This is a genomic window from Streptomyces sp. NRRL F-5135, assembly GCF_000719775.1.
Classification (GTDB): domain Bacteria; phylum Actinomycetota; class Actinomycetes; order Streptomycetales; family Streptomycetaceae; genus Streptomyces; species Streptomyces hebeiensis.
Genome location: NZ_JOHR01000007.1, coordinates 230,687 through 459,851 on the forward strand (window position 1 = coordinate 230,687; position 229,165 = coordinate 459,851).

A 229,165-nucleotide genomic window follows, 5' to 3' on the forward strand; every position below is an offset into this window, starting at 1 on the left:
CCGAAGGCGGCCATGAAGCCGGAGGAGCCGATGGTGACCTGGTAGTCCTTGACCTCGTCGATGCCGACGAGGGCCTTCTCGACCTTCTTCGCGGCGGCGTCGGCCGACGCCAGGCTGGTGCCGGGCGCGAGCTTCTGCTTGACGGTCAGGACTTCCTGCTCGCCCTGGTCGAAGAAGTTGGTCTTGAGCAGCGGTGCCATCCCGAACGTGCCGAACAGGACGACGATCGCGATGACCACGCTGGTGACGCGGCGGCGGGTCGCGAAGCGCAGCACCGGCACGTACAGCCGCTGGAGCCTGCTGCGGTTCTCCTTCTCCTCCGCCAGGCGACGGGCTTCCTCGGGGTCGACCCCGTCGATGTCCTTGGGGGCGCGCAGGAACCAGTACGACAGGACCGGTACGACCGTCAGCGACACGAGCAGGGAGGCGAGCAGCGCCGCCGTCACCGTCAGCGAGAACGAGCCGAACAGCTCGCCGACCAGGCCGCCGACCAGGCCGATCGGCAGGAACACGGCGACGGTGGTCAGGGTGGAGGAGGTGACCGCGCCCGCGACCTCCCTGACCGCGGTGAGGATGGCGTGCTGCCGCTCCTCGCCGTAGCCGAGGTGCCGCTTGATGTTCTCCAGGACGACGATCGAGTCGTCGACGACCCGGCCGATCGCGATGGTCAGGGCGCCCAGGGTGAGCATGTTGAGCGACAGGTCGCGCGTCCACAGCACGATCAGCGCCAGGAGGACGGAGAGCGGGATGGAGACCGCGGTGACCAGCGTCGAGCGGATGGAGGAGAGGAAGACCAGGATCACGAGGACCGCGAAGACCAGGCCGAGCGCGCCCTCGGTGGTCAGGCCGGAGATCGACTTGGAGACGGCCGGGCCCTGGTCGCTGACGACGGTCAGCTCGGCGCCGGAACCGAGGTCCGCCCGCAGGCCGGGCAGCTTGTCCTGGACCGCGTCCGAGATCGCGACGGCGCTGCCGTTGTTGTCCATGGTGGCCGCGACGGCGAGGCTGGGCTTGCCGTTCGTACGGGTCAGGGAGGTCGCGGCGGCCTGCTTCTGCTCGATCTTGGCGATGTCCCCGAGGCGAACGGGCCCGGCGCCCGCACCGGCGCCCGCGCCACCGGCACCACCGGAGGCTCCGCCCGCGCCGGCCGGGGGCGTGATCCGCAGGTCCTCGATCTGCTTCAGCGAGGTGTAGCCGCCGCCGACCTGGACCGTACGGCTCTTGCCGTCCTCGTCGAACGCGCCCGCCGGGACCGTGGCGCCGCCGGCCTTCAGGGCCTCGGAGAGGGCCATGGTGTTCAGGCCCGCCGCGGCGAGCTTCTTGTCGTCGGGCGTGACGGCGACCTGGAGGTCACGGACACCGTCGATGCTGACCTGGCCGACGCCGTCGATGTCCTCCAGCGCGGGTACGACGGTGCGCTCCAGCTGGCCGGCGAGTGCCTGCTGGTCCTTGTCCGAGGTGACGGCGAGGACGACGGTCGGGATGTCGTCCGTGCCGCCGGCCACGACCTGCGGGTCGACGTCGGCGGGCAGCTGGGCGCGGGCGCGGTTCACGGCCTGCTGGATGTCGGCGACGAGCTGCTTGTTGTCGCCGCCGCCGAAGTCGAAGCTGGCCATGATCACGGCGCTGCCCTCGCTCGCCGTGGAGGTGACGCCGCTGATGCCGTCGACCGCCTTGATCGAGTCTTCCAGCGGCTCGACGACCTGCTTCTCGACGACATCGGGGGAGGCGCCCTGGTAGGGGGCGATCACCGAGACCATCGGAAGCTCGATGGAGGGCATCAACTGCTGCTTGAGCTGGGGTATCGCGATGGCCCCGAAGACGATCGCGACGATCGACATCAGACCGATCAGGGCCCGTTGCGCGAGGCTGAATTTCGACAGCCAGGACATGGGGTCTCTCTTCTGTGGTGTACGCGGCGGCTGGGCACTGCGGCCCCCGGCGGCCCGGCGCGAGCCGCCCGTGCCGGGCACCGCACGCTGTGGCGCGGAGCCTTCCGGACACGGATGGCCCGTCGTGGACCCGTCATGGAACCCGTCATGGAACGGAAGGGAACAACGGCCCATCTATACGATCAGCCATCCCCGGCACCGCTTTCGTAGGCCGCAGGTCCATTTCCTCGACCGTCGCGTACCGCGCTTGGAGTACGCGGAGGCGGGCGCTCACTCCACCCTTGGACGTACAAGGCCCGATTCATAGGCGATGACCACCAGTTGCGCGCGGTCGCGGGCACCCAGTTTCGCCATCGCCCGGTTCACATGCGTCTTGACGGTCAGCGGACTGACCGAGAGCCGCTCCGCGATCCCGTCGTTGGAGAGACCGCCCGCGACCTGGACCAGGACCTCGCGTTCGCGCCCGGTGAGGGCCGCCAGGCGTTCGGCGTACGCGCCGGGGGCCGCCTCGCCGTCGGCGCGGGCACCGTCCTGGGCGAGGAAGCTCGCGATCAGGCCCTTCGTCGCGGCGGGCGACAGCAGGGCCTCACCGGCGGCGGCGATGCGGATGCCGCCCAGCAGGTCGTCCGGCTCGGCGCCCTTGCCGAGGAAGCCCGCGGCGCCTGCCCGCAGGGACTGCACGACGTACTCGTCGACCTCGAACGTCGTCAGCATCACCACCCGCACCCCGGCGAGATCGGGGTCCGCGCTGATCATGCGGGTGGCGGCCAGCCCGTCCGTACCGGGCATCCGGATGTCCATCAGGACGACATCGGCGCGGGCCGACCGGGCCACGGCCACGGCCTGCGCGCCGTCGGCGGCCTCCCCGACGACCTCCATATCGGGCTCCGAGTCCACGAGCACGCGGAACGCGCTGCGCAGCAGGGCCTGATCGTCCGCCAGGACCACCCGTATCTTCTTCTCCGTCATTCCCGTCCGTCCTCCCCCGTACGGCAACCGGCCCGGTCCTCGGTGTGACCGGCCGGCTCGACCGGCAGTATCGCCTGGGTGCGGAAGCCGCCGCCGTAACGGGGTCCGGCGCTGAGGGTGCCGCCGAGAGCGGTGACGCGCTCGCGCATGCCGACGAGGCCGTGGCCGCCGGAGGCGATGTGGGGGGTCGTGCCGGCGGTCTCGCCGAGGGACCCGTTCGAGCCGTCGTCCAGGACCGTTATCTCGACGGCCGGGCCGACCCGTACGACGCTGACCTCCGCCTTGGCGGACGGGCCCGCGTGCTTGCGGACATTGGTCAGGGCCTCCTGGACGATCCGGTACGCGGCGAGGTCCACGGCGGCGGGGAGACGGCCGGCGGGCAGGCCGAGGGGTCCGGTCAGGCCGGTCGTGACGTACGCGACGGGCAGCCCCGCGTTGCGGAAGGTGTCCAGCAGCGCGTCGAGTTGCGCGAGGCCCGGCGCCGGTTCGGTGGGCGCGTCGGAGTCGCCGGACTGGCGCAGCAGGCCGACGGTGACGCGCAGTTCGTCGAGCGCGGAGCGGCTGGCCTCCCGTACGTGCGCGAGCGCCTCCTTCGCCTGGTCGGGACGCTTGTCCATGACGTGGGAGGCGACCCCGGCCTGGACGTTGACCAGCGCGATGTGGTGGGCGACGACGTCGTGCAGGTCCCGCGCTATGCGCATCCGCTCCTCGGCGACCCGGCGGCGGGCCTCCTCCTCGCGGGTGCGTTCGGCGCGTTCGGCACGCTCCCGGATGGCGTCGATGAAGGCGCGCCGGCTGCGCACGGCGTCCCCCGCCGCGCCCGCCATCCCGGTCCACGCGAAGATCACCAGGTTCTCCTGCGCGTACCACGGCCCCGGGCTGGTCCACATCGCCACGGCGGTGAGCACGGTCATGGTCGCGAGGCCGACGCGCCAGGTGGTGGGGCGGTCGGTGTGGGCGGCGACGGTGTAGAGCGCGATGACGACGCTGAACGACGTGGTGGTGGGCGGGCTGCCGGTGAGCAGGTCGAGGAGGGTGATCCCGCCGGTCCCCACCAGCACCGCCAGCGGCGCGCGCCGCCGGAAGGCGAGGGCGAGGGCACTGAGCACGATCAGGACGATGCCGGCGACGTCCGGGGTACGGGTGTCGAAGGTGGGCCCGTGGGGCCCCCGGTGCGGCTCGGCGAACGCCCCGATGACCATGACGACGAGCGTGGCGGTGGCGAGGCACCCGTCGACGGCGAGCGGATGCGCGCGGGACCAGAACCGCGTACGGGCGAAGGCGGGAGCCAGGGGGGTCACGTCGGTCGCCTCCGTCGGGGGGTGGTGGCCGGGCCGGCCGGGCCGGGGTGCGGAGCCATTGTCCGCCGGGGCGGCGGTGCGGGTGCGGCTGGGTACGGAGTACGGGGTGCGGGTACCCGGCGCGGCGGGGCGCCGGGGGCCCGGCGGGGTGTACCTCCCGCCGCGTCCCTGGAGAACGTAGGTGGCGGTTGCCCCCACTCTCGTGCTCGTTCCTCCGCGTACCGCGACACCGGACGCAAAAGACGGCAGGACGGGATTCGCGAGCCGCGCCCCGGTCGCGGAGTTACCCGGGTGTCATGGCGCGGCGGACGCCGCGACCGCGGCCATGCTGGACTTCTGCGCCGAGCACGGCATCACCGCCGACATCGAGCTGCTGCCCTCGGCGCGTGTGAACGAGGCGCTCGACCGGCTCGGGCGAGGCGACGTCCGCTACCGCTTCGTACTCGACATGTCCGATCTGGACGGACCGGCTTGAGCGGCGGGGCCCCGGGCGGGAGCGAGCCGGTGCCACTCGGCCACGGCGGCGTCGCGCCGGGCCCCGCGTCCCGTCGCGCGGGCGCGGACACGGCCACGTTCGCGGACCCGGATGCGGACGCCCACGCGGACGCGTCCTCGGGCCTTCCCGCGGTGGCTCCCCCACGGGTCAGCCCGGACTCGGGATCAGCCCCTCGTCGTTCAGCATCGCCCGGACCTCGTCCAGCGTCGCCTCCGCCGCCGGGAGAATCAGCTCCGACGGCTCCAGCGCGTCGTCCGGCAGGGGCTCGCCCAGTTCCCGCACCTTCGCCAGCAGCGCGTGGAACGTACGGCGGAACCCCTCCCCGTCACCGTCGCGCACCTCGGCGAGCAGTTCGTCGTCCAGCGCGTTCAACTCGGCGAAGTGGCGGTCCGCCAGCCTCACCTGGCCCTCCCCCATGATCCGTACGATCATGTCGAGCCCTGCCGTTCGTCTCTAGCGTCGGTCTCCGGCGTTCATCTCCGGAGGTTCGTCTCCGGAGGTTCGTCTCTGGAGGTTCGTCTCTGGAGGTTCGCCGCCAGCGGTTCACCTCCAGCGGTTCGTCACTGCTTGTCGAACTTGTGCTGGTTCTGCCGCGGGGCGTCCTGCGCGTCCGCGCCGCCCTCGATCGCCTGCTGCTGCGCCGACGAGCCGCCCGCGAGCTCCGCCTTCATCCGCTGGAGCTCCAGCTCGACGTCCGTACCACCGGAGATCCGGTCCAGCTCGGCCGCGATGTCGTCCTTCGACGTGCCGGTCGGGTCGTCCAGCGCGCCCGAGGCCAGCAGCTCGTCGATCGCGCCGGCCCGCGCCTGGAGCTGGGCGGTCTTGTCCTCCGCGCGCTGGATCGCCATGCCGACGTCGCCCATCTCCTCCGAGATGCCGGAGAACGCCTCGCCGATCCGGGTCTGGGCCTGCGCCGCGGTGTAGGTGGCCTTGATCGTCTCCTTCTTCGTACGGAAGGCGTCGACCTTGACCTGGAGCCGCTGCGCCGCGAGCGTCAGCTTCTCCTCCTCGCCCTGGAGCGTCTGGTGCTGCGTCTCCAGGTCGCTGACCTGCTGCTGGAGCGCCGCACGGCGCGAGAGCGCCTCGCGCGCCAGATCCTCCCGGCCCAGTGCCAGCGCCTTGCGGCCCTGCTCCTCCAGCTTGGTGGACTGCCCCTGCAACTGGTTCAGCTGCAATTCCAGCCGCTTGCGCGACGTCGCCACATCGGCGACACCACGGCGCACCTTCTGGAGCAGTTCGAGCTGCTTCTGGTACGAGTAGTCAAGGGTTTCGCGCGGGTCCTCGGCCCGGTCAAGGGCCTTGTTCGCCTTCGCGCGGAAGATCATTCCCATACGTTTCATGACACCGCTCATGGGCTTCGCGCGCCCCCTTCTGACGGACTCCAGCTCCAGCACTTCGACCAGACCCACAGTACGGGGCCTGCCTCTATTACCGCACTGTTCGGGCGCGGATGCGCTCATCCCCAAGGACGACTACGGCTCGCGCCGATCCGGCGCAGGGAGTAGATGACCTTCGGGGAGGCGGGGGGACCGCGTCCCCTCTGTCCAGGGTACGGACGGGGCGGGACGGACTGTCCGGAGGTGTCCTGGTTCGGACACCCGCCGTTGCGGGATCGTTCCCCGCCGGGGTGGGGTCCAACCGCCTCACCCCGTACCCTTGGGGCTTGTGTTCCGTAGCCGTTCCAAAGAAGAGAAGGCCCCGTCCACCTCGGTGACGACGAACGGTCCTTCCACGCAGCCCCGCGACCCGCAGGCCCCCAAGGGCCGCCCGACCCCCAAGCGCAGTGAGGCCGAGTCGCAGCGCCGCCGCGCCTCGACGACGCCGACCGACCGCAAGACGGCCATGAAGCGCCAGCGCGAGGCGCGCCGGGCGGACCTGGCCAGGCAGCGCGAGGCCCTCGCGAGCGGCGACGAGCGCTACCTGCCGGTCCGTGACAAGGGGCCCGTGCGCCGCTTCGTCCGTGACTTCGTCGACTCGCGCTTCTGCCTGGCGGAGTTCTTCCTGCCGCTCGCGGTGGTGATCCTGGTACTGAGCATGATCAGGGTGCCGCAGATCCAGACGATCTCGCTGCTGCTCTGGCTGGCCGTGATCGTGCTGATCGTCATCGACTCCGTCGGGCTCGGCTTCCGGCTGCGGAAGCAGCTCGCGGAGCGCTTCCCGGACACCCCCAAGCGCGGCGCCGTGGCGTACGGCCTGATGCGCACGCTCCAGATGCGCCGGCTCCGGCTGCCCAAGCCGCAGGTCAAGCGCGGGGAGCGGCCCTGAGCGCGGACAGACCCGGGCCCGGGGCCCCGTCCGGATTCGCCGGTGGGTCGGCGAACTGGCTGGCCGGGCTCGGTGGGCTGCGCAATGTCGTCCGACAGGAACTCGTCGCCCGTCAGATCGACGAGCAGATAGCCCAGCGCTTCCCGGTCGGGCAGCGGCTGCGGGTGCTGGACGTGGGCATGGGCCAGGGCACCCAGGCGCTGCGGCTGGCGCGCGGCGGACACACGGTCACGGGTCTGGAGTCGGACGCCGAGATGCTGGCCACGGCCCGTGCGTCGCTCGCCACCGAACCGGAGGGCATACGGGAGCGGGTCCGGCTGATCGAGGGCGACGGCCGGGAGACCGGGGTCCACTTCCTGCCCGGCAGCTTCGACGTCGTCCTGTGCCACGGCGTACTGATGTACGTGAGCGAGCCGGACGCGATGCTCGCCGGGCTGGCCCGGATGCTGGCGCCCGGCGGTCTGCTGTCCCTGCTCGTACGGAACGCGGACAGCCTGGCCCTGCGGCCCGGCCTGAACGGCGACTGGGCGGGCGCGCTGGCCGCCTTCGACACGGACACGTACACCAGCCGGCTGGGGCTGCGGGTGCGCGCGGACCGGCTGGACGTGCTCACGGCGACGCTGGCGGGCATCGCGGCGCCGCTGCACGCCTGGTACGGCGTCCGGCTCTTCACGGACGGCGCCGCCGACGGCCAGGAGCCGCCGGCGGACGAGGCGGAGCTGGAACGGCTGCTGTCGGCGGAGGACCGGGCGGGGCGCACGGATCCGTACCGGGGGGTCGCCGCGCTGCTGCACTTGTTCGGGGTACGGGGCTGAACGGTTCGCGCACGGGCCGCACCGCCGCGCGACCGGGTGTCCGGCGGCCGGGACGCGACGGGGCGCGACAGGGCGCGACGGCCGGATCCAGCCATCCGCACTGGCCGGTTCCGTGCCAGGCCGCGAGCCCCCTTTTCGCGTCCTCGAGTCCGTGACCTCCGCGACCGCATCGAGTCCCGCCACCGGCACCGGTGAAGAGAACGCTCCCCTGCTGCCCGGCCGGGAGACCTGGCGGGCGCTGTACCGGCACATCCGGCCGCACCGCCGCGTCATCGCCCTCGGCGCGCTCCTGGCGCTGATCGGCTCCGCGAGCGCGCTGGCCCAGCCGCTCGCCGCCAAGGCGCTGGTGGACCGGCTCGGCGAGAACGGCTCGATCACCGGGATCCTGCTGTTCCTCACCGCTCTGGTGGTGTTCGGCACGGCGGTCGAGGCGTTCGGCGCGTACCTCCTCGAGCGGACCGCCGAGTCCGTCGTCCTGGCCGCCCGGCGCTCGCTGATCGGGCGGCTGCTCCGGCTGCGCCTGCCGGAAGTGGAGCGGACCCAGCCCGGCGACCTGATGTCCCGGGTCACCTCGGACACCACGCTGCTGCGCTCCGTGACGACGCAGTCGGTGGTCTCGGCGGCCACCGGCGCGCTCTCGACGCTGGCGACGATCGCGCTGATGGGGGTGATGGACGCGGTCCTGCTGGGCGTCACGCTCGGGGTGATCGTCGTGATCGGCGCCGCGGTCGCCACGGTGATGCCGAAGATCGCCCGGGCCACGAAGCGCTCCCAGGAGGCGGTCGGGCACATCTCGACGGTTCTGGAACGGGCCTTCGGGGCGTTCCGTACGGTCAAGGCGTCGGGGGCGGAGGAGCGCGAGACCGCGGTCGTGGAGGCGGCGGCGCGGGAGGCGTGGCGGCAGGGCGTGAAGACCGCGAAGTGGCAGTCGCTGGCCGGGGCGTCGGTCGGACTGGCCGTGCAGATGTCGTTCCTGACGGTGCTGGGCGTCGGCGGGGCGCGGGTCGCCTCTGGAGCGATCACCGTATCGACGCTGGTCGCGTTCCTGCTGTTGCTCTTCTACCTGATCGAGCCGGTCTCGAAGCTGGTGAACGCGGTGGCGCAGTTCCAGGTGGGGGCGGCGGCCGTGGCCCGGATCGCGGAGGCGGAGCGACTGGAGACGGAAGAGGTGGAGGCGGAGGGACCGGAGACGGAGGGACCGGGAACGGACAGACCGGCTGCCACTGGCGCGCTCCCGACGCCGGCGACGACGGCGCCCGTCGCCGCACCCGCACCTGTCGCCGCCACCGTCGCCGCTCCCGTCGCCGCTCCCGTCGCCGCCACCGTCGCCGTCGCCGCGACCGGCGGGCCGGCCGGTCGGGGTCCCGGTCCCGGCCCGAGTCCCGCCTCCGTCGTCTTCGAGAACGTCACCTTCCGCTACCGCGAGGGGCTGCCGTACGTCCACCACGGCGTCTCCTTCGAGGTCCCCGGCCCCGGGATGACCGCCTTCGTCGGTCCGTCGGGCGCGGGCAAGACGACCGTCTTCGGGCTGCTGGAACGGTTCTACGAGGCGACCGGCGGCCGGATCCTGGTCGACGGGCGGGACGTCCGCGACCTGCCCCTCGCCGAACTGCGCGCCGCCATCGGCTATGTCGAGCAGGACGCGCCGGTGCTGGCCGGGACCCTGCGCGAGAACCTGGTCTTCGCCGCGCCGGACGCCTCCGACGAGGAGATGCGCGAGGTCCTCGCGCGGGCGCGGCTGGACACGCTGGTGGAACGGCTGCCGGAGGGCCTGCACACACCGGTCGGGCACCGCGGCTCCACCCTGTCGGGCGGTGAACGGCAACGGGTGGCGATCGCGCGTGCGCTGCTGCGGCGGCCCCGGCTGCTGCTCCTGGACGAGGCCACCTCGCAGCTGGACGCGGTCAACGAGATGGCCCTGCGGGACGTGGTGGCGGAGGTGTCGCGGGAGGTGACGGTGCTGGTGGTGGCGCACCGGCTGTCGACGGTGACGCTGGCGGACCGGATCGTGGTGATGGACGCGGGGCGGGTGCGTGCGGTGGGGACGCATGAGGAGCTGGTGGCGAACGACCCGCTGTACGGGGAGCTGGCGGCGACTCAGTTCCTGGCGGCGGAGCGGTGAGCCCGGCTCGGTTCCTGGCGGCGGAGGGCCGGCGCGGGGCGGCGGCGCGGGGCCTGCGGGGAGGGCCGTACCTCGGCGTACGCCACTGATCGGCGGCGCAGCGGGAGCCACCCGACAGCACAAAAGGGATACTCCGGGCATGACTGTTTCGCTTCCACACGGTCCGCGCCGGGGCCGCTCGCGGTGGCCGCTGCCGCGTGTCGCCGGCCCGGCCCGCACGTCCCGACCAGCCCGTACGTCCCGACCGGCCCGACCGGCCCGTACGTCCCGACTGCTCGCCGGGGTCGTCCTGACCGCCTCGGCCGTCCTGGCCGCCGGCTGCTCAGAGGTGGGAGCGCCCCGCTCGGGGAACACCGGGGGCGCGGGCACCTTCGACAACACCTCGGTGGCCGGCACGACGTCCCGGGCCGCGGCCGCGCCGCGGACGACCAACGATCTGCAGACCGACTACGAGACGGTCATCAGGAACGTGCTGCCGTCGGTCGTGCAGATCGAAACCGGGAACAGCGTGGGCTCGGGCGTCGTCTACGACGGGCAGGGCCACATCGTCACCAACGCCCATGTGGTCGGGAAACAGCGCACGTTCGTCGTCACGATCGCCACCGGCGAGCAGCCGCTGCGGGCCGAGCTCGTCGCCAGCTACCCCGCGCAGGACCTCGCGGTCATCAAGCTCACCACGATCCCGAAGGGCCTGCGCGCGGCGACGTTCGGTACCACGTCCAAGGTCGCGGTCGGCCAGATCGTGCTGGCGATGGGCTCGCCCCTGGGGCTTTCGGGGAGCGTCACCCAGGGCATCGTCTCGGCGATCGGACGGACCGTCAGCGAGGGCGAGGCGGGCGGCGGCACGGGCGCGGTCATCGCCAACATGGTGCAGACCTCGGCCGCGATCAACCCGGGCAACAGCGGGGGCGCGCTGGCCAACCTGGACAGTGAGGTCATCGGCATCCCGACGCTGGCGGCGACCGATCAGCAGCTGGGCAACAGCGCGGCGCCGGGCATCGGTTTCGCGATCCCGGTCTCGACGGTGAAGACCATCGCCGACCAGATCATCAAGTACGGCAAGGTCACGAACTCGGGCCGGGCGGGCCTGGGCATCACCGGCCGTACCGTCCTGGGCCCGGACCTCCAGCCGTCCGGGGTCGCGGTCGTGTCGGTGACGAAGAACGGCCCGGCGGCGCGGGCGGGCATCAGGCCCGGGGACGTCATCGTGAAGCTCGACGGGACGCGCGTGCCGACGTTCGCCTCGCTGGCGGAGCAGTTGGCGTCGGACAGGCCCGGACAGAAGGTGAGGGTGACGTATGTGCGGGAGGGCTCGACGAAGGTGGCGGACGTCACGCTGGGCAAGTTGTGAGGACACCGGGCGCCGGCCGGGCCGTACGGCGGCACCGGCGTACGGCGTGGCCATGCGTACGACGGGAACCGCCGCGCGCCGGCGTCGTGCCACGGCCGGTGGACGGCGGCGAACGACGACCCGGCGAACGACGGTCCCTGTCGGGTGGTCAGTCGCTCGCCGCCTGCAGGCTCATGGGGCCGTACACCTCGTTGCCGTCCTCGAACAGCGTGACCTGGTCCACTCCCCCTTCGAGCAGGTCCTTCCAGACCTCGCCGACCCAGGACTCGGCGTCCCCCTGTGTGGTGAAGTCCTCCGGCTCCACCGCCGGCGCGACCTCCGTACCGTCAGCCTTCTCGAACCGCCACATCCACGCCATGTACGCCTCCGATCCAGGGTCCTGCGGAACTGATCAGCTTCCTGCCCGCAGCGTAGCCGGACGCGCACCGAACGCGGCGACACGGGAGGATCGTCTTCGTGGAACTGACTCTGCTCGGCACCGGAGCCCCCTCCGGCCTCCCCCGGCCCCACTGCCCCTGCGCGTCCTGCGCGACCGCCCTCGGTGAACGGGCGCGCGCCGCGACCTCGCTCCTCGTGGACGGGGTCCTGCTGCTGGATCTGACGCCCGGGGCCGCGCTCGCCGCCGCCCGCTCCGGGCACTCCCTCGCGGGCGTGCGCCAGGTCCTGCTCACGCATCCGCACGACGGCCCCGCGGTCGAACTGCCCGCCGGTCTGCCCTCGGCGGGGCGGGTGGCGGACGGCCGGGTGCTGACGCTGCTCAGCGGGCACCGGGTGCGGGCGGTGGCGATGGACGCGCCGGGCACGGGATACGAGGTGACGGGGCCGGACGGCGAGCGGCTGCTGTACCTGCCGCCGGGCGGCGCTCCCGCGGGGGTGTCCGGGGCGCACGGCGGGCCGCCCGGCGGGCCTGGGGGCCCTGGGCGCGCGGGCGTACCGGGAGTCCCCGGGGCCGCCGCTGCCCGGGGCGTTCCCGGCGCTCCCGGTGTGTCCGGTGGGGCCCGGGGGGCGGCGGGCCCGGCCCCGTACGACATGGTGGCCGCCGACGTCACCGGCCGGCCGGAGGCGGTGGCGCGGCTGCGGGCGGCCGGGGCGGTGGGGCCGGACACGGATGTCGTGGCGGTGCACGTCGACCACGACGTACCGCCCGGCGCGGAGCTGGCGCGCCGGCTCGCGGCGGCGGGCGCGCGGGCGGTGCCCGACGGGACGACGCTGACGATCGGCGCGTACCACCCGGCGCCCGTGGTGCCCCGGCGCACGCTGGTGACGGGCGGGGCGCGCTCGGGCAAGTCCTGGGAAGCCGAACGGCGGCTGGAGGCGTTCCCGGGCGTGCTGTACGTGGCGACGGGCGGCACCCGGGAAGGGGACCGGGAGTGGGACGCCCGCGTCCGCGCCCACCGCGAACGCCGGCCCGGTTCCTGGCACACCGTCGAGACCTGTGACCTGGTGCCCCTGCTCGCGGCGGAGGGGCCGCCGCTGCTGATCGACTGTCTGTCGCTGTGGCTGACGGACGCGATGGACCGGGTGAACGCGTGGGACGACGCGGCCTGGTCGGGCGGCGGCGAGAAGGCGCTGCGGGAGCGGACGGCGGAACTGGTCACGGCGGTACGGGAGACGCGGCGGACGCTGGTGGCCGTGACGAACGAGGTCGGCTCGGGCGTGGTCCCCGCGACGGCGTCGGGCCGGCGGTTCCGGGACGAGCTGGGCCGGCTGAACGCGCGGGTCGCGGACGAGTGCGAGCACGTGCTGATGGTGGTGGCGGGCCAGACGACGACCTTGCGGTGACGCCTCCCGGCGGACTCGCCGCGTACCACGGGACATCCCCGGCGGACTCGCCCCGTATCCGCCCGGAGGCCCGAGATGGGCCCGTCCGATATCCGCCGGGGCGCCTCCCGGCGTGAGGGGGACGCGGCACATACCTGCCGTGGGCACTGTGTGCCACCGGCGGCGCCTTCCACCGCGCGGGGGGCGCTCGGCAGTCTCGATCTCAGGCCCCACGGAGCCTCAACCCCACAGGGAGAGATCATGGACATCCGGCAACTGAGGACCTTCCACCGTGTAGCCGCCCTGGGCAGCGTCACCCGGGCCGCGGCCGAGCTCAACTACGCACAGTCCAGTGTCACCGGTCAGATCAAGAGCCTGGAAGTGTCCCTCGGCACCGACCTGTTCGAGCGGGTCGGGGGCAAGATCCGGCTCACTCCGGCGGGCAGCAGGCTGCTGCCGTACGCCGGGCAGATGCTGTCGCTGGCGGACCAGGCCCGCGGCGCGACCGTGGCCGACGGGCAGCCGGAGGGACAGCTGACCATCGGGACCATGGAGAGCATCACCTCCTACCGGATGCCCTCGGTACTGGAGTACTTCCACCACCGCTACCCGCGCCTCCAGCTCATCCTCCGGCCCAGCCTGTGCGCGGAGACCCTGCACGCCCTGCGCCAGGGCGACTTCGACGCGGGCTTCCTGATGGAGGCCGAGACCCAGCACTCCGGGGTGCACAGCGAGGTGCTCGGCAGGGAGCCGCTCGTCGTGGTGGCCGCGCCGAACCACCGCCTCGCGGGCGAGGCCAAGGTCTCCACGGACGATCTGCGCGAGGAGGCCGTCCTGGCGCCCGAGGCCGGCTGCGCCTACCGGGAACTGCTGGAGGCGGAGCTGAACGACGGCTCGGGAGAGCCGGTGCCGTTCCTGGAGTTCGGCACCATCGAGGCCATCAAGCGCGGGGTCGGCGCCGGACTGGGCATCAGCCTGCTGCCCCGGATGACCGTCACGGAGGAACTGGCCGCGGGCACCCTCGCCCAACTGGCCTGGGAGCCGCCCTTCGAGCTGTACACCCAGCTCGCCTGGCGCAAGGGAGCCCCGCTGTCCCGGGAGCGTCAGGTGTTCATCGACCGGGTCCTCGAATCCCTCAGCCACGAATACCGCACCCAGGCCGACTGACCGGGACGCCACGGAGAATCGTCTTCGCCGCGATCCGTCCAAGGTCATCAGGAAAGCCAATAACGGCCATCCGCGATGGCGAACAGATTTCCTGGACTTGCCGGTGAGTCGGCGAACACAATTCTGTAGTAACTGGTTCACGGCGAGGGGAAGCTCATGTCACAGGTCATGCGCCCGGGGAAACGGTTCATCGTATCGAGCGTGTCGTCCGACGCACACATGTGGAATCTTGTCTTTCTTCAGCTCCTGCTCGAGGAGCACGGAGCTGAGGTGAACAACCTGGGCGCGTGCGTGCCCGACGAACTCATCATCGACGAGTGCCTCAGCACGAGGCCGGACGCACTGATCCTGTCCACGGTGAACGGACACGGACACCTCGACGGGCTCAGGCTGATTCGTAAGATCCGCAGCGAACCCGCTCTGGAGGACCTGCGCGTGGTCATCGGCGGGAAACTGGGGGTGCGCGGCGCGGAGAACATCGTCTACGCCGAGGAACTCGCGCTCAACGGTTTCGACGCGGTATTCGAGGCGGGCAGCGGAATAGAGCGCTTCGAGGAATTCCTGGGTGCTCTGGAAAGCGGTCCGTCCCGGGCCCGCCCGGCCCTCGCTCCCGTGGGGGCCGCCGCGTGAGCGCGTTGGCCCGGCCCGGTGCCGGCCCCGCGCCCGCCACCCGGGGTGTCCCGCCCCAGGGCCGGTTCTCGAGTTACGTCCACCGTTCCGCGGCGGCCGGGCGGCTGGCGGTGCAGCCCCGGATGGGCTTCGCCGACCTCGCCACCATGCGCGAGGGGCTGCGCGAGGTGCGCGACGCCGACGCCACGTCCATCGGCACCATCACCCTCGACAGCTACACCCGGGTCAACGACCACGACTCGGCCCGCGCCGCCCTGCGCACCGGCGCGGAGCTCAACGGCTTCCCGCTCGTCGCCCACGGCGAGCGAGCCACCCGGGAGTTACTCGAATCCGTGTCGGGTCGCGACTTCCCGGTCCAGGTCAGGCACGGTTCGGCACTGCCGCAGCCGCTGTTCAGGGCCATGGTCGCGGCCGGGGTCGACGCCACCGAGGGCGGCCCCGTCTCGTACTGCCTGCCCTACAGCCGCGCCCCGATCGCCAAGGCGGTCAGCGCGTGGGCGGAGTGCTGCGAACTGATCGCCGAGCAGCCGGATCCAATGCACCTGGAGAGCTTCGGCGGCTGCATGCTGGGCCAGCTCTGCCCACCCAGCCTGCTGGTGGCGCTGAGCGTCCTGGAGACGCTGTTCTTCCGTGAGCACGGCCTGCACAGCATCTCGCTGAGCTATGCCCAGCAGACCCATCCGGGCCAGGACCTGGAGGCGCTGGCCGCGCTGCGCCGGCTGGGGGGCGAGCGGCTGTCGGGGGCCGACTGGCACGTGGTGCTCTACACGTACATGGGTGTCTTCCCGCGCACTCCCATCGGCTCGTTCCGGATCCTGGAGGAGAGCGTCCGGCTCGCGGTCCGCAGCGGCACCGAGCGGCTGATCGTGAAGACCCCGGCGGAGGCGTACCGCATCCCCACCATCGCCGAGAACGTGAACGCCCTGGAGTTCGCCGAGTCCATCGCCGAGGACGAGGCGGCCCGCGAGCCGTCGTTCGAGGCCACCGACACGGGGATCTACGAGGAGGCCAGGCTGCTGGTCGACAGCACCCTGGAACTCGCCCCGACGGTCGGTGAGGCACTGGTCAAGGCGTTCTCCCGCGGCCATCTGGACGTGCCGTTCTGCCTGCACCAGGACAACGCCAACAAGTCGCGCGCCTACGTCGACCCACGCGGGATGCTGCGCTGGGCCGAACCGGGGCGGATGCCGCTGAACGTGAAGGACTTCGACGCCAGGCGTCCCGTCAGCGCCCAGGGCCTGCTCGGCATGCTCGGCTTCAACGAGCGTCGTTTCGACCGCGAACAGCTGACCCGCGTGCACTCGCGCGAACTGCTGGTCGGGTCCGGTCCGAGGAGTCTGTCGTGAACACCCCCACTCTGGACGACGTACGACGCCGGGGCGCGCTGCGCACCGTGGTGAGCCGCGGCATCCGCGGTCTCTCCCAGCGTTCCGACGACGGCCGCTGGACCGGCCTGGACACCGATGTCGCCCGTGCCGTGGCCGCCGCCGCGCTCGGCGACGCCGAGGCCGTCGACTGGCTGCCCTCGGATCCGGCCGACCGGCTGCCCCGGCTCGTCGCGGGGGAGGCCGAGCTGACGGTGTGCAACCTCAGCTGGACGCTGGGGCGGGAGGCCACCTCGCCGGTGCTGTTCGCCGGTGTCACGTGCTACGACGGCGAGGGGTTCCTGGTAGCCGCTGACAACGGTGTCGAGCACCCCGAGCAGCTCGCCGGGCGGCGCCTGGCGGTGCAGGCCGGCACCACCAGCGCCACCAACCTCGCCTCCTGGTACGGGAGCCGCGGGCTGTCCGTCGAGCCGGTCGCCTTCGCCACCCCGGCCGAGGCCCTGGCCGGTTACGCCTCGGGCGACTGCGCGGCCTACGTCCTCGACCGGGTGGCGCTGGCCGGTGAGCGGGCCGCGCTCCCCGACCCGTCGGCCCACCGCATCCTCGACACGGCGATCTCGCGCGAGCCGATGGCCGCGGCGGTACGCGACGACGACCCGTCCTGGTTCCGGCTGTGCCGCTGGGTGCTGCAACTGCTCATCTCCGCCGAGCACCAGGCCGACGAGTCGGGCGAGCGGGAGAAGGCGCTCGCACAGGCCGCCGAGGCGGCCGGCCCGCACGGTCCCGCGATCGGCCTCGACGAGGACTGGGCCGCCCGGGTGCTGTCCGCCGTGGGCACCTACGGGGACCTCTACGAGCGCAATCTCGGCACCGCCACGCCTCTCGCCGTCCCGCGCGGACTCAACGAGCTGTGGACGCGGGGCGGCCTGCACTACGCCGTCCCCCTGCACTGACCGCCCCTCCATGTCGTGAAAGGACTCACTCCATGAGTACCGCACCATCCGGCCAAAGCCAGGAGACGAAGGGGGCGATCGAACTCACCCTCGCGATGGTGCTGTCCGGCACCCTCGGCGTCTTCGTCGTGGAATCCGGCACGTCCCCCTTCAACGTCGTGTTCTTCCGCTGCCTGTTCGGCACGGTCGCCCTCGGCCTCTACTGCCTGGCGCGCGGCTTCTTCAAGAACCACGCGTTCACCCCGAAGAAGCTCGGCCTGGCCGCGCTCGGCGGTGTGTTCATCGTCTTCAACTGGGCGTTCCTCTTCGAGTCCTACGAGGGCACGTCCATCTCGGTGGCCACCGTCGTCTACCACACCCAGCCGTTCTACGTGATGCTGCTCGGGGCGCTGCTGTTCCGCGACAAGCTCACCGTGGCCAAGTTCGCCTGGCTGGGCATCGCCTTCGTGGGTCTGATCCTGGTGGCCGGGGTCTCCGTGTCCGACCTGACCGGCGGCGGCGACAGCGACTACCTCAAGGGGCTGGGTTACGCGCTGCTCGCCGCGGTCCTCTACGCGGCGTCCACCGTGGTCACCAAGCGGGTCACCGGAGTCCGCCCGCACCTGGTCGCGCTGGTCCAGCTCGTGCTGGGCATCTTCCTGCTCCTGCCGTTCACGACGCTGAGCGAGACGGCCGACCTGGGCGCGGACTGGGGCTGGCTGGTCGGCCTCGGAGTGATCCACACCTGCGTGATGTACGTCCTGATGTACTCCTCGTACCAGAAGCTCCCCACCCCGAAGATCGCTGTTCTCGCCTTCGTCTACCCGGCCGTGGCGATGCTCGCCGACTGGGCCGTGTACGGACACAGCGTCAGCCTGCTGCAGGCGCTGGGCATTCCGCTGATCGTCGCCGCCAGCCTGGGCATCAACCTCGGCTGGTCCTTGCGCGGCAAGGCCGCCGCCACTGCCGCCGCCCCGGCGCCGGCCCCGCGGCCCACGACGGAGAACGAGACAGCGAACAAGTCAGAGACCGAGACCGCGGCCGGAGGCACCCGATGACTCTTGTGACCGACCCCAGCGCACCTCGTATCGCGATAGTCGGCGCCACCGGCGCCGTCGGTGGCACCCTGATCGACCTGATCGAGCGGCGGGGACTGCGCTACCGCGCCGTCGAACTGGTCGCGTCGGCCCGCTCGGCCGGGGCCGAACTCACCGTCGACGGCCGGTCCTACCCGGTGCACGCCGTCGAGGACTTCGACTTCTCGACCGTGGACCTGGCCTTCTTCTCCGCGGGCACGGAGGCCAGCGAGAAATGGGTGCCGGTGGCCACCGCGGCCGGCGCCGTCGTCATCGACAACACGATCGCGTTCCGGATGGACCCCGACACCCCGCTGGTCGTCCCGCAGGTCAACGCGCACGAGCTGGACCGCCGTCCGGTGTCCGGCGTGATAGCCAACCCGAACTGCTCCACCATCCCGCTCGTCAGGGTGCTCAGGGGCATCGAGGAACGCTGGGGCGTACGGCAGGCCGTCGTCAGCACCTACCAGGCCGCCTCCGGCCTGGGGCACCCGGGCGTCGACGAACTCAAGGAGTCCAGCCGGGCCGCGCTGGACCACCCCGGGGAGGAGTACCCGGGCAAGGAGTTCGTCCCCTCGCTGGCGTTCAACGTCATCCCGAAGATCGACCGGTTCCTGGACACCGGGTTCACCCTGGAGGAGCAGAAGATGCTCCAGGAGTCCCGCAAGATCCTCGGCCTGCCGCACCTGGACGTCACCACCACCTGTGTGCGGGTGCCGGTGGTCAACGGCCACTCGGAGGCGGTCTGGATCGAGTGCCAGGCGCCGGTCGACCGCGCCGAGCTCGTCGAGGTGATCGCCGCCCTGCCCGAGGTCACGGTGCACGACCGGGAATCGCCACGCGAGTTCCCGACCCCGGCCACGGTCAAGGACCCCGACCGGGTGCACGTCGGCCGGATCCGGGTCAACCCCAACAACCCCCGCGCCTTCTGGCTCTGGGTGGTCGCGGACAACCTGACGATCGGCGCCGCGCTCAACGCGATCCAGATCGCGGAGGAGCTCATCGCCCGGGGCACGCTGTGACGGCCGAGCCGCCCGTCGTGCTCAAGTTCGGAGGCTCCAGCTTCCGGACCCTGGCAGCGTACGGGCAGCTTGCCGAAGCGCTCGCGCAGCGCGTCACCGACGAGGGCAGGCGCCTGGTCGTCGTGGTGAGCGGCCAGCCGGGCGAGACCGAGCAGTTCCGGGACCGGCTCAACCAGATCAACCGGCACCCGGAGGACGAGACCGTGGCCGGCCTGCTCACCCTCGCCGACACGGTCGGGGCGCAGCTGCTGTCCACCGCCCTGCACCGGGCCGGGCGCACCTCGACCGTCCTGGCGGGGCACCAACTGGGGCTGACCACCGACTCGTCCTTCATGTGGGCGCGGCTGGAGCACACGGACCCGATGCCGCTGCGCCGCGCGGTACGGGACCACGAGGTCGTCGTGGTCCCCGGTGGCCAGGCGGCGGACCGCAAGGGCCGGCCCACCTGGCTGGGCAAGAACAGCTCGGACCTGTCGGCCGTCGCCGTGGCCGCGGCCGTCGGTTCCTCCCGCTGCGAGATCCACTCGGACGTCGACGGCATCTACAGCAGCGACCCGCACCTGATCTCCGGCGCCCGGCTGCTGAACCAGGTGTCCTACAACACCGCCGCGCTGATGTCGCTGTACGGGGCGAAGGTGCTGCACCGCAGGGCGGTCCGGCTCGCCCAGCGCAACCGGATCGAGATCGTCTGCCGTTACAACAGGCCGCCGTTCCCGACGGGTTCGGTGATCGGCACCGCCGGTTCCACGGTGGCCGCGGTGGTGCTCAACCAGCGTTCCTCGGCGCTGCGCTACGACAGCGACGAGCTGGCCGACAAGGCGTACACCGTCTTCCACGCCGAGAACATCGACGCCGTACGCCTGAACTCCGGCCCGCTGGTGGCGATCACCGGCGGATTCGTGGACCTGCCCGAGTTCCAGCGCCGCCACGGTCTCACGCCCGGCGAGTACGCGGGGCTGCCCGTGACCGCCGTGCGCGGCAGCAAGGTCGTCACGCACCTGGCCGCCGACGAAGAGGACGCCCTGCACCTGGCACAGCGCCTGCACGACCACGCCAACCGCCCCGGCGAAGCCGATCTGGACCAGGACCTGCCGGACCTTCAGACAGTAGGAGTGTGATCGCATGACCACCGCCACGGAACTCAACCGTCAGGCCGGGCCCGTCACGGTGCCCACCTTCAGTGAGATCGCCCTGCCGGACGACGTGCGGGACGCCCTCGGCGAACAGCTCGGCAAGCTGTCCGATCCGAACACGGACATCGACCGCTCGATGACCCGCCTGCTGCAGATATTCGCCCAGCTCCCCGTCGACATACTCCAGCAGATCCTGGACTTCGGCCGGCACATAGACACCCCCGGCGTCTCACTGGTCAGCAACCTGCCGGTGGACCCCGACCTGCCGGACACCCCGTCGGACGGCGGTCCCAGCACCGACAAGGCCACCTTCGTCGCCGAAGGGATCCTGCTCGGCCTGAGCGGACTGCTCGGGGAGCCGATGGGCGTGCTGACGGAGAAGGCCGGGCAGCTGGTGCACGACGTGATCCCCGTCGCCGGCGGCGCGAAGACCCAGACCAACCAGGGGTCGGAGGTCTTCCTCAACTTCCACAGCGACATCATGCACGACGTGATCGGCCGTTACGACGTGGCCAACCCGGACTTCCTGGTGCTGAACTGCCTGCGCCAGGACCATGACGGCGTCGCCGGCACCTTCTACGCCGACGTCCGGGACATCTCGGCCGCGCTGGCGCCGGAGATCCTGGACGCGCTGCGCAGCCCGCTCTTCCGGCTGAACGCGCCGGGCAGTTACGTCCGTGACGTGGCGGGCGGCAAGGACGTGCTCTCCGAGCCGGTGTCGATCATCAGCGGTCCCCTCGACTACCCGGAGATCGCCGTCTCCGCCAACGGGGTGCGCCCGCTGACCAGGACGGCCGAGGAGGCCCTCGCCGCCCTCCAGGAGACCTGCCGCCAGGTCTCGCACGCGGTCCACCTGAGCCCGGGCCAGTGCCTGCTGATCAACAACCGCAAGGGCGTGCACGCCCGCGGCAGCTTCGCGGCCCGCTACGACGGCCGGGACCGCTGGCTCCAGCGCAGCTATGTGCGCCGCAGCCTGTGGAACGTCCGTTACCGGGTGACCGAGGAGAACCGGCGCGTCCACTACTGACGGCGGCACCCCGGGCGCGCAACGCCCCGCCGCTCCCGCACCGGTGCTGATCTCCCCGTCAGCGCCGGTCCGGGAGCAGGCGGGGCGTTGTGCGTCCGGGCGGCCCGGCCGGGTGCCCGGACCCACGGGACACGCCGGTGCCACCGGGTACGGGGGATACGCGGGTGCGCGGGTGCGCGGGATCGCCCTGGCACGCGGGCCCGGCGAGCACGTCGGCTCGCCCGGTGCGTCTGGCTCGCCCGGTGCGCCGGCGGACCCGGTGCGTCGGCTCACCGGGCACGGAGGTCTCACCGGACGCGGGGTGCCGAGGAGGCTCGGCGGGCAGGGGCCCTCGCGAGCAGGGGTTCAGCCGGCGCGGGCTCAGCGGGCGGGGGGCCGGGCGCCGGTCACGTCGTGCGGCGACCGCGCCGGACCGGAGGCCGGCCCGTCAGCCCCAGACGCTCCGCGGCAGCGGCTCCGACACACCGTTCGCCCGGTTCGGCTGGAGGGCGATGTCGTCCGGCATCCACAGCCGTTCGGGCAGGTTGACGTGGTCGGCGCTGAGCCCCACGTGCAGGACGGCGGCCGTGGCCCGTTCGGTCGCGGGGAGCGAGCCGACCAGCGCCGAGAGCCCTCGCTGCCGGGCCCGTTCGATCACCCCGAGCGTCGCCGTGAGCCCGCCCGCGACATCGAGCTTGACGTTGATCCCGTCGTACTGGTCCGCCACCCGGCCCAGATCCCCCTCGTCGCCGTACGACAGGTCGCAGATGATGGGGAAGGGCCTGCGCAGCCGCGCCAGGGCGCGGGCCTGCCAGGAGGGCAGCGGCTGTTCCAGCAGCCGGACGCCGTGGGACTCCAGGACCGGCAGCATCGTGCGCAGCCGGTCCACGTCCCAGGCACCGTCGGCGTCGGCCATCAGCCAGGCGTCGGGCCGGTGCCGACGGACCGCTTCGAGCCGCGCGATGTCGTCCTCGACCCCGCCGGCGCCGAGCTTCAGCTTGATCGCGGGATGGGTGGCGGTGTTCCGCAGCGCGCGGGACAGCGAGGCCGGCTCCAGGAGCGGGACGGTCCGGATCGTCGGCAGCGGCCGCGGCCGCGGCAGCCCCAGCAGCTGCCAGACCCGCTGCCCGCTGCGCTTGGCGAGCAGGTCCCACAGCGCCGAGTCCAGCGCGTTGCGGGCGGGCCCCGCGGGCAGCAGGTCGAGCAGGTCCACGGGGGTGATCATCCGCTCCAGACGGTGGCGCACCGCGTCCACCTGGGCGAGCGCCGCGGCGGGGCCGTGCTCCGCCGCGTACGTGACGAGGGTCGCCTCGCCGCGCCCGGTGTGGCCCGCGTTGTGGAGGGCGACCCGGAGCACGGACCAGTCCCGGGTGCCGGGGGCAGGCCGGGTCTCGTAGAGAACTCGCAGCGCCGTGCCGGTCATGGACCTGAGAAATGCCGGGTCGAACACGAGAACTCCTCACCATGACGTGTGTCCGAGGGCGATGGCGTGGTCAGCGCGGTGCCTCGCCCGCCACCGCCACCCTGCCGCACACGTGGAGTCGCGGTCGGACGCGGTCCGGGCGCGCGGCAGCCGCGGTGACGTTCCCCGGCACGCCGAATGAGCCGTGTCGCATGACGGTGTCCTCCCCGGGGCGGATTCCCCGGCCCCTGGGGACGATCCTGGCCCGCGGGTGCCGCCCGGCGCCAGACTCGATGGGCGGCCTCCGGCTGCCGTGGCCGCTTGAGGTCAGGACCTCTCAACCGAGCAGCCCGCGCCGCGCGGCCTCGAAGCCGGCCTGGAAGCGGCTCTCCACCCCGAGCCTGGTCATCAGGTCCGCCATCACGCGGCGCAGCGTCCGTACGGACAGGCCCAGTTCGCGGGCTATGGCCTCGTCCTTGCGTCCCGTGGCCATCAGCCGCAGCACCCAGAGCTGCTGGGCGCTGAGTTCGTCCTCGTGGCCGGCACCGGCCGGCTCCAGGGGCGACGCCGAGGCCCAGCACATCTCGAACACCTTGACCAGCAGGGCGGTGACGGCCTCGCCCCTGAGCACCATCATGGCGTCGGCCGCGTTGGTGTGGAGCGCGGGCACCAGCGCCTGCACCCGGTCGACGAGGGTGAAGCGGAACGGGACGATGCTGGCGATGCGCAGCTTCGCTCCCGCGTCGCGCAGTTCCTGGAGGTGGGCCATCGAGTGGATGATCCGGGTCATCGGCCGCAGGTGGATGCTGCGGACCGCCACGCCGCGCTCCAGTAAGCGCACGTCGCGGCGCAGCCCCTGCGCCAGGACCTCCTGCGGCAGGACGGGCCCCGGGTTGATGCTGAGGACCTCCGACGTCGCGAGGTCGGCCATGTCGCCGAGCACGCGGGCGATCATGTCCTGTCCGCTGACGATCTCGCCCGTCGCCGAGCCGGCGCGCGCGGTGTGCAGCGGGAGGAAGACCCCGCGCATCGCGTCGATCTGTTCCCGGGTCCGGCGGATCTGTTCGGTCAGCCGCGCGGCCGCCTCCTCCTCGGCCGTGAGCAGCCGCAGCAGGGCCGCTTCCGGTGTGGTCGCCGTCGCCGGGGACTCGCCGTCCGGCGACAGCGTCAGCAGTCCGACGCGCAGCAGTTCGTCCCGCGCCTGCTCGATCAGGTCGGCCGGGGCGCCGAGCCGGTCGCAGGCGCCGCGCATCGTCCAGTCGCTGTGGGCGGAGGCGTACTCGAATAGCCGCAGGGCGTGCGAGCTGATCGTCGAAGTGCTCATGCCGACCGTTGCCTTTCCGTACCGGACCGGGCGGGGGAGGCTAAGTACGCGGGGGAGGCGCGGTGCCGGGACGTCATGGGCCGCCGGAACCGATCAGGTTCCACAGCCCGCCCAGGCGGGCCCGGCTCGTGGTGCCGGCGTCCACTCCCGGCTGCGGGCCGCCGAGGATCGCGGCGGTCAGCAGGCCCGAGAACGTCTCCGGCGGGAACACCGCGGTCAGGGAGCCCTCACGCTGCGCCCGGACCACCAGTGCCGTGGTGTGCTCCGTCATGTCCGCGAGCAGATCGGACTTCACGTCACAGGCGGTGAGCTGAGGTTCCGAGGCCAGCCGGACGGCGGCCCGGAAGACGACGTCGTCGTCCACCTGCCGCGCCAGCCGCACCGCCAGCCGGCGCAGTTCCGCGCCGGCGCCGGCCCGCGGGGCGACCGGGACCGATCGCAGGTCCTGCCAGGTGCGCACGCCCTCGGCCAGGACGGACTGGGCCAGGGCGGCCTTCGAGGCGAAGTGCCCGTACAACGCGCCCTTGGTCATCCCGATTCCGGCGACCACCGCCTTCAGGTGGGCCCCTGAATAACCGTGGGCCGCGAACTCGACGGCGGCCGCGCGCAGCAGCAGCCGACGGGTCCGCGCGGACCTTTCCTGGCTCACCGGACCACCTCCGGCAGCGGCATGTGCACCATGGAGAACAAAATACCATCCCGAAGGTATTTTTATCGCCGAGGGATTCGGCCCATGACGGATCGCGGGGATCGTCATGGGCCGGCCGTGCCGGACAGGGGCCGGCACGGGACGTGTCAGATGTACCGAGCGGCGGCCGCCATCCCTTCCCACGGCCCGTCGGCGGTTCGGGAGGCGGGTTTTCGACGGGCCGTCAAGAAGGCCCCACTGCCCGTCGGAACGGAACACCCACTCGTCGGCGCGGGTCCTCCACGGCCCGTCGGAACGAGTTCTCCACGGGCCGTCGGCGCCGGTCCCCGACGGGTGGTCAGGAACCGCCAGCCCGCGGCCTTGCCGTGCCGGGTGAGCACCGGATCGTCACCGACGACCGCGGGGTGGCCCACCATGGCCAGCATCGGCAGGTCGCCGGCGTGGTCCGCGTACGCGTAACAGTCCCGGGCGCGCACGCCCGTACGGTCGAGGAGGTCCGCCATGAGCTCCTCCTTGACCGGCCCGATCACGGACCTGCGCACGGCGCCGGTGAGAACGCCGGCCGTGTCGGTGAGCTGTTCGGTGGCCAGTACGTGGTGCGCACCCACCTCCTCGGCGACCGGCGCGAGGAGCGCCGTGGAGGAGCCGGACACCAGCGCGATGTCGTGGCCCTCGCCGTGGTGCGCGACCAGCGCGCCGAGCACCTGGGACAGGAAGGCCTCCGGCCCGCGCCGGTACACCGCGTACCAGTGACGGACCTCCTCCTCCAGACGGGCCGCGGGCACTCCGGCGAAGTGTTCGAAGTACGCGCGGTTGAGGGTGGCCCGGTCCGCACCGGTCGTACGGAGGGTCGCCCGGGGCCCGCCCGTCCGCCCGGCCGACCAGAAGTGCCAGAAGCTCACCATGCTCTTGGCGGCGAGCAGCGTCTCGTCCACATCGAAGAAGGCGATCACCCTGGTCATCGGACGGCTCCCGGTCCGGTACGGTGCGCGGCGTCCGCGCGTGCGGCGAGCAGCGCGTTCGTGTAACCGGCGGCCGCCGCGTCGAAGTTCAGGGTGCCGTGCGCCCGCGCCGTCGTGATGTCCCGCCAGGCGCGTTGCAGCGCGTCGTCCTCGCCGAGGGCGCGCGATCCCCCGGCGCGGAAGAGCCGGTCGGCGGTGCTGACGCAGAGTTCGACCGCCGCGCAGGCGTTCCGGTGGTTCTCCGCGACCAGGACGGGGGTGATGGGGGCGTGGTCGGCGGTGTGCGCGGCCCGCTCCAGGAGGAGCCTGGCCGACTGGAGTTCCACCGACGACCGGGCCAGGACCTGTTGCGGGCCCGGCTGTCCGGCCACGGGGCCGCCGTCGGGACGCACGCTCCCGGCCGTCCGCTCCCACCAGGTGCGCAGCGCCCCCTCGGCCGCGCCCAGGACCGGGGCCGCGAAGATCAGCGCGGCCACCAGGGCGTACGGCACGGTGTGGCAGCGGGCGGCGTGCGGCTGTACGCGGCCCAGGTCGCGCAGCGTGAAGGTGAGGTGGTCCGGGACGAGGACGTCGGTTTCCACGCTGTTGCTGCCGGTGCCCCGCATCCCCACCGGGCGCCAGGTGTCGAAGACCTTCACATCGCTCCGGCGGACCGCGAACACCCGGTGCTCGCGGGTCTCGCCGGAGGGGTCGTCCGCGTCGGGCGCCCAGGAGGCGAGCAGCACCCAATCCGCGTGGTCCACGCCGCTGGCCATGGTCCAGCGGCCGCCGAGCCGCCAGCCTCCGCCTTCCCGTACCGCGCTCCCCTGGGGCGGCACGACCGAGGCGGCGACGCGGACGTCGGGCGAGCCGCCCCACAGCTCCCGCCGGCCCTCCTCCGGTAGATAGGAGGCGAGGCGTCCGTGCGCCGCGTACAGGGCGGCCACCCACGCGGTGGAGGCGCAGGTCTCGGCCAGCGCGGACACCGCGTCGAGCAGTGCGGTGAACCCGCCCGCGGCGCCGCCCCATCGCGTCGGGACGAAGTGGCGGGCAGCCGCGCCGTGGCGAGCACGCGCCCGGACTGCGTGGCGGTGGTGAGGAAGCCGCCGCTCTCCGGGTCGGCGGTGGCGGTGACGGTGACCGGGAGGCCGAGTTCACCGAACGCGTCGAAGGTGGTCCGCATGGAGCCGAGGAACCACCCGCGCGGGGCCGCGTCCGGCTCGGCCGAGCCGTTGACGCTCAGGAGCGCGGCCTGGCGGAAGGCTTCCACCAGGACCATGCCGGGCACGTGGTCCGAGGCGTGGTCGAACAGCGCGGGGTGGCCCGTGTCCATCCGCAACCGCCAACCGCCCGGGTCGTCGGGGAGGGCGGCGAGCAGCACGGCGTCCGCCCGGTCCCGCCCGACGGCGGGCGCGGGCAGGACGACGCCCTCGTCCGCGCCCCGCCGGCCGTCCGTTCCCGTCGCGTCGCCGCGGGCCGCGTCGCCGGGCGGCACGGTGGGGGCGCCACGGTGCCGCACGGCTTCGTACCGCTCGGGCGTCAGCGGGATCCAGTCCATGCCCGCCCGCCCCACCGGCCGGCCGTCGACGAGGACGGTCGCCTCGGCCGACATGTTCACGCGGCCGGGACGGGGCCTGTCGCAGCGGACGGTGATGTCGAACACCACCTCGGCGTCCTCACCCCCGGGCCTGCGGTCGCACAGCGGCGCGTCCAGGTCGAACTCGAAACCGCACAGGATGAACGGGTGGTCCACCGGTACGTCAAAGAAGCGGTGCGAGAGGCATATCCCGGCCTGCCGGAGCGTCTCGACCACGACCAGGGCGTCCCGGGATCCGTCCGCCTCGCGGTGGTGCAGCGGGTGGTCGTGCGGCCAGTGGGCCGTGACGGCGAACCGGCCCCCACCTCGCGGGCGGATGTCCGCCAGCAGCACTTCCGCGTCGGCCGCCTTGTGGACCAGAGCACGTGGTACGCGGGTGTCACCAGCCGCGCGCCCCACGAGTAAACCGGGTTCTACGACAGCGTTCCTCATGAAAATCCCCTCCCCAGGGAAGCTCGAGAACAGCAGCTTCAGAACAGCACGGAACATCCGCCCTCCCCCAGGGCCGTCCCGCTGCCGGTGTGAAGAAATATACCTACGGGAAGGTATATTGCAATGGGACGAAACGACGTGCGGATGGCAGGATCGGAATACTCGGAAGCAAGGGGCGAGATGAACGGCAGCAACGGCCGGGTCGCATTCCCGGCATCTCAGACGACACCGGCCCACCGTCAGGGGAGGGGCCCTGAGCTGCAGCAGGAACGGGCCGTCCGGACCCGTATGCAGATCCTCGACGCCGCCGCCGAACTCTTCGCGGCGCAGGGCTTCCCCTCGACGTCCGTCAAGGACGTGGCCGACCGGGTGGGCATGACCAAGGGCGCGGTGTATTTCCACTACCCGACCAAGGAAGCGCTGACCGTCGCCGTGGTGGAGGCCCACTACGCGCGCTGGCCCGGGCTCCTGGAGGCGGTCCAGGCCAAGGGGCTCGGCCCCATGGACACCCTGCTGGAACTGCTCGACCGCACCGCGGCCGCGTTCCAGGACGACCCGGTGGTACAGGCGGGCGCCCGGCTGCAGATGGAACAGCCCCTGCCCATCGACACGATGCCCGAGCCGTACGTGGGGTGGATCGACCTTCTCGAACAACTGCTGGCGGAGGCCGAGGAGGCGGGAGAACTGCGCGCCGGCGTCTCCCCCGCGGTGGCGGCCCGGGTCCTGGTGGCGACCTTCTTCGGCACCCAGCACATCGCGGCCCGCCTCGACCACCGCGCCGAGACGACGAAACGCTGGTCGGAGGCGCGCGACCTGCTGGCCTTCGCACTGCGCGCCTGACGGACCGAGCGCGCCGCCGACCGGCGGCCCCCGGGCCTGGCGCGAAAGCCCCGCCCGGCCGACGACGCACGGTGCGCCGTGCGCGGTCGCACCCTGCCCTCGGCCGCGCCCGCGCCTCCCGCGGAACGGTAATCTCGCCGAATGAGCTCGCTGAATCTCGATGACTTCTCCGACCTGATCGAGCGCCCCGACAGCGGCGTCCGGCGCGACGCCGAGGAACGCCGGGAGCGGCTCACCGTGGCGCCCGGGGCGCTCGGGCGGCTCGACGAGCTGGGCGAGTGGCTCTCCGCCGCGCAGGGGTCGGTACCCGTCTCGCCCGTCCGGCGGCCACGCGTCGTGCTGTTCGCCGGGGACCACGGCGTGGCCTCCCTCGACGTCTCGGGGCGCCCGGCGGGCAGCACCCACCGGCTGGTGCGGGACGTGCTGGAGGGCGTCAGCCCCGTCGCCGTGCTGGCCCGCCGCGCCGACGTCCCCGTACGGATCGTGGACGCGGGGCTCGACTGCGACCCGGAGCTGCTGCCCGCCGAGGTCGTACGCCACCGGATCCGCCGGGGCAGCGGGCGCATCGACATCGAGGACGCGCTGACCGCCGAGGAGGCGGAGCGGGCCGTACGGCTCGGGATGGCGATCGCCGACGAGGAGGCGGACTCCGGGACGGACCTCGTCGTGCTCGGCGATCTGAGCGTCGGCGGCACCACCGCCGCCGCCACGCTGATCGCCGCGCTGTGCGGCACGGACGCGTCCGTGGTCACCGGCCGCGGCGGCGCCGGCATCGACGACCTGGCCTGGATGCGCAAGTGCGCCGCCGTCCGCGACGCGCTGCGCCGGGCCCGGCCCGTCCTCGGGGACCAGCTCGAACTGCTCGCGACCGTCGGCGGCGCCGACCTGGCCGCGACCACCGGCCTCCTGCTCCAGTGCGCGGTGCGCCGGATGCCGGTGATCCTGGACGGCGTCGTCTCGGCGGCCTGCGCGCTGGTCGGACAGCGCGCGGCGTTCCGGGCGCCCGACTGGTGGCTGGCGGGCCAGCTGAGCGGGGAGCCCGCGCAGGCGAAGGCGCTCGACCGGATGGCGCTGGAACCGCTGCTGGGCCAGGGCGTCACCGTCGGCGAGGGCGCCGGCGCGCTGCTCGCGCTGCCGCTCGTCCAGGCAGCCGCCGCCCTGGCCGCCGAACTGCCGGAACGCCCGGCGCCGGAGGCCGGGGCCGACACGCGCCCGGAAGCCGAGGAGGCGGCGGACGCGCACACGCCGGCGTGACGGCAACACCTCGACGCGCGTCACCGGTCCGCGCCACCGGTCCGCGCGGCGGCCGACCGGCGCCGCACCCCGCCGACCGGCGCCGGACCGCCGACCGGCACGACCGGCGGGAGGGCGGCCGCCACCGGCCGGCGCCCCATATGATCCGGTTTCATGGGAGAAGTCCGCTTGGCTGCCGCCGGTCCCGGCCACGGCACCGACCGTTCGCGCCGCGCCGCCGCCCTCGCCGTCGGGTACCTGCGCGCCGTCACGTTCATCAACTTCCTGAGCGCGGTCTGGGTCTCCCTCGGCCAGGACCTGCGCCGGCACAACACCGACGACTACTTCACCCCGTACCTGCTCACCGCGGGCTTCGCCTCCGGCGCGTTCACGCTCTTCCTCGCCGTCACCACGCGGCGCCGCAAGCGGGCCGCGTGGATCCTCAACCTCGCGCTCGCCGGGCCGTTCCTGCTGCTCCTGGCCTTCGCGATGCCGGTGTTCCCGGAGATCCGACGCCATCCGCAGAACTGGGTCTCGCTGGTCCTGACCGCCGCTTTCGTGGCCGCTCTGCTGCTGGGGCGGCGCGAGTTCTACGCGCGCGGGGACCGGTCGAACCCGCGGCTGGCCGCGGCCGTGGCCGCGGGCGGACTGCTCGTCGCCTCGTTGCTGGCCGCGCTGCTCGTGACCGTCACCAACACCGCGCCACCCGGCGGCTCCTCCTTCGCCGAACGGTGGCGGTACGGCGTGATGCGGCTGGTCTCCCTGACGGCGGACCCGGCCCGGTACCCCGGTATCGCCACCCCCGCCTGGGTCGACGTCACCGTCAACGTGCTGTCCACCCTGCTGCTGCTCGCGGTGGCGTACGCGGCCTTCCGCTGCGCGCGGTCCGTCGACCCGCTCACCGAGGACGACGAGTCAAGACTGCGCGACCTCCTGGAGCGGCACGGCGAGCGCGACTCCCTCGGCTACTTCGCCCTGCGCCGGGACAAGAGCGTCATGTGGTCCCCGACGGGCAAGGCGGCCGTCGTGTACCGGGTCGTGGGCGGGGTCTCGCTCGCCTCCGGCGACCCGATCGGCGATCCGGAGGCCTGGCCGGGCGCCATCACGCCCTGGCTGGCCGAGGCCCGCGCGCACGGCTGGATCCCGGCCGTGATGGGCGCGAGCGAGGAGGCCGGCACCGTCTACGCCCGGCACGGCCTGGACGCGCTGGAACTCGGCGACGAAGCCGTGGTGGAGACCGCCGGCTTCCGCCTGGACGGCCGGGCGATGCGGACCGTGCGGCAGGCGTACCACCGGGTCGCGCGCGCCGGTTACCAGGTGAGGATCCGACGCCACGAGGACATCCCCGACGACGAGATGGCCGCGCTGCTGCGCCACGCCGACCAGTGGCGCGACGGAGCCACCGAACGCGGCTTCTCCATGGCGCTCGGCCGGCTCGGCGACCCCGGGGACGGCCGGTGCGTGATGCTCGAATGCCGGCTGGCCGGCGCGGCCGGTCCGGCGTGCGGCACCCGTACGGACGACGCCCGGGACGACGGCTCCACGGGCCCGCTCCGGGCCGTCCTGAGCTTCGTGCCCTGGGGCCCCAAGGGCCTGTCCCTGGACCTGATGCGCCGTGACCGGGACAGTGAGAACGGCCTGATGGAGTTCATGGTCATCGAACTCCTCCGGCGCGCCGACGAGATCGGCGTCGCACGGGTCTCACTCAATTTCGCGATGTTCCGCTCGGTCTTCGAGCGCGGCGGACGGCTCGGCGCCGGGCCCGTGCTGCGGCTGACGCGTTCCCTGCTGAGCTTCTGCTCGCGCTGGTGGCAGATCGAGTCGCTGTACCGCGCCAACGCGAAGTACCGGCCGGTCTGGGAGCCGCGCTTCCTGCTGTTCGAGAAGAGCGCCGACCTGCTGAGGATCGGCGTCGCGGCCGCCCGCGCCGAGGGCTTCCTGACGCTGCCGGGGATCCCCGCGCGCGGATGAGGCGGATGAGGCAGACGAGTCCGGCAAGGCCGTACGGCTACGCTTCGCGCGATGACTTCCATGGACGGCGCACCGGACGACGGATCCGCCGACGCACCCGTCGGCGGGGGGAGCGCGGACCGTGCCTCCCTCGGTGCCGGGCTGCGCTTCGCCTTCGGCACGCTCACCGTGCTCCCGGTGCGCGTCGCGCGCTGGGACCGGCCGGCCGCCCGCACCGGGATGCTGTGCGCACCGCTCGTCGGGCTCGTCGTGGGCCTGGCCGCGGCGGGGCTCGGCGGGCTGCTCCTCCTCGCCGGCGCGGCGGCGCCGCTGGCCGCGGTCGCCTCGGTCGCCGTGCCCGCCGTACTCACCCGCGGCCTGCACCTGGACGGGCTCGCGGACACCGCGGACGGCCTCGGCAGCGGCCGGCCGGCCGAGGACGCCCTGCGGATCATGAAACGGTCGGACATCGGCCCGTTCGGCGTGATCACGCTGCTGCTGGTACTGGGCGCGCAGGTCGCGGCGGTGGCGGAGCTGTACGCGACGGGCTGGGCGCGGGGCGCGCTCGCCGTCGTGCTGTCGGGGGTCACGGCGCGGCTGGCGCTCACCCTGGCGTGCCGCACGGGCATACCCCCGGCCCGGCCCGACGGGCTGGGAGCCGCCGTCGCGGGCACCGTGCCCGTACGGTACGCGGCGGGCGCGGCGCTGCTCACCACGGCGGTCTGCGCGGCGGCGGGCGGTGCCTTCGGGACCCTGGGCGCCGCCCACCACGCGCTGGCCGCGGTGGCCGCGCCGGTGGCGGCCGAGCTGCTGCTGCGCCACTGCGCACGGCGGCTGGGCGGGGTGACGGGCGACGTCTTCGGCGCCCTCGCCGAAACGGCGGCGACGGCGGCGCTGGTGGTCCTGGCGCTGGGCTGAGGCAACCCGTGGCGGTCACCGCGGCCGAGCCCGAGCGTGCCCAAGGGCCGCCGCGCAAAGGGGAGAAGCCCCCCATCGGTGCGTGAAGCGCCGCCCCCGTGGGCGACGTACATCACTGAGCGTAGGCTCGTTCCCGCCGCGCCTCGTGCCGGACGATTCCCAGGAAACTCAACGGAAGCGAGATTTCACCACCGTGACTGCTCTCACTCTCAAGTCTGCCGGCGCGGCGACGCTGCGCGCCGACGCGATCGTCGTCGGTGTCGCGAAGGGCCCCAAGGGGCCGGTCGTGGCACCGGGTGCCGAAGACGTGGACAAGGCGTTCGACGGAAAGCTCGGCGCCGTCCTGGAAACCCTCGGTGCCGTCGGCGGCGAGGGCGAGGTGACCAAGCTGCCCGCGCCGGCCGGTCTGAAGGCCCCGGTCGTGATCGCGGTCGGGCTGGGCCCGTTGCCCGCCGAGGACGAGACGTTCGGGACCGAGGCGCTGCGCCGGGCCGCGGGCGTCGCGGCCCGGGCCCTGGCCGGGGCGAGGAAGGGCGCGTTCGCGCTGCCGGTCGCGGCGTCCGACAACGGTGCCGCCGGTGACGCCCTCGCGGCCGTCGCCGAGGGGGCGCTGCTCGGGGCGTACGCCTTCACCGCCTACCAGGGCGGCGGGCACGAGAAGAAGGGCCGGAACGGCCGGAACGACAACGGCCCCAAGCAGCCGCTCGCCGAGGTCGTGCTGCTCGGCGCCAAGCCGCGGGACAAGGCGCACAAGGCCGCGGCGGAGCGGGCGACCGCGCTGGCGGAGGAGGTCAACCGGGCGCGCGACCTGATCAACACCCCGCCGAACGACCTCACCCCCGCGGCCTTCGCGACCCTGGCCTCGGCCGCGGCCGGGGAGAACGGCATCAAGGTCGAGGTCCTCGACGAGAAGGCGCTGGCCAAGGGCGGTTACGGCGGCATCCTCGGCGTCGGCCGGGGTTCGGAGAACCCGCCGCGCCTGGTGAAGCTCGCCTACACCCACCCGAAGGCCGAGAAGTCGCTCGCCTACGTCGGCAAGGGCATCACGTACGACTCGGGCGGCATCTCGCTGAAGCCGGCCGGCCACAACGAGACCATGAAGTGCGACATGAGCGGCGCGGCGGCGGTCTTCGCCGCGGTCGTGACGGCCGCGCGGCTGGGCCTGCGCGTCAATGTCACCGGCTGGCTGGCGCTGGCCGAGAACATGCCGTCCGGCTCCGCCACGCGCCCCGGTGACGTGCTGCGCATGTACAGCGGCAAGACGGTCGAGGTCCTCAACACCGACGCCGAGGGCCGCCTGGTCCTGGCCGACGCGCTGACCCGCGCGTCGGAGGAGGCGCCGGACGCGATCGTGGACGTGGCGACGCTGACCGGGGCGATGATGCTGGCGCTGGGGAACCGTACGTTCGGGATCATGGCGAACGACGACGCGTTCCGCACGACGGTGCACGAGATCGCGGAGGAGGTCGGCGAGGCGTCCTGGCCGATGCCGCTCCCGGCGGACCTGCGCAAGGGCATGGACTCCCCGACCGCGGACATCGCGAACATGGGCGAGCGCATGGGCGGCGGGCTGGTCGCCGGACTCTTCCTGAAGGAGTTCGTCGGCGAGGGCATCACGTGGGCCCACCTGGACATCGCGGGCCCGGCGTACCACGAGGGCGCGCCGTACGGGTACACGCCGAAGGGTGGGACGGGGTCGTCGGTGCGGACGCTGGTGCGGCTGGCGGAGAGGGCGGCGTCGGGCGACCTGGCCTGAGCGGGGTCGCCTCCGGCGGGGGGCGGCGTCGCCTCCGGCGGGGGGTTCGGCGCGGCCGGTGGTGGGTGCCGGGGCCCGGGGCCTCCGGAGGTACATGTCCGGACGGCATGCTGTGCTTTCTGGGGGACACCCCCAGGCCCCCGTACGACGCGCAGCAGGATGACGTGTAGTACGGGCGGTCGTCGCGCGTCACACATCACGCTTTAGTGTCCGGACACGCACCTCCTACGACCCCGGCCCCCTCCCGCCGGTGGTCGCCCGCGGGGCCGCCGGGTGGTCCGAGCCGGCCGGCACGACCACCGCCCCGCACCACACATCCCCGCACCGGGCCGGAGGCCCCCGGCCCGGTTGTGGGAAGGGGCGGGCGGGGGAGCAGCCCGCCGCAGGCGACCCGCACCCCCGCCGGATGGCGCAACGTGCAAAGATGGGTTACCGGCAGGACAGGGCCCCCACCACAGGGCCGAAGATGAAGCGGCCGAAGACCAGCCGCCGCCCGGTCACTGGAGACCGCGCTCGGCGCACATGCATGGAGGACGTGACGTGGCGAACGACGCCAGCACCGTTTTCGACCTAGTGATCCTCGGCGGCGGTAGCGGCGGTTACGCCGCGGCGCTGCGCGGAGCGCAGCTGGGCCTGGACGTCGCCCTGATCGAGAAGAACAAGCTCGGCGGCACCTGCCTGCACAACGGCTGCATCCCCACGAAGGCCCTGCTGCACGCCGGCGAGATCGCCGACCAGGCACGCGAGGCCGCTCAGTTCGGTGTCAAGGCCACCTACGAGGGCATCGACATCGCCGGTGTGCACAAGTACAAGGACGAGGTCGTCTCGGGCCTGTACAAGGGCCTCCAGGGGCTCGTCGCCTCCCGTAAGGTGACGTACATCGAGGGTGAGGGCCGGCTGTCCTCCCCCACGTCCGTCGATGTGAACGGCCAGCGCGTCCAGGGCCGCCACGTCCTCCTCGCGACCGGTTCCGTGCCGAAGTCGCTGCCGGGCCTGGAGATCGACGGCGACCGCGTCATCTCCTCCGACCACGCCCTGAAGCTGGACCGCGTCCCGCAGTCCGCGATCATCCTCGGCGGCGGTGTGATCGGCGTCGAGTTCGCCTCGGCGTGGAAGTCCTTCGGCACCGACGTCACGGTCGTCGAGGGCCTCAAGCACCTCGTCCCGGTCGAGGACGAGAACAGCTCCAAGCTCCTCGAGCGCGCGTTCCGCAAGCGCGGCATCAAGTTCAACCTCGGTACGTTCTTCGAGAAGGCCGAGTACACGCAGGACGGCGTCCGCGTCACCCTGGCCGACGGCAAGACCTTCGAGGCGGAGGTGCTGCTGGTCGCGATCGGCCGCGGCCCGGTCTCGCAGGGGCTCGGTTACGAGGAGCAGGGTGTCGCGATGGACCGCGGCTACGTCCTCGTCGACGAGTACATGCGCACGAACGTGGAGACGATCTCCGCGGTCGGCGACCTCGTCCCGACCCTCCAGCTCGCGCACGTCGGTTTCGCCGAGGGCATCCTGGTCGCCGAGCGGCTGGCCGGTCTGAAGACCGTGCCGATCGACTACGACGGTGTGCCGCGCGTCACGTACTGCCACCCCGAGGTCGCCTCCGTGGGGATCACCGAGGCCAAGGCCAAGGAGGTCTACGGCGCGGACAAGGTCGTCGCCCTCAAGTACAACCTCGCGGGCAACGGGAAGAGCAAGATCCTCAAGACCGCCGGTGAGATCAAGCTCGTCCAGGTCAAGGACGGCGCCGTCGTCGGTGTCCACATGGTCGGTGACCGTATGGGCGAGCAGGTCGGCGAGGCCCAGCTGGTCTACAACTGGGAGGCACTGCCGGCCGAGGTCGCGCAGCTCATCCACGCGCACCCGACCCAGAACGAGGCGCTCGGCGAGGCCCACCTGGCCCTGGCCGGCAAGCCCCTCCACTCCCACGACTGACCCGTTCCCGGGCGCGACGACCACCACCGCACTTCCCCTCGCTCAGCGCTCCGCGCAAGCTGGGGGAGATCCCACCGTTAGGAGCAACTGGAACCATGGCGGTTTCCGTAACCCTGCCGGCGCTCGGCGAGAGCGTCACCGAGGGCACCGTCACCCGCTGGCTGAAGGCCGAGGGTGAGCGCGTCGAGGCCGACGAGCCGCTGCTCGAGGTCTCCACCGACAAGGTCGACACCGAGATCCCGGCCCCGGCCGCCGGTGTCCTCGCGTCCATCAAGGTCGCCGAGGACGAGACGGTGGAGGTCGGCGCCGAGCTGGCCGTCATCGACGACGGTACGGGCGCCCCGGCGGCCGCCCCGGCCCCGGCCGCCGAGCCCGCCCCGGCGCAGGAGGCCCCGGCCCCCGCGCCCGAGGCCACCCCGTCCGCCGAGACCGCGGCCCCGGCCCCGGCCCCCACCGCCGAGGCGGCCGCCGGCGGCGGCGACGCCGAGGGCACCGACGTGGTCCTGCCGGCGCTCGGCGAGAGCGTCACCGAGGGCACCGTCACCCGCTGGCTGAAGGAGGTCGGCGACTCGGTCGAGGCCGACGAGCCGCTGCTGGAGGTCTCCACCGACAAGGTCGACACCGAGATCCCGGCCCCGGCCGCCGGTGTGCTGCTGCAGATCGTGGTCGGCGAGGACGAGACCGCCGAGGTCGGCGCCAAGCTCGGCGTCATCGGCGCCGCGGGTGCCGCCCCGGCCGCCGCGCCCGCACCCGCGCCCGCCCCGGCGCAGGAGGCCCCGAAGGCCGAGGCCCCGGCGCCCGCGCCGGCCCCCGCGCCGCAGCAGGCCCCGGCTCCGCAGGCCCCCACCACCCCGGCACCGCAGACGCGCGAGACCCCGGCTCCCGAGCCGGTCCCCTCCGCGCCCGCACAGGCACCGGCCCCCGCGCCCGTACCGGCCCAGCCGGCCGCTCCGGCGCCGGCCGCGACCGCGAGTGACGACGGCGCGTACGTCACCCCGCTGGTGCGCAAGCTGGCCGCCGAGAACGGTGTGGACCTGACCGCCGTCAAGGGCACCGGCGTCGGCGGCCGGATCCGCAAGCAGGACGTGATCGCCGCGGCCGAGGCCGCCGCCAAGGCCGCCGCCGCCGCGGCTCCGGCCCCGGCCCCGGCCGCCGCTCCCGCCGCCGCGTCGAAGGCGCCGAAGCTGGAGGCGTCCCCGCTGCGCGGGCAGACCGTCAAGATGACCCGCATGCGCAAGGTCATCGGCGACAACATGATGAAGGCGCTGCACACGCAGGCGCAGCTGACCTCCGTGGTCGAGGTGGACATCACCAAGCTGATGCGGCTGCGGGCGCAGGCGAAGGACTCCTTCGCCGCCCGTGAGGGCGTCAAGCTGTCCCCGATGCCGTTCTTCGTCAAGGCGGCGGCCCAGGCGCTGAAGGCCCACCCGGTCATCAACGCCCGGATCAACGAGGACGAGGGCACGATCTCGTACTTCGACACCGAGAACATCGGCATCGCCGTGGACTCCGAGAAGGGTCTGATGACCCCGGTCATCAAGGGCGCGGGCGACCTGAACATCGCCGGTATCGCCAAGAAGACCGCGGAGCTGGCGGGGGCCGTCCGGGCGAGCAAGATCACCCCGGACGACCTGGCGGGCGCGACCTTCACGATCAGCAACACCGGTTCGCGCGGGGCCCTGTTCGACACGATCATCGTGCCGCCGAACCAGGTCGCCATCCTGGGCATCGGCGCCACCGTCAGGCGTCCGGTGGTCGTCAACCACCCGGACCTCGGCGAGACGATCGCGGTGCGCGACATGACGTACGTCGCGCTCTCCTACGACCACCGGCTGGTGGACGGCGCCGACGCCGCCCGCTACCTGACGGCGGTCAAGGCGATCCTCGAGGCCGGCGAGTTCGAGGTCGAGCTCGGCCTGTAGATCGTTTCCTGTCGGTACGGCGGCATCCTGTGCGGCAGGCTCCCGAACGACAGGCCCACCCCGTACGGCAACGGCGCCCCTGTCCGGATCTCCTCCGGGCAGGGGCGCCGTCGTGCGTGCGGCCGCCGGGGGCGCCGTCGTGCGTGCGCCGCCGCCGTATCGTCTTATTCATCCACCGCTGCCCCCCGAGGAGCGCTTCATGACCCCGCCCGTCATCCACTCGCTGCGCGAACAGATCCGCGAGCACATCGTGGAGGGGATCGTCAGCGGCCGCTGGAAGCCGGGTGAGCGCATCGTCGAGCGGCGGATCGCGACCGAGCTCCAGGTCAGCCAGACACCCGTACGGGAGGCGCTGCGCGAGCTGGAGAGCCTGCGGTTGATCGAATCGGCCCCCAACAAGGGCGTGCGGGTACGGAACCTGACCGCCGCCGACCTGGAGGAGAGCTATCCGGTCCGGGCCGGGCTGGAACAGATCGCGGCGGAGCTGGCCGCCGAGCGGCTGGCCGAAGACTGCTCGGCGCTGGAGCCGCACGTCGCGGCGCTGTACGGGGCGGACCGCAGGGCGGACGGTACGGCGCAGGTCAGACATACCGTGGGCTTCCACCGGGAGCTGGTGCGGGCGGCCCGCAACGGGGTGCTGCTGCACACCTGGGAAGGGCTGGGCATCGAGGTGTTCACCGCGCTGTCGATCCGGTGGCTGGGCACGGTGCAGAAGTCCTACGCCGAGGAGCACGAAGAGCTGGTCGAGGCGTTCCGGCGGCGGGATCCGCGCATCGGCGCACTGGTGAAGGACCATGTGCTCGGATGCGCGCCGCGCGCATGACGCACACGAGGTGCCCGATTCGCCCCGTACGACAGGGGATGGGACCGTCACTCGGTGCCCTGCCGGACGGCACGGAATGCCAACTTCTTCGCTTCCGGGAAGTTTTACCTCTCAACCCTTTGATCGATCATCGATCAGCGATTTACAGTCATCGGTGGGCTGCACCCAGTCCGTCGCCCTGTCCTGCCAGACAAGGCACCTTCTCCACCCCCCTCCTGTCCGGAAGGCGGCGTCCATGACCGACCCCGTAGCCAAACTCCCGAGCGAGCTCGACCAGCTCCCGGACCGTGACACCGAGGAGACCGCCGAATGGGCGGCCTCCCTCGACGCCGTCACCGAGCACGCGGGCTCCCACCGCGCCGCTTACCTGATGCGGCGCACCCTCCAGCACGCGGAAGCGGCCGGGGTGCCGGTGCCCGCGCTCCTGGAGACCGATTACGTCAACTCCATCCCGACGGCCGCGGAGCCCGAGTTCGACGGCGACCTGGAGATGGAATCCCGGATCACCGCCTGGAACCGCTGGAACGCGGCGGCGATGGTCACCCGCGGCTCCCGCTTCGGCGTCGGCGGCCACATCGCCACCTTCGCCTCGGCGGCCTGGCTGTACGAGACGGGCTTCAACCACTTCTTCCGCGGCAAGGAGTCCCAGGACTCCCCCGGCTCCGGCGACCAGCTCTACATCCAGGGCCACGCCTCCCCCGGCATCTACGCCCGCGCCTTCCTCGACGGCCGGCTGAGCGAGCAGAACCTGGACAACTTCCGGCAGGAGGCGGGGGGCGGCGGCCTGCCCTCGTACCCGCACCCCCGGCGGCTGCCCTGGCTCTGGGAATTCCCGACGGTCTCCATGGGCCTCGGCCCGCTCTCCGCGATCTACCAGGCGCGCTTCAACCGCTACCTGACCAACCGCGGCATCAAGGACACCTCGGGCTCGCACGTCTGGGCGTTCCTCGGCGACGGCGAGATGGACGAGCCGGAGTCGACGGCGGCGCTCGCGCTCGCCTCCCGGGAGCGGCTGGACAACCTGACCTTCGTCATCAACTGCAACCTCCAGCGCCTCGACGGCCCGGTCCGCGCGAACTTCAAGATCGTGCAGGAGCTGGAGGCCCAGTTCCGCGGCGCCGGCTGGAACGTGATCAAGTCGCTCTGGGGCTCCGCCTGGGACGAGCTGTTCGCGCTGGACACCACCGGCGCGCTGGTACGGCGGCTGCGCGCGGTGCCGGACGCGCAGTTCCAGACGTACGCAACGCGGGACGTGGCGTACATCCGCGAGCACTTCTTCGGCGCCGAGCCGGCCCTCGCCGAGCTGGCGAAACTGCTGTCCGACGCGAAGATCGCCGAGTGTTTCCACACCTCGCGCGGCGGCCACGAGGCCCGCAAGGTGTACGCCGCCTACCGCGCGGCCCTCGCGCACAAGGGCGCGCCGACCGTGATCCTCGCGCAGACCGTGAAGGGCTGGACGCTGGGCCCGGGCTTCGAGTCGCGCAACGCGAACCACCAGATGAAGAAGCTCTCGGGCGACCAGTTCCGCGCCATGCGCGACCTGCTCGACCTGCCGATCCCGGACTCGAAGCTGGACGACAGCCTCGTGCCGTACGGCCACCCGGGCGCCGACTCCCCCGAGGTCCGCTACCTCCAGGAGCGCCGCGCGGCGCTCGGCGGTCCGGCCCCGGCCCGCCGGGTGCACCCGGTCGCGCCGCTGCCGGAGCCGTCCGAGAAGGCGTTCCAGGCCGTCTACAAGGGTTCGGGCAAGCAGTCCGTGGCGACGACGATGGCGTTCGTCCGGCTGATGAAGGACCTGATGCGGGACAAGGAGACCGGCAAGCGCTGGGTCCCGATCGTCCCGGACGAGGCCCGTACCTTCGGTATGGAGGCGCTGTTCCCGTCGGCCGGCATCTACTCGCCGCTGGGCCAGACGTACGATCCGGTCGACCGCGACCAGATCATGTACTACAAGGAAGCCGCGAACGGTCAGATCCTCAACGAGGGCATCACCGAGGCCGGTTCGATGGCGGACTTCATCGCCGCCGCCACGTCGTACGCGACGCACGGCGAGACGATGATCCCCTTCTACATCTTCTACTCGATGTTCGGCTGGCAGCGGACCGGCGACCAGATGTGGCAGCTCGCCGACCAGCTCGGCAAGGGCTTCATCGTGGGCGCGACGGCCGGCCGGACGACCCTGACGGGTGAGGGCCTCCAGCACGCGGACGGCCATTCGCACCTGATCGCGGCCACGAACCCGGCGTCGCTGAACTACGACCCGGCGTTCGCCTACGAGATCGCGGTGATCGTCAAGGACGGTCTGCGGCGGATGTACGGTCCCGATGCCGAGGACGTCTTCTACTACCTGACGGTCTACAACGAGCCGATGCCGCAGCCCGCGATGCCCGAGGGGGTCGAGGAGGGCATCGTCAAGGGCCTCTACCGCTTCAAGGAGGGCACGCCCGCCGCGGCCGACGCGCCCCGGCTCCAGCTGCTGGCCTCGGGTACGGCGATCCACTGGGCGCTCGAGGCGCAGGAGCTGCTGGCCGCCGACTGGGGCGTCACCGCCGACGTCTGGTCGGCCACCTCGTGGAGCGAGCTGCGCCGGGACGCGCTGGCGGCGGACGAGGCGCTGCTGCGCGGCGAGGAGCGGGTGCCGTACGTGACCCGCGCGCTGTCCGGCGCGCCGGGCCCGGTGCTGGCGGTCAGCGACTGGATGCGGCAGGTGCCGGACCAGATCAGCCAGTGGGTGGAGCAGGACTACAGCTCGCTCGGCACGGACGGCTTCGGTCTCTCCGACACCCGCGAGGCGGCCCGCCGCCACTTCGGCGTGGACGCGCGGTCGATCGCGGTCGCGGCGCTGGCGCAGCTGGCCCGGCGGGGCGACATCAAGCCGGAGCGGGTCGCGGAGGCGCGGGAGCGGTACGGACTCTGAGCGAGCGCGCCGCGTGGCCGGAGCCCCGGACCGTACGTGCCGTACGGTCCGGGGCTCCGGGCGGTCGGGGCCCGGTCGGCGGGAGCGGAGCCGAGCGTGCCCCGTGCCCGGTGAACGCGGACCGTTGAACGTGCTCCGTGCGCGCCGAGCGACGAACCAGTGGTTCTTTGGTGACCGCTCTCGGGGGCCCCTGTCACGGTGACGGGGGCTCCCCTGCATCATGGGGGCATGCGCGCTGCCCGGCTGATCAAAATGGTGCTTCTCCTTCAGTCCAGACCCTCCATGACGGCCGGTGAGCTGGCCCGGGAACTGGAGGTCTCGGAGCGGACGATCACCCGGGACGCCCAGGCTCTCTCCGAGGCCGGGGTCCCGGTGTACGCGGACCGGGGCCGGGCGGGCGGCTACCGGCTGATCGGCGGTTACCGCACCCGGCTGACGGGGCTCGCGCGCGGCGAGGCCGAGGCGCTGTTCCTGTCCGGAGTGCCGGGCGCGCTGCGCGAGATGGGCCTCGACGACATCTCCTCCGCGGCCCGGCTCAAGGTGTCGGCGGCGCTGCTGCCGTCCCTGCGGGACGCCTCGGACACGGCGGCGCAGCGCTTTCACCTCGACGCCCCGGGGTGGTACCACGAGCCGGAGACGCCCGAGTTGCTGCCCGTCATCGCGGAGGCGGTCTGGGGCGACCTGCTGCTGCGCACGCGGTACCGCCGCGAGGACACCGACGTGGAGCGGCAGCTGGCCCCGTACGGTCTCGTGCTCAAGGCGGGTGTCTGGTACCTGTGCGCGGCGGTCGAGGGGACCTTCCGGGTCTACCGGATCGACCGGTTCGTCTCGGCCGAACCCTTGCAGGAACGTTTCTCCAGGGAGGCTTCCTTCGACCTCCCGGCCTTCTGGGAGGAGCGCGCGGCGGAGTTCGCACGCTCCTTGCTGCGGGCGGAGGTCGTCGTACGGCTCACGCGGGAGGGCGCCCGGCGGCTGCCCCATCTCACCGACCGCGCCGCCGCCCACGCGTCGATCGAGGCGGCGGACCCACCGGACGGGGACGGCCGGATCACGGTCACGCTGCCCGTGGAGTCGGAGGAGGTGGCGTACGACCAGTTGCTCGCGCTGGGACCGGAGGCGGAGATCCTGGCGCCCCGCACGCTGAGGGACCGCTTCGCGGAGGCGGCGGAGGGACTGCGGAAGCTGTACGGGTAGGCGGCGACCGCGAGTCCGCGGGCGCCGCGTCGATCAGCGCGTGCGGTGCCGCCGTCCGCGGGCCGGACGGAGGGCCCGCCGAGGGCGCCGGGGACGGGACGCGCGACGTGCACCGGGCGTGAGCCGGAGGGACCCGCGGCCGGGAAACTCGACGCGATCATGCCAGAACCGGGGCGCGGGAGCTCGAGAAGCGGGGGAAGCTTGAGGAAACGCCCCGCATTTCGTCGCCTGAGCGTGCACTGCCCCGCACCAAGCACGATGCTGTACCCGTGATGGACGAGACGGAGTTCTGGGAGATCGTCGACAGCACCCGCGAGGCTGCCGAGGGCGACCCCGAGGACCATGCCGATCTGCTGGTGGAACGGCTGCTGACGCTCGACCCCGACTCCGTGCTCGACTTCGCGCGGCACTTCGAGTCCCGCTACAACCGTGCGTACCGGTGGGATCTGTGGGCCGCGGCGGCCGTGCTGCTGGGCGGCGCCAGTGACGACGCCTTCGACTACTTCCGCTGCTGGCTGATCGGGCAGGGCCGGGAGGTCTTCGAGGGCGCGCTGCACGACCCGGACAGCCTGGCCGAGTTGCTGGACGAGTTCGACGAGGACCTGGACGGGGACGGCGAGGAGCTGGGGTACGCGGCGGACGAGGCGTACGAACAGCTCACGGGCGTGGTCGCCCCGGACCTGGGGATCACGCCGCAGCCGGCCGAGCCGGAGGGCACGCCGGTGGACTTCGAGGACGACGCGGCGCTGGCGCGACGGTTCCCCGGGCTGTGGGAGCGCTTCGGGACGGGATGAGGCGGGGCGCGGCCGGTCCGCCGGGGCCTCGATCCGGTCCGGGGTCCGGGATCGGCTCAGGGTTTCCGCTCGGGGTTCCGGCGCCGCCCGGTGTTCCCGAGGCGCCGCGTCACGTCGGCGTGGACGTCGGCTCAAACGTCAGCGCGACGCCCATGAGCACGTCGTCGACGTACCGGCCGTCCAGCAGGAACTCCCCGGGCAGGACCCCCTCCACGGCGAAGCCCTCGCTCTCGTAGAGCCGACGCGCCGGTGCGTTGTGGCCCAGCACCCGCAGGGTGAGCCGCCGTGCGCCCTGGTTGCGGGCGTGCAGGGCCGCCGCGCGCAGCAGGGCCCGCGCCACTCCCCGGCCACGCGCCCACTCGTCGACGGCGAGGCCCTGGATCTGCCGTACGTGCGCGTTGCTGACGAGCGGCGTGGGGCGGGCGACACGTACGTAACCGGCGAGGCGGTCGTCGTCGGCCTCGGCGACCAGGAACTCCTCGACCGGGTGCAGAACGTCGAAGAAGGGCCCGTAAGGCTCCCGGGGCCGGGGCGTGACCGCGTGGAGCGGGGACCAGGTGCGCCGGTCGAGGTCGGCGAGCGCGTCGTCGTCCGCGTGGTCGGCGGGCCGTATTCGTAGGTCGGACATGGCGGCAACTGTGCCATGCGGGGCGGCCGGGGAAGGGCAGGATGGAGGCATGAAGATCGCTGTCACCGGTTCCACCGGGCTCATCGGATCCGCGCTGGTCGACTCCCTGCGCGCGGACGGCCACGAGGTCACCCGCCTGGTACGGCGCCCCTCCCGCGCGGGTGACGAGGTGGAGTGGGATCCCGTGCGGCAGTACGTCGACCTGCGCGGGCTGCGCGGCTGCGAGGCGGTGGTGCACCTGGCCGGCGCGGGCATCGCGGACCGTCGCTGGAGCGAGGCGCACAAGAAGAACGTCCGCGAGAGCCGGGTGCTCGGCACGGCGGCGATCGCGGAGGCGGTGGCCGCGCTGGACCCGCCGCCCCGGGTGCTGGTATGCGGGTCGGCCATCGGGTTCTACGGCGAGACGGGTGACCGGGTGGTGGACGAGAGCGCGCCGCCGGGTGAGGGCTTCCTCCCGTCGCTCTGCGTGGACTGGGAGGAGGCGGCCGGAGCGGCGGAGGAGGCGGGCGTACGGACGGTGTTCGCGCGCACCGGCCTGGTGGTCTCCCGCGAGGGTGGCGCGTGGGCCCGGCTGTTCCCGCTGTTCCGTGCGGGGCTGGGCGGGCGGCTGGGCTCGGGGCGGCAGTACTGGAGCTTTGTCGCGCTGCACGACGAGGTGGCGGCGCTGCGGCACCTGCTGGAGACGGAGTCGGTGCACGGTCCGGTGAACCTGACGGCCCCGGAGCCGGTGACGAACCGTGAGGTCACGGCCGCGATGGGCCGGGTACTGCACCGCCCGACCCCGTTCCCGGTGCCGGCGGTGGCACTGCGGGCGGTGCTGGGGGGCCTGGCGGGGGACGTCCTGGGAAGCCAGCGGGTGGTACCGAGAGTGCTGTCGGAGTCGGGATTCACCTTCGCGTTCCCGACGATCGAGGACGCGATCCGCGCGGCGTGACGCCTTCCGGCGGGGGGCGGGGCTGTACGGGGTGCCCTTCGGTCGTCGCCGAGTCGCTTCCGCAGGCCGGAGACCTGGGCAGGCCGTGCGAGAGGCCCTGCGGGAGGCCGCGCCTGGTGGCCGAAGGCCAGGCACGGGGTCGGCCCCCGGCGGCCGTAGGCCGGAAGCCAGAGGCAGGCTCCGCCGCCCGAAGGCCGGGCCGGATGGCCGGAAGCCGGGGCCGGCCTTCGGAGGCCGAAGGCCGGGCCGGGTCGCCGGAAGCCGGGCCGGATGGCCAGACCGAGCCCGGAGGCCGGAAGCCGAGCCGGATCGCCGAAGCCTGGCCCGGCGACCGGGGCCGGCGCACGGGGCCTGGGGCCGGGGTCCCGAGTCGGGGCGGCCTGCAGGGGCGGCGCGACGGCGGCAAGAGGCAGGGACAGGGGCCGGGCGGGGGAACCGCCCGCGGTGGCCGCGCCCGCCGCACTCCCGTGCCCGCGGCCGCCGCGGGGAGGCGCGTCCGTGCCACCCCCATGCATCGGTGACCCCCAGCGCGCGCGTGCGCGGCGCGCGCCTCCCCTCCCTACGCTCGTCCGGGAATCACCAGCCGCGCCGACCTCGGGGAGGGGCACGTGCTCAGCACCGCACATCGGAACACATCCGCACACGACGTGGATGTCGTCATCATCGGAGCCGGGATCGCAGGTCTGGCGGCGGCTCACCATCTGACCAGCGCGGGCGTGACGGTCGCCGTCCTGGAGGCCGCCCCGCGCGTCGGCGGGCGCATGGCCACGGACCGGGTCGACGGCTTCCTGCTCGACCGCGGCGGCCGGCTCCTGACGACCTCGTACCCCGAACTGCTGCGCACCCCGGGCCTGGAGGGCGTCACCCTGCGGATGTTCGCGCCGGGCGTGCTCGTCCACAGTGACGGCCGCAACTACCGGACCGGAGCCGTCGGGGCCGCGCGCGGTAACCGCAACTCCCGTACCGCGCACGCCGCTCGTACCGCCCATGCCACCCGTTCCACGGCCGGTCCCCGGGGCTCGCTCCGCACGGGTGCGGTGGGGAGCGCACGGAGCGCACTGACCGCTGCGCGCGCCCTCGCGAGCGCCCCCCGGCCCCCGCTCGGCGGCGCCGTCGACCAGGCCCGGCTCGGCGCCGCGCTCAACCGCCTCGCGGGCACCCCGACGACGCGGCTGCTCGCCCGGCCCGAACTCACCGCCGCCGAGTCGCTGTCGGCCCGCGGGCTGCCCTCCCGCACCGTCAACGGCTTTCTGCATCCCCTGCTGTCCGCGCTGCTCAGCGATCCGGAGCTGGGTACGTCCAGCCGCTGCGCCGACCTCGCGCTGCGCGCGTTCGCCCGGGGCAGGCTCTGTGTCCCGGCCGGCGGCGCCGCCGCGCTGCCGGAGCTGCTGGCGCGTTCGCTGCCGCCCGGCACGGTCCGTACGGGCGTCTGTGTCACGGACACGTCGATCAACCGCGTGACCACCAAGGAGCACGGCGAGATCAGCTGTCGCTCCCTCGTCCTGGCGACCGGCGCGTCCGCCGCCGCCGAGCTGCTGCCCGGCCTGCGCGTACCGGACTTCCACGCCGTGACGGTCCTGCACCACACCGCTCCGGTACCGCCGCTCACCGACCCCGCTCTCCTGCTGGACGCCGACCGCGGCGGCCCGGTCGCGCACACCGCCGTGATGAGCGAGGTCGATCCCTCGCGCGCCCCGTCGGACCGGGCGCTGATCACCTCGACGGTGCTGGGCACCCCTCCCCCGGCCGCCGAACTGGACCGTTCCGTACGCGCGCACCTCGCGCGGCTGTACGGGACACCGACCGACGGCTGGGAGCTGCTGGCGGTCCACCACGACCCGGAGGCCGTGCCGGCCATGCCGCCACCGCACGATCTGCGGCGTCCGGTACGGCTGTTGGCCGGACTGTACGTGTGCGGGGACCACCGCGACATGAACACGGTCCCTGGCGCGCTGTTCTCCGGCCGTCGCGCCGCCCACGCGCTCCTGCGCGACCTGGGCGTACGCCCGGCGTGCGGACCAGTGCAGCTGCCCGCGGTGGCGTAAGCGCCGTACGCGCCGTACGCGGCGCAGGTGTCGGACGCGGCACAAGTCCCGTACAGAGTGCGGGCCGTACGCCGCGCGGACCCCTCAGCGGCCTGACGTGGTGGGCGGGGCACCGCGTCCGCCCACCCCGCCAACTCCGGTCCCGTCCGGCGTCGATCACCCCGGACGGGACCGGTTTCCAACTCCCGTGCCGTCCTCCCGTGCCCGCGGAGGCGGCACGGCACGGCTCAGCCGAGCGCCGCCACCCGGTCGCGGTAGTTCCGTACCGCCGCCGCGTCCCGGTACGGCTCCAGGCGCCGCTCGAAGTCCCGTACGTACTCCACCGCGCGCACCGACCGCATCTCCGTGGCCTGCTGGGCCGCCTCCGCGCCGAGCAGGCACGCCTGGTCCAGCTCGCCGAGGCCGAGCCGGGCGCAGGCGAGGACGACCCGGCAGAAGAGTCGGCTGCGGGCGTATTTGGGGGCGCGGAGCTGGAGCGAGCGCTCCGCGTGCTGCGCCGCCGCGCGGTACTGCTGCAAGTCCCGGTGGCAGTGACCGAGTTCGTCGGCCATCTGGGCCTCGTCGAAGAAGCGCGCCCAGTACGGGACGTCGTCGCCGGTCCGGGCGGAGTCCAGGGCCCGTTCGGCGCGTACGAGCGAGGCGGTGCACGCCCGCACCTCGCCGAGCACCCCGTGTCCGCGCGCCTCGGCGGCGTGCAGCAGCGCCTGGACGACCGGCGGCGCGGACGCGCCGACGCCCTGCTGGGCGACGCGGGCGAGCTGGACGGCTTCCCGGCCGTGGCCCAGGTAGACGGCCTGCCGGCTCATGGTGGTCAGGACATAGCTGCCGTACACGCGGTCCCCGGCCGCCTGGGAGAGCCGGAGCGCCTGGACGAAGTAGCGCTGGGCCAGTCCATGGGCCGCGATGTCGTACGAGGTCCAGCCCGCGAGCCGGGTCAGGTCGGCGGCCGCGGCGAAGAGGCGGCGCCCGGTGCTCTCGCCGTAGACGCCGCGCAGCATCGGTTCTGCCTCGTGTTCCAGGTAGCGGACGAGCGCCTGGCGGGCGTGCCCGCCGCCGTACGCCTGGTCGAGGGAGCCGAACAGGTCGCTGACCGAGCGCAGGGCGGCGATATCGCCCGCGGTCACGCGCTGGCCCGCCGCACGCTCGACGCGCTGCTGGCGGGGTACGGCGGCGGCCCTGCCCTGCGTGCGACCGCCGGGCCCGGACAGCGCACCGGTGCCGGCGCCTGGCCCCGTACCGAGTGCGCCGCCCGGCGCCCCGGCCGGGCGCCCCCGCCCTTGGACGGGAACCTGGGTGGGCGGCTGGGCCGGCAGCGGGCGGACGGCCGAGGTGCCCGGGCCGGGCGCTCCCGGGACGCGGGGACCGTTCTGCGAAGTCTGCTGAGCCTGCGAGGACCGCGCGGACTGGGCCGTCTGGGGGGACAGCGGAGTCTGCGCGATCCGCGGTGGCTGTGGTGACTGCGGCGGCTGCGGAGAGGCGAGGGCCGGATGGCCGACCCGGTCGTCGGGGCGCCCGATCAGCCAGTCACGGCTCGGGACGACCAGACCGGCCGGAGTGAACGCGATCTTGCGCAGCTCGGTGTGGCTGCCGGAGTCCTTGCGCCACAGCCCGGCGACGATGTCGATGGCCTCGTCGGGGGTGGACGCGAATTCGAGCCCCGCGTAGACGGGCGCACAGGCGTCCAGGCCCAGGTCCTGGGCGGAGAGCCGGCGGCCGAGTCTGCGGGTGAAGACCTCGGCGATGAGGGCGGGGGTGGTGCCGCGGGGCTGCTGCCCGCGCAGCCAACGGGTCACCGACGTTTTGTCGTACCGCAGATCCAGGCCGTGTTCGAGGCCGAGCTGATCCACCCTGCGGGCGAGTCCCGCGTGGGAGAATCCGGCTTCCGCGATGAGCGCGGCGAGCTGGCGGTTGGGGATGCGCTGCGGAGGTCGTTCCGACATCAGCTGTACGGTCTCCTGCCTTCCGGGCCCGGGAGCAGCCCACATGGAACGGCGCGAATTTAACTGCCGGGAAGCCCATGACCACTACGTTCGCCCCATATTCATCCGTTCGTGTGAGCAGCGACGATGGTGATGACCACGCCGGACGGGGCGGGCGCGCGAGGGCCGGGCAACGGCCGAGGGCCTCTGTGGGCGCGGCCGAAAAGCGACGCCGAGCCGGGGTGTGCCGTGGCCGCCGGCCCGGTGCGGGCCGTGGGCCCCCGCCACGGCGCGTCGCGGGTGGCTCCTCGGTACGCCCTCCGGGTCCGAGGCCCGGCCTCCGGGCGGTTCGGGACCGGGCTCCGGCCCGGGACCGCCCTCCGGGATGCTTCGCGGAGGGCCGCCGTACAGTGGCCGGGTGCGGCGGATGCGCCCCGGGGCGACGCGTGCACGAGGAAACTTCTCTAAGGAGGCGCTGCCGTGAGCGAGCCGCGCGAGGACGAACCGGCGAACGAATCGGCGACCGGACCGGTGGTGAAGCCGGCGGGCGAGTCGGTGGGCGGGGCCGCGGACCGGCCCACGACCGGGCCCGCGACCGGGCTGCGGTACGTACATCTCGGGTTCGGCGAGGAAGCCGTCGACTACCAGGAGGCGTGGCAGGAGCAGCGCCGGGTGCACGCCGCGCGGTTCGCCGGCGAGATCCCCGACACCTGCCTGCTGCTGGAGCATCCGGCGGTCTACACGGCCGGACGGCGTACGCAGGACAGCGAGCGCCCGCTGGACGGCACCCCGGTCGTCGACGTGGACCGGGGCGGGAAGATCACCTGGCACGGCCCCGGTCAGCTGGTGGGCTACCCGATCGTGAAGCTGCCGCGCCCGGTGGACGTCGTCGCCCACGTACGGCGGCTCGAAGAGGCCCTGATCCGTACGGCGGCCGAGTTCGGGCTGGAGACGACGCGGGTCGAGGGGCGCAGCGGCGTGTGGGTGCTGGGCGACCCGGTGGACCGGCGGCCCGCGCCGGCCGGGCTGTCGATCGACTTCGACCCCCGGCTGACGGACGAGGAGTTCGACCCGCGGCTCAACGGTCCCGAGTACGCCCCGTCCAACGCCGGGCAGCGCCGCGAGGACCGCAAGCTCGCCGCGATCGGGATCCGGGTCGCCAAGGGCGTGACCATGCACGGCTTCGCGTTGAACGTGAACCCGGACAACACCTGGTTCGACCGGATCGTGCCGTGCGGGATCCGGGACGCGGGGGTCGCCTCGCTCTCGGAGGAGCTGGGCCGCGAGATCACGATCGCGGAGGTCCTGCCGGTGGTGGAGAGGCACCTGCGGGAGGTTCTGGAGGGCGCGGATCCGAAACCGCGGAAGATCGTGCGCGAGGCGCCGCGGGAGCGGTCGGAGGGGCCGGCCGGGGCGGGGCACTCCCCCACGTCACCGGCCGTGTCCACGCCCCCGGCCAGGTCCACATCCGCGCCCGGGGCCGGGTCCACGTCCGCGCCCGGGGCCGGGTCCACGTCCGCGCCCGGGGCCGGGTCCACGTCCGCGCCCGGGGCCGGGTCCGAGGACTCGTCCGGGCCGGGGAGCGCCGTCGGCGACCTGCGCGCGACCGCGTAGCGCCCGGAGCCGGTGGCGGCGTCGTACGCGGCGCCGGCCCCGGCCCCGCCCGCTTCGGTACGGGGCGCTTCGGTACGGGGCGGGAATGCGCCCCTTTGGCCACCGGTTGGCCCTACGTAATGCCACGCAAACAACGGGCGTAACCTGGTGTTCGCCGAAGAATCGAATGCCGCGCCAGCAGAGAGAGGTGCCCGACGTGTCCGCTGTCGCACCCGACGGACGCAAGATGCTGCGCCTGGAGGTCCGGAACAGCCAGACCCCCATCGAGCGCAAGCCCGAGTGGATCAAGACCCGGGCGAAAATGGGCCCCGAGTACACCCAGTTGCAGCAGCTCGTGAAGAGCGAGGGGCTGCACACGGTCTGCCAGGAGGCCGGCTGTCCGAACATCTTCGAGTGCTGGGAGGACCGCGAGGCGACCTTCCTCATCGGCGGTGACCAGTGCACCCGGCGGTGCGACTTCTGCCAGATCGACACGGGCAAGCCGCAGGCGCTGGACCGTGACGAGCCGCGCCGGGTCGGCGAGTCCGTCGTCACGATGGACCTGAACTACGCCACGATCACCGGCGTCGCCCGTGACGACCTGGACGACGGCGGCGCCTGGCTGTACGCGGAGACCGTGCGCCAGATCCACCGGCAGACCTCGGGGCGGGAGGCGGGCCGCACGAAGGTCGAACTGCTCATCCCCGACTTCAACGCGGTCCCGGAGCAGCTGGCCGAGGTCTTCTCGTCCCGCCCCGAGGTGCTCGCGCACAACGTCGAGACCGTGCCGCGGATCTTCAAGCGGATCCGCCCCGGTTTCCGCTACGAGCGCTCCCTGGAGGTGATCACGCGCGCCCGTGAGGCGGGGCTGGTCACGAAGTCCAACCTGATCCTGGGCATGGGCGAGGAGCGGGCGGAGGTCAGCGAGGCGCTGCGGCAGCTGCACGAGGCGGGCTGTGAGCTGATCACCATCACGCAGTACCTGCGGCCGTCCGTGCGGCACCACCCGGTCGAACGCTGGGTGAAGCCGCAGGAGTTCGTGGAGCTGAAGGACGAGGCGGACGCGATCGGGTTCTCCGGTGTGATGTCGGGGCCGCTGGTGCGCTCGTCGTACCGCGCGGGCCGGCTGTTCCAGCAGGCGATGGAGCGGCGGGGCGGCTCGGCGACGGCCGCGTAGGGCGGCCCGCCGGGCCCGCGAGGAACCGGGCGGGTCCCGCACCCGTCCGGCGCGGAGGTACGGGCACGGACCGGTGCCGCGAGGGCGTTACGACGCGGCATGGGCGTCACCACGTGGCGCGGGCGTCACGGCGCGGCGCGAGGTCTGCGCACGGCGCGGGCCTTGCGGCACGGCGCGGGCGCGGCTTGTCCCGTACCGGCCGGGCGCCCGGCCGCCGACCGTACGGCCATGTGCGTTCGCGAACTGCTCGCGCCCCCTTCGCGCAGGGCACCGGCGTGCCGTGTGAATCCGAGCACAAGTGACTACTTGCCGGTAGCGGCCGGTTCGGCGCGGTCCGTAAGCTCCTCGCAGGTCGCGGGCGCCGCACGGACCGTGGTGGCGTTTCCAGGGGCACGGCAGGGTTTCATCCGCGTTTGACCGGTCGGTCACGTCCTGGTAACACCAATCAGTGACGCTGTTCGTACGCAGCGCGCACATCGGTTCTACGCAAGCACATTCCTTCCGCACCTCACTCCGCCTCACCGCTCTCCCGAGGGGACCGCCATCATGCAGGTCGCGCCGGTACGAGACATCGCCGAAGCAACGGCCTCAGCCACCCGCAGCCGTAAGCCCGCCGCCGGACACAACCCGCCCGCCGGACGCGGCGCCCGCCGCGCCACCCGCGCCTCCGCCGTCCTGCCGTCCGTCTCCACCGCGCTGCGCGCCGTGGAGTCGCTGCTCCTGAGCGGCGGACAGCGCACGGCACGCCGTAACGCCTGGACAGCGGTCCTGGAGGACCGCCGCCGGGCGAAGGACCGGGTCGAGGCCGAGCACGTACTGGAGGCGGTGTCGGAGCGGGCTTCCAGCGCCACGTAAACTTCCAGACATGGCGAGGAAGGAAAACGCAGACACTGCTGCGAACCCGGGGCGACTGAAGCAGATCGCCCTTACCTACAAGATGACCCGACGGGCCGACTCCAAGGTCGGACTTGTCCTCGCGGGTGTGGGAATCGTCACCTTCGGTGTCTTCCTCGCGATCGGCTTCTGGCTCGGCCACCCCGTGTACCTGGGCATCCTGGGCTTCATCCTGGCGTTCCTCGCGATGGCGATCGTCTTCGGCCGCCGCGCCGAGCGCGCCGCCTTCGGGCAGATGGAGGGCCAGCCGGGCGCGGCGGCGGCCGTGCTGGAGAACGTGGGCCGGGGCTGGACCACCACCCCGGCGGTGGCCATGAACCGCAGCAAGGACGTCGTCCACCGGGCCGTCGGCAAGGCCGGCATCGTGCTGGTGGCGGAGGGCAACCCGAACCGCGTGAAGAGCCTGCTGGCGGCCGAGAAGAAGAAGATGGCGCGCATCGTGGTGGATGTGCCGGTGCACGACATCATCGTGGGCGACGGCGAGGGCCAGGTGCCGTTGAAGAAGGTCCGCACCACCATGCTGAAGCTGCCGCGGGTGCTGGCGGGCCCGCAGGTGACGGCGGCGAACGACCGGCTGCGGGCGATGGGCGACCTGATGAGCAACATGCCGCTGCCCAAGGGGCCGATGCCGAAGGGGATGCGCATGCCGCGCGGCGGAAAGATGCGCTGAGGCCTGGAGGACGGCGTCGTCACGAGCGCTTGGACACGAACGGCTGAGGGGCGGCGGGAATCTCTTCCCGCCGCCCCTCAGCCGTTCGCCCTTCGCCCAGGTCCACTGTCCAAACCGTTCACCGGCCCCAGCCGCGCACCGGGGTACCAGTCGTGCACCGGCTCGGCTTCCCTCAGCCGCGCACCTGCACGGCGCGGGCGAGCCGGTCGTGAAGGCCGCGTCCGTCGCGGTCCCAGACCAGGGCGGGCAGGGCCAGGCAGAGCAGGACCGTACGGACGAGGACGCGGACGGGGCCGAGCCTGCCGCCCTCCTCGGCGACGACGCGCAGCCCGAACAGCCGCTTGCCCGGAGTGAAACCGGCCGTACCGACCGTGAGCAGGCTCATGACGAACAGTACGCCGAGGGCCCAGTTGCCCGACGCCTGCCAGTCACGCCCTGCGAGCAGCCCGTATGCGATCAGCATGCAGATGGCCCAGTCGACGAAGAGGGCACCGAAGCGCCGGCCGAACGGGGCGACGGAGCCGGGGCCGTGTTCGGGCAGACCGAGGCGTTCACCCCGGTAGCCGAAGTCCACGCCCATGTTCTCGGCGGCGGCACGCGGCCCCGAGAGCCACGATCCGATTGCTTCCCTGTTGTCCACGCGTCCACGGTACTGCGCCCCGCTTTGCCCGCCGGGCACGGGGTGCGAGCCTGGAGGGAAGGGTCACGGCGAAGGCGGCGGAACCGGCGCCCCGCCCAACCCGTGGAGGCCCCGTGGGCCCCCGTGGAGGCCCCCCGGAGGGCATCGGGCACGGCTGCGCGCCCCGGCGCGCGCCCGGGCCGGTTAACTTCGGCGAAACAAATGGGTCATGCTTGAGAAATCCCCGGTCCCTATGGTCGGCTCCAGCGTGTGCCACCGCACTGGCCGCACGACCGAGCGACAACCCCCGCCCCTCCCCGGGTCGGGAGGAGGAGGAGCTGGATGTTCCAGAACGCCGACGAAGCCAAGAAGTTCATCGCGGACGAGGACGTCAAGTTCGTCGACGTCCGCTTCTGCGACCTGCCGGGCGTGATGCAGCACTTCACGATCCCGGCCAAGGCGTTCGACCCGGCCGACGAGCTGGCCTTCGACGGCTCGTCGATCCGTGGTTTCCAGGCCATTCACGAGTCGGACATGGCGCTGCGCGCGGACCTGTCGACCGCGAGGGTCGACCCCTTCCGCCGTGACAAGACGCTGAACATCAACTTCTTCATCCACGACCCGATCACGGGCGAGCAGTACAGCCGTGACCCGCGCAACATCGCCAAGAAGGCCGAGGCGTACCTGGCCTCCACCGGCATCGCGGACACGGCGTTCTTCGGCCCGGAGGCCGAGTTCTACGTCTTCGACAGCGTGCGCTTCAACACCACCGCGAACGAGGGCTTCTACCACATCGACTCCGAGGCCGGCGCCTGGAACACCGGTGCTCTGGAGGACAACCGGGGTTACAAGGTCCGCTACAAGGGCGGCTACTTCCCGGCCCCGCCGGTCGACCACTTCGCCGACCTGCGCGCGGAGATCTCCCTGGAGCTGGAGAAGTCGGGCCTCGAGGTCGAGCGCCAGCACCACGAGGTCGGCACGGCCGGCCAGGCGGAGATCAACTACAAGTTCAACACGCTGCTCGCCGCGGCCGACGACCTGATGCTGTTCAAGTACATCGTGAAGAACGTCGCCTGGCGCAACGGCAAGACCGCGACCTTCATGCCCAAGCCGATCTTCGGCGACAACGGCTCCGGCATGCACGTCCACCAGTCCCTGTGGCAGGGCGGTTCCCCGCTCTTCTACGACGAGCAGGGCTACGCGGGCCTCTCCGACACCGCCCGCTACTACATCGGCGGCATCCTCAAGCACGCCCCGTCGCTGCTGGCCTTCACCAACCCGACGGTGAACTCCTACCACCGCCTGGTCCCCGGCTTCGAGGCCCCGGTCAACCTGGTGTACTCGCAGCGCAACCGCTCGGCCGCGATGCGTATCCCGATCACGGGCTCGAACCCGAAGGCGAAGCGCGTCGAGTTCCGCGCCCCGGACCCGTCCTCGAACCCGTACCTGGCCTTCTCGGCGCTCCTGCTGGCCGGCCTGGACGGCATCAAGAACAAGATCGAGCCGGCCGAGCCGATCGACAAGGACCTCTACGAGCTCGCCCCGGAGGAGCACGCGGGCGTCCCCCAGGTCCCGACCTCCCTCCCGGCCGTCCTGGACGCCCTGGAGGCGGACAACGAGTACCTCCAGGCGGGCGGCGTCTTCACGGCCGACCTGATCGAGACCTGGATCGACTACAAGCGCACGAAGGAAATCGCCCCGATCCAGCTCCGCCCGCACCCGCACGAGTTCGAGCTGTACTTCGACATCTAAAGTGGGGCGTCAGCTTCGCTGCTGAGGGCCGCCGTCCTGATTCCCAGGGCGGCGGCCCTCAACGTTCTCGTGCTCGGCCCGCCCCGGACCGTAGCTCTCTGTCCCTGACCAAGACGTCAGTCGGGTCTCCATCAGCAACTTCCACGCAGTTCTCGGTTCCGGTGTAAGAGCTTGTTCGCCAGTTTGGTTCGGAGTTCACTCTCTCGCCCTTGTCAGTGGTCGTCATGTGCGGTGCCGGTCGAAGTACTTTCTCGCGGTGTGGATGAGTCCCCTGGCGGTCTCCCCATACACCGCTGATTGCCGAATGAGCGAAAAGGCTCTGGCGTACAGCTCGATCTCGCGAGGCTGCGTGACGGACAGCTCGGCGGAGAACGTCTCCACCAGGACGAGCCTGTCGTCGAACATCGAGAAGGAGTGGCCCAGCCAGATCGCTGTGAGAGCTGTGGACGGGACGATTCCCAGGCTCACCCGCGGCAGGAACATCAGTGAGGTGAGTCGGTCCAGCTGGCTCCTCATGACGTCCGAGCCGCCGATGTTCGCGTACAGGGCTTGCTCGCCCAGGAGGACGTTGTAGATCCGGTTCCCCTCGTACAGGTATCTCTGGCGCTCCAGTCGCTTGGCCACCGCGGCCTCGGTGTCGTTGGGGAACTCGTAGAACGAGACAGCCTGCTGGAAGACCTCTGCGGCGTACTCCGCCGTCTGGAAGGTTCCCCACACCATGTTGGGGTTCCAGATGCGGAATGCTCTGGTCTTGGCGTAGACGGGAAGGGATTTCTTCTGCCGGGTCTCGGCGCCGGTCTGAAGTTGCCGGCGCCATTCCAGCCATAGCTCGTCGATGTGGCGGACGGTCGCGATGAGGTCCGGGATGTGCTCCTGTTGATCGGTGGCATCGCACCAGGCGCGGATGTCGCTCTCGCTGGCGTTCTGCTTCCCGTTCTCCAGCCGGGAGACCTTCGACTCCTGCCATCCCAGGGCACGCGCGAGTGTCCGACCGCTGCCGAATCCGGCGTCCTTCCGGAATCCGCGCAGCCGTGCACCCAGCGTCTCACGAGCCTCCTGTGCTTGCTTGCTCACGCGTGGATCAGGGCCGGTACTCGCCGTGCGGAATGGCGAGAGACCACAGGGAATCGCGGAGCTCGACCGCCTCAGCGATGACCTTGGGGTCTTCAACGACCTCATGCCCCGTTACGCGGTCGGCATCGGTGTGGCCCACGGCCAAGAGGCGATCGTCCATGAGCCACCAGTCCTTCCCGTCGAATGGGAAGACCAGATCGTTGGGAACGGTGTGGCGGGGCAGCCAGCGGATCTCCTCGCCGGCCTCCACGTTGCGGGGAGTGGTGCGGTGCTCCCACCGGATGTACGGCGTGTGGGGATGGGAGACGATGCGGACGCGTCGTACGGCCTTTCCCGCCGCCGTCAGCCGCTTGACCATCCGCGTCCACGGCTCCATGAACGCGTAGTCCACCGGCTCGTCGCGGAGCCAGCTCTCGAACGGGCCGTCCTCGTCGGGCACCGAGTAGTCGTCCCGCAGTTCCAGGTGGAACGAGTCGTGCTCGCACGCCTCAATGAGCCGGTTGCGCTCGACGCCGGAAATCAGCTCCACGCGGTTCCTCCAGTAGGGCAGTGATCGCGGCCTTGGGGACCTCGATCACGGTCTCGTAGTCCGGAATCTCCATCTGTCCCAGGGCTTCGGGATCGGCCACTTCCGCCCCTTGGACCACGTACGTGCCTGTCGGCGTCAGGATCATGAGGGGGTCTTCCAGCCGCCTGAACTCCCCGGCCGGGAGCCCGTCCTTGGCCAGGTGCTCGAACAGCTCGGTCGGGACTTCCACCACGCTCTGCCCCTCGGGGACGTCGAGCTGCATGAGCAGGTCGTTCGCGAAGACCTTCCATCCCTGGACGAGGTACGTGTCACGGTCGGTGGCGTACAGGGTCGGGCAGTCGCCCACGTTGGAGTTCCTACCAAGGAACCGTAGCTTCATGGTGATTCTCCTGTCCGCTGCCTTGCGCCGGTTTGCGCCGCACAGTCATCGTCCGAGCCCTGTTCGAGCTGGTCAAAGGAAGTACTGCAAACTCACGCAATGTCTTTGGCAGTTGAACTCCCGCCGTCCTACGTTCGTCTCACTTCCGCATGACGTCGCCGGGCAGGGCCCCTGCTGCGGTGGAGAAGGGCGGTTCATTCACCGCGCTCACTGCTCGACCCGCACGCCTGCGAGACTCCCCATCCGATGTCGCACGAGAGGAAGTTGGCGCACTATGCACGTCGTCGAGTACGAGGCCAAGGCCCTGGGGATCGACCCGGAGGCGATGGCCGCCCGCATCAAGTTCGCGGGCGGCACCTTCCACGGCGAGCGGGTGATGCGCCGCTACGTCTACGACCCGATCCCCCCGGTCGAAGGCCGCTGGGTACGGCTGCGGGACGCGGGCGGCGTGGTGACGCTGTGCGTCAAGACGATCAGCTCGGACGCGATCGACGGCACCCAGGAGACCGAGACCACCGTCGGCTCCTTCGAGGACACTCACACCCTCCTCGGCCTCATGGGGCTGACCCACCGCTCCTACCAGGAGAACCGCCGGAGCTCCTGGCTCCTGGACGGCGTACGGCTGGAGATCGACACCTGGCCCCGTATTCCCCCGTACCTGGAGATCGAGGGAGATGACGAGGAACAGGTCTGGCGGACCGCCGAACGCCTCGGCATCCCCAAGGCAGAGCTGACCAGCGAGAACACCCAGAAGGTCTACGCCCGCTACGACATCGTCCTCGACACGATCACCGAGCTGCGCTTTTGACCCAGCCCCCACACCCGCCGACCGGGACATCCCGCTGTCCCGGTCGGGCACGGAAGGCGGAACGATGCACGACGCACCCGACGTACCCGTCACGGTCGTTCCCGACCGCACCCTCCGCGTAAAGATCATCGACGCGTGCGGGCTGGCATGCACCTTCTGCCACAACGAAGGCACCCCCGTCGCCGTCGACAACACCGGCCGCCGGCCCGGCACCTTCACCGGCACACCGGGCCGCTCCGGCCGGGTCTCGATCTACCTGGCCACCAACGGCGCCGCCTTCCTCCCCCAGCGCATCCCCGCCGATACGGACTTCGCCCTCGCCCTGGCCGCCGTCCGCGGCAGCCTCCCCATCAACGAGGTCCACTTCACCGGCGGCGAGCCCACTCTCCACCCCGACCTGCCCGGCCTGATCCGCATCGCACGGCGCCTCGACCTGACCGTCGGCCTGACCTCCAACGGGGAGAACGGAGCAGCCGTGCTGCCCGAGTGCGCCGAGGCCGGGCTGGACCGCATCAACCTGTCCGTGTTCGGCACCACCCCCGACGAACTCGCCGCCGTCCAAGCACCCCGCCTGGCCTCGTCCCGCCTGGCCGCACGGAAGCTCGATGCCCTCGCGCGCAGCATCGAGACCGCCTGTCGGTACGGGGTGAAGGTCTCGGCCAACATCGTCATCCCCGACCACCAGCACGTCGAACGGATCCTGCGCATCATCGAAGAACACGGCCGCGACGTGATCGTGCGGATGCTGGTGAACCTGGAGGACGACGGTGCCTCCCTCACCGCCATGCAGGAGGTCATCGACCACCTGGGCGCCGTACCCGAGCTGCGCGTCATCACCGCCGGCGCCTCCGACCAGCGCACCCGCTACCGCCTCCCGGACGGCCGCACCCTCTACGCCAAGAGCATCCGCCCCGTCCGCCTTCCGGCCACCTGCACCGGCTGCCGCTTCAACAACGACCGCGACTGCCAAGAGGGCTACTACGGCGTCCGCATGTACCGCGCCCAGAACGGCCCCTTCATGATCGGCGTCTGCATCCAGCGCATGGACCTCTGCCTGCCCCTCGGCGAGTTCGTCTTGAGCCAGCGCTGCACCGAAGTCCGAACCTTCCGCGACGACGAAACCGCCCGACTCACCGCACTCCACAGCACCCCTGGTCGTGAGCCGAACCGAGGCTGAGCACACCCTGCTCCCGGCCCACTGACAGATACCGCCTGCCCGGCCGGGGCCCGGCCGGGCGGCGCCTGACACGAGCCGAGGCCAGGAAGCCGAGATTGTCCACGTTGTACAGCATTCGTACCAACCCGGCCCACCGAACGCTGCCGCGCGAGTGAATACGCAAAGGGAGTACGGAAGGCCCGCTGCCGCGTCGGCGGGGTGGCGGCCCCCTGCGCGCTCGTCGGTCTACTTGGACTCGATCCGTCCGAGCGCGTCGGGGCCGGTCGTCAGCGCGGCGGACGTCTCCTTCCAGGCGGGATCACCGGGGTAGAGCTCGGTGCGGAGGTACGCCCAGGTGAGCCGCTGGACCGCGGACACCCGCTCGGGGCTCTCGTCGGTGGTCTCGGCGACGTCGTATCCCGAGACTCCGCCGAGCCCGTGCTCCGCGTCGAACAGGGTGAGCAGCGACTTGGGGCCCGGGGAGAGGACGTACGGATCGGTGTGCCACTCCCAGCCATTGACCGACAGGTGAGCGGAATCGTCCTTGTCACCGGCGACCACGAGCGTGGGCGTCGTCATCTCCGAGAAGTCCGTGGTCAGGAAGAAGGGGAAGCTCTCGGCCGTGGAGCTGTTGAGGGCGTCGCCGCCCCGGCCGGGCGCGGCGAGCAGGACACCCGCCCTGATCCGGGGCTCGGCCAGGTTCACTTCCGTTCCGTCGTCCGGGTCGGTGAGCCGGGCGCCCAGCAGCAGGCTCGCGGTGTGCCCGCCCATCGAGTGCCCGGCCACGGCCACCCTGCTCCGGTCCAGACGCCCGAGGAGCTGTGGGACGGCGGCCTCGATGGCGTCGAGGCGGTCCAGGACGTGCGTCATGTCCTCGGCCCGTGATCGCCAGTGCAGGGGCCCGCCGGGGGTGCCGGGGGCCAGGCTCAGCGTCCTCGAACTCAGGTGGGTGGGCTGGATCACGACGAAGCCGTGGGCCGCCCAGAAGTGGGCGAGGGGAGCGTAACCGTTCAGTGAGGAGAGGTGGTTCGAGTAGCCCTGGCCGTGGGAGAGGAGAATGACCGGGAGATCACCGCCGGTCACGGGCGCGGAGACGCGCACCTCCAGATCCACGGCTCGGCCGGGAACCGACAGCACCACCGGGCTGACGGAGAGGACGGGGGCGGGCGAGGCGAAGAGGTCGGCGGGGTACGTCGGGGTCGATTCACTCATGATGCGAAGTCCATTCACTGGCCCTCCGCCGGCGGTCTCGGGCGGGCCGAGGGCGGGGCAGGCCGTCAGTAGCGTCCGGCTCCGGCTAAGCTTCAAGCGGAGCGTCGTTCCGATTAATATACGGAGCGCTGTTCCGCTTTGTCAACGGACATCGGAAGGAGAGCGTGGTGCCCACGACAAGCAGCTCCGGGGAGGGGCGGCCGGCCCGGAGCGCCCGGAGCAAGCGGGCCGACGCGCAGCGCAACCAGCAGGCACTGCTCACCGCCGCCGCCGCGGTGTTCGTCACGTCCGGTGTCGACGCGCCGATCCGGGAGATCGCGGCCAGAGCGGGGGTCGGAATGGGGACGATCTACCGCCACTTCCCGACGCGGGCGGATCTCGTCGTCGCCGTCTACCGCCACCAGGTCGAGGCCTGCGCCGAGGCCGGTCCGGCCCTGCTGGCCGACGCCGGCTCCCCGCTCGCGGCACTCCGGCAGTGGGTCGACCTCTTCGTCGACTTCCTGGTCACGAAGCACGGACTCGCCAACGCGATGCAGTCGGACAGCAGCGGCTTCGAGGCGCTGCACACCTACTTCCTCGACCGCTTGGTGCCCGTCTGCGCGCAACTGCTCGACGCCGCGGCCGAGGCCGGCGAGATCACGGCCGGTACGCGGCCCTACGAACTGATGCGCGGCATCGGCAACCTCTGTATCGGACGGGACAGCGATCCCCGCTACGATCCCCGCCGACTGGTCGAACTGCTCCTCCAGGGGCTCCAGGGACCGCGGTCGTCCTGACGCCGGGGGCCGGAAGCAGCTCGGGCCCGAACCGGCGAACCGGACGCTGTTGGTAACAGCGTCCGGCGAACCGGTCCGGGCCCGATGACCTGTGGCTGGTGTCCTGTGGCTGGTGTCCGTCCGCCTCAGCGACCGAGTGGGGCGTGATCAGGCGAGGTCGAACCGGTCGAGGTTCATCACCTTGTCCCACGCCGCGACGAAGTCGTGCGCGAACTTCTCCTTCGCGTCATCGCTCGCGTAGACCTCCGCGAGCGCGCGCAGCTCGGAGTTCGAGCCGAAGAGGAGGTCGATCCGGCTGCCGGTCCACTTGACCTCGCCCGTCGAGGCGTCGGTGCCCTCGAACGTGTTCGCGTCCCCGGGCGTGGCCCGCCATGTCGTGCCCAGGTCCAGCAGGTTGACGAAGAAGTCGTTGGTCAGCACGCCGGGCGTCTCGGTGAAGACGCCGAGCGGCTTCTGCTGGTGGTTCGCGCCCAGGACGCGCAGGCCACCGACCAGAACGGTCATCTCGGGAGCGCTCAGGGTCAGCAGGTTCGCCCGGTCGAGCAGCAGGTACTCGGCCGGGAGCCGGTTGCCCTTCCCGAGGTAGTTGCGGAACCCGTCGGCGGTCGGTTCGAGCGCGGCGAACGACTCCGCGTCGGTCTCCTCCTGCGAGGCGTCCACGCGGCCCGGCGCGAACGGCACCTCGACGTCGAACCCGGCTTCCCCGGCGGCCTTCTCGATCGCCGCGCCTCCGGCGAGCACGATCAGGTCGGCGAGGGAGATCCGCTTGCCGTCCGTCCGGCCGGCGTTGAAGGACTCCTGGACGCCCTCCAGGGTGCGCAGCACCGCCGCCAGCCCGTCGGGCTCGTTGACCTCCCAGCCGCGCTGCGGTTCGAGGCGGATACGAGCGCCGTTGGCGCCCCCGCGCTTGTCGCTGCCGCGGAACGACGAGGCCGAGGCCCACGCGGTGGACACGAGCTGGGACACCGACAGGCCCGAGGTGAGGACCCGCTCCTTGAGGGAGGCGATGTCCTCGGCGTCGACGAGCTCATGGCTCCGCTCGGGCAGCGGGTCCTGCCACAGCAGCACCTCGTCCGGGACCTCCGGGCCGAGGTAGCGCGCGACCGGGCCCATGTCGCGGTGGGTCAGCTTGAACCACGCGCGCGCGAAGGCGTCCGCGAACTCGTCCTGGTTCTCCGCGAAGCGCCGCGAGATCCGCTCGTAGACCGGGTCGAACCGGAGCGCGAGGTCGGTCGTCAGCATGGTGGGGGCGTGGCTCTTGGCCGGGTCGTGCGCGTCGGGGACGGTGCCCGCCCCGGCGCCGTCCTTCGGCCGCCACTGGTGTGCGCCCGCGGGGCTCTTGAACAGTTCCCACTCGTAGCCGAACAGGATCTGGAAGAAGCTGTTGTCCCAGGTCGTCGGCGTGTTGGTCCAGATGCCCTCGAGGCCGCTGGTGATCGCGTCGCCGCCCTTGCCGGTGCCGTAGGAGTTGCTCCAGCCGAGCCCCTGCCGCTCGAGCGGGGCGGCCTCCGGGTCGGGGCCCACGTGGTCCGCGGGGCCCGCGCCGTGGGTCTTGCCGAAGGTGTGACCGCCCGCGACCAGGGCGACCGTCTCCTCGTCGTTCATCGCCATCCGGCGGAACGTCTCGCGGATGTCGCGCGCCGCGGCGAGCGGGTCCGGGGTGCCGTTCGGGCCCTCCGGGTTGACGTAGATGAGGCCCATCTGGACGGCGCCGAGCGGACTTTCCAGTTCCCGGTCGCCGGTGTAGCGCTCGTCGCCCAGCCAGGTCCGCTCGGGACCCCAGTAGACGTCCTCCTCGGGCTCCCAGACGTCCTCACGGCCGCCGGCGTACCCGAAGGTCTCGAACCCCATCGACTCCAGGGCCACGTTGCCGGCGAGAACCAGCAGGTCGGCCCACGAGAGCCGCTGTCCGTACTTCTTCTTGACCGGCCACAGCAGCCGACGGGCCTTGTCGAGGTTCGCGTTGTCCGGCCAGCTGTTGAGCGGGGCGAAGCGCTGCTGGCCGGCCCCGGCGCCGCCGCGGCCGTCGCTGATCCGGTAGGTCCCCGCGCTGTGCCACGCCATCCGGATGATGAACGGGCCGTAGTGGCCGAAGTCGGCCGGCCACCAGTCCTGCGAGGTGGTCAGCACCTCCGCGATGTCCCGCTTCACGGCCGGGAGGTCGAGGGTCTTGAACGCCTCGGCGTAGTCGAACTCCTCGCCGAGCGGATTGGCCACAGCGGGATTCTTGGCGAGGATCTTCAGGTTCAGCCGCTCGGGCCACCACTGCCGGTTTCCGCCGCCCTGAGTCGGGTGCGCGGCGCGCCCGTGCGCCACCGGGCAGCCGCCCGCGTCCTCCGTCTTCGCGTCTACGACGATCGCCTCATGGTTCTCAGACATGGGATCCTTCCGGACTCGGCGCGGAGCACGGACCAGGAACCACACTCAACGTGGCTTTTCTCCCGCTGCGTCCTGCCCGTGTCCTGCCCCTTGGCTGTAACTGGAGCCGATACTACGATGGACGAAGTCCAAGTCAATACGACAACCACCTCCGGAATTTCTTTCGCAGGGGACTGTCGGACGATGGTGAAGGCTGGTGGCCATGAGTGACCTGCTGGCACGGCTTCGCGACCGTGGCTGGCGGCTGACCGCCCAGCGCCGGGTCGTCGCCGAGGTGCTCGACGGCGAACACGTCCACCTCACCGCGGACGACGTGCTCGAGCGCGCCACCGCCCGGCTGCCGGAGATCTCCCGCGCGACCGTCTACAACACGCTGGGCGAGCTGGTCCTGCTCGGCGAGGTGATCGAGGTGGCCACCGACGGCCGCGCCAAGCGCTACGACCCGAACGCCCACCGGCCGCACCACCACCTGGTGTGCTCCCGCTGCGGCACCATCCGTGACGTGCGACCGGCCGGCGACCCGCTGGCCGATCTGCCCGCCGGCGAGCGGTTCGGCTTCACCCTCTCCGGCGTCGAGATGACGTACCGGGGCGTGTGCCCCGACTGCGCGGGCGGCTGAACCGGAGGCGGCGGCCGGGTGTCTTCCGGCCCGCACCCCTGACGCGAGCCGGACTCGAGCGGGACGAGAGACGCTCCCCGTATGGTCAGCAAGAGCGGCGAGTCCCCGACAGTCGATGTCAGCCGGAACGCGGACAGTCTCAAGCGAGAGATCACCACCCTCCAGGCACTGGGCATCTCGTTCCACCAGATCGTGGGCGGCGGCGTTGTCACGCTCACCGGCGTCGCCATCGCGATCACCGGCGGCGGTGTGCCCATCGCCTATCTGCTCGCCGCGTTCGCGATCCTTCTCGTCTCGGTCCCGATGGCGACGCTCGGCGCCACGATGCCGGTGCTGGGCGGCAACTACACGTATGCGACGCGGCTGATACATCCGCTCGTCGGGTTCGCGAACCTGTGGCTGTTCCTGTTGAACATCACGACGATGAGTCTGTACGGCCTCTCCGCCGGCATCTATCTGCAGAGCCTCGATCCCTGGTTCGACCCGACCGTCGTCGCGGTCACGATGATCACCGTCTTCGCCGTCGCGAACTTCTTCGGCGCGGCGTTCTCCTCCCGGGTCGGCATCCTCCTGGCGGTCGTCATGCTGGTCGCGTTCGGCGCCTTCATCGTGATGGGGCTGGCCGACGTGCGATGGGACGACCTGCCGCCGGCGCTTCCGGACGGCCTGCCGGGTCTCCTCCAGGCGGCGGCGCTCCTCACGTTCGCCACGGGTGGCGCGAGCGTCGTGGCCGAGCTGGGCCGCGAGATGAAGACCCCCGGCCGGTCCATCCCGATCGCCGTGATCGGCGGCACGCTCTTCGCCGGCGTGCTGTACGTGCTCATCGCCATTCCGGCCGTCGGCGTGCTGCCGATCGACGATGTCGCCGGGCAGCCGCTGTCGATCGTGGCCAAGACGTTCATGCCGGGCGGCTGGTGGCACTTCTTCCTCGTCGGCGGGGCCGTGCTCGCGGTCGTCGGCACCATGAACGCTTCGTTGCTGTGGGGCTCGAAGGGCATTCTCGCGGCGGTCGACGACGGATGGTTCCCCCGGGGCGTCGGCGCGGTCAACAAGCGCTTCGGCACCCCGCACTGGCTGCTGCTGATCCTCTACGTCCTCGGTGTGGTGCCGGCCTTCGCCGGCATCGAGATGAGTGTGATCGCGTCGGCCGCGTCCTTCATCGGCCAGGCCGCGCTCATCGTCACCGTGATCGCGTCCGTCCGTGTCCGATACCTGCGCCCTGACCTGTACGCGGTCTCGCCGTTCAAGGTCGCGGCCTGGCTGCACTGGACGCTCACGGTCGTCGGTGTCGGGTTCCTCCTGTACCAGATGTATCTCCTCCAGCAGAACTTCACCCGGGGCGTGTGGATCGCGGCCATCACCTGGATCGCCGCGGGCGCGGCGTGGGGGCTGGTCCGGTACGGGAAGGTGAAGCGCGTCGCCGCCGCCCGGACCGCGGGACGGGCACTCGACGGCCCGGGGTCCGCCGAGCCGGGGCTCACGGGTCCGGGGCCCGCCGGTCCGGAGTCCGCCGGTGCGGAGCTCGACGGCCCGGCGCCCGCCGTCGAACCCGACGGGGCCCGCCGCCGGGTCTGACGCGGACCGCCGCGGCCGGAGCTGCGATTGGCAGCCGCCGGAACTGTCCGCGTCGATGCCCATCGTCACCGGGCGGCCGTCGTACGCGGTGCGGTACCGGCCCTGCGGGACTCCCGTCCCCAGGGCCGCGTGTTTCCGGTCGTCGCGGCGGTCCGCCGGCCGTGACTACCCGGCCGGGGCCGCCGCCGTCAGGCCCAGGCTGTACGTCCCGGTCTTCAGTGAGTTGGGGGCGACGGTCAGGGTGTACGTGCCGTCCGCCGGGAGTGCGGCCAGGGCGTACGAGACCGCGGTCGCGCTCATCGTGCGGCCGTCGACCAGCCACTTGCCGTCCGGGCCGAAGACGGACAACTGCCAGGCGGCCGGGGGCTTTTCCAGGCCGAGGGTGAGCTTCTGGCCCTTGGTGCCGGTGAACGTGTAGTGCGCGTTCTGGCCGGCCGTGGCGATCGTGACGCTCTTGCGGATGCCGCTCGTCGTCAGCGTGCCGCCGTTCACGTCCGGGAGGAGCGTGGCCTTGGTCGTGCCGGTGACGGGTTCCTTGGGGCGTACCAGCAGCCGGTGGGCGCCCGAGGCCAGGGGCGCGCGCAGGTCGGCGTCGAAGGCCGACTTGCTCAGCGAACCGAGGTCTTCCTCCGTACCGTCCGGCGTTCGGTGGATCACGTCCGACGACTTGGCGAAGGTCGTTCCGTCGAAGACGACGGCCGCGCCGGAGCCCACCGCGGCGTTGACCGTGAACTCCAGTTGCTGCCCGGGGCGGGTGATCTTGCCGGTGACGGACGGCGTGCTCGCCGACAACGTGCCGGCGTTCACCGGCTTCGACAGCCACAGCGTCAGCGCGCCCGTCGCGGCCTTGGACGGTTCCAGGACGAGTGTGTAACGCGAGCCGGCCGTCAGGCCCGTCAGGTAGTAGGCCTCCGCCGACTTCGCCGACGCCCGGCCGAGAAGCGTTCCGGTGTCGCTGTCCTTCCCGTCCGGCCCGATCAGCCGGATCTCCGTCGACTCGGCGACCGTGTTCGCGGTGACCGCCAGCCCGAGCGTGGCGCTGTCCGGCGCGGTGAACCGGGCCCGTACCCGCTGTCCCGCGCGGGCGAGCGTCACCGCCTGCTCCGCGCCGTCGACGGTCACGGTGGGCTGGACGTCGGCGGACAGGGTCAGGTTCAGCGTGCCCACCGCGCCTCGGTAGGCGTCCAGGACGACCGTGTACGTGCCGGTCTCAGGGAGGGCGGCCAGCGGGATCGTGGTCGAGGACCCCGACGAGACGTTCGTCCCGTCCACGACCTTGGCCCCGGACGGCGCGGTCACGGTCACGTCGACGAACTCGGTGAACGTGTTGCCGGTGAAGCCGAGGGAGAGGTTGGCCCCCGCCTGCGCCTGGAAGCCGGTCTCCGCGTTCTGCCCGGCCCGGGTGACCGTGACGGCCGTCGGGGCCGCGCTGGTGGTCAGCGGGGCAAGGGCTACGGGGCTGGCCAGAGTGAGGGCGATCGTGCCGGTGGCGTTACCGTCGCCGGGGCGCACGACGAGTGTGTACGTGCCAGTGGCGGGCAGGGCCGGGCCGTCCCATTGGGCCCGGCGAGCGTGAAGGACTCCGGGGACTCGGCGGTGTGTCCGCCCGTCGTCACGGAGACGTTTCCGTTGCCTGCCGCTGGTGGCACCTTGACCTTCAGACGGGTCGCCGACACCGACACCACGTCGGCCGTTGTTCCGCCGAAGGAGACGGTGTTGGCGGCGGCCTCCGTGGCGAAACCGGTACCGGCGAGCGTGACAGTCGCGCCGACGGCGGCCCGTACAGGAACGAGTGAGAGGACCGACAGGTCGGTGGAGGGGAATCGGTCTACACCGAGCCTGTTGCCCGCCTCGTCGTAGCGGTAACGGGCAGTTTCACCATCGGGGTCGGTCACCCCGACCCGACGCCTGGCCGCGTCGTAGGCGTAGATCCCGTCGCGGATCGCCGAAGCGGGCGCCGAGGCACGCGCTCGCGGTCCTGGCGCCGCGTCACCCGCCTGCGACGCGGCATGGCGCGCGCCGGGATCCGGGGCCGAGTCCTGGGGCTCGGGCGCCGTGGACGCCGGGGTCGGAGGCGCCTGGGGCGCGGGTGCCGCCTGGGCCGGTACGAGACCGACCGAGAGCGCCAGTGTCAGCGCGCCGACCGCCAGCGCCTGCCATCGGGTGGATCACCGGCGACGTATGGAATGTGTGGAACGATCTCTTCGGAAACGCTCGCCGTGCATGCGCACGCGCCCTCCCCGGAGCGACACAGAACGGGCTCACGAAAGAGCCACGCGAAATACACAAGACCCACACCCCCCGTGCGGGCCGTCACGACATACACACAAAGAGTTGCCGCCGACACTCCCTTATCGGCGAGTACACGCCAATAAGCGACGACGAAAACGGCCTGTCCGGCCGGACGTGGCGTCCGGCCGGACAGGCCGTTTCCGTCGTGCGTGGGTTCCCGCCCCTGGGGTGCGCCGCGGGGAGAGCTCAGGCCGCCCGGGCGAGTTCGGCGCGGCCGAACAAGAGGGCGTAGCCCTGCGGGAGTTGAGCGAGGATGCGAGCCAGGAGGTCCGGGCCGGCGAGCTCGCCGACCGGGGCGAGGACGGCTCCGGCGTCCCAGCGGGTGGTCGCGAGTGTGCCGCCGGTGCGGGAGGCGAGGTCCTTCACGAAGGACCAGCCGGTGACGGGTTCGACGACCGGGATCTGGGCGGTGAGAACGAGCGCGGCCTCGACGGGGAGGCGGGCCGCGAGTTCGACCCGTTCGTCGCCGGTGAGCTGCCGGCCGAGCGCGGCCAGCACCGCGCGCACGGCCGTCTCGGCCCGTTCACGCGTGGGGTACGCGCCTTCGTACCGCACTTTCTCCAGCAGCTGCTCGAACGTCATGACCTGGAGCGGCCTGGCCTCCGCGGAACGGTTCGGTGCGGGCTGGGTGACCATCGGTGACGCGATCGCCTTTCTCTTCCTGTCTTCGTTTGTTCCGGCACGGGTGCCGACTCTTCTCTTGTTCCGGCATGGGTGCCGACGCCCGTCCGGGCCCGGGGTGCCCCGGGCCCGGACCAGTGGTCAGGCCCCCAGCTGCTCGCGCCGGGGCTGCCCGCCGACGGCGATCTTGCGCGGCTTGGCGCGCTCGGCGACGGGGATGCGCAAGGTCAGGACTCCCGCGTCGTAGTCGGCTCTGATGCGCTCCGTGTCCAGGGTGTCGGACAGCAGGAGCCGGCGCGAGAAGACACCCAGAGGCCGCTCCGAGACCTCATGCCGCACGTCCTCGGCCGTGGCGACCGGGCGGCGCTCGGCCTTGACCGTCAGCGCGTTCCGCTCGACGTCGATGTCGATCGCGTCCGGGGAGACGCCGGGCACATCGAGCACGATCACGTACTCCTCGCCCTCGCGGTAGGCGTCCATCGGCATCGCGGCCGGCCGGGACCAGGTGCCCGTCGCCCCCATGAACTGGTGGGCGATCCGGTCGAAGTCGCGGAAGGGATCGGTGTGCATCAGCATCGGGAAACACCTCCAGTGCGTCGGATTCAGGCAGTTGCTGCCCATGCGCTTCGCCTGGACACCGTTGTAACATGTCATCGAGACGACGACAAGCGAGATGTCATTCGATGGATGACATGCCCCGGCGCCGCGGCACTTCGGGGCGGCGTTTCGGGCGACACTCGGACGACACCTGACGGAGGAGGTTCCATGACCGGAGCGGACCAGCCGGCCCGGCCGCACAGGACCGGCCTCACCCCCGCGTCCTTCTTCGCGGCGGCGGCGGCCCTGAGCACCATCGACGACGCCGTGCGCACGGCCCAGAACGTGCGGGACGGCGAGCCCTTCGACGGGGACGCGGACGGGCGCTCAGGTGCCGGCCCGGTCTCCGGTGGCGCGCCGGCCTCCGGTGGCCGGCCCTCCGGCCGCCGGGGCGACGGCCCGGACGCCCCCGGACGGACCAGTACCGAGCAGGCACTGGCCGCGCTGCTCCTGCTGCGCGAGGTACGGGACCAGCTCGCCGACTGGGAGCCGAGGCTGATCGAGGCGGCCCGCGACGCGGGCGCGAGCTGGGCGGAGCTCGCGCACCCGCTCGGCGTCGCCAGCCGCCAGGCCGCCGAGCGCCGCTATCTGCGCGTACGCCCCGGGTCCCCCGGCTCCACCGGCGAGGAGCGGGTGCGAGCCACCCGCGACCGTCGGGCCGCCGACCGTACCGTCACGGCCTGGGCCCGGGGCAACGCCGCGGATCTGCGCCGGCTCGCCGGGCAGATCACCGCGCTCACCGACCTGCCTCCGGACGCCGAGGTTCCGCTGGCCCATCTCACCCGCGCGCTCGGCGCCGACGACGCCGCCGGTCTCGTCGGCCCGCTGGCCGGCACGTACACGTACCTGGCGGGCCGCCATCCCGACCTCGCGAACCGCGTGGACACCGTCACCCGCCACACCGGCCGGCTGCGCGAGGGCGGCGCCAGGGGTACGACGGGGGGCACCGGCGCCGGGTGAGGGCGCGAGCGGGGATCCGCCTTTCCCCGTGCCGGACGGGGCCGGAACCGGGGCGGTCAGATGCGGCCGTGGGTGAGCCGGGTGAGGGGGCCGGTGAGCGGGCCGGCCTTCGCCTTGGCCGTGTGGCGGCCCGCGGCGAACGCCGCTCCCGCCACGCCCACCAGTCCTGCTCCCGCCCCGGCCGCGATGGCCTTGCGGTGCTTGAGGACCGCCCAGGTGGCGCCGGCCGTGGTGGCGACCTTGCCGGTCGCGGCCACGGCGGCCTGACGGCCGCTCTCGATGCCGACGGCCGCCGCCCGTCCCGCGCGCTTGGTCGCCGTACCGGCCGACCGCGCGCCCGACTCCGTCGCCTCCTTGGCGTCGTGCGCCGCCGACTCGGCCGCCGCCTTCTCCTCCTTGGCCGTGGACTGCGCGGTCCGAGCGGCCTGCCGCCCCTTGGCGGTCATCGCCCTGGGAGCCGTCGTCGAATCCGTCGTCTTCGCGTTCTTGCGTTCTTCATTACTCATATTGATCGCCTTGCCTCTCGACTCTCCTCGAAACACCGCGTGTTCAGTCCGGCCAGTCGGATCAGTCCGCACGCGGCAACAGTGAACCCAGCGGCCCCAGGTCCAGATTGAGATCGTTCATCGTCAGTCCGTACCGCTCGCACAGTTCGGACATCCGGTCCTGGAGGATCATGAGCGTCATCCCGATCCGCTCTTCCTGATCCTCCGTCAGGTCGCCTTGGTCGACGCGGTGCAGGGCCGTGCGTTCCATGAGCTGGCGCAGCAGTTCCACAATGGTCAACACCAGCTTGATCAGGTCGCGTTCCACCGTGTCCGGGTCCGTCCTCAGCCTCTGTGCGACCTCGCTGTCGGGGCGCGGTTCGCCGGGACCGGCCGGTACCAGGTCGAAGGCACGGGCCGCCGCCCGGGCCGCCTCGGCGAACGCCTCGGACGGCCCTGCCGTCCCCGGCGGCCGCGGTGGCTCCCGTGTGTCCGGAAGACGCGGTGGCTCATGTCGCACGGTCATGTTCTCCTGCTCCTCGTCCGTCCTCACCACGGCGCGGGGTCGTCCGGAGTGATCGAGTGGATGACCGCCCGCAGATTGATCCGCACCAGGTCCACGTCGGCCACGGACAGCACCAGGTCCCCGGTGAGGACCGCGCCGCCGGTCAGCAGGCGGTCCAGGATGTCGATGAGGGCGACCTGGCGACCCGCCAGGTCGCCCAGGCCCGGCAGGGACTCCTCCCCGTCGCCGATCACGTCGTACCGCCCGGGCGGGGCGGCGTCGCGAAGGAGTACGGGACCCAGGGCCCCGTGATCTCCACGCGTACGCCCGGGGCCGCGTCGGACAGCCCGGCCAGGGCCCGGCGGAACTCCCCTACCTGCTCCGCAGGGACCAGATACGCGTCGTTGGCGATGTTCTCGCCGGCCCCGGAGGCCAGTTCGCCCTGCTGCGGGCGGTGCGCGACCCGGGCGCGTACGAGACCGGCGAGCCGTTCCGGCACCTGTGCCGCCACGGCACCGGCGGCCCGGTAGATGTCCCGCCGGTCACGCCGCTGGGTCCTGCGCCGTTGCAGGTACGCGCGTCCGGGGCCGGCCGCCGGATCCGCCGCGGCCACGTCGGGCCCGGGGCTCCGCGCGGACGCCGCCGACGGGTCCGCGTACACCTTGACGCCCAGTTCGACCTGGCCTTCGAGGGACGACAGCAGAGCGCCGAGATCGCCCGACCGTTCGCGGAGCATCTCCACCACACGCGTGTCGTCCAGATACACCGTGGCCAGCCGCATGGGGAGCACGGTCGTGCTCGCGTACGCCGCCTCGACCGTCGCGTGGTGCGTACGGGCGAGGGCTTCCAGCTCCGCGAGGTCCTCCATCCGCGCCCTCATTCCGTCGGCGCCGTACGCGTCGGCCGGGAGGGAGGACACCAGAGCCGCGAGTCCGTCGGCGCCGACCGTACGGAGAGGGCTCTCCGCCAACCCGGTCAGCCGCCGGGCGGCCTCGTCGAGCGGGGTACCGGCCCGGCCGACGGCGTAGACGTAGGTGACGTGTCCCGGGTCGGCGGCCGGTCCTGTGGCGGGGGCGGCGGCCGGTGCTGGGGCCGGATCGGCGGCCGGGCCCGTGACCGCATCGGTGTCGGTCCTCACTCGGCCCCCTCCTCCTTCTTCCGGTCCCCGAGGGATCCGCTCGGTAGCCCGGCCGCCGCCCGCAGCTCGGCGAGTTCGGCCCGGAGCCGCTCGTTCTCCTCCGCCAGGGTGTGGCCCCCACCGTTCGCGGTCGCGGTCGCAGTCGCGGCCGGGGGACGGGCACGGGAGGAGAGCGAGGGGTCGTGCTCCCACCAGTCGATGCCCATCTCCTTGGCCTTGTCGACGGACGCCACCAACAGACGGAGTTTGATCGTCAGAAGTTCGATGTCGAGCAGATTGATCTGGATGTCGCCCGCGATCACGACGCCCTTGTCGAGAACGCGCTCCAGGATGTCGGCGAGATTGGCCGAGGACCCCTGGCCGCCGCCGTACGGGGGCGGCGACGGCGCGGCGGTGGGGCCCATACGGCCGGCCAGTGAATCGGACACGTGATCAGCCTTCTCTGTGCGCGGAAGCGGTACGGGGGAGGTCCGTCGGGGACACGAGCCGGGCGGAGCGGGCCGCTGCCCTGCGCGTCAGCCCCGGGCGGCGGCTGGTGTACGGCGACGGGTGCGGCGGGGCGCGGGCTCGTCGTCCGGTTCCTCGTCGGCCGCTTCCTCGGCATCGGCTTCGTCGTCGTTCAGTTCCTCGTCGGCCGGTTCCTCGTCGGCCGCGTCGTAACGTTCGTCGTCCTCCGCGTCATACCGTTCGGGCTCGTCGTCCTCGTACCGGTCGGCCTCGTCCTCGTCCTCGTACCGGTCGTCTTCGTCGTACGGTCCGTCTTCGTCGTCACGGGGAGCTTCGCGGTCCTCGGCCCCGTCCTCGGGCCCGTGCTCGTCCTGGGACTCCTCCGCCACGGCGTCCTCGTGACCCACCACGACCTCGCCGTCCCTGATCTCGCCGCGCCAGCCGTCGGTGGCCTCGCCGCGCATCATGATGAACTTCCGGTAGAGCTTGAGATCCAGCCGGGCCCGGCGGCCCTGGGCACGCCAGATGTTGCCCGTCTTCTCGAACAGGCCCTTGGGGAAGTATTCGAGGACCAGCAGCACCCGCGTCAGATCGTCCGTGACCGCGTGGAAGGTCACCACGCCCTTCACGGTGCCCTTGGCTCCCTCGGTGGTCCAGGAGATCCGCTCGTCCGGCACCTGCTCGGTGACGTTGGCCTTCCAACTGCGCGTGGACTTGGCGACCTTCACCTTCCAGTTGCTGGTGGTGTCGTCGGCCTTCTCGACACTGACGACTCCCTTGGCGAAGCTGCTGAACTCCTGGAACGCCGTCCACTGGTCGTACGCCTCCCGGACGGGCACGCCGACGTCGATGTCCTCGACGATCGTCACGCTCTTGGACTTGCCGCCGCCACCCTTGCGTCCCTTGCCGAACAGGCCCTTGACCGCGTCCGTGACCGAGTGTTTGGCCTTGTCCTTGACCGTGCCCACGACCTGGTCCTTGACGGTGTCCTTGAGCGTCCCCGCGATGTCGCCACCACCCCGGGAGGGATCACCGAGCTTGCTGACGCTCTCGCCGAGCTTGCCGCCGAGCGTGGTGACGGCGTGCTGGGCGCGGGCCTCGAGGTAGTTCCGCAGCTCCGTCTTGAGCCGCTCGGTGGCCGGGCTCCCGGCCACCTCGTCCTTCATCCTGCCGAGGGCCGACTCAGCCATGACCGCCTCCCTGTCGTGTCGTGCGCCGCGCTCCTGACGTCGCCTTACGGGCTCCCGATGTGGCCTTGCCGGTGCCGGACGCCGCCTTCGCGGTACCGGACTTCCTGCTCGCGGACCGCGGTTTCGACGCGGCCTTGGCCGGCGCCGCCTTGGCCGTGGACCTCTTGGACGCCGGCCTCGAAGATGCCTTGGCTCCTCGTTCACGCCTCGGCTCGGCCTCCGGCCCGGCGTCCGATTCCTCGGCGTCCGTATTCCTGGCGTCGGTCTCCTCGGCGTCGGTCTCCTCGGCGTCGGTCTCCTCGGCGTCGGTCTCCTCGGCATCCTCTCCGCCCGTGGCCCGCCGCAGGCGCCGGCCCGGTTCGCCCAGGTCGAGCGTCCGCTCGTGCAGGGAGTCGGCCAGGCCGGACACGCGCCGGGTCAGCGCGGAGGTCGCGGCGGACTTCGTCGCGTCCACGAGTTCCCTGCGCGCCTGGTCGTTGAGCGAACTCAGGAACGGCGAGTCGGCCACCAGCCGCCCCAGCTGCCGCGGGTCCACGCTCAGCTTCCGGCCCGCGAGGAACATGCCCAGCCCGATGGCCAGCTTGGCCTTCTTCGTCCGGCCCAGGGCATAGCCGCCGACCAGGGCCACTCCTATCTTCGCGTTCGTCATCATCGGTCGTGCACCTCTCTCACACCTCATCGCTCAGGTACTCGGGACCTCTTGGGGCCCGTGCTCACCCCCTGCGTGCTGCTCACCCCCGCCGGCGCTGGTACTCCACGCACCACTCCAGCCGGTCCAGCAGCTCGTCCTCGCGGCGGTCGAACTCTTCCTCGGTCACTCGTCCGTCCAGCAACTTCCGTTCCAGCTCGGCGAGTTCGGCACGTACGTGTTCGGGGTCATAGGTCTCACGCTCCGCCGTGGCGAGCACCTGGTCGAGCACCCACACCGTGCCCCGTACGGGTGCGAGCGGAAGGGTGAGGATCTGCGTGACGATGCCCATGGGAACTCTCCGTACGGATCGGCTCGGCGTCGGCCACCGACGTCGGCGTGATTCAGACGAAGCTGTACGGCGGCAGCGGGCCGTGCAGCCGGACGGTGTAGGCGTCACCGCGCCGCTCGGCCACCTGGTGCACCGCCTCCGAGAAGGCCGCGGCCTCCTCGCGCTTGACGAGGAACGACGCGTTCAGGAAGTGGTCCCTGGCCGGCTCGCCCACGGACGTGCGCACCGCCGCCGGGGAGAGCGCGTTGACCAGCTCCTTGCCGTCGCTCTCCTGCCTCGCCAGGACCTCCTGCGAGATCAGCTCGCCGAGCGCCAGCTTCTCCTGCTGGGCGGCGGGGTTCCGACGGGTCAGGTCGTTGAGCCTGCGGACCTCCGGGGACTCGGCCACGACCTCCCGCAGCAGGTCGTCCTCGTCGCGCGAGACCTTCAGGTTGTACTCCAGGCAGCCGCCCACCTCTTCGAGACGCGCGAGGTAGAGGTCCCGGTGCTCCTCCAGGGCCGCGACCACCTGCTCGTCGTCATGGCCCACCAGACCGAACCGCATCGGCAGCGCGGCGCCGTCGGCCAGCAGGCGTTCCTGGACGCTCTGGTGGGCGGCCACGTCCCGGCGCTTGGCCCGCAGATCGGTGGGGGCCTCACTGACCACCGCGCTGAGTTCCTTGGAACTGACGGTACGCAGTTTCGCAGCGGGCTCCCCCACCCCGTGCACCCCGTCCAGGCGCAGCGGGTGATCGGCGGCGGTGACGGCGTAGACGTATGTGGGCATGGTGACTACTCCTCCCCGCGGCGTGCGGTGCGGCGACTGGCCGACGACGACTTGCGCGCCGGACGCTCCTGGTTCTCCTCGGAGTCCTCACGGCCCTTCTGCAAGGAGTCGGTGAAGGCCTCGACGGCACCCGTCAGGGCTCCTTTCGACTTTCCTTTGGCGCCGTTCTCCGTCACCTCTCCGACGATGTCGGTGAGTTGCGTCGGCGCCTTGCGGCCCGATTCGAGGTCCAGCCGGTTGCAGGCTTCCGCGAATCGCAGGTAGGTGTCGACGCTGGCGACGACGACCCGGACGTCGATCTTGAGGATTTCGATGCCGACCAGGGAAACCCGAACAAAGGCATCGATGACGAGCCCCCTGTCGAGGATCAGTTCAAGGACATCGTAGAGATTTCCCGAACCGCTACCGCTGTTCGGCGCGTTGGACTGCTGAACGACACTCACGACCAGTCATTCCTTTCTTTCCGCGGCTCTTGGCCTCTCCCGGGTTTCTCCTGGGCTTCTCTTGGACTGCTGCTCGATTTTCGGTAACGACTCGGCCGGCGGTTCACCGGTCGATCTGGCCCTTCGCGTACCGCCGCGTGCGCTCGTACCCCATGAGTTGCCCCCGCGGGTCGAGATCGACGTGGTAAGAGGCCATCACGCTCGCGGTGTCCGGGATCCGCTCGATCTCCACCACTTCCACGTCGGCCGCCCAGCCGTCGTCGGTGGCCCTGAGCGCCGATACGGCGCCGCGTTCGCTCCCGAGCAGTTCCGCGAGCTGTCCGGACGCGTGCCGCATGGCGGCCGCGGCGCTGATCCGCTCCGGCTCGGGCGTACCGTCCTCGCTCTCCTTGGTCGCCATTTCCGTCCCGTCACTCGCGTTTCGTGGAAAATTCCCGGCCGGACGTACGATTGGCATGCGTCACGCATGCGTACGCCTTCCGGCGCCTTTCGGCGGCTGAGGACCGAGTGCCCCTGTAGTCCACACGTATGCGCGACACGTATGCGCAACGGTCGGCCTGCCGGAAGACGGCCGAAAAGAGGCAGGCCACGCGCGTTCCGGAAGCGGAGGTGTTTCGTGCGCGCGAGCGCGGGAATGCGCGGCAATCACGGCAATCACGGCAATCGACCGGAGGCCGACAGCGACGAACGGTCGCCGGAACAACACCGGCGACCGGCACCACAGTCGCGCGACCGTCGATAGGAGGCAGCCCGCCATGCAACTCTCACTCCTGCAACCGATCACCGACCGCCCGGGGCCGTGGGCGTCCGTGTACGCCGACGTCTCCCACACCACCGAGGACGCGGCCAAGCAGCGGGAGCTGTCGGCGAACGACATGGCCTCCAGGCTCACCGCGCTCGGTGCGGACCGCGCCACCCGCGACGCCGTCCACGAAGCCCTGGCCGCCGCGCCCCCGCGCGGTGAGCCGGGTGCGCGGGCGGGCCGCGCGCTGTTCGCCACGGACGGCGAGGTCGTCCTCGACGCCCCGCTCCCGGGGCCGCCCGCCGCACCGTTCGCCACCTGGTCACCGGTGGCCCGGGTGGCCCCGCTGGTCGAAGCGACCGGTGGCCGCTCCCCCTGCCTCGTCGCCTTCGTCGACCGCACCGGCGCGGACTTCACCCTGCGCGACGACACGGGCGGGGACCAGCCGGCCGGCGGCGTCGAGGGCGAGACCTGGCCGGTCCACCGCACCGCCACGGCCGACTGGTCCGAGCGGCACTTCCAGACCAAGGTCGAGAACACCTGGGAGCGCAACGCCGGCGAGATCGCGCGGGCCGCTCAGGAGGCGTACGAGAACAGCGGGGCGGCCGTGCTGCTCCTGGCGGGCGACCCCCGAGAACGCCGTTCCGTGTACGACAAGCTGCCCAAGCCGCTCCGCTCGGTGACGTACGAGAGCGAGCACGGCGGACGCGCGCCCGGCGCGGACAGCGTGCGCCTGGAGCGTGACATCGCGCAGGTCCGCGCCGTCCACGAGCGGGAGCGCGCCGCCGAGGCCATGGGCCGCTTCCACGCCGGGGAGGGGCCGCGGACCGACGGCGGCGGTACGCCGTACGCCGCGTCCGGCGTACCGGCCCTGGTGGAGGCGGCGCGGGAGCACCGTATCGACACGCTGCTCATCGCCCCGCACGCGGCGGACGCGAACCGGGAGGTCTGGGTCGGCCCCCGGGCGGACCAGGTGGCGGCGCGGAGTTCGGAGGTGCCGTACCTGGGTGAGGTCAGGCCCGCGTCGGCGCGCGCGGACGACGCGCTGCTGCGCGCGGCGGCGGCGTCCGGCGCGGAGACGGTGGTGGTACGCGATCCCGAGGACGCCCCGGCGGGCGGCCTCGGCGCGATCCTGCGCTGGAACCACTGACCTCTTGCCCCGCGCCGGCTGCCCTGCCGCCCCTGGGTGTTCAGGGCCGGGAGCGGTGCAGCTCGAACCGCGCGATCCGGGTCCGCTCCCGCGTGGCGAGGACGCGCAGCCGCCAATGGCGGGCCGTCACCGGTGCCGGCAGCAGCAGGATCCGGCTCGCACCGATCGTCCCGGTCTCCGCGACCCGCGTCCAGCCGCCGTCCGTCTCGGCCTCGACGACGGCCTGCTCCACCTGCTGCCCGTGGCGGATGTCCTCCGCGAGGCGGACACGGTCCACCGTGCGGGGTGTGCCCAGGTCCAGGGTCAGCGTCCCCCGCGCCCCCGTGACCGGTTCCGGAGCGGTCCACGAGGTGTCCGGGTCGCCGTCGACGGCCCGGCCCGGCCACCGGCCGTCGCCCCGGGCCGGGCACCCCAGCGCCAGGTCCTCGGGCAGTTCGCGGCGCAGCCGGGCGTCGAAGGCGCTCAGCACGGCCACGTCGGCCTCGTGCAACAGGCCCCGCCGGTCGGGCGGGACGTTCAGCAGGAGCACCGCGTTGCGGCCCACGGAACGGAAGTAGAGGTCCGTGAGCTGCTCGGCCGTCTTGGGACGTTCCTCCGCGTGGAAGAACCAGCCGGGGCGGATGGAGACGTCGCACTCGGCGGGCCACCACCGCAGGCAGTCGGTCCTGGGCCGAGCCGCGGCCAGCGCCGCTCGGCTGCCCTGATCGGGAGTGTCGTAGGAGAGGGCGAAGTCGGTCCTGCCGTGCGTCGCCGCGGTCTCCCTGACGGGGACGGTGCTCCACTCGTTCTCGCGGGCCGAGCCGTCCTCGTTGCCGACCCAGCGGACATCGGGCCCGGACACGGCGATCACGGCGTCCGGGGCGAGCGCGCGGATCAGCGCGTACCAGCTGTCCCAGTCGTAGGACTCGACCTTGTCGGGTGGGATCCGGCCCTGCGCGCCGTCGAACCAGACCTCGTCCACCGGGCCGTACTCGGTGAGTATCTCGTAGAGCTGGTTGAGCATGTAGGCGCCGTAGTCGGTGGCGGGGAGCCGGAGGACGGGGCCCCGCCGGGACCCGGCGGGGCCTTCCGCCGCGACGGGAGCGGTGGCCGCGGCAGGAGCGGTGGTTACGGTAGGAACGGTGGCCGCGGCAGGAGCGGTGGGAATCGTGCGCGGCGTACGGGCACTGCCGTTGGCGTACACACCGTGCAGGTACTGGTTCTCGTCGGCCGGGGAGACGTAGACACCGACCTTGATGCCGTGGCGGCGCATGGAGTCCGCGAAGGAGCGCAGCACGTCGCCGCGCCCGTTCTCCCAGTCGCTGGAGGCGACCGAGTGGGCGGTGTGGCGGGACGGGTAGAGCACGAATCCGTCATGGTGTTTGACGGTCAGGACGGCGAGGGAGAATCCGCCGTCGCGCAGGGCCCGCGCCCACTGGTCGGTGTCGAGCCCGGTCGGCCGGAAGAGCCGGGGGTCCTCGTCGCCGGTGCCCCATTCGAGGCCGGTGAAGGTGTTGACGCCGAAGTGCAGGAAGGCGGTGCGCTCCAGGCGCTGCCAGGCTATCTGCGGCTCGGTGGGGCGCAGCCGGGCCGCCTTGGCGACCAGTTGGTCGACCGTGTCGTCCTGGCTGACGGGGATGCGGGAGCCGGTGGGCGTGTCGGTGCCCGTCCCGGTTCCGGACCGTGCCGGTGTCACGGCTCCGGCGGGGCCGGCTCCGGCCGGTGGTGCCTTCGCCGTCTGCTCCTGGGCGTACCGCTGCCCGCCCAGCGAGAGGGCGGGAACGGCCAGTCCGGTCACGAACCCGCGTCTGCCGATGGCCATGTGCGATCGTCCTCCGGGGTTGTCAGGGGGAAGAGGGTGTCGGGGGGCGGAGTGTCGGGAGAACGGGTTTCGGGGAGTCGGTGAGTCGGTGAGTCGGTGAGTCGGGATGTCAGCGGGCGGCGGCACGGTTGCCGGGACCACGGGGCTCCGAGCCCCGCCCCTCGGCCGTGGTCGTGGCCCGCTTGATCGTCCAGACCGCCGGGGCGCGCTGGTCCGGCGGGTACTGGAGGAGCCGGCCGCTCCCGTCCACGTGCACGGCCATGCGCGTGATGGCGTTGATGAGGCGGTATCCGCCGGGGACCGTCGTCAGCTGCCAGCGCTGGAGCGTGTTCGCGGCCGAGCAGGTTTCCCACGTGACCGGACTCCCCGATTCCAGCGGCGTGTTGAGGGTGAGCCGGCCGCTGCGGGTCTCCGCGCACCGGCCGGTGGCGGCGTCGGTGAGCGTGGCGTAGCCGTCGGCCGTACGGGCGATCCGCCAGTTCCCGGCGGGCAGCCGGCCCGCGGCGTCGCGCAGGGTGTACGTCCCGTCTGCCACCGGGACCCGGGTCAGGTCGCTCGCGCCCGGCGCCTGCCCCACGGCCCGCGCGCGGGCGGCGAAGCCGTCGTGATCCGGGTCGGGCCGCGGCACGCCCCAGGTGGTCTGGGCGATGAAGCGGAGCGGCAGGAACATCGAGGCGGCGACCTCGTTCTCCGTCTCGCCCCGCCCGTTGTCGGGCCAGAGGCTGATCTTCGCCCCGGTGATGCCCTCGGTGGAGGTGAGCCGCTCCCCCTCGAAGACGCGCGGGTCCCAGCGCTGCTCGTACAGCGACCGGGTGTTCATGTGGAAGCCGCCGCGCACGAGGTAGAGGGAGTAGGCGGCGTTCATCACCGGGTGGCCCTGGGCGACGAGCTCACCGGGGCGGGTCGGCACGGACAGCCAGTGCTCGACGGTCGTACCCGCCGCGACGGGGACGGTGTTGTCGCCGGTGAGGCCGTCGTTCCAGATGCGCAGCCGCTTCCCGTTCCGCTCGGCGTAGGCGTGGACGCGGTTGACGAAGTCGATGAAGGCGTCCTGCGGGGTGGCGTCCGGGCCGTACGTCCGGCGCGCGTACTCGAGGACGTGCGGGTACTTCGCGAAGTCCGAGCCGAGCATGTACTCGTCGGCGCCCATGTGCCAGACCGGTGCGGTGAACACCTCGGCGTACTCGTCCATGAGGCTGGTGTAGTACGAGAGGGCCGCGGGGCTGGTGACGTCGAGGCGGGAGGGCTGGGGCACTCCGTCGGAGTCGGTGAGCTGGAGGTCCGGGCGGTCCTTGATCCAGGGGTCCATGTGGCCCGGGGAGTTGATCTCAGGAACGATCGTGACGTGGTACTTCTCGCCGAGCGCGACGAGCCGGCGGATCTCGTCCTTCGTGTAGTAGCCCCAGGTGTTGGCCTCCGGGTGCCGGTCGCTCTTCACCTTCAGCTCCAGCAGCAGCTGGTTGAGCTTGAGGTAGGCCATGTCCCGTACGAGGTTCTCCAGCCACTCCGGGGTGATGTGGATGTAGCAGGCGCACACGCCCACGCCTCGCTCCGGATAGGCGGGGACGTCCACGGTGCGGCCGGCGGGTATGACGCCGACGGCGGGCCGGGCGGTGCTCGGCGCGCTGGTCGGGGCAGCGCTCGGGGTGGTGGCCCCGTCGGCCGCGCGCAGCAGCTGGAGCAGGGTGCGGGTGCCGTAGAACGCGCCGGTGGCGGTGGCCGCGGTGATTCGGACCCGGTCGGTGACGCGCAGTTCGTACCCTTCGCGCCCGAGCGTCCCCGCGCGCTCGGAGACGGCACTCTTCGAGGCGGCGCTCTCGAAGGCCGCACGCTCCGGGACGGCACGCTCCGGGACGGCACGCTCAGGGGCGGTGGCGAGGAGGATGTCGCCCGGGCGGGCCGCGCCGCCGGTGCTCGGTACGACGGGCACGGTGCCCCGGCCCTCGGCCAGCAGGTCATCGGCCAGGGTGACGGCGGTCCGCCAGGCGGCGGTGTCGCGCGCGCCGACGACGAGACGCGTGGCTCCGGTGAACGTGAAACCGTCTCCCTCCCCCGGCGTCCAGTTGGTCAGGGCCGGGACGGTGAGCGGGGCGGAGGACGCCGACGCCGTTGACGCCGGGGCAACAGGCGGGGCGGGCACGGCAGACGCGGCAGGCGGGGCAGACGCGTCGGACAGCGCCGGTGCCGCGGGTGCCGCCACCGCGACCAGGAGGAACGCCGCCGCCAGAGCCCCGAAAGCACGCCGTCTTCGCAGCGCCCCCAGTCCTCGGACCTCTGCCCAGTGAGACATGAACACCGCACCGCGCCGCGTCACCCGGGCACCTCCAGAGGATCAAGTCATCCGATGGCTATCCGGTAGGGAGCTTTCACCCCGGCGCGCGTTCCGAATCCGGCGGCGGCGAAAAGTCCATGCGCCCGTCGGAAAGTCCAGTCGTGGCAGGGCCGTTGACCCGTAACGCGTACGTGTTACGGGTCAACGGCGGCAACCGATCAGAAACCCGCCAGGATCATCAGCGGCCGTACTTGATCAGGGCACGCACCATGCGGCAGGTCGTGTCGGACGGCGGGTGGATCCCGACCCGCGCCGCCGTGCTCCGTATCCGGCGGTTGTGCGCCCGCGCCGGGTCGTACACGCCCGAGTCCAGCAGGGCGATGGCGAGCCGCATGGCCTTCAGGCGGCGGTTGTGGGTCTCGTACCACTCGCGCGGCCGCCCGGCGGGCAGCGGGCGGCGAGTGATGTGCGGATGCGTCTCGAAGGGCTTCGTCGTGATCGTGGCAACGGCCATCTGCGACCTCCCGGCATACTGGCTGGACTCTCACGAACTGCCTCCATTTTACTGCCCCGCACTGACAATCGCCCCTGGCCAGAGGCGCTTTTTGGGGGATGTCGACGGCAGCCGGCGGAAGGCGTGGACGGTACGGTGGGCGACATGGAGATCTGGATCAATCCCGCGTGTTCCAAGTGCCGTGGCGCGCTGAGCCTGCTGGACGAGGAAGGCGCCTCGTACACCGTCCGCCGGTACCTGGAGGACGTGCCGTCCGAGGCCGAGATCCGTGCGGTCCTCGGCCGACTGGGACTGGAGCCCTGGGACATCACACGGACCGGCGAGGCGGAGGCGAGGGAACTGGGGCTCAAGGGCTGGGCGCGGGACGCCGGTTCGCGGGACCGCTGGATCACCGCGCTGGCCGGCCACCCGAAGCTCATCCAGCGCCCGATCATCACGGCGGACGACGGCACGGCGGTCGTGGCGCGCACGGACGACGCGGTACGGGACGCCCTCGGCCGGTCGTCGTGACGGACTCGGAGTTACCGGCCTCGGAGGCGAGGCCCCGAGCGGGTAACTCCCGTGTCCGGTCCGGAGATTGTGCCGCGTGGTTGAGCAGAAGCCCCGGGCGGCACGTATGGGACGGCACACGTAACCCAGCCGGCCCCGTCACCTACGAGGCCGGGGACAGGAGCCCCCCACACGTGTCCCGCAAGAAGACCCTCAGCCGCACGAAGATGTTCTCCCTGGTCGTGGGAGCCGCCGCACTGGCGGGAGCCACCGCGGTGGTGATGACCGGTACGAGCCAGGCGTCGGTGGCCTGCGACGGCCTGGCCACGGCGCTGGGCAACAACGAGGCGTTCATCGCGGACCAGCGCGCGAACCCGGACGCGCAGTCGGAGGCCCGGATCGCCAACCGGACGGCGGTCGTCGAGGAGATCAAACGGAAGCAGGCGGCGTCCGGCTGCGCGGTCGGTGAAGGAGCGGCGGCAGGCGCCGGGGCGGGCACGGAGACCGGCACCGGCTCCGGTGCCGAGGAGGCGGAAGCCGGAGCCGGTGACCCGGGAGCCGGCACGGGACCCGGCACGGGAACCGCCACGGGACCCGGCAGCGGAACCGGAACCGGGGCCGACACCGGCACCGGGACCGGTGATGTCGTCTGCGCCGGTTCCACCGTCACCCTCTCCGGTGAGGCGGGCGCCCCCGCGGCGTCCAGTAACCAGTTGCCCATCGGCTCCACGATCCGTGTGACCAACCTCGACAACGACAAGTCGACGACGGTGAAGATCACATCGGTGTCCGGGAGTTGCACGCTGCTGAACGACGCCGCCTTCGAAGAGGTCCGCGAGCCCGGCAAGTTCCTGATCCGTAACGCCAAGATCGAACAGATCCAGAGCGTCGACCGCTGATGTGCTCCCCGCCCGGCCTGAGAGGCCGCCTCTTCTGAGGACTTGAGGACGGCACGGCCGCCGGTCCGCCGACAGTGGACGGCGGGCCGTGCGGCGGCCGAAGACCGGCCGAGGTTGGGCGTCCCCCGCGGGACGGTTTCGTGTCCCGCGTTGCGATACGCGCGCCCCCGGACACACAAACGCATCTGGCCGCCCGCCTCCCGGCTCCCCCGTCACAGCGGCCACGCCGGCCTGGCCCGGGCGGCGGCGGACCCGTGTACGCGAGCCGCGCCGCCGACCTCATGCGGCGGCTACGCCGGCCGGCGTTTCCGGGCCGGTGGCCACCGCGGCCGTCTGCCGCTCCGCCTCCGCCAGGATCTCCGTCAGCCGCAGTCCGAACCGTACGTCGCACGCGTGCGGCCGGCCCGTGGCCGCCGACTCCAGCAGCGCGTCCACGGCCGCTCCGAAGGACGCGACCGGGTCCCCCCACCGCTCGGGCAGCACGGCGGTGCCCTGCTCGCCGCGGATCTCCAGTCCGGCTCCCGCGCCCGCCGGGGGCGTGCTCAGGCTCAGCGCCGCCGAGCTGGCCGCGCCGCCCTCGTGCCGCAGGACCAGGTGGGTGAGGTCGGAGCCGGTGCGTACGGCCGTCACCTCCGTCACCTCGCCGAGCAGCGGGATCAGCGCGGACAGGGCGTGCGGTCCGACGTCCCACAGCCCGCCCTTCTCCCGGCGCCAGGGCGACTCGGCGTACGCGCCGCCGTTCGCGCCGGGGCCGTACAGCGCCCCGAGCCAGTGCGCGTGGGCCGTGAACCAGCCGCCCCGGCCGGCCTGTTCCGTCACCCACTCCGCCGTCCCGGCGGCGAACCGCAGCGTGCAGAAGACCACCGACGCCACCCCGGCCCCGGCCGCCGCGTCCGCCACGGCGCGGGCGCCCGGCACGGTGGTGGCGACCGGCTTGTCCAGCAGCAGATGGCAGCCGGCCGCCGCGGCCCGTGCCGCCAGCGGCGCCTGTACGTCCGGCGGCAGGGCGAAGGCCACGGCGTCGCACGCGGCGAACAACGCGTCCAGCCCGTCCTCGCCGGAGTGGGCGTCCGTGCCGTGGGCCGCGGCGAGCGCGGTGGCCGCCTCGGGCCGGCGCCCCCAGACGCCGCCGAATTCGATCCCGGGGTGCGCGGCGAGGGCGGGCGCCTGCGTGCGCTCCGCCCAGGGGCCGGTGCCGAGGAGTCCGATACGTGGCTTGGTCATGCGGATCAGTGTGCCCGTTCGTGTCGCCGATGAGACCCCGCGTACCAGAGGCACCCCGCAGGGAGGCCCGACGAGGAGGTCCTACGAGGAGGTCCTACGAGGAGGTCCTACGAGCAGCCCCGAGTAACACGTGGTTCACGGGCGGGCAATGGCGGGGAAACGGCGCGTTGGGAAGCTCGCACGCATATCTGCCGTACCCGCACCCGCGCCCGCGGGAATGCCCGCCGTACCCGCGACGTGCTGCACCCACGAAGGATGAGGCCCCGTGACGTTCAAGGCTGAGTACATCTGGATCGACGGTACCGAGCCGACGGCCAAGCTGCGCTCGAAGACGAAGATCCTGAGCGACGGGGCCGCACTGCCCATCTGGGGTTTCGACGGTTCCAGCACCAACCAGGCCGAGGGCCACGCCTCCGACCGCGTACTCAAGCCCGTCTTCTCCTGTCCCGACCCGATCCGTGGCGGCGACGACGTCCTCGTCCTGTGCGAGGTCCTGAACATCGACATGACGCCGCACGCGTCCAACACGCGCGCCGCGCTCACCGAGGTGGCCGAGCGGTTCAAGGCCCAGGAGCCGGTCTTCGGGATCGAGCAGGAGTACACGTTCTTCAAGGGCAGCAGGCCGCTGGGCTTCCCGGAGGGCGGCTTCCCGGCGGCCCAGGGCGGCTACTACTGCGGTGTCGGCTCGGACGAGATCTTCGGCCGTGACGTCGTCGAGGCGCACCTGGAGAACTGCCTCCAGGCGGGTCTCGGCCTCTCCGGCATCAACGCCGAGGTCATGCCGGGCCAGTGGGAGTTCCAGGTCGGACCGCTGTCTCCGCTGGAGGTGGCGGACCAGCTGTGGGTCGCCCGCTGGCTGCTCTACCGCACGGCCGAGGACTTCGGCGTCTCCGCCACGCTCGACCCGAAGCCGGTGAAGGGCGACTGGAACGGCGCGGGCGCGCACACCAACTTCTCGACGAAGGCGATGCGCGAGGGGTACGAGGCGATCATCACCGCGTGCGAATCGCTGGGCGAGGGCTCGAAGCCGCTCGACCACGTCAAGAACTACGGCGCGGGCATCGACGACCGGCTGACCGGCCTGCACGAGACCGCCCCGTGGAACGAGTACAGCTACGGCGTCTCCGACCGCGGCGCGTCGGTCCGTATCCCGTGGCAGGTGGAGAAGGACGGCAAGGGCTACATCGAGGACCGCCGTCCGAACGCCAACGTCGACCCGTACGTCGTCACGCGGCTGATCGTCGACACCTGCTGCACCGCGCTGGAGAAGGCCGGCCAGGTCTGATCCGACACGGCCGGGCCCCGGGGCGGCACGAACGGACCGGACCGCGTGTCCTCGAGGACTCGACGACCGGAGCTCCGCCGCTCCGCCGCTCCGTCGTTCCAAGGCACCGAGGCTCCATGGCGAAGGGCGGCCACCGTTCGGTGGCCGCCCTTCGCATTGCCTCCCCGTGGTGCTCCCCGGTCCACGCACACCGTGTCCGCTCGCGAGCGGGCACCGTACCGACCGGCGAAAGGGTCTGCCCCGCCCATGGGTATCTGCTTCAATGGAGCCATGGCCGGCTTCGAGCACCCCACGACGGACCGCGGTCGCTTCGACCTCGAGCCGTTCTGGCCGTCCCGGCAGGACCATGACTTCGACCGGGTGTGTCGCCGCGTGAGGAACGCGTCGGCCCTCTAAAGCCTCTCCGGCCTTCGGCCGCCGCGCATGACGTACGTCACGTCCTTCTGTCGACTCGACGACTCCTCCGCGCGAAAGAGCTGACCTCTCATGGTGAACACCCGTCCCTTCTCCGCCGCGACCGCCTCCGCCGCGTCCGCGACCGCGACCTCGGTGAACCAGCAGGAAACCGGCGCGCCCGGCCGGCGCCAGCGGCTCCGGGCCGTCGACCGCGACGAGACCGCACCGGCTCCCGCCCCGGTCCCCGATCCGTCCGCCGTACCGGGTGGTGTCCCGGTCGGCCAGGTGGTGGACTTGCTGCCCCCGGGCGCCACGTGGCTGCCCGCACCGCAGCACACGCTGCCCTCCCTGCCGGGGCACCCGCCGATGGTGGGGTACCTCGTGCTCGTACCGGCCGACCAGCACGCGGCGGTGCGGGCCGCCGCCGTACAGACCACCGCCGTGCCGTACGTCACCGGCCCCGACTCCCGAGCCGGGGGCGGCGCGGGGACCGGCCCCGGGGGCGGCGCCGGTCCCGTGCGGGTCGACGACACACGGCGCACGGCCGCCGTGGGTGACCGGCAACTCGACCTCACCTACCTGGAGTTCGAACTGCTCTCGCACCTGGTGGCGCATCCCCACCGGGTGCACACCCGCGACCAGTTGGTGACCACGGTCTGGGGCTACGGCCACGTGGGCGACGGGCGGACCGTCGATGTGCATGTCGCCCGGCTGCGCCGCAAGCTGGGGGCCGAGCACCGGCATACGATCCGTACGGTACGGCGGGTCGGATACAAGTACGTGCCCTGACCGGGCCGCCACCGGTTGTGTGCGGGGTGCCCCGCCGGTACGCACGCGGACCCGCGTACCGGTGGGGCACCCCCGTGGTGCCGCTACGGCTCGAGGCTGCCAGTGCCGCCGGTACCGGTGTCACCGCCGGGGCCGGTGGCGGCAGGGGCGCCGGCCGTGGCAGCCGTACGGGCCGCCCGGGTGCGGGCGAGCAGGCCCGCCGCGCCGTCCAGGGCGAGGAACACGAGCAGGCTGATGCCCAGCAGCGGCAGGAACCAGCCGGTCAACGCCGTGGCCACCGCGAGCGGGAGCAGGACCGTCAGCGGAACCCTCCGCCAGGCCCCGCGCGGTATCGCCCGGCCCGCGCCCAGCCTCCGCTCCTTGGTGGGCCTGCGCAGCCACCACATGCGGTAGCCCCAGACGATGATGAGGATCAGCGCGAGCGCGAGCGCGCCGAGGGCCACCTGGTTGGGCAGCCCCAGGAGGAGCCCCATGTGCGCGTCGATGCCGAAACGGGTCAGCTTCGCCAGCAACGGGTAGTCGGCGAAGCGCAGTTCGTCCATGATCATGCCACTGGCCGGATCCACGGAGACCGAGTCGAGCCGGACCGGGAACTGCTGGTCCGTCTGCGCGACGACATAGCCACTGTCCTTCTGGGGCATGGTCACCGCGATCGGCCCGTCCAGCCCGGCCTGCCGGGCGGCGACGACCACGAGGTCGATGCCGATGTCCTTGGCCTCCATGCCCTCCATGTGGTCCATGCCGGGCATGTCCTCCATGCCGGTCATGCCTTCGTGTCCCTCGTGGCCGCCGCCGGCGCCCCCACCGCCGCTTCCGGTCCCGCCGCCGTTGGTGTCGCCGCCGCGCCCTTCGAGGGTGGCGGAGACGACCGGGGTGCCGCTGCCGAGCTGGTCCTTGATGGCGGTGACGTTCTCGCCCGCGTACTTCGACCAGGTCAGGCCGGTGGCCGACAGCAGAACGAGCCCGGTCACCGCCCACATCCCGACCGCGCCGTGCAGGGACAGCGTCCGGCGGCGGCCGGTGGCGCCGGACTCGGGGAGGAGCAGGGCACGCCTGGAGGCCCGCCTGCGCCCCAGCCAGAGCAGCAGCCCGCCGAGCGCCACCACCCAGAGCCAGCTCGCGGCGAGCTCGCTGTAGACCCGGCCCGGCTCACCGAGGTGCAGGTGGCGGTGCAGTTCGGAGAGCCAGGTGCGCAGCGGGAGGGCGGCCGAGGTGCCGTAACTGGTGAGCGTGCCGCGCACCTCGGCGGTGTACGGGTCGACGAAGACGGCGAGCGACTTGCCCTCCTCGACGCCGGGGCCGCTCATCAGGACGCGGGTCGTCGCGGCGGCCTCGTCGGGTATGCGCACGGAGGTGATCGTGCCGTCCGGGAAGGCGGTTCTGGCGGCGTTGAGCTGGTCGCCGAGCGGGAGCGCGCGGTCGCCCACGGGTGCGCGCAGCTCGTGGCGGTAGACCACCTTCTCCGCCTGGAAGGAGAACGCGTAGAGGAAACCGCTGACGGCCGCCGTCAGGAGCAACGGCGCGATCAGCAGGCCGGCGTAGAAGTGGAGCCGCAGCACGAGCGGGCGAAGGGCCGCCCAGCCGGTGGTGCCGGTCGTGGAGCCGGTGGTGCCGGTCGCGGGTCCGGTCGTCCCGCGCGGGCTGGATCGAGCGGGCTCAGCGGGCTCAGCGGGCTCGGCACGCTTCGCGGGCCCGGTGTCGGACGCGGTGTCGGACGCCGTGCCGGACGCGGTGTCGGGCTCGGGTTCCTGTACGGGGTCGTCAATGGCCATGTCGTCTGTCCTAGGGGTCGGGTCGGCCGAGGGCATGAGGAGATCGACCCCTCGCCATCCGCCTCCTCCGGCCTCAGACGGCGGTGACGGCGGCGGCTTCCGGGGCCGTGGCACGTGGGGTACGGCACGCGGGCGGACCGCGTCGCGACAGCGCGTGCGCGAGGACGACGCCACGGATGTGGTGCGCGGCCCCGACGGTCCCGCGGCCGGGCCGTGGCGAGGGGAACGCGACGGCCGGGCGCACGGCGGTGAACAGCAGCCGGAGCGGGGCGAAGGCGAGGGCGCCGGCGGCCCTGGCGAGGGCGAGGAGCGCCGCCTCGCCCCGGGCGAGCCACCATGCGCAGACAACGGCGGCCAGGAGGTGCGCGGCGACCATGCCCGTCGTGCCGGGCGAACCGCCGAGGACCGGCATCGCACCGGAAGCGGCCCCGCCGACGGCCTCGGCACCGCCCACGGTGCCCATGCCCGCGCCCGCGCCCATGAACGCGTCCGCGTGCGGGCCGTGCTCCGGTGTGCTGCCGTTCGTGCCGCCGTACGGTCCGTACGGCGGCACGAACGGCAGCACACCGGAGAAGAGCACGTGCAGGGCGCCCTGGACCGTGAGCATCCCCGCACCGATGGACCAGGTGCCCCGGGGCCGACGGCCGGCGGACCACGCGGCAATGCCCGTCATTCCGAACGCCGCCCACAGGCTCGCCGCCGGGATCTCACCCCCGGATGTGTACGAATGCCCCAGAGCCGCCACGGTCACGCAGACCGCCGCGAAGGCCGCGGCCCGTAGGGCGCGCAACGGCGACCGGGCGTCTGTCATGGTCCGCACATGGTGCCATCGCGACGGGGCCACTGGGCAGGTCCCGGAAGTTCCCGATTCTTCCGGCCGCGAATCCGGCTGTCCCCGCGGCCTTCCGGCGGGCAGAGTCGACCGCATGAAGCTCCTCATTCTCGGAGGTACGGAGTTCGTCGGCCGCGCGCTCACGGAAGCGGCGCTCGGACGTGGCTGGCAGGTGACGCTCTTCCACCGCGGCCGGCACCAGCCACCGGCCGGCGCGGCCGTCCTGCGCGGTGACCGCACCGCGCCGGACGGACTGACGGCCCTCGCCGACGGCTCGTGGGACGCCGTGATCGACACCTGGTCGGCCGCGCCGGCCGCCGTGCGCGCGGCGGCCCGGGCGCTGGCGGGCCGCGCCGGCGGCTACGCGTACATCTCCAGCCGCTCGGTCTACGCCTACCCGTCACCGGCCGGGCTCCCGGAGGACGGCCCGCTGGTGGCGGGCGCGTCGCCGGTGGCCGAGCAGGTCGACTACGCGATCGACAAGCGGGGCGGCGAGCTGGCCGCCGAGGGAGCCTTCGGAGACCGCGCGCTGCTGGTGCGCGCGGGCCTGATCCTCGGCCCCTGGGAGAACGTCGGCCGGCTGCCCTGGTGGCTGGGGCGGATCGCCCGGGGCGGCCCCGTACTGGCACCGGGGCCGCGGGACAACCCGCTCCAGTACATCGACGTGCGGGATCTCGCGGAGTGGACCCTGGACGCGGTACGGGACGGCCTGGGCGGCCCGTACAACCTGGTGGGCCCGCCGGGGCACACGACGATGGAAGAGCTCCTCGGCGCGTGCGTCCGCGCCACCGGGGCCGACGCGGAGCTGCGCTGGACGGACCCGGCCACGATCCTGGGCGCGGGCATCGAACCCTGGACGGACCTCCCGATCTGGCTGCCGCCGGGCGAGCTGCACGACACCCTGTGCGGCGCGGACGTCTCCAAGGCCCTGGCCACGGGCCTGCGCTGCCGCCCGGTGGCGGACACGGTCGCGGACACGTGGACCTGGCTCACCTCGATCGGCGGACGGGCCCCGCAGCGCCCGGACCGCCCGCCGCCGGGCCTGTCCCCCGAGGTGGAGGCGAGGGTCCTGGCGGGGTGACCCGCCCCCGCGCCGGTACCCACGGTCACCCACCGCGGGCACCGGCGCCCCGCCCGTTCTCCGTATCAGTCGTGGGACGGACGGCCCTGCCTCGGTATCGCCGCGGTCACGGCGGCGAGCGGCGGCGCAAGGGCTGCCCGAAGCGATGTCACGCCTCGCTGCCACGCGCCGTTCCCGCCGTCCGCCTCCTCCCACAGCTCGCGCAGCTCGGACTCGTCCGCGACCACTCGGTCCAGCGCCCGTACCGCCAGGCTCCTCAGCTCCTCCGGGAAGCGCGGCAGCGGCTCGTCCGGTCCGTACACCGTCTCCACGGGTGGACCACCGGGGCACTGCTCGGCGACCAGCGCGGCCGCCGCGACCGCCACCTCCGCGATGTCGGCGTCGAGATACCCGGCCGCGCCGGCGGCGGCGGCCCCGGCCAGCGCCCCGCGCACCAGTTCCGTACGCCGCTCGGGCGTCGCCTCGTCCAGCTCCGCGGCGAAGTCCGCCGCCGTGTCGTTGTCGAAGTGGCCGGTGTCCCACGTACCCATGCCTGCCCCCTGCTCCCACCGCGTCCCCGCGCGGACGCCGCGCCCTGCTCGTCGGTCGTCTCCGATCGTGCCAGGCACCACTGACAATCCACCGCGCGACCTCATCGGGCGGCCGGCGGTGAGCGCGTGATCTCGAAGCCGCCGATGCCGCCGATGCCGCCGATGTCGCCGATGCCACTGACGCCACTGACGCCCCCGATGGCATCCATGCGCGAGATGGACGGGAAAACGACGGATGCGTGGGGTCCGACCCGATTCGTCGATGGAGATTTCTATGAATTCCCCGAGCGACTGAACACCCCGCGCGTGGGTCCCGTAAGGAACGGTGCGCTTCGCTTCTCCCCCTGCCGCGATTTTCCTGTAACCGGCAACGAAGCTTGAGGAGTTAGTTCCATGGCACGCACATCGAGAAAACGCTCAAAATTGGCAAACCGGGCGATCGCCGCCTCGGCTGCCTTGCTCCTGGGCGGGGGCGGACTGGTCGCGGCCAACGTCTACGCGTCCGCGGGCGAGGGCAAGTCGAACCAGGCCGGCACGAAGGCCCAGAACGTGGCGCAGGCGTCGACCATCGTCTGCCCGGACGTGGCCAACGAGAAGAAGCTGGAGAACGTCCCGGAGGCGGCCAGGGCCGAGGTCGACCGTGAGCTGGCGAAGATGGACAGCCAGATCACCGAGGCGTACAAGCGGTTCGCGGACGAGAAGAGGGCGATCGCCCTGGACTCCGGTTACGCGAACAACGCCATCCTCGGTCCGCTGAAGGACAGGCGGGTGGCCGCCCTGGACCGCATCTCGATCGCGATGGGCCGGGTCGGCGAACGGCCGCAGGGCCTGGAGTCCCTCGCGCCCTGCACCATGCAGAACGGCGACGTCCTGGACGGCGGCGGCCAGGGCAACGGGGGCCAGGGCAACGGCGGCAATGGCCAGAACGGCCAGAACGGCGGCCAGGGCAACGGTCAGAACGGCGGTCAGGATGGCGGTCAGGACAACGGCCAGAACGGCGGCCAGGGTGACGGCCAGAACGGCGGCCAGAATGGTGGCCAGAATGGCGACGGGCAGCAAGGCGGAGGCCAGGCCGGCAACGGCCCCGAGGCGAGCGACTTCGTGGACATCACGACCGTCCAGCCCAACGCCCAGCCCGCGGACACCGGAAAGGGCAACGGCGGTCAGCGCGGCCGGGGCAACGGCGGCGGTGGCAACGGTGGCGGCGGCAACGGCTCGGCCGGCACGTTCAGCTCCGACTGCGGCGTCAACGAGAACAGCCTGCACAACTCGGACAACGTCATCGTCGCCCCGGGTGTGACCAACGGCGCCCACCACATGCACGACTACATCGGCAACCAGTCCAACAACGCGTTCGCCAGCGACAACGATCTGGCGGGCGCCCAGACGTCCTGCCAGAACCAGGGCGACAAGTCCTCCTACTTCTGGCCCGTGATCCGTCTCCAGAACGGTGAGCAGGAGGCCGACGCCAACGCGGACGGCGGCGGCAAGGAAGGCAACGTCGGGCCGATCCAGCAGCCCACCGAGGTGACCAACGTCTTCGTCGGCAACCCGAACTCCAAGGTTGTCGCGATGCCCAAGCTCCTGCGCATCATCACCGGTGACGCCAAGGCCCTCACCAACGGCGACGCCAACGCCAACGCGTCGTGGAGCTGCACCGGGTTCGAGGACCGCCAGCTCAAGGACAAGTACCCGATCTGCCCCGAGGGCAGCCAGGTCGTGCGCACCTTCAAGTTCCAGAGCTGCTGGGACGGTCAGAACATCGACAGCGCCAACCACCGTACGCACGTGGCGTTCGCCGACGGCAACGGCAACTGCGGCAACGGCTTCCAGGCCATCCCGCAGCTCCAGCAGCGGATCGTCTACGACGTCCCGCCGGGCCCCGGCTTCGCCGTGGACTCCTTCCCGGAGCAGCTGCACAAGCCCATCACCGACCACGGTGACTTCATCAACGTCTTCGACGAGAACGTGATGAACCAGATGGTGGAGTGCATCAACAACGGTCAGAAGTGCTGACGTACCGGCCGACCGACTGAGCCGGACGCACCAGGGGCCACACCCGCACCGCGCGGGTGTGGCCCTTCTCCATGGCCGCGCGGGCAAGACGTACGGAGAAGGACCACACCCGCACCGCGCGGTCAGCCCACCGGTCGGCCCACGCGGTCAGCCCACGGGCTCGCGCGGTCAGCTTGCGGTGTGACCGGAGTGTCCCTTGCCGCCGTCCTTGTCGCTCCCGTCCCCGCCGCCCGGCGCCGCGGTGTGCGACGTGCCGTTCTCCACATCCCCGCCGATCCGGCCGCGCAGGGTCGCGACCGTCGCGTCATCGCCCACCGCGACCCACTTCCGGCCGACCAGGTAGGTGCCGCCGTAGTCCTTGGCCCCGTTGATCCACTCGCGCTGGCCCCGGTCCGTGGCGAAGGTGACCAGCACATACCGCCCGTCCTTCGTCTTGCAGAGGGCCTGCCGCAGTTCCTCCTCGTCTGTCTGCATCTGCGGTTCGCACTTGGCCTGGGACGCTATCTCTTCGAGGCTGCCACTCGCCGTCTTCGGCATCTGGGGGGTCTTCTCCTCGCTCGCACAGCCCGCCGTCAGCGTGAGAGTCAGGGCGAGGGCCGCGGTGACCACGAGGGGTCGTTCGGTACGCATAGGGCCATCGTGCCGCGTGGGCAGGGTGGTTCGCCGGGGAACGACGTGATACGGCAAGAGCACCCCCCTGCGCTCTGTGAACGGCACCCAGCCTCCGGCCCCGGCCCCGGCCCCGCCCCCCGCCCCGGCCCCGGCCCCGGCCCCCGAGGTGACCATCGGACCAATCGCTCGTTCTGCTCCATGTGCCCCCGGATCACGCCGTCCCCGCATCCACCCTCGCCCCGGCTGCCGCTTCGACCGCGCCGATCGGTGTCGAACAGGCCGAGGCCGCCCTGGTCGAGCACTATCCCCGGCTCGCCCGGATCGCCTATCTCCTCCTGCCGCCGTCCCTGGGCCGCAACCGACGCGTCCTGACGGCGCACGCCATCGTCCAGCGTTCCCTGCCGCGCGGGCGTGCGGTGCCTTCGGCCGCCACTCCGGCCGCCATCCCACGCGACCACCAACCGCCCGACGCCGCCTACCTCTTCCTACGGGAACGGGTCCTGCGCCGGGCACTGGCCGCCGGGCGGCCGGGGCACCGGCTCGCCCGACGGCTGCGCGTCGCCCCCTCGCCGCCCCTCCCCCGGGTCCTGGGGCTGCGGCTGTTCCCCCGGTCGGGCGGAGCGGACGAACTCGCCCTGGAGCGACGGCTGTCCGCGCTGTCCGGTCCGGCCCGCGCGGTGCTCGTCCTGCGTGTGCTGGAGGGTCTGTCCGAGGCCGAGGTACGCCACGCCCTGGCGGCGGCCGACGCGGCCGTGGACGTGGCGGCGGCGCTCGCCGAGGCGGACTGCGCCGGCCTCACCGCCCCGGGCACCGCGGACGCTCCCGGCACCGCGGGCGCCGCCCGGGACGCCCCGGGGAACGGCGCCCCCCGTGCGGACATGGCCGTCCTGCTGCGGTCGTCCGAGTTCGACCCCTGTTCCCTGCAGGCCGGACCCACCGACCTGATGAGCCGCCGCCGGCGCACCAGGGCCACGGTGGCCGCCGCCGCGGCCCTGCTCCTGTGCGGGGCGTTCCTCGTACGGCCGGACGACGGCTGGGGCCCGGACGGCGCGGCGGCACCGGCGTACGCGCCGAACGCGGCGGCCCGCTCGGCGCTCGACCCGGCCGAGGTGGGGCGCGTCGCGCCCACGGCGTGGCGGACCGCCGTCCGTACCGACTTCTCCGTCTGGCCCGCCCGGGGGCGGCTGGCGGACGACCGCGCGCTGCTGCGGCGGGCGCTGGCGGTCTGGGCGAGGCCCGGCGCCTCGGTCCACGTCTCCACGGCCCCCGCGACACCGTCGGGGCCGCCGATGGGGCCGCCGCAGCTGCTGTACGCGGGAACGGTCGACACGGCCCGGGTGGTGCTCCTGTACGACGGGCTGCGGATCGTACGGTACGCCGAGGCCGCGGACGGGCGAGAGCTGGCGGCCCTGGACTTCGCCCGGGTCGACGGCGCGGGCGAGGCCGACTCGGCGGCGCTGATCGTGGCCCGCTCCGACGGCAACGTCCGTTATCTGACCGCGCCGTGGGTGAGCGCCACGTCCGTACGCGACCTCCTCGATCCGCGCGCCCCGGCGCGTGCGCTGCGCAGGGACGCGGACGGGGTGACCGATCCGCTGGCGAGCCCGGCGATGGCCCGGGACTGCCGGACCTGGGACACGCTGGAGGTGCGGGGCGGGAGCCGCGATGAACGCGCGGGGCGGACAGTGAAGGCGACGAAGCGGGGGACGGAAGAGAAGGCGGAGAAGGCGGAGAAGGCGGAGAAGGCAGTGAACACCGCCCGGCTGTTCACGGATCTGGGTGAACTGACCCCGGCGAGGTTGACGTCGGGGCCACCCTCGGCGCCCCAGGACCTACTGGTCGAGAAGGAGGCCGACGCGGACCGCGCCGCCTGGGCGCGGACCGCCTGTCTGCTGCCCGCCGTACGGATGCACGGCGTACGGTCCGTGAACTCCTGGCGGTACGCGACACAGCCCCTGCCCGAGGCCAACGGCACGGCCGACTGGCTGTGCACCCGCGCCGAGACCTGGCGAGGCCCGGGCGGCCGGGTCCTGGCCCAGTTCCAGGCCCCTGCGCGACGGCCCACCGCGCCGGGCGCGGTCGCGGCCCGGTCGGTGGACTCCCCGGCCTGCGGGCCCCGGGACGAGCGCGTGGTCGCCGGAGTGCTGTGGAAGTCACGCGGCGGCCGGTGGTACGTCCTGGCGGCGGGCGGCCCGGGCACGGCGGCGCTGGAGGTGTCGGGCGGTGTGACGGGCAGCGCGCGCGGCCGGCTGCTGGCCGTACCGGCGAAGGAGGGCGCGCACGCGGAGCTGTACGGGCGCGCGGCGGACGGAACGAGACTGGATCCGCCGCGCTGACGTGCACGGGCGGGCCCGCGATTCAGGGCAGCAGCCAGTCCGCCCCCAAGGTCGCGAGCAGGCCGGCGCCCAGGAGCCAGGTGCCCAGCCTGGTGCGGCCGTTCCGGCTCAGTTCGATCACCACACCGCACAGGATCATCGCCAGCCCGTACACGCCGACCACCAGGACCGAGGTCCGTTCCGCCAGCCGGTAGGCCAGCAGCGCGGCCAGGGTGACCAGCAGCGCGGAGGCCATCGCGACCCGGATCAGGCGCGCTTGACGGGGCGTCAGTCCGGGGCCGGGACCCGGCTCGTCCGGTTCTTCCTCGACGCGTCCCGTCTCTTCCCCCTCAGCTGCGCTCATGAACCGGGAGCGTAACGGACATCTTCCACAAGCAGGCGGTTAGGCTGGTCATATGACCACCGGGGTTCGCCGCAGGATGGGTGTCGAAGAGCGGAAACAACAGCTGATCGGTGTGGCGCTGGAGCTGTTCAGCCACCGGTCCCCCGACGATGTCTCGATCGACGAGATCGCGGCCGCCGCCGGGATCTCCCGGCCGCTCGTCTACCACTACTTCCCCGGCAAGCGGAGCCTGTACGAGGCGGCTCTGCGGCGGGCCGCCGACGATCTCGCCACGCGCTTCGTGGAGCCCCGGGAGGGGCCGCTGGGCGCGCGGCTGCTCCGGGTCATGGCGCGGTACTTCGACTTCGTGGAGGAGCACGGCCCGGGATTCTTCGCGCTGATGCGGGGCGGCCCTGCGGCCGGGGCCTCGTCGTCCACCGCCCACGCGCTGATCGACGGGGTGCGGCAGGCCGCGTACGAGCAGCTCCTCGGCCATCTCGGGGTGGCCCGGCCGTCCGCGCGGCTCGAACTGGTCGTCCGCTCCTGGGTGTCGCTGGCCGAGTCGACGGCGCTGCTCTGGCTGGACGGACGGCGGGTGCCGCGCGCGGAACTTCAGGTGCGGCTGGTGCACGACTTCGGCGCGCTGACGGCCGTGAGCGCCGCGTACGACGAGGAGACGGCCGTGGTCCTGCGGCGGGTCCTTGCGGACGAGCCGGCCGACGGCCCGTTCGGGGACCTCGTCGGCCGGCTGGGCACCCTGCTGGCCCCGCCGGCGGCCACCCCCGCGCCGACGAACGCGGACCGGAACGACGCGCCGCCCGCCCGGCCGATGCCGGTACAGGTATAGGCGGACGCCGGGCGCGTCCGCGCGACACCGGCGCCCGCTAGCCGTACACGACACTCACCCGCGTGAAGCCGAGCGAGCGCAGCAGGCCCTGGAGCATGCTCGTGGTGTTCTTCTCCGCGCGCGAGGTCAGTTCGCTCTCCTCGGCCGCCTCCGCGATATGCCGCGCGGCCAGCCTGTTCACCGCCCGTTCGTCCGCCGGGTTGTCCGAGAAGAGGTCACCGAGCCGGTCCAGCAGCCCCCGCTCCTTGGACACCGCGTACGAACGCTCCGGATCGAGCGCCGCCCTGCCCAGCCGGGCGTGCGGCAGGCGGATCGCCGCGGACGTCCGCGCCTCGTCGGTCGTCACGCTGTCCGGGCCGATCCCCGCGAAGTCGACGTAGGCGCTCACGCTCCCCGCTCCGACGTAGAGCGTCCGGGAGCCGCGGATCGCGTCGGGGAGCCACTTGGCGTCCTTCTCCAGGTCGACCACCACCTGGAAGTTGCCCGAGGCGGCCTCGTAGCGGTCCAGGTCCTGAATGGATTCGAGCAGGGCCGGGCCCGTACGGTCGTGGGTCTCCTCGCCGAGGAAATCGCCGAGCCCGGGCAGCGCGTCGAGCCGGCTGCCCAGGAAGAGCAGCGCGAACACGACGACCAGGGCCAGGGGCAGCTTGCCCCACCAGGGCAGGCGCGCCCTCCGTGCCCCTTTCCGGGGCTCCGCCTGCCGTGCGTCGTTCACTTCGGTGGACGTCATAGGGAACAGATGTCCCGCCCCTGACGGTTCACACGGTCACAAGGGCAACGGTTCCGGGCGACCTGCTCGCAACTTCCCCTCCCTGGACGGGTGTCCGCCGACGTGAGCGGACCGACGTGCCATACGATCCCGGCGTCCTACGGTGTCCTCAGCTCGCCCGGTGGCAGATGCCCTTCCAGCACCCGGGCCAGCCCGCGCGTGCCGTCCCCCGCCAGCCCCCGGCGGAAGGCCTCCTCGTACGCCGAGTCCCCGGCCGCCGCGCGCGCCTGCCGTTCGCACTCCGAGCGGACAGCCGCCAGTTCGGGCGTGCCGCGCCGCGGGTGGCCGACCATGCGCCAGAACGCCTGGCCGGTGCCGTACGCGTACGCCGCCCGCTCACCGTCCCCCTGCGCGGCGATCGCCGCCGCCAGCAGGTCGAGGCCGAGCGCGATCCCGAAGCTGTCCCGGACCAGCTCCTTGCCGGCGATCATGGAGCGGGCGTGCGCCTCCGCCTCGTACGGCCGGTCCTGGAGCAGGTGCACCAGCGCGAGCTGGTAGTCGGCGTAGGCGCGGGTCCACCGCTCGCCGTGGTCCAGGCACACCCGGCGCAGCTCGGCGGCCTCCTCGCCGGCCTCGTCGAGCCGGTCGAGCGCGGTGAGCGCGAACACCCGGGCCAGTCGGCAGCGCAGCTGGGACGGCGAGTCGAAGGCATCGCCCGGGTGGGCGCGCAGGGCCCGGTCGGCGACGGTGTGGGCGGCCTGGGCGCGGCCCATCATCAGGCAGCTGAGGCTGAGGAGGTAGGCGGCGGACAGCATCGACTCCGGGTGCTGGTCGTGCCACGCGGCGACACCGCACCGCTCGCCCAGCCGGTGCGCGCCACGGGCGTCCCCCTGGAGCAGGACGGTGACGCCGAGCGCCCAGATGGCGCGGGTCCGCTGCGGTCCCGCGGTGGGGTCGCCGTCGAGCGCGCGCTCCAGGTATCCGCGGGCCTCGTGCAGATGGCCGGAGCAGCTCCAGAAGAAGCCGACGCGCCCGGCCATCTCCAGGGCTGTCGGCGGGTCCGCGACGAGGAGGTGGTCCAGGGCCGCGCACAGGTCGGCGTGGGAGTCGGCGATCCGCGCGTACCAGGCGACCTGTTCGGGCCCCGCCCAGCCGTCGTGGGCCCGGCGTACGAGATCGGCGAAGCGGGCCGCGTGCCGGTCGGCGAGGGGCCGTGCCTCGCCGAGTTCGTCCAGCCACATGCCGCCGTACTCGCGCAGGGTGTCGAGCATCCGGTAGCGGGTTCCCTCCCGGCGCAGGACGGACTGGCCGACGAGCCCGTTCAGCGCCGGGCCGACGGCGTCGGCGGAGAGCGGTCCGCCGGCGCAGACGGCCCGCGCGTCGGCCTCGTCGACCTCGCCGCGGAAGACGGAGAGCCGCGCCCACAGCAGCCGTTCCAGCGGCGCGCACAGTTCGTGGCTCCAGCCGACGGCGGTGCGCAGGGCGCGGTGGCGCTGGGGCCAGCGGGTCTCGTCGGTGAGCAGGTCGAGGCGGGGGGTGTCGGTGCGGGTGCCGGTGCGGCTGCCGGTGCGCGTGTCCGTCCGGGGGCCGGCGGGTGTGCCGTCGCGTGTATCGGTGGGGGAAGTGGTGTGTGTACCAGCGGGGGAAGTGGTGTGGGAGGTGGTGCGGGTGCCGGTGGGGACACCGGTGTGAGCGCCGGGCCGGAGTGTGGCCGTGAGACCGTCGAGACGGGAGACGAGCCGGTCCGCGATCTCCTCCACGGAGTTGTCGGCGAGCCGGGCGCAGGCGAGTTCGACGGCGAGCGGAATGCCTTCGAGCTGATGGCAGATCCGCACGGCGGCGGCCGCGTGACGGGGGTCCTCCAGTGAGATCCGGGGCGCGGACCGGGCCGCGCGGTCACGGAAGAGCTGGAGCACCGCGTCGTCGTTGTCCAGGGGCAGCGGCTGCACTTCGACGGCGTGTTCGCCCTTGGTGCCCAGCGGCTGCCGGCTGGTGGCGAGGACGGTCAGGCCGGGCGCGGCGGTGAGCAGTTCGCCGACCAGGTGCGCGCAGGCGGGCGCCAGCCGCTCGCAGGAATCGAGGACGAGCAGGAGCCGCCGGGGCGCGAGCCATTCGCACAGGGCCTCGATGGGCATGCGCAGGGAGTGGTCGTACAGTCCGACGGCGTCGGAGACGGTGCTCAGCAGCAGCCGTTCATCGTAGAGCGGGGAGAGGTCGGCCCACCAGGCGCCGTCGGGGTGGTGCAACCGCTCGCGACGGCCCGCCCACGCACCCGCGCCAGTGCCCGTGCCCGGACCGGCGCCCCGGCGGCCCGCGCCCGAACCCGTACTTCTGCTCGAACCGGCTCCCGGGTAGCCGTCGCCCGCCCCCGAGCCGGCTCCCCGGTGGGCCGCGCCCGTGCCGGTGTCCGGTCGGCCCGCGCGGGGCAGCAGGTCCGGCAGGCCGCCGGGCGGTCCCGCCGGCCGGCCGGCCGCGCGGCGGGCGGCGCGTTCGGCGGCGCGCAGCGCGAGCCGGCTCTTGCCCACCCCGCCGCTGCCCGTCAGGGTGACCAGCCGGTGCTCGGCCAACGCGCGCTCCAGCAGGATCAGTTCAGTCCTGCGTCCGACAAAACTTGTCGTCTCTTCGGGAATGTTCCCCACCACGGGGACAGTCTGGACCACTCGCGCCCCAGCCCTGACACCTGTGATTGGAAACAGTCAGAAACGACCGAGAGTGACTCTCGAACGGTCGTTTGCGACCATGCGGCCGCGTATGACACGCGCTGTCAGCCGCCTACGGCCGCCGCCGACCGCACCTCACACCACCTGGATGACATGTTTCCCACGGACCCCGCCGGCCTCCAGCGCCCCATGGGCGACGGCGACGTCCGCGAGGGGGTGAACGGTGTCGACCACGGGGCGGATGTCACCGTTCCGCACGTGACGGGCCAGTTCGGCGAACAGTCCGTGCGGCGGCAGGCCCGCGAAGAAGCGCACGCGCCGGGAGCCGTGCACGGCCGAGGCGAGGAGGTAGGACAGGCTCGCGAGCATGCGGTCCGTGTCGAAGGCGATGGCCACCATGCGCCCGCCGGGGGCCAGCAGCCGGCGGAAAACCCGGTGCTGAGTGCCGACGGTGTCCATGATGACGTCGAACTCGCCCAGTTCGGAGGGGCGGACCGTCCGGTGGTCCAGGACCTCGTCCGCGCCCAGCCCGCGCACGAAGTCGTGGTTCTTCGCGCCGGCGAGTGCGGTGACGTGCGCACCGTAGAGCTTGCCGAACTGGACCGCGACGCTGCCGACTCCGCCGCTGCCGCCGCGCACCAGAAGGCGTTCTCCGGGCTCGATGCGGGCCTTGTGGCGCAGGGCGTTGATCGACGTCATACCGCCCGCCAGCAGGGACACGGCCTCCACCGCGGTGAGGTTGTCCGGGGCGGGGCCCACCATCCGGGGGCGGACGGCCACGTACTCCGCCGCGCTGCCGAGCGACGTCCCCAGCGTCCCCCACACCCGCTCACCCTCCCGTAGCCCGGTCACCGAGGAGCCGGTCCCGGCGATCTCGCCGACGAAGTCGACCCCGACGCGCTGCGGGAAGCGGCGTCCCGTCACCAGCCGCATCTTCCCGGCCCGGCCGGCCAGTTCGCCGCCGTTCACGCCGACCGCGTGGACGCGGACCAGCACCTCGCCGGGGCCCGCCTCCGGCACGGGTGCCCTGCCCTCGTACAGCACCTCCGGGGGGCCGTACCGGTCATAGAGGGCCACGCGCATCTCGTTCATGGTCTGATCCTGTTCTCCGTCCGGGGAGCGGCGTACGGAAAAGGTCTTCGCGGAAGGGGCCTTCACCGCTCTCCCGACCACGCTAACGGCACAAACGGGCGACCCCTTCCGTTTACGCTAAAGTGAGAGACATGCCTGCTCAGCGCTCTCAAAAGGCGGACCGGCCGGCCGATTCCGCCGACGGTCCCCGCCCGGTCGCCACGGCCTCGGGACCACGCGCCGCCACCGGACCACGCGCCGCCGCCGGGCTGCGCGCCGATGCCGGGCTGCGCGCCGATGCCGGGCTGCGCGCCGATGCCGGGCTGCGCGCCGATGCCGGGCTGCGCGCCGATGCCCGGCACAATCGCGACCGCATCCTGGAAGCCGCCCGCCAGGCCTTCACGACCCAGGGCATCGACGTCCCCCTCACCGCCGTCGCCCGCCGCGCGGGCGTCGGCGCCGCCACGCTCTACCGGCACTTCCCCACCCGCGCCTCGCTCGTCACCGAGACCTTCGCCGAACAGCTCGACACCTGCGTCGCGGTCCTCGACGAAGCCCTGGAGGATCCCGATCCCTGGCGCGGGTTCCGCACCGTGGTCGAGAAGGTGTGCTCCATGCAGGCCGCCGACCGGGGCTTCACCGAGGCGTTCCTCTCCCGGTTCCCCGACGCCCTCGACCACGACCGCGCCCGCGCCCGCGCGGAGGACGGCCTCGCCCTGCTGATCCGGCGCGCCCAGGACGCCGGGCAGTTGCGGGCCGACTTCGACCTGAGCGACATGACCCTTCTTTTCCTGGCCAACTGCGGCGTCGGCGGGGGGGCCGGGCAGGCCGCACAGGCCGCGTCCCGGCGCCTGGTCGGCTTCTTCCTCCAGTCGTTCAGGGCCGGGAACACCGAGCCCCTGCCACCGCCCGCCCCGCTGGGACTGGACCAGCTCCCCCAGCCCCCGCCCCGCCGGTAGGCCGTACCCGCCCCGCCGCGCCCTGCCCGGGCGGCCGGCCGCTCCGGCGGCGGGATACGCGCACGATTCCTTCGAGTACGAGACCACGTACCTCTCGCGGCACTAGCAGGTACGGGCTCCGGTGTGCAGGGCGACGGCGGTGTGCGCGCCGATCGTCGTCGTGAACCGTCCGGAGCCGTCGACCGTCACCGCCCTGCCGCTCTGCACGTCGCAGTAGGCACCGCCGGGCAGCGAGGTCTGGAAGGTCCGGCTCAGCGGGGAGCCCTCGTGGTTGATGGCGACGTAGCCCGTGGAACCGCGGCCGAAGGCGATCCGGTCCCCTCCGTCGTCCCACCAGTTGGTGACGGCCTGGCCCCGGGTGGCGTTGCGGAAGCCGACCATGGACGAGATCTCGCGCCAGGCGTGCTGGCACTTCCAGCCGTCGCTGTAGCAGGCGTTCACCGCGCCGCCGTTCGGCGGTCCCGCGTCCCGGTCGCTGAACTCGTAGCCGGAGTGCACGTCGGGCGAGCCGTACGGCCAGGCCAGCATGAAGACGTTGGCGAGGGTGTAGGTCGCGCCGTCCTTGTAGCTGAGGGTGTCGCCGCCGCGCTCGGTGTCGTGGTTGTCGACGAAGACGGCGGAACGGCCGGACTCCATGTAGCCCCAGCCTTCGCCGTAGTTCTTGAGGTACGCGAGGTTCTCGTTGTTGAAGACGCGCTTGAGGTCGCGGGCGTAGCGGAACTCCTGGACGTCGCCGGTGCCGAGGTACTCACTCGGCGAGACCGCCTCGCCCGCGCCGTGGATGGCCTCCTGCTTCCAGTAGGCCCCGGGGTTGCTCAGCCGCGACTTGATCGCGGCGAGGTCGGCCGCGGGCATGTGCTTGGCGGCGTCGATCCGGAAGCCGTCCACGCCGAGGGAGAGCAGGTCGTTCAGATACGTGGCGATCCGGCCGCGTACGTAGTCCTCACCGGTGTCCAGGTCGGCGAGGCCGACCAGTTCGCAGTTCTGGACGTTGGCGCGGTCGTTGTAGTTGCTGATCGTGGCGCGGCAGTCGTCCATGTCGGCACCGGAGTAGATGCCGGGGTAGGTGTACTTGGTGTACGAGGAGCCGCCCGTCCCGGTGCCGTCCCCGGCCGCCATGTGGTTGATGACGGCGTCGGCGACGACCTTGACGCCCGCGGAATGACAGGTGTCGACCATGCGGGAGAAGGTCGCGCGGTCGCCGAGACGACCGGCGATCTTGTAGCTGACAGGCTGGTACGAGGTCCACCACTGGGCGCCCTGGATGTGCTCCTGGGGCGGGGAGACCTGGACGTACCCGTAACCGGCGGGACCGAGCGTGTCCGTGCACGCCTTGGCCACGGAGTCGAACTTCCACTCGAACAGTACCGCGGTGACGTCCTTGCCTCCGGGCGGCGACTGCACGGCGGCGGTCGCGGTCCCGGCGGGGACCACGAGCGCCGCGGCCGCGCCGGCGGCGAGGGCTAGTGCGGCGGCCAGGGTTCTGGGGGCCATGGTTCCTCCTGCACTGGTGGGGGTGTGCGGGTACAGGTGGTGCGGGTACGGGCGTGCGGGTACGCGTGGTGCGGGTCGCCGTACCACGTCATGTCACGTAACGTCGCGTCACGTTCACGTCATACGGACCACCACGCCGTCGTGTCGCCGGGCAGCACCGTCTCCGTGCCGTCCGTCGTCACCGGGGCGCTCGACAGCAGCAGGGTGCCCCCGGCGGGGATCCGGACCGGCTCCGCGGTCGTGTTGACGGCGCAGACGAAACCCGGCCGGGCCAGGACCAGTACGCCGTCGGGGGCGTCCCGCCAGTCCACCGAGGAGCCCGCGCCCAGGCCCGGGTGGTCGCGCCGGATCCGCAGCGCCGCGCGGTACAGCTCCAGCGTGGAGTCCGGGTCGCCCGTCTGCGCCTCGACGCTCAGCTCGCCCCAGGCCGCCGGCTGCGGCAGCCAGCTCCCGCCCGTACCGAAGCCGTACGAACTCCCCCGCCGCGTCCACGGGATGGGCACCCGGCAGCCGTCGCGGAAGCCGTCCTGGCCGTCCGCGCGGAAGTACGACGGGTCCTGCCTGACCTCGTCCGGCAGGTCCGTGACGTCCGGCAGTCCCAGCTCCTCCCCCTGGTACAGGTACGCCGAGCCGGGCAGCGCCAGCATGAGCAGCGTCGCCGCGCGCGCCCGGCGCAGGCCGAGCGCGCGGTCGCCCGGCTCGCGGGTCTGGGTGCCGCCGGGCCGGCCCGCGAAGCGGGTGGTGTGCCGGGTCACGTCGTGGTTGGACAGCACCCAGGTGGCCGGCGCGCCGACCGGCCGCATCGCGTCGAGCGAGCGGTCGACGACCTCGCGCAGCGCGTCGGCGCGCCACGGGGTGCTCAGGTACTGGAAGTTGAACGCCTGGTGCAGTTCGTCGGGCCGTACGTAGTGCGCCGTGCGCTCCACCGTCGGCGTCCACGCCTCGGCGACCGCGATCCGGTCCCCCGGGTACTCGTCGAGGATCGTGCGCCACTGCCGGTAGATCTCGTGCACCCCGTCCTGGTCGAAGAACGGTGTGCCCCCGTCGCCGGTGCCCAGCAGCCGTACCCGGCCGGCGTCCCCGATGTCCGGCAGCCCCGCCGCCTTGACCAGTCCGTGCGCCACGTCGACCCGGAAGCCGTCCACCCCCATGTCGAGCCAGAAGCGGAGGATGGAGCGGAACTCGTCGGCGACGGCCGGGTGATCCCAGTTGAAGTCCGGCTGTTCGGGCGCGAAGAGGTGCAGGTACCAGTCGCCCGGGGTGCCGTCGGGGTTCGTGGTCCTGGTCCAGGCGGGCCCGCCGAAGACGGACTCCCAGTCGTTGGGCGGGAGTTCGCCGTGTGCGCCCTTCCCGGGCCGGAAGTGGTAGCGCTCGCGCAGCGGCGATCCGGGCCCCTCCCGCAGGGCGCGCCTGAACCACTCGTGTTCGGCGGAGGAGTGGTTCGGTACGAGGTCCACGATGACGCGCAGCCCCAGGTCGTGGGCGTCGCGGAGCAGCGCGTCGGCGTCCAGGAGGGTGCCGAACATCGGGTCGACGGCCCGGTAGTCGGCGACGTCGTAGCCCGCGTCGGCCTGCGGCGAGGCGTAGAAGGGGCTGAGCCAGACGGCGTCGACGCCCAGGTCCCGCAGGTGCGGCAGCCGGTGGCGTACGCCGTCCAGGTCGCCCATCCCGTCGCCGTTGCCGTCGGCGAAGCTGCGCGGGTAGACCTGGTAGATCACCGCGTCCTGCCACCAGCCGGAACGGTCGTGGCCGCGGGTGTCGTCGGAGGCGTGGCCGAGCGTGTCGTCGGACCTGTTGGTGGGCGGGTCAGCGAGGTGCTGGGTCATGTCGTCCCTGGTGGAGTGGGTGGTGAGGGGAGGAGGTGGCGACGCCGGGCCGGGCCCGGCCCCGGACGGCTCCCGTGGTACGGACGGGTCGTCCGATGCCACTGGCCGTACGGACGGGTCCGACGGCACGTACGGATCCGACGGCACGTACGGGTCCGACGGGTCCGGCAGTTCGGATGGATCCGGCGGCACGGTCGGCGGTGGTGCGGGCAACGGAGCCTCAGCCCTTGACCGCGCCGGCGGAGACGCCCGTGACCAGATGGCGCTGGGCGAAGAGGAACACGATCGCGGCGGGGATGGCGATGAGCACGGACGCCGCGGTCATCGGGCCCCACTGTGCCCCGTACTGGTTGACGAACTTCTGGAGCCCGCCCGCCAGCGTCAGGTTCTCGTCACCGACCATGAAGGCGGAGGCGTAGGCCACTTCGCCCCAGGCGGTGATGAAGGAGTAGAACGCGGTCACCGCGATCCCCGGCCGGGCCAGCGGCAGGACCAGCCGGAAGAACGTACCGAACGGGGTGAGCCCGTCGACCTGTCCGGACTCGTCGATCTCCCGCGGGACGGTGTCGAAGAAGCCCTTCATCATCCACGCGCAGAACGGCACGGCGATCGTCAGGTACGTGATGACGAGTCCCGCCGCCCGGTTGAGCAGCCCGAGCCCGGCCATGATGTTGTAGATCGGCACGATCAGCACGGCGACCGGGAACATCTGGGTGACCAGCAGCGTCCACATCAGCCCGCGTTTGCCGGGGAAGCGGAAGCGGCTGACGGCGTACCCGGTGGTGGCGGCCACGAACACGCCGAGCAGCGTGGTCAGCGCCGCGATGAGCAGCGAGTTGCCGAACCAGGTCAGGAACGGGGTGTCCCGCAGCAGGCCGGTGTAGTTCGCCAGGGTCGTCTCGCGGAAGAAGTCCGTGGTCGTGGCGTACCGCGCCGGTTTGAGCGAGGTGAGCAGGACCCACAGCACCGGGAACACGGCGATCACCGAGGCCACGGTCAGGGTGGTGTGCAGGGCGACGGACGCGAGCCGCGACCGGCGCCTGTGCCGTGGTGCGGCAGAGCCGCCCGGTACGGCACCGGCACCGGTACCGGCGCGCGAGCCTGCCGGACCGGACGAGCCGGACGGGCCCGATGCGGTGGGCATGTCGGGTGCGGCCGCGGCGGTCACCAGGTGTCTCCCTGCTTGACGAGGACGCGCCGGTAGACGGCGGCGAAGAGCATCAGGAGGACGAGGATCAGCACGCCCCAGGTGGAGGACTGCGCGAAGTCGCGCGGGCTGATCTCGAAGGAGAACTTGTACGCCTGGGTCACCAGGATCTGGGTCGCCTCGCCGGGCCCGCCCCGGGTGAGCAGGAAGATCACCGGGAACATGTTGAACGTCCAGATCGTGGAGAGCAGCACCACGGTCGTGCTGACCGCCCGCAGCCCCGGCATCGTGATGTGCCGGAACCGCTGCCAGGCGCCCGCGCCGTCCATCTCGGCCGCCTCGTACAGCTCGCCGGGGATGGACTGGAGCCCGCCGAGCAGCGCGACCATCATGAAGGGCACCCCGAGCCAGACGTTCACGGCGATGACCGAGAACTTGGCCCAGGTCGGATCGTTGAGCCAGGGAACCGCGTCGATGCCGCCGCCCGCCAGCAGCCGGTTGAGGAAGCCGCGGTCCTCGTTGTAGAGGAAGCGCCAGGCGAAGACGGACACGAAGCCCGGCACCGCCCACGGCAGGATGAGCAGCATCCGGTAGACGGAACGGCCGGCGATGCGGCGGTTGAGCATGTTCGCCAGCCCGAGCCCGAGCGCGAAGGTCACCCCGACGCAGGAGACCGTCCACACCAGCGTCCAGCCGAGCGTCGACAGGAACTGACTGCCCGTCAGGGCGTCGGCGTAGTTGTCGAGCCCGACGAACTCGTAGGTGGCCGGGAGGTGGTTGACGCCGATGCTGCGCTCGACGTTGCGCTCGTCGGCGTCGGTGAGCGACAGGTACACGCCGCGCACCAGGGGGTATCCGATGATCACCCCGATCACGGCCACCACCGGGGCGACCATGGCCCAGGCGTACCAGTGGGTGGTGACGGCCCGCCGGAGCCGCCCGGCCGGGGCGCCGGAGCCACGGCCGGCGCCCTGCCCGGCGGAGCGCCCCGCGCCACGCCCGCTCCCCCGGTCGGCCCCGGGCCCGCTCCCCCGGCCCTTACCGCGCGCGGCGCCTCTCCCGGTGCCCGGGTCCGTGCCTCGTCCGGTGCCCCGGCGCCCGGCGCCGTCACCGGCCGCGTCCGGCCCCGGCGACCGGCTGGTGTGGACAGTCATCAGACGGCCTGCCTCCCTCTTCCGCTCACCTGTTCTCCGCGCCGGCCCGCTACTTCCAGTCCTTGAGCAGGTCGCGGTACGAGTCGCCGGTCGCCTCGACGCCCTTCCGGGGTGTCGTCTGGCCGGTGAGGACCTTGGTGTACTCGGTGACCAGCGGCGCGAACAGGCTGCCGGTCTCCGGGATCCAGGGCCGCTCGACGGCCTTGTCGACCACGGGCTTGAAGAAGCCCACGATCTCGTTGTCCGCGACTTCCGGCCGCGCGTAGACGGAGTTCCGGGTCGGCAGCAGGCTCAGTTCCTTCGCGACGGTGGCCTGGCTCTCGGCGGAGGTCATGTACTCGGCGAACGCGTACGAGGCGTTCAGGTTCTTGGATCCCGCGTACACGGCCAGGTTGTGACCGCCCTGCGGCGCGCCTTGGGCGGCCGAGCCGGCGGGTACGGGCGCGATGCCCAGGTTGGCCTTGTCCTTGAACTGGGCGCCGGTGTAGGTGTCGGCGACGGCCCACGGACCGTTGATGATCATGGCGACCTTGCCGTCCCGGAACGCCGCCTGCATGTTCTCCCAGCCGTCGGTGGCATCGGTGGTCGCCGCACCGGAGTCGACCAGGTCCTTGACGACGGTCATGGCCTTGACGCCGGCCGCGTCGTCCACGGTGACCTTCTTGGCCCCGGCGTCGACCAGGTCGCCGCCCTCCCCGTAGAGGAACGAGAGGAACCAGTAGGCGTCGTCCCCGCGCAGGTAGAGGCCGGTCTTCCCGGTCCTGTCCTTGATCTGCTTCGAGACGCTCTTCAACTCGCCGATGTTCGTGGGGACTTCGACCCCGGCGTCCTTGAAGATCTTCTTGTTGTAGAAGATGCCCATCGAGTCGATGACCTGCGGCACGGCGTAGGTCTTGTCGTCGTACTTCGTGGACGCGGCGGCCTGCGGCAGGAAGTCCGCGTCGTCCTTGAGCGCCGGGGTGCCGTCGAGCGGCGCGAGGTAGCCGAGGTCGGCGAACTCGGGGGTCCAGGCCACCTCGGAGCGGATGACGTCGGGGGCGCCGGAGCCGGACTGCGCGGCGTTCTTGAACTTGTTCTGCGCCTCCCCGAACGGCACGTTCACATAGTTGACCTTGACCTTCGGGTGCTGCTTCGTGAAGCCCTCGGCCAGCTTCTTGAAGACCTTGTCCTCACTGCCGACGGTCGAGGTGTCCCACCAGGTGACCGTCCCCGAGAGCTCGCCGCCCGCGCTCCCGCCGCCTCCTGAATCGCCGTCACCGCCGCAGGCGGTCGCCGCGAGGGCCAGGGTCGCGGCCAGGGCGGTGGCCGTTATGCCACGTCGCATCGGAACTCCTTCAACTGCCGTACCGCTCCATCGCGGCGCCGGGTCGGACGTGAAAGTAACAGCGATGCAAGAAGACCGAAAGACCTTGCGACAGATTTCCACAAGAGGACCGGATCGTTACCGGCGCGTGTCCCGCTCACCGCCGAACGCACCCTTGACGTGCGGGGGACGCGCCCTTGTACGGCGGCAACGGGCGCGGAGGCGGCGCGAACGCGGTGCAAACTTCCCGCACCGAACCCGCAGGAAGATTTCGCAAGTTCTTGCAGACCTCGGGACGTGCGAGTGGCCCCGGGCGCAGTGGGCAATCCGACAGACGACCGGTACAGTCCCCTTCCATGACCGCACGGCTTGCCGATATCGCAACTCAGGCGGGGGTCAGCGAAGCGACGGTCAGCCGCGTGCTGAACGGCAAGCCGGGGGTGGCGGCGGCCACCCGCGAATCCGTCCTCGCCGCGCTCGACGTCCTCGGCTACGAACGTCCCGTACGGCTCCGGCGCCGCAGCGCGGGGCTGGTCGGGCTGATCACCCCCGAGCTGGAGAACCCCATCTTCCCGGCCCTGGCGCAGGTGATCGGCCAGGCGCTGACCCGGCAGGGCTACACCCCCGTCCTGGCCACCCAGACCCCCGGCGGATCCACCGAGGACGAGCTGACCGAGATGCTCGTCGAGCGGGACGTCGCCGGCATCATCTTCGTCTCCGGCCTGCACGCCGACACCTCCGCCGACATGAGCCGGTACGAGAAGCTGCGCGCCCAGGGCGTGCCGTTCGTGCTCGTGGACGGCTTCTCGCCGAAGGTCCGGGCGCCCTTCATCTCGCCCGACGACCGGGCGGCGGTGCGGCTGGCGGTGACCCATCTGGTCGCCCTCGGCCACCAGCGGATCGGCCTGGCGGTGGGCCCCAAGCGCTTCGTGCCGGTACTGCGCAAGATCGAGGGCTTCCGGGCCACGGTACGCGAGCTGCTGGACCTGACCGCAGGCGAGACGGAGGAGCTGATCCAGCAGTCGCTGTTCACCCTGGAGGGCGGGCAGGCGGCGGCCTCCGCGCTGATCGAGCGCGGCTGTACGGCGGTGGTGTGCGCCAGCGACATGATGGCGCTCGGCGCGATCCGGGCCGCCCGGCAGCTCGGCCTCGAGGTGCCCGGGGACCTGTCGGTGGTCGGGTTCGACGACTCGCCCCTCATAGCGTTCACGGACCCGCCGCTGACGACGATCCGCAAGCCGGTGCCCTCGATGGGCCAGGCGGCGGTCCGTACGCTCCTGGAGGAGATCGGGGGGACCCCGGCCCCGCACAGCGAGTTCGTCTTCATGCCCGAGCTGGTCGTACGGGGTTCAACCGCATCCGGACCGCGCCCGGCCCCTTGGAACTCCTGACGAAACTGATCTCCGAGGTGGATGGATCGCTCGGGGACCGGTGATCCGGAGGCGCGGGCTCCCACCCTTCGAAGCCGCGAGGGCTTCGAAGGGTGGGACGAGCTCAGATGCGGACCACGATCTTTCCCCGCGTGTGTCCGCGCTCGGCGTACGCGTGCGCTTCCGCGATCCGTTCGAGCGGGTAGGTCCGCTCGATGCGCGGTGTGTAGCGGCCTTGCCGGCCGAGTTCGCCCGCTTCGGCGAGGAGCGTGGGGTCGTTCTCCGCGTTGGCGAGACGCACGCCCAGGCGCTGCGCGTTGGTGTGGTCGGCGATCGTCGACACGCGAGCCGGGTCGCCCACGATCGCGACGAGATCGGCCAGGGACCCGGAGGCCGCGGTGTCGAGCGCCAGGTCGACACCGTCCGGAGCCAGGGCGGCGAGGCGCTCCGCGAGGCCGGTGCCGTAGGTGGTGGGAACGGCTCCGAGAGAGGTGAGGAACTCGTGGTTGCGTTCGCCGGCCGTCCCGATCACGGTGGCGCCCCGAGCCACCGCGATCTCGACCGCGGCACTGCCCACGCCTCCGGCGGCGCCCTCGATGAGCAGGGTGCGCCCCCGCAGGGAACCGAGCGCCTTCAGCCCGCCCAGCGCGGTCACGGACGCCAGGCCGGCGCCGGCGGCCTCCTCGTCGGTCCATGTGGTGGGCGCGTGGGCCCAGGCCGAGAGCACGGCCAGCTCCGCTGTCGCGCCGGTGACACCGCCCAGCCCGAAGACACGGTCGCCGACACTCACGTCCCGCACACCCTCGCCGGTCTCGTCGACCACGCCGACGGCATCACGCCCGGGGATCGCGGGCAGGTCCACGGGGAGCACCTCGCGCACCGCACCGGAACGCACCTTCCAGTCGACGGGATTGACGCCGGCCGCCGCGACGCGGACGCGGATCTCGCCGGGCCCGGGATGTGGGTCCGGCACCTGCTCGACCACGAGGGTCTCCACACCGCCGTACTCGTGATATCGGGCTGCGCGCATGACGTTCTGCCTTTCCACGCGGCCTGAACCGGCCGTTCGTGAGATCAGTGGGGTGAATGTTCGGCGAGCGCCGACACCCACCACGCTAGGACCTCACGTTGGCGGCAGATGCAAGTCGGGCGAGCCGCCCGGACGGAGGAGGACCGGCGCGCATCCCGGACCGTGCGGGACCTTGCCGTCACGGACGGGGACGACGGCCGCCTGGAATCCGTCGGCCACCTCCACGCGGTCACCCCCGCCTGATCGCTGTCTTGAGGATCTCGACGCCGCGGCCTCGTCCGTGAGGCGTACGGCGTGCGGGAAGAACCCGCCGGAGGGATGATCGGTCGGATAGCGGAAATCTGGCAGACTCTCGCGCTATGGGTGAATCGACCGTGAATCAATCGAACCGCACGGCCACCCCGTCGACATCCCCCCTTCCTGAAGAGGCGGCCCAGGAGACGGGCCTGCCGCGGGCGAGGCCGACGGAGACGCCCTCGGGCCCGCCCGCCGGCAGCGACCCGTCCGGCCTTGCCGGCCCGCTCGCCCGCCCGGGGCTTCCGCACCGGCTGCGGGCCCCCCGGCACCCCCGCCTCTGGTTCGAAATCCTGCTGATCGCGGTGAGTTACTGGACGTACTCCCTGATCCGCAACGCCGTACCCGAACAGCGGGCACAGGCACTGCGCAACGCCGACTGGATCTGGCGGGTGGAGCACGAGCTGGGCATCGCCGTCGAGCAGGCCGTCAACCATGCCGTGAACTCGGTGACTTGGCTGATCGTCGGCATGAACTACTACTACGCCACCCTGCACTTCGTCGTGACCATCGGCGTCCTGGTCTGGCTCTTCCGTAGCCATCCCGGGCGGTACGCGGCCGCCCGGCTGGGGCTCTTCGCCACGACAGCGGTCGCGCTGCTCGGTTACTACCTGTACCCTCTGGCGCCGCCCCGGCTGATGACCGGGGAGCGGTTCATCGACACGGTCGTACTGCACCAGACCTGGGGCTCGATGGCCTCGGGCAACCTGAAGAACATGTCCAACCAGTACGCGGCCATGCCCTCGATGCACATCGGCTGGTCGCTGTGGTGCGGAGTGATCATCTACAGCCTCGCCGCCGCGCCCTGGGCGCGGATACTCGCGCTCCTCTACCCGGCCGTCACCCTGGTGGTGATCGTCGCCACCGCCAACCACTTCTGGCTGGACGCGGTGGGCGGCGTGGTCTGCGTGGCGTTCGGCTTCGCCGTCTCGTACGCGTGGTACGGCTCGCTGCCGTACCGGCTGCCACGCCGCGCGGAGGCGCCCGGGGTGCCAGAGGTACCCGAGACATCGGAGACGTCCGAGGCATCCGTCGTCGGCGCGGCCCGAGCGCGTCGCCGCGCTCAGGCCCCGTAGAACAGTTCTTCCATCACGGCGCGCGCCCGGCGTGTCGTCCTGCGGTAGTCGTCCAGCATGCCGCCGCTGTACCCGCCGCCCGCCTGGCGGCCGTTCTGCGTCGTGGCGCAGCCCAGGTAGCGGGCCATCGCGCCCAGTTCGCGGCCGTCGGAGGGGAAGGTGTCGCCGGGCCTGCCCCGTACGAGCATCACCCCGTTGCGGACCCGGGTCGCCAGCACCCACGCCTCGTCCAGGATCTGCGCGTCCTCCGTCGAGATCAGACCCGCGGCCCGCGCCGCCGCGAGCGCCTCGCGGGTCCGGGGGGTGCGCAGCCCCGGCTCCGCCCAGCCGTGCCGCATCTGGAGCAGCTGGACCGTCCACTCGACGTCCGAGAGGCCGCCCCGGCCGAGCTTCGTGTGGAGCGTGGGGTCCGCGCCGCGCGGCAGCCGTTCGGACTCCATGCGCGCCTTGAGCCGGCGGATCTCCCGTACGGCGTCCTCGCCCAGCCCCTCCGCCGGGTACCTCAGCGGGTCGATCAGCTCGATGAACCGGCGGCCGAGGTCCTCGTCGCCCGCCATCGGGACGGCGCGCAGCAGCGCCTGGGCCTCCCAGACCCGGGACCACCGCCGGTAGTACGCCGCGTAGGAGGCGAGCGTACGGACCATCGGGCCGCTCTTGCCCTCCGGGCGGAGGTCGGCGTCGATCAGCAGCGGCGGGTCGGAGGTGGGCACTTCGAGGAGCCGCCGCATCTCGGTGACCACGGCGTTCGCCGCCCGTGCCGCCTCCTGCTCGTCGACGCCGTCGCGCGGCTCGTGGACGAAGAGGACATCGGCGTCGGAGCCGTAGTTCAGCTCCTGCCCGCCGAACCGGCCCATGCCGATGACCGCGAACCTGGTCGGCAGGGTGTCGCCCCACCGGTCGCGTACGACCGCCCGCAGCGCGCCCGCGAGCGTCGCCGCGTTCAGGTCGGTGAGCGCCTTGCCGACGGCGTCGACCAGGGCGCCGGGATCACGGGTCTCCGTACCGGAGGGGGCGGCGGACGCCGGGGCTGCGGACGCCGGGGCGGCGGACGCCGGGGCGGCGGACGCCCGGGAGCCGACGGGGGCCGAGGGACCCGGTCCGGCGGGGCCCGAGCCGGCGGGGCCCGAGCCCGTGCCGTACGAGCCGATCAGGTCCGCCGCCGCCGTCCGGAACAGCTCCCGCCGCCGCACCCCGCGCGCCACCGTGACCGCCGCCGTGGCCGTCTCCGCGCGGCCGACCGCGGCCAGGATCTCCTGCTCCAGGTGGTCCCGGCCGCGCGCGGCCAGCCCGCCCGGGTCCCCGAGGATCGCGACCGCCTCCGGCGCGCGCAACAGCAGGTCGGGGGCGAGCCGCCCGGCCGAGAGCACCCGCGCCAGGTTCTCCGCCGCGGCCCCCTCGTCCCGCAGCAGCCGCAGGTACCAGGGCGTCTTGCCGAGCGCGTCGGACACCCGGCGGAAGCCGAGCAGCCCCGCGTCCGGGTCGGCGGAGTCCGCGAACCAGCCCAGCAGCACCGGCAGCAGCGTCCGCTGGATCGCCGCCTTGCGCGTCACCCCTGACGACAGCGCCTCCAGGTGGCGCAGGGCCGCGGCGGGGTCGGCGTACCCCAGCGCCTCCAGCCGCTGCCGGGCCGCCCGCGGGCTGAGCCTGATCTCACCGGGCGCGAGCTGTGCGACGGCGTCCAGCAGCGGCCGGTAGAAGAGCTTCTCGTGCAGCCGCTGGACGACCGAGGTGTGCCGCCGCCACTCCTTGTCGAGCTCGGCGACCGGATCGCCGCGCAGCCCGAGCGAGCGGCCGAGGCGGCGCAGGTCCGCCTCGGCCTCGGGAAGCAGGTGGGTGCGGCGCAGCCGGTAGAGCTGGAGGCGGTGTTCCATGTCGCGCAGGAATCGGTACGCCCCGCCCAGCTGCCGGGCGTCCGCACGGCCCACGTAGCCGCCCGCCGCGAGCGCGGCGAGCGCTTCGAGGGTGGAGCCGCTGTGCAGCGTGGCATCGCTGCGGCCGTGCACCAACTGCAGGAGCTGCACGGCGAACTCGACGTCCCGCAGTCCGCCGGGGCCGAGCTTCAGCTCGCGTTCGGCCTGCCCCACGGGAATGTTGTCGACGACCCGGCGGCGCATCTTCTGCACGTCGGGGACGAAGTGCTCGCGCTCGGCCGCCTGCCACACCAGCGGCGAGACGGCCTCGATGTACGCGGCGCCGAGCGCCGGGTCCCCGGCCACCGCGCGGGCCTTGAGCAGCGCCTGGAACTCCCAGGTCTTCGCCCAGCGCTGGTAGTAGGCGAGATGGCTGCTGAGCGTCCGTACGAGCGGCCCGTTGCGCCCTTCGGGCCGCAGGTTGGCGTCGACGGGCCAGATGGAGCCCTCGACCGTCGGCTCGGAGCAGATCCGCATCAGATGGGACGCCAGCCGGGTCGCCGCCCGGATGGCCCTGGTCTCGTCCGAGCCGCCGTCGCCGGCCGCGCCGGGGGAAGCGGCCGCGTCGGCCGGGGAGGTCGCGCCGGCCGGGGAGGACGCGCCCGGGGCGGCGGCCTCGCCCGGCGCGTCGGCCGGCTCCCCCACGAAGATCACGTCCACGTCGGAGACGTAGTTCAGCTCGTGTCCCCCGCACTTGCCCATCGCGATGACCGCGAGCCGGCACGCGGCGGCGTCCTCGGGCGCGGCGGCCTTGGCGATGGCGAGGGCGGCGCGCAGGGTGGCGGTCGCGAGGTCGGCCAGTTCACCGGACGTCTCCGCCACGTCGGAGGTGCCGCAGACGTCCCGGGCCGCGATGGCGAGCAGACACCGCCGGTAGGCGATCCGCAGCGACACCGCGTCGGTGGCACCGGCCAGGGCGCGCTCGAACTCCTCCACTCCGGGGTTCAGGTCCGCGAGCTCGTAGGTGACCAGGGCGTGCCAGTCCTTGGGGTGGCGGGCCAGGTGGTCGCCGAGCGCCTCGGAAGCCCCGAGCACACCGAGCAGCCGGTCCCGCAGGGGTTTCGCGGTGACCAGGGTGTCCAGCAGGATGGCGCGTTCGTCGGGTTTCTGCGCCTCCACCAGCCGGACGAGCCCGCGCAGCGCGAGATCGGGGTCGGCGGTGGCGCCCAGCGCGTCGAGGAGCAGCGGATCGGACCGTACGGGCGCCATCTCGGGGGCGTTCAGCAGCCGCTCGGCGGCGGAGGGGTCCGTGAAGCCGTGCCGCACCAGGCGGATGAACGTACTGCTTCTGCGACCCGGCACCGTCATCTCGGCGTCTCCTCGTCCGTCCACCAGCGTCCCTCGTCCCGGCCGAGCCGGCTGGCCGCTTCCCCCAAGCCTATTGTTCGAGCGTCTCGGAAACTCTGTGTGTGCCTGAGGGTTTCAGGTTTTTCGGGCGCGGCGTGGCCGTGTGTTGGTGCCGTGGGGTCCGAACCTCGGGTTGAGGGGGTGGACTTCGGTGGCGTGCACGTGGTGGAAGCCGGTCCGTTCGGCGGCGCGGGTGCGTTGCCGACAGGTTTCGCGTGAGCGTCGTCTTCCGCCGGCTGGAAGGGGTGCTTCCGGCTGGTGGGAGGCGGGTGCTCCATGACCTGGCCCCTGTCCCGGGAAGGGGGTGGGGGTCTGGGTGTCATGCCCCGCCGGACGCTGGACCGCCCCGGTGGGGGTGGTGGCGGGGACCGTACGCACGTCGGGCATACGGCGGGTGGTCTGTGGCCGCCTGGCCGGGGAGGGCCGGGCGGGTGTGGGCCGGGTTTTGCCCGGGGTGGTCTTCGGCCCGCGCGGCCGCGCGGACGGTGCTGGCGTGCGACGGGCGCGGCGCAGGCGGCGGGTGGTCTTCTTCGGGCGGCGCACGCAGGTGACGGTGCCTTCGGCAGTGGTGCGGATGGTGCGGGTGCCGGTGGCGCGGTCGGTGATGGTGTGGGCCTGGGCGAGCAGGCCTCGGGAGACGATGCGGCGGGCGGCGGCGTGGTCGCGGTCCATCGACAGCCCACAGCTGGTGCAGTGGGCCCATTTCCAGCCGCGTTCGTCCAGCCGGTCGGGGGCGGGGTGATGGCCGAGCGTTCTCAGGCAGCGTGGGCAGCGGGCAGAGGTGCCGCGTGCGGGGACGGTGACCACCGTGATGTGTGCCTTGGCGGCCAGGTGCCCGATGGCCCGGGTCAGGGTGCCGCGGACCTGTCCCGACAGCCGGGCGTTGCCCCGGCGTCTGCCACGGGTTTCCAGGGTGGCCAGGTCTTCCAGGTAGATGACGGACGCGCCGAGCGCGGCGGCCTGGTCGACGGCCCAGCGGGCCGCTGACCAGGCCAGCGTGTTGTTCACCTTCCGGATGCGGGCGCATACCCGCTCGTGCTCGGACTGAGGCGTCGCTGCCTTGTCCAGCAGTACGGTCCGGGACGAGTGCGGGGCTCGGGGGGAGTCGGCGAGAGCGCGGTAGTGGTCGCGCTTGGCGGCCAGGTGTTCGCGGTGGCCGCGCAGCCGGTGGAGTTTCGCGCTGATCGCGGTGGCGTCGAAGATCAGAGGACGGCCGTCGGTGACCACCCGCGCGGTGGCGCCCTGTCCGGTCAGGCGGCCCACCACGCCGGTGAGCAGGGTGTTCACACCCCAGTCGAAACCGACTGCCACGGTGTGCCCGGTGGCCGGGGCGGTGGCAACCGGCCTTGAATGCGGCAGATCCACCGCGATACGCCCGGCCGGGGTGATGCGCAGGGCCGGCGCGTGCAGGAGCGCGTCCGGCTCCACGGCGGGCGGCAGACGCAGGTCGATAACGTGCCAGGCCCAGTCGCGGCGGGAGACGGGCGCGGCACACATCGGGAGCTTCACCCGCAACCGGGCTCGCGCAGGGTCCACGCGCTGAAGAGTGGTCTGCTGCCGGTCCATCGCCGCCAGCAGCACCGAAGCGGCGGCCACCGTCGGAGGTTCTTCCAGCTCGCACAGGCCCGCGGGCAAGCGCCCGGCATGCGCGCGGGCCCAGCCGCGGATCTGCCGGGTCCGGTTACGGATCTCAGCCGCGCTCGCCCCCGGGGGCAGCACCTCCCGCAGCGCCGTCCACTCCTCCCCGGTACGCCGGGAGGGATCAGCGGGCCACGTCGCCAGCAGCGCCATGACCACAGACCGGCGATGCAGGGCCAGCCGCAACGTGCGGGCGGCCTGCTCCTCACCCGCCCGCCGCACCCGATCCGACACATACACCACCACCGCCCCGCCCACCCCGACACCTTCAGCAGAAGCAGAAGCCGGGGCGGGAGTGGTCCAGCCCAGGCGACGCAGCGCCATCCAGCCCTTCGACGGCAGGCGCCCTGCCCCGCTCATCGACTCCGGCAGCCAGTACATCCAGTGACGTCTCGTCCCACCGGGCCGCAACCAGCCGGGCGGTGACCTCCCGGCACAAGACGGCCAGGAAACCCACCCGTTCACACAACACCCGCTGCCGACCCGGAACCCACCCTCTTCGAGGACAGCACCAAAAGCGGTACACGTCGCCGTCGCCATCAACCTAGCCACAGCCATCCCCCACCCGCACTACGATCGCACCACCCCCGAGGGGCCCAAACCGGCGTGAACCCCACACAACCGCATGACAGACCACCGGACTACCTACAAGCCCACACCAACTCTGCTACGGAGCATCAACCAGGATCCCTAAGCGAAGCACCCAACAGCCGAAGACCCTAAGGGCTGCCGGGGAACGGGACCGGCCGCCTGGACGGACCGTGGCGGGAAGACCGGGGCGGACGGGAGTGAGGAGTCGCGAGCGGGGCGGCCGGTCCTGCCACCGGTCCCCTCACGGGACGCGACGAACGCGACGGCCGTGAGCCCGGTTACGGGGAAGTGGCGATCGGGCGAGTGGCCGAGCGGGGTGGCGGAGCGGGCAGCCGAGCGGGGTGGCGGAGCGCCCGGGTCGTCCGGTTTCGCGCTTGTCATTGACGAGAAGGCACAAGAATCGGCTCGTTTTTGTCACACAGGCAAGCTGGCGCCGAGCGTCGGCGCGGCCGATGATGGAATGCCCGGGTCCGGTCCGGGGCGACGGCGGCGACGGGGGTGCTGCCGTGGTCGCGACCGGGCCCGTCGGTTTGTTTGGCCGGTCCGGGTGGCCGGTCCGGGTGGCCGGTCCCGGTAATCGGCTCGGGTGGCCGGTCCGGGTGGCCGGCTTGCCGGGACGCCTCGGCCCGGTCGTCCTGGTCGGTCGCCCCAGGTCGGTCGGCCTCGCCGGTCAGTCTCACCGGTCGGCTCGCTCCTGTCCCACCGGTCGGCTCGCGCCTGTCTCGTCGATCCGGTCGCCGCGGCCCGGTCAGCCCGCCGGATCGGTCCGCCGGGGGCCGAGACGGCGGGCGAGGCTCCTGATCGTCGCCGGGCCCACCCGGCAGCAGCCGCCGATCAGCCGGGCGCCGGACCGCTCCCAGCGGCCGACCAGCTCCGGGGCGAACGACGGGGCGCCACGCCACGCGCGCGCTTCCGCGTCCCAGGTCTCGCCGCTGTTCGGATAGACCACGACCGGTTTGCCGGTGACACGGGCCGCGATTCCCACCGCGTGGTCCACGTCCTCGGGCGCACAGCAGTTCACGCCCACCGCGATCACCTCCTCGGCCTCGGCGGCCAGGGCGAACGCCTCCGCCAGCGGCTGTCCCGCCCGCGTACGGTCACCGGCCACGCTGTACGACAGCCAGGCCGGCACCCCGAGGCCGCGGACCGCGCGCAGCAGGGCGCGCGCCTCGTCCGTGTCCGGCACGGTCTCCAGGGCCAGTACGTCGGGCCCCGCGGCGGCCAGCACCTCCAGCCGGGGGCGGTGGAACGCGGCCAGTTCCGCCACGCTCAGCCCGTACCGGCCGCGGTACTCCGAGCCGTCGGCGAGCATCGCCCCGTACGGGCCGACGGAGGCCGCGACCCACCGGGGCCCGGGCAGCGACTCGGCCGCCGCGCGCCGGGCGGCTTCCCGCGCCGACTCGACGCTCAGGGCGAGCAGTTCGGCCGCCCGGCCCCGGCCGATGCCGTGCCGTGCGAAACCCTCGAAGGTGGCCTGGTAGCCGGCGGTGATCGCCACGGAGGCGCCCGCCTCGTAGTAGGCGAGGTGCGCCTCGACGATCGCCTCCGGCTGTTCGGCGAGCAGCCGCGCCGACCACAGGTCGCCGCTCAGGTCGTGCCCGGCGGACGCGAGCTGGTTGGAGAGCCCGCCGTCGAGGACGACGGTCCCCGCGGCCAGCGCCTCGGCGAGGACGGGCCCGGCGGACGGGCCGGGCGGAGGGGTGGTGCCGGGGGTCATGACACCGACGCTAACCGACCGGGTGAGCCGCCGACCCTTTTCCCTGCCCCCTGCCCCTGCCCCTGCTCCCTGCCCCGGCCCCGGCGCCTGTCCCCGGCTCCGGCTCCGGCGCCGACGGGCCCCGCCCGTCCGTGTCCCACCCGTCCCCTGCCCCGCCTCCCCCGGCCGTTCCGCCCGGTGGACACCGGCCACCCCCGGGGCGACTCTGGTACTGATGCGGACCGACGTGCACGCCCATCTGTGGACCGAGGACTACCTCACGCTCCTGGAGTCCTTCGGCCGGCGGGACACTGCCGTCCAGCACGGGATGGGAGCCACCGACAGCACCCACGACCTGCAGGCGCGCTTCGCCATGAACGCGGCGGCCGGGATCGACCACCAGATTCTTTCCGTGTCGCCCCAGGGCCCGTACTTCCCGGACGCCGAGCAGGCCGTCCGCGCGGCGCGGCTCGCCAACGACCACTACGCCGATCTGATACGCGCCTGGCCCACCCGCCTCTCCGCCTTCGCCGCGCTCCCCCTGCCGCACCTGGACCAGTCGCTGGCGGAGCTGGCACGGGCGCTCGACGAGCTGGACCTGGCCGGCGTCGCCGTCACCACGGACGTGCTCGGCCGCGGCATCGCCGATCCCGCCTTCAGCGTCCTCTTCGAGGAGCTGGACCGGCGCGGCAGTGTGCTGTCCGTCCACCCCTCGGGCCACGACGCCGGTTCCCCGCTGATCGCCGCGACGGGGACGCGGTGGATGATCGGCGCGCCCGTGGAGGACACCGTCTGCGCGATGCACTTCATGATCGAGGGGATCCCGAACCGCTTCCCCCGACTGCGCGTCGTCCACTCGCACCTCGGCGGCGCACTGCCGATGCTGCTCTCGCGCGCCGATGCCCTGATGCGGCGGGAGGCCCCGAGGATGACGGAGAAGCCCACCGTCACGGCGACCCGCATGTGGTACGACACGGTCGCCCACGGCCATGTCCCGGCGCTCCGCGCGGCGGCCGGCTCCTACGGCGCGGACCGGCTGGTGTTCGGCACGGACTTCCCGTACCAGAGCGGTGAACGTCTGCGCCGGGCAGTGTCGTTCATCAAGGAGGCGCTGCCGCCGGACGAGGCGGAACAGGTCCTGACGGCGGGCACCCGCCTGCTCCACCCCCATCCGCACCCGCACCCGCACGAGGCCGGGGGCGGGTCCGGGGGCGGGGGCGCGAGCGGATAGTCCCGAGCAGGAACGGGAAACGAAGCGGGCCGACGCCTTCCCGGCATCGGCCCGGCCCCCGTCAGGAGCTCTGCGGCGCAAGAGCAAGAGCCCTACAGCACCGGCAGGTTCTTCTTCAGCTCGAACGCGGTGACCTCGGAGCGGTACTCCTCCCACTCCTGCTTCTTGTTGCGCAGGAAGAAGTCGAAGACGTGCTCGCCGAGCGTCTCCGCGACCAGTTCGCTGCGCTCCATGAGGGAGATCGCCTCGCCCAGGTTCTGCGGCAGCGGTTCGATGCCCATCGCGCGGCGCTCGGCGTCCGAGAGGGCCCAGACGTCGTCGTCGGCGCCGGCCGGGAGTTCGTAGCCCTCCTCGATGCCCTTGAGGCCGGCCGCGAGGAGCACCGCGTACGCCAGGTAAGGGTTGGCGCCCGAGTCGAGGGAGCGGACCTCGACCCGGGCCGAGCCGGTCTTGCCCGGCTTGTACATGGGGACGCGGATCAGCGCGGACCGGTTGTTGTGGCCCCAGCAGATGTACGAGGGCGCCTCGCCCCCGGAGCCGGCGGTGCGGCTCGAGCCGCCCCAGATCCGCTTGTAGGAGTTGACCCACTGGTTGGTGACGGCCGAGATCTCCGCCGCGTGCTTGAGCAGCCCGGCGATGAACGAGCGCCCGACCTTGGAGAGCTGGTACTCGGCGCCCGACTCGTAGAACGCGTTCCGGTCCCCCTCGAAGAGGGAGAGATGGGTGTGCATGCCCGAGCCCGGGTACTCGGAGAACGGCTTCGGCATGAACGTGGCCTGCACGCCCTGCTCCAGCGCGACCTGCTTCATGACGAGCCGGAACGTCATGATGTTGTCGGCCGTGGACAGCGCGTCCGCGTACCTCAGGTCGATCTCCTGCTGGCCCGGGGCGCCCTCGTGGTGGCTGAACTCGACCGAGATGCCCATCGACTCCAGCATCGTGATCGCCTGGCGGCGGAAGTCCATGCCCACGTGCTGCGGGGTGTGGTCGAAGTAACCCGAGCTGTCGGCGGGGGTGGGGCGGCTGCCGTCGACCGGCCTGTCCTTGAGCAGGAAGAACTCGATCTCGGGGTGCGTGTAGAAGGTGAAGCCCAGGTCGGAGGTCCTGGCGAGGATCCGCTTGAGGACGAAGCGCGGGTCCGCGAAGGACGGCGACCCGTCGGGCATCAGGATGTCGCAGAACATCCGGGCCGTGCCCGGTGCCTCCGCGCGCCAGGGCAGGATCTGGAACGTGCCCGGATCGGGCTTGGCAATCATGTCGGATTCGTACACGCGGGCGAAGCCCTCGATGGCCGAGCCGTCGAAGCCCATGCCTTCGTCAAATGCCTGTTCGAGCTCGGCGGGGGCGACGGCGACCGACTTCAGGAAGCCGAGCACGTCGGTGAACCAGAGGCGTACGAAGCGGATGTCGCGCTCCTCGAGCGTGCGGAGCACGAATTCCTGCTGCTTGTCCATATTAGCCGTCCTACCCATCCTTGCTGGTCAGGCCACCTGCTCCCATGCCGCGAAGCACGTTGAGGCACATGAGCATCCCACCACACCATTTCCGGCGCGTTGCGAACCGTTGGACAACGCTCCGCATCGCGTGTGTGTACGGGCTTCAGCCCACAGTCCCCATAGTGCCTGTAGCTTCCTCAGGTCTGCTGCCCAGGCGACCGGCGATCGCAATCCCAGACGGTGAAGATCATTCCGGTCCCTGTCAAACGAGGCCCCTACGGCGGCCGGGTGTGGGCGTTGACATGGGTGTGGGCGTGGACCCGGGTGTGCGTGTCCGACCAGCCCAGCGGGTACGGCTCCGTGTCCTCCCCCGGATGCGCGGGCGCCCCGCCGGCCTCGGTGAACGCGTTCAGGGCTCCGATCAGCGCGGCGCGCCGCTCGGGGGTCAGCCGTGCCACGATCGCGGCGACCTCCCGATGGCGTACGGCGGTGACCTCGTCGACCAGCGCCCGGCCCTCGGGCGTCAGCCGCAGCATCGTCTCGCGGCGGCTGGCCGGATTGGCGTGCCGGACGGCGAGCCCAGCCGCGATCAGCCGGTCGAGCATGCGCAGGGCGGTGGAGGGATTCACGCCGAGCCGCTCGGCGATCTCCACGAGCTTGGCGTCGCCGTGCCCGCCGAGGACGGCCAGCAGCCGGAACTGGGGCAGCGTGACCCGGTCGGCCACGGCGGCGAGGGAGCGGGCGGAGATGTCGACGAGGAGGCGGGAGGCGGTGAGGAGAGCGTGCGTGACGTCGTCCACGTCGTCGGCCGCCCGGTCGGCGCCGGGGGCGGGGGCGCGGGTGGCTCGGGGCGGCTCTGCATGCTCGGCCATGCTCCTTTTTATCGCGCCGATGACCGATTCGTACCGCACCCATACGTAATCCCTGACCTCATCTCGGCCGTTCCAGATCAATTCCAGATCGTTCCGTCCGCTCCTCTCTGCTCCGGCGAGGGTGCTACGCACTACGATTTGCGGCCATGGGGGGTCAGCGCACACGCAACGCGCGTCCCGTGGCACTGATGAGTGCCGTGGCGACGCTGTGCGCGGCGTTCCTCTTCTGTCTGAGTCCTGGCTCCGGCGCCGTTCCCGGCCGGGCCGGGACGCATCACGACGCCGCCGGGATCCGCTCCGGCGCGAGCGGTACGGACGCCTCCTCGACCGTCCGGGCGGTGGCCGGCGACGGCGGCGGGCGGTCGGCGAACGAGTCCCGGTACGTCTGCCCGTACGACCGGGGCGACTGCGGTCGCTTCGCGCACCTGAGCCCCGCCGTGCTCACCGCGCCGCCGCCCGCCGCGCCGCAGGCGGCCACCGTCACGCTGACGCACCTCGAACCGCCGTACCGCACCGGCCCGTTGCCCCGCTCCGGCGCGCTCGCCCGTGCGCCGGACCTCCACGTCCTCCAAGTGCTGCGGACGTGACAGGGGACGTAGGCCCTGTCCGGCCCCGGCCGGACCCGCTCGTTCACCGGGTTCCCGAAACACCCGAGCAGGACCGCGTTCGTATGTCATCCGTACCGTCATCGCAGAAGGACACAGGACACAGACCATGGCTTCCAAGACCCAGTCCGCCCAGCGCAAGGCCCGAATAGAGGAGATGCGCCGCGCCGAGCGGGCCCGTGAGCGGCGCAACCGGATCATCACCATCACGGCGAGCGCCGTCGTGGTGGGCGCGCTGGTCGCCGGTGGCGCGTACCTCCTCAACAAGGAGTCGGAACAGAAGGAGCAGAAGGAGGCGGCGGCCAAGGCGCCCGTCACGGACGAGAAGTCCTGGGACGCGAAGAAGCTGGGCCGCAACCACGTCACCGAGAACGTCTCGTACCCGATGACCCCGCCGGTGGGCGGTGACCACAACCAGGTCTGGATGAACTGCGAGGGGGACGTCTACAAGGACCCGATCCCGAACGTGAACGCGGTGCACTCCCTGGAGCACGGCGCGGTCTGGGTCACGTACAACGAGAAGGCCGCCGCCGACGACGTGAAGAAGCTCGGCGAGCGGGTGGAGAAGACGCCGTACTCACTGATGAGCCCGGTGAAGGAGCAGTCCGGCGCGCTCATGCTGAGCGCCTGGGGCAAGCAGGTGACGGTGGACAGCGCGACGGACCCGCGCGTGGAGCAGTTCTTCACGAAGTACGTGCAGGGTTCGCAGACCCCTGAGCCCGGCGCCGCGTGCACGGGCGGGATGGGCCAGCAGTGACCCCGCGGGACGAGGCGGACCCGGCCCCCGACGCACCCTCCGCTCCCTCCGACCTCGCGGTCGACACCGGCACCGGTGCCGGCACCGCCACCGGCCGCAGGGGGACCCGTACGCAGTGGGCGGCGATCACGGCCGTCGTCCTGGCGCTGCTCTTCGCGGGCACGTCGGCGGTCATCGCGGCCGGACGGGACGCCGCGGGCGACGACGGGGCGACGCCCGCCCCGCCGACCGCGGGCTCGGCGGACGCGGGCTTCGCGCGTGACATGGCGGTCCACCACCAGCAGGCGGTGGAGATGTCGTTCATCGTGCGGGACGTCACGGACGACGAGGACGTGCGCAGGCTGGCGTACGACATCGCCAACACGCAGGCGAACCAGCGCGGCATGATGCTGGGCTGGCTGGACATGTGGGGCCTGCCGAAGGTCGAGGCAGGCCGGGAGCCGATGTCCTGGATGACGCGGGGCTCCGGGGCCGAGTCCGGCTCGGACTCCGGGTCCGGGTCCGGGCACCAGGGCATGGACATGGATCACGGCGGGAACGGACACGGGGAGCACATGGCGCGCGACGGTTCCCTGATGCCCGGCATGGCCACGAAGACGGAGCTGGCGCAGCTCCGCGCGGCGCGCGGCAAGCAGGCCGAGATCCTCTACCTCCAGCTGATGACCGACCACCACAAGGGCGGCGTCACGATGGCCCAGGGCTGCGTACAAATGTGCGCGGTCGCGCCGGAGAAGGCGCTGGCCGAGGGGATGGTCGCGGCGCAGCAGTCCGAGATGGACCTGATGGCGCACTTGCTGGAGGCGCGCGGCGCGAAGCCCCGGCCGACGGGCTGACCGCGTCCGGCTGACGGCGTCGGGTCGGCCGCGTCGGCCCCGGACGCCGTACAACCGAACGCATCCGCACACATCCGGCGCACCGGATGTGGCGGCGACCGGCCCCGGGCCGGGGACCTCTCGTGGTTCCCCGGCCCGGGGCCGCCGCGTTCCGCTGCGGTCGCGCCGTCCGAACGGGTGCAAGATGATGGTTCTGCTCGGGGGTGGACTCCATGAACACGGCCCTGATGAGGAGGCTCGATCTCCATGACCACCGCCAAAGACATCATGCACCCCGGCGCCCAGTGGCTCCCCGCGCACGAGACCCTCGACCGGGCCGCCCAGATGATGCGCGAGATGAACGTGGGCGCGCTCCCCATCGCCGACTCGAACGAACGGCTGATGGGCATACTCACCGACCGTGACATCGTCGTCGGCTGTGTGGCCATGGGCCACGACCCGGCGCAGACCACGGCCGGCGAGATGGCGCACGGCACGCCCCGCTGGATCGAAGCGAGCGCCGACATCGAGGAAGTGCTGCGGGAGATGCAGAGCCACCAGATACGCCGGCTGCCCGTGATCGAGAAGAAGCGTCTCATCGGGATGATCAGCGAGGCGGACCTGGCGCGCCACCTCTCCGAACCACAGCTCGCGACGTGGGTGGAGAAGGTCTACGCACACGGCTGAGGTCCGCTCACACGTGGCTGAGGCAGCATCGCGGGGGCGAGGCGTGAGCGCGGAGCGCGCGGTGGCCGGCCCGGCCGGGAGCCGTACGGTACGACCCGGTGCGCAGGCGTTCCGGCGTTCCGACGTCCGGTAGGCCCCGGCCGGGCACGGCCTTGTCGGCGGCGGCGCGATCGGTCGGCCGGCCGACCGGTCTCGGCCCCGCACGCCCCGCAGGACCCCGTCCGTACGGCGCGGCGCCGGACCGCCGGGCCCGGCCACGCCCGAGTGAAGCGCCCCACACGTCCGCCCCGGTACATCGTGTCAGACAGACGATTACACTGGCCGGGTGCCTCAACTACGTCTCGCCCTGAATCAGATCGACTCGACCGTCGGTGATCTCACCGCGAACGCCGAGGCGATCGTCCACTGGACCCGGCACGCCGCCGCCCAGGGAGCGCATGTCGTCGCGTTCCCCGAGATGGCGCTGACCGGCTACCCCGTCGAGGATCTCGCGCTGCGGGCCTCCTTCGTCGAGGCGTCCCGGGCCGCCGTGCGCGCGCTCGCGGTACGGCTCGAACAGGAGGGGTTCGGGGAGCTGCCGGTCGTCGTCGGCTACCTCGACCGCGCGGAGAAGGCCGAGGACCGCGTCGGGCAGCCCGTCGGCGCCCCGCGCAACGCCGCCGCCGTCCTGCACCGCGGTGAGGTCGTCCTGAACTTCGCCAAGCACCACCTGCCGAACTACGGCGTCTTCGACGAGTTCCGCTACTTCGTCCCCGGCGACACCATGCCCGTCGTCCGCGTCCACGGCGTCGACATCGCCCTCGCCATCTGCGAGGACCTCTGGCAGGACGGCGGGCGGGTGCCCGCCGCCCGGTCCGCCGGGGCCGGGCTGCTGCTCTCCGTCAACGCCTCGCCGTACGAGCGTGAGAAGGACGACACCCGCCTGGAGCTGGTGCGCAAGCGTGCGCAGGAGGCGGGCTGCACGACCGCGTATCTGGCGATGATCGGCGGGCAGGACGAGCTGGTCTTCGACGGTGACTCGATCGTGGTCGACAAGGACGGCGAGGTCGTGGCGCGGGCGCCGCAGTTCGCCGAGGGCTGTGTGGTCCTGGACCTGGACCTGCCCGCCGGCGAACCCGCGCCGCCCGGTGCGCGCAGGGGCGCCGCCGACGGCCGGGTGGTGGACGACGGGCTGCGGATCGACCACGTCATCCTGTCCGAGGACCCGCTCCCGGCGTACGAGCCGGAGCTGTCCGGCGGCTACGCCGACCGCCTGGAGGACGACGAGGAGGTGTACTCGGCGCTGGTCGTGGGCCTGCGCGCGTACGCCGCGAAGAACGGTTTCCGCTCCGTCCTGATCGGGCTCTCCGGCGGTATCGACTCCGCGCTCGTCGCCGCCATCGCCTGCGACGCGCTGGGCGCGGCGAACGTGTACGGCGTGTCCATGCCGTCCAAGTACTCCTCGGAGCACTCCAAGGACGACGCGGCCGAGCTGGCCCGCCGCACCGGTCTGAACTTCCGTACGGTGTCGATCGAGCCGATGTTCGACGCGTACATGGGTTCGCTGGAGCTCACCGGGCTCTCCGAGGAGAACCTCCAGTCACGGCTGCGCGGCACGCTGCTGATGGCCATCTCCAACCAGGAAGGCCAGATCGTGCTGGCCCCGGGCAACAAGTCCGAGCTGGCGGTGGGCTATTCGACGCTGTACGGGGACTCCGTCGGCGCGTACGGACCGATCAAGGACGTCTACAAGACGTGGATCTTCCGGCTCGCCCGGTGGCGCAACCGCGCGGCCGAGGAGCGCGGCCAGACCCCGCCGATCCCGGAGAACTCGATCTCCAAGCCGCCGAGCGCCGAGCTGCGCCCGGGGCAGGTGGACACGGACTCGCTGCCCGACTACGAGGTCCTGGACCGGATCCTGGAGCTGTACGTGGACCGCGACCAGGGCAAGGACGCGATCGTGGCGGCGGGCTACGACGACGAGACGGTCACGCGGACGCTGCGGATGGTGGACACGGCGGAGTACAAGCGGCGCCAGTACCCGCCGGGGACGAAGATCTCGGCGAAGGGCTTCGGCAAGGACCGTCGCCTGCCGATCACCAACCACTGGCGCGAGACGCCGCGCGACTGACACGCCGGACCCCGGGTGCGGGCCGGTCCGGGCCACCGCCCCGGACTGTCGCCCCCACGGGCCCGCCCAACGCGACCACCGACGCAAGAGACCGCGTGCACCGGCCCCGCGCGTGGCCCGGCGGACCGTACAGGCAACCGGCCCGCCGGGGGCCAGGGCGCCGGGCCGCGCGCGATCACGCCGCCCGCTGCCGTACCCCGCACGCGCCCGCGCGGTCCCCGGCAGCGCCCCCTCAACGCGTCCGCGTCGTCGACTCCGCCCCCGTCTCCGTCTCCGTGCCCGTCTCCGCCGGCGCGCTGCCCGAGGCGACGATGCGGGACTTCTCCGCCGTCGTGTCCCGCCGGTCCAGCAGGCCCGCCGTCGCCGCGATCGACAGGCCGACCAGTGCCAGCACCGCGCCCACCAGGGCCGGGGACATCCAGCCCCAGCCCGCCGAGATCGCCACGCCGCCGACCCACGCGCCACCCGCGTTGGCCAGGTTGAACGCCGAGTGGTTGGAGGCCGAGGCCAGCGTCGGGGCGTCCTTCGCCTTGCGCATGACCAGCATCTGGAGCGGGGTGGTGGTCATGAATCCGACCGCGCCCAGCACCACCACCGTCACCAGCGCCGCCCACTGCACGTGCACGGTGAAGCGGAAGGCGACCAGGACCACGGCGAGGGCGCCCAGCGACGCGTACAGCGTGGGCCGCAGCGCCCGGTCGGTCAGCGGGCCCGCGACCAGCGCGCCCAGCGTCATCCCGATCCCGAACAGCGCCAGGACCAGCGTGACGGACGACTCGCCGAAGCCCATCACCTCGGTGGTGATCGAGGCCAGGTAGGAGTACACGGCGAACACCCCGGCGAAGCCGAAGACCGCGGTCACCAGGCCGAGCAGCACCTGGCGGTGGCCCAGGGCGCGCATCTCGCGGCCGACGTTCTGGTGCGACTCGACGGGGACGTACGGCACGAGCCGGGCCAGCGACGCCAGCGCGGCCAGCCCGATCAGGGTCACGACCAGGAAGGTGGCCCGCCAGCCCAGGTGCTGGCCGAGCAGCGTGGCGGCCGGGACACCGACGATGTTGGCGACGGTCAGGCCGAGGAACATCGTCGCCACGGCCCGCGCCTGCCGGCCCTCGTTCACCAGCCGCGCGGCGACGACCGCGCCGACGCCGAAGAACGCGCCGTGCGGCAGGCCCGCCAGCACCCGCCCCGCCAGCAGCCAGCCGAAGCCGGGCGCGAGCGCGGAGGCGAGGTTGCCGACGATGAAGAGCCCCATCAGCAACAGGAGCATCTTCTTGCGCGGCACACGGGAGCCGACGGCGGTGAGCAGCGGGGCGCCGATGACGACGCCGATCGCGTAGGCGGAGACCAGATAGCCCGCGGTGGGTACGGACGTGCCCAGATCGTCGGCGACGTTGGGCAGCAGGCCCATCATCACGAACTCGGTGGTGCCGATGCCGAAGGCGCTCACAGCAAGCGCGAGCAGGGCCAGGGGCATGAAAACAGAACCTTTCCGCAGTAAGACTTCCGGGAGGACCGGGGAGGATCCGAAGAAGCCGAAGAAGAGGGGAACGAGTAAGTACCTCCCCGGAACAAACCCTCTCAGGCGGATTGTTCCTGCGTGTGAACACGGGATTGCGACGGAGCTGTCGAACACGTCACATCCACCGCGCGGCGATCTTCCTCCCCGCGCCCGGGCCCGTGACCGCGGCCGGGCCCGTGCCCGCGCCCGGCCGCGTCAGCCCAGTTCCACCCGTGCCGCTATCGGCAGATGGTCGCTGTCGGTCTCCGGCAGCGTCCACGACGACTTCGGCTCGATGCCCTTCACCATGATCTGGTCGATCCGCGCCATCGGGAACGACGCCGGCCAGCTGAACCCGTGGCCGTGCCCCGCGGCGCCCTGGGTCGAGCGCATCTGGGCGGTGATCGCGGTGAGTGAACGGTCGTTCATCGTGCCGTTCAGGTCGCCGAGCAGGACCACCCGGCGCAGCCGCTCGTGACCGATCGCCTCGCCCAGCGCGTCGGCGCTCTTGTCCCGCTGGTTGGCGGTGAACCCGGCGTGCAGCTTGACCCGTACGGAGGGCAGGTGCGCCACGTAGACGGCGACCGGGCCCTCCGGGGTGGTGACCGTGGAGCGCATGGCGCGGACCCAGCCCAGCCGGATGTCCACCGGCTCGGTGCCGCTCAGCGGGTACTTGCTCCAGAGGCCGACCGTGCCCTGCACGGAGTGGTACCGGTACGTCCCGGCCAGCGCTTTCTCGTACGTCGGTACGGCACCGTTGGGTAGTTCCTGGAGCGCGACGACGTCCACGCCCGACGCCGCGATCTCGCGCGCGGTACGGGTCGGGTCGGGGTTGTCCGCGTTGACGTTGTGCGTGGCGACGGTGAGGTCCCCGGCGCCCTTCGAGTCGTCGGTCTTGTCGGTCAGCAGCCCGCCGAAGGAATTCACCCAGACCGCGGCGGGCAGCAGCAGCGCGATCAGGGCGGTGGCGGAGCGCCGTACGAGCCCCAGGATCAGGATCAGGGGGATGACCACCCCGAACCACGGCAGGAACGTCTCGACCAGACTGCCCAGGTTGCCGATGGTGTTCGGGATGCTCGCGTGCAGGAGCATCAACAGGCCGAACAGGACGGCGAACAGCGCGAGGACGATGCCGCGCCGCCAGATTCCCCGGCTTCGGCGCAGGCGGTCGAGCAGGGATCTGACGCGGGATCCGCCGGGAGGCTCCTCGCTGTCGGCCGTCACCGATCGTTCGGTGTATTCCTGCGTCATGTCCGCTGCCCTCACTGCCTTGCTCTGCACGCCCGCCCCTGACCCTAGGCGATGTTCGGGCCCCGCTCGCGCCGCTTGGGCGCGACCGTACCGCGACGGAGACGACAGGTGCCGGTCGGAGAGTTCCGATCATGGACGACGAGCCCGGCGGTGTGACAGAACACGCACGGGGACGGCGGGAGTTTTACTTCCCGTACTCCCGTACTTCCCGTACTCCCGTACTTCCTGTACTCCCCGCACCTCCCGTACTTCCCGTACGGAAATGAGGCCGGGGGTTCGGGCCGCCCTGGCCGCGTTCGGGTTCAGCCGCGCGGGGCCAGTCCTTGGAGTACCGCCGTGATGATCTGTTCACCGAGATCCTCGTCCAGCGACCTGTCGGACCCGTGCAGGGTGCGCAGGAGCATGGGGCCGATCAGAAGGTCGCTCATCAGCTCCGCGTCGAGATCGTCACGGAGTTCGCCGGCGGCGACCGCGCGCCGGATCAGGTCGATCGTGGCGGCGCGCCGAGGGCCGACGATCTTCGTGTGGTACTCCTCCCAGAGCTTCGGCCGGCTCTTCATCTGCACGATGACGTTGTGCAGCAGGGTGGAGGAGCGCTGAGCCACCCCGCGCCTGCGCATCCGCTCCAGCATGACGGCCAGGTCGCCGAGCGCCGAGACTCCCGGCAGGTCCGGCTCGGGAGGTTCCATCTCCCGCAGCACGTCCACGAAGAGCTCCTCCTTGCCCTGCCAGCGACGGTAGATGGTGGCCTTGCCGACCCCGGCCGTACGGGCGATGCGCTCGATGGAGAGGGAGCCCAGCGGAACACCGTCCTCCAGCAGCTCGACGACCGCGTCCAGGATCGCCCGCTCGGCGGCCTCACTGCGCGGCCTGCCCCGCCGGTGCTCCGTGTCCCGCCCGCACTCGCGACGCTGATCCCGCACGTGTTCTCCGCCTCTCACCACGGCCGTTCGTCCCACGGCCGATTGTCGTACACGGCTCAGCCGCACGTCCCGGGCCGCCGCACGGTGCCCGGCACCTCCGTCCGCCCGGCCCTCCGTCGCCCGGCCCCTCCGTCTCGTACACGACCGCCGGCCACGACACCACGATCCGCCCACGCACGGCAGCCGCCCGTACGGCCGTGTCATGGCCGTACGGGCGGCTGCGCCTTCCAGCGGGGCCGGGAGCCGGCGCGCGGGGGCCGCCGGGCCCGTCGCGCGTCAGCCCGTCGCGCGTCAGCCCCGGACCGCGGGCTCCCGGGTGGCCGCCGCGCCGTCCGCGCCGCCGTCCGGAGTCCGCCGCGCGGCCCGCGGCCGGCCCGGCAGGAACAGCGCGACCACCACCGCGCCGATCAGCGCCACGCCGGCCGAGCAGAGGGCCGTCACGTGCATGGCGTCGAGGAACGCGTCGTACGCCGAGCCGATCAGCGGCCGGCCCGCCGGGCCGAGCTCCCGGGCGGCGCCGAGGGTCGCCTCGATGGACTCCCCCGCCGCGTCCCGCGCGGAAGCCGGGACCGCGCCCAGGTGTCCCTCGATCCCGCCCCGGTACACCGCGGACAGCACGGAGCCCAGGACCGCGACCCCCAGCGCACCGCCCACCTGGCGGAAGGTGTTGTTGATCGCCGAGCCGGAGCCCGCCTTCTCGCGCGGCAGCGCCTGCATGACCGCGACGGTCACCGGCGGCATGATGTGGGCCATTCCCGTGCCCTGGACGAAGAAGACGACGCACAGCGCCCAGACGGGTGTGTCCCTGTCGAACAGGGCGAAGGCCGCCAGCCCGGCGCCCACCAGCACCAGGCCCGCCGTGCACACGGCCCGGGCCCCGAACCGCTCCACCACCAGCCTGGCCCGGGGCGCGAAGACCATCTGGGCCGCGGCGAGGGGCAGGATCAGCAGGCCGGCCTGGAGCGCGCTGTAACCGCGCACGCTCTGGAGGTAGAAGGCCGAGAAGAACGTCACCCCCATCAGCGCGAAGAAGACCAGCGCGACGGCGGCGACGGCTGCCGCGAAGGCGGGCTTCCTGAAATACGTGACGTCGAGGGCGGGATGGCTGCTGCGCTTCTCGTGCCGGACGAAGCCCGCCAGGACGGCCAGCCCGCCCAGCAGCGGTGCGAGCACGGTCACATCGGTGAAGTCGGCCAGTTCGCCGCCGCGGATGATCCCGTACACGAGCAGGACGAGGCCGATGACGGAGAGCACGACACCGAACGGGTCGATGCGGCCCGGCACGGGGTCCTTGGACTCCGGCACCAGCACCGCCATCGCGATCAGCGCGACGACGACCACGGGGACGTTGACCAGGAAGATGGACCCCCACCAGAAGTGTTCGAGCAGCAGACCGCCGGTGATGGGCCCGATGGCGATGCCGAGGCCGACGCTGCCGGCCCATACCCCTATGGCCTTGGGCTGTTCCTCGCGCTCGAAGACGTTCATCAGGACGGCCAGCGTGGCCGGCATCACGAAGGCGGCGCCGAAGCCCATCAGGGCGCGGTAACCGATCAGTTCGGCCGGCGACCCGGAGGCGGCGGCCAGCGCGGACGCGACGCCGAAGACGAAGGTGCCGAAGAGCAGCACCTTCTTGCGCCCGATCCGGTCACCGAGGAGGCCGGAGGTGAACAGCAGACCGGCGAAGACGAGCGTGTAGGAGTTGATCGCCCACTCCAACTCGCTCTGGGTGGCGCCGAGACCGGTGGGCGAGGGGGCGGCGATGGTCTTCACCGCGACGTTCAGGATCGAGTTGTCCAGCACCACGATGAGCAGGCTGAACATGAGCACGCCAAGGATGGCCCAGCGGCGGCGGTGGACGGCTTCGGGGACACGGGGCACGGCGGCGGGGCGACCGTCGGTCGGGGGCGTGGCTGTGGACATGACGTAGAGACTAGAGGAATTTCGATACGGAACCGTCTCGTATCGGAATGCCTTGCGAACCTTTTACCGTGCGGCGGGTCCGGGAGCCGGCGGCCGTGCGGCGGGTCCGGGGGGCCGGCGGCCGTGCGCGACGTGCGGTCCGGCCTGGCCGGTCAGGCCGGCCGGGCGTCAGGCTGGGCGGACCGGTCAGGGCCCTTTCGCCGGTGGTGCGGGGATGCCACCATGGACGTGGTCCGGGGACGCCGACAGGGCGCCTCGAGATGACGAAAGGGCCATGGGCCATGACTCTTCAGGCTGCGACGAAGCCGCCCGCGGACGCGGGAACCCCGACGGACGCCACCCACGCCACCGACACCTCCGGCACGACGGAGACCGCGCGGACCACGGACACGGCCCGTACGGCCGGTACGGCCGGTACCGCTGACGCGGCGAGTGGCGTCGGTACGGCCGATACGGCCAAGGCGAGGAACCCCAAGGCGCTGTACGGCGGCAGGACGTCGCGCCGTATCACCGTCCACGACATCGCCGCCGCCAAGGAGCGCGGCGAGAAGTGGCCGATGCTCACCGCCTACGACGCGATGACGGCGTCCGTCTTCGACGAGGCCGGCATCCCCGTCATGCTCGTCGGCGACTCGATGGGCAACTGCCACCTCGGGTACGAGACGACCGTGCCCGTGACCCTCGACGAGATGGCCATGCTCGCCGCCGCCGTGGTACGGGGCACCGAACGCGCCCTGATCGTCGGCGATCTCCCCTTCGGCTCGTACCAGGAAGGCCCGGTGCAGGCCCTGCGCAGCGCCACACGGCTGGTCAAGGACGCGGGCGTGGGCGCCGTCAAGCTGGAGGGCGGCGAGCGCTCGCACGGGCAGATCGAGCTGCTGGTCCAGTCCGGCATCCCGGTCATGGCCCACATCGGGCTCACCCCGCAGTCGGTCAACGCGATGGGCTACCGGGTGCAGGGCCGGGGCGAGGAGGCCGCCCAGCAGCTGCTGCGCGACGCCAAGGCGGTCCAGGACGCGGGGGCGTTCGCGGTGGTGCTCGAACTGGTGCCGGCGGAGCTCGCCGCAGAGGTGACCCGCGTCCTGCACATCCCGACCGTCGGGATCGGTGCCGGTCCGCAGACGGACGCGCAGGTGCTCGTGTACACGGACATGGTGGGGCTCACCGGCGGCAAGGTGCCGCGCTTCACGAAGCAGTACGCGAACCTCCGGCGGACGCTGGGCGACGCGGCGAAGGCGTTCGCCGAGGAGGTCGTGGACGGAACGTTCCCGCAGGAGGAGCACACCTTCCACTAGGGCCTCTCCCGTAACGCCCTCTCCCGGCACCGCGCCCGGCCGGGCGGCCGCCGGCACCCCGGGCAACCTCACCCACGCGTGGGCTTGCCCGGTGCCGGGTCACCTCCGGCGATCGCTCGCCGACAGATGCGGCCCTGCCGGGCGTCTGTCGCCGGGTCGTCCACAGGCTGTCGGTGGACTGTCGGCGGATTGTCAGTGGCGGATGCTGTGATGGGGCACATGACGCGAATCGACAAGAAACCGGACGGCGGCCGCACGGGCCATGCCGTAGAGGTGCGGGGGCTGGTCAAGCAGTACGGCGGGCCCCAGGGCACCCGGGCGCTCGACGGGGTGGACCTCGACGTGCGCGAGGGCACGGTCCTCGGTGTGCTCGGTCCGAACGGCGCCGGCAAGACGACACTCGTCCGCATCCTCTCCACGCTCGTCCAGCCCGACGCCGGTACGGCCAGGGTCGCGGGGTACGACGTGCTGCGCCAGCCCCGCCAGCTGCGGCGCGTGATCGGTCTCACCGGTCAGTACGCCTCGGTCGACGAGAAGCTCTCCGGCCGGGAGAACCTCTACATGATCGGGCGGCTGCTCGATCTCTCCCGCAAGGAGTCCCGCCGCCGGGCGGACGAGCTGCTGGAGCGCTTCTCGCTCACCGAAGCCGCCAGGAAGCCCGCGGCCCAGTACTCCGGCGGGATGCGGCGCCGGCTCGACCTCGCCGCATCGATGATCGGCCGCCCGGCGGTCCTCTACCTGGACGAGCCGACGACGGGTCTCGACCCCCGTACGCGCAACGAGGTCTGGGACGAGGTGCGGAGCATGGTGGCGGAGGGGGCCACCGTGCTGCTCACCACCCAGTACATGGAAGAGGCCGAGCAGTTGGCGAGCGAGCTGACCGTCATCGACCGGGGACGGATCATCGCGGGCGGTGGGGTGGACGAGCTGAAGGCCAAGGTCGGCGGCCGCACGCTCCAGATCCGCCCGACCGACCCGGCCGACCTGCCCGCGATGGCCCGCGCGGTCACCGAAACGGGGCTCGACGGCCTGTCCGGTGCCCAAGCGGTGCCCGAAGAAGGGCTGTTGTACGTGCCGATCCTCAGCGACGAACAACTGACCGCCGTCATCGGCCTGCTGGGCGAGCGCGGCCTCTCCATCGCCCACATAGGCACCCATCTGCCCAGCCTGGACGAGGTGTTCCTGGCCATCACCGGCCAGAAGACGGCCTCCGTGTCCGACACCGCACCCGAGGAGATCGCGGCATGAGCACGACCACACCTCCTTCCACTCCCTTCACTCCCGCCGCCGCCCCGGAGCGGACTCCCGCTCCCGGCCCCGGGCCCGGTGGCGGCGCCGATCCCGCCTCTGTCGGCGAGGGCCGGATCGGCCTGCGGTCCAACCTCCGCCACATCGGCGCGCTGGTCCGGCGCAACGCGCTCCAGATCAAGGCGGATCCGGAGTCGATGTTCGACGTCCTGCTGATGCCGATCATCTTCACCCTGCTGTTCGTCTACGTCTTCGGCGGTTCCGTGGGCCAGAGTCTGGGCGGCAGCCGGGAGGACTACGTGAACTACGTGGTGCCCGGACTGATGGCGATGATGGGCATGAACATCTCCATGGCCGTCGGCACGGGCATGAACGACGACTTCCGCAAGGGCGTCATGGACCGCTTCCGCACGATGCCGATCGCCCGGTCGTCGGTCCTGATAGCCAAGATCGTGGTCGAGATAGGCCGCATGCTCGTCGCCACGGCGATCCTGCTCGGCATGGGCTTCCTGCTCGGCATGGAGATAAAGACGTCGGTGGCGGAGCTGTTCGGCGCAGTCGGTCTGTCGGTGGCGTTCGGCGCCTCCCTGATGTGGGTCTTCATCCTGCTGGGTCTCACCATGAAGACGGCACAGGCCGTGCAGGGAGTGGCCATGCTCGTCCTGATGCCGTTGCAGTTCGGCTCGTCGATCTTCGCACCGCCGACCACGATGCCCGGCTGGCTGCAGACGTTCACGGACTACAACCCGTTGTCGAACCTGGCGGACGCGGCCCGGAACATGATCAACGGCGGGCCGGTCGCGCACTCGGTGTGGATGACGCTGGCGTGGGCGGCGGGCATCACGCTGGTGACGGCGCCGCTGGCGGTGGGCAAGTTCCGCAAGAAGTCCTGAGCCCGGCGTGGTCCGGATCCGCCGGTCCGAGCAGGGCGGCGGCTTCCTCCAGGGTGAGGCCGCCGCCCTCGGTGCGCGCCGTTTCGAACGCCTCGTCACTGAGGACGGCCCGGACGGTCGCGACGGCCCGTTCCCTGACGTGCCGTTCCATGTAGGTGCGGACGTGGCCGGTGGGCAGCAGCGCCTCGTGGGCACCGACCAGCCGGGCGGCGTCCCACGCGCGGTCGGCGTCCCGCCCTCGGTCGGCGTCGCGCCCTCGGGCAGGGTCCCGTCTTCCGTCGGCGTCCGACCCTCCGTCAGCGTCGCGGTCCTCGCGGAGGCCGGGGGCGGGCCGGTCGGCTGCCAGGCCGCCCAGGGCCCACGCGGCCGTCATCAGCTGGCCGACGGCCAGTTCCGGGGCGATCAACCGCGACAGCGGCGCCCGTGCTTGCACCAGCGCCTCGCGGACGCCGGCCAGCGCCGTCGCGTACTGCCCCTCCTCACAGTCCAGCCAGGCGACGTGCCCCTTCATCATGCCGACGAAGAGAGCCAGCGTCTCGCCTCTGAACACCTCCAGCAACGTCCGCATGTGCTGCCTCGCCTCGGCCACGCGTCCCGTGCAGCCCAGCCAGACCGTCAGGAAGAGGCGGGCGACGAGCAGGCTCTGATGGGCCTCGTCCCCGCCCTCCTCCAGCAGTTCCCGGATGAGGCGTTCGCCCTCCTCGCCCCGGCCCCTCTCGAACAGGGTCCCCGCCACCCGCGTCCGCAACAGGATGACCTGGCTGCGCGCCCCGAGTCCGTCCGCATGGCCGATGGCCGCCGCGTAGTCCTCCGCGGCGAGGGCGTGGTCGCCGCCGCGCTCCCTGGCCTCGCCCCGGGCGGAGAGCGCCTCCGCCGCGCCCCAGGCGTCGCCGAGCCGCTCGTAGATCTCCAGGCTGCGATCGGCGTCGCGGCCCGCGTCGCCGGCCCACATAAGCCGGTTCGCCAGCACGTTCGCCCGGGCCTGCAGCGCACCGGCGAGCTCCCAGTCGTACCCCAGTTCCGCGCAGGCGCGCACGGTCTCGTCCAAGACGTGCCGCAGCAGTTCGTCGTCGCCGGTGAGCATCACCGCGTAGAGCCAGAGGCTCCCGGGGAACCGGCAGGTCTGCGGCAGGCCGGGGCGGTAGACCAGGACGACCGTGCGCAGCCATGCCCGCCGGGCGGGCGTGGTCCAGCCGTCCTCCTGGTGGTTCATGGTGGCCACTTCGATCAGCCGCACCTGGCGCCGGGCCTCCTGGAGCACGTCGGGCGCCAGGGGCGGCGGCGCGTCCGTACAGCGCGCCTCGATCGGTGGCGCGGGCTCGGCGGGCGAGGTGAACGGATCGGGGCCGAGCGCGCTCACGGCCAGCGCCCACTGACGGGCGTCGGCGCGCAGGTCCAGCATCTGCCAGAACCAGCCGAGGGAGAGGACGAGGCACAGTCCCTCCTGCTCGTTGTGGGCGGCCACGGCGCGGCGCAGCGCGGTGCGCAGGTTCTCGTACTCCAGCTGCAACCGTGTGAGCGCGGCGCGCTGGCCCCGGCCGCGCAGCAACGGGTCGGTGGTACGGGCGAGTTCGCGGTAGTACACCAGGTGGCGGTGGGCGGCGGCGGCCCGTTCACCCGACTCGTCAAGGCGCTCGGCGGCGTACTCGGCGACGGTCTCCAGGAGCCGATAGCGCATCTCGCCGCCCGCCGAGGGGGTGGCCACGACGAGGGACTTGTCGATGAGCGAGCCCAGGAGCGCGGCGACGTCACGGTACTCGACGGGGCCCGCGGTGCCGGGGCCCGCGGTACCGCGGGTGTCCGGGGCGCTGACGGGATACGTCGGGTCGACGGAGCTTCCGACGCCGACGACCTCACCGGCGTCACCGACCTCACCGGCGTCGACGGCCGCCGCCCGGTTCTCGTACGGCGGCGGCTCCTCCTCCCGGGCACCCGGCCCGGGGCCGGCCGAAGTGCCCGCCCGGGAGTCCCCTGCCGGGCTCGGCCACGAGTCCGCGCAGATGTTCTCGGCCGCGGTGAGGTCACAGCCGCCCGCGACGACGGAGAGCCGCCGCAGTACGGCGCGTTCCCGCGCGTCGAGCAGGTCCCAGGACCAGTCCACGACGGCCCGCAGGGTCTGCTGACGCGGCAGGACGGTCCTGCTTCCGCTGGTCAGCAGCCGGAAGCGGTCGTCGAGACGGTCCGCTATCTGACGTGGAGTCAGCATACGGAGCCGGGCGGCGGCCAGTTCGATGGCCAGCGGCAGCCCGTCCAGCCGACGGCAGATCTCCTCGACCGCGCCCGGGTCCGCGGCGGGCTCGAACCCCGGCCGCACCGCCCGGCCCCGCTCCCCGAACAGCCGGTGTGCCGGGTCCGGTGGCAGCGGCTCCACGGGGCGTACGGTCTCGCCGGGCACCCCCAGAGGTTCCCTGCTGGTCGCCAGGACGGTCAGCCCCGGGCAGTGCGTGAGCAGTTCCTGGACGAGGTCGGCGGCACCCTGTACGAGGTGTTCGCAGTTGTCGAGCAACAGGATCATGCGGCGGCGCGCACAGTGTTCGACAAGCCGTGCGAGCGGCTCGGCGGCATGCGGGTCAACGGCACGCAGTTCTCCGGCCCCCGCGCCGCGCAGCACGGTCTGCCGCGCGCCGAGCGCCGCCAGTACGGCCTCCGGCACGGTCGACGGGTCCTCCACGGGCGCCAGTTCCGCGAGCCACACCCCGTCCGGCCACCCGTCCGCGACCCGCTCGGCGGCCTCCTGCGAGAGTCGCGTCTTCCCGGCACCGCCGGGGCCGAGCAGTGTGACGAGCCGGGACCGCCCCAGATCGTCCCGGATGGCGTCGATGTCCGCCTCCCGCCCGACGAAACTGGTCAGCCGGGCACGGAGATTGCCCGGAGGCGGTACGGCCCCGGGCCCGGGGCCGCCGACGCCCGTACCGTCCGGGGGCACGGCACCGTCCGAGTCCGGGGCGCCGCCCGCGCTCACGACGCCGTCCGAGTCCGGGGCACCGTCCGGGGGCGGGTCTCCGTCCCGGGCGGACCGCCCGGGACGGCCGCCGGGACCGTTCCCGCGGTCGCCGCCGTGGAGCAGGTCGGCGTGCAGCGCGCGCAGTTCGGGGCCGGGGCCCGTGCCGAGCCGGTCGGCCAGGGAACGCCGGACCTCCTCGTACGCGGCCAGGGCCTCCGCCGGGCGGGCGGCCTCGCGCAAGGCCCGTATGCGCAGGGCATGGAGCCGCTCGTCCAGCGGGAACTCGTCGCACAGCGCGGCCAGTTCGGGCAGCGCCTCGTCCGCCCGGCCCAGCGCCAGCTCGGCGGTGAGCAGGGATCGGCGGGCCTCCCCGCGACGGGTCTCCCAGCGTGCCGCCTCCGCCCCGCGGTCCGGCAGGTCGGCCAGCGCGGGCCCGGCCCACAGCCCGAGTGCCTCGTCGAGCAGCGCGGCCGCCTTCGCCGGATCGCCCTCCTCCAGCGCCCGCGCGCCCTCGCTCGCGAGCCTGCCGAAGCGGTGGAGATCCACCTCGTCCTCGTCCGCGCAGAGCCGGTAGCCGCCGTCCGCCGAGACCACGACCCCCGGGCCGAGCGCCCGGCGCAACCGTCCGACCAGCGCCTGGAGGGCGCCGACCGCGTCGGCGGGCGGCTCGTCGCCCCACACCTCGGCGACGAGCACACCGACCGGCACCGCGCGACCGGCGCGCAGGGCGAGCACGGTGAGCAGCGCACGCAGCCGGGCGCCCCCGACGGCGGCCGGGGTGCCGTCGTCACGCAGGGCGCGGGTGGTGCCGAGGACGCGGTAGCGCATCCGCCCATTGTCCCCGGCGTCGGACACCCGTTCACGCCGCCCTGCCGGACGCCGGCCCCGGCGCGGAGACTTTCGCGGCGCGGGGCCTTCCTCGGCGCGGGGCCTTCCGCCGACTCGGGGACTTCCCCGGCGCGCGGGGCTGCGGCCCCTTGTGACCGCACCGGCGGGCCCCTTGTGACCGCACCATCGGCATCCGGCAGAGCCTCTTCTATCCTCGACGCATGACCACCGCATCCCTCCGCGCCGACAACCGGCGGATCAGCCCCGTCTTCCTGGGGATCGCCGCCGTCACGGCGGTCGCCGGGTGGGCCGTGTGGACGGACTTCGCGGCGAACGCCGGGATCGCCGTCTTCCTCTTCGTCACGGGCGCCTGGATCGTCTCGCTCTGTCTGCACGAGTACGCGCACGCCCGCACCGCGCTGCACAGCGGCGACATCTCCATCGGCGCGAAGGGTTACCTGACGCTCAACCCGTTGAAGTACACGCATGCGCTGCTGAGCATCGTGCTGCCCGTGATCTTCATGATCATGGGCGGTATCGGCCTGCCGGGCGGCGCGGTCTTCATCGAGCGGCACCGGATCCGCGGCCGCTGGCGGCACAGCCTGATCTCGGCGGCCGGGCCGCTGACGAACGTCCTGTTCGCGCTCGTGTGCACCGCGCCGTTCTGGCTGGGCGCCCTGGACGACGTGCCCGCCGGCTTCCGCTACGCGCTCGGTTTCCTTGCGCTGCTCCAGGTCACGGCGGCAATCCTGAACTTCCTCCCGGTGCCCGGCCTCGACGGCTACGGCGTGCTGGAGCCCTGGCTGTCGTACAAGATCCGCCGCCAGGTCGAGCCGCTCGCGCCCTTCGGTCTGCTCCTCGTCTTCATCGTCCTGTTCATCCCGGAGGTGAACGCGGCCTTCTTCGACGCGATCGACGCGATCCTGAGCGCGCTGGGCGTCAGGGACGTGGACTCCTACTGCGGCCAGAACCTCTTCCGCTTCTGGACCGACCGGAACGAGTACTTCTGCGGCCCGGTCGGCTAGCCGGCCCGTCGGCGAGTCGGCCGGCCGGGCCGCGTCGTCGCGGGCGGCCGCAGCCGCCCCGGGCGCGGACGTGGCACCAGTCACATAGGCACCGGTCACATAGGAGAGGGGACGACCGCGAGGGGCCCGCGTTCAGCGGGGGTGACGTTTCCGGCACGCCTCGCGCGTGGGCACGCACCAACGCAACGTCCGTCTCCCCGCCGGCAGACCCACGTGGGCCCACGGCCGCGCCTGGTGTGCACCGCCCTCCAGGGCGTGTCCGTTGCCTCGGCCGGGGCCCGGGCCGACGAACGCCGGACCCTGCCGGCCCTGCCGGCCACCGAGCCCGGCCTCACGGCTGCGGGCCGGAGACCTACGAGGTCAGCTGCCCGCGTGCGTGACGACCGGGGCCGACCGGTCCGGCGCCGGGTTCGGGCAGGTTGATCTCGGCCCACACCGCGTCGAGGGAGAGGCCGAGGACATCGGCGATCGCCGCGATGGTCGGGAAGGCGGGGGTGGCCACGCGGCCCGACTCGATCTTCCGGAGGGTCTCCGGTGAGACACGTGCGTCGAGCGCGATATCGAGCATCGAGCGCTCTCCCCTGGCCCGCCGGAGGAGGGCGCCGAGGCGCTGTCCGCGTTCGACCTCTGCGGGAGTGAGCGGCAACCTGACCATGGCCCGATTCTAGTACCGGTATAGTATGGCCGGTATAGTTATTGGCCGCTGGAGAAGGGCGCCCCGTGATCGAGATCCTGAACCCCACCCTGCTGACCCGGGCGAAAGACACGGGTGCCCTGGTCGCCGGCATCCTGCGGACCCTGAAGAGCCGGAGCACGGTCGGCACGAACCTGCTGGACATCGACCGGTGGGCCAAGACCATGATCGTCGAGGCGGGAGCGCAGTCCTGCTACGTCGACTACGCGCCGTCCTTCGGACGCGGACCGTTCGGCCACTACATCTGCACGGCCGTCAACGACGCCGTGCTCCACGGGCGTCCGCACGACTACACGCTCGCCGACGGCGATCTGCTGACACTCGACCTCGCCGTCTCCAGAGGCGGAGTCGCCGCGGACGCGGCCATCAGCTTCATCGTGGGCGACGCGAGGCCCCCGGAGAGCGTCGCGATGATCAGTGCGACCGAACGCGCGCTGGCCGCGGGGATCGCCGCCGCCGGGCCCGGGGCTCGCGTCGGCGACATCTCCCATGCGATCGGCACGGTCCTCAGCGAGGCGGGGTACCCGATCAACACCGAGTTCGGAGGTCATGGCATCGGATCGACGATGCACCAGGACCCGCACGTGGCGAACACCGGACGGCCCGGCCGTGGATACAAACTGCGCCCCGGGCTGCTGCTCGCGCTGGAGCCGTGGGTGATGGCGGACACCGCCGAGCTCGTCACCGATGCCGACGGGTGGACGCTCCGAAGCGCGACAGGCTGCCGGACAGCCCACAGTGAGCACACGATCGCCATCACCGACGACGGAGCCGACATCCTCACCTTGCCGTAGCAGTCGACGGAGGGGCCGGCGGCGCCCGGTGACGCGTCAGCCGGCGGCCCCGGCCCGCCGCTCGGACCGGGCCCGCCGCAGGTAGTACCAGGCCATGTTGGACGAGAGCCCGGTGAGCAGGACCCAGACGACGCCCAGCCAGTTGCTGCCCTGGACGAAGGAGACCACGGCCGCGACGGCGGCGAGGACGCAGACGGCGAAGGCGTACAGAGCGAGGCGGGGCAGGCGGGGCATGGGGGACGGCTCCTGTCGGGGGTGCCAGGGGGCGCGCCTGGGGGCGCTTCCCGGGCGGGGTGGACGTACGGTCCAGTGTCCCCCATGGCCCGTACGCGCCCGCACTCGCACTCGCCCGGACCGGGCAGCGTGCGGGAAACCTCTCAGACGTCCGTGACCCGCAGACCCGCGTGGGCCTTGTAACGCCGGTTCACCGAGATCAGGTTCGCCACCAGCGACTCCACCTGGTGGGCGTTGCGCAGCCGGCCGGCGAAGACCCCGCGCATCCCCGGGATGCGGGCCGCCAGCGCCTGCACGATGTCCGTATCGGCGCGGGCCTCGCCCAGCACCATCACATCGGTGTCGATCCGCTCGACGGCCGGGTCCTGGAGCAGCACCGCCGAGAGGTGGTGGAAGGCCGCGGTCACCCGCGACTCGGGCAGCAGCGCGGCCGCCTGTTCGGCGGCGCTGCCCTCCTCGGGGGTGATGGCGTACGCGCCCTTCTTGTCGAAGCCGAGCGGGTTGACGCAGTCGACGACCAGCTTGCCCGCCAGCTCCCCCTTCAGGGCCTCGATGGTCTTGGCGTGCCCCTCCCACGGCACGGCGACGATGACCACGTCGCTGCTGCGCGCGCACTCGGCGTTCTCCAGTCCCTCGACGCCGTTGCCGAGTTCGGCCGCGGCCGTCCGCGCGCGCTCGGCGACCCGGGAACCGATGATCACTTTCTGTCCGGCCCTGGCCAGCCGGTAGGCGAGCCCTCGGCCCTGGTCGCCGGTACCGCCGAGGACGCCGACGACGAGCCCCGAGACGTCGGGGAGGTCCCAGGGGTCCTTGGCGGGAGCCTTCGCCGGGGCCTTCGCCGCGGTGCCAGGAGCGCCGGAAGCGGCGGGGGCGGTGCTGGGGGTGCTGTCCGCAGAAGTCATGGCCCGACCCTACGTCGCGGTAGCGCCGGACGGTCACGTACGGGTGAGCACGCCCCGGACCCGCCGCCGTCACGGGCCGGCCTGCGGCAGGATGCGGGCCCATGGATGCCGTACGCGTCGCGCTGCTGCGCGAGGTTCTGGCCGGGACGGAGTGGCCGGCGCTCACCCGCCGGTTCGCGGGGGTGCTGCGGTCCTCCGTCGTGCCGCAGGGGGGTGGCCTGCTGCTGGTGGGCACCCGGGAGTACGAGCCGTGGCACCTGGCCGCGCACCTGGTGGACGAGGCGGCGTGGTCGGGGCTGCCGGAGCTGAGCCCCACGCTGGTACGGCACCGGGTGCGCCCCGGGGACCCGGCGCACCTGGCCGTCGGACTCGGCCGGCTCGAAGCGGCGGGCCGTGGCGAGACGCTGCTCCTCGTGGCCCCGGACCGGCCGGACGGCGGCCTGCTGGAACGGGTGTACGACGCGCGGCGCTCCGGAGCGCGGGTGCTGTCCCTGGACCGCGGGGACCCGGATGTACGGGGGCTGGCGCACGAGGCGCTGTCGGTGACGCTGCCCGACAAACGCGATGTACGCGATCCGCGCGGTCTGCGCCGTCTGCGCGACGAACACGACGGCACCAGCGGAGACGACAGCGGATACGTGAGCCACGGCACCGGGAGCTACGGCACCGACGCCGACGGCGTGGACCTCGACATCGTGCAGCACCTGGTGAGCGCGGCGGCCGGAGAGAACAGCCTGCCCGGGGCACGGAGCCGCCGGCGCTTCCGCGACCGGCTGGCGCGGCTGGCGGATCAGCTGACGGCGCCGCCACCCGCCCGCTGGTGACCGCGCCGGACCCGCCCGGGCCGGTCCCGGCAGACCGGGGGGCACGCGACTGGCACACGGCGAAACCCGGTTGCCCGGCCCACTCCGTCCGGAAATCATGGCTGGTCGTGGCTTCTCCTCTCGTCTCGCTCCTGCCGGATTTCTCCCCGTTCCGCTCCTCCCGGGACTTCCGGCTGCTCTGGGTGCAGGGGCTGGTGACGAACTTCGGCAGCTTCATGGCGATGATCGCCCTGCCGCTCCAGATCAAGGACCTCACCGGCTCCCCGCTCGCCGTCGGCGCGATGGGCGCGGTGGAGCTGGTGCCGCTGATCGTCTTCGGGCTGTACGGCGGCGCGCTCGCCGACGCGGTGGACCGGCGCAAGGTCATCCTGGGCACCGAGGCGGGGCTCGGGCTGCTCGCCGGCGTCCTGCTGCTGAACGCCCTGCTGCCGGAGCCGCTGCTCTGGCCGCTGTACCTCGTGGCCGCGGGGGTGTCCGCGCTCGCCGGGCTCCAGCGCCCGGCGCTGGACTCGCTCATGGCCCGGATCGTGCCGCACGACCAGCTCACGGCCGCCGCCGCGCTGAACGCCGTGCGCTGGCAGATCGGCGCCATCGCGGGGCCCTCACTGGCGGGCGTGGTCGTCGCGTACGCCGGTCACGCGACCGCCTACGCGGTCACGATCCTCGGCTTCCTCGTCTCCGTACTGATGTGCCTGCGCCTGTCGGCCGCGCCCGCCGCGCACGACGCGGAGAAACCGTCACTGCGCTCCATCGCCGAGGGCGCGCGGTACGCGTGGAGCAGACCGGTGCTGCTGGGGACGTACGCCGTCGACCTGGCCGCGATGTTCTTCGCCTTCCCGAACACGATCTTCCCGTTCCTCGCCGACGATCTGCACGCCGAGTGGGCGCTGGGGCTGATGTACGCGGCCGGGTCGGTCGGCTCGGTGGTCCTGAGCCTGACGAGCGGCTGGACCTCCCGGGTGCGGCGGCACGGCCTGCTCGTGGTGTTCGGCGCGGCGGGGTGGGGGCTGGCGATCACCGCCGCGGGGTGGTTCTCGGACGTCTGGGTCGTGCTGCTGTGCCTTGGGCTCGCGGGCGCCGGCGACATGCTGAGCGGTCTGGGCCGCTCCACCATCTGGAACCAGACCGTCCCGGAGGAGCTGCGCGGCCGGCTCGCGGGCATCGAGGTGCTCTCGTACAGCGTCGGCCCCCAGCTCGGCCAGGTCCGCGCGGGCGCGGCGGCGGGCTGGACGGGCACCCGCCCGGCGATCTGGGGCGGGGGGCTGGCGTGCGTGGCGTCGGTGGGGCTGCTGGCGGCGGTGCTGCCGAAGCTGCTGACGTACGACGCGACGACGGACGAGGACGCGCTGCGCCGCCGGGCCCAGAAGGAGGCCCAGAAGGAGGCGTCGACCCCGACGCCGTAGGCACGGCACGTCCCAGCGCGCCCGGCCGGCCCGGCCGGCCCGCCGCGTCCGGTCGGCAGGCCCGGCCCGCGCCGCCGCCCGGCCCGGCGCGCCCCCGCCGCCGCCCGGCCCGGCCCCGCGTGTACCGGCCGGCCCGGGCCTTCCCCGCCGCTCAGGCCGGACCCTCGCCCTCCCCCTTCGTCCCGTCGTCCCAGCGCGGGTCCGTCTCCCACTCCCTGTTGCGTTCCCGCGCCGTCTCCATCGCGTGGGACGCCTCCTCCCGGGTGGCGTACGGACCGAAGCGGTCCGCCGCCCGGCATTCCGGGCCTTCCTCGACCGTCCGGTGCCGCAGGCAGTAGTACCACTCGCCCGGCTTGCCCACCGTGCGCTTCTTGAACAGGGCCATCGTCGGCTCCTCTCTCTCGCCGGTGCCTCTGGCGCCATCGTGCCCCACGACGGCTGGTTAGACTCGCCGCATGTCTGGCCAGTCGCTGCTCGTACCGGGGAAGATCTCCCCCGCCCGTTCCGTACCCGCCAAGATCCGGCGCCCCGAATACGTCGGCAAACCCGGGCCCGCTCCGTACACCGGGCCGGAGGTCCAGTCCGCCGAGACGATCGAACTCATGCGGATCGCCGGGCGCATCGCCGCGCAGGCGATGGAGGAGGCCGCGAAGCACATCGCGCCGGGCGTGACCACGGACGAACTGGACCGGGTCGCGCACGAGTTCATGTGCGACCACGGGGCCTACCCCTCGACCCTCGGCTACCGCGGCTTCCCCAAGTCGCTGTGCACGTCCGTCAACGAGGTGATCTGCCACGGCATCCCGGACACCACGGTCCTGCGGGACGGCGACATCGTGAACCTCGACGTGACCGCCTACATCAACGGCGTCCACGGCGACAACAACGCCACCTACCTCTGCGGCGACGTGGACGAGGAATCCAGGCTCCTGGTGGAGCGGACCCGGGAGTCGCTGAACCGCGCCGTCAAGGCCGTCCGTCCCGGCCGCCAGATCAATGTCATCGGGCGCGTCATCGAGTCGTACGCCAAGCGCTTCGGCTACGGCGTCGTACGGGACTTCACCGGGCACGGCATCAACTCGTCGTTCCACTCCGGGCTGATCATCCCGCACTACGACAGCCCGCAGGCCACCACCGTCATGCGGCCCGGGATGACCTTCACCATCGAGCCCATGCTGACGCTCGGTACGTACGAGCACGACATGTGGGACGACGGCTGGACCGTGGTGACCAAGGACCGCAAGCGCACGGCCCAGTTCGAACACACCCTGGTGGTGACCGAGACGGGCGCGGACATCCTCACGCTGCCCTGACCCGGGGTATCTCGCGGGTCTCCCCAGTCTCCTGGTTCGCTCGATTCCCCCGCTCCCCCCGCTTCCCCCGGTTGCCGCTGGGCGAGGCCCGGGTAGCGTTTTTACCGACAGGACGTCGGGAACCATTGACTTAGGTAAGCCTAAGCCACGAGCATGAGTCCCGGCGGCAACACCTGCCGCCGGGGCCGGGTTCGCCGTCGGTCCCCGTTCCCCTCGGCCCCCGGAGGCCCGCCTTGGACGCCACAGCCGACCCCGCCGCCGCCACGCCGTTCTCCACGCTCATCCGCGACGCCTCGCACGCGCAGCACACCGCGGCGGAGACCTCCCCGTTCATGAGCGACATGCTGGGCGGCCGGCTGGGGGTGGCCGCGTACACGCGCTACACCGAGCAGCTGTGGTTCGTCTACGACGCGCTGGAGAGCGCCGTCGACGCGCTGGCCGGGGATCCGGTGGCCGGGCCCTTCCTGCGGCCCGAGCTGGCCCGTACGCCCGAGCTGGCGCGCGACCTGGCCCATCTGCGCGGCCCCGACTGGCGCGCGGGGCTCGAACCGCTGCCCGCGACCGCCGCGTACGCGGCACGGATCGAGGAGTGCGCGCGCACCTGGCCGGGCGGCTACGTGGCCCACCACTACACGCGCTACCTGGGCGACCTCTCCGGCGGCCAGATCATCCGCTCCACGGCGGAGAAGACCTGGGGCTTCGCGCGCAAGGGCGACGGGGTCCGCTTCTACGTCTTCGAGGGCATCGAGAATCCGGCGGCGTTCAAGCGGGACTACCGCGCGCTGCTGGACGCGGTGGCGGCCGACGACTTGGAGAAGCAGCGGATCATCGACGAGTGCAAGCGTGCGTTCGACTTCAACGGGGCGGTCTTCCGCGAGCTGGGGTCACGGTTCCCGCTGAGCGCGTGACGCGTGCGACGTGCGCGACGTGCGCGACGTGCGTGGTCCCGGACCGACACGCGACCGGACCGGCGCGTGACCGGACTGACGCGTGACCGGTCGGACTCGGGAGCGCACGGCCCCCCTGTAAGCTGCTGACCATGGCGCCCACCACCTCTCCGCAGTCGGATCGTGGCGCACCCACCGCCCAGCGCGGGCTCCTGACCGAACGCATCGCGCGCCAACTGGAGCACGACATCCGGTCCGGCGAGATCGCCGTCGGCACGAAGCTGCCGTCCGAGCGTGAACTCGCCACCCGGTTCGGCGCCAGCCGGAACGTCGTGCGCGAGGTGCTGCGCCGCCTCGAGGCCCAGCACCTGATCGAGGTCGCGCCGGGCCGCGGGTCGTTCGTCCGGGAGCAGACGCCCGGGCAGGCGCGCAGCTACGACGCCCTGTACCGCGCCGGACGGCCCACTGTCCGGCAGCTCATCGAGGCACGCGTCCCGCTCGAGGTGGAGATCGTCCGGCTGGCGACGCAGCGCGCGACCCCGGCGGACATCTCGGCGATGCGGGCGGCCAGGGACGCCCTGGAAGCGGCCACCGACGTCGTCGCCAAGGCACAGGCGGACGTCGATTTCCACGAGGCCATCGCGGCGGCCAGCGGCAACCCCGTCCTGCGGATCATGCTGTCCTCGATCAGCGGCATGATGTTCGAGATGATGCTCCGCTCGAACTCCGATCCGTCGATCGGCGAGCCCGGTGTCCCGCACCACCCCGAGATCTTCGAGGCGATCGTGGCGCGCGACGTCGAGCTGGCCTGCGAGCGGATGCGGTCCCATCTGACGCTCGGGCTGCGCACCTACGGCGCCGATCTCGATGTCAGCGTGGACGCGATGGCGCGGCAGCACATCGAGGCGCTGCTCGGCGAGAACGGCGACCGGGGATAAAGCCGGGGACAAGGCCGGGGATGACACCGGCAACGCACCGGGGATAGCGCCCTCCCACCACCCCGCACACCCCGGCACACACCACACACGCCGCACCCCCGTATCACCACGCTCAGTGACGCACCACCCGCCCCAGCGTCATACCGGTACCAAAGGGCTGTTCAGCGCGGGACTTCTGTTGCTACGGTCCCTCCTGCGGTCCCAACTGGTCCTACCAGTTGGACCGGATAGATCGGATGGATCGGGACGCATCACATCAGAAAGTCGAGGACAAGGATGTCCACGAGCAGCCAGTTCCTCAGCCGGCGCTCCTTCGGCAAGCTGGCCGCCGGCGTCGCCGCCGCCGCGGCGGGCACGGTGTCGCTCGGCGCCTGTTCGCCCGGGAGCGGCACCGCCTCCGCGAACGCGCCGCTGCGGATCATGGCGATCAACCACGTCTGGTCCCAGGCGATCAAGCGCCGCCTGAAGCGGTTCGAGGACCGCGTCGGACGCAGGGTCTCCATGACGCTGCTGACCGCTGACCAGCTCTCCAACAGCTACAACGTCAAGCTCAACGCCTCCGGCACGGACGTGGACGTCATGATGGTCCGCGCGCTCCAGGACCAGTTGCTCTTCGGGCGCAACGGCTGGCTCACCGACCTCACCGACCGGGTGAAGGGCGAAGCGGCGTACGACTGGCCGGACTTCCAGGACGCCCCGCGCGAGGTGTCCGTCACGGACGGCAAGGTGCTGAGCGTCCCCGTGGTGACGGAACGGCCGGCGCTCTACTACCGCAAGGACCTCGTCGAGGACCTGGGCGGGCCGCCCCGGACCCTCGACGACCTGATGGAGATGTCGCTCGAACTCGCCGACCGGGACCGGAACTTCTTCGGGTACGTCGGGCGCGGGCAGCGCAACGGCGCCGTCAGTCAGTGGTCGAGCTTCCTCTACTCCTTCGGCGGCGACTTCGTCGTCGACGGGAAATCCGGCATCGGCTCGCCGGAGGCGGTGGCCGCGTACGCCTACTACGGCGGCCTGCTGAAACGTACGGGCCCACCAGGGGCCACCAATATGAGCCTCGAACAGGCCATGCCGATCTTCGCCCAGGGCAAGGCCGCCTTCTACGTGGACGCGGACGCCATCTACAGCAACTTCCTCGACCCCAAGATCTCGACCGTGGGCAGGACCGTGGGGTTCGCGCCGTTCCCGGCCGGCCCGGCCGGGGCCCGGCCGCACAACATCCCCTCCTGGAGCCTGGGGATCAACCGCTTCTCCCTTCTGCGCGACGAGGCGTGGGAGTTCGTCCGGTGGGCCTCGGGACCGGAGATGGTCGCCGAGCTGCAAGCGGCGGGTATCCCCGGCGCCCGTAAGTCGGCGTGGTCGGACGCGAAGACCCTGGCCGCCTTCCCGGCCGAACTCGCGGAGACCATGCGGATCAACGCGGAGCGCGGCATCGGCTACGACCGGCCGCAGGTCCTCCAGGTGGGCCGGTCACGCGACATCGTCGGCCGTCCGCTGGTGGCCGGGATCCTCGGCGAGGCGGTGGCGCCGGTCGCCCGCGACGCGAACGCCGAGTTCGACGACTTCCTCGTCCGCGACAACCGCCACCGGGAGTCCTGATGCGTACGGCCAAGAACGCGACCACGAGCGCGACCGAAGACACGACCGGCAACCCGACCGACAACGCGGCTGGCACCGCCGCGGCGTCCGGCGGCCCGACGGCCCGCACGGCCGACGGCTCCCCCGGCGCGGCCGGACCCGGCGCCCGTGGCTCCCGCGGGCGCGCGCCCCGCACCTTCGAGCAGGCCAACCGGCGGCTGAAGTGGGCCATGCTCGCCCCGGCGCTGGCCTTCGTCGGCCTGATGATCGTCTTTCCGCTCGTCTTCACGCTCAATCTGTCGTTCACCGACGCGTTCGGCGCGGTGAACGCCGGCAAGAACTACGTCGGCGCACAGAACTTCCTCGACGCCCTCGGCGACTCCCGCCGCTTCTGGCCCGCCGTGCAGCGCACCGTGGTCTTCACCGTCGGTGCCGTGGTGCTGGAGACCGTGCTGGGCCTGGCCCTCGCGATGCTCATGCGCAAGCCGTTCCGCGGCATGCGCTGGGTGCGTACGGTCCTCATCATTCCGCTGCTCACCACGCCGGTCGCGATCGGCATCCTGTGGCTGCTCATCCTCGACCCCAGCAACGGCATCGCGAACCACCTGCTCACCTCCCTCGGGCTGCCCCCGCAGGAGTTCCTCGGCTCGGTGAGCCAGTCCCTGCCGACCCTGATGCTCATCGACGTCTGGCAGTGGACGCCGATGATGACGCTGCTCCTGCTCGCCGGGCTGACCACGCTCCCCGAGGAGCCCGAAGAGGCCGCCCTGGTCGACGGGGCGGGCGGCTGGCAGCGGTTCCGGTACGTCATCCTGCCGATGCTCGGCCCGACGCTCGCCACCGCCCTCGTCCTGCGGGCCGTGGACGCGCTCAAGACGTTCGACATCCTCTACGCGACGAAGGGCGCGGGCGGCGGCTCGGACTTCGAGGCCGAGACCCTCAACGTCTACGCCTACGGCCTCACCTTCGACTACCAGGAGTACGGGCTCGCGTCCGCGGTCCTGGCCCTGTTCACGCTCTTCATCATCGGCGTCGTGATCCTGCTCCGCCGCCGTACCGGAAGGAAGACCGCATGAGCCCCACCGTCTCCTCCTCCGTACGGCGCCCCGATGCCGGGGGCGGCGCGAGTGCCGACGCGGGTGCCGGCGCGGGTGCCGTCGGCACCGTCCCGTCACCGCGCCCCGGCAGGCGCCGGCGCGGGTACGGGGCCTGGCTGCGCGGCATCGCCATCGCGGCCGTGACCGTCGTCTTCGCGCTGCCCATCGTCTGGATGTTCGCCGCCGCCTTCAAGACGAACGTCCAGGTGACGGACCCGACCGTCGGCCTGTGGTTCTCCCCCACGCTGGACAACTTCCGGAGCATCCTCGAAACGGGGCAGATCCTCCGGCCGATGGGCAACTCGCTGCTCGTCGGCGTGGTCTCCACCGTGCTCTCCGCGATCATCGCCGTGCCGGCCGCCTGGGCCGTGGGGCGGTTCCGGATGCGCCGTACGGGATCCCTCATCCTGGTCGCGCGCATCGTCCCGGCGATCTCCCTGCTGGTGCCCTGGTACTACCTGTTCGCGCAGGCGGGCATGGTGGGCTCCTACACCGTGCTGGTGCTCAGCCACATGTTCGTCTCGGTGCCGCTGATCCTCTGGATCATGATCAGCTTCTTCGAGGGCCTGCCGGTCGAGCTGGAGGAGGCCGCGCGTACGGACGGACTGTCCGCGTTCGGCGCCTTCTGGCGCATCACCCTGCCGCTGGCCGCCCCGGGCACCGCCACCGCGTCCCTGCTGGCCTTCGTCTTCAGCTGGAACAACTTCATGTTCGCGCTGATCTTCGCCGACGAACGCACCCAGACCGTGCCCGTGGCCCTGTTCAACTTCATCTCCTACGCGAGCACCGACTGGGGCGGTCTGATGGCCGCCTCCAGCCTCATCACGGTGCCGGTCCTCCTCGCCGCGGTGCTCGGACAGAAGTACCTCGTGGCGGGGCTGACGTCCGGCGCGTCGAAGGGCTGACGTCCGACGCCGCGCGGCGTTCACCGTTCGCCTTCTCGCCCCGCTCCCCGTTCCCCGCTCCCCGTTCCCCGCTCACCGTTCCCCGTCCGTACCGCACAGCTCAGAAAGAGCCCATTCATGAAGATCGTCGACGCGAAGGTCGTCGTCACCAGCCCCGGCCGCAACTTCGTCACGCTGAAAATCACCACCGACGAGGGGGTCACCGGCCTCGGGGACGCCACCCTCAACGGGCGGGAGCTGGCCGTCGCCGCCTACCTGCGGGACCATGTGGCGCCCCTGCTCGTCGGCATCGACCCGCACCGCGTCGAGGACACCTGGCAGTCCCTGTACCGGGGCGCGTACTGGCGCCGCGGCCCCGTCACGATGGCCGCGATCGCCGCGGTGGACGTGGCGCTGTGGGACATCAAGGCCAAGGCCGCCGGGCTCCCGCTCTACCAGCTGCTCGGCGGCGCGAGCCGGGAGCGGGTGGGGACGTACGGGCACGCCAACGGCCGTGACATCCCCGAGCTGTTCGACTCGGTCCGCGCCCGCCTGGCCGAGGGCTACCCGGCGATCCGGATCCAGACCGGCATCCCCGGCCTGAAGACCGTGTACGGCGTGCACAGCAGCCCCGACAGCGCCGAGGCCGAACCGCACCAGCAGGCCCGCCCCGTGGTCGAGGACTGGGACACCGCCGCCTACCTGCGCCACATGCCCACGGTGTTCGAGGCCGTACGCAACGAGTTCGGGCCCGAACTGCCCCTCCTCCACGACGCGCACCACCGCCTCACTCCCGCGCAGGCGGCACAGCTCGGCAAGGACCTGGAGCCCTACCGCCTGTTCTGGCTGGAGGACTGCACACCGGCCGAGAACCAGGAGGCCCTTCGTCTGGTCCGCCGCCACACGACGACGCCCCTCGCGATCGGCGAGGTCTTCAACACCGTGTACGACTACCAGACGCTCATCACCGAGCAGCTGATCGACTACGTACGCTCGGCGGTCACCCACTTCGGCGGTGTCTCACCGCTGAGGAAGCTCTTCGACTTCGCCGCGCAGTACCAGATCAAGAGCGCCATCCACGGCCCGGAGGACATCTCGCCGGTCGGCATGGCGGCGGCGGTCCATCTCGACCTGGCCGTGCACAACTTCGGGATCCAGGAATACGCGGGATACACCCCGCTGACCCACGAGGTGTTCCGGCACGCCTTCACCTTCACCGACGGCCACCTCCACCCGGGCGAGGCCCCGGGCATCGGCGTGGACCTGGACGAGGAACTGGCCGCGACGCACCCGTACGAGGCCGCGTACCTGCCGGTCAACCGGCTCCAGGACGGCTCCGTCCACGACTGGTGACGGCCTCCCGGATTACGTCACCCGCCCGCTGAAGTCCGCTCCCTCCGAGCCCACTTGACGTTCGCGGAGCCGCCTCGGCCACGTACGGGGCGCCGGTTAAGGTTGCGTTCCGTACGGGTCGTACGTGGCACGCCCGCGTACGACGAAGCGGCGACGCGAACACAGGAACAAGGGGCGGGACATGAGCGGCTCGGAAGAGATGGACGGGGACGAGGAGACGCGCCCGCTGAACACCCCGCAGGAATGGCGCGACTTTCTCGACGAGTACGGCGAGCTGTATCGGGAAGGGGTGGACGACAACGACATCCGCGAGTTCGACGAAGAGCAGTTGGAGGAAGGCGGCTGGCTGGGGTCGGAACCGGCCACCGAGGAAGCCGTGGCGGCCGCCGAGCAGCGGCTCGGCCTGCGCTTTCCGCCCAGCTACCGCAGTTTCCTGCTGACCACGAACGGATGGACCGCGCTCCGCGACTGGATCGACGAGGTCCATCCCTGCGAAGAGGTCACCTGGATGCGCGACACCGGGCCGGGCAGAAGCCTTGTGCACCTCTACGACAACGAGTTCCCGGACGCCGACCTCGTAGCGCTGTTCCGGCGGTCACTGCAGGTCGCGAGCGGTGAGGACCTCTGGCTGCTCGACCCGACGGACGTCGGCCCGGACGGCGAGTGGGCGGCCCACCTCTTCACCCCGAAGTACGGCGATCTGGAATCGCACACGAGCTTCGCCGGGCTGTTCCACGAGAGCAAGGACTTCTTGGAATAGCGAGGTACGGCAGCGACACACGGCCGGGCGGTGATCCGCGCGGGACGCCGGACGCGGGCGTCCCGCGCGGAGGGCGCGGCAGGAGGCGAGGCACGGACCCGGGCCTCGCCGTCCTCCCGGCACGGGAACACCCGTGAGTCAGGCCCTGGCGATGTTCCTGCCCGGCATCGGCTCCGCGAGTGCTGTCCGCCATTCAGGCGCGCCGAAGGCGTCCGCGAAGTACTGCGTCTCGTGCACCACGTGGCCGTGGGCGAATTCCATGATGCTCACCGAGCGGACGGGCGCGCCGTCGTACGTGATGACACACTCGCTCACCCACAGATCCCCGCTGCCGACGATCCGCTGGACGAGGAACCGACGGCGGGCAGGGTGCCCGCCGCGTTGCGCCGAAATCGTCGCGCGGCCCCGGAATCGTTCTCCTGACTGGGGGTAATCGAGGATCGCGTCCGAGGCGTAGATGGCGTGCTCGGCTTCGACGTCCCCTTGTTCCGACGCCCGCCAGTGTTCCTCGATCGCGGCCCTGAGCCGGACATCGGGATCCATCGCATCGTCCCTTCTGCGGGTGGCCGGAGCGACCCGGGGGCCTGGGAACACCCCGAGGCCGCCTCCCGGGACGCCGGCCCGTCGAACGTGACGGGCAACGACGCGAGCGTAGACCGACCGACGCGGCGCCCCGGCTCACCACATCCGTACCGGGTCCCCCGGCGGCACGCACGGTTCGCTGAACCGGCCCATCGCACGGGGAGGCCGGCCGTCGCGCCGGGCCGACGGCCGCGAGACCTTCAGACGGCGGCGTGCGTACTCGGTCCCCGGCGCTTGGCGTGCAGCCGCACCCGGCCGCCTATCTCGATCGAGCCGTCGGGGCCGGGGGCCGTGATCAGCTGCGAGCCCCGCCCCTGGGTGATGTTCAGGGCACGCCCCAGCTCCGCCGTGAGCAGCAGCGCCGCCGCGCCGGTCGCCTCGTCCTCCACGATGCCGTCGTCCCGGCGCGGGAACGCCCGCGCCCTGACCCGGCCCGCCGCCTCGTCCAGCCAGGCCCAGGCGTAGAGCCACCCCTCCCCCGGCGGCGGCGCGGGCAGGGCGTCGACCTCGGCGGCGGTGGCGTACTGCCGGAGCGTACGGGGCGGCGCCCACTCGGGGCGGGCGGTGATCCAGGTGAACTCCCCGTCCTGCCGCACCCACACCTCCCCGGCGGGCGGGTTCACCGACTCCAGGTCCAGCAGCCAGGCCGCGCCGACGAGCGGATGCCCGGCGAACGGCAGGCGCAGGCCGGGGGTGTAGATGTCCACCACGCCGAGTTCGGGATCGTCCACGAACACGGTCTCGCTGTAACCGAGCCGCGCGGCCAGCGCCTGCCGGCCCGCCCGGTCCGGATGATGGCGGCCCTCGCGGACGACGCCCAGCGTGTTGCCGTGTCGGCCGTCGGCGGCGCAGAAGACGCTGAGTACGTCGATGTCGTTCACCGGGGCATTCAAACATCAGGTGGCCGGCGCCTTTCAACCGCGCTTGGGCCCGCCCTCTGTTCTCCCTTCAACCGCGCCCGAACGCGACGGCGAGCGCGAGGATTCCGAGGACGGCGCCGAGGGTGACGGCCAGCGCTTCGAGGTGGTGCCTCGGTGCGCGGTGGCGGGAGCGGGTACGCCGTCGCCCTCGTACGGGGGCGACGAGCGGCGGCGCGGGCGACGGGGCGGCCGTCACCCCGGTCGGCTGGACCGTGAGGGTGTACCGGCCCGAATGATCGGCCGCGCCGACCGTGAACCGTTCCCCACGATCGAGCCGGCGCCGGGCCGCCTCCTGCTGCCGGTGGTCGTCGCACCAGGCCCGTAACGCCGAGGGCACGTCGGGCACGTGCGCCCCCACGGGCACCAGCACCCGCCCGGCGTCCGCCACCCAGGCGGCACGCGGATGCGGATCGAGGCCGTCGGCGATCCGGTGCGCCTGCTGCCGCAACCGGTACAGGGCGCCGCCCGGTGTGTACGTCTCCCACGCGCCGAGCAGGACGCGCGCCGTGGTCCCGTTCACGGGTCCCTCGGCGACGACGGTCACCTTGTACGTGTGCGTCGTGCGTGTCCCGTACGTCATCGGTGCCCGCACCCGCAGCACAGGCCGCACGGCCGGACCCACTTGAGATGAGGATGGGCGGCGATCTGCCGGTCACACTCCTCCACCGTCGGCTCCCCGATCCCCCGCCGCGCGTTCTCCCGCCGCTTCTCCCACCAGCCGCACACGTCGCAGCCGGTCACGGGTAAGGGAGCTACGGCACGACCGGATAGGGCTTCCGGCGGCACATACAGCGCTGTCGGCGCAACCTCCGGGCTACTCGCCATAGGGCACCTCGGAAACCTGTCTACTTCTCGCCACTCAGCCCACTCCTCTGCCGTTACTGGCGGTTGGGGAGCCGGACGGTGAACTACCGTGCGTACTCGGACAGCTACGAGAATGCACCCTGAAATTGGCTCAATTGCCGCTGGCGGAGGGAACCTCTCCGCCGCGTTCCGCTAGTTCCACACGCTCCACAACGCTCCACAACGGAGGTCAGCGCGATGCCGCCGAGACGGATCATCACCGGACGAAGCCAGGAACCACGCAAGCGGTTCGTGGAGGAACTGCGCCTGCTGCGCTCGCGGAAGGGCGACAGCCTGCGGAAGCTGGGCGAAGTGCTGGGCTGGGACTGGTCCCTGTTCGGGAAGATGGAGAGCGGCGAGACACTGGGCGGCCCGGAGGTGGTCCAGGCCCTGGACCAGCACTACGGGACGCCGGGGCTGCTGCTGACGCTGTGGGAACTGGCCATGGCGGACCCGACGCAGTTCAAGGAGCGGTACCGGCGGTACATGATTCTGGAGGCGGAGGCGGTGAGCCTGTGGCACTTCGGGGTCAGCGTCCTCCCGGGCCTGCTCCAGACGCCGGATTACGCACGCGCGGTGCTCGCGGCGGGCGGGCTCAGCGGCGAAGAACTCAGCCAGCAGATCCAAGCACGCATAGGGCGACGGGCGTTGCTGGACGGCGAGGCCCCGCCGCACTTCCGTGCCCTCATCTCTGAGACGGTGCTGCGCACGCCATTGCAGGACGTCGAGGAGTGGCGGCGGCAGCTTGAGCACCTGCTTGAGATGGCCGAACGTCCCAACGTCACACTCCAGGTGCTGCCCCTCACGGCAGGACCACACGGGTTGGTCAGCACAGACGTGATGTTCCTCCGCGCCCCGGACGGCAGCACCGTCGCCTACACCGAGAACGCGCTGAGCGGTGATCTGATCGAGCAACCGCAACAGGTCCAGAGCCTGCAACTCGCGTACGATGCGATTCGGGACCTGGCGTTGTCCCCGGTGGAGTCGCGGAAGTTCATCACGCAGATGTTGGAGGAGGTCCCGTGGGACCCATCGACTTGAGCACCCCGGTCTGGCGCAAGAGTTCGTACAGCAACTCGGACGGCGGCGCGTGCGTGGAAGCCGCCGCCAACTGGCGCAAGAGCTCGTACAGCAACCCGGACGGCGGTCAGTGCGTCGAGGCCGCCGACAACCTCCCCGGCATCGTCCCCGTCCGGGACTCCAAGAACCCGCAGGGCCCGGTCCTGACGTTCCCGACCACGGCCTTCACCTCGTTCATCCAGGCCGTCCGGACGGCAGCCCTCACCCCCTGAACACACCCCAACCCGAATCTCTTGCGTCGCCCGTTGCGCACAACGCCACGGGCGACGCCTGACGCCCGCTCCGCAGTGGAGAGTGGCCTGCCCTCGACGCGTGATGGTTTCCCTGTCGGTGGACCGCTGCGACAATCAGTCCGGTCGCAGGGGCACGCGCAGAGGGGGGCGGGTGGCTCAGTCAGAGATTCCGGTGGCGTTGATCGGCCTGGGCGGTGCGGTCGCGGGCGCGGCGGCGACCCTCGCGGTGGGCCGCATCACCGGACGCGCGAGCGTCAAGGCGGCCACCGTGGCCAAGGTGGACACCTTGCAGGACGAACTGACCCGATTCTGCGCACCGTTCGTCGACGCGAGGACCCAGTTGCATCCGGCCCTCAACGGACGGACCCCCGACGCACCGTGGCGGGCGCTGGCCCCGCAGATGTCCAGGGCGGCGCCACGCTGGACGTCGATGGCGGCCGACCCGCTGACGCTGTGGGATATGCCCGGGGTCGTACGCCGTAAGGCCGCGTACGTGGACGGCGAAATACGCTCTCACCAGTCCCGGGACGATCAACTGCTCGTCGGCGACGTACACGCGGCCGTGCGTGAGCTGTACCAGGAAGCCGCGACGCTCATCACCACGTACACGCGAGAGTTCCGCAGACTCGCCAAGCGCGGGCTGGGCGTGATGTGACGCGTACGACGTGCCGCCGCAGTCGCTCGGCGACCGGCGCCGGTTGAGGAGCCCGCCCGAGTGCGCCCGCCTCCGAGCCGTGAGGCACCCTGACAGACAGGTGCGCGCGTCTTTCCTCTCAGCTTCGGCGGCTCACCGCGCCGCCCACCGGACATTGGACTGATCCGTATGACATCCGCATCCCGCAACTCCTCCCCTTCTCGGCCGGCCCGCGACGCGGACCCCACTTTCGTGCTCGTGCACGGCTCGTGCTCCAGTTCGCTGATGTGGGCTCCCGTCCAGCGCGCACTGGCCCTGCTCGGCCGTCGCAGCTACGCCGTCGACCTGCCGGGGCACGGCTTCGACGCGCAGTACTCGTCCGCCTACCAGGCCCCGCAGGACCTCGAAGCCTGGGCGGTCGAACCGTCGAAACTGGCCGGGGTCACCCTTCAGGACAACATCGACATGGTGGTCGACGTCGTCCGGCGGCTGGCCGAGCACGGGCCGGTGGTGCTGGTGGGCGCCAGCCTCGGCGGAACCACCGTGACCGGGGTGGGCAACACGGTCCCCGACCTGGTCAGCCGGCTCGTCTACATCTCCGCGTGGTCGTGCGTGCGGCGCGCGAACCCCATGGAGTACATGCAGGAGCCCGAGTTCGGCGAGAACCTGCTCGCCCCACTGGCGGCGCTGAACGTCGGAAACCCCGCCGAACTCGGCGTCGGGCGGGCCAACTACCGCACCGCCGATCCGGACCTGATCGCCGCCGCCAAGGCTGCGATCATGGCGGACGGCACGGACGAGCAGTTCCGGGCCTTCCTCAACATCCTGCAGCCGGACGAGTCGCTCGCGGTGATAGCGAGCGACGCACGCGGCCACGCCGACACCTGGGGCACCGTCCCCCGCACCTATATCCGCCTCGCCGACGACCGGTCGATCCCCGTGGCCATGCAGGACCGACTGATCGCCGAAGGCGACGCTCTGACCCCCGACAACCCGTACGACGTGCACACCCTGGCCACCAGCCACGTCGGGTTTCTGCTCGAACCGGCGAAGGTGGCCGGCATCCTCGACCGGCTGACCGTCTGACACCAGGCACAGACACCCGGTGAGGACGTCGTGGGTGCAGCCGACCGGATGCACCCACGACGAGGTGGCCCTCGACCATCCCGGTCCGGAAGCTCTTGCGTCGGCTGTTGCGGACAACGCGACGAACACCGGCCAGAGGAACGTCCGGCGCACACGGCCGGGCCGGGAGGCGACTGGGCCGACGGGACCGCTTCGGCGGTGGCGGGGTTATCGGTGACGAGCCGTGGCGAGGTCGTTGAGCAGGTGGCCGAGCTCTGTGGGCGCCTGGAGGTGGGCCAGGTGGCCCTGTCCGGGAAGTTCGTGGACTTCGGCATGCGGGACGCGCTGCCGGACGTCCTCGAACGACGTCCCGTAGGGGGCCGTTCCGCGATTCGACTGGCCGACGATCAGATCGACGCGGTCCGCGCGCCGCGCCATCGCGTCCGGTTGCGGCGCGGCGTTCAGCGCCGCGAGTTCGGCGTGCGCGGGCATGCTCAAGCGGCACAAGGTCGCCCACGTTTCGCGGTCGGCCCGCAGCGCCTCGACATGCGCCGCGTCGAAGCCGGAGATCCGCTGATTCACTATCTCGACGGTGGTGTCCCAGTCCGCCTTCTCCTCGGCGGCCTTCAGGTCCGGCAGTGCGTGACGGCCGAACGGCCGCGTCACCGGCTCATAGGCGATCACATGGCGCAGCGGACGGTCGTCGGCGGCCAGCAACGCGATCAGGCCGCCGTAGCTCCAGCCGAAGAGCGCGTTCGCACCGTCGAACTCGTCGAGGACCACGCCGAGGTCCTCGACCTCCGTCCGCAGCGAGTACGCGCCGGTCAACGGCCCCGAGGGCGCGCGTCCCCGGCGGTTCACGACCGCCACCGACGGCCAGGCGTCGACGGCGGTCGCGACGCCCTGCCACGCGTGCGCGTCGCTCATCGCACCCGGGACGACGACGAGACCCGGAGCATCCGGCTCCCCGTACACGTCGACCGTCACCCAGCTGCCCCCGCCGACAGACAGCTTCTTCTGAATCGTTCGCTCCATAAATCCATTATGGAGCACACGCTCTACAATGCAACCGTGCCCCAGCGAAACCGTGGACGACCACCGGCCTTCGACCGCGACCGCGCGGTCCTCGACGCCGCCCGCCTCTTCTGGCGCCGCGGCTACTCCGGGACCTCGACCCGAGCGCTCACCGCTTCCCTCGGGCTCTCCACCTCCAGCCTCTACGCGGCCTTCGGCAGCAAGGCCGGGCTGTTCGAGGAAGCGGTGCGGACCTACGCCGAGCGCTACCGGGAGATCTACGAGCAGGCCGTCGCCGAGCAGGACATCCGGACCGTCGTCGAACGCGTCCTCACCGACTCGGTCCACGAGTTCACCCGGCCAAGTGACGTGCATCCGGGCTGCCTCAGCAGCAGCGCCGCGATGACCGACAGCACGAGCACGCTCGACACCAGCGCCTACTTCGCCGAACTACAGGACTCGAACGAGCGGGCCCTCCTCGCACGCGTCGAGCGAGCGATCCAGGACGGGGAACTGACCGCCGGGACCGACGCGGCGGCCCTGACCGGACTCGTCCAGTCCGTCTGGCACGGGCTGTCGACGCGGTCCAACCTCGGCGCGACTCGCGAGGACCTGCTCGCGACGGCGCGACTCGCCCACGAGCTGATCTGCCGGCAACTCACGCCGCCGGCCCTGTGACCCGCGACAGCCTGCCAGTACGCCGGGCCGGTTCTCGGTCTTGTGAGGACAGCCCGCCGACAACGGGTACGGCGAGCGATGTGCCAGGAGGAGTTCGGGGCGGCGTTCGCGGTCGCGGAGGTGTGTCAGTGCCGCGGTCTAGGGTCAACGGCATGACTGCAGAACGTGCCGCGTTCGAAGCGGCGTGGGACCGCTTCGCGTCGTGGCTGTCCGCGCACTGTCCCATTGACCATGCGGCCCTGCGACCGGCCGCCACCACCGAGGAGATCCGGACCCTCGAAATACGCCTCGGATTCCCGCTCCACCCGCAACTGAGGGCACTTCTGGAGCGGCACAACGGGGTCATGGAGAATCCAGAGCCGGACAACGTGTACGCGCGGGGGCTTTCCTTCCGTTGGGACACCGGCTCAGTGGAACGGACCGCATCGCCTACGAGCACGAGTTGCTGGTGAACCTGAGCGGGCTCATGGCCAACGGGCGTGGGGAGGACGACCTTCAAGGCCACGCCCATCAGTGGGTGCCCTTCGCGCATCCCAACGACGGGGGTGTCGCCTTCATCGACCACCGCCCCGGCCCGACCTACGGACGTGTCTACGAGATGGGCATCGGCTCGGGAGCCGTCGAGGCCGCCACGTGGGGGGCCAGCCTGACCGAGCTGTTCGACGCACTGGCCACGAGCCTGTACACCGGTGAGCCGTTCCGAGGCGATTGGCCCGATCCCTACGAACTGCCCTCAGGACATTTCCACCTCAGTTGGGTCGGCAGTAACCGTACGAAGATGGCGAGCATGCAGGACTGGCCCCCGCCCCAGCGGCTCGACTCGCCCCTCCAGCCGGCACCGGCCACCGGGCGAAAGCTGGGCCGCTCTCTTGGCGCACTCATTGTCCCGTCATAGTGGTCCGCGCCGGCGTGGGGCCGACGATCGTTCGTCGTACACGGTGGCTGTTGTCAGCGCGGCATGCGCCGCCCCAGCTCACGTGCCCGCTCACGCAATCCAGCGCTCCAGGCCCCGCCTTCCGCCGGAGCGGCCATCCCTGTGGCGGCGGAAAGCTGCACGTCTTCAAGCGGGCCGCCCGGTGCGGCTTCGAGCTGCGCCCAGTCCAGTTTGGTTCCGGCGCGCTCCGCGAGAACCAGCACGGTGGCGACAAAGCCTTCGGACAGTGCGAGCAGTACGGCGTGGCCTGTTCTTCTGTGCTGCGCGAGGAGGGCGTTGACGAAAGTTCCGAAGGTGACCGGATCAATCTGGCACTCGTCGTTCTCCATGGGCCCGATACCCGAGAGGAGTGCCAGTTCCGCCTCGAAGAGAGCTACGTGACGCTGGAACATCCGGGAAGCGCCGTTGGACGGATTCCACAGGGTCTCGTCGCCCACGTCGAAGTACTGGCTCATCGTGGCACCTTTCGCCGTAGCAGGGGGAATCGTCGCAGGAGCAGCCGCCGTCAGCGACTCCATTACGAAGCGGACAAGTTGGAAGGCTCGTCCGGGTAGTGCGGACGATCTTTCGCTGAGTAGTGTGAACCACCGGCGTCACGGAGTCCGGAAAGTGAGTGCAGACAGATGCAACCGACGTTCGTACTGGTTCACGGAGCTTTCGCGAACTCCTTCTCCTTCGCACCTCTCCAGGCCGAACTCGGCCTCCTCGGGCACCGTTCGGTCGCCGTCGACCTTCCGGGGCACGGGTTCGCCGCGACGTACCCGCGCGCCTATCAGGCGCCGCAGGATCTCGCAGGGCTCGCCACCGCGCCCGGGGCGATCAAGGGCGTCACCCTCGCCGACAACGCCGCGCACCTGATCGGGATACTGGAGCGGGCCAAGCGGAACGGGCCCGTCATCCTCGTCTCCCACAGCCGCGGCGGCATGACGGCCACCGTCGCGGCCAACCAGCGGCCCGACCTGATCGACCGCATCGTCTACGTTTCCGCCTGGTGCCCCGTCGACCTCGACGTCAGCGCCTACTACGCCGAGCCCGAGATGGCCACGGTCGACTCCACCGGCCTGGCATCGGCGATGGTCGGCAACCCTGCCGAGCTCGGGCTGCTGCGCTCCAACTTCCGCATCGCCGACCCCGGCGTCCTCGCGGCCTTCAAGGCGGCCTTCCTCGCCGACGGCACGGACGAGGAGTTCATGGTCTTCCTCAACACCTTCCAGCCCGACGAGAACCTCGACGTCGGCACACCCGACGACCGGGCACAGGCCGGCACCTGGGGGCGGATCCCCAAGACGTACGTCCGGCTGACCGAGGACACCAGCGTGCCGCTCGCCATGCAGGACCGGATGATCCGCGAAGGAGACGCGCGGACGCCGGAGAACCCCTACGACGTCCGTACGCTCACCAGCAGCCACCTGAAGTGGCTGGTCGACCCGGCACCGGCGGCCCGGACCCTTGGCGAACTCGCCGCGCTCCTGCCCGGCGCGTCGTGACGGAAGCCGGCTGACCGCCGCGGCCGAGGAGAGCGTCGCCGGGCGCCGGACGGCGGTCGTGCGATGCTGGTGCGGTGATGCTGTCGGACCTGGTTCGGCTCCGCCGGGCCCGTGACCTGATGGACCGCGACTACGCGGAGCCGCTCGACGTGCCCGCGTTGGCGCGCGCGGCCCACATGTCGCCCGGCCACTTCTCCCGCAGCTTCCGCGCCGCCTTCGGCGAGACCCCGTACAGCTACCTGATGACACGCAGGATCGAGCGGGCCAAGGCCCTGCTGCGGCGCGGCGACCTGTCGGTGACGGAGGTCTGCTTCGCGGTCGGGTGTACGTCGCTGGGGTCGTTCAGCTCACGGTTCACCGAACTGGTGGGGATGAGCCCGAGCGCGTACCGGGCAAGCCCGCATGAGCAGGGCGCGCCCATCCCGGCCTGCGTCGCCAAGATCTTCACGCGGCCGGTCAGGAACGCGGAGCCGGCCGCTGACGCCCAAGCGGTCAGGCGCGGGGAAGAACCGGTCAGAAACGGAGAAGCGAACCCCGGGGCCCGCCCGTAGCGTGAGCCGCATGGACATCACACTTTCGCAGTGTTTCATCGCCGTCGACGATCATGACAAGGCGCTCGCCTTCTACCGGGGCGTGCTCGGCCTGGAGGTGCTCAATGACGTCGGGTTCGAGGGGATGCGCTGGGTGACGGTCGGCGCGCCGTCGCAGCCCGGCGTGGAGATCGTCCTGGAACCGCCGCTCGCGAACCCGAACGCCTCGCAGGCCGACAAGCAGGCCATGGCGGAACTGCTGGCCAAGGGCATGCTGCGCGGCGTGATCTTCTCGACCGACGACCTCGACACCACCTTCGAGCACATCAGGGCCTCGGGCGCCGAGGTGCTGCAGGAGCCGATCGACCAGCCGTACGGGGTCCGCGACTGCGCCTTCCGCGACCCCGCGGGCAACATGCTGCGCTTCACCCAGCGCCGCGGCTAGGTCGGGCGCTGGCGGGAGCACCGGCCGGCCATCGCGCCGGCCGGTGCTCCCGCTCGCGCCCGACCCGCTCGCGCCCGACCCGCTCGCGCCCGACCCGCTCGCGCCCGACCCGCCCCGCGCCCCGGCTCAGCCCCGCGAACCAGGCGTACCGCTCGAAGCTGGTTGAATCGAGCCCGGCGATGTCGGCGGAGACCGCGAAGGCGGCCCGGTCGGCCGCCCCTGGCCAACAGGTCCCGGTCGGCCGGTCCCGGTCGGCCGGCGCGCCCGGTTCCGACCCGCCCCGGGCCCCGGCAGGCCCCGGCAGGTCCCGCCACCAGGCCCCCCGTCCGAGGTGGCCCGAACCCGACAGATGGAGACACAGTGAGCACAGCCACCAGGACGGACACGCAGTCGCCCGCGTCGCCCGCGCCGCACCCCGCCGACAGTCACGACTGGATCCGCGTGCACGGCGCGCGCGGGAACAACCTCAAGGACGTCAGCGTCGAGATACCGAAGCGCCGGCTGACGGTGTTCACCGGCGTCTCCGGCTCGGGCAAGAGCTCCCTCGTGTTCGGTACGGTCGCCGCGGAGTCGCAGCGGCTGATCAACGAGACCTACAGCGCGTTCGTCCAGGGCTTCATGCCGACCATGGCGCGGCCGGAGGTGGACGTCCTCGAAGGGCTGACGACCGCGATCATCGTCGACCAGCAGCGGATGGGCGCGGATCCCCGTTCCACGGTCGGCACCGCCACCGACGCCCACGCGATGCTGCGCGTCCTCTTCAGCCGGCTCGGGCAGCCGCACATCGGCTCGGCCCAGGCGTTCTCCTTCAACGTCGCCTCGATCAGCGGGTCGGGCGCGGTCACCGTGGAGCGCGCCGGTGAGACGGTGAAGGAGCGGCGCAGCTTCAGCGTCACCGGCGGCATGTGTCCGCGCTGCGAGGGCCGGGGCGAGGTCACCGACATCGACCTCACCCAGCTGTACGACGACGGCAAGTCGCTCAACGAGGGCGCGCTCACGATCCCCGGTTACAAGCCGGGCGGCTGGAACTACCGGCTCTACACCTCGTCGGGCTTCTACGACCCGGACAAGCCGATCCGCGCGTACACCGAGAAGGAACTGCACGACTTTCTTCACCGGGAGCCGACCCGGATGAAGATCGAGGGCATCAACATGACCTACGAGGGGCTGATCCCCCGGGTCCGTAAGTCGTACCTCGCCAAGGACCGTGCGGCCATGCAGCCGCACATCCGGGCGTTCGTGGACCGGGCGGTCACCTTCACCTCGTGCCCGGAGTGCGACGGCACCCGGCTCAGCGAGGCGGCCCGGTCGTCGCGGATCGGCGGGACCAACATCGCCGAGGCCTGCGCGATGCAGATCAGCGACCTGGCCGAGTGGATCCGCGGCATCGAGGAGCCGTCGGCGGCGCCGCTCCTCGCGACCCTGCGGCGGACGCTCGACTCGTTCGTGGAGATCGGGCTGGGCTATCTCTCGCTCGACCGGCCGGCGGGCACGCTGTCGGGCGGCGAGGCCCAGCGCGTCAAGATGATCCGCCATCTCGGCTCCTCGCTCACCGATGTCACCTACGTCTTCGACGAGCCCACCACGGGCCTGCACCCCCATGACATCCAGCGGATGAACGACCTGCTGCTGCGGCTGCGGGACAAGGGCAACACGGTGCTCGTCGTGGAGCACAAGCCGGAGACGATCGCGATCGCCGACCATGTCGTCGACCTCGGCCCCGGCGCCGGTACGGCGGGCGGCGCGGTCTGCTTCGAGGGCACCGTCGAGGGGCTGCGGGCGAGCGGCACCCTCACCGGGCGGCACTTCGACGACCGGGCCGCCCTCAAGGAGACCGTACGGACCCCGGCCGGCGTGCTGCCGGTCCGCGGCGCCACCTCCCACAACCTGCGCGACGTCGACGTGGACATCCCGCTCGGCGTGCTCTGCGTCGTCACCGGCGTCGCCGGCTCCGGCAAGAGCTCGCTCGTGCACGGATCGATCCCCTCCGGCGCCGGCGTGGTCTCGGTGGACCAGGCGCCGATCCGCGGCTCGCGGCGGAGCAACCCGGCGACGTACACCGGACTGCTCGACCCGATACGCAAGGCGTTCGGCAAGGCCAACGGCGTGAAGCCGGCGCTGTTCAGCGCGAACTCCGAGGGCGCGTGCCCCCATTGCAACGGCGCCGGTGTCGTCTTCACCGACCTGGCGATGATGGCCGGCGTCGCGACCCCCTGCGAGGAGTGCGAGGGGAAGCGGTTCCAGGCGTCGGTGCTGGACCACCACCTCGGCGGCCGGGACATCAGCGAGGTGCTGGCGATGCCGGTGGCAGAGGCCGAGGAGTTCTTCGCGGCCGGCGAGGCGCGCACCCCGGCCGCGCACAAGATCCTCGGCCGGCTCGTCAATGTCGGGCTCGGCTACCTCACCCTCGGCCAGCCGCTCACCACGCTGTCCGGTGGCGAGCGCCAGCGCCTCAAGCTGGCCACCCACATGGGCGAGAAGGGCGGCGACCGCTCCGTCTACGTACTCGACGAGCCGACCGCCGGCCTGCACCTCGCCGACGTCGAGCAGCTGCTCGGCCTGCTCGACCGGCTGGTCGACTCCGGTAAGTCGGTCATCGTCGTCGAGCACCACCAGGCGGTCATGGCCCACGCGGACTGGATCATCGACCTCGGCCCGGGCGCCGGCCACGACGGCGGCCGGATCGTCTTCGAGGGCACCCCCGCCGACCTCGTCGCCGCCCGCTCCACTCTCACCGGCGAGCACCTCGCGGCGTACGTCGGCAGGTGACGCGGGCGCGGTCGGACACCCTCGACCGCCGGCCCCGGCCCCGGCTGCCCTGCTGAGGCCGGGGCCGTGGCGCCACAGGCTCGTAGAGCCGCACGCTGTGGCGGGCCGTACGCCGAGCGGCCCGTACGCCGAGCGGGCCGTACGCCGAGCGGCCCGTACGCCGAGCGGGCCGTACGCCGAGCGGCCCGTACGCCGAGTGGGCCGTCCCGGCCGGTCAGACGGCCGGTACAACGCCGCCTTCGGCAGTCAGCCCTCGCCTCTCCCGTCGGCACGGGGCCCGTCGGCACCCGGACCCTCGGCACCGGGCCTCTCGGCGCCGAACCCCTCGGCGCCGACCGGATTCAGCAGCGGCTCGATTCCCGCGCGCAGGTACGGCAGCAGCGCGCTGTCCGGCGCCGAGGACAGCCCCGGCGACTGAACGGCCAGGCGCAGCAGCGAGATGCCCATCACCCAAGCCGCCAGCAGCTCCGCGCGCACCTGGGCGTCGGGGCCCTCCAGGCGCTGGGCGAAGGTTTCCGAGAAGACGGCCGTGACATGGTCGCGCAGGCGGCCGACCGCCTCCTCCCGGCTGGAGGAACGCAGGATCGTCAGCAGCGGATGCGGCACGTGGTCCTCACCGGGCCCGCTGGACACGAAGTCGCAGACCCACTCCGGGATCCCGTCGAGCTCCAGGCACCGCAGCGGCTCGAACAGGACGCTGCCCTTCGAAACCGCCTCGAACAGCGCTTGCTTTGAGCCGAAGTAGCGGTAGACCAGAGCGGCGTCCACCCCGGCGTCCCTGGCGATGTCCCGGACACTGGTTCCGTCGTAGCCGTATTGGGCGAAACGCCCGAGGGCGGCGCCCAACAGAGCCCGCCGCGTGCCCGCCGCGTCGTATTTGCGGGCCCGTTGGGGACATGCCCCGCCGGACTCGATGTCCTCTGGTTTGTCCATGCGTCATGCCTCCGCCTGTAGCCCCCGCCGGGCCCGTGCCGTACATGCTCACAGTTCAGCCTCTTCAGCCGAAAATCAACGGTCGTTGTCAGCACTTGTTGACGTGCCCTCGGATCACCGCGTTAATTTTGTCAACGAGCGGTGACATTGGCCGCCGCTCCGCAGCTGCTCCGGCCGGACGACGGTGTCTGGTCCGTGTTCTGTCCTCGAAAACGGCCGATGGACCGGTCCACGCGCGCCTCGCTTCCGACCCAGCAGAAGTGGTGATCCGCCTTGTCCAACCGCTCGTCCGACCGCTCGTCCGACCGCTCGTCCAACGGCTCCTCCGACCGCTCGTCCGGCCACTCTGTCGCGCCCGTTCCACCTGTCGCGCGCGTCGCGACCGCCTCACGCGTCGCCGTCATCGGAACCGGATACGTGGGACTGACCACCGGCGCCTGCCTGGCCTCCCTCGGCCACCACGTGGTGTGCGCGGACGCCGACCCCCACAAGGTCGACCGGCTCCGGCGGGGGGAGGTCGACATCCTTGAGCCCGGCCTGCCGGAACTCGTCCGGGACGGACAGGCGTCCGGCCACCTGGAGTTCACCCAGGACACCAAGGCCTCCGTGGCCGGTGCCGAGGTGGTGTTCTTCTGCCTGCCCACCCCGATGGGGGTCGGCGGAGCCGCCGACCTCGCCGCCGTCGAGGCCGTCTCGGACGAGATCCGTACGGCCCTCCCGCACGGATGCGTGGTGGTCAACAAGTCCACCGTGCCCGTGGGAACCGCCGAGCGCGTCGCCGCGCTGCTCGGCCGGCCCGACATCACCGTGGTGAGCAATCCGGAGTTCCTCCGGGAGGGCCACGCCGTGCACGACTTCCTCCACCCCGACCGCATCGTCATCGGCGCCGCCGAGCAGGAGGCGGCCCGGCGCGTCGCCGGCCTGTACGCCCCGCTCGACGCACCGGTGGTGCTGACGGACACCGCGAGCGCGGAGATCGCCAAGTACGCGGCGAACTTCTTCCTCGCCATGAAGCTGTCCTTCGTCAACAACCTCGCCACACTGTGCGAACACTTCACCGCCGACGTGGACGACGTGGTCGCCGCCCTCGGCCACGACCCCCGTATCGGCCCGGCCTTCCTCAAGCCGGGACCGGGCTGGGGCGGTTCCTGCCTGCCCAAGGACACTCACGCGCTCCTGACCGTGTGCGAGGAGTCGGGCGTGGAATTCCCGCTGCTGCGCGCCACGATCGACACCAACCTCGAGCACCAGAGCAGGCTCGTGGAGCGGGTGGTGGCCGAGTGCTCGCCGGGGGCCGGCACTCCGCACGACGCGCGGCCCGGGACCCTGCCCGGGGCCCTGTCCGGCGCACAGCCAGGGGCGCGGCCCGGCGCCCCGTCCGGCGCCCTGTCCGATGGGTCCGGCGGCTCGGCGAACGGCTCACTGCACGGCGTGACGCTGGCCCTGCTCGGCCTGACCTTCAAGGCCGGCACCTCCGACCTGCGCGACTCACCGGCCCTGGCCATCGCCCGCCGGCTACGCGAACGGGGCGCCGAACTGCGCGCGTACGACCCCGCCCTGAGCGAGACCCGCCCCGACCTCAGCGACCTGCTGACGATCGTCGACACCCCGGAGAAGGCGGTGGAGGGGGCCCGCGCCTGCGTCGTCCTCACCGAGTGGCCGCAGTTCCGCGAGCTCGACTGGGAAGCCGTCGCGGGGTTGCTCACGGCCCCGGTCGTCTACGACTTCCGCAACCTCCTCGACCCCGACCGGCTGGCGCGTGCCGGCCTGTCCTGGCAGGGCATCGGCCGTTCCCTGGCCATGGTGAGCTGACCGGTCCGGGCGCCCCTCCTCACACGACAGCCCGAGAACCCACTGACAGAACAACAGAACCAACAGAACTGACAGAAGCGACAGAACTGACAGAAAGGCCCATCGTGCGGGTACTGATCACCACGCTCGGCAGCCCCTCCCACGGGCGCGCCCAACTGCCCCTGGCCCGGGCGCTCGCGGCGGCCGGCCACGAGGTACGGGTGGCCACCACCCAGAAGCTCGCCCCGGTCTTCGAGCAGGACGACGTCCAGGTGACCACGTGCATAGAGGACTTCGATCCGAGCGAGGCCATCAAGCCCCACCTGGCCGAACTCGCCGAACTGGCGGACGCGGACGCCGAAGAGCGGCAGGCGTTCATGACACGCCTGATCACGCAGGCCGTGTCCGGCCCCATGGCGCGGCCGATCCTCGACGCCGTACGTCCCGTGGCACGGGAGTTCCGCCCCGACCTCATCCTCCGCGACGGCATGGACGTGAGCGCGTGCGTGATCGCCGAACAGCTCGGCGTCCCGTGCCTCACCACCCCGTCCGGCGCCGTCAACGTCCTCGACCCCGCCGCGGTACTGCCCGGTCTCAACGCCCTGCGGGAGGAGAACGGGCTGCCCGCCGACGAGGATCCGCGCTCGGTCGTACGGCACGGCCGCGTCGACTACGTTCCGCCCGCCTTCACCTTCGCCCGGCACCTGCCCGCGTCGCCGCTGGCGTACCGTCAGACCGTCGACGTGGAGCGCCATTCCGTCCTGCCGGCGTGGGTGGCGGAACTGCCGGCCGACCGGCCCCTGGTGTTCGCGGCCATCGGCACCGCGCTCCCCGTGTTCGGCGCCACGAAGGACGCGAAGAAGGACAAGGACGCGGCCCCGCCCGTTCCGATCCCCCTGCCGGACCCCGCCGCGACGCTGCGGGACATCATCGGGGCGGCACGACTGCTGGACGAGTGCACGGTCGTCGTGTCGACCTCGGGGATCGCCGTGGACACCGACGGCATACCGGCGCACGTGCACATCACCGAGGGGCTGCCGCAGCCCCTGCTGCTGGAGTCCGTTGACCTGTTCCTCACCCACGGCGGTTTCAACAGCATCCGGGAATCGCTGCGCACGGGTACGCCGCTGGCGGTCCTGCCCCAGTTCGCCGACCAGTACGACAACGCGCGGCGCGTCCAGGAACTCGGGATCGGCCGGGAGATCACCGACCGCACGCCGGAGGGCATCGCCGCGGTCTGCCGCGAGGTGCTGGCCGACCCCGGCAGCCGGGCGAGGGCCCGTCAGGCCCACCTGGCGATGCTGACGCTGCCGGACATCGACAGCGCGGTACCCGATCTGGAGAAGATCGCCGGACAGGCGGCCGCGTCGGCGAGCTGACGCGCCGAGCGGGGGCGGGCGCCGGTGGCGGGCCGTGACCGGGGCGGGCGCCGCCGCCCGCGGCCCGGCGCCGTCGCCGCCCGAAGCTCCGTGTGCCGAGCCGACTGCCCCGTGGGCTCGGGCGCGGGCCGGGCCCGGCCCTGACCGGATCCGGCCTGACCGGCCGGCCCGTCCTGACCGGCCGGCCCGTCCCGACCGCCCCCTCCACTTGGTTCCGGCGCGCGGCCGACGGGGTAGCCCGAACGGGAGCCGTACCCCCGCGGCCGGGCCCACACGCCACCACCCACCGCGACACCGCGGCATGAGCGGGAGAAATGAAGTGACCTCCTCGGACGCGATCCCACGAGAGTCGGCGGACGGTCCGCGCGACGAGCCGGACGCACCACCCGCACGACTGACACACCGTCAGGTCGTGACCGTACTGTCCGGGCTCATGCTCGGCATGTTCCTCGCCGCGCTCGACCAGACGGTCGTCTCGTCCGCGCTGCGCACCATCGCCGACGACCTCCACGGACTGACCGCGCAGGCCTGGGTCACGACCGCCTATCTCGTCACCGGCACCATCGCGACCCCGCTGTACGGAAAGCTCTCCGACATCTACGGCCGCCGACCGGTCTACCTGTGGGCGATCGCGCTGTTCACCGTCGGTTCGCTGCTGTGCGGATTCGCCACGTCGATCCACCAGCTCGCGGCCTTCCGGGCGGTCCAGGGCCTCGGCGGCGGCGGGCTGATGTCCCTCGCCATGACGATCATCGCCGACATCACCTCGCCCCGTGAACGCGGCCGTTACCAGGGCTACATCACGGCCGTCTTCGGCGGTTCCAGCGTGGTCGGCCCCCTCGTCGGCGGCGTCTTCGCGGGCCGGGACAGCCTGCTCGGGATCGACGGCTGGCGGTGGATCTTCCTGGTCAACGTCCCCCTGGCGGTCCTGGCCGTCGTCGTGATCCTGCGCGTGCTGCACGTACCGCACCAGCCCGTGCGGCACCGCCTGGACTACGGCGGGGCGGCGACGCTCGCGATCAGCATCGTGCCCCTGCTCGTCGTCGCCGAGCAGGGGCGGAGCTGGGGCTGGACCTCTCCCCTCGCGCTGGCCATGTACGGCGTCGGGCTGGCCGGTCTGGTCTCCTTCGTCACGCTGGAACGGCGCATGGGGGACGCCGCCCTGCTGCCGCTCAAGCTGTTCCGGATCAAGGCGTTCCGGCTCGGCACCCTCCTGCACTTCGTCGTCGGCATCGGCATGTTCGGGGCGATGACGACGCTTCCGCTGTACCTGCAACTGGCCAAGGGCATGAGCCCCATGGACGCGGGCCTCGCCACGCTGCCCACCATGGCCGCGAACGTGACGGTGACCCTGGTGGTCGGCCGGCTGATGTCGCGGACGGGGAAGTTCAAGGTCCACCTGGTGGCGGGGATCGGCTCCTTCACCGTGGCCATGGTGGTGTTCTCGACGCTCGAGGTGGACAGCCCGCTGTGGTACGTCGCCGTCGGGATGCTGTTCATGGGCGCGGGCCTCGGCGCCTCGATGCAGACCATCACCACGCTGGCCCAGTCCGAGGTGGACCGGCGGGACATGGGCGCGGCGACCGCGTCGGCGAACTTCTTCCGTTCCAACGGCGGTACGGTGGGCGCCGCCGCGTTCCTCTCCATCCTCTTCTCGCTCGCCGGCACCCGGATCACGGAGCGGCTGACCGCCGCCTTCCAGGACCAGCCGTTCCGCCGGCTCGCGGAGGAGCCGGCGAACGCGGCAGCGCTGGACGGCGTGCTACGGCCCGACGGCGGCCTGAACCTGGAGGACTCGGCCTTCCTCCAGGCCCTCGATCCACGGGTGGCCCTGCCGTTCCTCGAAGGCTATGTCAGCGCCATGCAGGCGGTGTTCCTCACCGGGGCGGCCGTGAGTCTGCTGGCCTTCGTGATCGCCGCCTGGCGCGTACCGAACACCAGGCTCTCCGCCGACTGACGCTGATGCCCGGTGGCTGTGGTGACCGGTGATTCGAACTCGTCCGGCTGCCGTCGACGACGCCCGAGCCTCGCCTCAGCCACCGTCGGACGCCGCGGTGTCCGCCTCGGTACGGCGCCGCCCGCGGACCACGAACACCGCCGCCCCCGCCACGGCGATCGCGCCCGCGCCGATCGCCGCGTACGTCCACGCGCCGGGCGGGGACGATGACGGCGGGGCCGCCGCGTCGGCCGGTGCCGGGGACGAGCCGTACGGGCCACCGGTGTCCGCCGCGTCCGCCGTGGCTCCCGGTCGTGCCGGAGTCGTGGCATCGCTGCCGAGGTCGGGCAGGGCGGGCAGCCGCGCGCCCGCCCCGACGACGACCGCGAGGGAGAGGGGATCCATCTCCGTGCCGGGGGCGTAGCGGGTCCCGAAGGTCCTTGCGCCCTGTGACGTGAGCTTCGTGGGGACTTCGGTGAGCGCGGCCAGACCGTTCTTCGGGGTGAGGTCCTCGGCCTCGAACGTGACGACGGGCACGGCGTCGCGCGGCGGACTGCCCTCGGCCGAGTCGACCACATCGGCGTACAGCGTGCCCTTGCCGTCCGCCACCTCGACCCTGACCCCGCTCAGGGTCAGGTCGAGGCCGGTGCCGGTGAAGCGGACGCGCCCGGCGAAGCCCGCGTCGAGCGTGGCCTTCCCGGAGTCGTACGAGCCCTTGCCCCGAGGGAAACGGAACAGCGCGCCGCCGTCCAGCGCGCCGTCGCTCAGCGTCCACCCGCCCTGGGCCACGGGCCCGGTGACGTACTCGCGGTAGGTGCGGCGCACACCCCAGTCGACGGCCGCGTCCCGGATGCCTCCCTCGTCGGCGCGCCGTCCGGAGTCCCGCCCGGAGCCCTGTCCGGAGTCCTGTCCGGGCCGCCCCGAGCGCTCCGGTGCCGTCTCCCGCGGCTTCCCGGGCGCGTCCGGCGCGTCCGGCGCGTCGTCCACCGCCGTGACGTCGACGGACAGGCTGACGGGATCGAGCGGCGTCCCGGCCGTGTAGTACCCCGCGAAGGCGGTGGCGCCCCGCGCCGTGAGGGTCGCCGGAACGCCCGTGAGGGAAACCGGGCCGCCCCCGACCGTCACGTCGATCCCGGACAGGTCGAGCGTGGCCAGCGGGACCTGGGAGGCCGTCGTGAACGTGCCGGATCCCCTCGCCCTGCTGGTCATGTCGGCGTGGAGGGTGCCGCCGCCGCTGTCGCCGCCGCCGATCCGCACGGTGGGGCGGGCGATGGTCAGGTCCAGTCCATGGCTGCCGTCGGCCTTCCGGTGGCCCACGAAGCGCACCCCGCCGGAGAAGGCGGCCCGGAAGGCTCCGGCGCCCGGGTCGTAGGAGCCGGTGGCCGAGTGGAACCGGAACTGGCTGCCCGTCGTGGCCGCGCCCCCGGTCAGCGCCCAGCTCCCTTGCGCGACGGGCCCGGTGACATAGCTCAGGAACGAGGACTTCACGCCCCAGTCGAGCCTGCCGCCCTGCACCGTACGCCCCGCCGCCCGCGCGTCGGGGACGGGCGGCAACAGGGCCGCCGCCAGCGCCACGAGCAGCGCGAGAACGAACGTACGCACAGGTCTGATGGACAGCATGAGGTCACACTCCCGGGGCCGGCCGGCGAGGCTGACCTCATCCATACCCCGGGTCTTCGCCGGAACTCCCGGACGTCCGGCCACTGTCCGCGTCCTCGGCCGGCCACGGAGACCGGCGCGCTCGCCGCCCGGACGTGCTCCAGGTGTGGATCCGGTGCCTGTGTCCGGTCCCGGTTCTCGCGCTCTTCCCGGCCCCGGTAGGGTTCGGACGGTCAGTGGCGGTCAAGGAGCAGAAGGCGACCGATGAGCAGGCTGAGAAGGCCGATTCGGGCAGCGGCGGGGCTCGCGACAGCGGTGGCGCTGTCCCTGACGGCGAGCGGATGCGTGACGGTCCACGGCGAGCTGGCGGTTCTCCCGGCGGCGAAGCCGGGTGAGGCCGAGAAGGCGCTCGAGGACTTCACCGACGCGTACAACGCGGCGGACAAGGCGTACGATCCGGCGCTCGACGCGGACCGGGTGACCGGCGCGCTGGGCGAGATCAACCAGGCCGGCCTCAAGGCGGGCAGCGTCGTCAGCCCGAACGGCAACACACGCCACCAGCCGCTGGAACTGACGGACGCGAAGTACACGATCCCGAAGAAGGCGGGCTGGCCGCGCTGGTTCGTAGCGGACACCACGAGCAACAGGAACCGGCCGGACGGGCCGAAGTTCCGCTGGGTGCTCGCCTTCGTGCGCAACGCGCCGGAGGAGCCGTGGAAATGCGCGTATCTGACGATCCTCCGCCCGGGCGACGTCCCGGAGTTCAAGAAGGACGCGGACGGTTTCGCCGAGTCGGTCGAGCCGGACAGCGAGGCGCTGGCGGTGGCCCCGGGGGATCTGAGCAAGGAGTACGCCTCCTTCCTCAAGAGCGGCAGCCCGGAGCACTTCGCGGACGGCCCGCACACGGACGAGTGGCGGGAGAGCCGGGAGAAGAACGGGCGGCTGCCGGGGCTCACCACGCAGTACGTCGACGAGCCGCTGGGCGACGGGGACTTCGCGCCGCTGGCGATGCGGACGGCGGACGGCGGCGCGATGGCGTTCTTCGCGACGCGGATCTACGAGCGGCAGACGGGCGCGAAGGGTGTGCGGCCGGAGGTGAGCGCGGACGTGAAGGCGCTGATGAAGGGCGAGGTGAAGAACTCGCTCACCAAGAACTGGGTCTCCTCCCAGGCCGCCCTGGTCGCGCCGAACGGCGGTGGCGGCGCGGGCGGCGGCGGTACGGACGCCCCGGCGGTGGACGTGAAGGGCCGGCTCCAGGGGGTCACGGGGGCGACCGGGTCGTAGGCCGACGGGGTTCGTCGGCCGGCGTCGATTACGTGGGCCGGCGCTGATTACGCCCGCTCAGCGCCTCGGGGGCAGGGGCCGGGCATCGGCCGGACGCCGATCAGCGGCCCAGGGGCCAGGCCACCGCGTGCGGGTCCAGTTCGCCGGTCTCACCCGCGTACCGCGCGCACGCGTCGGTCAGCGTCTCCAGCAGCGTCAGCGGGTCCGGCAGCGGGTACTCGGGGCCGCGCACCCAGCGCACCGTCAGGTCGCCGGGCAACCGGGCGGGGGGCACGAGCACATAGCTGCCCCGGCAGTGCCAGCGGAGCCCCGGGTGCTCGTCCATCGTCTCCGGGTGGCAGTCCAGCTCGCACGGCCACCACTCGTCCTCGTCCTCCGGGGTGCCCCGGGTCGCGGTGAAGAAGAGCATCCGGTCCCCGCCGGACTCGGCCACCGGGCCGACCTCGATGCCCTGCTCCAGCAGTCGCTCCAGCGCGCGGCTGCCCGCTTCGAGGGGCACGTCCAGGACGTCGTGGACCATGCCGGTCGCGGTGATGAAGTTGGCCTGCGGGTCGTTGCGGGCCCAGCGCTCGATCTGCGCGCGGTCGGTCGTGGACTGGGTCTGCCAGGCGAACGAGACGGGGTGCCTGGCCGGGGTCGGACACCCGATGCGTTCACAGGAACATCGGTAGCCGACGGGGTGCGCGGCGGGCGAGACGGGCATACCGGCCTCGGCGACGGCGAGCAACAGGGCCTCTCGGCCGGCCGCGCCCGCTTCGAGCGCGGCGGCACCGGCACTCCTCTTCGGACGCCTGCGCAGCCACTGGGGAATCCTGCTCTCCGTGCCGCGGTAGCGGCCGAAACTGTCGCCCATCTATCCCCTCACACTTCACGCTCGCCCCTGCGGACTCTCCCATGGTCGCACCATCCTGCTCCTCACGGGACCGGGGTCCCCAACCGGGGTACGGCCACCCAGGGTCTGCCGCACACCTCAATGAGGTGATATGAGCTGATATGAGGCCGCTGTCGCGGTTCCGTGAACCGGTGGCGTTCACCACATCCGCCCCGTGTGCCTCCACGCGCCCCCGCGCGCCCCCCTCTGGCCGCGCGTTCTTCCCCGGTGACCAAGGGGCCTGGCACTCGGTGCCGCACGCCGCACAGGGCCGCGCAAGGCAGAGCCGCGCCGCGCAGGCCGCGCCGCGCAGGCCGCGCCGCGCAGGCCGCGCCGCGCAGGGCCATTCACGACCGGGCGGTCATTCCGTACAGGGCGTATTCGACGACGGCGTCCGCGTAGTCGTGCGTCAGCGGGAGCGTCCGCAGCAGCCAGCGGTGGGCCAGGGGACCGACCAGCAACTCCAGGGCGACCCGGAGGTCGAGGCCGTCCCGTAGCGCACCCGCGCCGCCCGCCCCCGCCGACCGCGCCGCGCGCAGGCGCTCCACGTACAGCCTCAGCTGCGGCTCCAGCAGCCTGCGGGTGAACTCGGCGCCCAGGGCCGGATCGACGATCCCCTCGGCGGCGAGGGCGCGGTAGGGAATGTCGTAGGCGGGGTTGTTCAGCTCGTCCACCGTGGCCCGCAGCACCGCCTTGAGGTCGGCCTCCAGATCACCGGTGTCGGGGATCTCGTACACCGCCTCCTCGGCGCCCGCCTCCCGGGCCGCCCGCTCGCCGAGGTCGAGGAACGCCTCCAGCAGCACGGCGCCCTTCGAGGGCCACCAGCGATAGATCGTCTGCTTGCCGACCCCGGCGCGGGCCGCGATGCCCTCGATGGTCGTCCGCGCGTAACCGACCTCGCCCACCATGGTGAGGGCGGCGTCGTAGATCGCGCGGCGCGACCGCTCGCTGCGCCGTGCGGAATCGGGGGCCTTGCCGCCGTCTGTGCTCTGAGCCATGGCAGCCAATCTACCCACGGACAAGTCGATACGTTTCGTCTCGCGGCGCGGGGCAGGGACACGCCCCGGGAGGCTCCACACACCACGCGATCACACACGATCCCCCCTGGTCACCTGCGGTCATCCGCAATCACCCGGACGGATTCCAGCGCGTCTCCGCGCGGAGAAACGGTCGAAGCGGATATTGGCTCTTGCGCCCCGCCGCGCTCGCCGTACGGGACGCGCCTCCCGCACCCGTGCCCGGGTCCGTCGCGGGCCGGCGGTCGACGGTCACCGTCGCCGGCCGTCCGTCGCGGGCGGCGGGTCGTCCGCGGCCGTGTGCCGCCGGCCGACCGCACGTCCGCCCGTCCGCGCCGGCCGCCGTGCACACGGTGCGCACCACCGCTCGTGAGGAGCCGACCTTGCCTCGTGACGCATCCCCCCGCAGCTATCTCATGTGCCCGCCGCACCACTTCCGGGTCACCTACTCGATCAACCCCTGGATGGACCCGGCCAAACCCGTGGACCTGCGGCTGGCGCTCGCCCAGTGGGAGGTCCTGCGCGACCGCTACACCTCCCTCGGCCACGCCGTCCGGCTGCTCGACCCGCTGCCCGGCCTGCCCGACATGGTCTTCGCCGCGAACGGCGCCACGGTCATCGACGGCCGGGTGCTGGGCGCCCGCTTCGCCCATCCGGAGCGCCACCGGGAGGCGGCGGCACACCTGGAGTGGTTCCGTGCCCACGGCTACCCGGACGTCCGGGAACCCACCCACGTCAACGAGGGCGAGGGCGACTTCGCCGTCACCGCCTCCTGCCTGCTGGCGGGGCGCGGCTTCCGGTCGAGTCCGCTCTCCCACGACGAGGCTCAGGAGTTCTTCGGCCGGCCGGTGATCGGGCTGGACCTGGTCGATCCGCGCTACTACCACCTGGACACGGCCCTGTGCGTCCTGGACGACAGGACCGACGAGATCATGTACTTCCCGGACGCCTTCTCCCCCGGCAGCCGGTCCGTCCTCGCCCGGCTCTTCCCCGACGCGCTGATCGCGACGGAGACGGACGCGGCGGCGCTCGGCCTGAACGCGGTGAGCGACGGCCGGCACGTCCTGCTCCCCCAGGCCGCGGCCGGCCTGTTCGCACCGTTGCGCGACCGCGGCTTCGAACCGATCGGCATGGATCTGGGCGAGTTGCTCAAGGGCGGCGGCGCGGTGAAGTGCTGCACGCAGGAGTTGCGGGCGTAACCGGTCCCTCCCCGTCAGCCCCCGTCAACCGCTGTCCGCCCCGTTCCGGGCTACGCGTCCGGCGGGGGCCAGGCGTCGCCCCACGCCGTGTCCCGGGCCGCCCGGTAGAGGGCGCCGTGGCGCTTGGTGACCGTCTCCCGCGTGAGCCCGTCGCCGCTGCCGCTGTCGCCGTTCCCGCCGGTGTTCCCGCCGCCGTTCCCGCCGCCGTCCCCGTCGCTCCCGCCCGTCGTGCACAGGTCGAGCAGCACCTGCCCCTTGCGGATCTGCGGCTTGCGGGTCACCCGGGCGGGTGCCGGGCGTGCGTCGAAACGCACCGCCGCCACGTACGCGAACTTCTCGTCCTCATACGGCAGAGAGCCGCCCTTCACCTGCCGGTGCAGCGAGGAACGGCTGACCCGGGCCGCGAAGTGGCACCAGTCGGTGCCCGGCGCGATCGGGCAGGCACCGCTGTGCGGGCAGGGCGCGGCGACGCTCAGCCCCGCCGCGACCAGCCGCTCCCGGGCCTCGATGATCCGCAGGTGGCCGTCGGGGGTGCCCGGCTCCACGACCACCACGGCCCGCGCGGCGCGGGCCGCCTCGGTGACGAGCGCGGCGCGGTCCGGTCCGGTGAGTTCCTTCAGCACGTACGAGACGGTCACCAGGTCGCAGTCGGGGAGGGTCAGCGCGGTGCCGATCCTGGCCTGCCGCCACGCGGCGGCGGTCAGCGCGGGGGCGGCGGAGGCGGCGGCCAGTTCGCGGCCGACGGCGAGTGCGGGTTCGGCCCAGTCCAGGACGGTGGTGGTACGGGTCCCGGTGTCTGCGCCGTCCCCTCTCCCGTCCCCTCCCCGGTCGCCCCAGGTCGCGTCCGCCGCCCACACCGCGGCGCCCGTGCCGCCCCCGACATCGACATGGCTGGCCGGAGCCCAGTCGGGCGCGGCGGCGGCGAGCCCCGCCAGCGCCGCCCGTACGGCCTCGAAGGTCGCGGGCATGCGGTACGCGGCGTAGGCGACGACGTCCGACCGGTCACGGAGGACGGGCGCGTCGGTCGGGGTGGTGCCCCGGTAGTTGGCGATCAGCCGCTCGACGGCCTGCCCGGCCCGGCCGGGCTCCAGACCGTCCAGCAGTTCCGCGAGCGCCGTCCGCAGTGTGTTCCTGGAATTCACCACCGACATTCTAGGCGCGGTGCCGCCCCGGACGTGCGGCACGTGCGCGGGCGACGGTGCGGCATGCGTACGGGGCGAAGATACGCGACGGACCTACGCCGACCTGGCCCTTCCCGGCTACTCTGCGGTACTGGCGGTGAACTGCACGTCGTATAAACCGAGTTGTTAGGCTGACGGCCCTTGTCATGCGGTGACACTCCTTCCTCGGGGGGACCATGAGACTGCCCTTCAACAGGGTGAGCATGAGACGACCCTTCCGCAGGGTGCCCAGGAGGCAACCCGGACCTCAGGCGTTTCACACGGTCACGGTGCGACAGCGGATCGTGCGCCTCACCCTGGTGGGCGGCCTGACACTGTTGGCGCTGCTGCTCCTGCTCACCACCCTCGATGTGAAGAGGAAGAAGGCGGACACGGCCGAGGAACGGCCCAAGAAGGCCGTGTCACGCACCGTGCCGTCGATACCGCGGCTGAACGTCCCCCCGGCGTACGACACGACGCGCGGCTGGGAGATCACCGGCGTCTCACCCGACCACGCGGTCGCCGTGGACACGGACCGGGTCGCCTACGTGGAGCGGGTCGACGACGAACGCTTCCGGGTCCGGACGCTGGACGCCACGACCGGGGAGCGGACGTGGGACGGCGCGCCCTGGTGGCCGCTGTTCCCCGGCGACCGCTATCCCCGCCTGCTCTCGGTCGCCAAGGACGGCGAGGAGTACTTCGTCGCCTGGTCGTACGGCAGGCCCGACACCGAGGAGCGCAAGCCGCCGCAGCCACTGATCTCCCTGGACATCTACAAGGCGGGCGACGGCACCCGGCGGCGGGTCGAACTCCCATGGCCGAACGCACCGGTCGTCCGGGGCTCGGGCCCCGGCATCGTGGTCAGCGACGGCAAGGCCACGAGCGCGGTGGTGGACCCGGCGACCGGCGACGTGGTGAAGGCCGGAACCGGATCGCTCGGTTACCCGAAGGGCTGCGAGAACTGCCGGAAGCTGACCGAGGTCCACGGACTGACGGACAAGGGCCTGCTGGTCGGCGGGGTGAGGGAGTTCTGGGTACGGGGCGGCTGGTACAGCCGGAAGACCGCGCCGAAGGGCACCGACGCCGCCTCGGGCGTACCGGCCTCACTGGCGCGCGGCCACCTCCTCGCAAGGTGGCAGCCGAAGAAGGGCGCCAAGGACGCGCGTACGCACCAGGTGTGGGCGCTGCACGACGCCGCGAACGGCAAGGCCGTGGCCCAGGTCCGGTGCCGGAAGCCGGCGATCGTGCCGAGCGAGGAGCCGCAGCTGGTCGCCTCGCCCAACGGCCGCTACCTGGTCGCGGGGCGGCTCGCCTTCGACCTGGAGGAGAAGAAGGGATACTGCTTCGAGGAACCGGACGGCACGGATCCGCTCACGCTCACGACGGTGACGAACGACGGGGTGGCGTACGGGGCGACGAGCGCGCGCAACGTGACGGACGCGCTCACGCGCGGCGGGGAGCCGGTCCAGGTGGACCTGACGACGGGTGTGCCGGATCCGCTGCCGGACAATGTGCGGCTGGCGAGCGGCGAGGGGACGTCGACGGGGCTGTTCCGCTGGACGGACGCGAAGGACGTCCCGCACCTGATCGGGTACGCGCGGCGCGGCGGCGGCTGACCGACCGGCGTACAGACGGTCCGTACGCGCGGCGGGCCCGTGCTCGTACCCCGGACGAAGGGGCCGGCCCGGGCCCGCCGCGCGTGGTGCCGGCTCAGGCCGACGTGTCCCTCCGCCGCCCGCGCTCCGGTGTGCGGTGCGGCTGCCACGGCCGTACGAGTGCCAGGAAGCAGCCCAGCGATCCGAGTGCGCTGACCACCTGCACCAGCGCCATCGGCACCGCCGTCTCCTCGCCCGCGATCCCGACGAGCGGTGAGGCGATCGCGCCGATCAGGAACGACGCCGTACCCACCAGCGCGGACGCCGACCCCGCGGCGTGCGGCGCGCGCAGCAGCGCCGAGGCGTTGGTGTTGGGCATCGCCAGCCCCATCGCGGACATCAGCACGAACAGCGCCACCGCGATCGGGAGGAGCCCCACCCGGCCGAACACCCCGGTCGTCATCAGCAGCAGCGCCACCCCGGCGAGGGTGATGACGCAGAGCCCGAAGCCGAGCACCCGGTCCATGCTGACCCGGCCGACGAGAATCTTGCCGTTGATCTGGCCGACGGCGATCAGACCGATCGAGTTGACGCCGAAGAGCAGGCTGAACGTCTGCGGGGAGGCGCCGTAGATCTCCTGGACGACGAACGGCGACGCCGAGATGTACGCGAACAGCGCGGCGAACGCGAGGCCGCCCGCCAGCAGGTAGCCGGTGAAGACCCGGTCGGCGAGCAGTCCGCGCATCGTGCGCAGCGCCTCACCGACCCCGCCGCTGTGCCGCTCCTCCTCCGGCAGCGTCTCGTGCAGCCACTTCCAGACGACGAACGTCAGGACGGCGCCGATCCCGGTGAGCAGGACGAAGATGCCCCGCCAGTCGGTCAGGCGCAGCACCTGCCCGCCGATCAGGGGCGCGACGACCGGCGCGACGCCGGAGATCAGCATCAGGGTGGAGAAGAAGCGCGCCATCTCCACGCCGTCGTACAGGTCGCGCACCACCGCCCGGGCGATCACGATGCCCGCCGCGCCGGCGAGCCCCTGCAGCAGGCGGAAGCCGATGAGCAGTTCGGTGGTGGGGGCCAGGGCGCAGAGGGCGGTGGCGGCGACGTACACGACCATGCCGAGCAGCAGCGGCCGGCGCCGTCCCCATCTGTCGCTCATGGGGCCGACCACGATCTGGCCGAGCGCCATGCCGGCGAGGCAGGCGGTGAGCGTGATCTGGACGGTCGCGGCCGGTGAGCCGAGCGAGCGGGTGACCTCCGGGAGGGCCGGGAGGTACATGTCCATGGAGAGCGGCGGCAGCGCGGTGAGCCCGCCGAGTATGAGGGTGACGAGCAGCCCGGCGCGACGCGCGGCGACGACAGCGGCGGGGGCCGGCACGGGAGCGGAAGGGGTGGGCGGTGCTTGGCGCTGTTCCGGCACCTGACCAGCCGTCAGGCCGTGGGTACGGCCGGGCGCGAGGCCGTACGTACGGTCGTCCGTCCGGCCTGGTCCCCGCGTGGGCCCCGAGCCGCGCCCTTCGGGCGGTATATGTCCTTTACGTCCTTCGGTGGTCTGGCCGCCGTCCGGCATTCCTGTCTCCATTATTGTCGAATCCTTACCTATGCTCTCAGCTCAGCCGGACTGGTCGACACCGTTTATGGGGGCAGCTATGGCAGCGGGAGCGGTTCAGGGAGCACACGGCGAGCCCGTCGTGCGCTGGGGCGTGCTGGCGACCGGGGGCATAGCCGCGCGGTTCACGGCCGACGTCCGGGAACTGCCGGACGCCGAGATCGTGGCGGTGGCCTCGCGGAGCGAGGCGGCGGCGCGGGAGTTCGCGGGGCGGTTCGGGATCCCCCGCGCGTACGGCTCCTGGGCCGGACTGTTCGCCGATGCCGAGGTGGACGTGGTGTACGTCGCGACACCGCACTCCGCGCACCGGGCCGCCGCCGGCGCCGCCCTGGCGGCGGGAAAGCCGGTGCTGTGCGAGAAGGCGTTCACGCTGGACGCCCGGCAGGCCGGTGAGCTGGTGGCGCTGGCCCGGGAGCGAGGGCTGTTCCTGATGGAGGCCATGTGGATGTACTGCGATCCGGTCGTCCGGCGGCTGGTGGAGCTGGTGCGGGACGGCGCGATCGGTGACGTCCGCACGGTCCAGGCGGACTTCGGCCTCGAAGGCCCCTTCGACCCGTACCACCGGCTGCGCGACCCGGCGCTCGGGGGCGGTGCGCTGCTGGACCTCGGCGTGTATCCGGTGTCGTTCGCGCATCTGCTGCTGGGCGAGCCCGACCGCGTCCAGGCCGACGCCCTGCTCTCGCCCGAGGGCGTCGACCTGAACACCGGGATCCTGCTGGGCTGGGACTCGGGCGCGACCGCGCTGCTGAGCTGCTCGCTCACGGCCGGGACGCCGAGGACGGCGACGGTGACGGGCACGAAGGGGCGGATCGAGGTGCCGGCGGGCTTCTTCGCCCCGGAACGGTTCACACTGCACCGGGCCGGTGCCGAACCAGAGGAGTTCACGGCGGCCGGGGTCGCGGGCGGGCCGCAGGTCCTGCACGGCTTGCACGGCTTGCACGGCTTGCAGCACGAGGCGGCGGAGGCGATGCGCTGCCTGCGGGCCGGCGAGACCCAGTCGCCGCTCGTCCCCCTGGAGGGAACGCTCGCGGTGATGCGCACGCTCGACGCGGTACGGGACCGCATCGGCGTCCGCTACCCCACGGACCGTGACCCCACGGACCGTCCGGCCGGGCCCGGCTCCCCCGGCCCGTACGACGCCGTCACACCGGCGTAGCGCCTTCTCGCCCCGGCCAGGAGCCGCACGGGCGAAGTCCACCACCTGGACGAACTCCGGATGGAGAACGGAGATCGGGGGCAGACCGGACACGGACACCGCTCCCTCCACCGGTTCGGGGCAGTGACACGTACCGGTCAGCGGTGCTCCCACTCCGACCGGCGGCCGCCTTTCACCGGCCCCGAGCCGGGAGGACCATCAACGGGTGTCTGAACTCGAGCCCGAAGAAGCATCCCAGGCGCGGGAGCCCGTAACGAGGCTGTCCACTGACAGCGTGCCGGCGCGGGACCGGTTTGAGTGGTGGGTACATCGAATACGTCAGGATGTCATGCCCACAGCGATGATCAGCGATCACGCCGACCGCTTCCGCGGCAGAGTCGACGTGTCCGACCTGTCCGGCACCACAGTGATGGCCCTCACCTTCTCGCCACTGTCGGGTCGTCGAAGCCCCGCTCTCATCCGGCATCACGACCCGGAGGACTATTACCTGTTCGTGGTCCACGGCAGCCCGATCAGACTGGAACAGTCCCGCAATGTCACATGCCTCACGGCCGGAGACATGGCCTTGTTCGACACCTCCCACCCGCTGACCGCCGACTTCCTCGACCATGGCCGACAGAAACGTCTGACGCTGATGCGGCTGCCCAGGGCCTCCCTGCCACTGCGGGGCGATACGGCGGACTGCCTGCTGGGCAGCACTCTCCTCAGGCGAACCCCGACAGGGGCGCTGCTCGGCCAGTTCCTGTCCGGATTCCGGGAGAACTCCGTCGCGTGCGGCTCGGCGGAACTGCGTCGGCTGGGCCGCATCGGATTCGATCTGGCCGTCACTTTCCTCGCGAGCCACATCGACGCGCAGCGCACCCTGCCCATGGAAACCCGTGAGCATGTACTGCGCGCACGCATCGAAGCGTTCATCGAACACAACCTCGGCGATCAAGGTCTACGGCCGGCCACCATTGCCGCGTACCACCACATATCCGTACGCATGCTGCACCAGCTGTTCCAGGGCCAGCCCGAGACGGTCAGTGCGATGATCCGGCGACGCCGCCTTGAACGGTGCAAGGCCGACCTTCTCAACCCGCGGCTGAGACACCACACGATTGGCGATATCTCCGCCCGGTGGGGATTCCGCCACCCCGCAGACTTCAGCCGGGCCTTCCGTGCCGCCTACGGCGCGCCGCCCAGGGATCTCAGACACCGGGAATCCCACGGCCCTGGCACCTGACCGTGCGCCGCTTGCCAAGCCTCTCCGCGCTCTGTGCCAACGACTCGAGACACGAGACGCGGCACAGTGAATGCCCAGTAGGCCACAAGGGTCTCACCGAGCCCCTTCCACTCTTCGCCGAGGAGAAGACGTGCGCACAAAAACGCTCGCCGTGCTGGTGGTTGTCACCGCGGCGCTCGCCGGGCCGGCGGCGGCGACCGCTTCGGCCGCTCCGGCATCCCTCTACAACTGCACCGCCAAATACGTCGAGGGCAGTCTGGGACACAAGGGAGCGACAGTGACCTGCCAGGGCGGGGCGAACGACTACTTCTTCGCCTCCATCGACTGTGAAAGGTTCGACAATCACTACGTCTACCACCATGAAGGTCCGGTGGTCCGAGCCGGGCAGACGTCGACGGTGTGGTGCGATCTCAACGCCAAGGTGATACGCATCTTTTACACCTCGGCCTGAGTCGGTCTCCGAACCGAGGTGTGCCCGACCTCGGCACACCTCGGCTCTCGTCCTCGCGGGCCGTACGAACTGCCGGCCTACACGTTGTTGACTCAGCCTCAGTAATGCCTGAGCAAACGAAGGGCCGGGGCCGTCGGCGGCTTCCGTCACCCGGGGGACAGAGACGCGTTGAAGATCCTGGCTTACCGGTTGGTCAGGTCCACGAGGACCCCACAGTGCGGGTCGTCCGGTGCGGGCTGGTGGCGTTCCTCCATCCACGCAGGGCACTTGTTGTGCGGCTGGTTGCGGCAGAAGGCATTGATGACACCAATCGTCTGCCCTCTGCCGACGTCAAGCGCCTGAAAGACCGGAAAGGGCCCCCGACGCAGGTCAGAGGCCCTTTCCGAGGCAAAGCTGCAGGGCGCGGCAGACGAGTCGGGCTGTACGCCGGGTTCTGTCGCCCGGTCGCCTCGCGGCGGCCGGGGAGACGGCCATCCATCTAGGACCGGCGTTGCCGCCGGCCTCGTGCGGTCCACCCGCGGACTCGGGCGGGCAGCCCTCGGTCGTCCGCGCAGGGCCATCAGCCGATGGCCCCTCTTGACCTTGCTCCGGGTGGGGTTTACCTAGCCGTCCGAGTCACCTCGGACGCTGGTGGTCTCTTACACCACCGTTTCACCCTTACCGGAGACCGAAGTCCCCGGCGGTCTGTTTTCTGTGGCACTGTCCCGCGGGTCACCCCGGGTGGGCGTTACCCACCACCCTGCCGTGTGGAGCCCGGACGTTCCTCGGCAAGATCGGAGATCTTGACGCGGCCGTCCGCCCGGCTCGTCTGCCGTGCTGACCATGGTACCCGGCGGGCGGCACCGGCCGTCCCACCCTCGCCCGGGGCGCCCTGGCGCGGGGCGCCGGTCGCCTACCCTGGCGCGGGGGCCGTGCCCGCCGCCCGGATACCCGTTACCCGTCGTACGCCGTCGAGGAGAACCACCGTGCTCGTGCTGTTGCCGCCGTCGGAGGGGAAGGCCGCCCCCGGGCGCGGCGCCCCGCTGAAGCCCGAGTCGCTCTCCCTGCCGGGCCTCGCCGAGGCAAGGGCCGCCGTGCTGGACGAGCTCGTGGAGCTGTGCGCCGCCGACGAGGAGAAGGCGCGGACGGTGCTCGGGCTGAGCGAGGGGCTGCGGGGCGAGATCGCGAAGAATGCCCGGCTGCGCACCGCCGGCACGCGTCCCGCCGGAGAGATCTACACCGGCGTGCTCTACGACGCGCTGGACCTGGCCACCCTCTCCCCCGCCGCCCGGCGCCGGGCGGCGGCCTCGCTGCTCGTGTTCTCCGGGCTGTGGGGCGCGGTACGGGTGGGCGACCGCATCCCCTCCTACCGCTGTTCCATGGGGGTCAGGCTGCCGGGGCTCGGCGCGCTGGGCGCCTACTGGCGTACGCCGATGGCGTCCGTCCTGCCGGAGGCGGCGGGCCGGGGGCTGGTGCTCGACCTGCGCTCGGCCGCGTACGCCGCCGCCTGGAAGCCGAAGGGCGAACTGGCCGCGCGGACCACGACCGTACGGGTGCTGCACGCGCAGACCGATCCGGTGACCGGCCTGGAGAAGCGGTCCGTGGTCAGCCACTTCAACAAGGCGACGAAGGGCCGACTGGTACGGGACCTGCTGACGACGGGCGTCCGGCCGAAGGACCCGGCGGAGCTGGTGGAGGCGCTGCGGGACCTGGGGTACGTGGTGGAGGCGACGGCTCCGGCGAAGGCGGGCCGCACCTGGGCGCTGGACGTGGTGGTCACCGAGATCCACTAGGGCGTGTTGCGAAAGTAGCGCCGTCCGCCCGAAGGGCGGGGCCGGCGGCGTCTGGTGCGTGCGATCGCAAGGCGGAGGATCGTCCTCGTACTGGATCGTCGCCCAGGATGCCGAGGCACAGCCCGCTGTTGGCCACCCGCACCCGGTAGCCGCCCGCGACGGGGGTGTCGACCGGCTCGAAACGGAACTGCTGGGTGGTGCGGTCCGGCTCGCAGGTGGGCCAGGGTTCGAGGAGGTTCCTGACGGCGTGGTTCTCGGCCGTCAGGACCGTGAGGCATCCCTTGCCGTTCTTGGGGTGGTGCCACTGGATGTAGTTCAACCCGTCGCCGACGCGTTCCAGATAGGTGTGCGGCGGGGTGGCACCGGAGCAGTTCCGCTGGACGGCGACCGCGCTCTGGTACCGGCCCTTGCGGTCCCGGCCCTCGGTGACGCACAGCGAGGGCGCCCCGGCGGGGCGTATCCGGGACCAGCCCTCGGCGGGGGCCCGGGAGGCGGCGTCCCCGGGAGTCTCCGGCAGCAGGATCCACGCTCCGAGGAAGATCAGGGCGAGCACCGGCAGCGATACGAGCAGCACTCGGCGCGAGCCGGGGCGACGTCCGCCGGGCCGCACCGGCGGAACCCCTGGCTCCGCGCCCGTGGCCGGCAGCGCGGGAGCGGCTTCGGAACCCGGGCCCGTACCGGGAGGTCCGGGAGGACCGGCCGGTTCGGAACCGGGAGGGTCGGCGGGCGCCGTGGGGACAGCCGGTCCGGCCGGCTCCGGAGCGGCGGCCACGCGTTCCCTGGCCGCCAGCCACACGGGCACCTCGTCCGCGTACCCGCAGGCACGGACGAACGCCGCGACCACCTCCGGGCGCGGCAGCGACCGGCGGCGCAGGACGTCGGCCAGGGTGCTGCGCGCCAGTACCTCACCGCGCTCCGCCGCCCGCTCCTCCAACTGCCGGTACGTCAGACCGGAACGTTCCTTGAGCCGCACCATGCGCGCGACGAATTCCGTGGCGTCTTCCACCCCGTCCGGTGACACGCCCCCCGAGCCCCCCGAGCCCCCCGGCTTCCCCATGCCGGGCATCATGACGGCGCCCGGCGCGCAGGACAACGCGGAAATCCGCCAACCTCGGCGCTCCGCACGCGGATCCGGACAACCGCTGTGACCAGGCCGGACAGCCGGGCCGCTGTCCGGGACAGCCCGTTCGTGTTGCGACTGTCCGGGGGTCTCTCGAAGAGTCTTCGGTGGCGCCGGCAGGCCCGTTCGCCCCGCCGGCCGGCCGATGTCCGCAGACACCCGTCAGCCGCGCGATACGCCGCGATACCCGCAGAAGGAGGGTTCACGCTGTTCCCCACCATGTTCCGAGGCGAGGACGTGTCCACACCGGGGAGTGAGGAATTCCCGGTGGCTCCACGCACCCTGGGTCTCGGCGCCGTGACCTTGACCGTCCTGCCGTCCTCGGCGGTGTCCGAACGGCGGTCCCCGCCACCGGCCGGCCGGCCCGGCCCGGCGTCGTACCACGTGGCTCTGTATTCCGGGGAGTTGGCCATCCACGACAGCTCCTTGGCCTGGGCGGCGGCCACCGGACGGGAAGGCTGCTTCCTCGCCCACGTCCGCCTCCCGAAAGCCCTGCTGCCGCTGCCCAGGGAGAGAGCCGACAGACTCGTCGGCAGACGGCTGCCCGCGGGCGAGGGCATCGCCGCCCTCGTCGCGAACGTCCTGGTCGCCCTCGCCTCCGACAGCCGCCCGCCGAGGCCCGCGGACGCCGCCCGGTTGGGCACCGTCGTACTCGAACTGATCACCGCGCTGTTCGCCCACGAACTGGAGCTGGAGCTGGAGGACGAATCCGGGCATCCGCCCGTCCGGGGGTCGTTGCTGCCGCGGGTCCAGGGCTTCATCCGGAGCCGCCTGGGCGATCCGGGGCTCTGCCCCGACAGCGTCGCGGCGGCGCACGGGATCTCCACCCGCCATCTCTACAAGGTCTTCCAGGAACACGGGCTGACGGTCGCCGCCTGGATCCGCCAGAGCCGTCTGGAGCGCTGCCGCCGTGACCTGGGCGATCCGGCGCAGTGCTCCCGGCCGGTCCACGCCGTCGCCGCCCGCTGGGGGTTCGCCGACGGCGCGCACTTCAGCCGGGCTTTCCGGGCGGCGTACGGGATGCCGCCCCAGGAGTACCGGCTCCGGACCCACGGGCACACCGACCGGCGGCCATGTCACGCCCCCCGGCCGCCCGCCACCCCCGGAAACCGGCCGCCCGCCGTCCCCGGAAACCCGCCGTATGCGGAAAGGGTCAACAACCGTGCGGGAATCGCCAACGACACCCCCGCGCGCGACCGGCAGGCTCGGACCCGCAGCACGGCGGACCCGCATCACGAACCGTGAGGCGATCGCCTTCACACAACGGGAGGAAGCTCATGCGTGTACGTCATGCACTGACCGGCGCGGCGGTGGGAGCCGCGCTCGTCCTGGCGGGAACGCCCGCCACGGCGGCGCCGGCCGCCGTCTCCGGGGAGTCCGCGGTCACCTGCGGCAACGCCTACTGGCCGCATCAGCCCAATGACGGAACCAGGGGCAGGATCACCAAGTCCAGCAGTGCGGCCGCCCACACCGGCCCCTACGGCGACTGCACCATCACCGGCTACATCGCACCCAACACCGTCGTCGAGTACGACTGCTACGTCGTCAACGACTACGGGAACACCTGGACCTGGGTCCGCGTGCCGAACGGCGGCGGCAGCCTCGGCTGGGTCTACGACGCGTACCTGTCGGGCGGGGGCTCCGGCGTGCCCTGCGACAGGTGACGGAGCGCCGTTCGCGCTGACCATGTGACGGTCGAGGGGGGAAGGGAGACCGTCACGGGTCCTCCGCGCGGCCCGTTCGGGGGGACGGGCCGCGCGGCTCGCCCATGCTTCGTTGCACAGCATGCAACGGACGTTGCGCAGTGTGGCGCCGCGCGGCAGGATGACGCCATGACCTCCTCCCTCCTGGACCTCGCCCCCGTCATCCCCGTCGTCGTGCTGGACGACGCCTCCGACGCCGTCCCCCTCGCCCGTGCCCTGGTCGCGGGCGGCCTGCCCGCCATCGAGATCACGCTGCGTACGCCCACCGCGCTCGACGCGATCCGGGCGGTCGCGGCGGAGGTACCGGAGGCGATGGTCGGCGCGGGCACGGTGATCACGCCGGAGGCCGTGACCGATTCGGTGCGGGCGGGTGCGCGCTTCCTGGTCAGCCCGGGGTGGACGGACACGCTGCTGAGCGCGATGCGGGACTCGGGCGTACCGTTCCTGCCCGGGGTCTCCACGACGTCGGAGGTCGTGGCGCTGCTGGAGCGCGGGGTCACGGAGATGAAGTTCTTCCCGGCCGAGGCCGCGGGCGGTATCGGGTACCTCAAGTCCCTCGCGGGACCGCTCCCGGCGGCGCGGTTCTGCCCGACGGGCGGCATCGTCGCGGCGTCGGCCCCGTCGTACCTGTCCCTGCCGAACGTCGGCTGCGTCGGCGGTACGTGGATGGTCCCGGCGGACGCGCTGGCGGCCAAGGACTGGGACCGGGTCGAGTCCCTGGCCCGCGAGGCGGCGACGCTGCGGGAGACACGCCGCCCCTGAACCCCGGTTCTTCGGGCCCGAGGCCGGCGCGGTCCCGTCAGCGCAGATGTGACGTGTCGTTCAGCAGCCGCACCGACGCGTTGCCGTCCGCGTAATACGCGACCACCGACACAGAAGCGGCGGACAGCTCCATCCGGAACAGCGACTCCAGGGGTGCGCCCAGGGCCAGTTGCACCAGCGTCTTCACCGGCGTGACGTGCGTGACCAGCAGCACCGTCCGGCCCCGGTACCGTTCCAGCAGCCGGTCGCGGGTGGCCTCGATACGGCGGGCGACCGTCGCGAAGCTCTCGCCGCCGCCCGTGGGGGCGACGGAGGGGGAGGCGAGCCAGGCGTTCAGGTCGTCGGGGTAGCGGTCCCGCGTCTCCGCGAAGGTCAGCCCCTCCCACGCGCCGAAGTCCGCCTCGCGCAGTCCGTCCTCCACGGTCACCCCCAGGCCGAGCCGGGCGGCGACGGCGGCGGCCGTCTCGCGGCAGCGCCGGAGCGGTGAGCTGACGATGTCCTGAACGGTGCCGCGCTCGGCCAGGGACGCGGCGATCGCCTCGGCCTGGCGGCGGCCGACCGGGGACAGTTCGGGATCGGTGCCGCCGCTGCCCGAGAAGCGCTTCTCGGGCGTGAGGACGGTCTCGCCGTGGCGGAGGAGGACGAAGACGGCGGGAGGGCCGAGATCGGCGGGGCCCCAGCCGACCGACGAGGTCTCGGTGCTGAGGACGGCGGGGCCGCTCTCGGCCACGGCCGCCGTGACGCCGGTGCGGGCCTCCGTGGCGACGCCCGCGCCGGTGTCCGCGCCGACGTCCGTACCGGCCTGCGTGCCGGCGACGTGCGCGCCGGAGGCCGCCGCGACCGTGCCCGCGTCCGCCGGGGCGTCCGCCGTGCCCGCCTCCGCCGGAGCCGTTCCGGCCGCCCCGGCGGTTTCCGGCGCCGCGACCCCGTCCGCGGCCTCGACGCCGGTCCCGGGCCCGGCCCCGGCCCCGTCTGCGGACTCGGCCTCGGCCCCGGCCCCCGGCACGCCTCCGGGTCCGGGTCGGCCGGACACCGCCGACGGCGCCTCCCACCGCTCGCCCCGCGCACCCGCGTCCATCGCCTCGTTGGCCAGCCGGTCCGCGTGCTTGTTCCGCTCGCGCGGTATCCACTCGTACGTGACCTGCTCCGCCGGGAAGACCCGCGCGGCCTCGGCGGCCAGCGGCCGCAGGTCCGGGTGCTTGATCTTCCACCGGCCCGACATCTGCTCCACGGCCAGCTTGGAGTCCATCCGGACCCTGATCCGCGCGGCCGGGCCGAGCGCCTTGGCCGCCTTCAGACCGGCGAGCAGGCCCCGGTACTCGGCGACGTTGTTCGTGGCGGTGCCCAGGTACTCGGCGACCTCGGCCAGCGCCCGGCCGGTGCGCGGGTCCAGCACGACGGCGCCGTAGCCCGCCGGGCCCGGGTTGCCCCGGGACCCGCCGTCCGCCTCGACGACCAGCTCCGCCATGTGCCCCGGGTCCTCGGTCCCCGGTGTCGGCACGGCCATCGGCTACAGGCCCGACTCGGCGGTACGGACCAGGATGCGGCGGCAGTTCTCGCACCGCAGCACGGCATCCGGGGCCGCCGCCCTGACATCGTTGAGCTCGGTGATGTTCAGCTCCAACTGGCAGCCCTCGCAGCGGCGCTGGAACAGCCGCGCCGCCCCCACGCCGCCCTGCTGGCCGCGCAGCTTCTCGTACAGCTTGAGCAGGTCGGCCGGTACGGAACCGGCGACGACCTCGCGCTCCTTGCCGACGGACCCCGCCTGGGCGTCGAACTCCGCGAGCGCGGCGTCCCGGCGCGCCGTCGCGTCCTCGGCCTTGGCCTGGACGGCGGCGACGCGCTCCGTCAGCTCGGCGACCCGCTCCTGGGCGGACTCCCGGCGCTCCATCACCTCCAGGACGACGTCCTCCAGGTCGCCCTGGCGCTTGGCGAGGGAGACGATCTCACGCTGGAGGTTGTCCAGGTCCTTGGGCGAGGTGACCGCGCCGGAGTCCAGTCGCTGCTGGTCGCGCGCGGCGCGCTGGCGCACCTGGTCGACGTCCTGCTCCGCCTTGGTCTGCTCGCGGGCGGTGTCGCTCTCCTCGGTGGTGGCGGCGACCAGCAGGTCGCGCAGCTGGGCGAGGTCCTTGGTGAGCGACTCGATCTCGGCGTGCTCGGGCAGCGAGGTGCGCTTGTGGGCGAGCTGCGACAGTCGTACGTCCAGGGCCTGGAGGTCGAGGAGTCGGATCTGGTCGGCGGGCGCGGCGTTCAGTTGGGGGCTCCTGGGGTGTCGACTGCGGCGCGCGAAGCGCTCGTCGGGTGGGTGGACTGGGACGAGTGGGTGGCCGGGTTCGGGGCGGGGTGGGTGACCGGGTGGGTGGAGGTGGGGGCGAAGTGGGAGGTCCAGGGGTCGGTGACCGTCTTCGAGACATGGACCCGCAGGTCCCAGCCGTGCCGGTCGGAGATCTCGTCGAGCTGGGCGGCGGCCTGCTCGCACCAGGGCCATTCGGTGGCCCAGTGCGCGGCGTCGATCAGGCCCAGCGGGGAGTGCTGGGTGGCCTCCGAGACCGGGTGGTGGCGCAGGTCGGCGGTCAGGAACGCGTCCACGCCGGCGGCTCTGACCTGGTCGAAGAGACTGTCGCCCGAACCACCGCTGACCGCGACCGTGCGTACGAGAGCGTCCGGGTCGCCCGCGATCCGCACCCCTTGGGCGGTGGCGGGCAGCCGGTGCGCGACCCGGGCGGCGAGGTCGCGCAGGGTGGCGGGCCGGTCCAGCTCGCAGACCCTGCCCAGGCCGCGCCGCCCGTGCGGGTCGGTGGGGTCCGGTACGAGCGGCCGGACGATCCGCAGGTCCAGCGCGCCGGCGAGGGCGTCGGAGACCCCGGGGTCGGCGGTGTCGGCGTTGGTGTGGGCGACGTGCAGCGCGATGTCGTGCTTGATGAGCGTGTGCACGACCCGGCCCTTGAAGGTCGAGGCGGCGACGGTCGTCGTACCGCGCAGATAGAGCGGATGGTGGGTGACGATCAGCTCGGCGCCCAGTTCGACGGCTTCGTCGGCGATTTCCCGTACGGGGTCGACGGCGAAGAGCACTCGGGTCACGGGCGCGTCGGGGTCGCCGCAGACGGTCCCGACGGCGTCCCACTGCTCGGCCCGCTCGGGGGGCCAGAGAGCGTCGAGCGCGGCGAGGACATCGGACAGTCGAGGCACGGAAGACACAGCACAAAGGCTACCCGCCCGAGGGAACGCCCGACCCGGCCGTGGACCGGCCCGGGGGCGGGGGCCGGTCGAGAGCGCGTCGAGAGCGCGTCGGGGTCCGTACGCAGACGTACGCCGGCCGCGCCGACGGGCCGCCCGTCCGACACGTCGGCGGTCGCCTCGGCCCGCCTCGGCCGGCCTCGGCACAGGTCGACACACGCCACGGCGGCCGTCCCGGCCGCGCACACCCGGCCGCGCGGTCAGTGCGGTCAGTGCCGTCCGCGCGGTCAGTGCGGTCAGTGCCGTCCGCGCGGACCCGGCGGACCGTGCCGGCCGGATCCGTCACTTCGCCGTCAAGTACCCCCGCAGGTCGGCCAGGACCTGGTCGGCCGCCATCACTCCCAGGCCCAGGTACCACGTCTCGTCCTTGACGTCCTTCGCCCGGCCCTCCTCGACCGCCTTCAGGTTCTTCCACAGCGGGTTGGACCGGGCCGTGTCGCGCTGGGTCTTGTCCGGGTCCCCGTACACGCCCGTGAAGATCCAGTCCGCGTCCGCCTCGTCGATCTTCTCCGGGCTGATCTCCACCGCCAGGTCCTCGACCTGCTGGTTCTTCGGCCTCGGGAGGCCGACGTCCGTCAGGATCGTGCCGATGAAGGACGCCTTCCCGTACAGCCGCAGCCGGTCCGGCATGTAACGCACCATCGAGACCGTCGGCTTGTCCGCGCCGAGCTCGTCGCCCAGGGACTTCGCCTTCCGCTCGTAGTCCGCGAGTTCCGCCTTCGCCTCGGCCGTGCGGTCCAGTGCCTGGGCGTTGAGGAGGTAGTTCTCCTTCCAGGTGAAGCCGGGCCGGATCGAGAACACCGTCGGGGCGATCGCCGACAGTTCCTTGTACTTGTCGGCCGCGCGCAGCTGGCTGCCGAGGATGAGGTCCGGCTTCAGACCGGCGATGGCCTCCAGGTTGAGGTTGTTGATCGTGCCGACGTTCTTCGGGCTGCCCGCACCCTTCTTCAGGTAGCTCGGGACGCCCTCGTCACCCTCGGTCGGCGCGTAACCGACCGGCTTGACGCCCAGGGACACGACGTTGTCGAACTCGCCGACGTCCAGCACGACCACGCGCTCCGGGCGCTTTTCGAGTTCGGTCTTCCCCATCGCGTGCGTGATCGTGCGCGGGAACGTGCCCGGCGCCGCGTCCGTCCCGTACGACGCCGTCTTCTTCGCGGCTTCGGCGAAGTCCTTCCCGCCCGTCGCCACGGCGGCCTTCTTTCCGTCCCCGTCGCCGCCGGATCCGGATCCGGCCTTGTCGGAGCCGCCGTCGGCGGAGCCACCGCAAGCGGCGAGGGAAAGCGCGGCGGCCAAGGCCATGACGGCGGCGGTACCACGGGTCCTTATGGACATCTCTGGTGCTCCCTTGAGGGAAGGGCGGGGTGGTTAGGGCGACCTAACCCTAAGCTCCCGTCCGCCGCGCAGCACACCCACCCCCGCACTCCCTGATGAATCACCTTTCGGCCACCCATATAGGTGAAGTGCCCCCGGTGCTGTTGTTCGGGTGGAAGTGCGAAAACTAGCTTCGTCGCCGGAGGTGACCATCCGATGACGGCTTGTGTTGCCGAGCGGCGCACGGCACTCGCGATCACTGCGGACGGGAGCTACGCCGCCCGGCTGACGCTCCCCGCGGCGCCCCCGGGCGCCGACGGCGGAGCGCGAAGGGGAGAAGACGGCGGAGGCGGCGGCGCCGGCGGGGTCCGGGACATCGCGTACGGAGAAGGAGGCGGGCAGCAGGGGGACGGCTCCGGCGACGCCTGGTTCCCCGAGCGGTGGACCCTCGACGGGCCCGAGCCGTACGCCGTACCCCTCCCCCTCGACCAGCCCGAAGAGCCCGACACCGATGTCCTGCCGCTCGCCGACGGGCGCGTGCTCGTACGCCGCCGGGTGGCGGACCGGCACGACTTCTGCCTGCTCTACCCGACCGGGCACGCGACCGGGCACCTGACCGGCCACCCGGCGGCGGGGACCGGGACCGGGTACGGAGCCGGGGACGGCGGCGGGGCCGGATACGGGGGCGGACAGCGGGCCGGCCTCGGCGCGCGCGGCCGGCCGGCCGGACCCGCGCACGGTCGCCCCGCGGGCCCGGGGCATCCGGCCTGGCGCTCCCCCGCCGGCCGGGCCGGCGGCCCGGTGACGGGACAGCTCCCCGTGGGCGGTGTCGCGTGCGAGGAACTGGACCTGCTGCCACCCTCCCCCGACGGCCGACGCGCCTACGCCCTCACCTACGGCCCACACTCCACCACGGTGTGGCTGGTCGCCGGTGCCTCGTCCGGACCGGAACGGATCGCCGAGGTACGGGGCCGCTGCTCGGGCGGCGTCTGGCTCGACCGTACGGGGCGGATGCTCGCCCTGGACCGGCGGTCGGACGACGGCGTGGTGAAGGCCGTCGCGGTCGACCTGGCACGGGGCGGCGAGGTGACCCCGCTGCTCCAGATCACGGACGAGAGCAATGACCGTCTGCTGCTCGCCGACCCGGACAGCGGCCTCCTGCTGATCCGGTCCGACGCGCCCGGCCGGGAGTGGCTGGGCTGGGGCGTCCTGGGCAGTTCGCTGCCCGTGCGCTTCCCCGAGTGCCTGCGGCCGGCGGACGGCCGTACGGTCACGCCGTTCGCCGTGCAGCCCGGTCAGGCGCTGACCCCGGAGGGGTGCGCCGTGGCGCTGCGGATCGACGGGGGCGGCGCGAGCTGGATCGGCGTGTGGCGCCCGGCGGGACGGCGCCTGCACGAACTGCCCGCTCCGGAGGGCTGGCTGGCGGGAGCGGGGCTGTGGACCCGGGACGGTGTGCTGCGGCTGCCGTACGCGACGGGGGCGGTGCCGTGCGGAATGTCGTACCTCACGGTTCCGTCGGACCCGCTCGGCGGAGGACCTGCGCCGAAGCGGGCGCGGAAGCCGGAACCGGAGCCCGAACCGGAGCCCGCCCCCGGGCCCGGTGCCGCCCCCGAGGAGGAGAGCGGACCTTCCGCCACCCCCGCTCCCCCCGCTCACCGCCCGGCGCACAGGCCCGTTCCGCTCCAACAGGCACCCCTCATCGGCCGGCGGCCGCCTGGTTAGACTTTCGCCGGGGCCCGCCCGGGGACCGCGAGGTGAGCGGTGCGCCCGTCGCACCGCCGAGGCGGTACGGGACGGCGCGGGCCCTGCGCCACAGAAGAAGCGATCGCAACGGGGTGACTTCCCATCATGTCTGAAGCCCGAACCGCCACGGCCCAGGAGCGTGCGGGAGCGGCGGCCGCCGAGGGGGACGGCGGCGGCCTCGGAAGGCACCGAGGGGGTGCGGCGTCGACGGACGACTCCACGGCCCCCGTACACGGCCGTCACCGCCGCCCGGCGGGGTCGGACGGCGGTGACGCGGCCTGAACACCCGCGCCTGAGTCCGGCCGGCGGGTCCCGGAACAGGACCTGTCGGCGCACCACAGTCAACGCAACGGGTCAACGCCACAGGCACCGGCGTCGGCACCGGCGTCGGACAACCAGGTGGGAGGCCGTCGCGGCAACCCCGCGGCGGCCTCTCGTCGTTGTGCGTCCACCTCCGCATGACGAGGTGGCCGCCACGGCAGTTGAGCGACCCACCGAACAGGCCGTTGCGCGATTCGCGCAACCGCTGACGGACGTCACGACCCGATACCTCGTCAGGCGAACGCGGCGGTGAACCGGGCCGCGTCCCAGGACCGGAACGGGGCCGGGACCGGGACCAGGACCGAGGTCCCTCGCCTCGCAGCCAGGCAGCCACCCGGCCACGATCCGGCGCGCCTTCGGCCCGTACCGCCTCGCGGGCGGCGTACCGCCTCGCGGCGGCCACGATCAGGGCCGGGCCCGCGTACGGGCCACCTGCGCACCGTACGCCCCCTGTGCCCTCTCCGCCCGCGAGCAGTGTGCACACCTGCGGCATCGTCGGCCGATCATGACACAACATGCGCGGAACGCGCGAGACCTCTTGCGCACTTCGCGCGACCATGCGATCTTTTCGGCGCGAGCCGCCGCCTTGTCATCGCTCCTGAAAGGTCGAGGACCATGCCCGATGCCCTGCCCGAGCCCGGTACCCCCGCCGCGTTCGCCGCCGCCCTGCGCCGCCGCGAACGCCTCGTCGGCTACTGGTCCGTCCTCGACTCCCCCGTCTCCACCGAACGCATCGCCCGCCTCGGCTACGACTACGTCGCCCTCGACGCCCAGCACGGCCTGATCGAATACTCCGGCCTGCTCGCCTCCCTCACCGCCATCGACACCAAGGGCAGCACCGCCGTCGGCCTCGTCCGCGCCGAGGCCAACGACCCCGCGCCCATCGGCCGCGCCCTCGACGCGGGCGCGGCGGGCGTCATCGTGCCCCTCATCGACACCGCCCAGGACGCCGCCGACGCCGTGGCCGCCGTCCGTTACCCGCCGCACGGGGTGCGTTCGTACGGCCCCATGCGCGCGGCCCTCCGTATCGGCCCCGACCCGGCCGAGGCGCACGCCCAGACCGTCGTCCTCGCCATGATCGAGACCGCCCAGGGGCTGGCCAACGTCACCGACATCTGCGCCACCCCCGGCCTCGACGGCATCTACATCGGCCCCTCCGACCTGCGCATCGCACTCGGTGGCGCGAGTTCCACCGACCCCGCCCTCGACGAGCCCTTCGAGCGCGCCCTCGACACCATCCGTCGCGCCGCCGAGCAGGCGGGCATCGCCGCGGGCATCCACACCGCCGACGGTGCCACCGCCGCCCGTCGCCTCGCCCAGGGGTTCACGTTCGCCACCGTCTCCAGCGACCTCACCCACCTCGAACAGATCGCCCGCCACCACCTCACCGACGCCCGTACCGCCGGCGGCCAGGGATGACCGGGGCAGCCGGCGGGGGCGGGCTCGGGGCCTCGGCCACCACCACACTCGTCACCACGCCCACCTTCGCCCGCTTCTCGCCCGACCCCTGGGAACTCCTCGACCGAGCGGGCGCCGGACCGCTGCGCCCCGTCGAAGGCGCCGCGCTGCCGGCCGATGAACTGCTGGCGCGGGTCCCCGACGCCGACGCCCTGATCGTCGGCATGGACGCGATCACGGCCGAGGTCATCGACGCGGGACCCCGGCTCAAGGTCATCGCCAAACACGGGGTGGGCGTGGACACCATCGACCTCGACGCGGCGCGCGCCCGCGGCGTCCAGGTCGTCTGCGCGCCGGGCAGCAACTCCCGGGCCGTCGCCGAGTTCACGTTCGGTCTGATCCTGGACGCCTCGCGCCGCATCACCGCCTCGCACACCCGGGTGGCGGCCGGCGACTGGCCCAAGCTGTTCGGCCCGGAACTCGCCGGGAAGACCCTGGCCGTCGTCGGCTTCGGCCGGATCGGACGGCTGCTCACCGGCTACGCGCTGGCCTTCGGCATGACCGTGCTCGCCCATGACCCGTACGTCGGCGGCGCGGACATCGAAGCCCTCGGCGCACAGCCCGCCGCGCTCGACGACTGCCTCACCCGGGCGGACGTCGTCAGCCTCCACCTGCCCGCCGACCCGGCCGCCGGCCCCCTGCTGGACCGCCGTCGGCTCACCGCCATGAAGCCGGGCGCGCTGCTGGTCAACGCGGCACGCGGCGGCCTGATCGACGAGGCGGCACTCGCCGAGTTGCTCAACGACGGGCACCTGGGCGGGGCGGCGCTGGACGCGTTCGCCCATGAGCCGCTGGGCGACAGCCCGTTGCGTCACGCGCCGAACGTCCTGCTCACCTCGCACATGGCCGCGTGCAGCAACGAGGCGAACCGCGCGATGGGCATGCTGGTCGCCGAGGACGTCGTACGCGTCCTGGCGGGCGAACCCCCGCTGCGGCCGGCTCTCTGACCGGTGCCGGGAGGGGGACCAGGGCGTCCCTCCTCGGCCACCTCGGCCCGGCCGGGCCCTGCCCGGCGCGGCCGTCCGTTCCCGCACTGCCGACGCCGGCCCCCCTCGGTCGCACTCCCCGCTTGTCCCCGCTCCCCACACCCGTCCTCCCTCACCTCCCGATCTCCCGATCTCCCCCATCTCCGCGCCGGCGACGAGGCCGGCCGACGCCAAGGATCCGTCATGCCGAAAACGACGACACGGACGACGACGTCCGCCGCCCCGGGTGCCACGGCAGAGCCGCCCGACCCGTACGCGCTGCGCGCCGAGGACGTCCGCGAGGCACCGACGACCTTCGCGGGCCGGCTGCGCCACCTCGGCCCCGGCTTCGTCCTCTCCGCCGCCGTGGTCGGGTCCGGCGAACTGATCGTCACCACCTCACTCGGCGCCAAGGCGGGCTTCGCCCTGCTCTGGCTGGTGGTGATCAGTACCGGCGTGAAGGTCTGGGTCCAGATGGAACTGGCCCGCTGGACCATCCTCAACGGCCGTACGGCACTGGACGGCTACCGCGAGATAGGCCCCCGCGTCGGGCCCGTGAGCTGGATCAACTGGCTCTGGATCGGGATGGACTTCGCCAAGATGTTCCAGCGCGGCGGAATCATCGGGGGGACGGCGGCCGCCTTCTCCATCCTCTGGCCGATCACCGGCGAGCCGCTCAGTCACCAGTCGCTCGCGGTGTGGGCCGTCCTCATCACCGCCTTCACCGTCACCCTGCTGAGCACCGGCAGGTACGGCATGGTGGAACGGCTGTGCGTCGCCTCCGTCGTCGTCTTCACCCTCGCCACCCTGGGGCTGGCGCTCGGCCTGCCGATGACCGAATTCGGGTACGGGTCCGCCGAGTTGCGAGAGGGCTTCAGCTTCCTCATCCCGGTCGGCACCGCCGGTGTCGCGCTGGCCATGTTCGGCATCACCGGGGTCGGCGCCGACGAGATGACCACGTACACGTACTGGTGCCTGGAGAAGGGCTACGCGCGCTGGACCGGCCCCGACGACGGCAGCGAGGACCGGGCGCGCCGGGCCGCGGGCTGGCTGAAGGTGATGCGGCTCGACGTCGCCGCGGGCTGGCTGGTCTGCACGGTGTGCACGCTCTCCTTCTACGTGATCGGCGCGGCCGTCCTGCACCCGCAGAACCTGGTGCCCGAGGGCAACTCGATGATCACGACGCTGTCGCGCATCTACACGGACACCATGGGGCCGTGGGCGGAGTACGCGTTCCTCGTCGGTGCCATCACCGTGCTCGGTTCGACGCTCATCGGCTCGGTCGCCAGCGTGCCGCGCCTGTGGACGAACACCCTCGGGCTGCTCGGTGTCATCGACTGGAGCGATGTGCGGGTCCGGCTGCGCACGATCAGGATCCTCACCTTCTGTCTGCCCGCCGCCTGGACCGTCCTCTTCCTCTTCGTCCAGTCGCCCGTCCTGATGGTGCAGATCGGCGGCATCGGGGGCGGCGTGTTCCTGCTGGCCGTCGTGATCGCCGTCTGGCGGCTGCGGTCGACGGGTGTCGATCCGCGTTTCCGGGGCAGCGGGTGGCTCACGGTGGCGCTCGGTGTCAGCAGCGCGGCGATCGTGTTCCTGGGGGTGTACGGCGTCCTGGATGTGCTCGGGATCAGCCTCACGGGCTCCTGAGCTCCCCTCCGTCGAGGCGAGTAGACCGACCGGGCACGCCTGAGTACACATACTCATGAACGGTCTGCTCGCCTCGTAGAGGCTGGTCGCACACGTCAGCCAGAAGGAGCCAACTGTGCGTACCAGCAGCCGAGTTCACCCCATGTCGTCCGCGACGCCCCGCAGTCGCGCTCGTGGTCGCGGCGGAGTGACGCGCTCCGTGTGGGGCCTCGCACTGGCCGGCGTGACCGCCGCGGTGCTGACCGGCTGCTCGGTGGAGGAAGCGATCTGCAGCGATGGCGAGTACCCGGTCATGACCGTCGGCGGCACCGGCAGCGCGTGCGTGGCGAACGACGAGGAGCCGCCGAAGGGGTACGTGCGCTACCCGGAGGGGAAGGTCCCGGAGCACGTCGACGACAAGTGGGACACGTACTGGGACACTCACACCGTCGACGAGAACGGCAAGATCATCGACGCCCCGGGCGAAGGGGAGTGAGCCGGCTCCGTCGGTGGACGCGAGGCGAACGGCCGGATGCGGCGTGACGGCCTGGGCGGCGTAGCGGCCGACGCGGCGTAGCGGTTGCGGAGTCGGCGGAAGACGGAAGACGGAAGGCGGCATCCCCGGGCGGACCGGGGGTGCCGCCTTCCCCGTCGTGCGGGGGCACGCGCGGTCACGCGTCCTCACGGGAAACGCGCCCCGAACACCCCGGCCGGGCCCCGGGCGCACCCTCCCTGCCCGGCGGCCCACCCGGCGAACTACCTGACGCCTCATCAGGTACCGGCTTCGGCGGAGCATCGTGAACATCGAATCGCGTTCGTCGCGCGTTTCCCGGAATATTGCGGAGGGCTGGAAGCGTTCACGATGCATCCACTTGGCGGCCGAGGCCGTCCGTCGATGCCGAAGCACGCCCACACACGCCACATACGCCCACATTTGCCCTTTATTTCCTACCCGGAGGCCGCACGTATGCCAGAGACGACGACCGATCAGCACGCCGGAGGCGCCGCCGGCCAGCCGCTCCCCGAAGTGGCCGAGCCGCGCGAAAGGCGCACCGGCGCCGTCGTTCCCGTCCTCGCCTTCGCGGGCATCACCGTCGCCGTGATGCAGACCCTGCTCGTCCCCGTCATCAAGGACCTGCCCGCCCTCCTGGACACGGCGCCCGCCGACGCCACCTGGGTCATGACGGCGACCCTGCTCGCCGGCGCCGTCTCGACCCCGATCATGGGGCGGCTCGGTGATCTCTTCGGCAAGCGGCGGATGCTGCTCGCCAGCCTCGCCGTCATGGTGATCGGCTCGATCGTCTGCGGATTCACCGACGACCTCGTGATCATGATCGTCGGACGGGCGCTCCAGGGCTTCGCCATGGGCGCGATACCCCTCGGCATCGGCATCATGCGCGACGAGCTGCCCCCTGAGCGGCTCGGCTCGGCGATGGCGCTGATGAGCTCGTCCATCGGCGTGGGCGGCGGGCTCGCCCTGCCGGCCGCCGCGCTCGTCGCGCAGAACGCCGACTGGCACGCCCTGTTCTTCGGCGCGGCCGGGCTCGGCGCGCTGTCCATGCTGCTCACCGTCGCGTACGTGCCGGAGTCCTCGGTACGGGCGGAGGGCACCTTCGACTGGCTCGGGGCGATCGGGCTGTCCGCCGGACTCGTCTGCCTGCTGCTGCCGATCACCAAGGGCAGCGACTGGGGCTGGACCTCGGGCACGACTCTCGGACTGTTCGGGCTGGCGGTGGCCGTCCTGCTCGCGTGGGGCGTACTGGAGCTGCGCAGCTCCGCCCCGCTGGTCGACCTGCGGACCACGGCCCGCCGCGAGGTGCTGCTCACGAACCTCGCCTCGATCATGGTCGGGGTCGCCTTCTACGCGATCTCGCTCGTCCTGCCCCAGCTGCTCCAGCTGCCCGCCTCCGTCGGCGGCCTGGGCCAGTCGATGGTCGTGGCCGGTCTGTGCGTGGCGCCGCTCGGCCTGACCATGATGTTCACCGCGCCGGTGTACGCCCGGATCTCCGCCCAGCACGGCCCCAAGGTCTCGCTGATGCTGGGCATGCTGATCATCGGCATCGGGTACGGCGGCGGGCTCGGCATGATGGGCGCGGCCTGGCAGACGATCGTCGTCTCGGTGGTCGTGGGCGCGGGCATCGGCCTCGCGTACTCCTCCCTCCCCGCCCTGATCATCGGCGCGGTCGACCCCTCGGAGACCGGCGCGGCCAACGGCCTGAACACCCTGATGCGCTCCATCGGCACCTCGGTGTCGAGCGCGGTGATCGGCATGGTGCTGGCCCACACCTCGGTCCGTACGGGCGGGGTGACGGTGCCGACGCTGCACGGCTTCCGGATCTCGTTCCTCATCGCCGCCGGCGCGGTGGCCGCCGGTCTGCTGCTGGCGTTCTTCCTGCCGTCGCGGCGGGCGACGGTGGTGAAGAAGTCCCTGGCGGTACGCCCCGGCGAGGGCGAGGCCGGCGACGCGGAGCCGGTACGGGAACCGATGCCGACGCTCGTCGCGGGCTCCGGCGGCTTCCGCGGCCGGGTGCTGGACGCGGACGGTACGCCGGTGGCGCGGGCGAACGTCACGCTGATCGACCGCCGCGGGAAGCAGGCGGGCCTCACCACCGCCGACGCGGACGGCCGCTACGCCCTGCTGCCGCCGAGCAGCGGCCCCTTCGTGGTGGCGGGTTCGGCGACCGGCCACGCGCCGCAGGCCCGGCCCGCCGTGTACGCGGGCGACGGCGTCCCGGTCGAGGTCGACCTGGTGCTCGGCCCGCTCGGTTCACCGGCCGCCACGGCGGCGGCCCCGGTGACGGCCTCGGCGGACAGCGTGCCGTAGACGGGCCCCGAGCGTCGTGGCCGGACCTGAGCGCGTGGACGGCCCCGAACCCCACAGACCGGACCTGAGCACGTAGGCCGTGCCCGGGCCGCACAGGCCGGACCGGGCACGGCAGCGGGGCCGAGGAGCGCGAGAGCCGCCCGTCGCGCCTTCGTGCCCCGGCCGACAGCGCGGCCCGGGGCGTACGGCAGCATGGGCGGCCAACACGTCGGCGGGGGCACGCTCTTCCCCGGGGCGGGACCCGGTACCCGGGCCGACGCGCGTACCCGTAACCGCGTCCGCGTCCGCCGCCGCGGACGTATGCCTGTCCGTACGACCGAACCCACCCCACAGGAGACGAGCCGATGCCCACCCCCACCGAACCCGCGCCGGCTCCCGCGCCGGAGACACTCGCCGCCTTCCGGGCCGCCAAGGGCTTCATGCCCGAGCACGAGGGGCTCGCGCTGTACGCCGCGGCGGCCGGGGCGGCCACCGCGCTGGGGCTGCCGCTCCTGGAGGTCGGCACGTACTGCGGCCGCTCCACGCTCCTGCTGGCCGCCGCGGCCCGTGACGCCGCCACGGTGGCGGTCACCGTCGACCACCACCGCGGCAGCGAGGAACAGCAACCCGGCTGGGAGTACCACGATCCGAGCGTCGTGGACCCCGGCACGGGCCGGATGGACACGCTCCCCACCTTCCGCCGCACGCTCCACCACGCCGGTCTCGAGGACCACGTCGTCGCGGTCGTCGGCAGGTCGCCGCAGGTCGCCCGCCTCTGGGGCAGGCCGCTCGGCCTGGTCTTCATCGACGGCGGCCACACCGACGAGCACGCGACCGGCGACTACGAGGGCTGGGCCCCGCACCTCGCGGAGGGCGGGCTGCTGGTGATCCACGACGTGATCCCCGACCCGGCGCTCGGCGGCCAGGCGCCCTACCGCGTCTTTCTCCGGGCATTGGCGTCCGGCGCCTTCGCCGAGGTCTCGGCGACCGACACGCTCCGCGTGCTGCGGCGGACGGCACCGGGCATCTGACCCGTACCCGGTCTACGATCGCCGCGTGTCGTACGACGAGAGCCCCCCGCAGCCCGTCCGCCGCCGGCCCGGCCGGTCCACCCTCACCCTCGCGGCCGCCGCCCTGGTGCCGACCGCGCTGGCCGGGTGGTTCGTCTGGCACGGCGTGAGCGGATCCGACGACGATCCCCGCACAACAGCGGCCGGATCCGTTTCCGCCTCTTCATCCGCGCCGTCCACAACCGGCGCACAAGATTCACAAGGCGCACGGGACAGCCAGAACAACGGCAGTACCGGCGATAGCGGGGATTCGGGGGTTACCGGCGACGCCGGTAACCCCGGGAACTCCGGGAACCCGGCGCACGCGGGGAAGCCCGGCGACCCCGGAAACGCGGGCGGCGGGCAGGACGGGAAAGAAGCTCCCCCGACCGGTCCGCTCGCCGGAAAAGTCGTCGTCATCGATCCCGGGCACAATCCCGGCAACCGCGATCACACCGAAGAGATCAACAGGCCGGTGGACATCGGAACGAACAGCAAAGAATGCGACACCACCGGTACCTCCACCAATGCCGGTTATCCGGAAGCCACTTTCACCCTCGACGTGTCCCGCCGGCTGCGCACCCTTCTCCGGGAACAGGGCGCGACCGTCACCTTCACCCATGACGCCGACCGCCCGTACGGCCCTTGTGTGGACGAGCGGGCCCGGATCGGCAACAAGGCGAAGGCCGACGCCGTCGTCTCCGTCCACGCGGACGGCTCGGCGCCCGGCAACCGAGGCTTCCACGTCATCCTTCCGGCGCTGGTCAAGGGCGGTGGGGCGGACACCGCACCCATCGTCGGACCGTCCCGTGATCTGGGCGAACACATCGTCGGGAAGTTCGCCCGGGCGACGGGCAGCGCCCCCGCCAACTACCTCGGCGAGGGGACGGGTCTGGACGTACGGGACGATCTCGGCGGCCTCAACCTGTCCACCGTTCCCAAAGTCTTCGTCGAGTGCGGGAACATGCGCGATGCCAAGGACGCGGCGTCACTGACCGACGCGGAATGGCGGCAGAAAGCGGCCCAGGGTCTCGCGGACGGCATCGGCGGCTTCCTGAAGAAGTGAATCCGGAGAAACGGATCCGGAGAAATGAAACGGTGAACCCGCGCGGGACCGGCGCCTCGCGCCCTCCCGCGCGATTCACGCGGGCCCCCGCGCCCGGTCGTCCCGTATCGCCTCGTAGCGGCCTTCTCCATAGTCGGTCTTCGTCACGGCCTTGGTGACAACACCCGTAACGCGCCCCGGAACAGCCCGCGCGACGAGCGTCGCGACACCGATTCGCAAGGGGCTTCGTACGCGCTTCGTAACGGGTGGATAGCGGCCCGGATACCCGGCAGACGTCCCGTACGGGCAGACGATAGATTCATCCGTACGATAGGGAGCCGCCCCCGAGCTTCGCACCGTGCACCGCCGCGCCATACCGGCGGCCGCGACGACCGCCCCGACGAGACGACTGACGAAGGACTTTCACGTGAACATCCGCTCCCTCACGAGAGGTGACGGCGTGGTGATCGGAGCAGCGGTGCTGCTGTTCATCGCCTCGTTCCTCAAGTTTTACGACTCGGCCTACAGTTCCTCGAAGGCGTGGGACATCCTGGGCGTCGTGATGAGCATCCACCTGGCCGGAGTCATCGCCGCGGCGCTGATCGTCACCGCCCGCGCCCTGCCCCAGCCTCGGAAGCTCGCGGGGCTGGACATCGCGCAATTCGGCGTCGCGCTGGCGATCTTCGCCGCCTGGACCTCGTTGTGGTACCTCATCGGTGACGGCACCGCGGGCGCCGGCCAGATCCTCGGCTTCATCGGCGCCGTGGCCCTCGCGGGCGCCGCCGTGGCCACCCCGCTCGTGCCGCAGCTCCAGCCCGCCCTCGTCGGCGCGCCGAAGCCGCAGACGCCGCAGCCGTACGGCGGCCAGCCCGGCGCCCCCGGCCAGGGGTACGGCTACCCGGGCGGCCCGCAGCCGTACGGTACGCAGGGCCAGCCCCAGCAGTACGGTGCGCAGGGCTCCCTGGGCGGCCAGCAGCCCGCCGCGCAGGGGCAACCGGCGGCGGACGGGAACGCGCCCGCGGGCGACTTCTCCCCGTTCTGGTTCGCCGTACCGGTGGCGCGCCCGCTGTTCGGCGAGGACGGCGCGCCGTCGCCGATCGCCGAACTGGCGCCGGGCACCTGGTACCTGGCGGTCGAGCAGCGCGGCGCGGGTCTGGTGGCCCAGACGCAGGACGGCCGCCGGGGCGTGCTCCAGGACACCTCCGGCATCCAGCGCGGCTGACGCCCGCCGCCGGGCCGCCGCCGTCCGACGAGACGGCGACCGGCACGAACATGACATGACCGTGGCCCCCGTTCCACTCCGGACGGGGGCCACGGTCATGTCATGTCATGTCATGCGCGTACGACGTCCGTCCGGCGGTGCGGACACCGCCGGAGGGCTCCGTCGTCTCAGCCGAACGACGCCCTCTCCAGCCACTGGTCCAGCAGTTCGGCGTCGCCGACCACCTCGACCAGCTCGCTGTCCACGGGCAGCCGACGGTAGAAGGCGCGCAGCACCTCGGTCAGCGGGCCGCGCAGGGTGACCTCCGCCTCCGGTGCCTCCTCCGCCCGCGCGGCGACCGCTGTCCCGCGCCAGTTCCCGTGCCCGCGCCGCCAACGGAAGCCGCCGTCACCGAACTCGAACAGCCAGTCTGCGTCCAGCCCCTCCGGGGCGTCGGTGGCGGTCAGCCGGATCGTGCGCCGCCGGCCGCTCCGCAGGGACGCGAAGCGCGGGTCCTCACCCGCGGCGACGAAGCCGACGAGCTGGAGCCACTCGTCGATCGCGTCCGCCGCGACCCACGGATCCGCCTCGTAGCGGACGCCCGCGGCCACGGCGGCGTCCGCCCGGTGGATCAGCGTCTCGTGGGTCATCCGGCGCGCCCAGAAGACGGTGCCGCGTTCCCAGCCCCAGCTCCACACATCCGTGCCGGGACCGGCCTCGCGCAGGGCGGTGACGGCCTTCTCCGCCCCGTCCGCCAGCCAGGCGTCCAGCGCGGCCGGGCCGTCGGCGTCGGGCTCGGTCCCGGTGACCCGCTCCGTCGGCACCGCTTCCGCGGCCTTGGTCCGCACGATCAGTTCGACCCAGCGATGGGCACCGCCGACATGGCGGGCGAGTTCCTCGAGCGTCCAGTCGGGGCAGGTCGGCACGGTGGCCGAGAGATCGGCACCGGTCAGCGCGGCCCTCAACGCGGCGGTCTCGTCGAGGATTTGCGCGCAGTAGCGGTCATAGTCCAGAAGCGTCATGGCCGTCAGCCTAATTTCGGCGGCGGGCCGGGTCAGCCGAGTTTCGCCGCGCTCCGCCGCGTTTCACGCATGCACAAGCGGCAACACGAACGGCATGTCCTCACGTCATCGCAGTGGAAGCGGTTCCGTGGCGACGGCCGTTGTCGTCGTCGCGGACGTCATGGCCCTCATCCTGGGCCTGTGGATTCTGATGTACCTGCTGGACGCCAACCGCGGCAACGAACTGGTGGAGTTCGTCCAGGGTGCCGCGCGCCGGCTCGCCGGCTGGTCCTACGACCTCTTCACCTTCGACGCGGCCTGGGCCCGGGTGGTCTGTGGCTACGGTCTCGCGGCGATCGTGTACCTGGCCATCGGCCACGGCCTCGCCAACAGGCTGCGCCGGCTCTGAACCCCGGGCCCGGTCACCGGCCCCGGCCGGGACCAGGTCCGACCGGCACCAGGTCCCACGTCCTGAGCGGGCCCGCGTCCTGACCGGGACTACCCGCAGCAGTCCGGCTCCAGGCCGCGTGGCAGCCGTTCGCCGCCGAACACGGCGGTGGTCGCCTCGTCCCCGCCCAGCGCGGCCACCGCCAGCAGCAGCGAACCGGCGGTCCAGGTGGTGAACTCCTCCGGCCAGAAAGCCCGTTCGCCCTCGAAGACGTACCCCGTCCAGTACCTGCCGCCCTCGGCGCGCAGATGCTGGACGGACTGGAGTATCTCCAGCGCCCGGTCGGACTCGCCGATCGCCCACAACGCGAGGGCGAGTTCACAGCTCTCACCGCCGGTCACCCAGGGGTTGGACGCGACGCAGCGCACGCCGAGCCCCGGCACGACGAAGCGGTCCCAGCCGTCCTCGATGCGCGCCTTGGCCTGTTGCCCGGTCATCGCGCCGCCGAGCACGGGGTAGTACCAGTCCATCGAGTAGCGGTTCTTGTCGAGGAACCGCTCGGGGTGGCCGGTGATCGCGTGCCCGAGCGCGCCCGCCGCCAGCTCCCAGTCCGGCTGGGGCTCCTCACGCTCCTCGGCGATCGCGAGCGCGCAGCGCAGCGCGTGGTAGACGGACGAGCAGCCGGTCAGCAGCGCGTCGTGGACCGCCGTGCCGTCCGCCTCGCGCCGCCAGCCGATCTGCCCGCCGGGTTGCTGGAGTTCGAGGACGAAGGAGACCGCCGCGCGCACGACCGGCCACATCCGGTCGAGGAACGCGTCGTCACCCGTGGCCAGGTAGTGGTGCCGGACACCGACGGCGGCGTACGCGCAGAAGTTGGACTCGCGGCCGAGGTCCTCGGGCGGGGAGCCGGCCTCGTCCCGGTAGGCGGCGTACCAGGAACCGTCCTCGTTCTGGTGCCGGGCCAGCCAGTCGTACGCGCGGGCCGCCGCCTCGTGTTCGCCCGACGCGTCCAGCGCCATCGCCGCCTCGACGTGGTCCCAGGGGTCGAGGTGGTGTCCCCGGAACCACGGGATCGCGCCGTCCGGCCGCTGGACGGCACGGATGCCGGCGACGGTCTCGGCGGCCTGCTCGGCGGTGAGGACGCCGGGCAGGACCAGGTGTTCGGCGGCGCCTGGCCCTCGGCCGGGCAGGGTCACCTGGCGTCCGGTGCGGACGCGGCGGGCACGGACGGGGCGGCCGGCGGGACCGGCGAGGGGAGGTGCGGTTTCGTCGCGTACGCCACGAAGCTCTTGCCGACCACCGGATTCAGCAGCTGTTCCGCGACCCGGGTGGCCAGCGGCTTCTTCATGATGTCCCAGACGAGCAGCTTGTGGTAGGCGCGGACGGGCAGCGCCTGGTCGTTGTCCACGCCGAAGGCGCACTTCAGCCACCAGTACGGGGCGTGCAGCGCGTGCGCGTGGTGGGTGCCGTAGGGCTTGAGCCCGGCCTCCCGCATCCTGCCGAGCAGTTCGTCGGCCTTGTAGATGCGGATGTGGCCGCCCTCGACCTCGTGGTACGCGTCGGAGAGCGCCCAGCACACCTTCTCGGGCCCGTACCTCGGCACGGTGACCGCAAGCCGCCCGCCGGGCCGGAGCACCCGCACCATCTCGGCGAGCAGGCCCTTGTCGTCCGGGATGTGCTCCATGACCTCGGAGACGATCACGACGTCGAAGGACTCGTCCGGGAAGGGCAGGTGCAGCGCGTCGCCCTCCATGGCGGTGGCGGTGGCGCCCGGCGGGGCCTCCCCCGCCTCCCGCATCGCGGCGAACCAGGCCGCGACCTCGCGTATCTCCGCGCCGTTCCGGTCCAGCGCCACGACCCGCGCGCCGCGCCGGTAGCACTCGAAGGCGTGCCGGCCCGCGCCGCATCCCAGGTCGAGCACGCGGTCGCCCGCGGCGAGCGGGAAGCGGGTGAAGTCGACGGTCAGCACGGGGTCCTGCTTTCGCGGTCGGGGGAACGGCGGGAGCCGGAAGGGCCGGAAGGTTCGGAGGGGCCGGAGGGGCCGGAGGAGTCCGAGATCCCCGTCGGGGAGGATCGGGCGGACTGGTCGGGCCGGCCGGATCGGTCGGGGGCGGCGGGCCGGCCGGAGCCGTCGTGGGGGCCCGAGCCGTCGTAGGGCCCCGGCGGGCGGGGCGACCTCGACCTCGTCGGCGGCGTCAGAGGCGTCCGCCCGGGCGCCCGGCGGCGGGCGATCGCCGCGCGGTACAGCTCCACCGTGCCCTGCGCGGCCCGCGCCCAGGTGAACCGGTCCAGCACCCGCTCCCGTCCCGCCGCGCCCAGCCGGGCCCGCAGTCCGTCGTCGGCCAGCAGCCGGCCGAGGGCGGCCGCCAGCGCTCCCGCGTCGCCCGGCGGGACGGCCAGGCAGGTCTCGCCGTCGGCGCCCGCCACCTCCGGGATCGCCCCTCCGGTCGTGGCGACCAGTGGGGTGCCGGTGGCCATGGCCTCGGCCGCGGGCAGGGAGAAGCCCTCGTACAGCGACGGCACGCACGCAACCTGCGCGCCCCGTATCAGCTCGACGAGTTCGGCGTCGGAGATGCCCTTGACGAACTCGACGGCGCCCTCCAGCCCGTACCGCTCGACGGCCGTGGCCACCGGCCCCTCCTCCGGGCGCCTGCCGACGACGACGAGGTGCGCGGCGGGGTGTTCGGTACGGAGCTTGGCGAGCGCCTCGATCAGGTACACCAGGCCCTTGAGCGGTACGTCCGCGCTGGAGGTCGTCACGATCCGGCCGGGGACCTCGGGCACCGCCGGGTCCGGTGCGAACAGGTCCGTGTCGGCCCCGATATGGACGACGTGGACACGGTCCGGGCGCACGCCGAGCTGGTCGGTGATCTCCTGCCGGGAGGACCCGGAGACCGTGAGCACCGAGGGGAGCCGGCGCGCGACGCGCTTCTGCATCCGGGTGAAGCCGTACCAGCGGCGTACGGACGCGCGCCTGCGCCAGTCCTCGGCGGCGGCCAGGTCCAGCCGCCGGTCGACGGTGATGGGGTGGTGGATGGTGGTGACCAAGGGCGCGCCGAGTTCGCCGAGGAGACCGTAGCCGAGCGTCTGGTTGTCATGGACGACGTCGAAGTCGCCCGCGCGGGCGAGGAGATGGCGGCGGGCGCGGAGCGAGAAGGTCAGCGGCTCGGGGAAGCCCCCGGTCCACATGGTGGCGACCTCGAGGCCGTCGATCCAGTCTCGGAACTCCTCGCGCCGGGGAGTGCGGAACGGGTCGGGCTGCCGGTAGAGGTCGAGGCTGGGCAGTTCGGTGAGGCGTACGCCGTCGGTCTCGTCGAGCACGGGGTACGGCTGGGACCCGATCACCTCCACGCGGTGGCCGAGGCGGGCGAGTTCGCGGGAGAGGTGGCGTACGTAGACGCCCTGACCTCCGCAGAAAGGATTCCCCTTGTAGCTGAGGAGCGCGATGCGCAACGGCCGCTCGTCGCCGCTGTCATGGCCGCCGGTACCGGTGGCGCCGTCGCCGGTGGGGGACCCCGCCCCGGTGCCCGCCTCTGTGGACTCAGCGGTCACTCCCGGCCCCCTTCTCACTGCACTCTATGTGCGTAGCACGCATGTTCGGCGGAGCGTAACCGCCGACGACAAGCCGGAACAAGTTCCCCCCGGGCGCGCGGCCAGGGACGATCGCCCACGACTCTCGAATTTACCGGCAAGTAGCGTGGTCGTACGGGCCGGGTCGGGTGATTCACACCACGGCGTCGTCCGCAGCGGTCCGCACGTCCCGCGTACCGGCCTCCCCTCGCACGGGCCCCTCCGCGCGCACCGGGCCCCTCCCCTCACCGAGCCCCTCCCTCACCGAGCCCCGCATTGCTCCATACGGCCCGTGCCCGCTCAAGGGCCGGGTGCCAGGTGGCCGATTGACGGGTGGTCGCGCATGCGGCGACACACACCGGTACGCCGATGCGCGATGCCCCGCTCACGACCGGCCGCCCGCGGCCGGTCCCGTATTCAGAAGGAGGACGCATGCGCCTGAGCGCGCATTGGGCGCCGGCCGCCCTGCTGTCCGTGATCGCCCTGCTCTGCGGTACGGCCGCGACGGCCGCTCCCGTGCCCACCCCCACCCCCGGTCAGGAGCGCGTGCCGCTGCGACGGTCCGCCGACGCGGTCCCGGGCCAGTACATCGTCACCCTCGAGCCCGCGTTCGCGGCCACCACGGTCCTCGAGCAGCTCGGGGTCAGCGCCCTGTTCACCTACGAGAAGGTGCTGTCGGGGTTCGCCGCCACCCTCACCCCGGCCCAGCTGACGCGGGTGCGTGGGCTGCCCGGCGTACAGGCGGTCGAGGAGAACGGAGTGGTCCGGGTCGACGCCCGCGCCGGCGACCGCCGGCGCGACCGGGACCCCCGCCGCCCCGGCGCGGGCCGGGTCCCGGCGCTGAGCTGGGGGCTGGACCGGATCGACCAACGGCACCTGCCGCTGGACGGGGAGTTCAAGGTGGCCGGGACGGGCAAGGGCGTCACGGCGTACATCGTGGACACCGGGATCGAGTCGGGGAACAGCGAGTTCGGCGGCCGGGCCACCAATGTGTTCGACGCCGTGAACGACGGCCGGGCCGGGGAGGACTGCAACGGCCACGGCACGCACGTCGCGGGCACGACCGGCGGCGCGAACCACGGCGTGGCACGCGATGTGACACTCGCCGGTGTACGGGTGCTCAACTGCGAAGGGACGGGCGACTGGGCGGGGGTGATCGCGGGCTTCGACTACGTCGCCAAGCACGCGAAGCAGCCCGCCGTCATGAACGCCTCCCTCGGCGGCGCCGCGTCCAGTGCCGTCGACACGGCCGTCAACGCCGTCGCCGCCAGAAACGTCGTGCCGGTCGTCGCCGCGGGCAACTCGCACGTGGACGCCTGCGGAGTCTCCCCGGCGCGGGCGGCTTCGGCCGTCACGGTGGGTGCGACGAACCGCGACGACAACGAGGCGACGTTCAGCAACTTCGGCAGGTGCCTGTCGCTGTACGCGCCGGGCGTGGACATCGTCTCCGCCAAGCTGGGCGGCGGCTCGGTCGCCGAAAGCGGCACCTCGATGGCGGCCCCGCACGTGACCGGCGTGGCGGCCCTGTACAAGGAGGAGCACCCGACCGCCTCGGCTCCGCTGGTCAGGACGTGGCTGGCCGGCCGGTCCACGAGGAACGTCATCTCCCCCATCAGCCCGTCCTCGCCGAACCGCCTGCTGTACACCGGCGGCCTGTGAGGTCCTGGGACAGCGAGAAAGCCAGGGCCCCGGTACCGCCCGTCCCCGCGCCGCGGTGCCGGGGCCTGGCGCGTGAGCGAAGGGGGCGGGGCCGGCACGGCCGGCGGCCCGGCCTCCCGACCGGCACCACCATCACCGCCGTCGTCGCCACCACTCCCCTCACTTGACAAAAGCAGTTGCCGTCATGGCAAATAAATCCCATGGCGGAAGACAACTTCACCCCCGTGCTGGCGGCCGTGGGTCCCCGGCTGCGAGCGCTGCGGCGCGAGCGCGGCGCCACCCTGGCCCAGCTGAGTGAGCGGACCGGGATCTCGCTCAGTACCCTCTCTCGGCTGGAGTCCGGGCAGCGCAAACCGACGCTCGAACTCCTGCTGCCGCTGGCCAAGGCCCATGGTGTGCAACTGGACGAACTGGTGGGCGCCCCGGCCACCGGGGATCCCCGGATCCACCCGCGTCCGTTCACCCGGTACGGCCAGACGTTCGTACCCCTGACCAGGCACCTCGGCGGGCTGCACGCCTACAAACAGATCATGCCCGTCGCCATGTCTCCCGACGCGCTGGGCGGCCGGCCCGAACAGCGCACCCATGAGGGCTACGAGTGGCTCTACGTCCTCTCCGGCACACTGCTCCTCTACCTCGGGGAGCACGACCTGGTCCTGACGGCGGGGGAGGCCGCCGAGTTCGACACGCGCACCCCCCACGCGTTCCTCAACGGGGGTGACAGGCCGGTGGAATTCCTCACTCTGTTCGGGGCGCAGGGGGAGCGGGTTCATGTCCGGGCGCGCCCCGCGAAAGGCGCGTGAGGCGGAGGAAACCCGGCGCGCGGAGCGCGCGTACCGCCGAGGTGTGATGCGTGCGCCGTTGGTCCAACCGTCTACCACGTACGGGCAATCCCTGGATGCGCCGGGGCCGCGCCCAACAGACTTCGGTCATGAGCGAAACGACGACGACCAGAACGGAAGCGGTCCCCCGCGGACTGCTCAACGACAAGATCGCCTTCGTGACCGGTGCCGGCCGGGGCATCGGGGCCGCGGCGGCGCGGCTGTTCGCCCGGGAGGGGGCGAAGGTGGTGCTCGCGGCCCGTACGGAAGCCGAGCTGAAAGCGGTCACCGAGGGCATCCGGGCCGACGGCGGCACCGCCGACTACGTGTTGTGCGACCTCGCCGAGCCCGCCGGTGTCAAGGGCGCGGTCGACGCCGTGGTGGAGTTGCACGGCCGGCTCGACGTGGCGTTCAACAACGCGGGGATGGGGGTCCCGCCCGCCCCGCTGGCCGAGATCCCGGAAACACACTTCGACCGTGTCCTCACGGTCAACCTCAAGGGCACCTGGCTGGCCATGTCGGCGGAGATCGCGGCGATCCGCGCGACGGCGGGCACCGGTGCCATCGTCAACAACAGCAGCGTCGGGAGCCTGCGGGGCAATCCGGCCCTGCCGGCGTACGGCGCGGCCAAGCGCGCGGTGAACAGCCTCACCGAGTCGGCGGCGGTCACGTACGGCCCCGAGGGCATCCGCGTCAACGCGATCGCGCCCGGCACCACCATGACCGAACTGATCGAGGAGTGGGCCACGCACCAGCCCGGCATCGTCGAGCAGCTCAACGCCCAGACGCCGCTGCGCAGGCCGGCCCAGCCGCACGAGGTGGCGGAGGCGGCGGCCTGGCTGCTCAGCGACCGCGCGTCGTACGTCACCGGGGTGGTGCTGTCGGTGGACGGCGGCATGCGCGCCTGAACGGCCACGGCCCGGTCCTCGCGCCTGAGTGAACGCGTGTGGCGTGCACGCGGAAGGCACGTGCACGCCACAGCCCGACGGGATCGTCGTACGACTCGTTCTACTTGACGCGCACGACCTGCGGGTCGTGGTCGCTCGTCTGGTCGGCGAACTCCGCGTTGATGTGGACGACCTCGTAGCCGGGCTTCTTGATGGCCGGGCTGACCAGGATGTGGTCCAGCGTCTGCGAGTTGCCGTCGTAGACGTAGCTGTAACGCTCGGCCTGCGGCAGGGTGTTGATCAGGTCGACGAGGACCCCGCCCCGGGTGAGCGTGGTGAGCGGCTTGGAGAACTGGTAGTCGTTCATGTCACCGAGGACGACGACCTTGGCCTTCTTGTCCTTGGCGAGCAGGCCGGAGACGAAGGTGTTGACCTCCTCGGCCTGGGCCAGGCGCTGCGTCTCGGAGCCCAGCGTCGGCGGCTGGAAGACGCCGTGCACCGGCTGGTCGCCGCCCTTGGAGTTGAAGTGGTTGCCGACCACGAACACCTGCCGGCCGCGGAAGGTGAACTCGCCGGCCAGCGGCTTGCGGCTGTTCTTCCAGGCGTCCGAGACGGGGTTGATCCGGCCCGGGGACGCCGAGAGCGCGATGCCCTTCTTGCCGTTCTTCACGACCTCCACGGGTGTGGTGGCGTCGCCGCCCGGGCGGTCCACGAAGCTGACGCGCTTGGGGTTGAAGAGGAAGACGTTACGGATGTTGCCACCCGGCTCGCCTCCGTCGGCCTTGTTCTCCGGGTCGATGGCGCGCCAGTCGTAGGCCGGACCGCCCGCCTTCTTGATGGCGTCGGCGAACTTGGCGAGGGTCTGGTCGGCCGCGACCGTGCCGTCGTCCGTGGCACCGTTGTTGTCCTGGATCTCCTCCAGGCTCACGACGTCCGGCGAGGCGAGGTTCTTGACGATGCCCTGGGCGAGCTTGTCGTACTTGCTCTGCGGCTCCTGCGGGTCCAGGTTCTCGACGTTGTACGTGGCGACCGAGAGCTCGTCGGACTTGGCCGGCTTCGCCACGTCCGGCTCGAGGCCGCCCGGTTCGACCGTGCCCAGGGTGGTCGACTGGACGTTGTAGCCGCCGTAGTTGGCGTAGTCCAGCGGGCCGGCGGTGGTGCCGGAGAGGGTGTCGCCGACGTTGGCCTGGAGCTTGCCGCCCGTCAGCGAACCGATCAGGAGACGCCCGGAGTTCGGGTTGTCGTAGCCGGTGAGGACGGTGCCGCCGCTGGGGGTCGGGTTCTGCCTGGGCTTGGTGGTGATCCAGGTCTCGTTGTAGGCGTTGGACGCGCCCACCACCCGGACGTCCTCGACCCGCACCCGCATGCCCTCGCGGGACTCGTACCAGTCCAGCGCGTACTGGGAAGGCTTCAGCTCGAGCGGCTCGATGCTGCCGCCCTTCGCGTCCGGCGCGTAGTTCTCGGGCACCGTGCCGGCGCCGATCGCCTCGGCCGCGGGCAGTTCGTTGCCGGAGGACAGGACGGCGGTCGTCGGGCCGCTCAGCTCCGTGACGGACTGCGAGCCGGAGTTCTGGCCGCCGGGGTAGTACTCGGTGATCTTGCCGGAGACGAGGACCGAGTCGCCGGGCTTGACCTGCGGTGTGGCGGAGCCGGTGAAGACGAAGAGGCCCTCGCTCGTGGCGGGGTTGTCGTCGGGCTCGGGGTCCTGGAACCAGAAGCCCCGCGAGGAGCCGGTGGACCGGACCGCGGTGACCACACCCGGGACGTTGGTGACGCTCTTGCCCGCGTACGGGGAGAGCCGCTTGGCGCCCTGGACATCATGGATGCGCACGTCACCGGGGGCGGTGTCGCCGGGTGACGGGGTGGGGGACGGCTCGCCGCCGCTGTCGCCGCCGCCCGTGCCGTCGCCCGCGCTGTTACGGGGGCTCGGTGCGGCCCCGGTCAGGTCGGCGGAGTTGTCGTCCGTGTCGGTGAGGGCGGCGTTCCGGGTGACCGAGGTGGTGTTGCCCGCGCCGGTGGCGGGGGCGGTCTCCCGTACGACGGCGGTACCGAAGCCGACCAGGTCCTTGACTCTGTCGTCCGCCGCGCAGTCCGCGGCGGTCAGGCAGGTCAGCGGGGCCGTGGAGTGGACGAGGGCGACGGTGCCGCTGGTCGCCGACATCGCGATGGCGCCGCTCGCGTCGGGCGTGGGCAGCGCGGTGTCGCCGCCTGCTCCCTTGGCCTCCTGGACGAGGTAGCCGCCGCCCGCCGGAATGGCCCCGGTCACCTCGGTTACCTGCCACTTCGAGTTCGCGGTGGGCGCACCGCTCAGGTACTGGACGGACCAGCCGGTCAGGTCGAAGGGCGCGTCACCGGAGTTGCCCAGTTCGATGAAGTCGTGGGAAAGGGTGGCGCCCGAGTTGCCACCGCCGCCGAAGACCTCGGAGATGACGGCGTCGGGCGAGGGAGTCGCCTGTGCGGTGAGCGGGAGCGCGAGAAGCGATCCCGCCACTCCCACGGGGAGGAGGAGCGCGAGTCGTCCGGCGCGTCTGCCGACGGATCCGCCGCGGTGCCGGCCGTGCGGCGCCGGCGAGGCCGGGGGTATGGATGAGGACACGGGGAACTCTTTCTTACGGATGGCAGGTGTGTGGGGTACGGAGGTGGGGAGCACCGCGGAGGGTGCGGAGCCGTACCACGAAAAGGCGGGAAGGCGGCTCAAGATACGCGCGTAGACATCGACCCAACAAGAGGGATGCCGAGCCAAAGAGCAAGTGTTTCCCGACCGTTCGCCGGATTTAACCCAAAACCCCACATCACTGACGCCGCGTAAGGGAATCAACCGGGACAAGACTGGACGCAACGGGGCGCCATTCATGCCTCCTGTACACGCCCATGCGTGTCCGCGCCCGCCCTGACCGCACTCGCGCCCGACCACACCGCCTACCGCCCCGGAGGGGGCCTTCCGCCGGCCGGTAGAGTGGGCGGGTCGTCATCATGCCCGTACGGGGGAAAGCCGGTGGGAATCCGGCGCTGACCCGCAGCCGTGAGCCGCCGTCACCGGTGGCGAGCCGGATCGCCCCGCACATGGTCGTGACCGGCTCGTGCCACCGGAAACCGCCGGTGGCCGGCACCGTCGAGGTTTACGGGCCGGAGCCTGGTACCCGAGTGTGCCGGTGCCCGGCTCCCGCAGGAGAGGCCCAGCCCGCCCATGACCACCGTTCGCCGCTGCGCCGCCGCGCTCGCCGCATCCGCCGTACTCGGTGTGGCCCTCGCACCGGCCGCCCACGCGGGAGGTGATGTGCCCGTCACGCCCGCCCCGTCCGCCTCCTCCCCGGCCCCGGACGCCTCCTCTCCTTCGACGCCTTCGTCTCCCCCCTCGTCGTCTCCCTCGCCGTCGAAGTCGAAGCCCGCGTCCGCGGGCCTCCCGGCGGGCCTGTACGGCACCAAGGACCCCACCTACGACGGTGTGTGGCGCCAGTCGCTGGCATTCCTGGGCCAGTACACCGGCGGGTACAAGCCCGCGAAAGCGGCCGTCACCTGGCTGAAGGGCCAGCAGTGCGCCAACGGCGCCTTCCCCGCCTACCGCGCTGACCCCACCACCCCCTGCGACGCGACGACCGCGGTCGACTCCAATGCCACGGCCGCCGCCGTGCAGGCCCTCTCCAGCCTGGGCGGCCAACGACCGGCGATGCGCCGGGCGGTCGCCTGGCTGCGCTCCGTCCAGAACGCGGACGGCGGCTGGAGCTACACCCCCGGCACCCCGAGCGACGCCAACTCCACCTCCCTCGTCATCGGCGCGTTCACGGCCGCGGGCGTACGGCCCAGTTCCGTACGGTCCCCCGAGGGGAAGAACGCCTACGACGCCCTGGTCGGCTTCGCCATCCCCTGCGAGCCGGGCGCGGACGCCGGGGCCTTCGCCTACCAGCCCGACGCCGCCGGCCGACTGAGCGCCAACGAGGACGCCACCGGCGCCGCCGTCCTCGCCGGGCTCGGCAAGCGGATGGTGACCGCTCCGGTGCCCCCGGGGCCCGCTCCGGACTGTGTGCGTACGGCGGCCCCCTCGCCCGAGCGCGCCGCCCGCAACGGCGCCGCCCATCTGGTGTCCGCGCTCGGCCCGTCGGGCCATCTCGTCCAGCCGCCGCTGCCCGGCACCGACGACAGCACGCCCCTGCCCGACGTCGGGAACACCGCCGACGCGGTCGTCGCCCTGGCTGCCGCCGGATACGGCAACCAGGCGGCCCAGGCCCTGGAGTGGCTGAAGACGAACGCGGCCGGCTGGGCCGAGGAGAACGGCCCCGCCGCCTACGCCCAGTTGCTCTTCGCCGCCCATGCGACGGACACCGATCCACGCGACTTCGGCGGTGTCGACCTCGTCCAGCGTCTGAACGCCACCGGTCCCACCCCCACTCCCCTCCCCTCCCCGGGCGCGTCGGCCACGACGGCGAGCGCGGCCGACGACGCGGCCGGTCCGGTCCTCCCGTGGGCCGTCGGTATCGCACTGGTCGCCTGTGCCGGGCTCGGTCTCCTGATCCGCCGCCGCGGAAGGGCACGGCGGTCATGACCGGCTCTCGCATACCGCTGCCCGTCCGCGCTCCGCTGTCGGCCGGCGTGCCACTCCTCGTCTCCCTGCTGCTGGTCGCGCTCGGCGCCGGGAGCGCCCAGGCGGCCGGCTACCGCTACTGGTCGTTCTGGGAGAGCGACGGCGGGGGGTGGGCGTATGCCACGGAAGGTCCCGCCACGGCTCGCCCGGCCGACGGCTCCGTCACCGGCTTCCGGTTCTCGGTGAGCGCGGACAGCGGCGACGCGGCGAAGCCGCGCGGCGTGCCGGACTTCACGGCCGTGTGCGGGGACACCGCGGCCGAGGCCGGCCGCAAACGGGTCGCCGTCGTCGTCGATCCCGGTACGGCCGCCGACGCCCCGGACGGTGAGCGGCCGCCCGCGCCCCGGGCCACGTGTGCCCGGGTCGGCGAGGACGCGACCGCCGCCGAGGCCCTCGCCGCGGTGGCCGAACCCCTGCGCTACAACGCCGACGCGCTGTTGTGCGCCATCTCCGGCTACCCCGCGTCCGGCTGCGGCGAGCAGGTACGGGACGGCGAGAAGCAACCCGAGGAGACCGCGCCGGCGGCTCCGCCGGGGACCACCCCACCGACCACGCCGACGACGGCGGGCACGACGGCCGGGGGCTCCCGGAACACCGCGGCCCCGGCCACCGGCGCGGAAGGCGACCACGACGGGGGCCCGTCCCTGGGACTGGTCGCCGGTGTCGCCGCCGTGGCCGCCCTCGCCGCGGCCGGCCTCTGGCGGGCCCGCCGCCGACGCGGCTGACCCGCACGTCATGAGCTCCGTCCCGAACCTCCCCGCACCGTCCCGCCGCACCGCCGTCCGGCGCGGCCCGTCCCGTCGTCTTCCCCCGTCCGCGCTCCGGGCCCCCGCGGCCGACCGGTCCAACGCCCTGCACGCCGGGGCCTGGTGGCTGTGGGCCCTCGGGCTGGCCACGGCCGCGTCCCGGACGACCAATCCGCTGCTCCTCGGTCTGCTGGTGGCCGTCGCCGGCTATGTCGTCGCGGCCCGCAGGACCGACGCGCCCTGGGCCCGTTCGTACGGCGCCTTCGTGGCGCTCGGGCTGGCCGTCATCGGCATCCGGCTGCTGTTCTCGGTCTTCCTCGGCTCCCCCGTGCCCGGCTCTCATGTGCTCTTCACCCTGCCCGAGGTGCCGCTGCCCGACTGGGCGCGGGGCGTGCGGATCGGCGGCCGGGTGACGGCCGAGCAGCTGCTCTTCGCCCTGTACGACGGCGGGAAGCTGGCGACGCTGCTGATCTGCGTGGGCGCGGCCAACGCGCTCGCCAGCCCGGCCCGGCTGCTCAAGTCCCTGCCGGGCGCGCTGTACGAGGCCGGGGTCGCCGTCGTCGTGGCCATGACCTTCGCACCGAACATGGTCGCCGACGTCCGGCGCCTGCGCACGGCACGCAGACTGCGCGGCCGTCCCACCGGCGGTGTACGGGCGGTCCTCCAGATCGGACTGCCCGTTCTGGAGGGCGCGTTGGAGCGGTCGATCGCCGTCGCCGCCTCCATGGACGCACGTGGATACGGCCGGACGGCCGAGGTTCCGCGCTCCGTCGCCCGGCTCACCACCGTCCTCACGCTCGGCGGGCTGCTGGGCGTCTGCGCCGGTTCGTACGCGCTGCTGGCCGCGGAGGGCGCCGGATACGGCCTGCCGGTGCTCTGCGCCGGTGCCGTCGCCGCGCTGGCCGGGCTGTGGCTCGGGGGCCGGCGCTCGGCCCGCAGCCGGTACCGCCCCGACCGCTGGGGGGCGCGGGCCTGGCTGGTGGCGGCCTCCGGTGCGGCGGTCGCGGTGGTGATGATCCGCGCGGGCGTCGGCGACCCGGAGGCTCTGCGTCCGGGCGTCGTTCCCCCGACCGCGCCCACCCTCCCGCTCTGGCCCGCCGCGGGTGCCCTGCTCGGTCTGCTGCCCGCCGTCGTCGCGCCGGCGCCGGCGTCCGCTCCGCTTCCCGTTCCCGCTCCCCCGCCCAAGCCCACGCCGCCGTCCCCCTCGTCGTCCGCCCGCGCGGCGACCGGGGACGCGCCGGAACCGAAGGAGACGACACCATGATCCGCTTCGAAGACGTGTCGGTCACCTACGGCGACACCGCCGCACCGGCGATCAGCGGGGTCGATCTGACCGTTCCGGAGGGCGAACTGGTCCTGCTCGTAGGGCCTTCCGGAGCCGGCAAGTCGACCCTGCTGGGAACCGTCTCCGGGCTGGTCCCGCACTTCACGGGCGGCACTCTGCGCGGCCGTGTCACCGTCGGCGGCCGGGACACCCGGACGCACAAGCCCCGCCAACTCGCCGACCTCGTCGGCACGGTGGGCCAGGACCCGCTCGCCCACTTCGTCACCGACACGGTCGAGGACGAACTGGCCTACGGCATGGAGTCCCTGGGCCTCGCACCCGATGTGATGCGCCGCAGGGTCGAGGAAACGCTGGACCTGCTGGGCCTGGCCGAGCTGCGCGACCGGCCGATCACCACGCTCTCCGGCGGCCAGCGCCAGCGCGTCGCCATCGGCTCCGTCCTGACCCCGCACCCCCGGGTGCTGGTACTCGACGAGCCGACCTCGGCCCTGGACCCGGCGGCGGCCGAGGACGTCCTCGCCGTGCTGCAGCGGCTCGTGCACGACCTCGGCACGACCGTGCTGCTCGCCGAGCACCGGCTCGAACGGGTCGTGCAGTACGCGGACCATGTCATCCTCCTTCCTGGTCCCGGCCAGGCCCCCGTGCTCGGGAGCCCGGAACAGATCATGGCCGTCTCCCCGGTGTTCCCACCGGTGGTGGAGCTGGGCCGGCTGTCGGGCTGGGAGCCGCTGCCCCTGTCCGTACGGAACGCCCGGCGCAAGGCGGCGGAGCTGCGCGAACGCCTGGCCGACCGGGCCCCCGCGCCTTCGCCCGCCCCCGCGGCCGGGCCGTCAGCGCCGGACCACGGGACCCCGGTCACCGGCTCGGCGCCGGAGACGCGGCGGCCGTCCCCGGCCCCTGTCGCCCCGGCCGCCCCTGCCGCGCCCGCGCGGTCGGCGCCCGCCCGGCCAGGGTTCGTCCGATCCGCGTTCGCCCGGTTGTTGCGCCGAGGCACGGACACGGCTCCCGACCAGGGCCGTTCGGCCGGTACCGCGTCCAGTGGACCGGCCGACGCCTCACCTCCCGGCGGTGGGCCGGCCCACGCTCCGCTCGCCTCCATAACCGGTCTGACCGTGCGGCACGGACGGACCGAGGCACTGCGCCGGGTGTCACTGACCGTCGCGCCGGGCGAGACCGTCGCGCTGATGGGCCGTAACGGCGCGGGGAAGTCCACCCTGCTCGGCTCCCTCATCGGCACGGTCGAGCCCGCCTCCGGCACCGTCCTCGTCGGCGGCCGGGCCCCGCACCGCACTACACCGCGCGAACTCGTCCGCCAGGTCGGTCTCGTACCGCAGGAACCACGTGACCTGCTGTACGCCGACACCGTCGCCGCCGAGTGCGCCGCCGCCGACAACGACGCGGGCGCGGCGCCCGGCAGTTGCCGGGCCCTGGTCGAGCGACTGCTTCCGGGGCCGGCCGAC

The 229,165-nt window shown here is 72.4% G+C and carries 199 protein-coding genes, 1 other RNA gene, 3 pseudogenes and 1 riboswitch (2 of these 204 cut by a window edge); of the genes and pseudogenes, 111 read left to right on the top strand and 92 right to left on the bottom strand.

What is annotated here, in order from left to right; genetic code table 11:
- The 3 genes from IG02_RS0113525 to IG02_RS0113535 all read right to left on the bottom strand — a co-directional run.
- Positions 1-1,892, bottom strand: partial view of an efflux RND transporter permease subunit gene (locus IG02_RS0113525; protein ID WP_030746048.1) — the 5' portion only. Its footprint begins 1,318 nt before the window's first position; only the first 1,892 of its 3,210 coding nucleotides appear in the window; it begins with the start codon at positions 1,890-1,892; its stop codon lies beyond the left edge, outside the window.
- A 270-nt stretch (positions 1,893-2,162) separates the two neighbouring features.
- Positions 2,163-2,861 carry a response regulator gene (locus IG02_RS0113530; RefSeq protein ID WP_030746052.1) on the bottom strand — a complete coding sequence of 233 codons (699 nt, stop codon included), beginning with the start codon at positions 2,859-2,861 and terminating at the stop codon, positions 2,163-2,165.
- The gene (locus IG02_RS0113535; RefSeq protein WP_051765033.1) at positions 2,858-4,162 is read right to left on the bottom strand and encodes a sensor histidine kinase; all 1,305 of its coding nucleotides are present in this window, start codon (positions 4,160-4,162) and stop codon (positions 2,858-2,860) included. Before IG02_RS0113535 ends, IG02_RS0113530 begins: the two co-directional genes overlap by 4 nt.
- Positions 4,163-4,475: 313 nt before the next feature.
- On the opposite strand from IG02_RS0113535, the pseudogene IG02_RS40590 reads away from it, so the two are divergent.
- Positions 4,476-4,637 (top strand): annotated as a pseudogene (locus IG02_RS40590) (NAD(P)-dependent alcohol dehydrogenase); the annotation flags it as partial.
- 168 nt (positions 4,638-4,805) lie between these two features.
- Here IG02_RS40590 and pspAA read toward each other — a convergent pair.
- On the bottom strand, positions 4,806-5,090 hold the full coding sequence (gene pspAA / locus IG02_RS0113545; RefSeq protein ID WP_030746057.1) for a PspA-associated protein PspAA: 285 nt from the start codon (positions 5,088-5,090) through the stop codon (positions 4,806-4,808).
- Between the two features lie 128 nt (positions 5,091-5,218).
- On the bottom strand, positions 5,219-5,998 hold the full coding sequence (locus tag IG02_RS0113550) for a PspA/IM30 family protein (protein ID WP_030746061.1): 780 nt from the start codon (positions 5,996-5,998) through the stop codon (positions 5,219-5,221).
- A 325-nt stretch (positions 5,999-6,323) separates the two neighbouring features.
- On the opposite strand from IG02_RS0113550, the gene IG02_RS0113555 reads away from it, so the two are divergent.
- The 4 genes from IG02_RS0113555 (at position 6,324) to IG02_RS0113570 (ending at position 11,211) form a co-directional block, all read left to right on the top strand.
- Positions 6,324-6,923, top strand: a complete 600-nt coding sequence (locus tag IG02_RS0113555; RefSeq protein ID WP_030746064.1) for a DUF3043 domain-containing protein — start codon at positions 6,324-6,326, stop codon at positions 6,921-6,923.
- A 59-nt stretch (positions 6,924-6,982) separates the two neighbouring features.
- Positions 6,983-7,738 carry a class I SAM-dependent methyltransferase gene (locus IG02_RS0113560; protein WP_234314745.1) on the top strand — a complete coding sequence of 252 codons (756 nt, stop codon included), beginning with the start codon at positions 6,983-6,985 and terminating at the stop codon, positions 7,736-7,738.
- A 151-nt stretch (positions 7,739-7,889) separates the two neighbouring features.
- Positions 7,890-9,860, top strand: a complete 1,971-nt coding sequence (locus tag IG02_RS0113565; protein WP_030746070.1) for an ABC transporter ATP-binding protein — start codon at positions 7,890-7,892, stop codon at positions 9,858-9,860.
- 139 nt (positions 9,861-9,999) lie between these two features.
- Positions 10,000-11,211 (top strand): S1C family serine protease, encoded by a 1,212-nt coding sequence (locus tag IG02_RS0113570; RefSeq protein ID WP_078854444.1) that lies wholly within the window; start codon positions 10,000-10,002, stop codon positions 11,209-11,211.
- Between the two features lie 148 nt (positions 11,212-11,359).
- Here IG02_RS0113570 and IG02_RS0113575 read toward each other — a convergent pair whose 3' ends face one another.
- Entirely contained in the window at positions 11,360-11,569 is a 210-nt protein-coding gene (locus tag IG02_RS0113575; RefSeq protein ID WP_030746075.1) for a hypothetical protein, read from the bottom strand.
- Between the two features lie 98 nt (positions 11,570-11,667).
- On the opposite strand from IG02_RS0113575, the gene IG02_RS36300 reads away from it, so the two are divergent.
- The 9 genes from IG02_RS36300 to IG02_RS0113620 all read left to right on the top strand — a co-directional run bounded on the left by IG02_RS36300 (position 11,668) and on the right by IG02_RS0113620 (position 21,284).
- Complete coding sequence (locus tag IG02_RS36300) at positions 11,668-12,993, top strand: bifunctional adenosylcobinamide kinase/adenosylcobinamide-phosphate guanylyltransferase (protein WP_037802877.1); 1,326 nt, start codon at positions 11,668-11,670, stop codon at positions 12,991-12,993.
- A gap of 240 nt (positions 12,994-13,233) precedes the next feature.
- The gene (locus IG02_RS0113585) at positions 13,234-14,139 is read left to right on the top strand and encodes a LysR family transcriptional regulator (RefSeq protein WP_037802878.1); all 906 of its coding nucleotides are present in this window, start codon (positions 13,234-13,236) and stop codon (positions 14,137-14,139) included.
- A 168-nt stretch (positions 14,140-14,307) separates the two neighbouring features.
- Positions 14,308-14,769, top strand: coding sequence for a cobalamin B12-binding domain-containing protein (locus tag IG02_RS0113590; RefSeq protein WP_051765035.1), 462 nt, complete (start codon positions 14,308-14,310; stop codon positions 14,767-14,769).
- Positions 14,766-16,115, top strand: coding sequence for a methylaspartate mutase (locus IG02_RS0113595; RefSeq protein ID WP_324604727.1), 1,350 nt, complete (start codon positions 14,766-14,768; stop codon positions 16,113-16,115). Before IG02_RS0113590 ends, IG02_RS0113595 begins: the two co-directional genes overlap by 4 nt.
- Positions 16,112-17,047: a transporter substrate-binding domain-containing protein gene (locus tag IG02_RS0113600; RefSeq protein WP_051764938.1), complete on the top strand. Its 936-nt coding sequence runs from the start codon at positions 16,112-16,114 to the stop codon at positions 17,045-17,047. Before IG02_RS0113595 ends, IG02_RS0113600 begins: the two co-directional genes overlap by 4 nt.
- A gap of 32 nt (positions 17,048-17,079) precedes the next feature.
- Complete coding sequence (locus tag IG02_RS0113605) at positions 17,080-18,084, top strand: DMT family transporter (protein ID WP_037802880.1); 1,005 nt, start codon at positions 17,080-17,082, stop codon at positions 18,082-18,084.
- Entirely contained in the window at positions 18,081-19,124 is a 1,044-nt protein-coding gene (locus IG02_RS0113610) for an aspartate-semialdehyde dehydrogenase (protein ID WP_030746095.1), read from the top strand. Before IG02_RS0113605 ends, IG02_RS0113610 begins: the two co-directional genes overlap by 4 nt.
- Complete coding sequence (locus IG02_RS0113615) at positions 19,121-20,242, top strand: aspartate kinase (RefSeq protein WP_051764940.1); 1,122 nt, start codon at positions 19,121-19,123, stop codon at positions 20,240-20,242. The genes IG02_RS0113610 and IG02_RS0113615 overlap by 4 nt, the downstream gene beginning before the upstream one ends.
- Before the next feature lie 4 nt (positions 20,243-20,246).
- Positions 20,247-21,284: a TauD/TfdA family dioxygenase gene (locus IG02_RS0113620; protein WP_051764942.1), complete on the top strand. Its 1,038-nt coding sequence runs from the start codon at positions 20,247-20,249 to the stop codon at positions 21,282-21,284.
- A 427-nt stretch (positions 21,285-21,711) separates the two neighbouring features.
- Here the strand turns inward: IG02_RS0113620 and IG02_RS0113625 are convergent, their stop codons facing one another.
- From IG02_RS0113625 to IG02_RS37765, 6 genes are all read right to left on the bottom strand, one after another.
- On the bottom strand, positions 21,712-22,713 hold the full coding sequence (locus IG02_RS0113625; protein WP_158712285.1) for an enolase C-terminal domain-like protein: 1,002 nt from the start codon (positions 22,711-22,713) through the stop codon (positions 21,712-21,714).
- Between the two features lie 289 nt (positions 22,714-23,002).
- Positions 23,003-23,989: a helix-turn-helix transcriptional regulator gene (locus IG02_RS37755; RefSeq protein WP_051764946.1), complete on the bottom strand. Its 987-nt coding sequence runs from the start codon at positions 23,987-23,989 to the stop codon at positions 23,003-23,005.
- 73 nt (positions 23,990-24,062) lie between these two features.
- A complete protein-coding gene (locus tag IG02_RS37760; protein ID WP_051764948.1) occupies positions 24,063-24,638 on the bottom strand; it encodes a TetR/AcrR family transcriptional regulator in 576 nt (191 codons plus the stop codon).
- Between the two features lie 146 nt (positions 24,639-24,784).
- Positions 24,785-25,600 (bottom strand): HAD family hydrolase, encoded by an 816-nt coding sequence (locus tag IG02_RS0113640; protein WP_051764950.1) that lies wholly within the window; start codon positions 25,598-25,600, stop codon positions 24,785-24,787.
- Positions 25,597-26,343: an acyl-CoA dehydrogenase family protein gene (locus tag IG02_RS0113645; protein WP_199814014.1), complete on the bottom strand. Its 747-nt coding sequence runs from the start codon at positions 26,341-26,343 to the stop codon at positions 25,597-25,599. Before IG02_RS0113645 ends, IG02_RS0113640 begins: the two co-directional genes overlap by 4 nt.
- Complete coding sequence (locus tag IG02_RS37765; protein WP_158712286.1) at positions 26,235-27,608, bottom strand: ScbA/BarX family gamma-butyrolactone biosynthesis protein; 1,374 nt, start codon at positions 27,606-27,608, stop codon at positions 26,235-26,237. The genes IG02_RS0113645 and IG02_RS37765 overlap by 109 nt, the downstream gene beginning before the upstream one ends.
- Before the next feature lie 180 nt (positions 27,609-27,788).
- Between IG02_RS37765 and IG02_RS0113655 the strand changes: the two genes are divergently transcribed.
- The 11 genes from IG02_RS0113655 (at position 27,789) to IG02_RS0113710 (ending at position 43,884) form a co-directional block, all read left to right on the top strand.
- Positions 27,789-28,448, top strand: coding sequence for a ScbR family autoregulator-binding transcription factor (locus IG02_RS0113655; protein WP_030746129.1), 660 nt, complete (start codon positions 27,789-27,791; stop codon positions 28,446-28,448).
- A gap of 141 nt (positions 28,449-28,589) precedes the next feature.
- Positions 28,590-29,702 carry a nicotinate-nucleotide--dimethylbenzimidazole phosphoribosyltransferase gene (gene cobT, locus IG02_RS0113660; protein ID WP_051764955.1) on the top strand — a complete coding sequence of 371 codons (1,113 nt, stop codon included), beginning with the start codon at positions 28,590-28,592 and terminating at the stop codon, positions 29,700-29,702.
- 153 nt (positions 29,703-29,855) lie between these two features.
- The gene (locus IG02_RS0113670) at positions 29,856-31,652 is read left to right on the top strand and encodes a phosphatidylglycerol lysyltransferase domain-containing protein (protein WP_030746135.1); all 1,797 of its coding nucleotides are present in this window, start codon (positions 29,856-29,858) and stop codon (positions 31,650-31,652) included.
- A 60-nt stretch (positions 31,653-31,712) separates the two neighbouring features.
- Entirely contained in the window at positions 31,713-32,549 is an 837-nt protein-coding gene (locus IG02_RS0113675) for an adenosylcobinamide-GDP ribazoletransferase (RefSeq protein ID WP_107055606.1), read from the top strand.
- 193 nt (positions 32,550-32,742) lie between these two features.
- Positions 32,743-34,305 (top strand): leucyl aminopeptidase, encoded by a 1,563-nt coding sequence (locus IG02_RS0113680; protein ID WP_030746140.1) that lies wholly within the window; start codon positions 32,743-32,745, stop codon positions 34,303-34,305.
- A gap of 540 nt (positions 34,306-34,845) precedes the next feature.
- On the top strand, positions 34,846-36,234 hold the full coding sequence (gene lpdA / locus IG02_RS0113685; protein ID WP_030746143.1) for a dihydrolipoyl dehydrogenase: 1,389 nt from the start codon (positions 34,846-34,848) through the stop codon (positions 36,232-36,234).
- A 95-nt stretch (positions 36,235-36,329) separates the two neighbouring features.
- Positions 36,330-38,156, top strand: a complete 1,827-nt coding sequence (gene sucB, locus IG02_RS0113690) for a 2-oxoglutarate dehydrogenase, E2 component, dihydrolipoamide succinyltransferase (protein WP_030746146.1) — start codon at positions 36,330-36,332, stop codon at positions 38,154-38,156.
- A gap of 199 nt (positions 38,157-38,355) precedes the next feature.
- Positions 38,356-38,979 (top strand): GntR family transcriptional regulator, encoded by a 624-nt coding sequence (locus IG02_RS0113695; RefSeq protein ID WP_030746149.1) that lies wholly within the window; start codon positions 38,356-38,358, stop codon positions 38,977-38,979.
- 235 nt (positions 38,980-39,214) lie between these two features.
- Positions 39,215-41,896, top strand: a complete 2,682-nt coding sequence (aceE, locus tag IG02_RS0113700) for a pyruvate dehydrogenase (acetyl-transferring), homodimeric type (RefSeq protein WP_030746158.1) — start codon at positions 39,215-39,217, stop codon at positions 41,894-41,896.
- Positions 41,897-42,124: 228 nt separating this feature from the next.
- Positions 42,125-43,090 (top strand): helix-turn-helix transcriptional regulator, encoded by a 966-nt coding sequence (locus IG02_RS0113705; RefSeq protein ID WP_030746161.1) that lies wholly within the window; start codon positions 42,125-42,127, stop codon positions 43,088-43,090.
- 272 nt (positions 43,091-43,362) lie between these two features.
- Entirely contained in the window at positions 43,363-43,884 is a 522-nt protein-coding gene (locus IG02_RS0113710; protein WP_030746164.1) for a DUF4240 domain-containing protein, read from the top strand.
- A 109-nt stretch (positions 43,885-43,993) separates the two neighbouring features.
- On the opposite strand, the gene IG02_RS0113715 is transcribed toward IG02_RS0113710, so the two are convergent.
- Positions 43,994-44,512, bottom strand: a complete 519-nt coding sequence (locus tag IG02_RS0113715; RefSeq protein WP_030746168.1) for a GNAT family N-acetyltransferase — start codon at positions 44,510-44,512, stop codon at positions 43,994-43,996.
- A 49-nt stretch (positions 44,513-44,561) separates the two neighbouring features.
- Here IG02_RS0113715 and IG02_RS0113720 point away from each other — a divergent pair, with 49 nt between their 5' ends.
- Both IG02_RS0113720 and IG02_RS0113725 read left to right on the top strand, forming a co-directional pair.
- On the top strand, positions 44,562-45,446 hold the full coding sequence (locus IG02_RS0113720) for a TIGR01777 family oxidoreductase (protein WP_030746170.1): 885 nt from the start codon (positions 44,562-44,564) through the stop codon (positions 45,444-45,446).
- A 608-nt stretch (positions 45,447-46,054) separates the two neighbouring features.
- Positions 46,055-47,491 carry an NAD(P)/FAD-dependent oxidoreductase gene (locus IG02_RS0113725; protein ID WP_030746172.1) on the top strand — a complete coding sequence of 479 codons (1,437 nt, stop codon included), beginning with the start codon at positions 46,055-46,057 and terminating at the stop codon, positions 47,489-47,491.
- A gap of 227 nt (positions 47,492-47,718) precedes the next feature.
- Here IG02_RS0113725 and IG02_RS0113730 read toward each other — a convergent pair whose 3' ends face one another.
- A complete protein-coding gene (locus tag IG02_RS0113730; RefSeq protein WP_030746174.1) occupies positions 47,719-49,431 on the bottom strand; it encodes a hypothetical protein in 1,713 nt (570 codons plus the stop codon).
- A gap of 579 nt (positions 49,432-50,010) precedes the next feature.
- On the opposite strand from IG02_RS0113730, the pseudogene lipB reads away from it, so the two are divergent.
- From lipB to IG02_RS0113750, 4 genes and pseudogenes are all read left to right on the top strand, one after another.
- Positions 50,011-50,787, top strand: a pseudogene (lipB, locus tag IG02_RS0113735) (lipoyl(octanoyl) transferase LipB); the annotation flags it as partial.
- Between the two features lie 433 nt (positions 50,788-51,220).
- Positions 51,221-52,180, top strand: coding sequence for a lipoyl synthase (gene lipA / locus IG02_RS0113740; RefSeq protein ID WP_030746178.1), 960 nt, complete (start codon positions 51,221-51,223; stop codon positions 52,178-52,180).
- A gap of 675 nt (positions 52,181-52,855) precedes the next feature.
- The gene (locus IG02_RS0113745; protein ID WP_030746180.1) at positions 52,856-53,035 is read left to right on the top strand and encodes a hypothetical protein; all 180 of its coding nucleotides are present in this window, start codon (positions 52,856-52,858) and stop codon (positions 53,033-53,035) included.
- A gap of 10 nt (positions 53,036-53,045) precedes the next feature.
- The gene (locus IG02_RS0113750) at positions 53,046-53,744 is read left to right on the top strand and encodes a DUF4191 domain-containing protein (RefSeq protein WP_030746183.1); all 699 of its coding nucleotides are present in this window, start codon (positions 53,046-53,048) and stop codon (positions 53,742-53,744) included.
- A 172-nt stretch (positions 53,745-53,916) separates the two neighbouring features.
- Here the strand turns inward: IG02_RS0113750 and IG02_RS0113755 are convergent, their stop codons facing one another.
- Positions 53,917-54,384 (bottom strand): RDD family protein, encoded by a 468-nt coding sequence (locus IG02_RS0113755; RefSeq protein WP_030746186.1) that lies wholly within the window; start codon positions 54,382-54,384, stop codon positions 53,917-53,919.
- Positions 54,385-54,705: 321 nt separating this feature from the next.
- Between IG02_RS0113755 and glnA (IG02_RS0113760) the strand changes: the two genes are divergently transcribed.
- Positions 54,706-56,115, top strand: a complete 1,410-nt coding sequence (glnA, locus tag IG02_RS0113760; RefSeq protein ID WP_030746189.1) for a type I glutamate--ammonia ligase — start codon at positions 54,706-54,708, stop codon at positions 56,113-56,115.
- Between the two features lie 58 nt (positions 56,116-56,173).
- Here glnA (IG02_RS0113760) and IG02_RS39265 read toward each other — a convergent pair whose 3' ends face one another.
- From IG02_RS39265 to IG02_RS0113775, 4 genes are read right to left on the bottom strand one after another with little or no spacing between them, the layout of a single operon-like run.
- Entirely contained in the window at positions 56,174-56,341 is a 168-nt protein-coding gene (locus IG02_RS39265) for a DUF397 domain-containing protein (RefSeq protein WP_078854449.1), read from the bottom strand.
- Complete coding sequence (locus IG02_RS0113765; protein ID WP_030746192.1) at positions 56,338-57,189, bottom strand: helix-turn-helix domain-containing protein; 852 nt, start codon at positions 57,187-57,189, stop codon at positions 56,338-56,340. Before IG02_RS0113765 ends, IG02_RS39265 begins: the two co-directional genes overlap by 4 nt.
- Before the next feature lie 7 nt (positions 57,190-57,196).
- Positions 57,197-57,718 carry a DUF6879 family protein gene (locus IG02_RS0113770; RefSeq protein WP_030746195.1) on the bottom strand — a complete coding sequence of 174 codons (522 nt, stop codon included), beginning with the start codon at positions 57,716-57,718 and terminating at the stop codon, positions 57,197-57,199.
- A complete protein-coding gene (locus IG02_RS0113775; protein WP_030746198.1) occupies positions 57,678-58,097 on the bottom strand; it encodes a hypothetical protein in 420 nt (139 codons plus the stop codon). Before IG02_RS0113775 ends, IG02_RS0113770 begins: the two co-directional genes overlap by 41 nt.
- Positions 58,098-58,371: 274 nt before the next feature.
- Here IG02_RS0113775 and IG02_RS0113780 point away from each other — a divergent pair, with 274 nt between their 5' ends.
- Positions 58,372-58,905, top strand: a complete 534-nt coding sequence (locus tag IG02_RS0113780; protein WP_030746201.1) for a class IV adenylate cyclase — start codon at positions 58,372-58,374, stop codon at positions 58,903-58,905.
- A gap of 64 nt (positions 58,906-58,969) precedes the next feature.
- Entirely contained in the window at positions 58,970-60,082 is a 1,113-nt protein-coding gene (locus IG02_RS0113785) for a radical SAM protein (RefSeq protein WP_030746204.1), read from the top strand.
- Between the two features lie 225 nt (positions 60,083-60,307).
- Here IG02_RS0113785 and IG02_RS0113790 read toward each other — a convergent pair whose 3' ends face one another.
- The gene (locus IG02_RS0113790) at positions 60,308-61,273 is read right to left on the bottom strand and encodes an alpha/beta hydrolase family protein (RefSeq protein ID WP_030746208.1); all 966 of its coding nucleotides are present in this window, start codon (positions 61,271-61,273) and stop codon (positions 60,308-60,310) included.
- A 167-nt stretch (positions 61,274-61,440) separates the two neighbouring features.
- Between IG02_RS0113790 and IG02_RS0113795 the strand changes: the two genes are divergently transcribed.
- Entirely contained in the window at positions 61,441-62,049 is a 609-nt protein-coding gene (locus IG02_RS0113795; protein ID WP_030746212.1) for a TetR/AcrR family transcriptional regulator, read from the top strand.
- A 147-nt stretch (positions 62,050-62,196) separates the two neighbouring features.
- Here IG02_RS0113795 and katG read toward each other — a convergent pair whose 3' ends face one another.
- Positions 62,197-64,428: a catalase/peroxidase HPI gene (gene katG / locus IG02_RS0113800; protein WP_030746214.1), complete on the bottom strand. Its 2,232-nt coding sequence runs from the start codon at positions 64,426-64,428 to the stop codon at positions 62,197-62,199.
- Between the two features lie 202 nt (positions 64,429-64,630).
- Here katG and IG02_RS0113805 point away from each other — a divergent pair, with 202 nt between their 5' ends.
- The gene (locus IG02_RS0113805; RefSeq protein WP_030746217.1) at positions 64,631-65,047 is read left to right on the top strand and encodes a Fur family transcriptional regulator; all 417 of its coding nucleotides are present in this window, start codon (positions 64,631-64,633) and stop codon (positions 65,045-65,047) included.
- Positions 65,048-65,128: 81 nt separating this feature from the next.
- Positions 65,129-66,622 carry an APC family permease gene (locus IG02_RS0113810; RefSeq protein WP_051764959.1) on the top strand — a complete coding sequence of 498 codons (1,494 nt, stop codon included), beginning with the start codon at positions 65,129-65,131 and terminating at the stop codon, positions 66,620-66,622.
- A 165-nt stretch (positions 66,623-66,787) separates the two neighbouring features.
- Here the strand turns inward: IG02_RS0113810 and IG02_RS0113815 are convergent, their stop codons facing one another.
- The 4 genes from IG02_RS0113815 to IG02_RS0113825 all read right to left on the bottom strand — a co-directional run bounded on the left by IG02_RS0113815 (position 66,788) and on the right by IG02_RS0113825 (position 70,111).
- Positions 66,788-68,134: a hypothetical protein gene (locus tag IG02_RS0113815; RefSeq protein WP_030746223.1), complete on the bottom strand. Its 1,347-nt coding sequence runs from the start codon at positions 68,132-68,134 to the stop codon at positions 66,788-66,790.
- Positions 68,074-68,517 carry an IPT/TIG domain-containing protein gene (locus tag IG02_RS43870; RefSeq protein ID WP_158712287.1) on the bottom strand — a complete coding sequence of 148 codons (444 nt, stop codon included), beginning with the start codon at positions 68,515-68,517 and terminating at the stop codon, positions 68,074-68,076. The genes IG02_RS0113815 and IG02_RS43870 overlap by 61 nt, the downstream gene beginning before the upstream one ends.
- A 583-nt stretch (positions 68,518-69,100) precedes the next feature.
- The gene (locus IG02_RS0113820) at positions 69,101-69,550 is read right to left on the bottom strand and encodes a DUF2267 domain-containing protein (RefSeq protein WP_030746228.1); all 450 of its coding nucleotides are present in this window, start codon (positions 69,548-69,550) and stop codon (positions 69,101-69,103) included.
- A gap of 126 nt (positions 69,551-69,676) precedes the next feature.
- On the bottom strand, positions 69,677-70,111 hold the full coding sequence (locus IG02_RS0113825; RefSeq protein ID WP_030746231.1) for an Hsp20/alpha crystallin family protein: 435 nt from the start codon (positions 70,109-70,111) through the stop codon (positions 69,677-69,679).
- Between the two features lie 189 nt (positions 70,112-70,300).
- Between IG02_RS0113825 and IG02_RS0113830 the strand changes: the two genes are divergently transcribed.
- Complete coding sequence (locus IG02_RS0113830) at positions 70,301-71,092, top strand: hypothetical protein (RefSeq protein ID WP_051764961.1); 792 nt, start codon at positions 70,301-70,303, stop codon at positions 71,090-71,092.
- A gap of 56 nt (positions 71,093-71,148) precedes the next feature.
- Here IG02_RS0113830 and IG02_RS0113835 read toward each other — a convergent pair whose 3' ends face one another.
- The 11 genes from IG02_RS0113835 to IG02_RS0113885 all read right to left on the bottom strand — a co-directional run bounded on the left by IG02_RS0113835 (position 71,149) and on the right by IG02_RS0113885 (position 77,446).
- A complete protein-coding gene (locus tag IG02_RS0113835; protein ID WP_030746237.1) occupies positions 71,149-71,598 on the bottom strand; it encodes a hypothetical protein in 450 nt (149 codons plus the stop codon).
- A 61-nt stretch (positions 71,599-71,659) separates the two neighbouring features.
- A complete protein-coding gene (locus tag IG02_RS0113840; protein ID WP_078854483.1) occupies positions 71,660-72,103 on the bottom strand; it encodes a gas vesicle protein K in 444 nt (147 codons plus the stop codon).
- A gap of 23 nt (positions 72,104-72,126) precedes the next feature.
- A complete protein-coding gene (locus IG02_RS0113845) occupies positions 72,127-72,336 on the bottom strand; it encodes a gas vesicle protein (RefSeq protein WP_051764965.1) in 210 nt (69 codons plus the stop codon).
- Positions 72,333-73,220, bottom strand: a complete 888-nt coding sequence (locus IG02_RS0113850) for a GvpL/GvpF family gas vesicle protein (protein ID WP_078854452.1) — start codon at positions 73,218-73,220, stop codon at positions 72,333-72,335. Before IG02_RS0113850 ends, IG02_RS0113845 begins: the two co-directional genes overlap by 4 nt.
- Entirely contained in the window at positions 73,217-73,648 is a 432-nt protein-coding gene (locus IG02_RS36305; protein ID WP_030746249.1) for a gas vesicle protein GvpJ, read from the bottom strand. The genes IG02_RS0113850 and IG02_RS36305 overlap by 4 nt, the downstream gene beginning before the upstream one ends.
- A gap of 87 nt (positions 73,649-73,735) precedes the next feature.
- Entirely contained in the window at positions 73,736-74,857 is a 1,122-nt protein-coding gene (locus tag IG02_RS0113860; RefSeq protein ID WP_030746253.1) for an SRPBCC family protein, read from the bottom strand.
- The gene (locus tag IG02_RS0113865) at positions 74,850-75,509 is read right to left on the bottom strand and encodes a hypothetical protein (protein ID WP_030746256.1); all 660 of its coding nucleotides are present in this window, start codon (positions 75,507-75,509) and stop codon (positions 74,850-74,852) included. Before IG02_RS0113865 ends, IG02_RS0113860 begins: the two co-directional genes overlap by 8 nt.
- Positions 75,510-75,588: 79 nt before the next feature.
- Positions 75,589-75,837 carry a gas vesicle protein GvpG gene (locus IG02_RS0113870; protein ID WP_030746259.1) on the bottom strand — a complete coding sequence of 83 codons (249 nt, stop codon included), beginning with the start codon at positions 75,835-75,837 and terminating at the stop codon, positions 75,589-75,591.
- A gap of 52 nt (positions 75,838-75,889) precedes the next feature.
- Positions 75,890-76,603 (bottom strand): GvpL/GvpF family gas vesicle protein, encoded by a 714-nt coding sequence (locus IG02_RS0113875; RefSeq protein ID WP_030746261.1) that lies wholly within the window; start codon positions 76,601-76,603, stop codon positions 75,890-75,892.
- A 5-nt stretch (positions 76,604-76,608) separates the two neighbouring features.
- Positions 76,609-77,046, bottom strand: coding sequence for a gas vesicle structural protein GvpA (locus tag IG02_RS0113880; RefSeq protein ID WP_030746264.1), 438 nt, complete (start codon positions 77,044-77,046; stop codon positions 76,609-76,611).
- Positions 77,047-77,149: 103 nt separating this feature from the next.
- Positions 77,150-77,446 (bottom strand): gas vesicle protein, encoded by a 297-nt coding sequence (locus IG02_RS0113885; protein WP_030746266.1) that lies wholly within the window; start codon positions 77,444-77,446, stop codon positions 77,150-77,152.
- 355 nt (positions 77,447-77,801) lie between these two features.
- Between IG02_RS0113885 and IG02_RS0113890 the strand changes: the two genes are divergently transcribed.
- Complete coding sequence (locus IG02_RS0113890) at positions 77,802-78,938, top strand: Vms1/Ankzf1 family peptidyl-tRNA hydrolase (protein WP_030746267.1); 1,137 nt, start codon at positions 77,802-77,804, stop codon at positions 78,936-78,938.
- Between the two features lie 40 nt (positions 78,939-78,978).
- Here IG02_RS0113890 and IG02_RS0113895 read toward each other — a convergent pair whose 3' ends face one another.
- From IG02_RS0113895 to IG02_RS0113905, 3 genes are all read right to left on the bottom strand, one after another.
- Entirely contained in the window at positions 78,979-80,739 is a 1,761-nt protein-coding gene (locus IG02_RS0113895) for an alpha-L-fucosidase (protein WP_030746272.1), read from the bottom strand.
- A 109-nt stretch (positions 80,740-80,848) separates the two neighbouring features.
- Positions 80,849-83,029 carry a family 20 glycosylhydrolase gene (locus IG02_RS0113900; RefSeq protein WP_078854484.1) on the bottom strand — a complete coding sequence of 727 codons (2,181 nt, stop codon included), beginning with the start codon at positions 83,027-83,029 and terminating at the stop codon, positions 80,849-80,851.
- Between the two features lie 220 nt (positions 83,030-83,249).
- Positions 83,250-83,525 carry a hypothetical protein gene (locus IG02_RS0113905; protein ID WP_030746277.1) on the bottom strand — a complete coding sequence of 92 codons (276 nt, stop codon included), beginning with the start codon at positions 83,523-83,525 and terminating at the stop codon, positions 83,250-83,252.
- A 144-nt stretch (positions 83,526-83,669) separates the two neighbouring features.
- Here IG02_RS0113905 and IG02_RS0113910 point away from each other — a divergent pair, with 144 nt between their 5' ends.
- Positions 83,670-84,035: an arsenate reductase family protein gene (locus IG02_RS0113910; RefSeq protein ID WP_030746278.1), complete on the top strand. Its 366-nt coding sequence runs from the start codon at positions 83,670-83,672 to the stop codon at positions 84,033-84,035.
- 173 nt (positions 84,036-84,208) lie between these two features.
- A complete protein-coding gene (locus IG02_RS0113915; protein ID WP_030746279.1) occupies positions 84,209-84,913 on the top strand; it encodes a hypothetical protein in 705 nt (234 codons plus the stop codon).
- 279 nt (positions 84,914-85,192) lie between these two features.
- On the opposite strand, the gene IG02_RS0113920 is transcribed toward IG02_RS0113915, so the two are convergent.
- Entirely contained in the window at positions 85,193-86,137 is a 945-nt protein-coding gene (locus IG02_RS0113920; protein ID WP_037802884.1) for a Gfo/Idh/MocA family protein, read from the bottom strand.
- A gap of 265 nt (positions 86,138-86,402) precedes the next feature.
- Here IG02_RS0113920 and glnII point away from each other — a divergent pair, with 265 nt between their 5' ends.
- Together glnII and IG02_RS0113935 are read left to right on the top strand one after the other, a co-directional pair.
- Positions 86,403-87,422, top strand: coding sequence for a glutamine synthetase (glnII, locus tag IG02_RS0113925; RefSeq protein ID WP_030746284.1), 1,020 nt, complete (start codon positions 86,403-86,405; stop codon positions 87,420-87,422).
- A gap of 486 nt (positions 87,423-87,908) precedes the next feature.
- Positions 87,909-88,607, top strand: a complete 699-nt coding sequence (locus IG02_RS0113935) for a winged helix-turn-helix domain-containing protein (RefSeq protein ID WP_030746286.1) — start codon at positions 87,909-87,911, stop codon at positions 88,605-88,607.
- A gap of 83 nt (positions 88,608-88,690) precedes the next feature.
- Here the strand turns inward: IG02_RS0113935 and IG02_RS0113940 are convergent, their stop codons facing one another.
- Together IG02_RS0113940 and IG02_RS0113945 are read right to left on the bottom strand one after the other, a co-directional pair.
- A complete protein-coding gene (locus IG02_RS0113940) occupies positions 88,691-90,379 on the bottom strand; it encodes a PepSY-associated TM helix domain-containing protein (RefSeq protein WP_063756778.1) in 1,689 nt (562 codons plus the stop codon).
- Between the two features lie 73 nt (positions 90,380-90,452).
- Entirely contained in the window at positions 90,453-91,190 is a 738-nt protein-coding gene (locus tag IG02_RS0113945; protein ID WP_030746291.1) for a hypothetical protein, read from the bottom strand.
- A gap of 115 nt (positions 91,191-91,305) precedes the next feature.
- Between IG02_RS0113945 and IG02_RS0113950 the strand changes: the two genes are divergently transcribed.
- Positions 91,306-92,292: an NAD-dependent epimerase/dehydratase family protein gene (locus IG02_RS0113950; RefSeq protein WP_030746293.1), complete on the top strand. Its 987-nt coding sequence runs from the start codon at positions 91,306-91,308 to the stop codon at positions 92,290-92,292.
- Between the two features lie 65 nt (positions 92,293-92,357).
- Here IG02_RS0113950 and IG02_RS0113955 read toward each other — a convergent pair whose 3' ends face one another.
- A complete protein-coding gene (locus IG02_RS0113955; protein WP_051764971.1) occupies positions 92,358-92,822 on the bottom strand; it encodes a DUF4259 domain-containing protein in 465 nt (154 codons plus the stop codon).
- Positions 92,823-93,215: 393 nt separating this feature from the next.
- Between IG02_RS0113955 and IG02_RS0113965 the strand changes: the two genes are divergently transcribed.
- A complete protein-coding gene (locus tag IG02_RS0113965; protein ID WP_030746298.1) occupies positions 93,216-94,838 on the top strand; it encodes a DUF1996 domain-containing protein in 1,623 nt (540 codons plus the stop codon).
- 168 nt (positions 94,839-95,006) lie between these two features.
- On the opposite strand, the gene IG02_RS0113970 is transcribed toward IG02_RS0113965, so the two are convergent.
- Positions 95,007-95,468 (bottom strand): hypothetical protein, encoded by a 462-nt coding sequence (locus IG02_RS0113970; RefSeq protein ID WP_051764973.1) that lies wholly within the window; start codon positions 95,466-95,468, stop codon positions 95,007-95,009.
- Between the two features lie 182 nt (positions 95,469-95,650).
- Here IG02_RS0113970 and IG02_RS0113975 point away from each other — a divergent pair, with 182 nt between their 5' ends.
- Positions 95,651-97,786, top strand: coding sequence for a hypothetical protein (locus IG02_RS0113975; RefSeq protein ID WP_420707741.1), 2,136 nt, complete (start codon positions 95,651-95,653; stop codon positions 97,784-97,786).
- Positions 97,787-97,808: 22 nt separating this feature from the next.
- On the opposite strand, the gene IG02_RS0113980 is transcribed toward IG02_RS0113975, so the two are convergent.
- Positions 97,809-98,129, bottom strand: a complete 321-nt coding sequence (locus IG02_RS0113980) for a hypothetical protein (protein WP_030746306.1) — start codon at positions 98,127-98,129, stop codon at positions 97,809-97,811.
- Positions 98,130-98,181: 52 nt separating this feature from the next.
- Here IG02_RS0113980 and IG02_RS0113985 point away from each other — a divergent pair, with 52 nt between their 5' ends.
- Positions 98,182-98,955: a TetR/AcrR family transcriptional regulator gene (locus IG02_RS0113985; RefSeq protein ID WP_051764975.1), complete on the top strand. Its 774-nt coding sequence runs from the start codon at positions 98,182-98,184 to the stop codon at positions 98,953-98,955.
- Between the two features lie 37 nt (positions 98,956-98,992).
- Here IG02_RS0113985 and IG02_RS0113990 read toward each other — a convergent pair whose 3' ends face one another.
- The 3 genes from IG02_RS0113990 to IG02_RS0114000 form a co-directional block, all read right to left on the bottom strand.
- Positions 98,993-99,685: a DUF4230 domain-containing protein gene (locus tag IG02_RS0113990; protein ID WP_030746313.1), complete on the bottom strand. Its 693-nt coding sequence runs from the start codon at positions 99,683-99,685 to the stop codon at positions 98,993-98,995.
- 137 nt (positions 99,686-99,822) lie between these two features.
- Positions 99,823-102,303: an ATP-binding protein gene (locus IG02_RS0113995; RefSeq protein WP_420707745.1), complete on the bottom strand. Its 2,481-nt coding sequence runs from the start codon at positions 102,301-102,303 to the stop codon at positions 99,823-99,825.
- Positions 102,304-102,459: 156 nt separating this feature from the next.
- Entirely contained in the window at positions 102,460-103,416 is a 957-nt protein-coding gene (locus tag IG02_RS0114000) for an NAD(P)-dependent alcohol dehydrogenase (protein WP_030746319.1), read from the bottom strand.
- Positions 103,417-103,547: 131 nt separating this feature from the next.
- Between IG02_RS0114000 and IG02_RS0114005 the strand changes: the two genes are divergently transcribed.
- Positions 103,548-104,354: a TetR/AcrR family transcriptional regulator gene (locus IG02_RS0114005; RefSeq protein ID WP_078854455.1), complete on the top strand. Its 807-nt coding sequence runs from the start codon at positions 103,548-103,550 to the stop codon at positions 104,352-104,354.
- A 105-nt stretch (positions 104,355-104,459) separates the two neighbouring features.
- Here the strand turns inward: IG02_RS0114005 and IG02_RS0114010 are convergent.
- The 5 genes and pseudogenes from IG02_RS0114010 to IG02_RS0114030 form a co-directional block, all read right to left on the bottom strand.
- A pseudogene (locus IG02_RS0114010) lies at positions 104,460-105,848 on the bottom strand (alpha-amylase); the annotation flags it as partial.
- A gap of 119 nt (positions 105,849-105,967) precedes the next feature.
- Positions 105,968-107,674 carry a glycoside hydrolase family 13 protein gene (locus tag IG02_RS0114015; RefSeq protein ID WP_030746325.1) on the bottom strand — a complete coding sequence of 569 codons (1,707 nt, stop codon included), beginning with the start codon at positions 107,672-107,674 and terminating at the stop codon, positions 105,968-105,970.
- Between the two features lie 220 nt (positions 107,675-107,894).
- Positions 107,895-108,923: a sugar ABC transporter permease gene (locus IG02_RS0114020; RefSeq protein ID WP_420707746.1), complete on the bottom strand. Its 1,029-nt coding sequence runs from the start codon at positions 108,921-108,923 to the stop codon at positions 107,895-107,897.
- Entirely contained in the window at positions 108,839-109,975 is a 1,137-nt protein-coding gene (locus tag IG02_RS0114025) for a carbohydrate ABC transporter permease (RefSeq protein ID WP_063756779.1), read from the bottom strand. The genes IG02_RS0114020 and IG02_RS0114025 overlap by 85 nt, the downstream gene beginning before the upstream one ends.
- 49 nt (positions 109,976-110,024) lie before the next feature.
- Positions 110,025-111,299 (bottom strand): extracellular solute-binding protein, encoded by a 1,275-nt coding sequence (locus IG02_RS0114030; protein ID WP_030746333.1) that lies wholly within the window; start codon positions 111,297-111,299, stop codon positions 110,025-110,027.
- A 335-nt stretch (positions 111,300-111,634) separates the two neighbouring features.
- On the opposite strand from IG02_RS0114030, the gene IG02_RS0114035 reads away from it, so the two are divergent.
- Positions 111,635-112,669 carry a LacI family DNA-binding transcriptional regulator gene (locus tag IG02_RS0114035; protein ID WP_030746336.1) on the top strand — a complete coding sequence of 345 codons (1,035 nt, stop codon included), beginning with the start codon at positions 111,635-111,637 and terminating at the stop codon, positions 112,667-112,669.
- Between the two features lie 103 nt (positions 112,670-112,772).
- Here IG02_RS0114035 and IG02_RS0114040 read toward each other — a convergent pair whose 3' ends face one another.
- Positions 112,773-113,678 (bottom strand): NADP-dependent oxidoreductase, encoded by a 906-nt coding sequence (locus IG02_RS0114040; protein ID WP_030746338.1) that lies wholly within the window; start codon positions 113,676-113,678, stop codon positions 112,773-112,775.
- 93 nt (positions 113,679-113,771) lie between these two features.
- A complete protein-coding gene (locus IG02_RS43450) occupies positions 113,772-114,026 on the bottom strand; it encodes a DUF397 domain-containing protein (RefSeq protein ID WP_078854456.1) in 255 nt (84 codons plus the stop codon).
- Positions 114,027-114,037: 11 nt separating this feature from the next.
- Here IG02_RS43450 and IG02_RS36310 point away from each other — a divergent pair, with 11 nt between their 5' ends.
- On the top strand, positions 114,038-115,048 hold the full coding sequence (locus IG02_RS36310; RefSeq protein ID WP_234314731.1) for a phosphatase PAP2 family protein: 1,011 nt from the start codon (positions 114,038-114,040) through the stop codon (positions 115,046-115,048).
- Here IG02_RS36310 and IG02_RS36315 read toward each other — a convergent pair.
- The 3 genes from IG02_RS36315 to mmuM all read right to left on the bottom strand — a co-directional run bounded on the left by IG02_RS36315 (position 115,036) and on the right by mmuM (position 122,251).
- On the bottom strand, positions 115,036-118,266 hold the full coding sequence (locus tag IG02_RS36315; RefSeq protein ID WP_037802885.1) for a bifunctional [glutamine synthetase] adenylyltransferase/[glutamine synthetase]-adenylyl-L-tyrosine phosphorylase: 3,231 nt from the start codon (positions 118,264-118,266) through the stop codon (positions 115,036-115,038). The genes IG02_RS36310 and IG02_RS36315 overlap by 13 nt on opposite strands.
- 114 nt (positions 118,267-118,380) lie before the next feature.
- The gene (locus IG02_RS36320; RefSeq protein WP_158712289.1) at positions 118,381-120,324 is read right to left on the bottom strand and encodes a zinc ribbon domain-containing protein; all 1,944 of its coding nucleotides are present in this window, start codon (positions 120,322-120,324) and stop codon (positions 118,381-118,383) included.
- A 958-nt stretch (positions 120,325-121,282) separates the two neighbouring features.
- Complete coding sequence (gene mmuM / locus IG02_RS0114065; RefSeq protein ID WP_037802886.1) at positions 121,283-122,251, bottom strand: homocysteine S-methyltransferase; 969 nt, start codon at positions 122,249-122,251, stop codon at positions 121,283-121,285.
- A 214-nt stretch (positions 122,252-122,465) separates the two neighbouring features.
- Here mmuM and IG02_RS0114070 point away from each other — a divergent pair, with 214 nt between their 5' ends.
- Positions 122,466-123,461 carry an amidohydrolase family protein gene (locus IG02_RS0114070; protein ID WP_063756780.1) on the top strand — a complete coding sequence of 332 codons (996 nt, stop codon included), beginning with the start codon at positions 122,466-122,468 and terminating at the stop codon, positions 123,459-123,461.
- A 92-nt stretch (positions 123,462-123,553) separates the two neighbouring features.
- On the opposite strand, the gene glnA (IG02_RS0114075) is transcribed toward IG02_RS0114070, so the two are convergent.
- Together glnA (IG02_RS0114075) and IG02_RS0114080 are read right to left on the bottom strand one after the other, a co-directional pair.
- Positions 123,554-124,915 (bottom strand): type I glutamate--ammonia ligase, encoded by a 1,362-nt coding sequence (gene glnA, locus IG02_RS0114075; protein ID WP_030746354.1) that lies wholly within the window; start codon positions 124,913-124,915, stop codon positions 123,554-123,556.
- A 257-nt stretch (positions 124,916-125,172) separates the two neighbouring features.
- The gene (locus IG02_RS0114080) at positions 125,173-125,769 is read right to left on the bottom strand and encodes a MarR family winged helix-turn-helix transcriptional regulator (protein WP_051764981.1); all 597 of its coding nucleotides are present in this window, start codon (positions 125,767-125,769) and stop codon (positions 125,173-125,175) included.
- A gap of 146 nt (positions 125,770-125,915) precedes the next feature.
- Between IG02_RS0114080 and IG02_RS0114085 the strand changes: the two genes are divergently transcribed.
- The 5 genes from IG02_RS0114085 to IG02_RS0114105 all read left to right on the top strand — a co-directional run bounded on the left by IG02_RS0114085 (position 125,916) and on the right by IG02_RS0114105 (position 130,740).
- Positions 125,916-126,356 carry a hypothetical protein gene (locus IG02_RS0114085; protein ID WP_030746358.1) on the top strand — a complete coding sequence of 147 codons (441 nt, stop codon included), beginning with the start codon at positions 125,916-125,918 and terminating at the stop codon, positions 126,354-126,356.
- A gap of 127 nt (positions 126,357-126,483) precedes the next feature.
- Positions 126,484-127,131, top strand: a complete 648-nt coding sequence (locus IG02_RS0114090; RefSeq protein ID WP_030746361.1) for a DUF3105 domain-containing protein — start codon at positions 126,484-126,486, stop codon at positions 127,129-127,131.
- A 125-nt stretch (positions 127,132-127,256) separates the two neighbouring features.
- Positions 127,257-127,964 carry a DUF305 domain-containing protein gene (locus IG02_RS0114095; protein ID WP_037802981.1) on the top strand — a complete coding sequence of 236 codons (708 nt, stop codon included), beginning with the start codon at positions 127,257-127,259 and terminating at the stop codon, positions 127,962-127,964.
- Positions 127,965-128,210: 246 nt separating this feature from the next.
- Positions 128,211-128,630: a CBS domain-containing protein gene (locus IG02_RS0114100; protein ID WP_030746365.1), complete on the top strand. Its 420-nt coding sequence runs from the start codon at positions 128,211-128,213 to the stop codon at positions 128,628-128,630.
- A gap of 325 nt (positions 128,631-128,955) precedes the next feature.
- Positions 128,956-130,740, top strand: coding sequence for an NAD+ synthase (locus IG02_RS0114105; RefSeq protein WP_030746367.1), 1,785 nt, complete (start codon positions 128,956-128,958; stop codon positions 130,738-130,740).
- A 232-nt stretch (positions 130,741-130,972) separates the two neighbouring features.
- On the opposite strand, the gene IG02_RS0114110 is transcribed toward IG02_RS0114105, so the two are convergent.
- The 4 genes from IG02_RS0114110 to IG02_RS0114125 all read right to left on the bottom strand — a co-directional run bounded on the left by IG02_RS0114110 (position 130,973) and on the right by IG02_RS0114125 (position 136,338).
- A complete protein-coding gene (locus IG02_RS0114110) occupies positions 130,973-132,217 on the bottom strand; it encodes an MFS transporter (protein ID WP_030746369.1) in 1,245 nt (414 codons plus the stop codon).
- A 240-nt stretch (positions 132,218-132,457) separates the two neighbouring features.
- Positions 132,458-133,492 (bottom strand): endonuclease/exonuclease/phosphatase family protein, encoded by a 1,035-nt coding sequence (locus tag IG02_RS0114115; RefSeq protein WP_030746371.1) that lies wholly within the window; start codon positions 133,490-133,492, stop codon positions 132,458-132,460.
- Between the two features lie 302 nt (positions 133,493-133,794).
- Positions 133,795-134,415 (bottom strand): TetR/AcrR family transcriptional regulator, encoded by a 621-nt coding sequence (locus IG02_RS0114120; protein ID WP_030746373.1) that lies wholly within the window; start codon positions 134,413-134,415, stop codon positions 133,795-133,797.
- A 291-nt stretch (positions 134,416-134,706) separates the two neighbouring features.
- Positions 134,707-136,338: an MFS transporter gene (locus tag IG02_RS0114125; RefSeq protein WP_078854459.1), complete on the bottom strand. Its 1,632-nt coding sequence runs from the start codon at positions 136,336-136,338 to the stop codon at positions 134,707-134,709.
- 281 nt (positions 136,339-136,619) lie between these two features.
- On the opposite strand from IG02_RS0114125, the gene panB reads away from it, so the two are divergent.
- The 3 genes from panB to IG02_RS0114140 all read left to right on the top strand — a co-directional run bounded on the left by panB (position 136,620) and on the right by IG02_RS0114140 (position 139,774).
- On the top strand, positions 136,620-137,633 hold the full coding sequence (gene panB, locus IG02_RS0114130; protein WP_030746377.1) for a 3-methyl-2-oxobutanoate hydroxymethyltransferase: 1,014 nt from the start codon (positions 136,620-136,622) through the stop codon (positions 137,631-137,633).
- 210 nt (positions 137,634-137,843) lie between these two features.
- A complete protein-coding gene (locus IG02_RS0114135; protein WP_030746379.1) occupies positions 137,844-138,881 on the top strand; it encodes an ATP-binding cassette domain-containing protein in 1,038 nt (345 codons plus the stop codon).
- The gene (locus IG02_RS0114140; protein WP_030746381.1) at positions 138,878-139,774 is read left to right on the top strand and encodes an ABC transporter permease; all 897 of its coding nucleotides are present in this window, start codon (positions 138,878-138,880) and stop codon (positions 139,772-139,774) included. Before IG02_RS0114135 ends, IG02_RS0114140 begins: the two co-directional genes overlap by 4 nt.
- Here IG02_RS0114140 and IG02_RS39285 read toward each other — a convergent pair.
- Positions 139,722-143,546 (bottom strand): AfsR/SARP family transcriptional regulator, encoded by a 3,825-nt coding sequence (locus tag IG02_RS39285; RefSeq protein ID WP_078854460.1) that lies wholly within the window; start codon positions 143,544-143,546, stop codon positions 139,722-139,724. The genes IG02_RS0114140 and IG02_RS39285 overlap by 53 nt on opposite strands.
- A 221-nt stretch (positions 143,547-143,767) precedes the next feature.
- On the opposite strand from IG02_RS39285, the gene IG02_RS0114155 reads away from it, so the two are divergent.
- Positions 143,768-144,571: a site-2 protease family protein gene (locus IG02_RS0114155; protein ID WP_030746383.1), complete on the top strand. Its 804-nt coding sequence runs from the start codon at positions 143,768-143,770 to the stop codon at positions 144,569-144,571.
- 352 nt (positions 144,572-144,923) lie between these two features.
- Here the strand turns inward: IG02_RS0114155 and IG02_RS0114160 are convergent, their stop codons facing one another.
- A complete protein-coding gene (locus IG02_RS0114160; RefSeq protein ID WP_030746387.1) occupies positions 144,924-145,226 on the bottom strand; it encodes a helix-turn-helix domain-containing protein in 303 nt (100 codons plus the stop codon).
- A 65-nt stretch (positions 145,227-145,291) separates the two neighbouring features.
- Here IG02_RS0114160 and map (IG02_RS0114165) point away from each other — a divergent pair, with 65 nt between their 5' ends.
- The gene (gene map / locus IG02_RS0114165; RefSeq protein ID WP_030746390.1) at positions 145,292-146,059 is read left to right on the top strand and encodes a type I methionyl aminopeptidase; all 768 of its coding nucleotides are present in this window, start codon (positions 145,292-145,294) and stop codon (positions 146,057-146,059) included.
- A 36-nt stretch (positions 146,060-146,095) separates the two neighbouring features.
- On the opposite strand, the gene IG02_RS0114170 is transcribed toward map (IG02_RS0114165), so the two are convergent.
- Positions 146,096-146,293: a hypothetical protein gene (locus tag IG02_RS0114170; RefSeq protein WP_234314732.1), complete on the bottom strand. Its 198-nt coding sequence runs from the start codon at positions 146,291-146,293 to the stop codon at positions 146,096-146,098.
- Between the two features lie 143 nt (positions 146,294-146,436).
- Complete coding sequence (gene npdG, locus IG02_RS0114175; protein ID WP_030746394.1) at positions 146,437-147,195, bottom strand: NADPH-dependent F420 reductase; 759 nt, start codon at positions 147,193-147,195, stop codon at positions 146,437-146,439.
- 101 nt (positions 147,196-147,296) lie between these two features.
- Between npdG and IG02_RS42795 the strand changes: the two genes are divergently transcribed.
- Positions 147,297-148,019: a hypothetical protein gene (locus IG02_RS42795; protein WP_030746396.1), complete on the top strand. Its 723-nt coding sequence runs from the start codon at positions 147,297-147,299 to the stop codon at positions 148,017-148,019.
- Between the two features lie 107 nt (positions 148,020-148,126).
- Positions 148,127-149,422, top strand: a complete 1,296-nt coding sequence (locus tag IG02_RS0114185) for an MFS transporter (protein WP_030746401.1) — start codon at positions 148,127-148,129, stop codon at positions 149,420-149,422.
- A gap of 151 nt (positions 149,423-149,573) precedes the next feature.
- On the opposite strand, the gene IG02_RS0114190 is transcribed toward IG02_RS0114185, so the two are convergent.
- Entirely contained in the window at positions 149,574-149,807 is a 234-nt protein-coding gene (locus IG02_RS0114190; protein WP_030746404.1) for a hypothetical protein, read from the bottom strand.
- A 70-nt stretch (positions 149,808-149,877) separates the two neighbouring features.
- On the opposite strand from IG02_RS0114190, the gene map (IG02_RS0114195) reads away from it, so the two are divergent.
- The 8 genes from map (IG02_RS0114195) (at position 149,878) to IG02_RS0114230 (ending at position 158,232) form a co-directional block, all read left to right on the top strand.
- A complete protein-coding gene (gene map, locus IG02_RS0114195; RefSeq protein ID WP_030746406.1) occupies positions 149,878-150,735 on the top strand; it encodes a type I methionyl aminopeptidase in 858 nt (285 codons plus the stop codon).
- Between the two features lie 233 nt (positions 150,736-150,968).
- On the top strand, positions 150,969-151,643 hold the full coding sequence (locus tag IG02_RS0114200; protein WP_030746409.1) for a heme oxygenase (biliverdin-producing): 675 nt from the start codon (positions 150,969-150,971) through the stop codon (positions 151,641-151,643).
- A 131-nt stretch (positions 151,644-151,774) separates the two neighbouring features.
- Entirely contained in the window at positions 151,775-152,560 is a 786-nt protein-coding gene (locus IG02_RS0114205; protein WP_030746411.1) for a FadR/GntR family transcriptional regulator, read from the top strand.
- 276 nt (positions 152,561-152,836) lie between these two features.
- Positions 152,837-154,159 carry an ABC transporter substrate-binding protein gene (locus IG02_RS0114210; protein WP_030746413.1) on the top strand — a complete coding sequence of 441 codons (1,323 nt, stop codon included), beginning with the start codon at positions 152,837-152,839 and terminating at the stop codon, positions 154,157-154,159.
- Positions 154,159-155,214, top strand: coding sequence for a carbohydrate ABC transporter permease (locus IG02_RS0114215; protein WP_078854461.1), 1,056 nt, complete (start codon positions 154,159-154,161; stop codon positions 155,212-155,214). The genes IG02_RS0114210 and IG02_RS0114215 overlap by 1 nt, the downstream gene beginning before the upstream one ends.
- Positions 155,211-156,140 (top strand): carbohydrate ABC transporter permease, encoded by a 930-nt coding sequence (locus IG02_RS0114220; RefSeq protein WP_051764986.1) that lies wholly within the window; start codon positions 155,211-155,213, stop codon positions 156,138-156,140. The genes IG02_RS0114215 and IG02_RS0114220 overlap by 4 nt, the downstream gene beginning before the upstream one ends.
- A 117-nt stretch (positions 156,141-156,257) precedes the next feature.
- Entirely contained in the window at positions 156,258-157,472 is a 1,215-nt protein-coding gene (gene manD / locus IG02_RS0114225; RefSeq protein WP_030746420.1) for a D-mannonate dehydratase ManD, read from the top strand.
- Between the two features lie 181 nt (positions 157,473-157,653).
- On the top strand, positions 157,654-158,232 hold the full coding sequence (locus IG02_RS0114230; RefSeq protein ID WP_051764988.1) for an SMI1/KNR4 family protein: 579 nt from the start codon (positions 157,654-157,656) through the stop codon (positions 158,230-158,232).
- Between the two features lie 138 nt (positions 158,233-158,370).
- Here IG02_RS0114230 and IG02_RS0114235 read toward each other — a convergent pair whose 3' ends face one another.
- The 3 genes from IG02_RS0114235 to IG02_RS36330 all read right to left on the bottom strand — a co-directional run bounded on the left by IG02_RS0114235 (position 158,371) and on the right by IG02_RS36330 (position 160,314).
- Entirely contained in the window at positions 158,371-158,775 is a 405-nt protein-coding gene (locus tag IG02_RS0114235) for a nuclear transport factor 2 family protein (RefSeq protein ID WP_030746426.1), read from the bottom strand.
- A gap of 239 nt (positions 158,776-159,014) precedes the next feature.
- Entirely contained in the window at positions 159,015-159,695 is a 681-nt protein-coding gene (locus tag IG02_RS0114240; protein ID WP_107055599.1) for a PhzF family phenazine biosynthesis protein, read from the bottom strand.
- 67 nt (positions 159,696-159,762) lie between these two features.
- Entirely contained in the window at positions 159,763-160,314 is a 552-nt protein-coding gene (locus IG02_RS36330) for a hypothetical protein (RefSeq protein ID WP_037802888.1), read from the bottom strand.
- 461 nt (positions 160,315-160,775) lie between these two features.
- Between IG02_RS36330 and IG02_RS0114250 the strand changes: the two genes are divergently transcribed.
- The 4 genes from IG02_RS0114250 to IG02_RS0114265 all read left to right on the top strand — a co-directional run bounded on the left by IG02_RS0114250 (position 160,776) and on the right by IG02_RS0114265 (position 163,610).
- Positions 160,776-161,618, top strand: coding sequence for a helix-turn-helix domain-containing protein (locus tag IG02_RS0114250; protein WP_030746434.1), 843 nt, complete (start codon positions 160,776-160,778; stop codon positions 161,616-161,618).
- Complete coding sequence (locus IG02_RS0114255) at positions 161,600-161,869, top strand: DUF397 domain-containing protein (protein WP_030746437.1); 270 nt, start codon at positions 161,600-161,602, stop codon at positions 161,867-161,869. The genes IG02_RS0114250 and IG02_RS0114255 overlap by 19 nt, the downstream gene beginning before the upstream one ends.
- Positions 161,870-162,041: 172 nt before the next feature.
- Positions 162,042-162,545 (top strand): hypothetical protein, encoded by a 504-nt coding sequence (locus IG02_RS0114260; RefSeq protein WP_158712290.1) that lies wholly within the window; start codon positions 162,042-162,044, stop codon positions 162,543-162,545.
- Between the two features lie 168 nt (positions 162,546-162,713).
- Positions 162,714-163,610 carry an alpha/beta fold hydrolase gene (locus tag IG02_RS0114265; RefSeq protein ID WP_030746443.1) on the top strand — a complete coding sequence of 299 codons (897 nt, stop codon included), beginning with the start codon at positions 162,714-162,716 and terminating at the stop codon, positions 163,608-163,610.
- A 207-nt stretch (positions 163,611-163,817) separates the two neighbouring features.
- Here IG02_RS0114265 and IG02_RS0114270 read toward each other — a convergent pair whose 3' ends face one another.
- Positions 163,818-164,624: an alpha/beta fold hydrolase gene (locus IG02_RS0114270; protein WP_030746446.1), complete on the bottom strand. Its 807-nt coding sequence runs from the start codon at positions 164,622-164,624 to the stop codon at positions 163,818-163,820.
- 36 nt (positions 164,625-164,660) lie between these two features.
- Here IG02_RS0114270 and IG02_RS0114275 point away from each other — a divergent pair, with 36 nt between their 5' ends.
- Positions 164,661-165,281 carry a TetR/AcrR family transcriptional regulator gene (locus tag IG02_RS0114275; protein ID WP_030746449.1) on the top strand — a complete coding sequence of 207 codons (621 nt, stop codon included), beginning with the start codon at positions 164,661-164,663 and terminating at the stop codon, positions 165,279-165,281.
- A 394-nt stretch (positions 165,282-165,675) separates the two neighbouring features.
- Positions 165,676-166,176 carry a hypothetical protein gene (locus IG02_RS37770; RefSeq protein ID WP_051764990.1) on the top strand — a complete coding sequence of 167 codons (501 nt, stop codon included), beginning with the start codon at positions 165,676-165,678 and terminating at the stop codon, positions 166,174-166,176.
- A gap of 53 nt (positions 166,177-166,229) precedes the next feature.
- On the opposite strand, the gene IG02_RS0114285 is transcribed toward IG02_RS37770, so the two are convergent.
- Complete coding sequence (locus tag IG02_RS0114285; RefSeq protein WP_030746452.1) at positions 166,230-166,670, bottom strand: DUF6086 family protein; 441 nt, start codon at positions 166,668-166,670, stop codon at positions 166,230-166,232.
- A gap of 168 nt (positions 166,671-166,838) precedes the next feature.
- On the opposite strand from IG02_RS0114285, the gene IG02_RS0114290 reads away from it, so the two are divergent.
- From IG02_RS0114290 to IG02_RS0114305, 4 genes are all read left to right on the top strand, one after another.
- Positions 166,839-167,702 carry an alpha/beta hydrolase gene (locus IG02_RS0114290; RefSeq protein ID WP_030746455.1) on the top strand — a complete coding sequence of 288 codons (864 nt, stop codon included), beginning with the start codon at positions 166,839-166,841 and terminating at the stop codon, positions 167,700-167,702.
- A 77-nt stretch (positions 167,703-167,779) separates the two neighbouring features.
- The gene (locus tag IG02_RS0114295; RefSeq protein ID WP_030746458.1) at positions 167,780-168,253 is read left to right on the top strand and encodes a helix-turn-helix transcriptional regulator; all 474 of its coding nucleotides are present in this window, start codon (positions 167,780-167,782) and stop codon (positions 168,251-168,253) included.
- Positions 168,254-168,263: 10 nt separating this feature from the next.
- Positions 168,264-168,677, top strand: a complete 414-nt coding sequence (locus IG02_RS0114300) for a VOC family protein (RefSeq protein ID WP_030746461.1) — start codon at positions 168,264-168,266, stop codon at positions 168,675-168,677.
- Between the two features lie 360 nt (positions 168,678-169,037).
- A complete protein-coding gene (locus IG02_RS0114305) occupies positions 169,038-171,446 on the top strand; it encodes an excinuclease ABC subunit UvrA (protein ID WP_030746463.1) in 2,409 nt (802 codons plus the stop codon).
- 246 nt (positions 171,447-171,692) lie between these two features.
- Here IG02_RS0114305 and IG02_RS0114310 read toward each other — a convergent pair whose 3' ends face one another.
- Both IG02_RS0114310 and IG02_RS42150 read right to left on the bottom strand, forming a co-directional pair.
- Positions 171,693-172,379, bottom strand: coding sequence for a TetR/AcrR family transcriptional regulator (locus IG02_RS0114310; RefSeq protein WP_063756781.1), 687 nt, complete (start codon positions 172,377-172,379; stop codon positions 171,693-171,695).
- Between the two features lie 131 nt (positions 172,380-172,510).
- Positions 172,511-172,783: a hypothetical protein gene (locus tag IG02_RS42150; protein ID WP_199814022.1), complete on the bottom strand. Its 273-nt coding sequence runs from the start codon at positions 172,781-172,783 to the stop codon at positions 172,511-172,513.
- A 13-nt stretch (positions 172,784-172,796) separates the two neighbouring features.
- Between IG02_RS42150 and IG02_RS36340 the strand changes: the two genes are divergently transcribed.
- The 3 genes from IG02_RS36340 to IG02_RS0114325 all read left to right on the top strand — a co-directional run bounded on the left by IG02_RS36340 (position 172,797) and on the right by IG02_RS0114325 (position 177,506).
- The gene (locus IG02_RS36340) at positions 172,797-174,191 is read left to right on the top strand and encodes a UDP-glucose dehydrogenase family protein (RefSeq protein WP_234314733.1); all 1,395 of its coding nucleotides are present in this window, start codon (positions 172,797-172,799) and stop codon (positions 174,189-174,191) included.
- A gap of 104 nt (positions 174,192-174,295) precedes the next feature.
- Positions 174,296-175,549 (top strand): glycosyltransferase, encoded by a 1,254-nt coding sequence (locus tag IG02_RS0114320; RefSeq protein WP_030746469.1) that lies wholly within the window; start codon positions 174,296-174,298, stop codon positions 175,547-175,549.
- Between the two features lie 412 nt (positions 175,550-175,961).
- Complete coding sequence (locus IG02_RS0114325) at positions 175,962-177,506, top strand: MDR family MFS transporter (RefSeq protein ID WP_234314734.1); 1,545 nt, start codon at positions 175,962-175,964, stop codon at positions 177,504-177,506.
- Between the two features lie 75 nt (positions 177,507-177,581).
- Here the strand turns inward: IG02_RS0114325 and IG02_RS0114330 are convergent, their stop codons facing one another.
- Positions 177,582-179,105, bottom strand: coding sequence for an HtaA domain-containing protein (locus tag IG02_RS0114330; protein ID WP_030746475.1), 1,524 nt, complete (start codon positions 179,103-179,105; stop codon positions 177,582-177,584).
- A gap of 243 nt (positions 179,106-179,348) precedes the next feature.
- Between IG02_RS0114330 and IG02_RS0114335 the strand changes: the two genes are divergently transcribed.
- Positions 179,349-180,368 (top strand): hypothetical protein, encoded by a 1,020-nt coding sequence (locus IG02_RS0114335; RefSeq protein WP_030746478.1) that lies wholly within the window; start codon positions 179,349-179,351, stop codon positions 180,366-180,368.
- A gap of 100 nt (positions 180,369-180,468) precedes the next feature.
- Here IG02_RS0114335 and IG02_RS0114340 read toward each other — a convergent pair whose 3' ends face one another.
- Both IG02_RS0114340 and IG02_RS0114345 read right to left on the bottom strand, forming a co-directional pair.
- Positions 180,469-181,221: a bifunctional DNA primase/polymerase gene (locus IG02_RS0114340; RefSeq protein WP_030746481.1), complete on the bottom strand. Its 753-nt coding sequence runs from the start codon at positions 181,219-181,221 to the stop codon at positions 180,469-180,471.
- A 365-nt stretch (positions 181,222-181,586) separates the two neighbouring features.
- Positions 181,587-182,237 carry a TetR/AcrR family transcriptional regulator gene (locus tag IG02_RS0114345; protein ID WP_030746484.1) on the bottom strand — a complete coding sequence of 217 codons (651 nt, stop codon included), beginning with the start codon at positions 182,235-182,237 and terminating at the stop codon, positions 181,587-181,589.
- Positions 182,238-182,608: 371 nt separating this feature from the next.
- Between IG02_RS0114345 and ddaH the strand changes: the two genes are divergently transcribed.
- Entirely contained in the window at positions 182,609-183,454 is an 846-nt protein-coding gene (gene ddaH, locus IG02_RS0114350) for a dimethylargininase (protein ID WP_420707742.1), read from the top strand.
- Between the two features lie 50 nt (positions 183,455-183,504).
- Here ddaH and IG02_RS0114355 read toward each other — a convergent pair whose 3' ends face one another.
- Positions 183,505-184,596, bottom strand: coding sequence for a small ribosomal subunit Rsm22 family protein (locus IG02_RS0114355; RefSeq protein ID WP_420707743.1), 1,092 nt, complete (start codon positions 184,594-184,596; stop codon positions 183,505-183,507).
- 308 nt (positions 184,597-184,904) lie between these two features.
- Here IG02_RS0114355 and IG02_RS0114360 point away from each other — a divergent pair, with 308 nt between their 5' ends.
- Complete coding sequence (locus IG02_RS0114360; RefSeq protein ID WP_030746493.1) at positions 184,905-186,230, top strand: hypothetical protein; 1,326 nt, start codon at positions 184,905-184,907, stop codon at positions 186,228-186,230.
- 94 nt (positions 186,231-186,324) lie between these two features.
- Here the strand turns inward: IG02_RS0114360 and IG02_RS0114365 are convergent, their stop codons facing one another.
- On the bottom strand, positions 186,325-187,779 hold the full coding sequence (locus IG02_RS0114365; protein ID WP_051764992.1) for a multidrug effflux MFS transporter: 1,455 nt from the start codon (positions 187,777-187,779) through the stop codon (positions 186,325-186,327).
- A gap of 79 nt (positions 187,780-187,858) precedes the next feature.
- On the opposite strand from IG02_RS0114365, the gene IG02_RS0114370 reads away from it, so the two are divergent.
- The 3 genes from IG02_RS0114370 (at position 187,859) to IG02_RS0114380 (ending at position 190,650) form a co-directional block, all read left to right on the top strand.
- Complete coding sequence (locus IG02_RS0114370; protein WP_051764995.1) at positions 187,859-188,974, top strand: Gfo/Idh/MocA family protein; 1,116 nt, start codon at positions 187,859-187,861, stop codon at positions 188,972-188,974.
- Positions 188,975-189,179: 205 nt separating this feature from the next.
- A complete protein-coding gene (locus tag IG02_RS0114375; RefSeq protein WP_030746502.1) occupies positions 189,180-190,199 on the top strand; it encodes a helix-turn-helix domain-containing protein in 1,020 nt (339 codons plus the stop codon).
- 130 nt (positions 190,200-190,329) lie between these two features.
- Positions 190,330-190,650, top strand: a complete 321-nt coding sequence (locus IG02_RS0114380; RefSeq protein WP_158712291.1) for a hypothetical protein — start codon at positions 190,330-190,332, stop codon at positions 190,648-190,650.
- Positions 190,651-191,056: 406 nt separating this feature from the next.
- Here IG02_RS0114380 and rnpB read toward each other — a convergent pair.
- Positions 191,057-191,457, bottom strand: an RNA gene (gene rnpB / locus IG02_RS37795) — RNase P RNA component class A.
- Between the two features lie 158 nt (positions 191,458-191,615).
- Here rnpB and yaaA point away from each other — a divergent pair.
- The gene (gene yaaA / locus IG02_RS0114385; protein ID WP_030746507.1) at positions 191,616-192,422 is read left to right on the top strand and encodes a peroxide stress protein YaaA; all 807 of its coding nucleotides are present in this window, start codon (positions 191,616-191,618) and stop codon (positions 192,420-192,422) included.
- On the opposite strand, the gene IG02_RS0114390 is transcribed toward yaaA, so the two are convergent.
- Complete coding sequence (locus IG02_RS0114390; RefSeq protein WP_158712292.1) at positions 192,406-193,479, bottom strand: XRE family transcriptional regulator; 1,074 nt, start codon at positions 193,477-193,479, stop codon at positions 192,406-192,408. The genes yaaA and IG02_RS0114390 overlap by 17 nt on opposite strands.
- 330 nt (positions 193,480-193,809) lie before the next feature.
- Here IG02_RS0114390 and IG02_RS37775 point away from each other — a divergent pair, with 330 nt between their 5' ends.
- From IG02_RS37775 to IG02_RS0114405, 3 genes are all read left to right on the top strand, one after another.
- Positions 193,810-194,787, top strand: coding sequence for a helix-turn-helix domain-containing protein (locus IG02_RS37775; protein WP_158712293.1), 978 nt, complete (start codon positions 193,810-193,812; stop codon positions 194,785-194,787).
- A gap of 32 nt (positions 194,788-194,819) precedes the next feature.
- A complete protein-coding gene (locus IG02_RS0114400; RefSeq protein WP_030746515.1) occupies positions 194,820-195,206 on the top strand; it encodes an SH3 domain-containing protein in 387 nt (128 codons plus the stop codon).
- A gap of 168 nt (positions 195,207-195,374) precedes the next feature.
- Entirely contained in the window at positions 195,375-196,007 is a 633-nt protein-coding gene (locus tag IG02_RS0114405; protein WP_030746517.1) for a bifunctional 4-hydroxy-2-oxoglutarate aldolase/2-dehydro-3-deoxy-phosphogluconate aldolase, read from the top strand.
- Between the two features lie 37 nt (positions 196,008-196,044).
- Here the strand turns inward: IG02_RS0114405 and IG02_RS0114410 are convergent, their stop codons facing one another.
- The 4 genes from IG02_RS0114410 to IG02_RS0114425 all read right to left on the bottom strand — a co-directional run bounded on the left by IG02_RS0114410 (position 196,045) and on the right by IG02_RS0114425 (position 200,579).
- Positions 196,045-197,475, bottom strand: coding sequence for a bifunctional RNase H/acid phosphatase (locus IG02_RS0114410; RefSeq protein ID WP_030746519.1), 1,431 nt, complete (start codon positions 197,473-197,475; stop codon positions 196,045-196,047).
- Between the two features lie 42 nt (positions 197,476-197,517).
- Positions 197,518-198,261 (bottom strand): zinc ribbon domain-containing protein, encoded by a 744-nt coding sequence (locus IG02_RS0114415; RefSeq protein ID WP_078854490.1) that lies wholly within the window; start codon positions 198,259-198,261, stop codon positions 197,518-197,520.
- Positions 198,258-199,196, bottom strand: coding sequence for a Nif3-like dinuclear metal center hexameric protein (locus IG02_RS39290; protein WP_030746531.1), 939 nt, complete (start codon positions 199,194-199,196; stop codon positions 198,258-198,260). The genes IG02_RS0114415 and IG02_RS39290 overlap by 4 nt, the downstream gene beginning before the upstream one ends.
- Positions 199,197-199,526: 330 nt before the next feature.
- Positions 199,527-200,579 carry an ABC transporter substrate-binding protein gene (locus tag IG02_RS0114425; RefSeq protein ID WP_030746533.1) on the bottom strand — a complete coding sequence of 351 codons (1,053 nt, stop codon included), beginning with the start codon at positions 200,577-200,579 and terminating at the stop codon, positions 199,527-199,529.
- Between the two features lie 195 nt (positions 200,580-200,774).
- Between IG02_RS0114425 and IG02_RS42800 the strand changes: the two genes are divergently transcribed.
- From IG02_RS42800 to IG02_RS0114470, 9 genes are all read left to right on the top strand, one after another.
- Entirely contained in the window at positions 200,775-202,280 is a 1,506-nt protein-coding gene (locus tag IG02_RS42800) for a hypothetical protein (RefSeq protein ID WP_234314735.1), read from the top strand.
- A gap of 957 nt (positions 202,281-203,237) precedes the next feature.
- A complete protein-coding gene (locus IG02_RS0114435) occupies positions 203,238-204,041 on the top strand; it encodes an HpcH/HpaI aldolase family protein (RefSeq protein ID WP_051765001.1) in 804 nt (267 codons plus the stop codon).
- Positions 204,038-205,027, top strand: a complete 990-nt coding sequence (locus tag IG02_RS0114440; protein WP_030746541.1) for a phosphoglycerate dehydrogenase — start codon at positions 204,038-204,040, stop codon at positions 205,025-205,027. The genes IG02_RS0114435 and IG02_RS0114440 overlap by 4 nt, the downstream gene beginning before the upstream one ends.
- A 222-nt stretch (positions 205,028-205,249) precedes the next feature.
- Positions 205,250-206,692 carry an Nramp family divalent metal transporter gene (locus tag IG02_RS0114445; protein WP_030746544.1) on the top strand — a complete coding sequence of 481 codons (1,443 nt, stop codon included), beginning with the start codon at positions 205,250-205,252 and terminating at the stop codon, positions 206,690-206,692.
- A gap of 187 nt (positions 206,693-206,879) precedes the next feature.
- Positions 206,880-207,167, top strand: coding sequence for an SCO0607 family lipoprotein (locus IG02_RS0114450; protein WP_030746547.1), 288 nt, complete (start codon positions 206,880-206,882; stop codon positions 207,165-207,167).
- A 471-nt stretch (positions 207,168-207,638) separates the two neighbouring features.
- Positions 207,639-209,495 (top strand): MFS transporter, encoded by a 1,857-nt coding sequence (locus IG02_RS0114455; protein WP_051765003.1) that lies wholly within the window; start codon positions 207,639-207,641, stop codon positions 209,493-209,495.
- Between the two features lie 344 nt (positions 209,496-209,839).
- On the top strand, positions 209,840-210,505 hold the full coding sequence (locus tag IG02_RS0114460; protein ID WP_030746553.1) for a class I SAM-dependent methyltransferase: 666 nt from the start codon (positions 209,840-209,842) through the stop codon (positions 210,503-210,505).
- Positions 210,506-210,530: 25 nt separating this feature from the next.
- Positions 210,531-211,589, top strand: a complete 1,059-nt coding sequence (locus IG02_RS0114465) for an N-acetylmuramoyl-L-alanine amidase (RefSeq protein ID WP_030746556.1) — start codon at positions 210,531-210,533, stop codon at positions 211,587-211,589.
- Positions 211,590-211,995: 406 nt separating this feature from the next.
- Positions 211,996-212,790 carry a membrane protein gene (locus IG02_RS0114470; RefSeq protein ID WP_030746558.1) on the top strand — a complete coding sequence of 265 codons (795 nt, stop codon included), beginning with the start codon at positions 211,996-211,998 and terminating at the stop codon, positions 212,788-212,790.
- Between the two features lie 167 nt (positions 212,791-212,957).
- Here the strand turns inward: IG02_RS0114470 and IG02_RS0114475 are convergent, their stop codons facing one another.
- Positions 212,958-213,791, bottom strand: coding sequence for a maleylpyruvate isomerase family mycothiol-dependent enzyme (locus IG02_RS0114475; RefSeq protein WP_030746560.1), 834 nt, complete (start codon positions 213,789-213,791; stop codon positions 212,958-212,960).
- A gap of 94 nt (positions 213,792-213,885) precedes the next feature.
- Between IG02_RS0114475 and IG02_RS0114480 the strand changes: the two genes are divergently transcribed.
- Positions 213,886-214,179, top strand: coding sequence for a hypothetical protein (locus tag IG02_RS0114480; protein ID WP_030746563.1), 294 nt, complete (start codon positions 213,886-213,888; stop codon positions 214,177-214,179).
- A gap of 89 nt (positions 214,180-214,268) precedes the next feature.
- On the opposite strand, the gene IG02_RS0114485 is transcribed toward IG02_RS0114480, so the two are convergent.
- The 3 genes from IG02_RS0114485 to IG02_RS0114495 are packed head-to-tail and all read right to left on the bottom strand — an operon-like array spanning position 214,269 to position 217,710.
- The gene (locus tag IG02_RS0114485; RefSeq protein ID WP_030746565.1) at positions 214,269-215,354 is read right to left on the bottom strand and encodes a prenyltransferase/squalene oxidase repeat-containing protein; all 1,086 of its coding nucleotides are present in this window, start codon (positions 215,352-215,354) and stop codon (positions 214,269-214,271) included.
- Positions 215,351-216,127: a class I SAM-dependent methyltransferase gene (locus IG02_RS0114490; RefSeq protein WP_051765005.1), complete on the bottom strand. Its 777-nt coding sequence runs from the start codon at positions 216,125-216,127 to the stop codon at positions 215,351-215,353. Before IG02_RS0114490 ends, IG02_RS0114485 begins: the two co-directional genes overlap by 4 nt.
- Positions 216,121-217,710 (bottom strand): glycosyltransferase family 4 protein, encoded by a 1,590-nt coding sequence (locus IG02_RS0114495; RefSeq protein WP_420707744.1) that lies wholly within the window; start codon positions 217,708-217,710, stop codon positions 216,121-216,123. Before IG02_RS0114495 ends, IG02_RS0114490 begins: the two co-directional genes overlap by 7 nt.
- Before the next feature lie 450 nt (positions 217,711-218,160).
- Between IG02_RS0114495 and IG02_RS0114505 the strand changes: the two genes are divergently transcribed.
- From IG02_RS0114505 to IG02_RS0114515, 3 genes are all read left to right on the top strand, one after another.
- A complete protein-coding gene (locus IG02_RS0114505; RefSeq protein ID WP_030746581.1) occupies positions 218,161-219,387 on the top strand; it encodes a S8 family peptidase in 1,227 nt (408 codons plus the stop codon).
- A gap of 200 nt (positions 219,388-219,587) precedes the next feature.
- Positions 219,588-220,190, top strand: coding sequence for a helix-turn-helix domain-containing protein (locus IG02_RS0114510; protein WP_030746583.1), 603 nt, complete (start codon positions 219,588-219,590; stop codon positions 220,188-220,190).
- Positions 220,191-220,318: 128 nt separating this feature from the next.
- Positions 220,319-221,116, top strand: coding sequence for an SDR family NAD(P)-dependent oxidoreductase (locus IG02_RS0114515; RefSeq protein ID WP_107055601.1), 798 nt, complete (start codon positions 220,319-220,321; stop codon positions 221,114-221,116).
- 100 nt (positions 221,117-221,216) lie between these two features.
- Here IG02_RS0114515 and IG02_RS0114520 read toward each other — a convergent pair whose 3' ends face one another.
- Positions 221,217-223,679 (bottom strand): lamin tail domain-containing protein, encoded by a 2,463-nt coding sequence (locus IG02_RS0114520; protein WP_420707747.1) that lies wholly within the window; start codon positions 223,677-223,679, stop codon positions 221,217-221,219.
- A gap of 407 nt (positions 223,680-224,086) precedes the next feature.
- Positions 224,087-224,147: riboswitch (cobalamin riboswitch) on the top strand.
- Between the two features lie 135 nt (positions 224,148-224,282).
- Between IG02_RS0114520 and IG02_RS0114525 the strand changes: the two genes are divergently transcribed.
- The 4 genes in view from IG02_RS0114525 to IG02_RS0114540 are tightly spaced (at most 10 nt apart) and all read left to right on the top strand, a layout consistent with a single transcriptional unit that may run on beyond the window.
- Entirely contained in the window at positions 224,283-225,635 is a 1,353-nt protein-coding gene (locus IG02_RS0114525; RefSeq protein ID WP_030746591.1) for a prenyltransferase/squalene oxidase repeat-containing protein, read from the top strand.
- Positions 225,632-226,399 carry an SCO2322 family protein gene (locus IG02_RS0114530; protein WP_051765007.1) on the top strand — a complete coding sequence of 256 codons (768 nt, stop codon included), beginning with the start codon at positions 225,632-225,634 and terminating at the stop codon, positions 226,397-226,399. The genes IG02_RS0114525 and IG02_RS0114530 overlap by 4 nt, the downstream gene beginning before the upstream one ends.
- Before the next feature lie 10 nt (positions 226,400-226,409).
- The gene (locus IG02_RS0114535) at positions 226,410-227,684 is read left to right on the top strand and encodes a CbiQ family ECF transporter T component (RefSeq protein WP_234314736.1); all 1,275 of its coding nucleotides are present in this window, start codon (positions 226,410-226,412) and stop codon (positions 227,682-227,684) included.
- Positions 227,681-229,165, top strand: the 5' portion of a protein-coding gene (locus IG02_RS0114540; RefSeq protein ID WP_030746608.1) for an ABC transporter ATP-binding protein. It continues 399 nt past the right edge of the window; the window shows 1,485 of its 1,884 coding nt (coding positions 1-1,485); it begins with the start codon at positions 227,681-227,683; its stop codon lies off the right edge, out of view. Before IG02_RS0114535 ends, IG02_RS0114540 begins: the two co-directional genes overlap by 4 nt.

Bases quoted from the DNA above. Each gene is read 5' to 3' on its own strand.
- IG02_RS0113530 (WP_030746052.1), bottom strand. From the start codon at position 2,861: ATGACGGAGAAGAAGATACGGGTGGTCCTGGCGGACGATCAGGCCCTG.
- pspAA (WP_030746057.1), bottom strand. From the start codon at position 5,090: ATGATCGTACGGATCATGGGGGAGGGCCAGGTGAGGCTGGCGGACCGC.
- IG02_RS0113550 (WP_030746061.1), bottom strand. From the start codon at position 5,998: ATGAAACGTATGGGAATGATCTTCCGCGCGAAGGCGAACAAGGCCCTT.
- IG02_RS0113570 (WP_078854444.1), top strand. From the start codon at position 10,000: ATGACTGTTTCGCTTCCACACGGTCCGCGCCGGGGCCGCTCGCGGTGG.
- IG02_RS0113575 (WP_030746075.1), bottom strand. From the start codon at position 11,569: ATGGCGTGGATGTGGCGGTTCGAGAAGGCTGACGGTACGGAGGTCGCG.
- IG02_RS0113585 (WP_037802878.1), top strand. From the start codon at position 13,234: ATGGACATCCGGCAACTGAGGACCTTCCACCGTGTAGCCGCCCTGGGC.
- IG02_RS0113590 (WP_051765035.1), top strand. From the start codon at position 14,308: ATGCGCCCGGGGAAACGGTTCATCGTATCGAGCGTGTCGTCCGACGCA.
- IG02_RS0113605 (WP_037802880.1), top strand. From the start codon at position 17,080: ATGAGTACCGCACCATCCGGCCAAAGCCAGGAGACGAAGGGGGCGATC.
- IG02_RS0113610 (WP_030746095.1), top strand. From the start codon at position 18,081: ATGACTCTTGTGACCGACCCCAGCGCACCTCGTATCGCGATAGTCGGC.
- IG02_RS0113620 (WP_051764942.1), top strand. From the start codon at position 20,247: ATGACCACCGCCACGGAACTCAACCGTCAGGCCGGGCCCGTCACGGTG.
- IG02_RS37755 (WP_051764946.1), bottom strand. From the start codon at position 23,989: ATGAGCACTTCGACGATCAGCTCGCACGCCCTGCGGCTATTCGAGTAC.
- IG02_RS0113640 (WP_051764950.1), bottom strand. From the start codon at position 25,600: ATGACCAGGGTGATCGCCTTCTTCGATGTGGACGAGACGCTGCTCGCC.
- IG02_RS37765 (WP_158712286.1), bottom strand. From the start codon at position 27,608: ATGAGGAACGCTGTCGTAGAACCCGGTTTACTCGTGGGGCGCGCGGCT.
- IG02_RS0113655 (WP_030746129.1), top strand. From the start codon at position 27,789: ATGAACGGCAGCAACGGCCGGGTCGCATTCCCGGCATCTCAGACGACA.
- cobT (WP_051764955.1), top strand. From the start codon at position 28,590: ATGAGCTCGCTGAATCTCGATGACTTCTCCGACCTGATCGAGCGCCCC.
- IG02_RS0113670 (WP_030746135.1), top strand. From the start codon at position 29,856: ATGGGAGAAGTCCGCTTGGCTGCCGCCGGTCCCGGCCACGGCACCGAC.
- IG02_RS0113675 (WP_107055606.1), top strand. From the start codon at position 31,713: ATGGACGGCGCACCGGACGACGGATCCGCCGACGCACCCGTCGGCGGG.
- sucB (WP_030746146.1), top strand. From the start codon at position 36,330: ATGGCGGTTTCCGTAACCCTGCCGGCGCTCGGCGAGAGCGTCACCGAG.
- IG02_RS0113695 (WP_030746149.1), top strand. From the start codon at position 38,356: ATGACCCCGCCCGTCATCCACTCGCTGCGCGAACAGATCCGCGAGCAC.
- aceE (WP_030746158.1), top strand. From the start codon at position 39,215: ATGACCGACCCCGTAGCCAAACTCCCGAGCGAGCTCGACCAGCTCCCG.
- IG02_RS0113705 (WP_030746161.1), top strand. From the start codon at position 42,125: ATGCGCGCTGCCCGGCTGATCAAAATGGTGCTTCTCCTTCAGTCCAGA.
- IG02_RS0113710 (WP_030746164.1), top strand. From the start codon at position 43,363: ATGGACGAGACGGAGTTCTGGGAGATCGTCGACAGCACCCGCGAGGCT.
- IG02_RS0113715 (WP_030746168.1), bottom strand. From the start codon at position 44,512: ATGTCCGACCTACGAATACGGCCCGCCGACCACGCGGACGACGACGCG.
- IG02_RS0113720 (WP_030746170.1), top strand. From the start codon at position 44,562: ATGAAGATCGCTGTCACCGGTTCCACCGGGCTCATCGGATCCGCGCTG.
- IG02_RS0113730 (WP_030746174.1), bottom strand. From the start codon at position 49,431: ATGTCGGAACGACCTCCGCAGCGCATCCCCAACCGCCAGCTCGCCGCG.
- IG02_RS0113750 (WP_030746183.1), top strand. From the start codon at position 53,046: ATGGCGAGGAAGGAAAACGCAGACACTGCTGCGAACCCGGGGCGACTG.
- glnA (WP_030746189.1), top strand. From the start codon at position 54,706: ATGTTCCAGAACGCCGACGAAGCCAAGAAGTTCATCGCGGACGAGGAC.
- IG02_RS39265 (WP_078854449.1), bottom strand. From the start codon at position 56,341: ATGACGACCACTGACAAGGGCGAGAGAGTGAACTCCGAACCAAACTGG.
- IG02_RS0113775 (WP_030746198.1), bottom strand. From the start codon at position 58,097: ATGAAGCTACGGTTCCTTGGTAGGAACTCCAACGTGGGCGACTGCCCG.
- IG02_RS0113780 (WP_030746201.1), top strand. From the start codon at position 58,372: ATGCACGTCGTCGAGTACGAGGCCAAGGCCCTGGGGATCGACCCGGAG.
- IG02_RS0113785 (WP_030746204.1), top strand. From the start codon at position 58,970: ATGCACGACGCACCCGACGTACCCGTCACGGTCGTTCCCGACCGCACC.
- IG02_RS0113790 (WP_030746208.1), bottom strand. From the start codon at position 61,273: ATGAGTGAATCGACCCCGACGTACCCCGCCGACCTCTTCGCCTCGCCC.
- katG (WP_030746214.1), bottom strand. From the start codon at position 64,428: ATGTCTGAGAACCATGAGGCGATCGTCGTAGACGCGAAGACGGAGGAC.
- IG02_RS0113805 (WP_030746217.1), top strand. From the start codon at position 64,631: ATGAGTGACCTGCTGGCACGGCTTCGCGACCGTGGCTGGCGGCTGACC.
- IG02_RS0113810 (WP_051764959.1), top strand. From the start codon at position 65,129: ATGGTCAGCAAGAGCGGCGAGTCCCCGACAGTCGATGTCAGCCGGAAC.
- IG02_RS0113820 (WP_030746228.1), bottom strand. From the start codon at position 69,550: ATGGTCACCCAGCCCGCACCGAACCGTTCCGCGGAGGCCAGGCCGCTC.
- IG02_RS0113825 (WP_030746231.1), bottom strand. From the start codon at position 70,111: ATGCTGATGCACACCGATCCCTTCCGCGACTTCGACCGGATCGCCCAC.
- IG02_RS0113830 (WP_051764961.1), top strand. From the start codon at position 70,301: ATGACCGGAGCGGACCAGCCGGCCCGGCCGCACAGGACCGGCCTCACC.
- IG02_RS0113835 (WP_030746237.1), bottom strand. From the start codon at position 71,598: ATGAGTAATGAAGAACGCAAGAACGCGAAGACGACGGATTCGACGACG.
- IG02_RS0113840 (WP_078854483.1), bottom strand. From the start codon at position 72,103: ATGACCGTGCGACATGAGCCACCGCGTCTTCCGGACACACGGGAGCCA.
- IG02_RS0113860 (WP_030746253.1), bottom strand. From the start codon at position 74,857: ATGGCTGAGTCGGCCCTCGGCAGGATGAAGGACGAGGTGGCCGGGAGC.
- IG02_RS0113865 (WP_030746256.1), bottom strand. From the start codon at position 75,509: ATGATGACGAACGCGAAGATAGGAGTGGCCCTGGTCGGCGGCTATGCC.
- IG02_RS0113870 (WP_030746259.1), bottom strand. From the start codon at position 75,837: ATGGGCATCGTCACGCAGATCCTCACCCTTCCGCTCGCACCCGTACGG.
- IG02_RS0113875 (WP_030746261.1), bottom strand. From the start codon at position 76,603: ATGCCCACATACGTCTACGCCGTCACCGCCGCCGATCACCCGCTGCGC.
- IG02_RS0113885 (WP_030746266.1), bottom strand. From the start codon at position 77,446: ATGGCGACCAAGGAGAGCGAGGACGGTACGCCCGAGCCGGAGCGGATC.
- IG02_RS0113890 (WP_030746267.1), top strand. From the start codon at position 77,802: ATGCAACTCTCACTCCTGCAACCGATCACCGACCGCCCGGGGCCGTGG.
- IG02_RS0113895 (WP_030746272.1), bottom strand. From the start codon at position 80,739: ATGGCCATCGGCAGACGCGGGTTCGTGACCGGACTGGCCGTTCCCGCC.
- IG02_RS0113900 (WP_078854484.1), bottom strand. From the start codon at position 83,029: ATGTCTCACTGGGCAGAGGTCCGAGGACTGGGGGCGCTGCGAAGACGG.
- IG02_RS0113905 (WP_030746277.1), bottom strand. From the start codon at position 83,525: ATGGCCGTTGCCACGATCACGACGAAGCCCTTCGAGACGCATCCGCAC.
- IG02_RS0113910 (WP_030746278.1), top strand. From the start codon at position 83,670: ATGGAGATCTGGATCAATCCCGCGTGTTCCAAGTGCCGTGGCGCGCTG.
- IG02_RS0113920 (WP_037802884.1), bottom strand. From the start codon at position 86,137: ATGACCAAGCCACGTATCGGACTCCTCGGCACCGGCCCCTGGGCGGAG.
- IG02_RS0113935 (WP_030746286.1), top strand. From the start codon at position 87,909: ATGGTGAACACCCGTCCCTTCTCCGCCGCGACCGCCTCCGCCGCGTCC.
- IG02_RS0113940 (WP_063756778.1), bottom strand. From the start codon at position 90,379: ATGGCCATTGACGACCCCGTACAGGAACCCGAGCCCGACACCGCGTCC.
- IG02_RS0113945 (WP_030746291.1), bottom strand. From the start codon at position 91,190: ATGACAGACGCCCGGTCGCCGTTGCGCGCCCTACGGGCCGCGGCCTTC.
- IG02_RS0113950 (WP_030746293.1), top strand. From the start codon at position 91,306: ATGAAGCTCCTCATTCTCGGAGGTACGGAGTTCGTCGGCCGCGCGCTC.
- IG02_RS0113955 (WP_051764971.1), bottom strand. From the start codon at position 92,822: ATGGGTACGTGGGACACCGGCCACTTCGACAACGACACGGCGGCGGAC.
- IG02_RS0113965 (WP_030746298.1), top strand. From the start codon at position 93,216: ATGGCACGCACATCGAGAAAACGCTCAAAATTGGCAAACCGGGCGATC.
- IG02_RS0113970 (WP_051764973.1), bottom strand. From the start codon at position 95,468: ATGCGTACCGAACGACCCCTCGTGGTCACCGCGGCCCTCGCCCTGACT.
- IG02_RS0113980 (WP_030746306.1), bottom strand. From the start codon at position 98,129: ATGAGCGCAGCTGAGGGGGAAGAGACGGGACGCGTCGAGGAAGAACCG.
- IG02_RS0113985 (WP_051764975.1), top strand. From the start codon at position 98,182: ATGACCACCGGGGTTCGCCGCAGGATGGGTGTCGAAGAGCGGAAACAA.
- IG02_RS0113990 (WP_030746313.1), bottom strand. From the start codon at position 99,685: ATGACGTCCACCGAAGTGAACGACGCACGGCAGGCGGAGCCCCGGAAA.
- IG02_RS0114000 (WP_030746319.1), bottom strand. From the start codon at position 103,416: ATGAACGAGATGCGCGTGGCCCTCTATGACCGGTACGGCCCCCCGGAG.
- IG02_RS0114005 (WP_078854455.1), top strand. From the start codon at position 103,548: ATGCCTGCTCAGCGCTCTCAAAAGGCGGACCGGCCGGCCGATTCCGCC.
- IG02_RS0114015 (WP_030746325.1), bottom strand. From the start codon at position 107,674: ATGACCCAGCACCTCGCTGACCCGCCCACCAACAGGTCCGACGACACG.
- IG02_RS0114025 (WP_063756779.1), bottom strand. From the start codon at position 109,975: ATGACTGTCCACACCAGCCGGTCGCCGGGGCCGGACGCGGCCGGTGAC.
- IG02_RS0114030 (WP_030746333.1), bottom strand. From the start codon at position 111,299: ATGCGACGTGGCATAACGGCCACCGCCCTGGCCGCGACCCTGGCCCTC.
- IG02_RS0114035 (WP_030746336.1), top strand. From the start codon at position 111,635: ATGACCGCACGGCTTGCCGATATCGCAACTCAGGCGGGGGTCAGCGAA.
- IG02_RS0114040 (WP_030746338.1), bottom strand. From the start codon at position 113,678: ATGCGCGCAGCCCGATATCACGAGTACGGCGGTGTGGAGACCCTCGTG.
- IG02_RS36310 (WP_234314731.1), top strand. From the start codon at position 114,038: ATGGGTGAATCGACCGTGAATCAATCGAACCGCACGGCCACCCCGTCG.
- IG02_RS36315 (WP_037802885.1), bottom strand. From the start codon at position 118,266: ATGACGGTGCCGGGTCGCAGAAGCAGTACGTTCATCCGCCTGGTGCGG.
- IG02_RS36320 (WP_158712289.1), bottom strand. From the start codon at position 120,324: ATGTACTGGCTGCCGGAGTCGATGAGCGGGGCAGGGCGCCTGCCGTCG.
- mmuM (WP_037802886.1), bottom strand. From the start codon at position 122,251: ATGACCCCCGGCACCACCCCTCCGCCCGGCCCGTCCGCCGGGCCCGTC.
- IG02_RS0114070 (WP_063756780.1), top strand. From the start codon at position 122,466: ATGCGGACCGACGTGCACGCCCATCTGTGGACCGAGGACTACCTCACG.
- glnA (WP_030746354.1), bottom strand. From the start codon at position 124,915: ATGGACAAGCAGCAGGAATTCGTGCTCCGCACGCTCGAGGAGCGCGAC.
- IG02_RS0114080 (WP_051764981.1), bottom strand. From the start codon at position 125,769: ATGGCCGAGCATGCAGAGCCGCCCCGAGCCACCCGCGCCCCCGCCCCC.
- IG02_RS0114085 (WP_030746358.1), top strand. From the start codon at position 125,916: ATGGGGGGTCAGCGCACACGCAACGCGCGTCCCGTGGCACTGATGAGT.
- IG02_RS0114090 (WP_030746361.1), top strand. From the start codon at position 126,484: ATGGCTTCCAAGACCCAGTCCGCCCAGCGCAAGGCCCGAATAGAGGAG.
- IG02_RS0114100 (WP_030746365.1), top strand. From the start codon at position 128,211: ATGACCACCGCCAAAGACATCATGCACCCCGGCGCCCAGTGGCTCCCC.
- IG02_RS0114110 (WP_030746369.1), bottom strand. From the start codon at position 132,217: ATGCCCCTGGCCCTGCTCGCGCTTGCTGTGAGCGCCTTCGGCATCGGC.
- IG02_RS0114115 (WP_030746371.1), bottom strand. From the start codon at position 133,492: ATGACGCAGGAATACACCGAACGATCGGTGACGGCCGACAGCGAGGAG.
- IG02_RS0114125 (WP_078854459.1), bottom strand. From the start codon at position 136,338: ATGTCCACAGCCACGCCCCCGACCGACGGTCGCCCCGCCGCCGTGCCC.
- panB (WP_030746377.1), top strand. From the start codon at position 136,620: ATGACTCTTCAGGCTGCGACGAAGCCGCCCGCGGACGCGGGAACCCCG.
- IG02_RS0114135 (WP_030746379.1), top strand. From the start codon at position 137,844: ATGGGGCACATGACGCGAATCGACAAGAAACCGGACGGCGGCCGCACG.
- IG02_RS0114140 (WP_030746381.1), top strand. From the start codon at position 138,878: ATGAGCACGACCACACCTCCTTCCACTCCCTTCACTCCCGCCGCCGCC.
- IG02_RS39285 (WP_078854460.1), bottom strand. From the start codon at position 143,546: ATGCGCTACCGCGTCCTCGGCACCACCCGCGCCCTGCGTGACGACGGC.
- IG02_RS0114155 (WP_030746383.1), top strand. From the start codon at position 143,768: ATGACCACCGCATCCCTCCGCGCCGACAACCGGCGGATCAGCCCCGTC.
- IG02_RS0114160 (WP_030746387.1), bottom strand. From the start codon at position 145,226: ATGGTCAGGTTGCCGCTCACTCCCGCAGAGGTCGAACGCGGACAGCGC.
- IG02_RS0114170 (WP_234314732.1), bottom strand. From the start codon at position 146,293: ATGCCCCGCCTGCCCCGCCTCGCTCTGTACGCCTTCGCCGTCTGCGTC.
- npdG (WP_030746394.1), bottom strand. From the start codon at position 147,195: ATGACTTCTGCGGACAGCACCCCCAGCACCGCCCCCGCCGCTTCCGGC.
- IG02_RS42795 (WP_030746396.1), top strand. From the start codon at position 147,297: ATGGATGCCGTACGCGTCGCGCTGCTGCGCGAGGTTCTGGCCGGGACG.
- IG02_RS0114190 (WP_030746404.1), bottom strand. From the start codon at position 149,807: ATGGCCCTGTTCAAGAAGCGCACGGTGGGCAAGCCGGGCGAGTGGTAC.
- map (WP_030746406.1), top strand. From the start codon at position 149,878: ATGTCTGGCCAGTCGCTGCTCGTACCGGGGAAGATCTCCCCCGCCCGT.
- IG02_RS0114205 (WP_030746411.1), top strand. From the start codon at position 151,775: ATGGCGCCCACCACCTCTCCGCAGTCGGATCGTGGCGCACCCACCGCC.
- IG02_RS0114210 (WP_030746413.1), top strand. From the start codon at position 152,837: ATGTCCACGAGCAGCCAGTTCCTCAGCCGGCGCTCCTTCGGCAAGCTG.
- IG02_RS0114215 (WP_078854461.1), top strand. From the start codon at position 154,159: ATGCGTACGGCCAAGAACGCGACCACGAGCGCGACCGAAGACACGACC.
- IG02_RS0114220 (WP_051764986.1), top strand. From the start codon at position 155,211: ATGAGCCCCACCGTCTCCTCCTCCGTACGGCGCCCCGATGCCGGGGGC.
- manD (WP_030746420.1), top strand. From the start codon at position 156,258: ATGAAGATCGTCGACGCGAAGGTCGTCGTCACCAGCCCCGGCCGCAAC.
- IG02_RS0114230 (WP_051764988.1), top strand. From the start codon at position 157,654: ATGAGCGGCTCGGAAGAGATGGACGGGGACGAGGAGACGCGCCCGCTG.
- IG02_RS0114235 (WP_030746426.1), bottom strand. From the start codon at position 158,775: ATGGATCCCGATGTCCGGCTCAGGGCCGCGATCGAGGAACACTGGCGG.
- IG02_RS36330 (WP_037802888.1), bottom strand. From the start codon at position 160,314: ATGACGTACGGGACACGCACGACGCACACGTACAAGGTGACCGTCGTC.
- IG02_RS0114250 (WP_030746434.1), top strand. From the start codon at position 160,776: ATGCCGCCGAGACGGATCATCACCGGACGAAGCCAGGAACCACGCAAG.
- IG02_RS0114265 (WP_030746443.1), top strand. From the start codon at position 162,714: ATGACATCCGCATCCCGCAACTCCTCCCCTTCTCGGCCGGCCCGCGAC.
- IG02_RS0114270 (WP_030746446.1), bottom strand. From the start codon at position 164,624: ATGGAGCGAACGATTCAGAAGAAGCTGTCTGTCGGCGGGGGCAGCTGG.
- IG02_RS0114285 (WP_030746452.1), bottom strand. From the start codon at position 166,670: ATGAGCCAGTACTTCGACGTGGGCGACGAGACCCTGTGGAATCCGTCC.
- IG02_RS0114290 (WP_030746455.1), top strand. From the start codon at position 166,839: ATGCAACCGACGTTCGTACTGGTTCACGGAGCTTTCGCGAACTCCTTC.
- IG02_RS0114295 (WP_030746458.1), top strand. From the start codon at position 167,780: ATGCTGTCGGACCTGGTTCGGCTCCGCCGGGCCCGTGACCTGATGGAC.
- IG02_RS0114300 (WP_030746461.1), top strand. From the start codon at position 168,264: ATGGACATCACACTTTCGCAGTGTTTCATCGCCGTCGACGATCATGAC.
- IG02_RS0114310 (WP_063756781.1), bottom strand. From the start codon at position 172,379: ATGGACAAACCAGAGGACATCGAGTCCGGCGGGGCATGTCCCCAACGG.
- IG02_RS42150 (WP_199814022.1), bottom strand. From the start codon at position 172,783: ATGACGGCGACGCGTGAGGCGGTCGCGACGCGCGCGACAGGTGGAACG.
- IG02_RS0114330 (WP_030746475.1), bottom strand. From the start codon at position 179,105: ATGCTGTCCATCAGACCTGTGCGTACGTTCGTTCTCGCGCTGCTCGTG.
- IG02_RS0114335 (WP_030746478.1), top strand. From the start codon at position 179,349: ATGAGCAGGCTGAGAAGGCCGATTCGGGCAGCGGCGGGGCTCGCGACA.
- IG02_RS0114340 (WP_030746481.1), bottom strand. From the start codon at position 181,221: ATGGGCGACAGTTTCGGCCGCTACCGCGGCACGGAGAGCAGGATTCCC.
- IG02_RS0114345 (WP_030746484.1), bottom strand. From the start codon at position 182,237: ATGGCTCAGAGCACAGACGGCGGCAAGGCCCCCGATTCCGCACGGCGC.
- IG02_RS0114365 (WP_051764992.1), bottom strand. From the start codon at position 187,779: ATGCCGGACGGCGGCCAGACCACCGAAGGACGTAAAGGACATATACCG.
- IG02_RS0114370 (WP_051764995.1), top strand. From the start codon at position 187,859: ATGGCAGCGGGAGCGGTTCAGGGAGCACACGGCGAGCCCGTCGTGCGC.
- IG02_RS0114390 (WP_158712292.1), bottom strand. From the start codon at position 193,479: ATGGGGAAGCCGGGGGGCTCGGGGGGCTCGGGGGGCGTGTCACCGGAC.
- IG02_RS0114400 (WP_030746515.1), top strand. From the start codon at position 194,820: ATGCGTGTACGTCATGCACTGACCGGCGCGGCGGTGGGAGCCGCGCTC.
- IG02_RS0114405 (WP_030746517.1), top strand. From the start codon at position 195,375: ATGACCTCCTCCCTCCTGGACCTCGCCCCCGTCATCCCCGTCGTCGTG.
- IG02_RS0114410 (WP_030746519.1), bottom strand. From the start codon at position 197,475: ATGGCGGAGCTGGTCGTCGAGGCGGACGGCGGGTCCCGGGGCAACCCG.
- IG02_RS0114425 (WP_030746533.1), bottom strand. From the start codon at position 200,579: ATGTCCATAAGGACCCGTGGTACCGCCGCCGTCATGGCCTTGGCCGCC.
- IG02_RS42800 (WP_234314735.1), top strand. From the start codon at position 200,775: ATGACGGCTTGTGTTGCCGAGCGGCGCACGGCACTCGCGATCACTGCG.
- IG02_RS0114435 (WP_051765001.1), top strand. From the start codon at position 203,238: ATGCCCGATGCCCTGCCCGAGCCCGGTACCCCCGCCGCGTTCGCCGCC.
- IG02_RS0114440 (WP_030746541.1), top strand. From the start codon at position 204,038: ATGACCGGGGCAGCCGGCGGGGGCGGGCTCGGGGCCTCGGCCACCACC.
- IG02_RS0114445 (WP_030746544.1), top strand. From the start codon at position 205,250: ATGCCGAAAACGACGACACGGACGACGACGTCCGCCGCCCCGGGTGCC.
- IG02_RS0114455 (WP_051765003.1), top strand. From the start codon at position 207,639: ATGCCAGAGACGACGACCGATCAGCACGCCGGAGGCGCCGCCGGCCAG.
- IG02_RS0114460 (WP_030746553.1), top strand. From the start codon at position 209,840: ATGCCCACCCCCACCGAACCCGCGCCGGCTCCCGCGCCGGAGACACTC.
- IG02_RS0114475 (WP_030746560.1), bottom strand. From the start codon at position 213,791: ATGACGCTTCTGGACTATGACCGCTACTGCGCGCAAATCCTCGACGAG.
- IG02_RS0114480 (WP_030746563.1), top strand. From the start codon at position 213,886: ATGTCCTCACGTCATCGCAGTGGAAGCGGTTCCGTGGCGACGGCCGTT.
- IG02_RS0114505 (WP_030746581.1), top strand. From the start codon at position 218,161: ATGCGCCTGAGCGCGCATTGGGCGCCGGCCGCCCTGCTGTCCGTGATC.
- IG02_RS0114510 (WP_030746583.1), top strand. From the start codon at position 219,588: ATGGCGGAAGACAACTTCACCCCCGTGCTGGCGGCCGTGGGTCCCCGG.
- IG02_RS0114515 (WP_107055601.1), top strand. From the start codon at position 220,319: ATGAGCGAAACGACGACGACCAGAACGGAAGCGGTCCCCCGCGGACTG.
- IG02_RS0114525 (WP_030746591.1), top strand. From the start codon at position 224,283: ATGACCACCGTTCGCCGCTGCGCCGCCGCGCTCGCCGCATCCGCCGTA.
- IG02_RS0114530 (WP_051765007.1), top strand. From the start codon at position 225,632: ATGACCGGCTCTCGCATACCGCTGCCCGTCCGCGCTCCGCTGTCGGCC.
- IG02_RS0114535 (WP_234314736.1), top strand. From the start codon at position 226,410: ATGAGCTCCGTCCCGAACCTCCCCGCACCGTCCCGCCGCACCGCCGTC.